We start from the raw sequence: 180,352 nt of genomic DNA, 5'->3' as shown, positions 1-180,352 counted from the left end.
GCCGACTATTTTAGCGAAAAAAACCACGCCTGAGTTCGAATTCTGGTCTGGTAGGTATCGAGCTGTAGGTATTGAGACTGCTGATTCTGCTGAATATACCCACTCACTATAGCTTGGTGGCTATTTCATCGATCATATCTTCGTATTCTTCGAGCTTAAGCGCGAGATGTTCCAGCAAGATGGGCTCAATGGCTCGCCATTCAATATGCTCAAATTGTTGCACGTGCATTTTTAGCATATGTTCGGCGAGCCCCGCGATGGCAATCAAGGTGCATACATGGTGCCATTCTGGCTCGTCACGATGATCAAATACGGTGAAATCGTGATGATTTAGAATTGCTAGTTGCATGTCTTCTGGCAGATACCAGGTGCGGCTAAGTAGGTAACCCACCACGTTGTGGTTGGTTTGATACCGACGGTCCTCAAGTGCAATGAATTCTTCTCGACTGTAGCGCTCGCCCTTTTCCAAGGTTTTAAGATACGAGTCAAAGCGGGCCGCCATCACTGCTTTGCCACTGCTGCGAAACAAGCCAAAAGTGTAGGCTTCTTCCGGCGTAATGCCATGGACATGTTGGGCAATATGGCTGGAAATCATGGCGATGCGTATGGCCGACTCCCAGAAAACTTCCATGCGCTGACTTTGATCCTGACATAAAGTCTGCCGCAGAATGATGCCTTCTACCATATTGCAGATATTTCGCAAACCCAGTAATTGCAGAGCTTGATCGACCGAATGAATTTTTTGCGTTAGTTGGTAAAATGGCGAATTTACCGCTTTGATCATTGCCAGCGAGAGGGTTAGGTCGCTATTGATCAGCTCGGCAATTTCATCAAAATCAGGCTCGCTGGCCGCTTGCGCGCGCTTAATGGCTTCCAGGATGAAAGGTCGTGGTGGAATGACCAAATTCTTGGTCAACTGCTCGGTTTCAGTGGCTGGAATTTGGCGCAGCATAATGGAATGGCCTGTAAGTATTAGTTCACTTTAGCAGCTGTGCAGTAATTTGCAGCCTTAGTCGGCCGAATTCTATCGGCTGACCTCTGATTTAATTTGCTCAGTAATGGCGCGTAGTCCGTTGCCGCGGCTGGCTGATAAAAAACGTTGCATGCCACGTTCATTGAGCCAGGCTTCGAAATCGAAAGCGATTATTTCTGTGCTGCTGCGTTGATTAAAAGCGGTCAGCACCAGCGCCAATAGCCCTTTAACAATCCTTGAGTCACTATCTGCTGCGATCTGCCATCCGGCGGGGCTTGGGTTGCAGCGTAGCCAGACCTGACTTTCGCAGCCACTCACTTTGGCGTCGGCGGTTTTTTGTGCAACAGGCCAATCGGGTAACTGCTTTGATAATTGCACCAGAAGGCGGTTTTTGGCTTCCCAGCTGGCTGCGGCATCTAGGGATTGTGCCAGTTGCAGCAGGCTGATCTCGCTGCCAAAGGGATGATGAAAGCGCGGATCATCTGTGCTGCTTGATAAATTGTTCACGGTCATCGTAATAGCTCCAGTGTTTCTTGTAGTGCATTCAAGAATGCCTCGACATCGCTGTGGCTGTTATAAATTGCTAAAGATGCGCGCAGGCTGCCAGTAATACCCAGGCTATGTATCAATGGCTGTGCGCAGTGATGTCCAACCCGCACCGCTATACCCTTCGTATCTAAGAATTGCGCAACATCGTAGGGGTGTGCATGCGCGAAGGTCATGGCGGTTAGGCTTACTTTGTGTGCTGCCCGGCCATGAATGATGACGCCATCGATGTTGCTTAAACCAGTTTCCAATTGTGTATGTAATGCTTTTTCGTGGGCGATTAAGCTGGCGCGATCAATTTGTTGTAGCCAGCTCAAGGCTGCAGCAAGGCCGACTGCTTGTGCGATGGCGGGTGTGCCTGCTTCCAAGCGTTGCGGTGCAGGAGCATAGCTGGTACCGCTGAATGACACCACGTCGATCATTTCACCGCCACCTTGCCATGGTGGCAGTCGATGCATGATTTCTGTCTTGATATAGGCAACCCCGATGCCTGTCGGGCCATAAACCTTATGGCCAGAAAATACATAAAAATCACAATCTAAAGCTTGTACGTCAATGGCAAGATGGGCCACGGCCTGTGCGCCATCGACAAGTACTTTGCAGCCTTTTTTGTGTGACAAGTCACATATTTTTTGGATGTCTTGAATGCTGCCAATCGCATTTGACGCATGGCTGATGCCGACTAGTTTGGCGCGTGGGGAGCTGAGCAAACTTTCCAGATGATTTAAGTCTATTTCGCCTGCTGCGTTGAGACTCAATTGCTGAATAACAACACCTTTACGCTGCGCCAGCATTTGCCAAGGCACGATATTGGCATGGTGTTCCAAGGTGGAAATAATGATTTCATCGCCGTGCTCTAGCAATTGGCCATAGGTGTTAGCGATTAAATTAATCGCCTCAGTCGTGCCACGGGTAAAGATGATTTCATCGCTGCTGCTGGCATGGATAAATTGAGCTACGGTTGCGCGAGCACCTTCGAAGGCATCTGTAGCCGCAACAGCCAAACGATGCGCTCCCCGATGAACATTGGCGTTGCAATGCTCGTAATAATGTCGTTCAGCATCAAGGACCGCGCTGGGTTTTTGGGTGGTGGCGGCATTATCCAAGTACACCAAATCAGGGTGGTGCTCAAAAATAGGAAATTGCGCTCGATAAGGGCTGCAATCAGGTTTGTGCGGCGCGGTGGTCAACATATGCAAGCAAAGCTAGAGGGATTGGTCAGCAATTGTATAATGGCTGCTCCTGAATCGTAGAAAAAATCCAAATGCCCCATAAACAGCCCGTTTCAATCCTGCTGATTATTCATACGCCGGAGCTAGATGTACTACTGCTAGAGCGCAATGATTTCACGGATGCATGGCAATCAGTCACTGGAAGTCGTGAAGGGGAGGAGCCATTGATCGAAACTGCGCAACGCGAATTGGCCGAAGAAACCGGCTTGCGTGTCGAGTTGGCCCAAATCAAGGACTGGCATGAATGCCACGATTTTGAAATCTTTGAAATTTGGCGGCATCGCTATGCGCCTGGGGTAACGACCAATACCGAGCATGTTTTTAGTGTTTGCCTGCCATTGGCCTGCGAGGTTGAATTGGCGGCCAAAGAACATCGGCGTTTTAAGTGGGTGAATTGGCAGCAGGCCGCTGAAATGGTGTTTTCGCCGTCAAATGCTGAAGCGCTGCGCCAGTTGCCCGAACGTGTCGCTCACTGAGTCTCCAAAAATGAGCGGACAGGATATTGCAGAACGTCGGTTGGTGGTGGCCTCCTACAATATCCATAAGGGGCTTTCGCCACTGAATCGCCATCTGGTGTTACATGATGTGCGCCAAGCGCTCAACCAGCTGGCACCAGATCTGGTTTTCTTGCAGGAAGTGCAGGGAGCTCATCTGCAACATGCACGGCGTTTTGCAACCTGGCAGGATGCGCAGCATGAATATTTAGCGGGTGATTTGCTGCATTGTGCTTATGGTAAAAATGCCCATTACCATCTGGGGCATCATGGCAATGCCTTACTGTCGCGGTTTCCGATTAGCAACTGGCATAATTTTGATTTAACACTGCATCGCCTTGAGCAACGTGGCGTGCTGCATTGCCAGCTGCAAATGCCGCATTGCGAGCAGCCCTTGCACGCCCTGTGTGTGCATCTGAATCTAAGGGCTGGTGATCGCCGCAAACAGGTGCAATTACTCATCCACTACATCCAGCAGCACATTGATGCACAAGCGCCACTCATTTTGGCCGGTGATTTTAATGACTGGCGTGGCGAGCTCAGTGCCATTTTGCAGCAACAACTTGGTATGCATGAAGTATTTGAAAACTTATACGGCGCCCCAGCGCGTAGTTTTCCTGTGCGGTTTCCTTTGCTAACTTTGGATCGCATCTATGTGCGCGGGTTGGCCATTCGCAGCGCACAAGTGCTATCCGGTAGCCCGTGGCGGAATTTATCCGATCACGCCCCATTACATGCGGTGTTGCAAGGTTAAATGATGATCAAGCTACAGCCCAAACCCCATCATCAGGTTACTTTGCTGCGTAATGGCGCTGAGTTTTTTCCCGCGTTGTTAGCGCAAATTGCGCTGGCGAAGGTTGAGATTCAGCTGGAAACTTATCTGTTTGAACCTGATGAAATTGGGTTGGTCGTTGCTGAGGCCTTGATGGCCGCCGCTCGGCGTGGTGTGCGAGTATCGGTGCTAGTTGATGGATTTGGTGCGCGAGATTTTCCCCGCTTACTACGCTACCAAATGCGTCAGACCGGGGTGAGACTGCTGTTTTTTAGGCCTGAAATTCAGCGGTTTTCGCTCAATCGTTCGCGCCTGCGGCGCATGCATCGCAAACTATCTTGCTTTGATGGCGAGGTGGCTTTTGTTGGTGGCATTAATATTTTGAGTGATTTTGACGGGCCTGAGCTCGCCCCACGCTACGATTATGCCGTGCAGGTGCAGGGCCCCATTGTGGCTGATATTCGGGAGGTGTTGTCACACGAATGGCGGCATAGCGCATGGGCGCAATTGAAAAAGGCCTGGGCGCGACGTTATGTACTCAATACATCTACGCAGTATATCGATGGAGCTGAGGCACAGCTTATTATTCGAGATAATACCCGTAATAGGGGTGCGATTGAGCAGGCGTATCTACAATTGATAGAGCAGGCCAAATCTGAAATCGTGATCGCAAATGCCTATTTTTTACCAGGCTACCAATTGCGCAACGCATTGCTAAAGGCCGCGCGACGTGGCGTTGCGGTCGTGTTGTTGTTACAGGACGAACGTGATCACGCCTTGCTGCAGTATGCGAGCTGGGCGTTTTATCGTCCGCTGTTAAAGGCTGGGGTGGAAATTTATCAATATCGTGCAGGGTTCATGCATGCCAAAGTGGCGGTGTTCGATGGCCAATGGGCGACCGTGGGTTCGAGCAATATTGATCCATTCAGCTTGTTGCTGGCCCGTGAAGCGAATGTGTTTATCCGCGATGAACGGTTTGCCACACAATTGCGCGCCGATTTGCACCATCATTTGCGCGCCGATGCGCGCGCTGTGCTGCCTGAACATGTCCAGCAAGCCAACTGGGGCTTGCGGGCGCTGGTGTGGTCGTGTTTTGCACTGGTGCGTCTGCTGATGGGCCTATCGGGGTATGGCGGCAAGAAGTATCTCGAGTAATTGTCCGCGATTAATTTGGCAACACAATTGAGCTAATGCATAACCCTAGCTAGTAGGCGCTGCATTTTTTGGCTATCGTAATTCAAACGATCGTTTGGAGTGGCCAGCATGCAGTATCCGCACTTGTTTTCCCCGCTAGATTTGGGTTTTACCACGTTGAAAAATCGCAGCATCATGGGGTCGATGCATACTGGGCTGGAAGAGTTGCCCAATGGCATGGCACGATTGGCGCAATTTTATGCTGAGCGTGCCGCTGGCGGCGTTGGCTTGATTATCACCGGTGGGGTGGCACCGAATCGTGCGGGTTGCGGCTTCGAAGGCTCTGCCTTACTTGAATCCGAAGCACAAATCGCGGGGCATCAGTTGGTAACCTCCGCTGTGCATAAGCATGGTGGCAAAATCGCTATGCAAATTTTGCATACCGGGCGCTACGCTTATCACGCAGAATCAGTCGCTCCATCCGCGATTGCCGCCCCCATTTCACCCTTCACGCCGCATGCCCTTACTGAGTCGGAGATCGAGCAGACCATTGCTGATTTTGCCCGTGCAGCCTCTTTGGCCAAAGCGGCTGGCTATGATGGCGTCGAGATCATGGGCAGTGAAGGGTATTTAATCAACCAATTTCTAGTTAAACGCACCAATCAGCGCGAGGATGGCTGGGGTGGCAGTGTTGAGAATCGCCAGCGCTTGGCGATTGAAATTGCGCGCGCAGTACGTGCCGCCGTTGGTAATGATTTTATTATTATTTTCCGTGTTTCTTTGCTGGATCTTGTGGCGGATGGTGGGGTGTTGGCAGAAGCAATTATGCTGGCACAGGCCCTAGAAAAGGCAGGGGTTACCATGCTGAACACGGGGATTGGTTGGCATGAAGCGCGGGTGCCAACGATTGCCACCATGGTGCCGCGTGGCGCCTTTAGTTGGGTCACACGTGCATTACGGCCACATGTACGAATTCCGTTAATTGCCGTGAACCGGATCAATACGCCTGAAGTTGCAGAACGAATTTTAGCCGACGGCGATGCAGATCTAGTTTCGATGGCTCGCCCGCTATTGGCTGATCCAGAATTCATGCGTAAAGCGCAAGCTGGGCTATCCGCGCAAATCAACACCTGCATTGCCTGTAATCAGGCCTGCTTAGATCACGTATTTGAAGGCAAAACAGCTTCTTGTTTGGTAAATCCACGAGCTTGCAAAGAGACTGAGCTTGAAATCAAGCCAGCGAGCTTGCGCAAGAAAATCGCAGTAATTGGTGCCGGGCCAGCTGGGCTGTCCTGTGCGCTAACTGCAGCACAAGCGGGGCATGATGTGACCTTGTTTGAAGCTGGCCCACAGTTGGGCGGGCAGTTTGCGCTGGCGCAGCAGATTCCGGCTAAGGCCGAGTTTCGTGAAACCTTGCGCTATTTTTCGGTAATGCTGGCGACTACTGGGGTCGATGTTCGTCTTAATACCCGTGTGATGCCGGCTGATTTGGCTGGGCAATTCGATGAATGTGTCGTGGCGACTGGCGTACGCCCACGCCCTTTAAAGCTGGAAGGCGCTGATCACCCTAAAGTTGTGAGTTATGCCGCATTAATTGCAGGTCAAGTGCCGGCAGGACATAAGGTGGCAATTATAGGTGCAGGGGGTATTGGAGTGGATGTCGCTGATTTATTGCTTAATCAGCATGATACATTGGGTGAGTATTTGGCTAATTGGTCAATCGATCCTGAGTTAACTCATCCTGGTGGCTTGTTGCCGCCGCGAGCGATCACTCCGCAGCGTGAAATATGGCTGCTGCAGCGCAAGAAAGGCAAGCCCGGCGCGGGGCCTGGGAAAACCACAGGATGGATTCATCGGCTTAATTTGCAGCGACATCAGGTGCATTTATGGGGTGGGGTTGAATATCTGCGTATAGACGATGCAGGCCTGCATGTAATGCATGAAGGCGTCGCGAAATGCGTTGCGTGTGATCAGGTTGTGGTGTGCGCAGGGCAAGAGTCAGTCAATGAACTGCATGAGCAATTGCTGCAAATGCAACAACGCTCGCATTTAATTGGTGGCGCTCAGTTAGCCGCTGAGCTGGATGCCAAGCGCGCCATCGAGCAAGGAATGCGTCTAGCTCTGCAGTTTTGAAGGGGTGAATGTGCAAAGTTGCCGTTTAAAACAGTAAGCCGACTAACGGAAAAACTGCAAAAGCCGTCGATTCTGACGGCTTTTTGATTGATTGGTCTGCTGTGTATTGCCTGAAGTAAAACTTGAGCTTTTGCCACGTAGGTCTTGGTAGCATTTATATCTGCTGAAGTGGGTGGCCATTTCGATGGCATAAATTGGTTTTATGTTTGCTTACGTAAGTTAATTGATTTATTTCATTTAATGAAATTTATTGCTGGATAAACAGGTCATTTATCCTAGCTTGACATGGTTATAGCTGAGTAGGAAATTAGCCATGAAATCAAGTCTTGTAGTCATGCTGGGAAGCATTCTGCTGGTCTGGCAGCAGCCAGCTAATGCCATGTGCGATAGCCAAGTTAAAACCTTGCAGGCGGAGATGAATGCACAACAGGTTTCGCTGGATGTGCGCCGCAGGGTGAATACCGCATTGCAGCCCTTACTGATCCCACGTACGGACTTAAACCCCTTAAGTAATGCCGAGTGCCAGAAGCGGGTGCAGGCTGCGCGGGATTTAATGTTGCATCCCACCGTGCAGATGGCTGCTAAGTGAGGGTATATGGCTACAGAGCAATATCATATTGATTTGTAGCCATATACAGTTCTTAACGCTGGATCTCGCCGCCGAGTGCATTCAGTAGTGCCGGAATAAACCCGCGTAGTTCGCCAACTAGCAGGGCAAACTGGGATTCAAATAAGGCATCCTGAGTTTCCGCATCCATATCCTTGAGCTCGTCTTTTAGGACATCAAGCATCGCAAGCGACTTGATTTCAAGCGCTTCCGTGAGGGTGAATGTCAGACGTTCGCCATAGGCTAGGCTCAGGCGGGTGGCCACTTTGCCGGCTCCTAGATGTTGGCGTACTTCGTCGCAATCCATGACTTGCCGTTTAAATCGTGCAATTGAGCCTTCATCACCGGGGGTTTTCAATTCAGCATCCTGCCCGATTGAAAATGCATCCGGAGTTTCGCTGTTGAGCCACTCTGTCATGGCTGCGCATGGGCTAATTTCGGTGTCAATCAGGCGGGTTGGCAGGCTGCCGAGTGTTTCGCGTAAAGTAGATAATAAATACTCTGCTTTAGCCGCACTGGCCGCGTCAACGATCACCAGTTGCAGGTCTAGGTCGATCAGCGCGCGCTGTACGCGTGAGCGAGTAAAGGCCCGTGGGGTCAATTCTTCCACGATGCGATCTTTTAATTCGCGTTGTTCCTTGCGGCCAACCTTACGGTGTTCGGTGGCTTCGATTTGTTGTACGCGATAATCAAGCTCATCTTTGATGACCGCGGCTGGCAGTACTTTCTCTTCACTTTTTAGGGCGACTAAGACAACATTTTGTCGTTCTAGTGCCATTAGCTCTGGCTCATGGCGGGCGGGTGCGACCCAGCCGCTCGATTCCATGTCCATGCTGCCGCAGGGTACAAATGGACGTTTGGCCAATTCGCTTTGAATGCTTGGTGCGCTCAAGGCATGGTCGGCCGCTAAGCGATAGATTTGCAAATTACGAAACCACAACATGTCATCAACCTTTGAGAATGGTCGCTGATTGTAGCGCTGTCTGCTGGCGGGCAAAACCCATTTCGTCGCTTCGGGGCTCGTGAGGTATTAATGCCGTCATTGTAGTTGAGAATGATTCTAGATTATCTGTATAATGCGAATAATTACTGTTTAAGGTGCAAGTGATGAATAAGATTGTCCTATCTGCTGTGGGTTTGTCTCTGCTGTCTGCGCTGGCGAGTGCCGAGACGGTGACGGTGTACTCTTCGCGCAATGATCAATTGATCAAGCCCTTGTTTGATGCCTACACCAAAGAAACCGGCGTTGAAGTGAAAGTGTTAACCGATAAAGAAGGCCCATTGATGGCGCGGTTACAGGCAGAGGGCAGTAATACTCCCGCCGATATGCTGATCACGGTTGATGCGGGCAATTTGTGGCAGGCCGCCAATATGGGTTTGCTTAAAACGGTAAACTCAAAAACCTTAACAGAAAATATCCCACCTCACTTGCGTGATGCACGCAATCAATGGTTTGGCTTGTCTGTGCGTGCGCGTACGATGGTTTACAACCCGAGTCTGATCAAGGCAGATCAGCTATCAAGCTACGAAGACCTTGCTGACCCAAAATTTAAAGGCAAATTGTGTCTGCGCACCAGCAAAAAAGTTTACAACCAATCATTGGTCGGCATGATGATTGCGCAGCAGGGTGAAGCAAAAACCGAGCAAATCGTTCGTGGCTGGGTGGCAAACTTGGCAACGGATGTTTTTGCCGATGATACCAAGCTGATTGAGTCGGTTGCCGCAGGTCAATGTGCAGTTGGTATTGTGAATACCTATTACTTTGGCCGTATTCTGGACAAATTGCCTGCAGATAAGCGCGATGCATATCCAGTAAAACTATTCTGGGCTAATCAGAAAACCAATGGTACTCATGTCAATATTTCGGGTGCTGGTGTAACGCGCTATGCCAAAAATGAAGCTGGCGCTATTAAATTGATGGAATGGCTCTCTTCGGAAAAAGCCCAAAATCTGTATGCTGATAAAGATATGGAGTTTCCAGCCAACCCTAAAGTAAAGGCGGATGTGTTGGTGAGTAGCTGGGGCCCGTTCAAGCAAAATCTGATCAATATGAGCAAAGCCGGCGAATTGCAAGGCGCAGCTGTTAAACTGATGGATCGTGCAGGTTACAAGTAATGGGCTAACAGTGGTTTAGCATTGTTGCTAAACTGGCAATTAATTATCTGGGGCAGACCGGTTTTAGCCGGTGCTGCCCTTTGTCTTTGACGAGATTTCACTTTATGCGCTTATCATCGCTGCGTGGTGTATTGCTAGCCATGCCGATTGCACTGCTGACCTTGGTGCCACTTTTAGTGGTTCTGGGGGCGTTTCTGGATCCGCAGCCAGAAATTTGGACGCATCTGATCGATTATGTGCTGCCTGATGTACTTAAAAATACCTTGATTTTATTACTGGGCGTCGGCTGCGGAGTGCTATTGCTGGGCGTTCCACTCGCATGGTTTACCGCCGTATGCGAGTTTCCCGGGCGGCGCTTTTTTAGCTGGGCGCTGATGCTACCTCTAGCGATGCCGGCCTATGTGCTGGCTTTTGTTCAGGTTGGCTTATTCGATTTTACTGGCCCAGTGCAAACGACATTGCGCGAATTAACTGGTGATTCAAGCTGGTTTCCGCGGGTGCGATCAACTGGCGGTGTAGTTTTGGTGTTGTCGCTAGCATTTTATCCCTATGTCTATTTGCTGGCGCGGAATGCATTTTTGACGCAGGGAAAGCGTGCGCTGGAAGCTGCGCAAATGCTGGGCATGTCACGCCAGCAGGGTTTCTGGCAAGTGGCGCTGCCCATGGCGCGGCCTTGGTTGATTGGTGGTTTAACCTTAGCGCTCATGGAAACCTTGGCCGATTTTGGTGCCGTTTCGATATTCAATTTTGATACCTTTACGACCGCAATCTACAAATCTTGGTTTGCCTTGTTCAATTTGCCCGCTGCCTCACAGCTTGCATCCTTGTTGGTGTTGTTTGTGCTGGTCTTGGTTGGATTGGAGCATTGGGCGCGCGGCTCACGCCAATATCATGGCCGAATTGTCGCTGCTGAACGGATTCAGTTGCATGGCTGGCACCGTGCTATGGCAGTCGTGGTGTGTACGCTGGTGCTGTGTATGGCTTTTGTCGTGCCATTGCTACAGCTCTTATTTTGGGTAAGTAGCATTTGGCGCGAAGATCTCGATGCGCGTTATTTCGGCTTTACTCTGCGCTCAATGGCAATTTCGCTGTTGGCTGCGCTTATCGTTGCCGTCTTGTCACTGTGCTTGGTGTTTATTCAGCGCCGTTTTGCAGGGCGCATGACGCGTTGGACAGTGCGGTTGGCGACCTTGGGGTATGCGGTGCCGGGTTCTGTGTTGGCTGTTGGCGTGTTTTTGCCAATTGCGTGGCTAGATAATCTGCTGATTCCACTGGCACAAAGCCTCGGTTTTGCTGGCTATCAAATCCTTAAAGGATCCGTAGCTGTGATGTTATTGGCCCTTGCTGCACGGTTTATGGCGGTCGCTTTTCAGCCGATGGATAGTGCCATGCAGCGTATCAGTCGCAATCAGGAAGACGCGGCACGCTCATTGGGTTTGAGTCAGCGCCAGCTGCTGTGGCGCTTACATCTGCCTATGTTGCGGGGCGGGGTGCTCACCGCAGTATTAATGTGTTTTGTCGATGTGATGAAAGAGATGCCGATTACCTTGATGACTCGCCCCTTTGGCTGGGACACCTTGGCCGTGCGGGTCTTTGAGATGACCTCGGAAGGGATGTGGGCCAATGCCGCATTGCCGAGTTTGATGATTGTGTTGACTGGTTTAATTCCGGTTGTGCTCTTGGTGCTCAAGTCGGAAGACTAAGAGCACGGAATGAATTTGTGGAAAAACAATGTCACTGTTAACGGTTGAGAATATCAGTATTGGTTTTGAAGCTCGCAATGTGGTTGCAGGCCTTTCATTTCAGTTGCAGCCCGGTGAGATTGCCTGTCTGCTGGGTGCTTCTGGTTGCGGTAAAACCACGGTACTGCGGGCTATTGCTGGGTTCGAAAGTCTACGCTCGGGCAGTATTGCGCTCAATGGGGAGCAAGTTTCTGCGCCTGACAAACAGATTCCTGCGCAATTGCGTGGTGTTGGGATGGTGTTTCAGGATTACGCGCTTTTTCCACATCTGACCGTGGCTGGCAATGTCGCATTTGGTTTACGGCATTTAGCGAAGTCTGAGCGCCAGATCCGAGTGCAGCAAATGCTCGACATGGTAGGCTTGGGCGAATTGGGTCAACGCTATGTGCATGAGTTATCGGGCGGCCAGCAGCAGAGGGTAGCATTGGCGCGTGCTTTGGCGCCGCAGCCGCGGTTGCTGCTACTCGATGAGCCGTTTTCAAATTTGGATGTCGAGTTGCGTGAGCGGCTTGGGCAAGAAGTCCGCGCCATTTTAAAACAAACCGGCACGACGGCTATTTTGGTAACGCATGATCAGCGGGAAGCTTTTGCGGTGGCTGATCAAATTGGCGTGATGAGTGAGGGCCGTATCTGTCAGTGGGGAACACCCTATGATTTGTATCATGAGCCTGCCGATCGCTTTGTCGCCAATTTTATTGGTGAGGGCGTGTTGCTGCCTGCACGCTTGACTGCGCCACAATGCATTGAATTTGAATTGGGGCAAATTTGCCGCACCGCTCCGGTTGAGTGTTGTGTTGGGTGTGAGATGGAAGTGCTGATTCGCCCTGATGATATTCAGCATAATGATGCTAGCTCATTGAAGGCACGCGTGTTGGCGAAAGCATTTCGGGGGGCTCAGTTCCTGTACACCTTGGGCTTGCCATCAGGGCAGACGCTATTGTCTTTAGTGCCAAGTCACCATAATCATGCCATTGGTGAAGACATCGGGATTGAGCTGGAGATGGATCACCTGATCGTATTCAAAAAATGATGTATATGCTTCTAGGGCGTGTACTGTCTTTTTTGTAGGCATATACCTAGATGGTGTAATCGCTATCGCAACTTAGAGCAAGTGTTTGCATCGCGGCATGGGTCGAGATAAATGGTGGGTGACTTAACTCGCTAAGTAGGTCACCGTGCAGCAGCGTATCTAATACTGGCCCTTTTACTTCGGCCAGATGCAATTCGATGTGCATCGTTTTGAGTGTGTTATGCCAACTTTGTAAGGCATTGAGCGCACTGTAATCAATGCTATTGACTGCGGATAAAATCAACACCAAATGCTTCGTCTCAGGATGATTGGCTAATTGCTGATTTATTTTTTCTAGAATCTGGTTGATGTTAGCAAAATAAAGATTCTCATCGATTCGAATTGCCAAAATGTCGGGCTGCGTTTCAACTTGAAAGCGCAATACATTGCGATAGTGTTCGCTGTTCGGTACGCGGCCCACGACCGCAATATGGGGTTGCTGACTGCGCAATAAGTACATTAGCAAAGCAATACCAATACCGATTGCAATGCCTAACATTGGGCCTGTGAGTAGAACTCCAGCAAATGTCATGATCCAGGCTGTGCCATCGCGCCGATCGAAGTGCCATGCTTTGCGAAATTGCTGCCATGAAATCATTTTGGTCGTGGCCAAAATAATTGTGGCGGCCAGTAGCGGTTGCGGTAAATAGGCAAGGTAAGGCAGTAGCATCCAGAGTGCCAGCACAAGCCAGAGCGCAGAAAGAATACCGGCAAGCGGTGTGTGGGCCCCGGCATTACTATTTACTACGGTGCGGGAAAACCCGCCGCTGACGGGCATGCCGCCAAATAATGCCGCAGCTAGATTGCAGTGACCCAATGCAAGCAATTCCCGATTTGGATCGATATATTGCTGCTTGTGACTGGCAATTTGCTGAGCCACGGTGATGCTCTGCAAAAAACCCGCAAGTCCAATGAGTAGGGCGGGTGCCAATAAATTACTTAAAGCTTCACTATTTAGGTTGATCGATTGCAGATCGAATGCTGCCGAGGGTAATGGCCCTAACGTTTTGCTGTATTGAGTGAGGTTGAGCCAGTTAATCATTGACGCCAGCAGGCAGAGCATGATTAGTGGCAAAATTTTACTAAACAATTCTGGCTTGATTGGTAGTCGCAAGCGCGCAAAATGCTGACTAAGCCGCTCAGAGCCTGCTAGCCAGAGCAGTAGTAATCCGATCACCCCTAAGATCATCGTGCCTGGCTTAAGTTGAGCTAATGCGCTTGGTAAATGCTGGAGTAACTTGGGTAGAGTGTCACCCTGCCACTTTGTCCCAAGCAAGCTGCCAGTTTGCCCCAGTGCAATTAACAGCGCGGTGCCAGCGCTAAAGCCTTGAACGACCGGTAATGACAGTATGCGAGTAATTTGGCCCAGCTTGAGTAAGCCTAGTCCCGTGAGAATCAGCCCGGAGAGCAGTGTTAGGGTGGCCGCTAGTATTAAATAGTGTGGGCTGCCGGCTGTCGCAAGAGGTGTCAGTGCTGCAGCAGTCATGGCCGAAGTAATAGCCATTGGGCCAACCGACTGGGGCATGCTGGTGCCAACAAATCCATAGACCAATAGTGGTCCGATGCTGGCATATAAACCTGCCATAGGGGGCAGTCCCGCTAATTGCGCGTAGGCCAGCCCTTGCGGAATGAGGAGTAGCGCCACAATAATGCTGGCTATGACATCACCAGCGAGATTGTTGCGCTGATAATCCTGTACCCAGCGTGGCAGTTTATGGATTAAAGGCATTAGGCTTACTTGTTCTCCAGCTTTTCAAACAAAAACATTCCTGCCAGCATTGCTGCGGTGAACAATACCCCGCCTAGTGAGCCGCTACCAACTGCTACCAGAGCGGGCCCTGGGCATATACCCCCAATACCCCAGCCGATGCCAAACGCGATGCTACCCAGAATTAGTCGTTTATCAATTACCGTGCTAGTCGGGAGTTTCATTACTTCATGCGTGAGCAAGGTAGTGGACGTTTTTTTAGCTTTTGCAAAAAATACGAGCGCAACACCAATGCCACCACCCATCACAAAAGCTAGGCTCGGATCCCATAGCCCGGCAATATCTAAGAAGCCCTGAACTTTTGCCGGGTTTGCCATGCCCGCAAGCAAGAGGCCAAAACCAAATAACAAGCCAATGAATAGGCCAAATAGATTCATCTTCATGATTATTGTTCCTTGTTGTGAGGGGCCTAGATGAGGTGCTTGATTACAAATACGGTTACAAAACCTGCACTCATAAATGAAACTACCGCAACTAGGGAGCGCAAGGAAAAGCGGGATAAGCCACAAATGCCATGCCCACTGGTGCAGCCATTGGCATAGCGCGTGCCCATACCCACCAATAAGCCTGCCACGATTAATCCTACTGGCGAGGTCACCATATTGAGCTCGGGTAGAGGCGCAAACCAACGCCAAATGACGGGTGACAGCACTAGGCCAGCCATAAATAAAATCCGCCAATTTTTATCGGAAGCACCCGTCAGTAGCCCGCCAATAATGCCGGCAATGCCTGCAATTCGCCCTGCTAGCAAGATAAGCAGGCCGGCGGCCAGACCAATCATGGCGCCACCAATAAGTGATGCGATTGGGGTAAAGTGAGCAAGGTCAATTTGCATATTCGGTTTCCTTTGGCGGGTTTGCTTTGCTCAAATCTACTGGGCAATACAACATATACAGCAGTGAAAGTACTTGCTTCACTTCGTCGCTTGCTAACGAGTAATAAATTCGTTTTCCGTCGCGGCGAGTGTTGACCAGCCCAGCATTACGTAAGACACCCAGTTGTTGCGAAAGCGTTGGTTGGCGAATATCGAGCAGCGCTTCAAAATCTGACACACATTTCTCGCCATCTACCATTTGGCAAAGTAATAACAAGCGGTCTTCATTGGCGAGGTTTTTTAGTAGCTGGGTTGCTTCCCCAGCCGATGTTCGCATCGCCTGCATTTCTAGGTCAGTCATGGTGATTAATCCTTAATCAACTAATCTTGACATATTATATAAATAAATATATCGTAATGTAAAGTGAATTGATTGCATGTAAATTGGGGTGACTGCCATGAGTGATATCAAGCCGATAGTTGAGAGCTTTTATGATCCAGCTACATTTACGGTGAGCCATCTGGTGTACGACCAGAGTGGTGGTGATGCAGTGATCATCGATCCCGTGCTGGATTACGACCCTAAGGCGGCGCGGACTAGCACGGTAAATGTAGATCGTATGATTGCCCGTGTTCGGGAGCTGAATTTAAGTTTGGCGTGGATTTTGGAAACCCATGCACATGCAGATCATCTTTCGGCAGCGGTTTGGTTACGTGATCAGCTGGGCGGGAAAATAGCCATTGGCCGGGGTATCGAGCGCGTACAAAAAATCTTTAAGCCCATATTTGGTATGGAGCCTGAATTTGCTACTGATGGAAGCCAATTTGATGCCTTACTTGCAGATGGCCAAAGCTTGGTGGTAGGGCGCCTTATTGTGCAAATTATTGCCGTGCCGGGGCATACACCTGCTGATGTTGCGTACCTTATTGGTGATGCGCTATTTTTGGGTGATACATTGTTTATGCCCGATGTAGGGTCGGCGCGCTGTGATTTTCCGGGCGGTAGTGCGGCGGCTTTGTATGATTCAGTGCAGAAAATTTACACTTTACCGGAAACAACACGCACCTTCGCTTGCCATGATTATCAGCCGCCAACGCGCTCCGAGCCTGCTTGGGAGTCGACGTTGGCCGAGCAGAAAAAAAACAATATCCATTTAAACGAAATGGTAAGTAGGGCGGATTTTATTGCGTTGCGTGAGGCGCGTGATGCCACCCTAGCTATGCCCGTACTAATTATGCCTGCCATTCAAATTAACGTTCGCGCCGGGCATCTGCCGCCAGCCGAGGCCGATGGCCGACAATATTTGAAGTTACCGCTCAATACTTTGTGAGAAACAAAATGACAATACAAATCGAGTGCCCACATTGCCATGCGCAAAACCGTTTAGACCCTGCGCGTATCAATGATGCGCCTAATTGCGGGGCTTGCCATGCTCCTTTGCTTACAGGTGCGCCGCTTGCGGCAACTAAAGATAGTTTGCCGCAACTTCTCAAGCATTCAAAATTGCCCGTCGTTATTGATTTTTGGGCTCCGTGGTGTGGCCCTTGCCAGCAGTTTGGGCCGACTTTTGCTGCCGCTGCCAAAGATATGGCTGGCAAGATGTTGTTTGTGAAGGTTGATACCGAGGCCGAGCCTGAGATGGGACAACAGTTTCGAGTGCGAAGTATTCCAACGCTACTCGTTATTGAGGGTAACGCGGAGCTGGAGCGAGTCTCCGGTGCGATGTCCGCTGGGCAATTCAAAGCGTGGTTAATGCAATTCATTTGAGCGGTTTGCTGCCGCTAGGAGGTGTGTGATGAATAACGTTGGGGGTGTAGATCGTGTGGCGCGAATTGCAGTGGGTCTGCTGTTATTGGTGCTGACTGCGTTGGGGGCAATTGGCTGGTGGGGTTTGTTTGGTATTGTCCCCTTGCTGACTGGCTTAATTCGCTTTTGTCCCTTGTATAAAATAGTTGGTCTTAATACCTGTCCGCTGAATAAGGATTAAGTAGAAAACAAAAAAGCCCGAATTTAATTCGGGCATTTTTAATTGGCTGGCTATAAACGCTGCTTAGCCTGCGCGATAGGTGTTGCTGCGCGTTTCCTCGATCCAGCGACGAACGCGTTGTGCATCACCAATGCGTGTTTGTTTGCCATTTGAGTCCATTAGCACCATGACTACAGGCATATTATTGATGGTTGCTTGCATCACAATACAACGCCCCGCCTCGTTAATAAACCCCGTTTTGGACACGCCAATGTTCCAATCTGGGTCTTTCACTAGTGGGTTAGTGTTGCGATAGGCCATTACATTGCCGGTTAAGTTGGATACAAAGCTGTATTCACTTGAGGTGGTGAATTGGTGAATTTCAGGGTAGCGCTGCGCGGCCTTAACCATCAGTGACAGGTCACGTGGAGTTGCCACATTTTGTGGGGTTAGGCCAGTTGAGTCGAAAAAGTGACTATTGACCATGCCTAATTGCAGCGCTTTTTCATTCATCTTGCGAATAAATGCAGAGCGCCCACCTGGGTAGTAATGGCTGAGTGCTGAAGCCGCACGATTTTCAGAAGACATGAGTGCCAATAACAACATCTCACCACGTGTTAGCGTGGTGCCAACAGCTAGCCGTGAGCTGGTATTTTTTAGATTGTCGACATCTTCATGGGTAATGGTGATGAGTTCATTGAGTGGCAGCTTGGCATCTAGCACCACCATAGCGGTCATCAGCTTTGTGATTGAGGCAATGGGTACTACATTATCCGCATTACGCTCGTACATTACTTCGCCCGTTTGCTGATTCAAAATCATTACTGCCGCAGATTGAACGCCGGGGCTGGCTAAATTGATGGGGCTTGCATTGACGCGAGAGACCTGAACATCGCGCCGCGCACTAGCAATTGCTTGTTGTTTGATGTCGGTGCTTTTTTTGCTTTTGCTCGCAACTTTCGTATTGTTTTTGTTGCTGCGGGTCTTGTTTGCTTGCTTCGATGTATTTTTTTTGGTGTTGCGAACTGTGATGGTTGTTGCTGGTTTTTTGGTAACGGCCTTTGATTTTTCTGAGTTATTTTTTTCGGCAAAGGCTGGGGCTGCCGCGAGTGCTACGCATGTAAACAATGCGCACAATGGGCTTAAAAACTTGGTCATAGGAAACCCCTTCAAATAAAACGGCATGTTGCTATGTTAGTTATTGCTGATTTTACGCAAAGAGCAACAAAAAGTCATTGTTAATCAATAACTAGTATTTTTTTGCTAATAAATGACATTAAACTAGCTTTTGCTTGCATCAATCGTTGGGATTATTTACATTGCACTGCAGCAATTGTATTGTGGTGATTATTCGGGAAAACCCTAGTCTAACGGAGCAAAATTGTGCTGAATCAACCAGCTATGCAAGCTTTTTTCGAGCAGTTAACTCAGGCCAACCGTCAGTGGACCGAACAATGGGCAAAAATACTGCCTACGACTGAGCCGAGCCAACCTTTGTCGGTGATGCACGAAATGTTGCATAAAATACAACAGTCTCAACCTGAAGTGTTCAGTGCTCATGCTGCGTTCTATCAGCAGCAAATGGATTTGTGGTTAGGTTTGATTGGTGCAAAGCCAGGAGTGAAGGTCGCCGAGCCTGAAAAAGGCGACCGGCGCTTTAATGCGCCAGAATGGGATGCGCCGATTTTTGACTATATCCGGCAAAATTATTTGCTTACATCTAAATGGTTACTCGATCAAATTAACTCCCCCAATTATGACGAGGCAACCCGTGAAAAAATGTCATTTTTTACTCGGCAATACATTGATGCAATGAGCCCGAGTAATTTTGCCTTTACTAACCCTGAGGTAATGAAACTCGCTCTAGAAACCAAAGGGGAAAGTTTGCAAGAAGGCATGAAGCAATTACTGGCCGACATGCAAAAAGGTTCGATCACGATGACTGATGAAAGTCAGTTTGAAGTGGGTAAAAATCTTGCAATTACCCCAGGTGAGGTTATTTTCGAAAATGACCTATTCCAGCTTATTCAGTACACGCCAACTACCCCCCAGGTGTATAGCCGTCCATTGCTTGTAGTACCACCATGTGTAAACAAATACTACATTATGGATTTACAGCCTGCGAACTCAATGATGGGCTATATCGTCAGCCAAGGCTTTACTACTTTCTTGGTGTCGTGGAAATCAATTGAGCCGCATCAGGCCGATTTGCGTTGGGATGATTACATTGAATCCGGAGTAATCAAAGCGGCTGAAGTGGTACGTGAAATTGCAAAAGCGGAAAAAATTAATGTTCTGTCGTTTTGCATCGGTGGGGAGTTAGTTTCTACCGCGATGCCAGTGATGAAAGCCAGAGGTTTGGATTGGTTTGAATCAGTAACATTAATGACGGTAATGCTCGACCATACTGATCCGGGTGAAATTAAGCATTTCATCGATTGGAATTTGGTACGTCAACGTGAAGCGCAGGCCCAAGGTGTGATTGGTGGCAAAGAATTGGCACGCACTTTTTCTGCTTTACGCGCCAATGATTTAATTTGGAATTATGTGGTTAATAACTACCTCAAAGGTAAAAACCCAGCGCCATTTGATTTGCTTTACTGGAACAATGATTCTGCAAATCTTGCCTTGCCAATGCATACCTTCTTCTTGCGCAATATGTATTTGGAAAATAACTTAGTTAAACCCAATTCATTCAGTCTTTGTGGCGTACCCATTGACTTAACTACGATTAATGTACCGACATATATTTTTGCCGCCCGTGAAGATCATATTGTGCCGTGGCAATCAGCGTATGCCACCACAAAAATTTTCAAAGGGCCACTGCGTTTTGTATTAGGTGCATCTGGGCATATTGCTGGGGCGATCAATCCTGTATCAACCAATAAACGTAACTATTGGGTAAATGACAACGTGGCGTTGGGGGCTGAAGATTGGTTTAACTCAGCAGAGTCTCGCCCAGGAAGCTGGTGGCAAGATTGGTCGATTTGGCTGGTACCTCATTCAGGCGCGCAAGTGGCAGCTCCGAAAAAGGCTGGCAATACCAAGTTCAAGCCAATTGAAGCTGCTCCAGGGCGGTATGTGAAGGCCAAAGTGGTTTGAAGTTGATGTATCACAAATGAGCAAGGTCTCGCCTTGCTTTTTTTAGCACTAATTACTTACAAATAATATTTGTTTGCTTTTTCTACGTGGGGATATTTATGACTGAAGTGGTTATTGTTGCCGCAGGACGCACAGCTTTAGGTAATTTTTCAGGTGCACTGGCCAAGGTGGCCGCTCCGGAATTGGGGGCGACCGTGATTCGCGCTCTGTTGGAAAAGACGGGGGTAAAACCAGAGCAAGTTTCCGAAGTAATCCTTGGCAATGTACTCACTGCGGGCTTGGGTCAGAATCCTGCTCGCCAAGCAGTGCGTCGCGCTGGGTTGCCTGATGCAGTGCCTGGGCTGACCATCAATCAGGTGTGTGGTTCAGGGCTTAAAGCAGTTGCACTTGGGGTGCAGGCAATTCAGGCAGGCGATGCCGAGATTGTAATTGCAGGTGGCCAAGAAAATATGTCAGCCAGCCCTCATTTGCTCAATGGCAGCCGTGATGGGTTCCGGATGGGCAATGCTAGTCTGATCGATAGTATGGTTTACGACGGCCTGACCGACGTATACAACAATTACCACATGGGTGTCACTGCTGAAAATATTGCTAAAAAATACAGCATTAGCCGCGAAGAGCAAGATGCGCTAGCTCTGGCATCGCAGCAAAAAGCGGCCGCGGCTCAAGCTGCTGGGCGCTTTGCGGATGAAATAATTCCAGTCGTGATCCCACAGAAAAAGGGTGATCCGGTAGTCTTTGCGCAAGATGAATTTATCAAGCCGAGCACTACAGCGGATTCATTGGCTAAACTGCGCCCTGCATTCGACAAAGAAGGCACGGTAACCGCAGGTAATGCGTCGGGCATTAATGATGGTGCGGCAGCAGTGCTGTTAATGAGTCGTGAAAAAGCTAAAGAGTTAGGTTTGACCGTATTGGCGTCCGTGAAGTCTGCTGCAAGCACGGGTGTTGACCCAACCATCATGGGGATGGGCCCTGTGGCGGCAACCCAAAAGGCCTTGGCTCGCGCAGGTTGGACCATTGATCAGCTAGATCTCATTGAGGCAAATGAAGCTTTTGCCGCACAAGCTTTGGGTGTTGCACGCGAATTGAAATGGGATCTGAATAAAGTGAATGTCAATGGTGGTGCGATCGCACTAGGCCATCCTATTGGTGCCTCAGGCTGCCGTGTCTTGGTAACTTTGTTGCACGAAATGGTGCGCCGTGATGCGAAGAAAGGCTTAGCTACCCTGTGCATTGGTGGGGGTATGGGTGTAGCACTCTGTTTAGAGCGTTGATCTAGCGATATACCCTTGTCTAATAAAAAACCGCAGCGATCATGCTGCGGTTTTTTGTGGCGTAAATTTTCGCGAATTATTTTTTCAAGGCGTCACGGATTTCACGTAGCAACACAATATCTTCGGGTGTGACAGCTTCCGCCGCTGGGGCCGGTGCTTCCTCACGTTTGAGTTTATTCATTACTTTTACAACCATGAAAATTGCAAAGGCTACGATCACGAAGCTAATCATGCTATTGATGAATAAGCCAATATTCATAGTAACTGCGCCAGCATCTTGCGCGGCTTTTAATGTCTCGTATGGACCTGCTACCTTGCTGCCGTCAGCTAGAGTGATAAACATATTGGCAAAATCAACCTTACCAATCAAAAAGCCTAGTGGTGGCATGATGACGTCTTTAACCAAAGAATCGACAATTTTGCCAAATGCCGCGCCAATCACTACACCTACCGCTAAATCAATTACATTGCCACGCATGGCAAATTCGCGAAACTCTTTAAACATACTCACTCCGATAGTCTAATTGAATAATTTGCAGCGATTGTTAATTAGTCTTTCGCAACGGTCAAGTACACCGTAATCTCTTCACGATCATGATAAAGATGTTTGGCGGTGATTTTACACGGGATACCGGCTTTTTCTAATTTGGCCTCAATTAAGGCAAAGCATTTGTTCACTTCGAGATAGCGCTTTTTCATTGGCAATTTCAAGTTAAAAATCGAGCGGCGAGCATTGCCGGCAGAAAACCATTTGGCAATTAATTCGGCTACCCGAATCGGCTGCTCGACCATATCGCAGACCAGCCACTCAACCGGATTTTTCGGTTTGAACTTAAAGCCATCATCACGAATATGTTTAACTTGGTGGTGCCCATCCATACTGCCTTTCATGGGGCCATTATCAATGGCAAACACTTTGAGACCTCGGCTGACCAATTGATAAGTCCAGCCGCCTGGCGCTGCGCCCAAATCAACTGCACTCATGCCTTCGCGTAGCTTGCTTTCTGGCTTGTCCACCAGCACCAAGATGGCCTCTAGTAGTTTTAGCGTCGAGCGGCTAGGCGCATCGACTGGCATGCGTAAGCGCGGAATGCCATTGACCCAATCGGTATCGCGGGCTGGGCGTGAGGCAATAAAGACTTCATTTTGTTGCGGAAAAAACAAATGCAGACGATTGCGCACTCGTTGTGGTTGCAGCCACTCATTTTCTGCTGCCGCTTTAGCAACGTAATCACCAAATTTGCGGCAAAAACTAGATAAAGATTTGCCTTCGTTGGTGTCTGGATATTCGAGCCATACATCGCTAAACGCCGTGTTGATGACTTTGAGTGAGGTAACGATGGGTGTGAGGCGATCTTTGCCAACCAAGGTCAAACGATCATGCACCAGTAGAGTTTGGCGGGGGAAAATTAATTGCTTATTGACCAAACTATTGAGTGCGGAAACATTTTTCTCGTGTGGTGTGAAGAGTATCCAGCCATCGCCACGCTCAAACTCGCCATCGCACATTGCATGGTCCGCAATTTCTTCAGCGCAGTCTGGTTCAAAACCGGGGCGGCAATAAGCCAGTAACGCTTTGGGGGTGGCGGCGACGATGTCAGACATGATGGTGCTCGGTATAAAAGTCGCAAGGATACCCAAGAACAAGCATCCGTGCTACGTCACACTAGGGTTGAATTGATGCAAGGCTCACCGGCGAGTGGATTAATGTTGAATGTGGCTGGGGATTTTCATCTCAAATCGCGTGCCTTTGCCTTCCTCCGAAAACACTTTTATAGAGCCGCCCAAGGTTTGCGTCACTAGGTTAAATACAATGTTTAAGCCAAGCCCGCTGCCACCATTGGCTCGTTTAGTAGTGAAAAATGGGTCGAAAATTTTATCGACGATGGCCGCTGGAATGCCAACGCCATTATCCGCAAAATTCAGCATTACCCATTCTTGATCGCTGTAAGCCGAGATGGTGATTAGATTATGTTCTTCTGCCAGTTGGTCTTCCTGGCGATGAAACGCGTGAAGCAGGGCATTGTTGAGCAAATTAGTCAAAATTTGTGAGAATGCACCGGGAAAGCTATCCATTTTGATGTGTTCGGTACATTCGATTTGAATACTCACTGGCATGTGTTTAATCAGCGGGCGCAAGCTAGTCATAATTTCATTAAGATAGGCGTGCAGTTCAAAATCGCGACGCACTTCGGATGTTTGATCGACCGCAACTCGTTTAAAGCTCTGAATCAGGTCTGCCGCGCGTGCAGCATTGCTCAGTATCAAGGCTGAAGATTGTTCGGCAGTATCGCTATAGCTGATGACCTCTGATTTTTTAATCTGGCCACCTTCAACCATTTGATGGAATTTAATCGATTCATCATGCAAGACTGAGGCGCTGGTGAGGATAACCCCGACAGGCGTATTGATTTCATGTGCAATCCCAGCTACGAGGCTACCTAAAGAGGCCATTTTCTCTGATTGCACCAAGTTTTTTTGCGCTTCTTTTAATTGTAGTAATGCGCTTTCAGCATCTTCTTTGGCTTGCCGCATAGCCGCTTCGGTGCGAGATAGGTTGGTCACGTCATCTTGCAAGCGATGCGCAATTCGATTGTAGCCAACTGACACCTCATCGATTTCCTGATAGGGATTGCGTGGCAGGTCAATATCCTTATAGCTGCCATCACGTTCTGCAATTTGATTTAGTCGGTCTCTGAGTAGAGCGAGGGGTCGGATCACAATTTGCTGCAGTGAGCGCGAAAGCGCAAACACGACCAGCAAATCGAGAATGAGGATCTCGATGATTTTTTCTATGACTTGTTCGCGTAGCTGCTGCAAAATTAAGCTGCGATTGGTGACAAAATGCACCTGACCAAGGGTTTTAGGATTTTCTGCGCCTGAATAGTTGAGCGGGAACTTGCTGGCGCTGTTACCTAGCTCGGCTTTATTTAGTTTGACGATTTCACCATCATCGGTGCGTTTTCTGCCATCTAGGAATGCATCACCGTTGTAAATCTCAATGCCCGTTATGCCGGGATAGCTCATTTCGGAGTCTAGAATCCGTGCTAGCTGTATATCGTCAAAATTCCACAACACGCCGGGTACTACGGTTTCCATCCGCAGTTTCATGCGGTTTTGGTAGTCGAGTAGTTCACTTTCGAGCCGTTGTTGGGTGTGAAAATAGGAAATAGCCCCTGAGATCGTCAAAGCGGCAGTCAGGATCAGAACAGAGATCAGATTCAGGTGGTTACGAATTCGGCGCATGGCTAAATTGATTGCTGATTAGGCTTTCAATTTAGCAGTTAATCACGTTTTTGCAGGTATTTTATATCGTCAAAACTGCATACCCATTGGGGTTGCCAGACTACCAAAATTGTTAGGTTTAAGCCTGTGATAAATGCCTCTGGCCAACCCATCAGAAAATAGTAGGGCAATACCTCTTCAAATAGAAAAGGCCATTCATAGGCGCCTGAAGCAGCCAAAATCAAGCAATGCAGCAGCCCATAGCTCCACATGCTCAGGGCCGCAGCGCAAAAGCAATTGAAAAAAATATACACAAAATAATTGAGCGGGAGTCGTTGTTGTGCCCAGCTCAGTAAGGCGCTAGTTATGAAAATCGGAAGTGCACCCTTTAGTAACCAGATCAGCCCAATACTTTGCCAGTCTAATTTTGCGCTTAAGGCTTGAATGATTAATATGGCCGAAATACTAATCAGTGCGCGCCGCCGACCTGCGATCAAGCACAGAGCGCTGCTGCCGAGGATATGAAAGGCAATGCCTGCTTGCACCTGAGCTTTGAGTTGCCAAAGTAGCAAGATGACCACGCTGGAAGCTAGCCAACTCGTAATGTGATTTGCAGGCGATTGTTGCCAAGGTTCGCGCCGCGCCGATTCGATTACACCAAAACCCATCAGCAGCCAACCGAGCTGGAGCCAAGTATCGGTATACAGCGCGGGCATCAGTTAAAAACGCCAGGCTTTGTCGATGAGCTGAGCGAGTTGGGTGAGGCGCCCATGAAAAAAGTGCCCCACGCCAGGTACCACCAGCACCGGTAATTGCTGGGGTCTGGCCCAATCCAGCACTGCGCCTAGGCTAATCACTTCGTCTTCCTCGCCATGAATCACCAATGTGTCGGCGGGAACGGTGGGGAATTCGTAGCGGCTGACCGCGGGCCCAACCAAAATCATCCCTTCGACTTCGTGCTCACCTAGGCGTTGGCGCAAGCGGCTTTGCACCAGAGTGCCAAATGAAAAGCCTGCCAGCGTTAAGCGGATGATTGCCGGGTTTTCATGGCGCGCAAACGCCAGTACCGCTGCCATATCATCCGGCTCGTGTTCGCCACGACTATGTACGCCATCCGATTTGCCGACACCGCGCAAATTGGGGCAATACACCACATAACCCAGACGCGATAAGGTTTTGGCCAGCGTGTGCACCACTTTATTATTGAAGGTGCCGCCCTCAGTTGGGTTCGGGTGGGCAACTAGTGCAATGCCAACGGTTTCCGACCAGGCCGATTCCAGTTTGAGGCATTCGAGTGTGCCTGCGGGGCCCGCAATATGGACTAAATCGAAAGTTGCTGCTTTGCGGGGTATGTTCGTCGAGGTCATGTCGGTATTGTTTTATGATTAAATACATTGGGTGTGTATGCAGAAGCTCAAACTAAATTTTGAGGCGCTCTACGACGCGTCCATTTACGAGGTGCTCGTTGATGATTTCATCGATGTCGTCTTTGTCGATATAGGTGTACCAGGTTTCTTCCGGATAAATCACAATCACTGGGCCTTCCTCACAGCGCTCAAGACAGCCCGCTTTGTTGATGCGTACTTTGCCGGTGCCGTTTAAGCCGAGTGCTTTAACCCGCTCTTTGGCGTAAGCCCATAATTCGTCAGCACCGCAGCTATTACAGCTTTGGCGCTCGCCGGGTTCGCGTTGATTGAGGCAAAAAAACACATGATGTTGATAAAAACCCATAACAAGTCCTCGGTAGACCACAGGCGAAGTACCAAAAAAAGGAGTCTCACCTGCGGTTGGGGTTTATTGGACTCAAGCGATGCTCGAGCCCAGATTGTGCGCGGTGATAAATAGTGGCAAGCCATCGGTATCGAGCACCGGTTGTACATTGCCGATCATTTTGACCACTTCAACACGGCATTCGCGCATCAGCTCAGCGACGTATTGTTCGATATAGGCCACTTGATCGTTGGCCGCGAGTGGCCATACATAGCCTTCCCAGCGCTCTGGGTCTTCCTGGCTGCTAAAGGTGATGCGAATTTCGGCATTTTCATGCGCCGCAACCGTCACCACTGGCGTGCGCCCGTTGGTGCGAATGCTGCGCAGTGCATTGCTAGTCATCACTTGCAAACGCGTTTCCAGTTGGCAAACTCGGCCGGCGTCTTGTGCTGCCAACCAGCTCATTGGCGCGCGTGGAATTGGAAATAAAGTCACGCCATTAGTTTTGAGGGTGTCGCTAATCAATTGCGCCAAAGGCATGCCCCACGCGCCGACTTGGCCGCCCAGTTTAATCGCTGGTGCAGCATCTTGGTGCTGGATGGCCACGCCGATCAGGTAACGCAGCGCAACCACTTCATCTTTAATCGCAATCGCACTACCGGCCGAATCAATCGGGAAGCGCGCTGCCTCGGTGATAGATTCACGCCATTCGGCAATTTGCGCTGGGTTAATCGCGGCAACCAGATCGGGGGCGAGCAAAGCGCCAGACAAGAAAGCGTCCGCATCGGCAGCGACCACACCGTGCTCACGCAAAATTGCTAGCGCTTGTGCGCCATCAATTTCACTCGGTAGGCTGGTTTCACCTTTAAAACCGGCCACCAGGACCAGTGGAATCGCAAATGGAATGGCGAATTGTTTTGAGGTCGATTGCTCAACTTCATCGCGAATGCATTGCCAGAGCTCAAACCATGCTTCTTGGGATGGCACTTGGGTAATCGCGCCGTTTAAGCCATAGTGATCGCGCGCGGCGAGTAATTCGCCGATTAGCTGGCGCAGGCCTTGGCGTTTGACTGCCACTTGCGCTGCATCACGTTCGGTCATCAGCGACATCAGTTGGCGAATCACTGGATTTTGTGGGTTTACACGAGGGTAGAGGCGAGGATCTGGCAGCGTCATGGCAATGCTTATCGGCGTAAATATTCGAGGTTGCGATTATACCTGTGCTGCTGCTTGATTGTCGCTGCTGCTTGATTGCCCTTGCTGCTGATGTTTGGTGCGCTTCGTGGTTTAATGGCGTCGACCATTTCTGCTCAGGATGTATTCATGGACCAACATAGCTTGCTAGATCAAACCTTAATTACCGATTTGCTCAGTGAGGCCGCCGCGAGCCCACGTCTGCGCAAAAATCGTAACTTTCATCCAGCAGATGATGCGCTATGCCATCGTTTGGCAAATGCTTTGCAGCCGGGTACCTATGTGCATCCGCATCGGCATATGAATGAAAACAAAGCCGAGACCATGATTATGTTGGCGGGTGAACTCGGCGTATTGATTTTTGATGAGGTCGGTTCGGTCGTTGCCAAGCATCATCTCAAGGCGGGTGGCGAGGTGTTTGGTATCAATATCGAGCCAAAAACCTTTCATGCCGTTGTTGCTTTGACGCCCTGTGTGTTTTTTGAAGCGAAAGCGGGGCCGTATATTCCGGTGGCGCCCGAAGAGCTGGCTAGTTGGGCTCCGTCCGCTGGCGATGCTGATAGTGAAAAATATTTGGCTTGGATGGCGGCGCAGTTTGCGTAATACGAAGTGGGTGTATTTTCTTGAAGGCTATTTTGGGTAATATCTGCAGTAATATACCCTAGATAGTCATCATTTCATGAAAGCCGTTGTAGCCTTTAAATTCGACTTTCTGTTTGCTCACCGTATCAACGTGCGCGCCATCCGGGCCGGTTTCTAGCCAGTGCGCCAACTCCGCCAAATCGGCCGAATCGCCTTCGGCCCACACTTCAACCCGACCATCGAGGCGATTGCGCACATAGCCCGCAAGATTGAGCTCTTCAGCCAATTGGCAGGTTGCCCAGCGAAAGCCAACGCCTTGCACCACACCTGAGACAAAAAACAGGTTTGCCATCGTTGCCATTGCGGTTCTCCTTGCGTTGGGATTGGAGTTTTCATTGTAGGAAAAAATGTCAGCAATAAAAAACGGCAGAATAAAATCTGCCGTTTTTTATGGTGCGAACCGAGTTTACTTCACTCGCATGCCTGGCTTAGCGCCGTCGTGTGGTTCAAGAATATACAAGCCGCCATCACCGCCCGCTGCCAGCACCATGCCTTCAGACATGCCAAACTTCATCTTACGCGGTGCGAGGTTCGCCACCATCACGGTGTGCTTGCCGATCAGATCTTCAGGTTTGTAGGCTGATTTGATGCCGGCAAATACATTTCGGGTTTCGTTACCAATATCCAGCGTCAGCTGTAGCAGCTTCTCGGCACCTTCAACATGCTGGGCGTTGGCAATGCGCGCAATGCGCAAATCAACTTTCATGAAGTCATCGATGCTGCAAGTTTCAGCAATCGGTGCGATCTCAAAGCTTGGCGCAGCTTTTTCCGCTACTGGTGCTTCCACCGGGGCGAGCGATTGTTTGTTCTCTTCGACCATGGCTTCGATGTTTTTCGGATCAATGCGCACCATCAAATGGTTGTAGGCATTAATCGTGTGATCAAGCAGCAAGTTTTGCGCGTCCGACCATTGCAAAGGCGCTACATTCAGGAAAGCTTCAACGTCGGTTGCTAGTTTTGGCAACACTGGCTTGAGGTAAATTGTAAGCAAGCGGAAGGCGTTGATCAAAATTGAGCATACGCGTTGGAGCTCGGCTTCACGACCTTCTTGCTTGGCCATTTCCCATGGTTTGTTCTGATCGACAAATTGATTCACTTCGTCGGTCAAAGCCATGATTTCACGAATCGCGCGGCTGTATTCGCGCGCTTCAAAGTGCGCCGCGATTGTTTCTGATGCAGCCTGCAATTTAACGAGTAACTGATCACCCGATAAATCAGCGGCTAATTTGCCTTCAAAACGCTTGGTGATAAAGCCTGCTGCACGGCTGGCGATATTGATGTATTTGCCGATCAAGTCGCTATTGACGCGCGCGGTGAAGTCTTCGAGGTTCAGGTCGATGTCTTCAAAGGTATTCGACAATTTGGCGGCAAAGTAATAACGCAACCATTCTGGATTGAGGTGATTCAGATACGATTCGGCGGTAATAAAAGTGCCGCGCGATTTACTCATCTTCGCGCCGTCAACGGTCAAGAAACCATGCGTGTTGATCGCCGTTGGCGTGCGGTAGCCGGCAAATTCCAGCATCGCGGGCCAGAATAGCGCGTGGAAATACAGAATATCTTTGCCGATGAAATGATACAGCTCGGCAGTTGAATCCTTTTTCCAGTACTCATCAAAATCGATGCCCAGACGGTCGCACAGGTTTTTGTGGCTGGCCATATAGCCGACTGGCGCGTCGAGCCACACGTAGAAATACTTGCCCGGCGCATCAGGAATTTCAAAGCCGAAATAAGGCGCATCACGCGAAATATCCCAGTCGGACAGACCCGACTCGAACCATTCCTGCATTTTATTGGCAGCTTCCGCCTGCAATTTGCCCGGCGTATTGGTCCAGCCTTTCAAGAAGTCTTCGCACTCACCTAGTTTAAAGAAGTAGTGCTCTGATTCGCGCATCTCTGGTGTGGCGCCCGATACGGCCGAGTACGGGTTTTTCAGCTCAGTTGGGCTGTAGGTTGCGCCACAAACTTCACAGTTATCGCCGTATTGATCTTTGGCGTTACATTTCGGGCACTCGCCTTTCACAAAACGATCAGGCAAAAACATGTTTTTGGCTGGATCGTATAGCTGATTAATTGTGCGGCTCACGATTTTGCCGTTGGCGCGCAGTTTTTTATAGATATCGCTGGCAAATTGGCGGTTTTCTTCGCTATTGGTGCTGTAGTAGTTATCAAACCCGACATGAAAGCCCGCAAAATCACGCGAGTGTTCGCCGTGCACACGGGCAATTAAAGCCTCTGGCGTAATCCCTTCTTTTTCTGCACGTAACATAATCGGTGTGCCATGCGTGTCATCAGCGCACACATAGTGACAGGTGTGGCCGCGTAGCTTTTGAAAACGCACCCAAATATCGGTTTGGATGTATTCCACCAAATGGCCGATGTGGATCGCACCATTGGCGTAAGGCAGGGCAGAAGTTACGAGGATTTTACGAGGGCTGGTAGAAGTCATGAATACGCCAAATGAAAGCAAACAATCTGGCGATTATAACCCAGAGTGCTGATTGGCTGGTGGCAGCATTTCGCTGGCTCTAGGCTATAGTGAAGCGAGCTGCATAAGGTGATTTTCAAAAATCCATAGGTGTCTGGTGTGAATGGATAAGGTGATACGCAAATTCTTGTTTAGAACTCGGGTGACCGTTGCCATTGTGATTTTAATTGGCCTAGTGTCATCTTTTTCTGCTTGGTACATCGCTCAGGTACGGGTTCAAGAGCAGGAACAAGTGCGCTTCACGCAGCAGTGTGACGCTATGATCAACAATCTGAGGCTGCGTGTACATAGTCTTGCTTTGGGCTTGAATGGCGCCCGTGTAGTTCCCTTGATGACCAAAGGAGCCTTGCTCCCGAATCATTTTCGCCGTTATATCGAGGGTAGGAATTTACAGGCCGAGTTTCCTGGTGCTTTGGGTTTCGGATTTATCCGTCGAGTAAGTGCAGCTGATGTTGATGTATATCTTGAATTGCAACGCCACTATCGCCCAGAGTTTACTATTCATTCGCTCGACTCCAGTCATTCTGCTGATAAGCATGATCTTTTTGTCGTTGAATACATTGAGCCAATTGATAAAAATCGCGCAGCATTAGGGCTTAATGTGGCTTCAGAGTTGCGTAGAAGAACTGCGGCGATTCGTTCAATGCTGCGTGATGAAATGACGCTCACCGAAGTAATTCATCTTGTTCAGGCAGGAAAAAACGAGCCTGGCTTCTTAATGCTGCTGCCCTATTATTTAGCGCCATTGGAAGGGGCGCAAATAACTACCGACGAGCAGCGCAAGGAATCGTTAATTGGATGGGTATATACCCCCATTCTGGCATCTCAGTTAATGCAAGGTTTGGAAAAATTCTTGCCCGATGAGGCCGATTTTGAAGTGTACTCCGGCAGCAAAGCGGTGCCTGATCAGGTGTTGTATGACCGCGATAACCACGTTTCGCGCAAAGACTCATTTTTAGCTTCAGAACGTAAGTTTTATCGGCAAAGCCATGTTGAGTTGGGGGGGCAGATTTGGACGGTGGATATCAGTGCTGTTGATGTAAAGCATGACTTGCAATATTGGTTGCCAATGGCCGTGCTGGCTTTAGGGCTATGCATGACTAGTCTGTTGGCTATTTTATTGCTGAATATGGCTAAAACCCGCAATCGAGCCCTAATTCTTGCGGATGAAATGTCGCAAACTGCACGCCAGCGTGAATTACAGATTAATGCTATGTTTGATAGCACGCCCGATGCAATTGTTCTTGCCGATAATAATGGGCGCATTCTCAGTGCTAATCATGCTTTGGAACATATTTTTGGCTATTCATCGGTAGCCCTTTTGGGGGCTAATGTAAGTATTTTGATGCCAGCTGAGCACGCCCGTGATCACGATGCGCACATTAAAAAATATCAAAAACATGGCCCTTCATCAGTAATGGGCAAAGGGCGGGCGTTGTGGGGCAAGAAAGCCAACGGTGAACTTTTTCCGATTGAAATCAGTTTAAACCGCTTTGATTTCGAGGGGAGAACCCATTTAGTCGCACAAATTAGCGATATTACTCAGCGATATGCTGCTGAACAGGCTCTGCGTAATAGTCAGCGTCAGTTACGCATGATTTTGGAGTGTTCGGGTTTGGGGACTTGGGATCTGAATCTGCAAACAGAAGCGGTAGTTTTTGGTGGGACCTGGGGCGAGATGCTGGGGTATGAAACCCCACATATAGTTCCATGTTTGGCTTCGTGGAAAAATTTAGTTCACCCCGATGATCTTGAGCTAGCGAATGCAGTTTTGACGGCGCATATCAATCAAAAAATTGATTTCTATAGCTGTGAAATGAGGATGAGAACGGCCTCCGGTGCGTGGAAATGGATTTTGACCGTGGGGCGCGTGTATGAGCGGGACGAACAAGGTCAGGTTGTGAGTATTGCAGGGATTCATCTGGATATTGATAGTCGCAAACAAAACGAGCTGATGCTTTTACGGCGGGAAGCTGAGTTAGCACGGTTGCAAAGCCAATTAAGCGGGGTAATTAATTCTGCTACCGAAGTGAGCATTATTAGTACCGATACGCAGGGTGTTATTCGATTATTCAGCCCCGGCGCGGAGCGCATGGTGGGCTATAGTGCTGCAGAAATGCTTAATGTGCAGTCTCCCGCGATATTGCATTTGCCTGCTGAGCTTGCTGCTAGGGCGGAGCAAATTAGGGAGCAAACAGGACGCGTAGTCGAAGGGTTTGATGTGTTCGTGTTTTTTGCCAAACAAGGCTTAAGTGATACAAACGATTGGACTTATGTGTGTAAAAACGGAACGCAGATTCAAGTTAGATTGTCGGTCACCGCCATCTTGGACGATGCTGGTGAAGTAAATGGTTATGTTGGCGTAGCAATTAATGTCACAGAGCAAAAAAGATTGAATGAAGCAATGGCGACGGCCAAAGAGATGGCTGAGTCGGCCAATCGAGCAAAAAGTGATTTTTTGGCCAATATGAGCCATGAAATTAGGACGCCAATGAATGCTGTTATTGGGTTTTCAAATTTACTTGCCGACACCGGCTTAACGCCAGTCCAGCTTGAATATGTCAATTCAATTGAGCAGTCTGGTGAGGCGTTGCTGAACTTGATCAACGATTTGCTGGATTTTTCGAAAATTGAGGCTGGTCACTTGGAGTTAGAGACCATCGAGTTTGATTTGCGACATACCTTTGAGGGCGCTTTAGATATTGTTTCTGAGAAGGCCGGTCGGCAAGGTTTGGATTTGGCTTGTTTAATTGAGCCCTCCGTTCCTAAAAAGCTGATTGGTGATCCTGCTCGTTTACGCCAGATCATGCTGAATCTACTCAATAATGCAATCAAATTCACACCTGCGGGCGAGGTCGTTGTGCGCGTGAGTGCGGTTTCATTAACACAAAGCTTGTGTCGTGTACGGGTGACTGTCAAGGATACCGGCATAGGTTTAACTGCTCAGGGTAAAGATAAATTATTTAAGCCTTTTACTCAGGCCGATAGCTCTACAACGAGAAAATTTGGTGGTACCGGTCTCGGGTTGTCGATTTGCAAGCGCTTAGTCGAAGCAATGAATGGCCTGATTGGGGTTGAGAGCACGCTGGGTGAAGGAGCTCTGTTTTGGTTTGAGATTGAGTTAGGGCTGGGCGTTGATGAAGTCTCCGAGCCAAGTATTTCGGTAAACTTAAGTGGCTCTCGTGTTTTGGTTGTTGATGATTTTGCTGCAAATAGAGAATTACTGACATTGCAATTGGAGGCTATTGGCGTACAGGCTAGTTGTGTGAGTCGACCGGCTGAGGCCCTCGATTTATTGCGTGCCAACACTGGTTTTGCAGTGGCCGTGATTGATATGCAGCTACCCGAGATGGATGGTTTGGCGCTGGCAAACGAGCTGCATTCAATTGCAGGGTATGAGCAGTTGCCATTGATTTTATTGACCTCCATGGCGGTGCAAGGGCTTGCTGCAGACGCCAAAGCTGCTGGTTACTCAGCCTTTTTGACTAAACCCATTCGGCAGAATCAACTGTATTTTGCGTTGGAAGAGGCGCTTAAAATGCGGCATGTTGCCATTGAAGATAAGCAATTGGTGACAGTGCATTTAATGCAAGAGCAGTTGGCTGCACAAAAGCCGTATGTGTTACTGGCTGAGGATAATCCAATCAACCAAAAAGTTGCAGTGCTTATGTTGGAAAAATTGGGCTGCCGAGTTGATGTTGCGGCGAATGGCTTAAGTGCATTTGAGGCGGCGCAACAGCATAGCTATGATTTGGTGCTGATGGACTGCCAAATGCCTGAAATGGATGGTTTTGCGGCAACGCGTGCTATACGTGCGCTAGGGGCTGGTTTTACCGTGTTACCCATTGTTGCGCTGACAGCCAATGCGTTTCAATCGGATATTGACGAGTGCATGCAGGCGGGAATGAATGACTTTGTTTCCAAGCCGATACGCGCGGATGAATTGCAACGCGTATTAATAAGATGGTCAGTTCAAGAAAAACAAAAGTAACACACTCAGACAGATAGGAGCATAAAGAATGGATGGAGATTTGGCGGCGGTTGTACAACAAGAATTGATTGATATTGAAACGATGTTTAATGAGTTAAAGAATGCTGTGGGTATGGACATGCGAGATGAGCTGCTCGCGTTGTTTTACCCGACACTCGACGAGTGTCTGCTTGGGCTTGATGAATCTGTTGCCACGCTAGATAAGGAGCAGATCATTAGCTTCGCTCATAAACTGAAAGGTGCTGCGGGGCAATTGGGGGCAACACAAATTTCGCTTAGCAGCAAAAATATTGAACAATCTGCCAAGAAAGATGAATTTGCATCAATGAGTTCGCAATTGACTCAGCTTAAAGTGTTGGCTACAGCAGTAAGGGCAAGCTTGATAAGTGCTTAGCGCCAGAGCTGTAAGATTTAATTATTAAAGGGCAAGGCATTGTTGTTACCTGAGTTTACTTGGCTGTATTTAATTGGTACTGCATCGTTCACTGTTTCAGGCTATCTGATTGGTGCGCAAAAACGCTTTGATGTGCTGGGGGTGGTGATTTTGGCTCTGCTGACTGCCATTGGTGGCGGTATGATCCGTGATGTGCTGGTGAATCAAGTTCCGCGGGTTTTTGTTGATCACGGGCCTTTTTGGACTATTTTTCTGACATTGCTAGTGGCATGGGTGATTAAGTTACATCAACGAAATCGAGGTATGTTGCGCAAGCTATTTATTGTTGCCGATTCAATTGGTTTGGTGGCGTTTAGTATTGCTGGCGCACAAGTTGCGATGTCGATGGATTTAAACCTGTTTGGTGTTTGTGTCTTGGCTTTTGTGACTGCTGTTGGTGGTGGTTTGGTGCGAGATATGATGGTTAATGATGTGCCGTTTATTTTGCATGAAGATTTTTATGGTACGGTGGCCATTGTAGTCGCGGTGCTATTTTATTTTGCGCAACAGCTTGGTTTGACGGCTGCGGTTTGGGTTTGGGGTTTGTTCATTGTTGGTTTGCTGTTGCGTCTGGTGGCTCACTGGCGTGATTTAAGCTTGCCCAAAGTAGATGCAAATGCTGCCGACTGACCCAGAGGTTTTAATTCCATGGTTGCAGGCCCGTTTAGCTGCCATTAAGCCTAGTTCAGTTTCGGCAGACCATCCGCATGTCCGCGTTGAGCGCAAAGCAGCGGTGCTTATTGGTATGGTTTTGCATCCGCAGCAGGTGACTGTTTTATTTACGCAGCGGGCTCAGCATCTATCCGTTCATGCGGGTCAAGTTAGTTTCCCTGGTGGCGCCATTGAGTTGACTGATGTGGATGCGGTTGATGCTGCGCTGCGTGAAACTGAAGAAGAAGTTGGAATTCCCCGTGCGTGGATTTGCCCCTGCCATACTCTGGGTGAGTATCGCACTATCAGTGGTTTTGCCGTAACGCCGGTATTGGCAACTTTGGAGCCGAACTATCCGGTACAAGCAGATGCCAATGAAGTGGCCGAGGTATTTGAGTTGCCCTTAGATGTCGTATTGAACCCTGCTCGTTATGAAAGGCGCTGGATTGAGCGACCTGAGGGTAAGGGTGTTACACATTTTTTAGAGCATGATGGCCGGGTGGTTTGGGGGGCGACGGCGGGTATGTTGTTGCAACTATCTGCCTCATTGGGTTTGCCTGGCATACCTGTCGACAAAACCAACGGCGGCTGACTTTTGGAAGGCGCCTGTTGGTCTGCTGTCCTGGTTGCTTGGTTCAGGGCATTATGTTTAAGTCGTTTTGTTATGCCGTTGGTCACTTTTTTTTATGTGTTTCTGCCGTTTTTTCTCCTTCAAGCTTGACGAGTGCTCTGAATTGTCACTTAAGCGTGATACAATCCGCCACTTTCGCAAATAGCCCACAGTCCAAACATGACCCGTGCACTTCGTAACGTCGCCATTATCGCCCACGTCGATCATGGTAAAACCACGCTGGTAGACCAGCTTTTGCAACAAGCCGGTACGTTCCGCGCTAACCAACAAGTCGCTGAGCGCGTAATGGATAGCAACGATCTTGAAAAAGAGCGTGGCATTACCATTCTGGCTAAAAATACAGCCATCGAATACAACGGCACGCACATTAATATCGTTGACACACCGGGTCACGCGGACTTCGGCGGTGAAGTTGAACGTGTATTGGGCATGGTTGACGGCGTATTGCTGCTGGTTGATGCTGTTGAAGGTCCAATGCCACAAACACGCTTTGTAACAAAGAAAGCGCTGGCTTTAGGTCTGAAACCTATCGTTGTAATCAATAAAATTGACCGCCCAGGTGCGCGTCCTGACTGGGTTCATGACCAAGTATTCGACTTGTTCGATAAGCTCGGTGCAACTGATGACCAGCTCGATTTCCAAATGATTTACGCTTCAGGTTTGAATGGCTTTGCCAAGCTGAACTTGGAAGAAGAATCAGACAATATGCGCCCATTGCTAGATCTGCTGGTTTCAGCCGTTCCTAGCCCTCCAGGCGATTCTGATGCACCGTTGCAGTTACAAATTTCTGCCCTTGATTATTCAACATTCACCGGCCGTCTCGGGATTGGTAAGGTAATCAATGGTCGCATCAAACCTGGCCAGCAAGTGGTTGTAATGAATCACGATGATCAAGTTTCATCGGGTCGTATCAATCAAGTTCTGGGCTTTAAAGGTCTGGAGCGTATCCCTGTTGAGCAAGCCGAAGCGGGCGATATCATTATTATTTCTGGTCTGGATGAGATCGGCATTGGCGTTACCATTTGCGATAAAGACAATCCAGTTGGTTTGCCAGTATTGGGTGTGGATGAGCCAACGCTAACAATGGACTTTATGGTGAATACTTCACCATTGGCCGGTACTGAAGGCAAATTTGTAACTAGCCGTCAAATCCGTGACCGCCTGCAAAAAGAATTGCTGGTGAACGTGGCATTGCGCGTTGAAGATACTGATGACACCGACGTGTTCCGTGTTTCTGGTCGCGGCGAACTGCATTTGACAATTTTGCTGGAAAACATGCGTCGTGAAGGCTTTGAAATGGCTGTAGCTAAACCGCGTGTTGTGTACAAAGATATTAACGGTGTTAAATGTGAGCCGTACGAAAATCTGACCATCGACTTGGAAGATGAGCACCAAGGTGGTGTTATGGAAGAAATCGGTCGTCGCCGTGGCGAATTGACCAATATGGTGTCTGATGGTCAAGGTCGTACCCGTCTGGAATATCATGTTCCAGCGCGTGGCCTGATCGGCTTCCAGGGCGACTTCATGACCTTGACTCGCGGTACTGGCTTGATGAGCCACGTATTTGACGACTATGCGCCAGCAAAAGCTGACATGCCAGGTCGTCATAATGGCGTGCTGATTTCGCAGGATAATGGCGAAGCAGTTGCTTACGCATTGTGGAAACTGGACGATCGTGGCCGTATGTTTGTTAGCCCTGGCGACAAACTGTATGAAGGTATGGTGATCGGTATTCACAGTCGTGATAATGACCTCGTTGTGAACCCAATTAAAGGTAAGCAGCTGACCAACGTTCGTGCCTCAGGTACAGACGAAGCGGTTCGTTTGACGCCGCCTGTTAAGTTGACGCTTGAATCAGCAGTTGAATTTATCGCTGATGATGAATTGGTGGAGATTACGCCAAAATCAGTTCGTATTCGTAAGCGTTTCCTGACTGAAAACGAACGTAAACGTAATTACAAAGCATCATCTAACTGAGCATAGTCTGCCGGTTTTAATTAAAAAGCCAATCACGTAGGTGATTGGCTTTTTTGTTGGCTGGCTAACGGTAGGTATGCGAAAAAGGGGTGTGTTGCGCTTGGTTTGCGCAGCCATACCCCTTTGAGTTTTTGCTGTGACTTATTTTAGTTGCAGTAATAAATCATTAAGGATTTTCTTTTGAACTGCTGGGTCAATTGCGCCATCTTTGCTGGATAAGCTCAGTAGCGTTTTGCCATTTGCCTCACTCAGTTTGATATCGTAAGTCTGACCGACCGATTGCTTGACGGTGTCTTTTGAATCGGCTTTTTTCCAGAATGCTAATGAGCTGAAGTAGTTGGTTTCAGCTTCTTTGTCGATATCCGTAGCCGCGCGCTGTACGGTATAGACGCCGGCACTACGATTGCGGTCTTGTACGTTGTAGCCAATGCGGTCAAATGCAAGGCCTACGCGTCGCCATGCACGATCAAAGCTGTCGGTAATTTCAATACTTTGACCCGAGCTGCTTAATGCTGCACGGCTAGGTACTTTTACGGCTTGCTTGGCTTCCGCTTGAGCTACTTCTTTCTTCACGCCCAGACTTTGTAGCATTAAGCCCATGATTTCGGCTTCTAGTTCTGGCTTGGGCTCACTTGGCGTCCAAACTGAACCATTCCATTGCTTGCTTTGTGCTTCGCCCTCTTTGAATACTTCAGTCATGCCACGGTGAGTGACATAAATATTGACAACACCAGGCTTGCTGCTTCGCTCAATGCGGGCACGGTATTTATCAAGGGTGTCTGTGGAAATGAACTGATCTGCGACTTTTCTGAAAAGATTGGTCATGAAATCGGTTGGTAAATTGGCGCGATTCTCTAGCCAATCGGTTTCCATAACACCAATAGTTGGGTTTTCTGTGGTGAGAATAAACCCGTTGGCTAACCAGAAGTCTTTTATATCTTCCCAAGCTTTTTCAGCGGGTATTTGTGCTTCAATGAAGCGAATGCCATCCTGCGTCACAATTCGAGCATTCCCATATTGTGGAAGTACTTCTTGCCCGCTTTGGGTTTTTGCTGGAGCTACTGTCTGTGCTGCAGTGGCGGTATTGGGTGTGCTGTATGTGCCGTTCGGCGTGATTGCAGTGAGGTCAGGTGGGACCTCTAGCGCATTTTTATTCACATTATCGCTGCCGCTGCGATAGTCCACTTTACTTGAGAGTAATGATTGATCGGTCGAGCAGGCCGACAGCAGGCAGATTAGTGTCGTTGCTAAGGTGATTTTTTTTAGGTGAGTCGGTTGCATTGTTCTAACCCAAGTTGGCACTAATTGTTAGTTAATCAAGCCAGCGGTTTGCATGGCTTCACGTACGATTGGCTGCGCGCTTTCGCTGAGGCGAGTCAGTGGTAAGCGGATACCCGCAGGAATTTTCTGCATGGTTTCCAGTGCCCATTTTACTGGGATTGGATTTGCTTCAATAAATAAGTGCTTGTGAAGGCCTTGCAGTGTGTCATTGATTGATTTGGCTGTGTCAATCTGGCCGTTCAGTGCGGCTTGGCACATTTGGCTCATTGCGTTTGGGGCTACGTTTGCAGTGACTGAAATTGTGCCATGACCACCAATTAGAATAAACGGCAAGGTCGAAGCGTCATCTCCGCTGTAAATCGCAAAATTGGCGGGTGCACGTTTGACTAAGTCAGCTGCGCGTTCCATGTTGCCGGTTGCGTCTTTGATGCCGACGATGTTGGGTAGTTTTGCCAGTTCTAATGCAGTGTCGTTGCTCAAATCACATGCAGTTCGTCCGGGAACGTTATATAGCAGTGTCGGTAGGGCGGTGTTTTCGGTAATGGTCTTAAAGTGCTGATACAGACCAGTTTGCGTTGGTTTGTTGTAGTACGGGACAACGCTCAGGCCAAAATTAGCGCCGACGGCGAGTGCTTGATTTGAGAGGTGAATAGCTTCGCGGGTCGAGTTTGCACCAGTGCCGGCAATGACTGGCACACGACCAGCAGCTTGCTCTACCACAGTGCGAACGACTGCGATGTGCTCTTCAACGTCAACCGTAGGTGATTCACCGGTTGTGCCAACCGCCACAATGCCGCTGGTGCCTTGCTCAATATGCCAATCAACTAGTTTTCGTAACGTAGGGAAATCAATTTCTCCGTTCACATCCATTGGAGTGACGAGCGCAACAAGGCTACCTGTGAGCATGAGTGGGAAACCAATTACAGAAAAGAAACTATTCTAACCGAAGCACTAGCGGCGTGAAACAGCGTTTGCGCAGACTTTTAACGTTTTGCCCCGAATGTGTAGTTATTCAGTGGTTCCAGCTGCTCTTCAGTGTAAAGAAATGTTGCAAAGTATTAAGAAGGTGGCTCATGGATTGTAATTATTGAGCGATCTCAAGATCATGTCGCTACAGGTTGTGAGAATCTGACTGTATTAAGTAAGGATGGTGACGGGGCTGGTTGCGCAGTGTGTTTTTGCAATGTGTTTTCTGTCGCGCACATGTTGTTACTTAAACATTGCCTAATATTGCAATGACAGTTAATAATCGGCATACCAGTGTGATTTCTTAAGCATGCTTATGAAATTCTAAGGTTGGAGTCGTAATACCATGTCAGCTTCGGCTGATTTATAAAAATCATTGAGTCATTTAAAGGTGAACAAGATGAACATTCTGGGTTATTTACAAAAAATCGGCCGGTCGCTGATGGTTCCGGTAGCAGTTTTGCCGGCCGCCGCGATTATGCTAGGGGTGGGTTACTGGCTTGACCCTGCAGGTTGGGGTTCAAATAGTCAGTTGGCAGCTTTCTTGGTAAAAGCTGGCGCTGCAATTATCGACAAAATGCCAATTTTGTTTGCAGTTGGTGTTGCGTACGGTATGTCTAAAGATAAAGATGGCGCTGCAGCATTGGCCGGTCTAGTGGGTTACTTAGTAGTGACAACTCTCTTGTCACCAGGCGCAGTATCGCAAATTGAAGGCATTAAGCCTGAAGATGTGCCTAAAGCATTCGGCAAAATCGAAAATGCCTTTGTGGGTATTTTGGCTGGTGTAATCGCGGGTGAAATCTACAACAAGTTTAGCCAAGTTGAGCTGCACAAAGCCCTGGCATTCTTCAGTGGTCGTCGCTGCGTGCCAATCATTACATCTGTAGTGATGATCGTGGTTTCTTTTGTGCTGATGGCTGTTTGGCCAGTGATTTACAATGCACTGGTTAACTTCGGTTTGGCAATTAAAGACTTGGGCGCTGTAGGTGCAGGTATCTATGCATTCTTCAACCGCTTGTTGATTCCAGTTGGTCTGCACCACGCTCTGAACTCTGTGTTCTGGTTTGACGTTGCAGGCATCAACGATATTCCTAACTTCTTGGGTGGTGCTAAGTCACTGGCAGAAGGCAAGGCTGTTGCTGGTGTTACTGGTATGTACCAAGCTGGTTTCTTCCCTGTGATGATGTTCGGTTTGCCAGGTGCTGCATTGGCAATCTACCACACAGCTAAACCAGCAAATAAAGCTGCCGTTGCCTCAATTATGGGCGCTGCTGCAGTAACTTCATTTGTAACTGGTGTAACTGAGCCGCTCGAATTCTCATTCATGTTTGTTGCGCCGCTGCTGTTTGTGGTTCACGCATTCTTGACTGGTGTTTCTGTATTCTTGGCTGCGCAAATGCAATGGATTTCTGGCTTTGCATTCTCAGGTGGCTTTATCGATATGTTCTTGTCGTCGCAAAACCCATTGGCTGTTAAATGGTACATGCTGATCGCGCAAGGTCTGGTGTTCTTCGCCATCTACTACTTCGTGTTTCGTGCTGCAATTACCGCGCTGAATCTGAAAACGCCTGGTCGTGAAGATGAAGTTGCTGGTGAAGCTGCTGCAGCTCCTGCTGCTTCAACTGCTGCTGGTGATGTGGCGCAATTAGGTGCTGCCTACGTAAACGTAGTTGGCGGTGCTGCAAACATCACTAATATTGATGCGTGTATCACTCGTCTGCGTCTTTCTGTGAATGATGCTGATCTGGTTGATGAAGCGGCTGCTAAACGCCTTGGCGCAAGCGGTGTGATCAAACTGAACAAGCAGAGCGTGCAAATTATCGTTGGGCCAAAAGCTGAGTTGATTGCTGACCAGTTGCGTGCCAATGTAGGCGTAGCTGCAAAAAAGTAACTGAGGCTGCACCGCAGCCAGCTGCGGTGGCTGTGGCCTCTAACCCCGGCGAAATTGTTCTGCTTTCCCCATTGACGGGTGAAGTGGTGGCTTTGGAAGATGTGCCTGATGCGGCATTTGCAACTAAGGCAGTTGGGGATGGTGTAGCGATCTTGCCAACAGGCAAGTTAGTGGTGGCACCATGCGATGGGCAATTGGTAAAGATTTTTAATACTAACCATGCTTTTGCCCTCGTTAATGATGCAGGGGTTGAATTGATTGTTCACATTGGTATTGAAACGGTGAAACTCGGTGGTCAAGGCTTTACGCGCTTGGCTGAGCAGGGTAGCTTCGTTAAGGCGGGTCAGCCTGTCTTGGAATTGGATCTTGAATTCCTTGGTGCCAATGCAAAATCAGTGATTAGCCCTGTTGTTTTGACCAATGCAGATGATTTTGCGCCAGTTGCTAATTTGGCAGTTGGCTCAGTGATTGCAGGTCAAACACCGCTCTACACGATTCGTAAAAAATAAATTTGGGCTTAGGGCTCAAATCTGAAACGCCACCCTCGGGTGGCGTTTTTATTTTTAACTTAGCATTTGTAAGCGTTATTAATATATTGCCAGTAGTTGCGCGATTTGGCGGGCGGGTGAGTCGTTTGTATTGATGGCTGAATGTGTCGGAGTTGCAAAAAAATTGCTGGTTTGCGGGTGATGGGCAATAAAGAACTCTTGTGAGGCGGATTCAGCCAGATAGCGCCGCGATAAGCTGGCTAGTGTTTGGGTTTGTAATTGCTGTTGGGCAATTAGGCTGGCAAGTTGGGCTAGTAGGTCGCTTTGGTTGAGTTGAAACGGATGGGTTTCATCTTTTGGTGTACGCTGCGGATCCATTTGCCAGTTAAAGAATGGCGGTGTGCCTTGTGGTGAGATGAGTGCCAGCCATAGCTGATAGAGAAAGCCGCAGGCTCCTAAGTGCCCTGCATGAAGCCATGCATTGTGGCTTGGTGTGAGTGCGTCAAGAATGTCTGCGGCTTGGTCGAGGTGATGGTTGTTGCCACTTGCAAGCGCAAAAAAACCATGGCTTGGTGCAAAGGGGCTGGGCCAAAGAATTGCATCGATTAGCTTTGCGGCGCTTTTGTGAAGATCCAGTACTTGCGCGGTATTTTGCAGTTGGATAGCGATTACAAGATCATTTGGGCTAAAATTTGTTTGGAACTGGCTAAATGGATGCAGGCAGTAGCTGCCAGTGGGGGCTTTAATAATAGACGGGCACTTATTAGAGGTATTAGTTCAGGGGGTGCTATTAGATGGGTTTGCATCAATATACCCCCTGAGGTGTAATTTATTCGTCGTGGCAGGTGTTAAGTAGTTTCTTTAGGCTATCAATGTTTTCTAGTTCAATTAGGCGGTTTTGTACTTTGATAAAGCCTTGGTCTTGGAATTTAGACAAAGTCCGGCTGACTGTTTCAAGTTTGAGCCCTAAATAGCTACCAATTTCTTCGCGGGTCATGCGCAAATGGAAGCTACTTGAAGAGTAGCCGCGAATTGCAAAGCGTTGCGATAAATTCAATAGGAATGCAGCTAGACGCTCTTCGGCTTTCATATTGCCCAAGAGTAGCATTACGCCGTGATCGCGGACTATCTCGCGACTCATTACTTTGTGGAAGTGGCGTTGTAGTAGTGGGATTTCGCGTGATAAATCTTCGATGTCATTGAAGGGTAATTCACACACTTCACTGTCTTCTAGTGCGATCGCGTCGCAAGTGTGAACGTCGGTGCTAATTGCATCCATGCCCATCAATTCGCCTGACATATGAAAGCCAGTGACTTGCTCGCGGCCATCTTCGGAAATCACGCTGGCTTTGAAAAAACCAAGGCGAATCGCGTACAGCGAGCGGAAAGGCTCGCCGGCACGATATAGAGCTTCGCCGCGTTTGATTGGGCGAGCTTGCGTAATGATGGTGTCAAGCTCTTGCATTTCTTCTTGTGACAGACCCAGTGGTAAACACAGTTCGCGTAAGCTGCAATTAGTGCATGAATTACGCAGATGACGTGGGGACATGTCGCGAACTTGGATGGGGGAAATCATGAAACTCTCACAAGAAAATAATAAGTCGTGCGGGGGGAGTATTGTAACTCTCGGAAGAGGTAGATACCCCACTGTCATTGCTGTTGGCTTGATCTAGATCAAGTTGGCTCATTGTACTAGCTTTTAAGCTGCGGCAGCTAGTATGAGGATAGAGTAATTATGTCGGTTTCAAAATTTGTAGGTCAGCACGCGCCAGCAGATCAAGGTGGGGTTTGTTTTGATCGAGATCTGATTGTGCGCTATGACGGTAAAGGGCCGCGTTATACGTCCTATCCCACTGCAGATCGGTTTAACCAAGCCGTGAATAGTGAGCAATATGCGCAAATCTTGCAGCAAAGATTGCCCGGTGCTTTACTCAATCCATTGTCGCTTTATTTTCACATTCCTTTCTGTAATACCGTATGTTACTACTGCGGCTGTAACAAGATTATTACGAAAGACAAGAGTAAAGCGGATGATTATATTCGTTATCTCAGTAAAGAAATCGCAATGCATGCGGCCAATCTACCGGGCCGTCCCAAGGTGAGTCAGCTGCATTTGGGTGGCGGTACGCCCACCTTTATGTCAGAGCAGCAGCTACAGCGCTTGATGGATATCGTGCGTGAGCATTTTGAATTGCTGCCAACGGGTGAGTATTCGATTGAAATTGATCCGCGCAAAGTGGGTGAGCCGATGATCCGCACTTTGGCTCAGCTGGGATTCAATCGAATGAGCGTAGGTATTCAGGATTTCAATCCTGAGGTACAGCTTGCGGTTAATCGAGTGCAAACCGAGCAGGAGACTCGTTCGGTAATTGAGGCTGCACGGATGCATGGTTTTAAATCGGTCAGTGTCGATCTGATTTATGGTCTTCCTAAGCAAACCGTCGCGAGCATCGCTGAGACCATTGCTCGAGTGCTGACACTGAAGCCTGATCGGATTGCACTTTACAATTACGCGCATCTGCCTGAACGCTTTATGCCTCAGCGGCGCATTAATGAGGCCGAATTGCCAAGCGCAGATGCTAAGCTCGATATGTTGCAAAATTCGATTGCACAGTTGCTCGATGCGGGCTATGTGCTGATTGGTATGGATCACTTTGCGCTACCCAATGATGATTTGGCGGTGGCGCAGCGGCGTGGGCGTTTGCAGCGCAATTTTCAAGGCTATTCAACCCATGCTGATTGTGATTTGCTGGCCTTTGGGGTTTCGTCAATTGGTAAAGTGGGCGCTAACTATCACCAAAACGTGAAGACGCTGGAAGAGTACTATGCCAAGCTCGATGCGGATGAATTTCCGGTCGTGCGTGGGTTGCAAATGAATCGGGATGATGTGATCCGGCGGGCAGTGATTCAGGCCTTGATGTGCCAGTTTGAGCTGTATTATCAAGCGATTGAAGTCAGCTACATGATTGAGTTTGGCGACTATTTTGCCGAGGAATTGAGTCTGCTGCAGCCAATGGTCGACGATGGCTTACTTACGATTGAATCGGAGGGGCTATTTGTGACGCCAACAGGGCGTTTGCTGATTCGCTCGATTGCGATGGTGTTTGATCGTTATTTGCGGACAAGCACTACCCAAGCGCGGTATTCTCGGCTGATCTGAGTTTTGGGTTTGGCGCTGCAAGGGCGCCAAACAGCTTTTCTAATGTTAGAAATCAATTTATTTGCGCTGTTTATGGCTGGCTTGCTCGGCGGCGGGCATTGTATTGGCATGTGCGGTGGCATAGTGACTGCATTTAGTCTGCAGTTGCCGCCGGGGGCGCGTTGGCCGTATTTACTGGGCTTCAATGTTGGTCGCTTGGCGGGATATGCCTTGATCGGGGCGCTGTTGGGTGGATTGGCGAGTTTTGCGACCTTGGCTGCCTTGCAATCGCTCAAGCTGATCCTGTTTGTGCTTGCCAATCTGCTATTGCTGGTATTGGGCTGGTATATCGCTGGCTGGAGTCGGGTGCTAACTCGTGTTGAGGCTTTGGGGCAGCCCATTTGGCGGCGTGTGCAGCCGTTGATACGCAAGCTATTACCCGTACATAGTATCTGGCAGACGCCCTTGATTGGTCTGCTTTGGGGCTGGATACCCTGTGGCTTGGTCTACACGGCTAGCCTGTCTGCATTGGCGAGTGCAAATCCAGTCAGTGGCGCAGCCGTGATGTTGGCTTTTGGTTTGGGGACTTTGCCCAACTTGCTGCTGATGGGCCTGATGGCGCAGCGCTTACAGTCCTTGCTTAAAAAGCTGTGGGTGCGTCGGATGTGTGGGCTTACGATCAGTGCGTTGGCACTGTATCAGTTGTATTTGCTCGTTAGGTATCTGGCTTGAGGCCTTTCTTGATATCGTTTCTAGCAATATACATCGGCTTAAAGTAGTTTTTGCATTAAAACCGCTTGCCCATATTGACTCAAGCTGGTGTCTTGCCGCGGGTGATCGCTAAATCCAAGCTTGCGCCAGAATGAGTCTGCGCCACCGACTGCGACCAGCATTGCCATCGTAAAACCCTGTTGTTGCGCCCAGTCGCAGGCATGCTGCGCCAGTAGTGTACTGAGTTTCTGGCCTCGCCCATCCGGGTGAATGGCTAAATCGTGCAAATAAAAACGGTCAGCGCTGTTTGGCCACGGTTGCTCGCCGCGATTGAGTGCTGGGGGCGTTTCGCCTTGCCAGGGATGGCAAAACAAATAGCCCTGTGCGATGCCCGTTACTTCGATTATCCAGTTGCAATCTGGAGCAAAGCTCAGTTTGGCCTGGAAAGTAGGGTGGTCTTCTAGCAATTCGGGCGGATAGCAGGCGGCCTGAATTTCCAGAATACGCGGCAGATCACTGCTTAGAATGGGGCGAATAACGGGCGTTGACACTTGACCTCACAGCAGGTTTTGGATTGAATGCGGCTCGGTATTTTAATTGAAAGGTGAGCGATTGTGAGTGCAAATAACCCCTGTATGAGCTGTGGCGCCTGCTGTGCTGCGTTTCGTGTCTCGTTTGATCGCTCTGAGTTGGCGAGTGAAGGTGGCCTTGTGCCCGATGGCCTGGCGGACTACGAGACGTCGTATACCGCCCGTTTGCGGGGTACTGACTATGCGCAGCCACGTTGCTTGGCGCTGGTGGGGACGATTGGGCAGCAGGTATCCTGTGGCATCTATCGCGAACGACCATCGCCGTGCCGTGAGTTTGGTATGCTGGCCGAAATCGGGGTGTTTAGTGAGGCCTGTAATCGCGCGCGCGCTCGGCACGGTTTGCCGCCTTTGGAAATAGCCGCAGAGTAGGGGGTATTGCTTGCTAAGCTTTATTAGATTTGCGCTAGGTGTAAATACCCCGCAATAAAAAAGGCAGCCTAGGCTGCCTTTTTTAACTTCAGAGCCATGTCGACTTAGCTGAAGCGGCCACCACCACGGTTGCCACCACTTGGTTTGCCACCGTAGCCGCCGCGATCGCCACCACGGTCGCCGCGCGGTGCGCCGCCGTCACGATTGCCAGCGTAGCCACCGCGATTGCCGTCACGAGACTGGCCGTCACGACCTGCGTAGCCGCCACGGTCGCCGCGAGGTGCGCCACCATCACGGTTGCCGCCAAAATTGCCGCGCGGTGCAGAGTCGCGGTTATAGCTATTGCCTGCGTTGTCACGCGCTTGGCCGGAGCCAAAACTACGCTCGCGCGGTGCGCCGTAGCCACTGTCGCGCGGTGCGCGATCGCCGTAGCTGCGGCCTTCGTTGTTGTGTGAACGCTCGCCAAAGCTACCACGTGATGCTTCGCTGCGATGGCCTTCTGGACGATCGCCGCGTGGGGCGCGATCGGCGTAACCGCCTTCGCGTCCTTCACGGTTGCCTTGGTAGCCGCCGCTGCGTGGTGCGCCACCATCGCGGTTACCTGCATAACCACCACGACCGCCGCCATTGCCTGCGTAGCCGCCACGACCACGGCCACCGCCGTTGCCTGGGCGACCACGATCACCGCCTTGACCGCCGCGACCTGGTTGGAAGCGCGCTTCCAGACCTTCGAGTTCTTGGGTTGTGAATTCAATATTGTATTGGCGACGGATTTTGGTTAGTAGCGTAAAGTCGCTTTTGGTGACCAAAGAAACGGCTTCACCTGAGCGGCCCGCGCGGCCAGTACGGCCAATACGGTGGATGTAGTCTTCTGAGAAGCGTGGCAAGTCAAAGTTGATCACCAAGCTAATGCCGGCCACGTCGATACCACGCGCGGCAACGTCAGTTGCTACGATCATGTCGATATCGCTGCGACGCAGACGATCCAAGGTGCGGCGACGATCGCGCTGCGCCAAGTCGCCGTGCATTGCTGCGGCCTTAAAGCCTTCCATTTTCAACCATTCAGCCACTTCGTCTGCGGAGATTTTGGTTGCAGTAAAGATGATCGATTGTTGACCATCATTTTTCTTGAGCAAGGCAGCAACGAGTTTTTGTTTGTGCTCGTAGCCGTCAGCGTAATGCACTGACTGAGCGATTTGCGCTTGCATCGTCGCTTGTGGTGCCATTTCAACCAATTTTGGCGAACGCAGCATTGGGCCGGCAAAACGTTGAACTGATTCAGTCAATGTCGCTGAGAACAGCGCGGTTTGGCGCTCTTTTGGTAATTGGTCAACAATCGCTTCAACTTCATCAATAAAGCCCATGTCCAGCATGCGGTCTGCTTCGTCCAGCACCAGCAATTCGAGGCGACGGAAGTCGATACGGCCACTACGCAGCAAATCGGTCAAGCGACCAGGTGTGGCAACCAGTACTTCGTAGGGTTGCGACAGCATTTTGTTTTGTACTGGGTACGGTACGCCACCCACTACGGTTACGACTTTGCAGCGTGGAATGCGGCGGCAGAATTCGGTTGCTACTTTAGAAACCTGTTCAGCCAATTCGCGTGTTGGGGTCAATACTAAAATACGCGGGCCACGAGCGTGGTGCGTTGATTCTTTTGTGAGCTTGTGCAACGCAGGCAGCAAGAAGGCTGCAGTTTTACCAGTACCGGTTTGCGCTGAAGCCATGATGTCATTGCCAGCGAGCAATTCAGGAATTGCAGCAGCTTGAATCGGTGTTGGTTTGTTGAAACCTTGGGCTTCCAAGATTTCGGTAATTTGTGGTGCCAGACCCAGTGTTACGAATTCATTAGGCGTGTCTGTAGCGGTAGCAGCGGTATGCGGCATGTTGGCAGTCCTTGTGGTATGGCTGGGTAAACTCACCAGCACGTCATCGACGCCAACCAGGAACAACCGCTAATCACAAGTGCTAGTGCGGGAATAAGGTCAGAGGCGATGGGATCGATAGAAATGGCTTGTGTGAAATGAAACGCACACAACCGAAGGGGGCGAATTATGCCTAGATGTTGTTGAGAATGCAACAACTATAGTGAAAAAATTTGAAATTGGCTTGGCTTGCTGCTAGGTAGGGGTCTGAATTGCTGTTTTTTCTTTTAGATCAGACTCTTAGTGTGTTTGGTGTTTAGGCGTGATTTTAATGACTCCGGCAGATTGCATTCTCGCGCAGCGGATGAGCAGAATATGGCTACAGCCGTGTAGAATTGCAGCCTATGAATACTGTAAATCATTTAGAACTCATTCTTCCTGCCTCGGTGTGGCCTGACTCGGCCAGTCGCGAGGCCATCTGGCGCGATTTGCCTTTGCCCGCATTGGCGCAACTCTATGGCAAAGCCGCGAAACAATCTGGTGCAGATCTGACTAGCCTGCTGAGTCAGCGCTATGGTGTGTCATCACTAGCCATCGCGCCGCAATTGCTCAGCTCGCTGAGCTTGCCGCTTGAGGCGGGCTATTGGCTGTGTGTTGATCCGGTGAGTTTGCGCGTAGATCGCGATCACTTAACGGTGCTGGGTGCGCCATATCTGACGGTATCGCAGGCCGAGGCTGATGCTTTGGTGCAGGCGCTCAATGCCTTGTATCAGGCTGATGGCTATTACTTTGTTGCGCCAACGCCTAACCGCTGGTTTGTCCGGCTGCCGCAAAATCCGCAATTGGAATTCACACCGATCAAAGCAGCCTTGGGGCGCAATCTAAATACCGTGCTACCGCGTGGTGACGGTGCGTTGCAGTTTAATGCGCTGCTGAACGAAATCCAGATGCTGCTTTACAGCCACGCGGTAAATGATGCGCGCGATGAAGCGGGGCAGATGCTGATTAATAGTGTGTGGTTGTGGGGTGGTGGAGATTATCCACCCGCCGCGTTGCCTCAGGCAGAGCAGCCGATTTTGGGGCTAGATGACTTGCTGCTGGCGCTCAATGGCGAGGTATCGGTGCCACAATCGTGGGCCGAGGTGACTCAGACCAATACCGCAGTGCTTTTGGATGAGTTGGAAGTGCATGCGATCTATGGTGCGGGTTATGAATGGCAGCAAGTTTGGTTGCGTTGGGAGCAAGACTGGTTTACGCCAGTCCTCGCTGCGCTCAAATCTGGCCAATTGCGGCAGCTCACGCTGCATTTTCCAGATGTAGCTGAGCGCGCCGTGATTAAAAACTCGGATTTATGGCGCTTCTGGCGCAAAGCCGAGCTACCGCGTCATCTAATCCATCAAGATTCATCACAGTAATGGCTGATTGAATGTCACAAATTAAAATACGCGCCGTTCCCGCCGAGCAAGAGCGCCACTTACTACAGGCTGGATTTAGCCCTTTGCAAGCGCGTCTGTATGCCGCGCGCGGTATTTCACAGCCGCAAGAGTTAGAGCATGAGCTCAAGCATTTGCTGCCGTTTACGCAGCTGAAAAATGCGCCGGAAATGGGGCAGCGTTTAGCCGACGCAATTGCGCAGGGCCAGCGCTTATTGATTGTGGGGGATTACGACGCTGATGGCGCAACGGCCACGACTTTGGGAATGAAAGGGCTGGCGGCCTTTGGCGCTAAGGTCGATTTTATCGTGCCCAATCGTTTTGAATACGGCTATGGGCTAACGCCAGAAATTGTCGAACTGGCGCGTGAAAAATCACCCGATATCATTGTCACGGTCGATAACGGTATCGCCAGCCATGCGGGCGTGGCTGCCGCGAAAGCCTACGGAATCGAAGTACTGATTACCGACCATCATTTGCCTGCCGATACGCTACCCGATGCGCTGATTGTCAATCCCAACCAAGGCGACTGCCCGTTTCCGAGTAAAAATCTAGCTGGGGTTGGCGTGATGTTTTATGTGCTGATGGCCTTGCGTGCCGCCTTGCGTGAACGCGGCGCTTTTGCCAATCAACCTGAGCCTAACTTGGCGCAATGGCTGGATATTGTGGCGCTGGGCACGGTGGCCGATGTGGTAAAGCTCGATGCCAACAATCGCATTCTGGTCGAACAGGGCCTTAAGCGCATGCGGGCAGGCCGTGCTTGCCCCGGCATTATGGCGCTGTTTACGGCAGCGGGGCGTTTTCACGGGCGAGCGAGCTGTTTTGATCTGGGCTTTACACTGGGACCGCGTTTGAATGCGGCCGGGCGCCTCGATGACATGAGTTTTGGGATTAATACGCTGCTGGCTCCGAGCGAAGAGATTGCGCTGCCGCAGGCCAAAGAGCTCGATCAGCTGAATCGCTCGCGACGTGAAATTGAGCAGGGGATGCGCGAAGAGGCCGAGCGCGCGCTGGTGAATGTTGAAGTAGCAGATCGCTACAGTATCAGCCTGTATCAAGCCGATTGGCATCAAGGTGTGGTCGGGATCGTCGCATCACGGGTGAAAGATCGCTATCATCGCCCAACCTTGGTCTTTGCCGACGGAGGCGATGAAGAAATCAAAGGTTCCGGTCGCTCAATCGCCGGGCTGCACCTGCGCGACGCGCTCGACTTGGTTTCTAAACGCCACCCCAGCTTGATCAAAAAGTTTGGTGGTCATGCGATGGCCGCCGGTTTGACGTTGGCCAGGCGCGATTTTGCGCAGTTTGCGCAGGCGTTTGAAGAGGTTTGTCGGCAATTGTTGACGCCAGCTGACTTAACCCATGTGATTGAAACCGACGGCATTTTGTCGAGTGCTGAGTTGCACATTGGTACCGCCGAGTTGCTCGATAAACAAGTATGGGGACAGGGCTTTCCTGCTCCGGTGTTTAGTGGGCAATTTCGGGTAATCGAGCAGCGGATTGTGGGCGAAAAACACAGCAAGTTAAAGCTGAGTACGCCTGAGGGTATTGTTCTGGATGCTATGAGGTTTAATTATGCTGAGCCTATACCCCAAAAAATAAATGCCGTGTACAAAATATCCGTCAATGAATTTCGCGGCGAGCGCAACTTGCAGTTACAGTTGGATTACTGCGAGCCGATTTAAGCCAAACGTTGCGCGCGATAATTAGATTAAAGGTTGGAGACCGATGCGTATTTTACCCTGGTGTTTTGCCCTCTTATGCGCGCAGCTGCAAGCTGGAATCTTAATCTCGGCTAGCGATGCTGCTCGACGCGAGCAATTGGCCTGCCAGCCCACTACGATTTTGGGGGTGCTCGAATGTGAGCAAGTAGCGCTACCAGCCCCGGCTCCAGGCAATGCGCCGGAAATTAAGCCTGCCGAATACGTGCCCAACGCCGGACCAGAGATTCCTGCGCAGCAAGTTGAATTGCCGATGTTGCCAGTAATTGATGCCATACCCGCGCGCGTTAAGGCTGGCAAGCTAGTGCTGGCGTGGGATATTTGGTTTGGTACCGCCGGGCAGTGGTGGGAAGTATGGGATCAAGAACAGTTGCGCTATCGAGGCCGAGATTTTACTCGCCGCATTAAGGCCGCTAGCCCAGATACACCAGCAGAATTGCTGGTCGATGGTGGCTTGCAAGCAGTGCAAAGCGGCGTATTTACCATGAATAAATTGCCCGCGGGTGAACATCAGTTTGTTATTAAACTGTGTAATGGCACGTTGGAGGCGCCTGTTTGTAACGAAGCTCGTATTAGTACTTGGGCCGATGCGACTCAGGATGAGGCTGAGCAAGAGCAAGGTGTGCCTGATGCACCTTCTTTGGCATGGATTCCGCAGGTCACCACCGAAGGTAAAGTCACCGTGGCCTGGAATTTATGGTGGGGTAAAACCGGTCAATACTGGGAAGTGCTAAACGGCAAAAAGGTAGTTTATCGTACGGATAAATTTACTGAGCAAACTGATCAAAGTCAGTCTGGGCAAGTTGAGATTCCGTTAGTGAATGGCCCGCATGAGCTATCGGTGCGTTTGTGTCGGCGCAATGCCTGCACTAGTTCAGAAAGACTCAAGGTTGATGCCATGCTGGGCCCCGATTTGACGCCTGCCAAGCCTAGCTTAGCACTGTATACGCCTGATGATCCGGACTTGGGTGAAGGTTTATTGCCATCGCAAATTTTGCTGAGTTGGAAAACGGAGCTGCCAGGTATTGCCCCCGATCGTTGGCTGTTGATAGATCAAGCCACCCGCGAAGTGTTGTATAGCCAGCCCTTGAAGGCTGATTGCGGTAATGGGGTATGGTGTGGGAGTTGGCAAGGCGTCCCGGTTACTCGTCCTGCCAGTTGGCGGGTTAAGCTGTGCCAAGCCAAAAAATGTACCGATAGCGATGTAATCGAAGTGCCTAGTCTTGCCGAGCAATAGGATGGGGCAGTGTAGTGACTAATGCTGATTATCTATTTGTCTATGGCACGCTTAAACGAGGTTTTTGCAATCACCATTGGTTAGGTGGTGCAAGGTATATCTCGGCAGCAAAGACAGTAAAAGACTTTGCGCTGTATACCATTGAGTATCCGTTCCTGTGCCATACTCCGGCCTTATATCCGGTATTTGGTGAGGTTTACCAAATTTCAGCTAGCGAGCTAGCGCGGGCGGATGAGCTGGAGCAACATCCGGATGATTATTGTCGTGAAGTAATTGAGGTGCTGTTGGAGGATGGGACGCCCTTAATGGCCTGGGCCTACTTTCACCCGCGCCCACAGGGGCGGTTATTGACGGAAGGGGTGTTCACCGCTGGGGCTTAGGGCCCCAGCGAAATAAAGACGTTACTTAGCAGAAGTAATTGAGCACACCTTCCATGCCAACTGTATTGATTACATATGGCGCTTCGGCTTGTACCTTGGGTTTTGCGTGTAAGGCTACGCCAAAACCGGCTGCGTGGAGCATTGGCAAATCATTGGCACCGTCGCCCATTGCGACGACCTGCTCTGGCTGCAATCCCAACATTTCACGGTGTGCTAGCAGCTCGGTGCGTTTGCGTTCTGCATTGATAATGTCGCCAACTACTCGGCCGGTGAGTTTGCCATTTTCTACTTCCAGCACGTTAGCAATGGCGTAATCTAAGCCCAGTCGAGCTTTGAGTCTTTCGGTGAAGAAAGTAAAACCACCGGAAATCAGTAGGGATTTGGCGCCGGCTTGTTTAAAACCGGCCAGCATTACTTCGGCACCGGGCATTAGCTTCAAGCGTTCTTCATAAACCCGATTGAGCGCGGCTTCTTCTAGTCCAGCCAGCAATGCGACTCGGCGCGTCAGGCTTTCGTTAAAATCAAGTTCGCCACGCATCGCCGCAGCGGTAATTTCGGCTACTTGCGGCTTGATGCTAAACATATCCGCGATTTCATCGATGCACTCGATGGTAATTAGTGTCGAATCCATATCCATCACGATCAGGCCAATGTCGCGCACGCTGATATCTTCTGGGATAAAGGCATAATCGAGCTGATTTGATTCGCAAAAATCAGCGACAGCTTCATCGTTCTCGATTTCAGCGCCGTGCAGTTTGAAAGCCTGTTGCGAGTCTTGATGCACCGTCTCAATACTGTGTGCACCCGAAAGACGGGCAAGTTGTTTTAGGTGTTGGGTTTCAATATGGGGTGCTTGGATTACAAGGCGATACATGGACTCTCTCGATTGGTCTATGGTTTGCTAGGTTGTTGTTTGGAGGTTAAGAGCTCGTAAATCATGGCGAACACGGCCGCTGTAAAGGCGCCAAGCAAGGTTTCTACCAAGCGCATTTCAGCAAAATGTTGGGCCATACGGCCACTCACACCAAGCAGCGCCAGTATTACATACATAATGAAGGTAATTTGGGCTGCAACATACATAAGGCCATTGGCGAAAGCAACGGGTAGCAGCGCGCCCGCAATAATAGCCAGTAATAATAATTGCCAGCTCGACTGAGCAGGGAAAACCAGCGTCCAAGCTAGCGTCGAAGCCAGCAGTACACCTGTGATTCTGAGCCAAATGGTTGATTCAGTGCGATCAGGCTCGGGGCGAAATACCATCAGTGTCGTCACCGCAGCCAGATTTGGCGCGTATAGGTTGAAAGTATGTGCGGCAAAAAAACTACTGGCACACGCCAGCCCCAGAAACACGCCGAAGGTTAGCCCAGCTTTTTGGCCGGATTTAAGCTTTTGCCAGTCTAGTCGCCAATGTGGCGGTGATGGCAGCGCAACGGGATTATTGATACGCGGCGCGAAAGCTGTGCTCAAACCCATGGTGAATACTGCGCCAAGCAAATACAGCGGCAATATATCGCCGCTGATCATGGTGCCTGGGTAGCCAATTAAATAAGCGCAAGCGAGCAGACGTAGTTTTAAATCCAGCGCAAAACCGGCGGCCAAATTGCTACCAATCAGACTAAACAGTAACACCACACCCGCAATCCAGATCGGCCAGCTATGGTTTAGCGCCAAACTGAAACTTGCAGCACCCAAGATCACCGCATTGCCCACAAACATACTTTCCAGCCGCAGGCGTCGCGTACCGCCAATATCCATAAACAGACTGGCGATAATGCCAAAACCAGCATAGGCAGCATGTTGGTTTTGGCCTTGCAGCACAAACCAGCCCATTGGGAGGCCGAAAGCCAGTGCGCCCAAAATCATACGTGAGGCATGAAATGGGTTACGGCTTGGTTTAAGCAGTTGAATCCAGTTGGGCATGGTGCTTTGCTAGTTTATGCGCCGTGGCATTTTTTGTATTTTTTACCCGAACCACAATGGCACGGGTCATTGCGGCCCACTTTGGGTTCTTCGCGCACGACTTGCTCGACCTTACCAAATTTTTCTTCGAGCACGTAATACATTACGTCTTCGATATGCCATGGCAGCTCAGATACGCGCTCTTGGCGCTCTTTGATGCTGAGTAATTTAACTGGCTCGGCGCCCACTTCATCACTAGGGCTTTGATCGGCATCATCGCCTTCGCTGGCGGCTAGCGCGAGGATTTTTTCAACTGCGCTATCGAGCTCGTCATTGGCTTCCAGTAGCGCATCCCACGCCTCTGCGCGTGCTTCGATGCCTGCGTAAAAGCCTGAGGCCCAGTAGACGCCCGAGGTTTCTTGCCATTTCTCATCCTGATCTTCATCGGACAAAATCACCGGTACATACAACGGGTTTTCGCCTGGATTATCGCGGCGATTGACCGAAAATGCGGCTTTGATGCTGGCGGCATGCTGGCGAATTAGGCCGAAGATTTCATCAGCTTCAGCACGGTCTTCAAATTCAGGCGGTGTACCTGCAAAAATCGCGGGTAGCCATTCGTCTTCTGGTACTTCTTCTGGGCCGATGGCCAATGCAACCAGAAAACCATCGAGCATTTCGATATCCATGGTTTCGCCGGGCGTGCGCGGCGACATCAGAAAGCCATCAAGTTGCTCTAGCTGATCGTCAGTGAGTAGTTTGTTGCTCATACAGGATTTTCCATTTTGTTAAGTCGGCGGTGAGCCATTCGCTAAAGTCGGTTTGTTCGGCATGAAAACCATGCGCAAGGAAAAAGAGCCGAGCGGTATTGCTGCTATAAATTTGCAGGCGGTTGATGTTTAAACATTGCGCATTAAGGGCCAACTCGGCCAGCAGGGCACGGCCAATGCCGCGCTGCTGCCATGCAGGCGCGACATAAAAGAGCTTGATCTCTCCATCATCGTTGAGCTGTGCTACGCCAATAATCTCAGTGCCCATCTGGCACACCAGGGTGATGGCATGATTGGCATCGGGATCATTGAGCAGACCCGTGGCGGTGTCATGCCACGCAGCCAGAAATGCCGCCAGATCTTGCTGATCCACTGCGTCGGCAGCTTGTGCGGCATCAACGATGGTTTGATGAGCGGCAGGCAAATCTTTGGCTTGGATAGGGCGAATAATCAGAGTCATGCTGCAATTATACCGTGTTGTTTCATTACCTGCCTTGCGGGCTTGAGCTGTGTTTTTGAGTGTATGCTCGCTAAAACTGTATCTTGCATTGCGACAAACTTACATTGAGGTATCGTGCTGAGTGTTTTTGGTGGCATATTGCTGATGTTGAATGTCTGGAAGGCTGGGGTTCGTGATGTGGGCGCGGTGGATATGCATACTGGGGGTTGCTTCATGCTCAACGCTAGGGCATGCCGTTGAGCAAAGTGAGATCACATTTTTACAGCGCTATGCACAAAGTTTAAATCAGGCAAATCCGGCTAGCGCTACTGAAATCACCTCTCAGCGGCCATTGCGCCGTGGCAACCAAGGCTCTGATGTTGCTGTTGCAAAGCAGCGCTTTAATGAAATTGGTTATGTGATGGCGGTAAATGATCAATTTGATGCCGAGCTTGATGCGACCGTGCGTGAATACCAATTGGGCATGCATATGAAAGAAGACGGCATTCTCGATAAGCAGACCAAATTTAACCTGAATCTGAATGATGCCAAACGCCATGCCTTGTTGGCTTGGCAGATACCGCAAATGCAGTCGTTAAATCAACAAGCGCCCAGCCGCTATATTGTCGTGAATATTCCAGCCTACACCTTAAGTGCTTATGAAAATGGGCAAATGGTGCTCAATTCGAAAATTGTCATAGGCAAGAATGATCGCCCTACACCCTTGCTGCGCACCCAAATCGCAGCCATAAAATACAATCCCAACTGGAGTGTGCCGCCAGTCGTCATCAAAAATGATCTCACTCAGAATGGCAAACTGAATCTAGCCAAGGTGCAAAAACATAAACTGCGCATGCTCGATAGTGATGGCAATGAGGTTGATCCGGCCACCGTTGCTGCAGCGGGGGAGACTAATCTAGGTCGTTATCGCTATGTGCAGGACCCCGGCGCAAAAAATGCGCTGGGCCGCTTAAAGTTTGAGCTTACCGCCAGCAATGGCATTTATCTGCACGATACGCCGAGCAAAGGGCTATTTGGTAAAGAAAACCGTGCAGCCTCATCGGGGTGTGTTCGCGTGCAGGAATGGCAAGCCTTGGCCGCTTGGGTGTTGAATATTAAGCCTGTTGAGATAGGAAAACGTATCGCTAGTAAAAAAACCTATACCGAAGCGATTGCCGAGCCAGTACGCGTGTTTTTTGTTTATTGGCCCGCACAGATAGAAGGTGAGAAAGTGCGCTGGTACGATGACATCTATCACGCATACCTAAGCCCACGCGGCATCAATCCAGCGTTGCAGCCTGCCGTTAGCAATCACACCTTGGTTGCAAGTTCGGCGGCTGAGTTAAATCACTAATGTGGCGTATTTCTCTACGTTCCTCATTTTAATTGCTACCAATTAGCATACCCTGCTGGGTATGTCGAAATTATGTCCAACGATTATTCCCGCCGCGTCCATCTGGCCCAAGACTACATTCGCCGCCACTGTGAAGAAGATATTAGTCTGGCCGATGTCGCCAAGGCCGCGCATCTGTCGGCCTACCATTTTCACCGGGTGTTTACCGCGTTCACACATGAAACCCCGAATGATTTTTTGCGACGTATTCGAGTAGAACGCGCCGCTCATTTGCTGTTTGTACGGCCAGCGATACCAATGCTGGAGATTGCCGTGCAATGCGGCTTTAAATCGCAGTCTCTATTGGCTCGCGCATTTCGTACGCACTTTGGCATGACCGCCAGTGAGTGGCGTAAAGGCGATTTCTGGCGGCACGATGGGCAATTCTGGCGTTGGCGCGACAACGCGGAGCAGCAAGATAGCAAGAATTGCAAAACGATTCCACCTGAGCCCCAGCTACTATCGGGCTTGTATTTGCAACGCAACGATGAATTTGTCGCTGTACGGCAAGGGCAGCGCCCAAGCTATATCCGCGATTTGCGTATTGAACACAAGCCCTCATTTCACCGTGCCTATCTCTGGCGGCAAGGCGTGCAGGGCGAACAAATACTTGATTTATGGCGCGAGCTATTGCAGTGGGCGGTGGTGCAAGGCTTGATGCGGCCCGATTTAATGGGCTCAGATTTGTTGGGGATCGCACGCAATATCGACAATCCGAACGTTACCGACGTGGCCTTGTGTCGCTACGAGGCAGGTTTTGTCGTTGCTGCCGACTTTGCCCTCACTAGTGAACAACGCAAAGCTGGCCCGTACGACATTCTGTTTGACGAGATTGCGGGTGGGCAATTTGTGGTGATTGATTTTGCCGGAACACTAGCCGATGAGGCGCTTGTGGTTGAGTATTTTTACAACTACTGGCTACCCACGAGTGAGTGGGAATTCGCTGATCGGGCTGGCTATCTGGAAGTACCAATGAGCAATGTGCAGCACAGCTTGCACACCGACATGCAAATCCACACCCGCTGGTATGTGCCAGTGCGCAAGCGGCGCAGATTGAAAACATAAACATTAGGTACGCCGAACGGGGGATAGAGAATGAAGGTAATCAACAAAATCAGCAAAATCAGCAAAATCATCACCCCACACTCTCCCTCGGTACTGCCGCTCTTGATGGTTTTGCTAGCCTGCCCCGCATTGGCCACACCCAAAACCACGCACGCCCCACGGCGCGACTATTGCCGCATGGCATGCGAACAGCCGAGCTTATCCGGTAGCAGTCGCGATCAGTTCAAACCCGTCCGCTGCACACCCTGCGCTGAGTGAAGATATGTGCTTGATATGGGCATGCATCTGAAGATCAATATAAAAATAGCTTATGGCTTAATACGGAGGGGAGTATGTATAAAGTAATCGCAATTGCCGTAGCCATCTCGGCCAGCGTGCACGCCGCTGAGTTACCCAGCGCCAGCCCGGAGTCGCAAGGTTTTGAGTCGGCCAAGTTGGCTAATTTATTGCAAGTGATTGAGCGCGAAGGCTGGGCGATTGATAGCCTGCTGTTGATGCGCAATGGCAAGGTTGTACTCGATAGCTATTTTTATCCGTACGCCCCCAATCAATTGCACGATATGCGCTCGGTGACCAAGTCGGTGGTATCGACCATGCTCGGCATTAGTCTTGAACAGAAGAAATTGGCGAGTTTAAACCAGCCGGTCTTGCCGTTTTATCCTACCCAAGCCAAGCAAGAGCGCGATGCGCGCAAAAAGACGCTGTCGCTGGAAAATCTGATCGATATGCGCTCTGGCCTGCAATGGACTGAATGGCCGTATACCCCTGACTCGACGATTTACCAGATGTATCGTAGCTCCGATCAGCGCCAGTTTGTTATTGGCTTGCCGCTGGTAGATAAGCCGGGAGTAGTGTTTAGCTATAACGGCGGCAATATGAATTTGCTCTCGGGTGTGATTGAACAAGCGTGGGGCGAGACCATGAGGCAAGTCGCTCGCAAGCAATTGTTTTCCAAGCTAGGTATTGAAGATTGTCGCTGGGCCAGTGATCCACAAGGGCACACCATCGGCGAGGCTGGTTTGTATCTTAAACCGCACGATATGGCGCGTTTGGGGCAGTTTTGGCTGGATGATGGTGTGATTGCTGGCGAGCGTTTTTTGCCCACAGCTTGGACGCAACAATTACTCGCCGATGGTCTGCCTGCCTCATTGGGAATGCAATACCGCCGCGGTTTTTGGATTAGCCCTGAGCAAGGTATTTTTCAGGCACATGGGCGGCACGGGCAGATGATTATGGTTTCGCCGAAAGATCGGGTGGTGATGGTGGTCACGGGCAAATTTAATGAGCAAACTAAGGAGTGGTATGAGCTCTATCCCTTATTTACTCGCTCTATGCAAGCAGCGCCGCTGGCCGAAAATCCTGCTGCGCAACTTCAACTCAACACCGTCATTGCATCCGTAGCGCGTGCCAAACCCGAGGCCAGTTCGATTGCTCTTGGCGAGCAATGGCAGGGCAAACTGTGGCAATTGGCTGAAAATCCTGCAGGAATCAATTCGATCGAATTTATCCCTGATCCCGGCGATACTGGTGCGATGAAATGGCGTGTGGCTTGGTCCATGCAATTGGGGGCGCAGCGCCAGTCCGGCATTAATGAGTGGAAAATTGGTTTTGATGGCGCATACCGTATGCAAGCTGATCCGCTACAAAATGGCGCGATATTGGCGCTGCGTGGCCGTTGGCTAGATACCCACACCTTGCAGCTCCATACTCAATACCCATCCGGTGGTATGAAATGGGAATATCAAATGCGTTTTACGGGGGATAGCGTTGCCGTACACGTGGCAGACAATGAGGCCGTAGATATGCATTTGACAGGTCAACTAAAGCAATAGGGCCCAACAATGGATTTTTTCTACCGCTTTATTTTCCCCGTACTGATTCTGGGCTCGTTTGCGGGCTCGCTGCTCTATATGCTGTGCGCGCGGCTGGTGTACGACCACTTGCATGAATATTACCGTGATGCGTTACCAGAAAAGAGCGAGATTGCGTTTGGTGATGCCGATGATGGGATGGGCGCATATATCGCATCTGTATGGTATGCATCCAGAACTGGCAGCTATAAACGCATACAGAGCAATACATGGCTTAAGTTCTATGTGTTAACACGGGTGTTGGGCGCATTTACGGGTATTTGTTTGCTTGGGCTGGTGATGTCATTTTTGTTTTGGGGGCATCTCAAAGCGTGGTTGCTTTGAGTTGCGGTGGGAAGTTGAGTAGAGAGTGCGCAAGGCTGTGGGCGTGCACTCCCGTAGTCGGGTTGTTCGTATATTTACCGCCTGACACGCAATAACTCTCCCCTGCCGTGCCCTCCATGTGGGCGGTGGCTTGTTGCGATAGGCAGTAGTGGTAGGACGCGGTCACTGCATTTTCTTAGCCATTGCCAATAGCTCAAGTTAGAGCAAGACCCGGCTTTGCCGCAGTATTTGCTCACTGAAACTGGGGTTGGCTATAAATTGGCGGCCAGTTAGTGCCTGCCATTTTTATGCGATTTTTATACGCAAGCGGCCTTTTTTGATGCGAAATTTATGCTCCGCGCACTAAATTACGTAGCCCCGTACGGCTCTTGAGCCGGTAGTGCAAACGAGGGATTTGCAGCTTGTAGGCAACATCTACCCAATCCTACACATTAATCAAAGAAATCGTGTGGCTGGACGGCGTATGATCTTGGCGCTTGCTCGTACTCGATCATTATTTTGTTCAGGATTAATCCATGTCACATTCGGCAAACGCATCCCATTCTGGTAAAGCGGCATTAATGCTGGCCGCGCTTGGGGTCGTGTACGGGGATATTGGTACCAGCCCCTTGTATACCTTAAAAGAGTGCTTTTCTGGGCATGCGGGCTTGGAATTAACCCATTTCAATATCATTGGCATTTTGTCGCTTATTTTTTGGGCGCTAATGCTGGTGGTTTCGCTTAAATACGTCACTATTATTTTGCGGGCAGACAATAAAGGTGAGGGCGGGGTATTGGCCTTACTGGCTTTAGCGCAGCGCGCGGTGGCCGATCAGCCTCGCTTATCGCGCTATATCGTGATTCTGGGTATTTTTGGTGCGGCGCTATTTTATGGTGATTGCATCATTACGCCGGCAATCTCAGTGCTGTCTGCGGTGGAAGGGGCCAGCATTATTTCGCATGAATTGGATCGTTTTGTCTTGCCTGTGTGTATCGGCATTATGATCGCTTTATTTGCGATGCAGTCGCGTGGTACGGCGGTGGTTGGGAAGCTGTTTGGTCCAATTATGTTGCTGTGGTTTGCTGTGTTGGCGGTAATGGGGATTAATAGCATTTTAAATGCCCCCGAGGTGTTGACAGCACTTAACCCGATCTTTGCCACCCAGTTTTTCTTGCATCACCCCAGTGTGAGCTTTGTGCTGTTGGGCGCAGTGGTACTGTGTTTAACCGGTGGCGAAGCGCTGTATGCCGATATGGGGCATTTTGGACGTCCGGCCATTCGATATGCATGGTATGGCTTGGTGTTGCCTGCCTTGGTGCTAAATTACTTCGGGCAGGGCGCTTTATTGATCACTCAGCCTGAAGCGATTAAAAACCCGTTTTATTTGTTGGCCCCAGCTTGGGCGTTGATGCCATTAGTGGTGTTGGCGACAATGGCGACCGTGATTGCCTCGCAGGCCGTAATTTCTGGTGCATATTCCATGGCCAGCCAAGCCGTGCAACTTGGGTTTAGTCCGCGCATGGATATTTCGTACACTTCAGAGCAACAAATGGGGCAGATCTATATCGGGCAGATTAACTGGCTACTGCTGCTTGCTGTAATCGCGCTCATTTTAGGGTTTAAGTCCTCCAGTGCACTGGCGTCAGCGTATGGATTTGCCGTGACGTGTACCATGGTGATTACCACGATCCTTGCATTTTTTGTGCTGGGGAAAGATTTGTCGCGTGGCCGAAAAATGGCTTTATTTGCGGTGTTGGCGGTGTTGCTGGTAATTGATGTGGCCTTTCTCGCGGCTAACTCGCTGAAGCTGCATGAAGGTGGTTGGTTCCCGCTTGCGGTGGGCTTGGCGATCTTTACCATGATGATGACGTGGAAAAAAGGGCGCGGCCTACTATTTCAGCGCCTACGTGAAGGTGAAATGCCATTGGCTGGCTTTATCGAGTCATTTGAAGGGAGCGAGGTGACGCGGGTTGAGGGTACGGCGGTATTTATGACCACTAGTTGTGACTCGGTACCGCATGCGCTGTTACATAATCTGAAACACAATAAAGTGCTGCACGAGCAGGTGATTTTCATGACTGTTGCCACCGCTGACGTGCCTTATGTGCTTGCGCAGGAGCGAGTGGTGGTCCGTGATCTGAGTAAAGGGTTCTTCCAGATTAATGTGAGTTATGGCTTTAAGGAAGATCCTGACGTGCCGGCGGCTTTGGGGCAGGCGCAACGTTTGCAAGCACGCTTAAATGTAGAGCCAATGCAGTTATCTTATTTCTTGAGTCGTGAAACGATTGTCGAGGGCAAATATCCTGCTATGCCTTGGTGGCGTCGACGGTTATTTAGCTTTATGACCCGCAATGCGACTCGGGCTACTAGCTTCTTCAAAATTCCTGCGAATCGGGTGGTTGAAATGGGGATGCAGGTAGAGCTGTGAGGCTTTACTGATTGCTATTCTGGGTTGTAAATCCGCGATTAGCACATCCGCCCGTGCATCATGGTCGGATGTGCTTGTGTTATTTAGACTGAGAGTGCCGCTTGCTGTAGTTTCAGCAAATCTTTAATGCCCGCTTCAGCTAGCTCAAGTAATTGATTCATTTCTTGCCGGCTAAACGCTTCACCTTCGGCAGTGCCTTGAACCTCGATGAATTTGCCCGCTGCAGTCATGACAATGTTCATATCGGTTTCGCAGTTCGAATCCTCGATGTAATCCAGATCCAGCATGGGCGTTGAGCCGACAATACCGACTGATACCGCCGCCACTGCTTCACGGATTGGGCTTTGCTCCAGTTTGCCATTGGCGATCAGTGTATTGATGGCGTCCGTGAGCGCAACAAAAGCGCCTGTGATGCTGGCCGTGCGCGTGCCGCCATCGGCCTGAATTACATCGCAATCGATGGTGATCTGGCGCTCGCCGAGTGCTTTTAAGTCAACCACCGCCCGCAGACTGCGACCAATTAAACGCTGGATTTCTTGGGTGCGGCCACTTTGCTTGCCTGCCGCCGATTCACGTTTCATACGGCTGCCAGTAGAGCGAGGCAACATGCCATATTCGGCGGTCACCCAGCCTTCACCTTTACCTTTGAGAAAAGGGGGTACTTTTTCCTCAACGCTGGCAGTGCAAATGACTTTGGTATTGCCAAATTCAACCAATACGCTACCCTCGGCGTGACAGGTGTAGTGACGGGTGAGCTTGACGGTGCGGAGTTGATTAGCTTGACGGTCGGCGGTGCGCATAATAAAACCTGCAAAAATAGATGGTGGGAGTATAACTTATCAGCGCAATAGCAGCTTGCTCTGCGGCGTAATACATCGTAATTTCACTATTGTAATTTACTGGCCATATTTGGCAGGCTGCTCAGTTTGAGTTGTGCTAGTTCTCGTTGCAGCCACGCCGTAAAGTCCTTGGCGCCCATGGGTTTGGCAATAAAATACCCTTGTATTTCATCGCAGCCCATGACCGATAATGCTTGCCAGCAAGCCAGAGTTTCAACACCTTCGGCGACCACTTTCAATCCTAATATGTGCCCGAGTTCAATCATTGAGCGCACAATTGAAATACTTTCAAATGTGCTATTCATAGCCATGACGAAGGTCTGGTCAATTTTGAGCTCGTTAATTGGCATTTTGGCCAAGTAAGCGAATGAGGAATATCCGGTGCCAAAATCATCAATCGATAGTTTGATATTCAGTTGGCGAAGTCGATTGAGGTTTTTCAGCATTAAATCGGGTTGCCGCATTACCCCAGTTTCTGTGATTTCAAGGCAAAGACTTAATCGGCCTTTGAAAGTGTCAATTTGTTTGGCAATGAAATCGACAAAGTGTTCGTCCTCCACATCACCAACCCCGACATTGACCGATACACAAATATCAATCCCTTGTTCTTGCCAGAGCAGTTGTTGACGCAAGACATCTTTAATGACCCACTCGGTAATCGCTCGTAATTTGCCTGATTGCTCAGCAAATGCAATAAACAGACTTGGTGGAATCCAGCCCCGCTTGGGGTGCTGCCAGCGTACTAATGCTTCCGCACTGTGTACATTTAGGTCGGCGACCAGAATTTTGGGCTGAAATTGAACCACAAGCTGGTTTTGTTCAATTGCTTCGCGCAGGTCGCCCATCAGCGTAAATTGACTTTGGCGATCTACTTCACGGGATGGGTTGTAAATGATGCAGAATTGGCATTCTTCCTTGGCTGTGAAAATGCTGATTTCAGCTTGCCTTAGTAGTGAGTCTGCATCATTGCTGTGTTCTGGGTAGCAGCTAATACCAAAACGCATTGCCAAATTAACCCGATGGTCATCAATGATGATTGCTTCGGACAGGCAAGCTTCGATTTGCCGAATTATGCCGCTCAGCTCTTTGCTGTCTTGGTATTGAATAAGTAGCAAAAAGTCATTGCCCGAAATTCTGCCAATGTTTACTAGTGGGTGGGGTTGCAAGGAGGTAAGGCGATCCGCTACTGAGCGCAGCACATTGTCGCCTTCCGAGAAGCCAAAGCAATCATTCACGTAATGAAAATCCGCAATATTCATCATTGCCACAGCAAAATGCGGGTTTGGTTTGCTAATTTGCTGTTCTATCAATTCGATAAAACGCGTTCGATTCGGCAGCCCTGTGACTCGATCAACGAATGCCAGTTGGCGCAGTAAATGTTCGCGCGCATGTAGTGCATCACCCATCGCGTTAAATGCGGTGGCAAGGTTACCTAGTTCATCGTGAGTTTTTACCGGCATCCTTAGGTCAAACTCGCCCAAGGTGAAGCGCTGAACCGCACTGCTAAAGCGGCGTAATGGTTCGGTGAGGCGAGAAGCCAGTACCCATGAAACCAGTGAGCCAAATAGTAGCAAAGTGAGGCCAAGGGCTAGGGTTTGCAGAAATACCCGGCGTAATTGCTGTTCAACTGCACTGGAATCTAAATCGGCGCCAAGCAGATAGCGCTGACCTGTAGATGTGGTGTGAAATAGTAATAGCGAACGGAAATCACCAAAGTCATCTTTTAGCTGTCCGTAACGACTCTCTCCACTAGTCAGTACACGGTAACTTAGGTTGGCGGCATCGCGATACGGTTGATGGAAGTGGCCAAAGCGATCGGCTGCGATTTCGGTATCGGTGGCAGAGTCGGCCAAGTAAATGACTTCATTGTTTTTGAGTGCCAGCACATATAAATAGCTCATGCCTGCACTTTGGGCAAATTGCTGCAGTCGCTGCATATTAATGTGGTAGTCACCCAATAATACGGGCGGTATAGCCGTAGCTTGCTCAATATAGCCGTTGGGTAGAATGTAAGGAATGGCGCTGGCGGCGGTGAGTAATCGACCATCTAAATCAGAAAACAGGGCATTCGAAAGCTGACGATAAATACTGGCTGTCAGCGCAATGCACACCGCTAAATTGATCATGAATAAGATCAGCAGCACCTTGGTGCGGGCGCTGCGGATAATATTTAGACCAAAATAGGCGAGGCGGGAAGGCATAAACTTGGCCACCGCTAGAAGGTAGATACCTGTTTTTGTAGCTCACCTCGCCATGGAGTGCAATTGTTATGACGCGAAACTGTCTAATAATTTTCGCTTTTCGTTGGTTATGCTGTCGCTGATTCGGAAGCCAAAAGTATCGGCAATGGCAGCTTGCGGCTCAATTGCAAAGGTCATTAATTCATCGCGCCGAAAGGCATGAATGTGATGAACGGTAGAGTTTGCGGGTTGCTGTTGCAGTCGTTCGAGCAGGCTGGTGCTGGCGCGCAGACCGTCAATGGCAATAATCAGGTCGCCTGCCGATAACCCGGCTAAGCAGGCTGCTTGGCCGCGCAAGACATGGCTGATTTTGATTCCCGCTGGGTCGGAATTGTAGCGAATACCCCAGCTGGCGCTTGGGTTGGGTACGGTATTTAGCCAGCCGCCTTTGTCGTTGTTGCTACTAGCAATGCGTAGCTGTGTTTCTATGCCAAGTGTTGCAAGCAGGTTGCTGAGCGGTAGCTCGCCAGTTGAACGAATGGCCAAGTCAAAGAAGGCGCTAAGATTTAAACCAGTTACTTCACTGGCAATGGCTTCCCATTCCGTCTCACCGATGCCAAGTTGCTGAGTGTTGAATGGTTTGCCAAAGCGTAGCCAGAGGGCGCGCATGACATCATCTAGCGATTTAGCATTTTGTGTTTGTTGGCGAATATGCAAATCTAGGCACAGGGCGACTAAGGCACCTTTGGTGTAGTAGCTAACTAACTCATTAGGGCTGTTCTCGTCTTGACGGTAATACTTTACCCATGTATCAATGCTGGAGTCATTTAGAGTCTGGCGCAGACGGCCATACCCTCTCTGTGCTGCGGTTGCGGTTTGGGCGAGCAATTCTAGATAAGCCTCTGTATCAATCAGCCCTGCGCGTAGCAGTGTTAGATCGTCGTAATAAGAGGTAATGCCTTCAAAGGCCCAAAGCAAGCTGGTGTAGTTTTCCTGCTGCAATTGATAGGGTGCATAGGCAGCGGGTTTGATGCGCTTAACATTCCAGCTATGAAAATATTCATGGCTGCATAAGCCAAGAAATTGGCGATAGCCTTTGCTCAACTCGCTGTTGCCAGCAGAGGGTAAATCGTCACGATTGCAAATGAGTGCTGTGGAATTTCGATGCTCGAGCCCGCCATATCCATCGCCGACAGCAACGGTCATGAATAGATAGTTATTGAATGGTGCTGGCTCACCAAACAGGCGGATTTGGTATTCGCAGATTGGTTTTAGGTCTTGTGCTAGACGCGTTAAATCCGCCTTATGGCGTCCGGAAATAACCATGCGGTGAGGAACGCCGCAGGCTTCAAACTCAACGCTGGCAAAGTCGCTAATTTCAACGGGGCAGTCAATCAGTTCGTCATAGTTGGCGGCACAGTAGTGTCCAAAACCTGATGGATCAAGCTCTTGTGCAGGTAAGCCGGTAGCCACTTGCCAGTGTTTGTAATTGATAAAATCTTGTGCTGCGATCGTCACCTGGCAGGGGGTAGACTCTTGGCCAGCTACCGCCAGGAAAACACTGGTTCCATTAAAGAACGCACGCGTCTGATCCAGATAAGCGCCACGCACCGAGAGGTCAAAGGCGTAGACTTCATAGCGCACAGTAAGCGCCTGCTCGCAGGGAGCAAGCTGCCAGCTTGATTTATCTAGTTTATGGATTGCAACTGCTTGACCTGCGCTAGTTGCGCTGATTTGAACAATATTGCGAGCAAACTCACGGATTAAATAACTGCCGGGTATCCATGTCGGCAATTGCAGTTGTTGCCCGGCTGGGTTGGGGTGAGAAATTAGCAGCTCAACTACAAATAAGTGGGCCGCGACATCTAGAGGGGCAATGCGATAGCTTATTGTCATAATAATCAAGTGGTTGATGGTTGTGCCGCTTAGCGTTTGGGGGCTAATCCGACTTGGTTTCTGCCTGCTGCTTTAGCCTGATAGAGCGCTTGGTCAGCAGCATCGATTAGATCTTGTGCGCTCATGCCGTCCTCCAGCTGAGCAACACCGGCGCTAAATGTTGCAACAAAATGCCCATCGGCATTGGATTGAGCAAGGCCATTAAATAATACCCGTAGTTCATCGGTGCGTTGCGCGGCGCGAATTTGGGTGTGATCAGTCCAGATCAGTGCAAATTCTTCGCCGCCATAGCGACCAACTGCATCGGGGTTGGGCATTGATTGTTTTAATAGTCGGGATAGGCTCTTAATGACACGATCACCAACTGAGTGGCCGTATTGATCATTGATTAACTTGAAGTGATCGATGTCGACCATCGCGTAGGATAGTTGACGCGATTCTTTGTGGGCACGGGCAACCTCGCGCGCTAGCGACTCGACAACATTAGTATGATTGAGTAAGCCGGTAAGGCTGTCGCGCGTCATCCAGCGGCGCAAGGTGCGATAGCGTTCGGCTGTAATGCTAACTGCGGCAACGAGTTCGTCGGCATCCATGTTTTTGACCAGAAAATCGTCGCCTCCCATGCTACGTGCCATAAGCTGTTTGCCGCGATGAGTTTCGGTCGATAAAAATACGATTGGGATCGAGTCAAACTGCGCGCGCTGACGAATTAATTTGGCAATTTCATCCCCCTGACACTGAGGCATATAGACGTCCAGTAGCAAAATGTCGGGGTTGAAGCGCTCTAACCAGCCGATCACTTTAAGGGGGTCCGCTAAATGTTTGACCACCATGCCGGCCCCAGAAAGCACGGTGCTGGCCCATTTGGCAACGGTGTCAGAATCATCAACCAGTAAAACTTTGTAGGGCTGGATGTGTTCGTGCTCTTCCAGTTGGTCTAAACGGTCAATTAACGTTTGTAAATTAATTGGGTAGGAAATAAAGTCACTTACGCCTGAGCGTAAGTACTCCAACTGTTTGCCGATGTCGATGCCAAAGTTGGCCAAAAATATTGGGCCATTGAATAATTTGGTTAATAACGGCAGGCATTGGATTGCTGTCGAGTCCGTCATGCCGACTTCGTCCATGACAACGATACATGGCTTTTCGGTGTAGAGAGCCGCTAGCAGTGCACTATTGCGGTCAAATACCTGATATTCAAATCCAAAAAACTGTAACTGACGGCCTAGTTCATTGAACCCATCCAGATTGGGTGTGACGAAATAGATGAGTTTCTTTGTAAAGATCGGCATGAGTGCTCTCAGTGTTGTTCGCCAAATGCATCAATGGCAGTTAATTTTCTGCGCCATTTTTTGGTCGGGCGGCCTTTGACTTGGGGGTGATCAAATTGGGGCTGTAATGCTTTTGCAAATTGGTCTAGCTGGCGTTTCTCTTGGCTGGCCTTGCTTTCCGTGTAGAGTGCTTGTGCAATTTCGGCCGTGCGGCGCTGATCTGATAGCCCGCAGACTTCAACTTCAAAATTGCCATGTGGAGCGTGAATTTTTAGCTGGTCGCCTAATTTTAATATGCGAGCAGGTTTTGCCCGCTCACCATTCAGGTTAATATGCCCAGCATCAATAGCCGCTACAGCGATTGCACGTGTTTTAAAAAAGCGCGCAGCCCACAGCCATTTATCTAATCGAATTTTGTCTTGCAACGCATAATTCCTTTTCGCAATAAAACCATTATATATATCTGTCTTTGATTGCACATGGATAAGAAAACACTGCAGCAATTAAAACAATTGCGCAAATCGCTGCGACAGGATGCTGTTGCGGCCAAGAAACCACGAGTCCAACTGGTTGTGCCCAGTGATAAAGAGTTATTTCTGCGTGCTATGGCGGATGTTAAGCCCCTAACTATTCAGCAATTTGCGCATCCCCCTCAGCCAGTAAGTCCTTGGCCTCGGCAGCAGCGAATTGAAGATGGCTCTGTGTATGCGGATATGACGGATTTCTGGCCTTGGGACGAGCTTGCCGAGGGCGAACAATTGCATTTTAGCAGGCCAGGTATGCGCCTTGAGCAACTTAAGAGGCTAAAAAAAGGAGAGTTCGCCATTGATGGTGAGTTGGATTTGCATGGTGAAACGGTCGATTCTGCCCGTCAGCAAGTGGCACATTTTTTAGTGCAAAGCCAAGCTCGCAAATATCGCTGCGTACGAATCATTCATGGCAAGGGCTTAAGTTCAAAAGACGGCTTTCCAATTTTAAAGTTGAAACTTAAAAACTGGCTGGTTCAGCGTGATGAAGTATTGGCTTTTGTCCAAGCCAAACCATCGCAAGGTTGTGCTGGGGCGGTATTGGTATTGTTGCGAGTAGATAGGGGGCGACGATGAAGTGGTTTAATCAACAGCAGGTCAAGCTGGCTTGTTTAGTGGTTTGGGCCTTGGCCATCTGGATTGGTTCATTAATGCCTTCGCCGCCACCTGCAGTCGTTGAGAATGGCGATAAAGTACAACATTTTTTCGGTTATGCGGTGCTCGCTTGCTTGGCCTTTCGAGTTGCGCAACGCTATGCCTTGGTGTGGTTTTTTGCCGCCCTGATGGGGGTGGGGGTTGAGATTGCACAGTCATTTACCCCTTGGCGCACATTCGACATTGGCGATATGTTGGCCAATGCGCTTGGCGCTGTCATTGGTCTGCTCATTTGTCGATTTTTGGTTTGGAGAAAAATTCAGTTTCTATAATGATTCCACGCCAAGGAGGTCATTATGTCCATGAATATCCAGCAAGTTAGTGTCGAAATAGCCCGATTGCTGGCACTGTTGCCACCAGAGCAATTAGAGGCCTTATACAACCAGCTGCATACGAACGATCCGATCGTTCATATTGGAGGCGGTTTGTTCGAGCATCAGGATATGGATGACTGAGTCTTACATGCCTTGATTTAGATCGAAATTTTGGCTGTTAATATTTACCTGAGCGAATGCTTAGAATTGCATTTCATCTTGTGCAAACAAGGAATATCATAGCGTTATGACTAAGGAATAATCTCATTGATCTGACTGGGTAATTTCAAGTTTGTCGCTGGAAATGTAGTGCGTTTTAAGCTGACAACATGCCTCGAAAGCTGACTTATATCAATTTTATTTCAGGGCAAATTGCTACGATAGTTTGATGTCATTATTAGTATCGCCCGACCCAAATCGATCGGGTTGATTAATGGTAAAACACGCCAAAAGCTGTTTTGGCTCATGATGTCTAGCCGACATCGCCACAAGGAGATTCTCATGAACGCCCCAATCGATAAATCTTTGGATCAATCACAATTAGATGCTTGGCGTGGGTTTGCCGCCGGTGATTGGCAATCTAAAGTCGAAGTACGTGATTTCATCCAAGCAAACTACACCCCATATCTGGGTGATGATAGTTTCCTTGCGGGCCCAACTGAGCGAACAACTCAATTGTGGACTGAATTGTCCGTCTTGTTGAAAGAAGAGCGCAAACGCGGCGTACTGGAAGTTTCTGCTCAATTTGGTTCAACGATTACTGCACATGATGCCGGTTATATCAATAAGAACTTAGAAACAATCGTCGGTTTGCAAACCGACGCCCCACTTCGTCGTGCGATTATGCCGAACGGCGGTTTGCGGATGGTGCAGAATGGTTTGTCGGCCTATCACTTCGAGATGAATCCGCAAATCGAAGAAATTTACACCAAGTATCGTAAAGACCATAACAACGCTGTATTTGATGCGTACACGCCAGAAATTATGGCATGTCGTAGCTCCGGTGTAATTACCGGCTTGCCTGATTCGTATGGTCGCGGCCGTATTATTGGTGACTACCGTCGTGTCGCGCTGTACGGTATTGATTTCCTGATCGCCGATAAAAAACGCGAAAAAGTAGAATTGGACGATGTGCCATTTACCGAGTCGGTGATTCGCCTGCGCGAAGAATTGGCCGAACAAATCAAAGCGCTGAACGAATTGAAAATTATGGCCAAAAAGTATGGCTTTGATATCAGTCGTCCAGCTGCGACCGCACAAGAAGCGGTTCAATGGTTGTACTTCGGCTACCTTGCTGCCGTAAAAGAGCAAAACGGCGCGGCGATGTCGATTGGTCGTATCTCGACTTTCCTTGATATTTATTTTGAACGCGATATCAAAGAAGGCCGAATCGACGAAGCCCAAGCGCAAGAATACATTGATCACTTGGTGATGAAGCTACGTATCGTGCGCTTCCTGCGTACGCCAGAATATGATGATTTGTTCTCAGGTGATCCAACTTGGGTAACTGAATCAATTGGTGGTATGGGTGAAGATGGCCGCACTTTGGTTACTAAATCAAGCTTCCGTGTATTGAATACGCTGTATAACCTAGGCCCAGCACCAGAGCCTAATCTGACTGTATTGTGGTCAACGTCATTCCCGCAAGGCTTTAAAGAATTTTGCGCGAAAGTATCGATCGACACTTCTGCGATTCAATACGAAAACGATGATTTGATGCGTCCGAAATGGGGCGACGATTACGCCATTGCTTGTTGTGTATCGGCGATGCGTGTCGGTAAGCAAATGCAGTTCTTTGGTGCTCGTGTGAACTTGGCCAAAGCAATGCTTTATGCGATCAATGGTGGTGTCGACGAGAAAACCGGCAAAGTCGTAGCCAAAGGCTTTGAGCCAATCAAAGGTGACGTACTTGAGTACGACGAATTGATGGCCAAATACGATGTGATGCTCGACTGGTTGGCAAAAACCTACGTAACAGCACTCAATTCGATTCACTACATGCATGATAAATACGCATACGAGCGTATTGAAATGGCATTGCATGATCGTGACATTTTGCGCACGATGGCTTGTGGTATTGCTGGCCTTTCAGTTGCTGCTGACTCATTGTCAGCAGTTAAACACGCCAAAGTACATATCAAACGCAATGAGGCTGGTTTGGCGGTCGATTATGTGATCGACGGCGAATACCCAGCGTACGGTAATAATGATGACCGTGCAGATGACATTGCGGTATGGCTCTCAACTGCGTTTATGGAAAAAATCAAAGCGCAACCAGTGTTTTACCGTGATTCAATGCCAACTCAATCCGTTCTGACAATTACGTCAAACGTGGTGTATGGCAAGAAAACCGGTAACACGCCAGACGGCCGCCGTTCAGGCGCACCATTCTCACCGGGCGCTAACCCAATGAATGGCCGTGATACCAATGGTTTTGTTGCTGCGGGTTTCTCGGTATCGAAAATTCCTTACGAATCTGCGCTGGATGGCGTGTCGTGGACTGCTTCAATGACACCAGACGCTTTGGGGCACAATGCTGCGGATCGCGTGAAAACACTGGCCGCTTCGATTGATGGTCTGTTTGGCCCACACGGTGAAGAATGCTCAATGTGTGAAAGTGCCGACAAAGTGGATCAAAAATTGGCTGAGCTTGAAGAAGGCCCAGATCAATTGTTCCACTTAAATATGAACGTACTCAATAAAGATACGTTGATGGACGCGATGGAGCATCCAGAAAACTATCCGCAATTGACGATTCGGGTGTCAGGCTATGCAGTGAATTTTGTGAAATTGACTCGCGAACAGCAAATGGACGTGATTAACCGTACTTTCCATGCGAAGTGCTAATTTGTGATTGTGTTAGGGCAATATCTCAAAAGGGTATTGCCCTATAAGTCACTCCAGTAATGACTTGTGGTTGTATACCCAAAAGGAAATCCAAGTGGCGCAATTATTTCACCTCAATATGAATGTATTGAACAAAGAAACACTGGAAGATGCGATGGCGAATCCGGATAAATATCCGCAATTAACTGTACGCGTGTCTGGTTATGCTGTGAATTTTGTCAAACTAACTCGTGAACAACAATTGGATGTCATTAATCGCACCTTCCATGAAAAGTGCTAATTAAGCCTCAAGTATTCACGCAAACGGATCGCCAGGCTTGCCCTGCGATCCGTTTTTATTTTTAATCGCTCTATTACGCTCACTCATAAAGATTGCGGGCGATCACCATTACCCTCTCTGGATACAACCATGGCTTTGAACCAAGCAAAACCGGCTGGCGAGATCGTGCCTGCGGCCTTTGATGCCGACGGCAAACAAATTGGATATATACATTCGATTGAAACCGGCGCTGCCGTGGATGGCCCTGGTATGCGTTTTGCGCTGTTTGTGAGCGGCTGTCAATTTCGCTGCCTGTATTGCCACAATCCAGACACTTGGAAATTGCACACCGGCAAGCCATGGACGGTTGATGCCATCGTGACCGAGATCGCCAAATACGCCAGCTTTCTGCGCGTAGCTGGCGGTTTGACGATTTCAGGTGGCGAACCCTTGATGCAGGCGCATTTTATTGGCGAAATTTTCCGCCGTGCCAAGCAAGAGCTTAGAATCCATACGGCGCTTGATACGCAGGGGTTTCTGGCTGCGCATTTACCGGATGAGTATTTCGATAATATCGATCTGGTTTTGCTCGATATTAAGCAAATGAATTCAGAAAAATACGAAGCTTTAACTGGAAAACCTTTGCAACCTACGCTCGATTTTGCCGAGCGACTGTTCAAAATGGGTAAAAAAATCTGGTTGCGCTACGTGCTAGTGCCAGGCTGGTCGGATGACGAGGCTGATGTGCAGCTACTTGCTGATTATCTCGCCAAAATGAATCAGGCCTATCCGAATGTATTGGAGCGGGTTGAGGTGCTGCCATTTCATAAAATGGGCGAGAATAAATGGGAAGAACTGGGCTTGAAATATGAGCTAGGCGATACCAGGCCACCGAGCAATGAAGTCGTGCATCGCGTGCGTGAGCAGTTTAGAGCGAAGGGGATTTTCTGCTGTTAAGGCGGTGGTCTAGCAGAGTCGCCACACAAACGACTCGGAATGTGGTGGAGTATTGCCCTATAGCTATTGGCTAATATGGCCTGCAAGTAAATACTCTAATAAAAAACCTCGCCAAGGCGAGGTTTTTTTTATTGTTAGAACTAAATTTGGCTTATTTATCGCTCAAAGCCTCTACGCCTGGCAAAGCCTTGCCTTCGAGGAATTCAAGAGATGCGCCGCCGCCGGTTGAAACGTGGCTTACTTTGTCTTCTAAGCCCGCTTTTTCAACCGCGGCTACCGAGTCACCACCACCTACGACAGTGATCGCGCCATTGGCGGTTGCGTCAACCAATGCGTGAGCTACAGCAAATGTGCCTTCAGCAGACGCATCAATTTCAAACACGCCCATTGGGCCATTCCACAGAACGGTTTTCGCCGATTTGATGATGTCTGCGTAGGCTGCGCGCGTTGCCGAACCAATATCCACGCCTTCTTGATCGGCTGGGATTGCAGTAGATTGAACTTCTACCAAGCCATCCAAAGTACGAGCATCAAAATTCAGTGCGCGCGTTACCATGGTGTCGCTTGGCAATACGAGTTTGTCGCCAGCTTGCGCCATCAAGTCGCGTGCCAAGTCCACTTTGTCGTTCTCGCACAATGATTTGCCGATCTCAAAGCCTTGCGCTTTCAAGAAAGTAAATGCCATGCCGCCACCGATGATCAGCTTGTCTACTTTTGGTAGCAAAGCCTGAATCACATCGATTTTGCCAGAGATTTTTGAGCCGCCAATGATGGCAACCAGTGGGCGAACTGGCTTGTTGACCGCTTCACCGAGGAAGTCGAGTTCTTTTTTCAGCAGGTAGCCAGCTGCGCGTGGCAATTCAACACCGACCATTGATGAATGGGCGCGGTGAGCTGTACCAAATGCATCATTAACAAATACGTCGCCCAATTTTGACAAGCTGGCGCGGAATGCGGCCACTTTGGCTGGATCTGCTTTGACTGAGTTGCCATCAGCGTCTTTTGCTTTGCCTTCTTCTTCAATATGGAAACGGACGTTTTCCAGCAATACAACCTGACCAGCCACTAAGTTGGCGCAAGCGGCTTCAACTTCAGCGCCAACGCAATCAGCTAGGAAGGTCACTGGGCTGCCGAGCAGCTCTTGCAGGCGAGTAGCAACTGGTGCCAAGCTGTATTTCTCTACTTTTTGGCCATTTGGACGACCTAAGTGCGACATCAGCACGACTGAGGCGCCTTGTGCGAGGGCATAGCGTATCGTCGGCAGAGCGGCACGAATACGTTTATCGCTTTCCACCACGCCATTTTTGACTGGCACGTTAAAGTCAACACGAATCAATACACGTTTGCCTGCTAGATCGAGATCTTCAATAAACAGCTTAGCCATAGAATCCCCAAAAAATGGTGAAGTGAACAAAAGCCAATTGTACCGTGTCTGCTGACTTTGAAGCTGACGCGGATTAAAGTTTCTGCAGAGTTTTTTGCAAACTTGAGGCAAAAAAACCTGAATGCGAAAAATTACCCAGCAAAATCCTCTATCATAGCCAGCACCTGTATTATTTAGCCTTGAGGCACTGTATGCCCCGATTTTATGCGGAACCCGATTTCTCCCACGCCAACCCCAGTAAAATTGGCGTGCTATTGGTCAACCTTGGTTCACCCGACGCGCCCACCGCTAAAGCGGTGCGCCCTTATCTGAAGCAGTTTCTATCCGATCCACGCGTGGTTGAAATTCCAAAGCCCATTTGGTGGTGCATTTTGAACGTCATTATTTTGAATGTGCGCCCAAAGAAAAGCGCTGCCAAATACGCCAGTATCTGGACTAAAGAAGGCTCTCCGTTGCGCGTATGGACCGAAAAACAAGCCAAGCTGGTCAAAGGCACCTTGGGTGAGCAATTTAAAGGCGAACTCGTGGTCGACTATGCGATGCGCTATGGCAATCCATCGATTGAACAGCAAATTCTAAAAATGAAAGCGCAAAACTGTCAGCATCTGGTCGTGGTGCCCATGTACCCACAGTATGCCGCCAGTACGAGCGCCAGCGTGTTTGACGAAGTTGCCCGTGTATTGCAAAAAAGCCGTTTCCAGCCTGCTTTGCGCGTTATGGCGCCGTTTTATGATGAGGCTGCTTATATTGAGGCGCTTGCGCACGGTGTGCGCGAGCATTGGCGTGTAAATGGTCGGGGTGAGCATCTTCTAATGAGTTTTCACGGAGTACCTAAATACACATTAGAAAAGGGCGATCCATATCATTGCCATGCCTACAAAACTGGTCGCTTGCTGGCGGAAAATTTAGGCTTGGTAGCGGGGCAATATACCGTTGCGTTCCAGTCGCGTTTTGGAAAGGCAGAGTGGCTGCAGCCGTATACAAGTGACGTGCTGCATAAGCTGGCAAAACAAAAAATACCAAGGCTAGATGTGATATGCCCCGGTTTTGTTGCCGATTGTCTGGAAACGTTAGAGGAGATCGCCATGGAGGGGCGTGACGACTATCTTGCTGCTGGTGGCGCTCAGTATAGTTATATTCCCTGCTTAAATGATCAGGAGCAGTGGATTTCTGGGCTTTCGACGCTGATTTCTCGTGAGCTGACAGGTTGGCTGACAAACGGTAAATGTAGTAAAAATGAGAAATCTGTTCTAGAACAAAGAGATGCAAGGTTCAGGTCTTTAGGCTTACAAAAATGAACTTGGGCTTTGGCGAAATTAACGCTACACTCTGCGGTAAGTTTATTCTTACAAAAAAGGGGAACCCCAATGGCGACTCGTTTATTCTTGGCCGAGGATGACCTCATCCTCGCTGATGCGCTTAAAACCAGCTTGTCTCAAGCAGAATTTCAATGTGACTGTGTCAATGATGGTGCATTGGCACTGCAAATTTTGCTGCACAATGATTATGATGCCGTAGTTTTAGATATTGGCCTGCCAAACATGGACGGCTTAACAGTATTGCGGAATGTTCGTCAGCACAAGCCATCGCTGCCTATTTTGATTCTGACTGCTTTGGATGGTCTGGATGAGCGTGTTGCCGGTTTAGATGCGGGCGCAGATGATTATCTGACTAAGCCATTTGAATTCTCTGAGCTGGAAGCACGTCTGCGCGCGCTGTTGCGTCGCAGTCAGATTCTGCCGCAATCGGTACAGCAATTGGGAAATTTGCGTCTGGATCGCGCAGGTCAGCGTGCATGGTGCAATGACTCTCCGCTCGATTTGTCTGCTCGTGAGTTGACCGTACTCGAGATCTTGATGTCAAACATCGATCGCGTGGTAACCAAAGAGCAGATCGTCAGCGAATTGGGCAACGAAAACGCTGAAGTGGGCTTGAACGCGATTGAAGTTTACGTTCACCGCCTGCGTAAAAAGCTAGAGCCATGCGGTGTCGTTATCCGCACTATCCGTGGCTTGGGCTACCTGCTTGAAAAACAACAACCATTGGCTGCGGATGCAAGTAACTAAGCGCTCTTTACAGCGTCAGATCCTGTTATGGACCGTGCTGCCCTTGCTGGCCTTATGGCTAGCAGGGGCAGCTGTCATTTATCAGGTGTCTTTTCACTTTGTAAATGAACGTAGTGACGCTTATCTGTCTCGTTTTGCCGCCAGCTTAGCTCAGCAAGTTGCGGAAGGCGCCAAAGCCAAGCACCCAGTTTCGGCGCTTGATATTGAAACTAGGGCGCAATTATTGCTCAAAACCGCGCAGGAAGGGCAGGTGAGCTATGCGCTTAGCACTAGTGACGGGCAGATTAATATTGGTGTGCCACGTCAGCCTTTGGTGTTTGACGGCTCGACTGCCAATAATTTGGCGAGCCATGCTTTTTCGAGCGTGATGCACCGTGAGCAGTCACATCGCTTGATGCGTGCCTATTTCCCTGGAAATCCAAATCTGCAGCAGCCCGCGGTATGGGTTGAAGTAAGTAAAAATCTAACCGAGCAGACGCAATCTTTACATCAGTACATGTACCGCATGGCGTTGCCGCTAGTATTGATGATGGGCATAGTGAGTGTGCTGATCTGGTACGGCGTAAAAAATACGCTACGTCCTCTTATTTCGCTCAAGCAGATGGTGGAAACGCGACAAGCACAGGATTTGTCGCCGCTCTCGCTGGCGGATGCGCCTGAAGAAATTGATGCATTGTCGAATGCCTTGAACCAATTGCTGGCAAGTACCGAGGAAAGTATCAATCGGCAACGTCGATTTATTGCCGATGCAGCCCATCAACTCCGTACGCCTTTGGCGGGTTTGAAATCGCAAACCGAATTGGCTATGCGTGAAAATAGCCCCGAGGGTTTGCGTGACCGCCTGAATATGGTGCACACCAGTGCCACGCGTAGTATTCACTTGGTTAATCAGTTGCTGACTCTGGCCAGATCTGAGCCAGGTAGTTTAAATGGCATTCCAAAAGTGAAAATGGATTTAGCCCGTTTAGTCCGTGATTTGACGGGTGAGTTGGTGCCGCGCGCCTTAGCAGCCAGAATTGACTTGGGTTGTGATTGCTTGGTGCAAGAGGCGTGGATTGAAGGTAATTCGGCGCTATTGCGTGAGCTGTTTATTAATCTGGTTGAAAATGCCATTAAGTATATTCCGAGAGATGGTAGCGTGACTGTGCGTTTAACAGAAACCCCTACCCAGTATGTTGTTGATGTGGAAGATAACGGTGAGGGTATTCCTGATGCGGATAAGCAGCGCGTGTTTGAGCGCTTTTTCCGGCGCGAACAAACGGGTAATGGTTGCGGCTTAGGGATGGCGATTGTGCGCGAGATCGTCGAGCGCCATAGCGGTACGGTTGAATTGCTCGATGCGGTGCCACATGGTTTGATTGTGCATGTGGTATTGCCGAAAAACCTAATCAGTTCCTAGTCTGCAACCTAATACGGCTATGGTGTACGAGATAAAAAAGCCACTCAGTTGAGTGGCTTTTTTATATTCCCAATGATGCCTTAAAACAGTCGGGCAAGCAGGGCGCTGGCGTATTGCTCAGCGAGTGGGATTTGTACCTGAATCCCGTTACCAGGTGCTACGGTAATTTCTTTGCCGTTTTTATCTCGCATGGCTTCGATTTTGACTTCGATATTGCCGCTTGGATGAATTACTTCCAGTGTATCGCCCAGTGAGAATTTGTTTTTAACCTCAATCCGCGCCCAACCGGCTTCGTTGGCGATAATTTCGCCGACAAACTGGCTGCGTTTGGCCTTTGAATGGCCGTCGAGATAATTTTGCGCTTCATGCGTGTAGTGGCGCTGATAGAAGCCATCGGTATAGCCACGATTGGCCAAGCCATCCAAATCCGCCAACAACGCAGGATTAAACGGGCGGCCAGCTACTGCGTCGTCAATTGCTCGGCGATATACCTGTGCAGTCCGTGCAACGTAATATAGCGATTTGGTGCGGCCTTCAATCTTTAGCGAATCAACACCCATTTTGACCAAGCGCTCGATATGCTGCACCGCGCGCAGGTCTTTACTATTCATGATGTAAGTGCCGTGCTCATCTTCCATGATCGGCATCAACTCACCAGGGCGATTGCCTTCCTCGATTAGATAAGTTTTGTCGGCCAATGGGTGACGCTCGGCACCGCCACAAGCTGCAAAGCTTTGATTGCCTTCAGACATCGCTTTGTTGAAGTCAAACTGGATGACCTGAGTTTTGGTCTGTACGTCGCCAGCATCATCTTCAACGGTGTCGTGCGTTTTGTAATCCCAGCGGCAGGCATTAGTGCAAGTGCCTTGATTGGGGTCACGGTGATTAAAATAACCAGATAGCAGGCAGCGGCCGGAATAAGCAATGCATAAAGCGCCGTGCACAAATACTTCCAGCTCGGTATCTGGACAGAGCTGGCGAATCTCTTCGATCTCATCGAGACTCAATTCACGCGACAAAATCACGCGCTCAAGACCGAGCGATTTCCAAAATTTGACGCCAGCATAATTGACGGTATTGGCTTGCACCGAGAGGTGAATGACTTGCTCTGGCCATTTCTCGCGCACCATCATAATCAAACCGGGGTCGGCCATAATTAGCGCATCCGGTTTCATCGCGATCACCGGCTCCATATCAGCCAGATATGTTTTCACTTTTGAGTTGTGCGGCAAGATATTGCTCGCCACAAAAAATTTCTTGCCGCGCGCATGGGCTTCTTCGATGCCGAGTGCGATTTCTTCCAGACCAAATTCATTATTACGCGCGCGCAAGCTATAGCGCGGCTGCCCAGCATAGACTGCATCGGCACCAAAATCATACGCAGCGCGCATCCGGTCGAGCGTACCGGCAGGAAGGAGTAGTTCAGGGGCTTTTAACATTGTGTGTTCCAAATAAAAAACCCCGCAAACTTCGGCGAGGTTGAGCGGCCAACCGAAGTAGGCCATGAGTTCGATCATTAGATCAATGAGTTAGCGTAATTATATCAAAACCACTCGGGGTAAAACCAGTATTTCCTTACTTTTTATAAGGATAAATTTGGATAGTTTTTCTGCAAGCACTGCGCCATCACTAAGCCGGCATCCCAAGTCATCTCGGGCAAGCGCGCCAGCACCTGTTGTGGGCTCAAGCATAAAAACTGCGCCACCTCGCCATCTTGATTAATTGGCTTAATCGCGGCGTTTAAATGTAGATCGTAGCAATACAAAATTTCATCATGCGTACCGTCAATTTCGTTGCGCGTGCTGCGCGCCATGCCGGTAAATTGAGCTTGCTGGGCGAGTGGGGTAGGAATGCCTGCTTCTTCAAATAATTCACGTACCACGCAAGCCTCTACTGACTCATTATGGGGTATGCCGCCAGCAGCCAGGTTATCCAATTTGTTCGGGTCTATACCCTTGCTACTGGTGCGTTGCCCTAACCAGATATTTCCATCGCTGCGCAAGCCGTTGATGTGTGCGGCGCGGCTACACAGGCCAAAACGACGAAAAGCACCGCGCTCCAGCGTAAATAAAGTTTTACTTGTATCTAGCTCACCCGTATCGCTCAGCGGGTGCACCGCATAGAGCTCATTGCGCCAAACCTTGATGAGTCCTAGTTCCCGTAAGTGCAATGCGGCCGCCCCCAAAATATGGGCCGTTTCAGACAGCGAGGCATTGACCCGTACACCTGAGCCAGCCGCTTCAAAGCAGGCGTCAAAGCGCTGCAAAATATCGACGACGTTGGGCTCGAGCCATCCTAATGGCTGATCTAGCAGGATCAAGCGGCGCAGATGTGACGCATCAAACTGCGGTTGCTGTGCCAAATAAGCGGCTATGGCGGTTTGTGAAACAGACATAATCATTGATTTTCCAAGTTAGTCCTGTGTCAAGGCTGCGGTAGTCGGTTTAATTTTGCTACAATCGCGCCACGACACGCATTCAGCATTTATGCCACGGAGCACGATAATGACCAAGATTCGCCAAGACGATCTGATCGCTAGTATCGCAGATAGCCTGCAATACATCAGCTACTACCATCCGAAAGACTACATCCAAGCCCTGGGCAAAGCCTACGAGGCGGAAGAAAGCCCGGCTGCGAAAGACGCCATTGCACAAATTCTAACCAATAGCCGCATGTGCGCTGAAGGCCATCGCCCGATTTGCCAAGATACCGGCATTGTGACGGTGTTCGTGCGCGTGGGTATGGATGTGCAGTGGGAAGGCGCGACCATGAGCGTGACGGACATGATCAACGAAGGCGTGCGCCGTGCGTACTTGCACCCAGATAACAAGTTACGCGCGTCGATCTTGATGGATCCTGCTGGTGGTCGTAAAAACACCAAAGACAATACGCCTGCGGTGATTCACTATGAAATCGTGCCGGGCTGTACGGTCGATATCGATATTGCGGCCAAAGGCGGCGGTTCGGAAAATAAAACCAAATTCGTGATGCTCAATCCTTCCGATTCAATCGTTGATTGGGTATTAAAAACTGTGCCATTGATGGGCGCAGGCTGGTGCCCTCCCGGCATGCTCGGCATCGGCATCGGCGGTACCGCTGAGAAAGCGATGGTGATGGCCAAAGAAGCGTTGATGGAAGAAATCGACATTCACGAGCTGATCGCGCGCGGCCCGCAAAATCGCGTCGAAGAGTTACGCATCGAGTTATATGAAAAAGTAAATGCACTTGGTATTGGCGCACAAGGTTTGGGCGGCTTGGCGACGGTGCTGGATGTGAAGATCAAAGATTACCCAACACATGCAGCTAGCCTGCCGGTGGCAATGATCCCAAATTGCGCGGCAACGCGGCACGTGCATTTCACGCTTGATGGCTCAGGCCCAGCCGAGCTCGAAGTGCCAAAACTGGAAGATTGGCCAGATGTAACCTGGACGCCATCGGCTGCAGCAACTCGAGTTGATTTGAACAATGTAACGCGCGAAGAAGTCGCCAGCTGGAAGCCAGGTCAGACTTTATTGCTGAACGGTAAAATGTTGACTGGGCGCGATGCGGCACACAAGCGCATGGTAGAAATGCTCAATAAAGGCGAAAAACTGCCGGTCGATTTCGCTGGCCGCTTTATCTATTACGTGGGCCCTGTTGATCCTGTGCGTGAAGAAGTGGTGGGTCCAGCTGGCCCAACAACCGCAACGCGGATGGATAAATTTACCGATCAAGTACTCGAGCAAACCGGTTTGCTCGGTATGATCGGCAAAGCCGAACGCGGCCCGGCTGCCTGTGAGTCGATCAAAAAGCATCAATCGGTGTATTTGATGGCGGTCGGTGGCGCTGCGTATCTGGTGTCTAAAGCGATCAAAGGCAGCCGAGTGGTTGGTTTTGAAGACTTGGGGATGGAAGCAATTTACGAGTTTGACGTGGTTGACATGCCAGTGACGGTGGCAGTGGACTCGTCTGGCACTTCGGTGCACGCGATTGCGCCAAAAGAATGGCAAGCCAAAATCGGCAAGATTCCAGTCGCCAGCGTTTAAGTCCGTGTCAGTACAAAAGCCCGGTCTTTGGCCGGGCTTTTGTGTCTTGATCTGTTCGGAAAGTGGCGATTGTTGTTGTGGTTTTTGGGGTTGAAGTAATGGTTAAGCGCTTCAATTTAATGGCATTTTGGGCTTTTTGTTGCCATTGTACTAAGGCTCTGTAATAATGCTCGGCTTTTTTCGGGTCAGCCCATTTGGCTGGCGATTATTGTTTTGATGGCTTGCCCACCCATCGTTGCGCGGTCGATTGCGCACAAAGTGGCAAGACCTTCTAGCCCAGGGGGTATTGGATTATGTCCAATCTGGCTACAGCAGCAGAAGCTTGTAAAGAGATTCTGGCGCTGGATTTAACAACACCACTACCTGTTGCCGCTTATTTTGATGAAAAACTGTATCAACTAGAGCTTGAGCAACTGTTTGCCAAAGGGCCGCGTTACGTTGGTCACGAGTTGATGGTACCCAATCAGGGTGATTATCATGTGCTCGAAGCTGATGATGGTGCGCGCTATCTCAAACGTACCGATCAGGGCGTGAAAGTTTTTTCCAATATTTGTCGTCACCGCCAAGCTAGCATGCTTACCGGGCGCGGTAATGCGAGCCACACCGTTTGCCCTTTGCACCGTTGGACTTACGATCAGCATGGTCAATTGCTGGGGGCGCCACATTTTCCGGCTAATCCCTGCCTGCATTTACCGGAAACCGAGTTAACCCAATGGAATGGCCTGTTGTTTGAAAATAATGGGCGTGACATTGAAGGGGATTTGAAAAATCTTGGCGTACGCAAAGATCTCGATTTTTCTAAATATGTCTTGCACAGCGTGCAGGTGGATGAGTATCAGGGAAACTGGAAAACTTTTATTGAAGTCTATCTTGAAGACTATCACGTTGTGCCATTTCACCCTGGGCTGGGTAAATTTGTCGAATGTAATGAGCTGAACTGGGAGTTTGGCGATTGGTATTCAGTGCAAACTGTTGGCGTGCACAATGCCTTGGCTCGGCCAGGCTCGAAAACTTATGAGGCGTGGTCAAGTCAGGTTAAGCGCTACGATCAGGGCAAAATGCCCAAGCATGGCGCGATCTGGCTAACTTATTATCCGAATATCACTGTAGAGTGGTATCCGCACACGCTGGTAATCTCGACGATTATTCCGACGGGTCCACGTAGTTACAAGAATGTGGTGGAGTTTTACTACCCGGAAGATATTGCGTTCTTTGAGCCCGAGTTTGTGGCCGCAGAACAAGCTGCTTATGCCGAAACTGCTGTTGAAGACATTGAGATTATTAATCGCATGGAAGCGGGGCGCTTGGCTTTGTATAAAGCCGGCCGCAATGAAGTTGGGCCATATCAAAGCCCAATGGAAGATGGGATGCGACATTTTCATCAGTTCTTACGTCGAGAAATGGGCGACGCAATAAATAGCTTGGAAAAGTAAGCTAAAAAGGCAGCGATAGCTGCCTTTATTATTTTGGTATATGTATTTTATTCAGATTCAGCACGGGGTGTGTGGCAATACGCCACCAGGGTATTAATGAAACAATTCATTTTGCGTTGCAACCAGTCTGGTCCATTTTGGATGGTGTTGGCAGGCATGGCATTTGCGGTGATGGGTATGTTTGTGAAGTTGGGTAGCCAGCATTTTTCTACTGCTGAGTTGGTATTTTATCGCTGTGGCGCAGGTCTGCTGGGTATTGGTGCGGTGGTCTGGTGGCAAGGAAAGTCGATCCGACTGGATCGTATTGGACTCAAATTGCATTTAAGTCGTAGTGTTTCAGGTTTTGTCGCGCTGATGCTGTATTTTTATGCGATTGGGCATTTGCCATTGGCTACGGCAGTCACACTCAATTACACCTCGCCGATTTTTTTTGTGTTGGTGGTGACAGTGCATCAGCAGCGCTGGCCTAGTAGCCAGCAGTTACTGAGCGTGCTGCTGGGGTTTGTTGGCGTAGTATTGCTCTTGAGGCCCACGCTTAGTAGCGAGCAATGGCTTGCTGGGGTGCTTGGGTTAGGTTCTGGTATTTTGGCAAGTGTTGCATATTTAAATGTCAGTGAATTGGGGAAGTACGGTGAGCCGGAGTGGAGAACTGTGTTTTATTTTTCGCTGGTTTCAACTGTAGGTGCTGGTTGCTGGATGTTGCTGCAACCGCAAAGCTTGCATTGGCCCAGTTGGTCGCAAGGGCTGGTGTTGCTTTGTATGGGAGCGGCCGCCACGCTGGCACAATTGTGTATGACCAGAGCGTATCGAAAAGGTCGCTCCTTGGTGGTGGTTAGCTTGGCGTACTTAACCGTGGCATTTTCTACTTTATTTTCTGGCCTTATCTGGGGGGATGCAATTTCGCTGGTCTCCCTTATCGGTATGTTGTTGATTGTCGTGGCTGGAATCTGGGGTGGTGCTACCAGGCTGCAACGTAGTTAAGAAGCATATTTGCCGACGGTGACGTTCCAGTTAGAATGCATGGATCGGAGAAAAAAATGCGCTTTTTGATTAGTAATGACGACGGATATTTCGCCCCTGGGATTGCTGCTCTGGCAATGACATTGGGTGAGGAGGGTGATGCACTGGTTTGTGCGCCTGAACGCGATCGTAGCGGTGCGAGTAACTCGTTAACCTTGGATCGGCCTTTGCAGGTGCGAGTGTCGCCTTCCGGTTTTCATTACGTTAATGGCACTCCGACCGACTGCGTTCATTTGGCTGCCACTGGCTTAATGGAAACACCGCCCGATATGGTGATTTCAGGGATTAATCATGGCCCCAATATGGGCGACGACACCATTTATTCGGGGACGGTTGCTGCTGCGACTGAAGGCTATTTGCTGGGCATTCCTTCGATTGCGATTTCTTTAGCCTCACGCAACCCCGTCCATTTTGAGACTGCGGCCAAGGTGGCGCGTGAACTGGTGCAGCGTTTTAGGCGTGCGCCGTTTCGTGAGCCTGTGCTGCTTAATGTAAATGTTCCTGATGTTCCATATGAGCAGCTCAAAGGTGTTTTAGTGACGCGGCTTGGGCGTAGACATAAATCAGCCTCGGTGATCCGCAGTCAAAACCCTCGAGGTGATACGATTTGGTGGGTGGGGCCGATTGGTGAAATCGCTGATGCGAGTGAAGGTACTGATTTTGATGCCATCGAGCGTGGCTATGTGTCGATAACGCCCTTATCGGTTGATTTGACAGCATATCCGCAGCTGGATGCGATTAATCGCTGGATGCAATCATGATTAGCGCCGGCACGGGAATGACCTCCGCGCGCACCAGATCACGCTTGGTGGAGCGTTTGCGTTCACAGGGGATTAGTCACGAGCAAGTCTTGAGTATCATCGGTCAAGTGCCTAGGCACGAATTTATTGATGAAGCATTGTCGCATAAGGCTTACGACGACACCTCTTTGCCGATAGGTTTTGGGCAAACAATTTCGCAGCCGTATATTGTGGCACGGATGAGTGAGTTGGCTGCGATGGTTGCTGAGCGGCACGTTGCGCTGGAAATTGGAACTGGTTGTGGCTACCAAACCATTGTGCTGAGCAAGTTGTTCAAAACAGTGCATTCGATTGAGCGAATCGGCGGTTTGGTGCGCAATACCCGCGAGCGATTGAGTCGCTTGGGCGTGCATAATGCCCGCCTCCGCCATGCAGATGGGAGCTTGGGTTTGCCTGATCTGGCCCCTTTCAATGTCATCCTAATTACTGCTGCGGCACCAATCGTGCCAGAAAATTTAATTGATCAGTTGTCAGACGGTGGTCGTTTAATCTTTCCTGTGGGTACTCAGGAGCAGGAATTGCGCATGATTGAGCGCAAAGGTAGCGATTTTCTGGAAAGTCGGCTGGAGAAGGTCAATTTTGTACCGTTATTGCCTGGGTTGGGATAATTTATTCTGATTTAAGACTACTGTCTGCCTTATTTTTACCGCTGAAATTTGCTTTATCACGTGTACACTGTCGCACAATGTTATTTACAAGGGGCGCAGTCGTGCGGCGCTTCTTTCTTTACTTGTTTGTAGTGGGAGATGAGCGTGCGCGCTTTTCACTGGTCTATTTTGTCTGTTAGTTGTTTGTTGGCGGCTTGTTCAAGTCCGCGTCTTACCCCAGCACCCATCATCGAAGGAAATGCGCCCGTCAGTGCTGTGCCTGCCGTTGTTTCAACGCCGGTGCCGGCGGTGGTGGCTAATACCAGTGCGGCTGGAGCATATACAGTTAAAAAAGGGGATACCCTTTACCGGATTGCTGCTGAGAATAAAGTTTCTTATCAAGATGTGATGGCTTGGAATCATCTGGCTGACCCCAATATCAAGATTGGTCAGGTGCTGCAACTGTCTGCTCCATTAGGTGAGGGTGGCGTCACCATAACGCCGTTGGCTGAGGCCCTCCCTTCGCCTTCAGTCAAAGCAGCGAACACGGCGGTGCTCACTAAGACCGCGCCCAAGGCGGTCAAGGAAGTATATACGCCGCAGCTTGTTGCCTCTATGGTGGCGAGTGATGGCAATAAAGTTGCAACAAAACAACAGTCGATTGCAAGCTCTGTGACAGCTTCTGGTGTCAAACCAATTGCAACAGTGCCTACTGTTACGGCATCGCCGAACCCTAATAAATCAAGTGCTCCAGTGGCATCATCGCCTACTTCTGTCAATACCAGTGGCGTGGATTTTGGGATACCTACCAGTGGAAAGGTGGTGCGTGGCTATAGTGAGGTGAGTAAAGGCGTTGATATTGCGGGAAAACTTGGGCAATCTATTGTTGCGTCAGCACAAGGAAAGGTAGTTTACGCTGGCACAGGTTTGCGGGGCTACGGGAAGATGGTGATATTGCAGCATAGCAATGGTTATCTCACCGCCTATGCACATAACGATAAATTGCTAGTCAAAGAGGGAGATGTCGTTAAAAAAGGTGAAAAAATTGCCGAAATGGGCAAAACCGATGCTGATCAAGTGAAGTTGCATTTTGAGATTCGCAAAGGTGGTAAACCCATAGATCCAGGCAAGTTCATCGCGACAGAATAAATCATGAGCGAACAAAGCGAAATCATTGAACAAGACCTCATTATCGACGAAGTAGAAGTGCTAGAGGCCGATGCTGAAGTTGATGAAGAAGTGGATGACATCGAAGCAGAGGCTAAGGAAGATCCCGAGCGCTATGTCAGCGAAAGTACCGGTGACGTAACGCAGATTTACCTGAATGAAATTGGGCAGTGCAAATTACTGACTCCCGATGAAGAACGGGCATTATCTCGGTTGGTGGTACAAGGTGATTTTGCTGCTCGCCAGAAAATGATTGAGCATAATCTGCGTCTGGTGGTGAATATTGCAAAACATTACATCAATCGCGGCATGACGCTGCTCGATTTGATTGAGGAAGGCAATATCGGTTTGATGCATGCGTTGGAGAAATTTGATCCAGAGCGTGGCTTTCGCTTTTCTACCTACGCAACTTGGTGGATTCGGCAAAGTATCGAGCGGTCGATTATGAATCAATCACGTACGATACGCTTGCCTGTGCATGTAATCAAAGAGCTGAATGTATATTTGCGCGCGCAGCGTCATCTAGAGGCTTCGCTGGGGCATGATCCAAGTGTTGAGGATATTGCACATCTGGTTGGCAAAGATGTTGAAGATGTGCGCCGTGTAATGGGTTTGAATGAGCGTGTTGCATCGCTTGATGCGCCGTTGGATATTGACCCAATGTTAACGATTGGTGAGTCAATCCCCGATGATCAGCATGATGGTCCAGAGGCGACTTTGCAAAATGCTGAGGTTGAGCGGTATGTGCGCGAATGGATGCGGCAGTTGAACGAAAAGCAACGCATGGTGATTGAACGTCGCTATGGTTTAAATGGTTATGAGATCTGTACTTTGGAGGACTTAGCTGCCAATCTAAGTCTGACTCGAGAGCGTGTACGGCAAATTCAAATTGAGGCGCTAGATCAACTGCGCCGTATTTTACGCCGCTATGGTGTAACCAGAGATGTTGTGCTGTAAGAAAATGCTTTGATGCAAGAAAGCCAGTCGGATGACTGGCTTTTTTGTTGGGTATAGCGTCAAAACTAGTGTGCGTACTTGTTTTTGCGCATATACCCAATCTTGCTTAAATGCCGCGCAGCAGCTCGTTGATGCCAACTTTTGAGCGCGTTTTTGCATCCACCTTTTTCACAATCACAGCGCAGTACAGGCTGTATTTGCCATCAGCGGATGGTAGGTTGCCGGAAACGACAACAGAGCCAGCAGGGATGCGGCCGTAGCTCACTTCACCTGTTTCGCGGTCGTAAATGCGGGTTGATTGGCCGATATAGACGCCCATTGAAATTACCGAGCCTTCTTCAACGATCACACCTTCCACAACTTCGGAGCGTGCGCCAATAAAGCAGTTGTCTTCAATGATGGTCGGGCCAGCTTGCAGAGGTTCCAGAACGCCGCCAATGCCTACGCCGCCAGATAAGTGAACATTTTTACCAATTTGCGCACAAGAGCCAACGGTTGCCCAAGTGTCAACCATAGTACCTTCATCAACGAAAGCACCAATATTGACGTACGAAGGCATTAGTACGACATTTTTGCCAATGTGGGCGCCTTTGCGGGCAATTGCATTAGGTACGACACGGAAGCCGCCTGCACGGAAGTCGGCTTCGGTGTAGTCGCCGAACTTGCTTGGCACTTTGTCGAAATAATTAGTGCAGCCACCATCCATCACGACATTGTCATTGATGCGGAAAGAAAGTAATACTGCTTTCTTTACCCATTGATTGGTCACCCATTCGCCATTGCTTTTGTCTGCAACACGCAATTGGCCTTTGTCGAGAGCATTGATCACTTCGTTAACTGCGTCGCGCAATTCTGCTGAAACATTACTTGGTGTGATGTCAGCCCGGTTCTCAAAAGCGGTTTCGATAATTGATTGCAAATTACTCATAATCACTCCATTTAAAAATAAGGGCCACAATTAGTGGGAATTACAAAAACGGACAATGCGCTCTGCCGCATCAATGCATTCGGCAAGCGGGGCCACCAGGGCTATGCGGACATAGTTTTTGCCAGGGTTTACGCCATGCGCTTCGCGGGCTAGGTAGGAGCCAGGTAATACTGTAACGTGTTCTTGCTTGAACAATTCGCGCGCAAATTGCTCGTCACTGGCAAATTGCTTGGGGACCTTGGCCCATAGATAAAATGCAGCATCTGGTAGCGCAACATCAAGCACCTTGGCGAGCTTGTCGGTTACAGCAGCAAATTTTGCACTGTACTGTGCGCGATTCTCAATGACGTGATTTTCATCTTGCCAAGCTGCAGCACTGGCAGCCATCACCATCGGGCTCATGGCGCAGCCATGATAAGTGCGGTAAAGCAGGAATTTCGCCAAAATGCTCGCATCCCCAGCCACAAAGCCTGAGCGCAGGCCTGGCACGTTTGATCGCTTTGACAGTGATGAAAACATAACTAGCCGGGTAAAGTCACGGCCCAATTTGCGTGCAGCCTCGAGGCCGCCAAGCGGCTTGTTATCGCCAAAGTAAATCTCTGAGTAACACTCATCCGAGGCGATTACAAAGCCGTATCGGTCTGAGAGCTCAAATAGGTTTTGCCAATCGGCTAAGCTGGCAACTGCACCAGTTGGATTGCCTGGTGAGCAGACATAAACTAGTTGTGTCTTTGCCCAAATATCTTCGGGAACGCTAGCCCAGTCTGGCTGGAAGCGATGTTCCGCCAGACAGTTCACAAACCAAGGTTGTGCGCCCGCTAAGAGTGCCGCACCCTCATAAATTTGGTAAAAAGGGTTGGGTGAGAGTACATATGCTTGATCCGCTAGCGGGTCGATGACCGCTTGCGCAAAAGCAAACAGTGCTTCGCGACTGCCATTAACGGGCAGAATCTCGGTGGCTGGATTGGGCGCGTCAATTTCATAGCGCTTTGCTATCCACTGAGCGATGTTGGTGCGTAACTCATCACTACCTAGGGTTGCAGGATAGCTAGACAGCCCGGCTAGGTTGCTCATCAAAGCTTCTTTAACCAATTCTGGCGCCGGATGTTTAGGTTCGCCAATCGAAAGATTAACATGGCTGCGAGCCGGATTTGGCGTAAGGTCGCTAAATAGCTGACGAAGTTTTTGAAACGGGTAGGGGTGAAGTAGCTCTAGGCGTGGCGACATGTCACGATCTGTTAGGGAAAGTGCTGATTATAGCCTAAGGGCTGGGCGCATGCGTCGCAACCCTTAGCAAAAAAAGGAATAAATATATTCCTTTAGGTTTGTGGTTTCAGTAAATGATTGAAGTGTTGCATGAACTTTTGCACTTTAGGACCCACTACTGCCATGCAGTAAGGTTGATTCGGGTGCAGATTGTAATAATCGGCATGTTCAAGCTCGGCAGGCCAAAAAGTACTGGCTGCATTTAGTTCGGTAACGATAGCTTGGCCCCATTCATTGCTGGCATCCGCAATCGCGGTTTTTGCTTGCAGGTGTTGCGAATCGTTGTGAAAAAAAATGGCTGAACGGTACTGGGGGCCGATATCATTTCCTTGTCGATTTATTGTGGTGGGGTTGTGAATGGCAAAAAAAACCTGCAATAAATCAGAGTAACTAATGATGCTTGGATCAAATTCGATTTCAACCGCTTCGGCATGCCCAGTATTGCCCTCGCAGACTTGCTTGTATTGGGGTTGCGAGATATGCCCCCCAATGTATCCAGATTGAACATGGTGTACGCCGCGAAGGCGTTTGAATATCGCCTCAAGACACCAGAAGCAACCGCCTGCTAATGTTGCAATTTCAGTCATGTCAGCTCCTCATTGGCGTGCGCCGCGCAAATTGCTTGGAAAATCGGTATTAAAATTGCTGCGAAATGGATTGATATCTAGCCCGCCGCGGCGAGTATAGCGTGCGTAAACGGCCAGCTTCATCGGGTGGCAGGCTTTCATGATGTCTACAAAAATCCGCTCTACGCATTGTTCGTGAAACTCGTTGTGATTCCGAAACGAAATCAGGTAACGAAGCAAACTTTCGCGGTTAATTGGCTTGCCAACATACTGAATTTGCACGCTGGCCCAGTCCGGCTGCCCAGTGACCAAACAATTTGATTTGAGTAGGTTGGAAGTTAGCGTTTCCGTGGTGGTGCCGTCGGATTCATCGCAATGCAAGATTTGCGGGGTTGGGTCGTATTGATTAACTTCGATATCGAGATTGTCGATGCAAAAACCGGGTAGTTCACCAAATTTTAGCTGGTTAAAGGATTCTGGTGCGCTTAGTTTGACTTGGATTGAGGCCCCGGTTGCTGCGCTTAGGTCATCTCGTAGCAGTTGAGTCAACGCTGCCGCGTCTTCGAGCTGAGTCTGATTAAAGCTATTCAAATAAAGTTTGAATGATTTTGATTCGACAATATTGGGGCTGTTGGCGGGAATTTGGAAAGTGGCAAGCGCGATTTGTGGCTTGCCACGTTTATTTAGCCACGACAATTCGTAGCCGTTCCAAATGTCTAGACCCATAAATGGTAGTTCTGCGCCAATCCCAATTTCGTCCCGCTTGCCTTGGCGCGGGATAGGAAATAGTAGGCTTGGGTCGTATTGACTAATGTAGCTGACGGTTTTCCCAAGTGGCGATGCCTGAGCAGCGTTTAACGTGTCGGTCACGTGATGGCCTTATGAATAGAGTAAGTGCGTTTATTCTACCCGATGTGGTTTTCTGGTGGCTCAGATTCACTGGGTAAATCGTTAGCGATACTTGCGCATGAGTCCAACGACAACGCCATAGATTTCCAGGCTTTCGCTGGGGCGAATGATGGAAAAATCAGGGTTGTGTGGAATGAGGTAATACCCTTGTTTATCTCGTCCAAGCTCTTTTAGCGTGTATTCACCGTCGACAATAGCAACCACCAAATCGCCGACATGGGCGGCATGCCGTTTTTCAATAACGGCCAAGTCTCCGTCATAGATACCTGCTTCCAGCATTGAGTCGCCACGTACTTTAATGATGATCGATGTTGAAGGGCGTGGCATCAAGTATTCGTCGAGTGAAATTGATTCACTCATGGCGTCGTTAGCCGCGGCTGGTAACCCGGCTGGAACATTAAAATCGGCTAGTTCTCGCTCAAAAAAACGTTTGGTGGGGACGAGCCGTTTATCGGGCGTCATTTCTATATACCCAGCTAGGGTAAGGCGCTTAACCAGTGCAGAGACCGCAGACTTTGAGGCCATACCCAGTAGTTCGCCAATTACTGCGTATGATGGAATGCTGCGGTAATCGGTGTAATAGTCTTGCAGTTTGCCTAGATATTCATGGTCGCGGTTCGGGTTGGCCATGGTGCTTACCTCATTGAACATTCGTTCTGTTAGCGTATTGAACGAACGTTCCCTTGTCAAGTGTTGTGGCAATTGTCCTTTCGGTGAGGTTTGACGGGCATGCTCTGGTAAAATGTGTGTTTTCTATGTTTGGCGATTGAAGCGTGAGAATTTTTTTAGCTCCAATGGAAGGTTTGCTCGATTGCGTGCTGCGTGATGTGATCACGCGTGCTGGTGGTATTGATATCTGTGTCACCGAGTTTATTCGGGTAACAAATACATTGCTGCCCAATCGCACATTTGAACGAATCGCCCCAGAATTACTCACCAATAGTAAAACTGCCAGTGGCGTCCCTGTGCGGGTGCAGTTGCTGGGCTCTGATCCTGTCTGTTTGGCTGAGAATGCCGCCCGCTTGGCCGGCTTTTCCCCTGCTGGCATCGACCTTAACTTTGGATGTCCGGCCAAAACGGTCAATCGCCATCGTGGTGGCGCAGTATTGCTCAATGAACCTGAATTGATATACCAAATCGTTAAGGCGGTGCGTGATGCTGTGCCACCTTCGATTCCCGTCACCGCCAAAATGCGCCTTGGTTACACCGATACTTCGCCAGCAATTGCTTGCGCGCAAGCAATTGAGGCCGCGGGTGCGGATGAGGTGGTTGTGCACGCGCGAACGAAGACCGATGGCTACAAGCCGCCTGCTTACTGGGAGTGGATCGCCCTTATTAAAGAGCAGGTTGGCATTAATGTGGTTGCCAATGGGGAAATCTGGACGGTTGAAGAGTTTAGGCGCTGCAAAGAAGTTTCCCAATGCGACGATATTATGCTTGGGCGCGGCATCGTGTCTAATCCTGGTCTGGCGTTGGAGGCAAAAACGGGGCAGGGATTGGCCTGGGAAGCGCTGATGCCACTGTTTGTGGTGTTCTGGCAGCAGGTGTTGCTGCATTGCTATCCGAAATACCAAGCTGGGCGACTTAAACAGTGGCTGAATTATTTGCGCCGACATTACCCAGAGGCCGAAGTATTGTTTGCGCAGATTCGTACTTTAAATACACGTGAAGAAATTGAAGTAGGTTTTCCTGCGCTGGTGTTAGGTTCTGTCTAGGGTCGTATGGGTATGGTGATGCAGGCAGTGCTCTTGCTTGCTTTTGTGGCTATACCCTTGGTTTAATTTGCTAGTGTCGAGATCAGTAGCTCTAGCCCCTGCGCTTGGGTTAGTCCTTTTTGCTGGCAAAAACGTGAAAAGCGTTGGTGCAAGCTGGCATCTATTTCAACTGATAGCGCTTTGGGTAGTCGTGCGTTGTGATCTTGCGTGGCGCGAGTCACTTGCAGGGCGCGCGAGCGCCGCTTGCGTTCGGCTGGGCTCATTGCGGCGCCAGAGAGGGCTGGGCGGCCACGTGGGCGTTTAACAGAATCGGTCATGTCAATATTATTTTGGGACTTGTCACGATATTAGCATGAGATGCTCTTTGTTGGTTAGTGGCGCACGCGCAAAATAATGAACTTTGCATTTTGGGCGGCGCACTCAATGTGCCCAAACCATTTGCGCAAGCCGTTTTGGTAGTTTAAATGTCGATTCGCGACAATCCACAACTCGCCATTTGAACTGAGGCGGTCTTTTGATTGCGCAAACATGCTAAATGCAATGTCGGTGGTGACTGTGTTTTGCTGGTGGAATGGTGGGTTGATCAGGATTAGATCAAACAACTGCTCGACATTGCTGAGGCCATCATTGTGCGTGATGCTAACGCTTGCATTGGGGTAGTTGAGCTGAAAACTGCAGCGTGCTGATTCAATGGCCGCCAATGATTCATCATATAAAGAGAGTTCTGCCTGTGGCTGGTGTTGGTGGTAGGCCAGCGATAAAAGTCCATTACCGCAACCGACATCCGCTACATGCTTTGCAGCTGGCAGTTGGGTGAAGTGACTGATAAAGAATCTAGACCCGATGTCTACAGTGTCCTCGGCAAATACGCCTGGCTGATTGATCAGTTGTATGCCTAGTTCTGGCACGGACACAGTGGTGGCCTGGCTTGAGATAGTCTCAGGTTTGATCGTGCCCTGATAGAGACGTGCCTTGCGCTGTGTTGGTAGGTAGCGAAGGTTCGGGCAAAAAATTTTCACGACATCGAGATGGCCATTGCCCACATGTTTTTGCATGCCCGAAAAATAAATATCGATTGGTGTGGATATTTGAGCCGCAATTTGCTGCAGTTGCGCCTTGAGCAGTGAGAGTGATTTTGGCAGCTTGGCAAGAATAAGCTGTGGGTTTGTTAGCTTGCTGTCGTTGTGGGGGGCAATAAATGGATGGACTCTTGAATTAAGGCTTATTGCCTGTTGGGAGCACCAAGAATCATTGATGTGTGTAATGCTGCTAATGCCCGCAATTTCGGCGGCGCAATGAAGCGCGCCAAAGCTGTCATTTACTAAATATACCGAGCCACTTTCCGTCATGAATTGGGATAGGTATTCATCGGCAGCGTCCCAGGCTTGTAGTGCTTTGTCGTGCTTGGTTGGGTAGCGGGTTAGATTGAGTGCTGCAAAGTCCGGCGATTGCATTTGAAATCCAGCATTGGCATTAATTGCATGATTTTACCTTGGTCTATGCGGAGAGTGCTGTAAAACTGCCGCGCCAGATTTGTGGACCGACTGTTTTGCTGAAAAAGTCGACCGTTACCAAAAATGGTTTTTTTGGTAGAATGCCGCCCGCTTTTCATTTAGCAAGACTATGGCTCGACAATTAGAAGACACACAAACTCTCGATTTGCTGCCCGTACCCAAGAAACGCGGCCGACCCAAAACGGGCAAAGCGATGACTCCCGCCCAAAAGCAGGCGGCCTATCGGCGCAGAAAAAAACTTTACGGGATTGTGGCTATCGAGCTTGATCGCACGGATGTTGCGATTTTATTGTCTGCCCTGCGGTCACGTCGGGGTGAATTGGAGCGGGCGGTAAGTCAGGATTTGTTTGAAACACCAGAGCATTTGGATGAGCTTTGTCAGCGGTTGGTAAAATTGCATGACTAATCTGTCTTGCTTAATCAAAGAAGTTATAGTGATGGCGGTTTGATCTGGGCAAAATGGATTGCGTCTGGTTATGTTATCTTGCGAGTTTGTGAATTTACGAAGGTGCTAATCTATGACGCAAGGTGAAGTGACGCATTTTTCGGTGCTTTTTGTGTGTACGGGCAATATTTGCCGCAGCCCTACGGCGGACGGTGTGTTGCGGCAAATGGTCCTGCAGGCTGGTCTGTCTGACCGTATTACTGTTGACTCGGCCGGTACAACTGATTATCACGTGGGCGAGCCCCCTGATCGTCGGGCACAACAACATGCAAAGAAGCGTGGGTATGATTTATCTACTCTGCGCGCGCGCGAGGTGGTAGACCAGGATTTTTCACGTTTTGATTTGGTTTTGGCGATGGATGCAGGGCATTTGGCGCATTTACGGCGACGTTGCCCAAGTCAGTTGCAGTCTAAGGTGCAGCTTTTTTTGGCGTATGCTGATCAGTGCGATGAGACCGATGTGCCAGATCCTTATTATGGCGGTGCGGATGGATTTGAGCGTGTGCTTGATTTGGTTGAGGGCGGATGCTCGGGCGTGTTGAAGTTTGCGCAGGCACAATTAAATGCCGAATCGCTATAATCCCCTACTTGTAAGCAGGCTCAGCGCTGTTCTAGAATGACACATTCCTTCGGGGGAGTAATCACTAGCCGCAGCGCAGTTTTAGCTGGTATGAGCTAGGTGTACGTCAACAAACTTAAAGCTCAGCTTTATGGCGTATGCAGCGACAACTGTCGCCAGATGAGACCCGAGGTTGGCTATGTGCTCATGGGTGGGCTGCATGGTTGACCTCGTGTCGTTTGCCCACCCTGGAGTTGATTTATGTTTGATGCATTTTTAGTTTCAACCGGCGTAGTTGCAGTTGCAGAAATGGGGGATAAAACCCAGTTGCTGTCGCTGATTCTCGCTGCTCGTTTTAGACGCCCGCTGCCGATTGTTGCGGGCATTTTTGTTGCTACGGTATTAAACCATTTTGCTGCTGGCTGGATTGGGCAGCAGGTGGCGGGTTTGATTTCTGCCGATATTTTGCGATGGGTGGTTGGCCTAGGTTTTCTTGCGATTGCTGCGTGGGCGCTTGTGCCCGATGTGATGGAAGAGGGTGAGGCTGAGGTTAAACCTTATGGTGCTTTTGTCGCGACCTGTATTGCTTTCTTTTTGGCTGAAATGGGTGACAAAACACAAGTGGCGACTGTTGCTTTGGCATTAAAATACACGCCGCTATGGCAGGTTGTACTGGGGACGACACTTGGAATGATGCTTGCCAATGTGCCTGCGGTTTACTTGGGTGATTGGATTTCAAGTCGCATGCATTTGTTGCGCATGGTGCGTTTTGTTGCGGCCGCAATTTTTGCTGTGATTGGTGTGCTGGCGTTGGCGGGTGTTGGCTACTAAGCTTTTCGGTAAAAGCAAATAATTCATTAATAGCGAGCATGGTGGTGCCCACAGAGGTGCCCCATCTCGCTATTTGTATAATTTTTATTTATTAAAATGAACGGGGAAGAGACATGCTGGATGCTTTTTTTAAGCTCAAAGAGCATGGGACTGATGTAAAAACTGAGGTAATTGCAGGTTTTACAACATTCCTAACTATGGCCTACATCGTATTTGTTAATCCATCCATTCTTGCGCTAACTGGTATGGATTTTAATGCGGTGTTTGTTGCGACTTGCTTGGCTGCGGCGCTTGGTACTGCAATCATGGCCTTGGTGGCCAATTATCCGATTGCCTTGGCGCCAGGTATGGGGTTGAACGCCTATTTTACTTTCACTGTCGTGAAGGGGATGGGGGTTTCTTGGCAGGTTGCCTTAGGTGCTGTGTTTGTTTCCGGTATTATCTTCTTGATCGTCTCGTTATTTAAAGTGCGTGAGGCGATTGTGAATGCGATTCCGCACTCACTCAAATTGGCAATATCAGCTGGTGTTGGGATGTTTTTGGCGATTATTGCGCTAAAAAATGCTGGAGTGGTGGTGGGCTCGCCTGCGACATTGGTGACCTTGGGTGATATCCATTCGCCAACGACCTTGCTGGCCATATTTGGCTTCTTTCTAATCATTGCACTTGAATACCGCAAAATTCACGGCTCGATCATTATCTCGATTTTGGCGGTTACTGGCATTTCTATTTTGATGGGCTTGTCACAGTTTAAGGGGGTTTTCTCAGCGCCTCCGTCAATTGCACCTACGTTTATGCAGATGGATTTGTCTGGTGCTCTCAATGTCGGTCTGCTAGGGGTGGTGTTTGTATTCTTCTTCGTCGATTTGTTTGATACCACAGGTACGTTAATCGGTGTATCTCATCGCGCAGGTTTGCTGGATAAAGATGGTAAGTTGCCTCGCCTAAAGAAAGCACTCTTGGCTGATTCGGTAGCGATTACTGCTGGCGCAGCATTGGGTACTTCGTCAACAACTGCGTATATCGAATCTGCTGCAGGCACCGCGGTCGGTGGTCGCACAGGTTTGACCTCATTGGTGGTGGCAATTTTGTTCTTGTTGGCGCTTTGGTTCTCTCCGTTGGCAGCTACCGTGCCCGCATATGCAACCGCGCCAGCATTGTGTTATGTGGCTGTACTAATGACGCGTGGCTTGGCCGAAATTGAGTGGAATGACCTTACCGAATCAGCTCCTGCGGTGATGACAGCGCTAGCAATGCCATTTACATTCTCAATTGCTGATGGCATTGCATTTGGTTTTATTAGCTATGCAGTAATTAAATTGCTGGCAGGTCGTCATAAAGATTTGAGTCCGGCGGTTTTGATTATTGCAGGCTTGTGGGTCGTGAAGTTTGCTTTTTTTCACTGAGATTAGATGATGACTGCCCCTGTTTTGGCTATGCCGCCCTACGCTGATTACATTCGCTCAAGGATAAGAACGGTTCCGGATTGGCCGCAACAGGGGGTCATGTTTCGCGATATAACGCCGCTGCTGCAAGATCCTAAAACCTTTCGGGTGCTTGTGGATATTTTTGTGCATCGGTATATGGATCAAAATCTAGATGTGGTGGCTGGCGTTGATGCTCGCGGCTTTATTTTGGGGGCTGTAGTTGCCTACGAGCTGAATCTGGGTTTTGTTCCTGTGCGTAAAAAAGGGAAGTTGCCGTTTGATACCATTGCCGAAGAGTATGAGCTTGAATATGGTTCGGCAACGGTTGAGTTGCATGCCGATGCTTGCAAAGCTGGGGATCGCGTATTATTAATTGATGATCTTGTTGCAACTGGTGGAACCATGATTGCTGCGGCCAATCTCCTGAGGCGGATTGGCGCAAATGTGGTTGAGGCGGCTGCTATTGTTGATTTGCCCGAGTTGGGGGGCTCAAATCTTGTGCGGCAACAAGGTATTGAATTATTTACTGTTTGTGATTTTTCTGGGCATTAAGCTTGGAGTGAGGATTTTATCGTGACCATGGAATTGCCCGAAGCTCGTACCATTTTAGATAATGCAGATTGCTTGCATCCTGAGGCCGAAGTGTTGGCTGCTTTAGATCAGATGGGTGAGCAGATGTGTAAGGCTTTAGCACATACTAACCCTGTGGTGTATACCGTATTAAATGGAGGCTTGATTGTGGCGGGGCATTTGTTGCCGCGCCTTAAGTTTCCGCTTGAGATGGCTTATCTGCATGCAACTCGCTACCGTAACGAGACTTCTGGTGGCGAATTGGATTGGAAGGTTAAGCCTCGCGAGGATTTGCGTGGTCGCACTGTCGTTATTGTTGACGACATTCTTGATGAAGGTCACACCTTGGCTGCGATTGTTGAGTACTGCAAACAACAGGGTGCTAGTGCGGTGCATGTAGCTGTCTTGATTGATAAAAAGCATGATCGTAAGGCGGTGGGGATTAAGGCTGATTTTGTTGGAATGGAAGTAGAAGATCGCTTCTTGTTTGGTTGCGGGATGGACTACCAAGGGTACTGGCGTAATACTCTGGCCGTGTATGCGGTTAAAGGCTTGTAATTCGTAATCATTAGCCGATGGTCGCCAGTTTCTCCATTAAAAAGGGTGAGATATGGCGACAAGTTCTGATGTGTTAGTTAAGCACTTCCGGCAAATTCTGATCTGGCCTTTGCAGTTAATGCCCATGCCGCGCAAAAGCGGTGAATCTAGGGCAATGGGGCGGCAGTGGGAGCTAATGCAAGAGGCTGCTGCAGCTGGCTCTCCCTGGCAGCCTCGTGCAACAGAGTTTGACGGTGCTCCCGAGCAATTCGAGGAGCGTCACTATCGTGAGTTTGTCACTTTCCTTCCTTATGTTCAGCGTTTTTTATATGGCGAGAATAAATCTTCGGGCTTAGGTAGTTACGGGCACTCCCCATTGCATGTTTTTCGCCGTACCGACATCTCTACAGTTTTGATGATGTTTAAAGATGGTGCTGTACATCATTTTAAGGTGGCGCATATCGACTTGTATTTCTTTTACGATGTTGATGTGGTGATTTTAGCGTTTGAAATTGTTGGAGAGAATTTGCCACTCAAGCGGGTGCAAGATGCGTTGTTTCGCTTTGGGCGCGCATTTCCTGCTCAGTGGGATGAAGACTCGACTGCGGCAAATTGTTTGCGCAAGGTGGCGTGGCTTAATGCTTCTGGCGAAGTGATTTCTGAGTCGGATTACGAGGATCGTGCGGGTTATTTGGCGCATTTGGGGCAGTACCGTGCACCAAGAATGGCCTCGCATTGGGATTTTCTGATGCAGCCTCTGGTGTTGCATCATTCTGCGGCCGCCGGGGCGCTGCGGTATCGTCAAATTGAATATCATCGAATGCCTATTCTGGCCTATGTAGCTGTTGATGACCCATTTAAGCTTTCTGATGAAGATTTTTATCGGCTAGGGATGGTAACTCGCCCAGGTAGCGAAGATGAGTTGCCATATACGCGAAAAATTTTTAGCGAGTTTGAAAGCAATTGCTGCTTTGATCGTTTTTGGGTGCCTGAGCGTAAGCATGCTTCAACCTCAACCCGCATGATGTGTAATGGTCATGCTTTTGTGATGGTTGGAATGCATGCTAATCAATTTTATTCTGATCCGTTTACTGGCGTGCTGGGGCAGTTTCGTCACCAGCACTTCTTAATGGCGTTGATTGCGCATTTCCATAAATCGTCATTGCTGATGTTCTCCGATCGGTTGGCAGTTGCGCTTTCAGAGCTTGATTTGAAAGATATTCAATCGATTCGAACCTTCAAGCGCGAGATTCGTCTGCTTTTAGAGGGTTTTTTGCGATTTAATCAGCGTTACTGGTTTAGGGAAGTGTCCAATCAAGTGGTCTCCGCTCAATTGTTCAAAATGATGTCCGTTCACTTGGATACGCAACGATTGCATCGGGATGTTGCCGACTCAGTGCAAAGCATGAATCAATATTTGGAAAATGATGATCTGCGGCGGCAGGCCGATACTGTTGTGCGCTTGACCGTGGTAACAGTATTTGGTTTAGTCGGTACCACGATTACTGGTTTTTTGGGAATGAATCTCTTTGGTTTGGCCGAAGAGCCATTGTTGCAGCGGGTTGGGTATTTTATTGCCGTCTCGGTGCCGATTACTTGGTTAATCTTTGTGACGGTTGCTAAATCCAAAGGTTTGGCTGAGTTTTTGGATGCGATGTCTGATGAGCGGGTTTCATTGCGCCAAACCATCAAAATGCTTGCAAATGTCTGGCGAAAAAAGAAATCATGAAATTCTTGCATGGCTAGCTGATAACTGCGCATCTCGATTTGATCTAAGTCGTGTTAGAATCACGCATCTTTCAACGGTAACGGAAGCTGCCCGCTCATGTTCTCGAAGTCTCAAACTATCGCCTCTTACGATCCTGATCTTGCCGCAGCGATGGCTGCTGAGGTTGTTCGCCAGCACGAACATATCGAATTGATCGCGTCTGAAAACTACACCAGCCCAGCGGTGATGGAAGCCCAAGGCTCTCAACTCACCAACAAATACGCTGAAGGCTACCCAGGCAAACGTTTCTACGGCGGTTGTGAACACGTTGATGTGATCGAGCAACTGGCGATTGATCGCGTAAAAGCATTGTTTGGTGCTGAGTACGCTAACGTGCAGCCACATTCTGGCTCACAAGCTAACCAAGCCGTTTACTTCTCGATCCTGAAGCCGGGCGACACCGTAATGGGTATGAACTTGGGCCACGGCGGTCACTTGACGCATGGTTCGCCTGCAAATTTGTCTGGTAAATTGTTCAATATCGTGGCCTACGGTTTGAACGAAAACGAAGAAATCGATTATGACGATATGGAACGCGTTGCACTCGAAACCAAGCCAAAACTGCTGATCGGTGGCGCTTCGGCGTACGCTTTGCGTTTTGACTGGGCGCGTATGCGTGAAATTGCTGACAAGGTTGGCGCTTATTTCATGGTGGATATGGCTCACTACGCCGGTCTGATCGCTGCTGGTGTGTATCCAAACCCAGTGCCACACGCACACTTTGTAACGTCGACTACGCACAAAACACTGCGCGGTCCACGCGGCGGCATTATCTTGGCGAAGGCGGAGTTTGAAAAGTCACTGAATTCAAACGTGTTCCCAACTTTGCAAGGTGGCCCGCTGATGCACGTGATCGCAGGTAAAGCGGTAGCGTTCAAAGAAGCTGCAACTGAAGAGTTCAAAGAATATCAAAAACAAGTTTTGCTGAATGCGCAAGCAATGGCAAAAACTTTGGCTGAACGCGGTCTGCGCATTATTTCTGGCCGCACCGAGTCGCACGTATTCTTGGTTGACCTGCGTCCTAAAGGTCTAACTGGTAAAGCGGCGGATGCTTTCTTGGGCAAAGCGCACATCACGGTGAACAAAAACGCGATCCCGAACGATCCAGAAAGCCCCTTTGTGACTTCAGGTATTCGTATCGGTGCGCCAGCGATTACCACGCGTGGTTTTAAAGAAGCCGAAGCGATTCAAGTGGCTAATTTGATCGCTGATGTGCTGGATAATCCGGAAGATGAAGCAAATATTGCAACTGTTGCAGCTAAAGTTAAAGCTTTGACAGCGCAATTCCCAGTTTACGGCGCTTAATTTTTAGTGTTTTAGGCTGAAAAAGAGGTGGAGCATTGCGCTCCACCTTTTGTGTTTTATAAAAGATGTATATCGCAGGGTTTGATGCTAAGCAAGACTTCTAGCTAGATACCTGGTTAGAGTATGTTGGGCTTGAGTTTTTAAGCTACGTCCTCATCTGATAAAAATCGCTCTTTTGTTCTTTGCGGGGTTCGTTCATGAAGTGCCCATTTTGTGGTTCACCAGATACGCAAGTCGTAGATTCACGTGTGTCTGACGAGGGTGACGTCGTTCGCCGCCGTCGTCGCTGTACGATTTGTGATAAGCGCTTCACCACCTTTGAAACCGCTGAAGTACGTATGCCCCAAGTAGTTAAGCAGAACGGTCAGCGCGCAGAATTTGATCGTGAGAAGGTACGCACGAGTTTTTTACGTGCCCTGCATAAACGGCCAGTACCTACTCCACTGGTTGACGAGGCGATTTCCCGTATTATCCAGAAAGTGCTTACCGTGGGTGAGCGCGAAATTATGTCCCGCCAAATTGGTGAAATGGTGATTGCTGAGTTGGCCAAGCTGGATAAAGTCGCTTATATCCGTTTTGCCTCTGTATATCGCTCCTTCCAGGACGTTGAAGACTTTCGTGATGTGATTCGCGAGGTAACGAAGGAGTGAGTCAATTTAGCGCGTTCGATCATGAAATGATGGCCAAAGCCTTGCAAATTGCTGCGCGAGGAGCTCATCTGACAACACCCAACCCCTGTGTTGGTGCTGTGCTGGTCAATCATGGTGAAATTATCGGCTATGGTCATAGTCAGGCTGCCGGTGGTGCGCATGCGGAAATTATGGCCTTGAAAATGGCGAAATCGCGCGCGCCGGAAAAAATATTAGGTGCCACGGCCTATGTTACGTTGGAGCCGTGCAGTCACTTCGGGCGCACCCCACCTTGTGCTAATGCCCTGATTGGCGCTGGAGTAGATCGCGTTGTTGCTGCATTGCGTGACCCTAATCCTTTAGTTGCAGGCCAAGGGTTGGCCCGTTTGGCCAATCACGATATCGAAGTGGCGCATGGCCTGCTTGCTGCACAAGCGCGTGAGCATCATAAGGGCTTTCTGTCTCGTATGATTCGTAAGCGTCCATGGTTGCGAGTTAAACTGGCCGCCAGTTTGGATGGGCGTATTGCACTTAATAGTGGCGAATCACAATGGATTACTGGCGCTCCTGCCCGCGCTGATGTGCAGAAAATACGAGCACAATCCTGTGCCATGCTAACGGGTGTTGGTACTGTGCTTGCTGATGACCCGCAATTGACAGTCCGCGACTTGCCAGCACAGCGTCAGCCGCAACGGGTGGTTGTCGATAGCCGATTGCGTACTCCTGTTACGGCGAAGATTTTACAAATTTTGCCTGAGGCGGTTCCTCAAGGCAAAACGCATATTTTGACCACTAATTTGGCATCTGAGCATGCCGTTTTGCGCACGCTTGCAGAGGTGAAAGAGTTGCCAGAGCAATCTGGTAGGGTCGATTTGCTTGCTGTATGTGAGTATTTAGCGCAGCAAGGGTTTAATGAGGTAACGGTTGAGGCGGGTGGTAAGCTGGTCGGCGCTTTGCTGCAGGCTGGTCTGGTCGATGAAATTATTCTTTATCAGGCGATGAGCTTCATTGGACGTGGTCAAGCTATGGCAGATTTTGATCTTGCAGCGCTAAGTCAGCAATATAAGCCAAGCTTGTTTGATCGCCGTATGGTAGGGGGTGATCAGCGCTTGCAGCTGCGCTTTACTGATCCAAATGTGGTATTTGCTGAATCTACTTTGGGGGAATGAAATGAGTGATAACACTAAGCCAGTCTGCCCTGATTGTGGCAAAGAGCTTGAAGTTTTAGCAGCCTGTGGGGCCAAAAGCTATTTTTGTAATCATTGCAATGAATTGAAATCCTCATCGCGGGTGCGCAGTGCGAACCCGTCATTATTTCCTGAGCACAAGGACTAATATGTTTACTGGCATTATTCAGGCGGTTGGTCAGATTACAGATGTACAGGCCTTTGATGGTGGCGTTCGCCTGACGGTGGATGCTGCTGATTTGGATATGAACAATGTAGTACTAGGGGATAGTATTGCTCATAATGGCGCATGCATGACGGTGATTGAGCTTATACCCCCGAATGTTTATAAAATTGATGTTTCTGGCGAGTCATTGCGCTGCACCGTAGGTTTGGATCAAAGTGGTGCTAAAGTTAATCTGGAAAAAGCTCTGCGGCTGGGGGATATGCTGGGTGGGCATATGGTATCAGGCCATGTGGATGGTGTGGGTCAAGTGCTGAGTTTTGATGCCGTGGGCGAAAATCGCGAGCTAGTCGTTTGTGCGCCAAAGTCACTGGCTAAGTATTTGGCGGCGAAGGGCTCAGTGGTGGTTAATGGGGTTTCATTGACCACGAACACTGTACAAGACACTGTCGATGGATGTGTTTTCTCAATTAACTTAATTCCGCACACCTTAAGTGTGACAACACTGGGTCAACTGTCGGCGGGTGCAAAGGTCAATCTAGAGATAGACCTGATTGCACGCTATGTTGAGCGCATGGTTTCATTAGAAGCAAGTCAAATTGGAGCTCAAGCATGAGCCAAATCTCACCCGTTAGTGAAATCGTTGCGGAATTAAAAGCCGGGCGTATGGTCGTTTTGGTGGACGAGGAAGATCGCGAGAATGAAGGCGACTTGGTCTTGGCTGCAGATTTTGTGACACCTGAGGCAATCAATTTTATGGCCAAGTATGGCCGTGGCTTGGTTTGCCTTACCTTGACGCCGGATCGCTGCAAATTACTCAATTTAACGACTATGGTCTCGAGTAATGGCTCATCATTTGGCACCAATTTTACGGCATCCATTGAAGCTGCTGAAGGTGTAAGTACGGGTATTTCGGCGCATGACCGCGCGTTGACGATTCGTAAGGCTGTCGCTTTCGATGCGAAGGCGACTGATGTGGTATCGCCTGGGCATGTATTTCCCGTAATGGCGCAACCAGGTGGTGTCTTGGTGAGGGCGGGCCATACTGAGGCGGGGTGTGATCTGGCAATGATGGCAGGTTTGACGCCTGCTTCTGTAATCTGCGAGATTATGAATGATGATGGCACAATGGCTCGCTTGCCAGAGCTGCTGGTTTTTGCTGAAGAGCATAAGCTCAAAATTGGTACGATTGCCGATCTGATTAATTACCGCAGCCGTACTGAAACGCTAATTGAATGTGTTGGTCGCCGGTCAGTGCGCACTTTTGCCGGTCAGTTTGATTTGGCGGTGTATCGTGACAAACTCACATCAGCGACACATTTGGCCTTGGTTAAAGGCCAGCCCACCGCTGACGAAGAAACCTTGGTAAGGGTGCACGAGCCGTTATCGGTGATCGATTGGCTAGATTTGGATGCTCGTAGCCATTCTTGGAATGTAGAGTCGGCACTCACCGCGATCGAAAAGGCGGGTAAAGGGGTAGTAATTTTACTGCACCGCACTGAGGATGGTGAAGATCTGCTTTCCCGTGCCTTGCCTGAGCTTAAGTTGAATAAGCCGCAAAAATGGGATATGCGCACGTACGGGATCGGTGCCCAAATGTTAAAAGATCTCGGTGTAGGTCGCATGCGTTTGATGTCGCCTGAGCGGAAAATCCCAAGCATGATGGGCTTTGGTTTGGAAATTACCGGTTTTCATCAGCCAGAATAATCACAGCTGCTGTAGTTATTGATAAAGGAAAGTGCAAATGAGTGTAGAAGGAATTGCTTTGATTAAGCCGAATTTGTCAGGTGCTGGCATGAAAATTGGCGTAGTAATGAGCCGCTTTAATACCCCTATTTGTGAAGGTTTGCGGGATAACTGCCTCGATGAGCTAGTCCAGCTGGGTGTTGAGCCAAAAGATATTTTATTGAGTAGTGTGGCTGGGGCATTAGAAATCCCTGTGGTATTGCAAACCATGGCAGCTAGTGGTCGTTTTGATGCCTTGATAGCACTGGGGGCAATTGTTCGCGGTGAGACATACCATTTCGAGTTGGTGGCTAATGAGTCAGGGGCAGGGGTCACGCGTGTAACGCTGGACGCCGGTTTGCCTATTGCCAACTGCATTCTTACTACTGAAACAGACGAGCAAGCAGAAGTACGAGTTGTAGAAAAAGCGCGTGAAGCTGCGCGTGTTGCGGTTGAAACCGCTAATTTAGTAAAGGCATTACAAGTATGACCGAAGAACAATCACCTAACGTTAGCTCTAAATCACCTGCCGCAAAGAAGGCGCCCATGAAGTCGGCGCGTCGCCGCGCACGTGAATTTGCGGTGCAAGGGGTGTATCAATATTTGATGAGCCAAGATACGGTCAACAATATCGATCTTTATTTGCGTGGTAGCAGTACCTATTTCACCAAAGCCGATGCTAATTTGTATCGCGCTATTCTGTTTGGGGTAATCAAAGATGCGGCGGCTTTAACGAAAGCGATTGAGCCACATGTCGATCGCCCGCTAGAAGAAGTTAGTACGGTTGAATTGGCGGTGCTGTATACAGGGGCGTTTGAAATTATTTCAATGCCGGAAACCCCATATCCTGTCATTATCAATGAAGCCATTGAGCTAACTAAAACCTACGGCGGCTCAGACGGCCATCGCTTTGTGAATGGCGTGCTCGACAAATTGGCAGAGCTGGTTCGTGCTAGTGAATTTGCAGCAATTCGCGCGAAACGTCAGGGCTAATTGCTGGTTATATGACCGAATTTGATCTAATTGCACAGTATTTCACTCGCCCAAATCGCCCATTGTTTAAGGCGGATTTGGGGGTCGGTGACGATGCTGCGCTAATGACCGTGAGTGATGGGCATCAGCTAGCAGTCTCTGCAGATATGCTTGTCGCTGGGCGGCATTTTTTTGCCGATGCAGATCCTGAGCGACTTGGGCACAAGTGTCTGGCAGTTAATTTGTCGGACTTGGCTGCAATGGGGGCCAAGCCCACCTGGTTTACCTTATCTTTGGCGCTACCCGAGATTGACGCCAATTGGTTGGCTGCGTTTAGTCGAGGGATGTTTGCGCTGGCTGATGAACATCAAATCGAATTGGTCGGTGGTGACACCACCCGTGGCCCGTTAACCATTGCGATTCAAGTGGCGGGCGAAGTGACACGCGGTGGCGCGATGTTGCGTAGTGCGGCTCAAGTTGGTGATGATATTTGGGTCTCTGGTCCTTTGGGTGGGGCAGCAGCAGCTGTTATGCATCGTACTGGTCGCGTGAGATTGCCTGAATTGATTGCGCAGGAATGCGACTTACGACTTGATTTGCCTCAGCCGAGAGTAGGCTTTGGCGCTGCGATTGCCTCTATTGCACATGCGGCGTTAGATATATCCGATGGCTTGGCTGGCGATTTGCGTCATATTTGCAATCGCTCGGGCTGTGGCGTGCAGGTGTGGCTTGATGCCGTACCTGCGGCAAGTCAGCTCAAATATTTGCCTGCTGATTTGGCGTTAGAAGCAAAATTAGCTGGTGGGGATGACTACGAATTGTGCTTTACTGCGCCAGTTGCTGCTCGAGAGCAGATAATGGTCAGTGCGGCACAGTTTGCGCTGAATGCGTCGCGAATTGGTGTGGTTGTGCCGCAAATGACCCCCTCAATTCAATTTTTAAATGCTCAACTAGAGCCGGTGCTGCTGTCGTTTGGTGGCTTCGATCATTTCAAAGTGCCGTGATTTTTACCGTTAATCCAAGCCCCGCTGCCAAAAAGCAAGCGCCGCAAATTATCCCTGATTGGCGTTTTGTGAGTTCACATCCCGCCCATTTCCTTTCTTTTGGCTTTGGTAGTGGGCTTGCTCGCAAGGCTCCCGGCACTTGGGGTACTTTGGTTGCTTTACCACTGATGTTGTTGCTGCAATGGATATTGCCAAATCCCATTATTCTGGCGTTCTGTGTCCCGTTGTTTGCGCTGGGGGTCTGGGCGGCAGAAGTGACTGGGCGCGCATTAGGCGTTAGTGATTATGGCGGCATTGTGATCGATGAAATTATCGCGATGGTGATGGTGTTGTGCTTCGCCCCTAAAACACCTCTAGCCTGGTTGCTGGCTTTTGTGTTGTTTCGCATATTCGATATTATCAAACCATGGCCTATCAACTGGGTTGATGCTCGCATCAAAGGTGGACTTGGAGTGATGGTTGATGATTTGATTGCCGCAATTTTTGCTGTAATTGCCTTGTTGGCAACATTATCGCTGCTCACCTAGCTAATAGGGTATTGCTTTATAGGTCTTTATTTAATTGATGTGTAGAGCAATACCATCTTCTATCTTGTGGTCTGTGCTAATTTATTCTGATAATCAGCCCGCTATACACTAGTCGGGTCTGTTAAAATTGCGGGATGATACGATTAAAATCCCTTACCCTCCGTCGTGGCGTCAAGATTCTGCTTGATCGCGTTGATTTAACCTTAAATCCAGGTTCCAAAACTGGTGTTGTGGGCGCAAACGGCGCTGGCAAGTCAAGTTTCTTCGCCCTATTGCGTGACGAGATTCATGCCGATGAAGGTAACTTGGAAATGCCACCACGTGCAGCAATAGCCCATGTTGCCCAAGAAACCCCCGCATTACCATGCTCTGCGCTCGATTATGTCCTTGATGGTGATGTTGAGTTACGCCGGATTGAAGCCGATTTGCAGGAGGCCGATGCCAGCGAGGCGCATGATGGACTACGACATGGCGAATTGTTGGCGCAGCTCGAGGCCATTGACGGATATTCCGCTCCAGCTCGCGCAGGCAAATTACTGGCCGGGTTGGGATTTAGTAGCGAAGAAATTTCTCGCCCGGTGGCCAGTTTTTCTGGTGGTTGGCGGATGCGCTTGAATCTGGCTCAGGCGCTAATGTGTCGTTCAGATCTATTGCTGCTTGATGAGCCAACCAACCATTTGGATTTAGAAACAGTGGTTTGGTTAGAGAATTGGCTGAAATCCTATCGCGGTATGTTGCTGATTATTTCGCATGACCGTGATTTTCTGGATTCGACAGTTGGGCAAATTTTGCATGTTGAAAATGCACAATTGTCCCTTTATACCGGTAACTATGCCGATTTTGAGACGCAGCGGGCAGAAAAGCTGGCGCTACAGTCTCAATCCTATGAAAAGCAGCAGCGACAAATCGCGCATCTGGAAAGCTTTATTAATCGGTTTAAAGCTAAGGCTAGCAAAGCCAAGCAGGCGCAAAGCCGTGTGAAGGCGCTGGAAAAAATGGAGAAAATCGCCGCAGCACACGTCGATTCACCATTTACTTTTGCATTTCGTGAGCCCGATTCTTCGCCAAGCCCACTGGTGCGACTTGAAGATGCGCAGGCGGGTTATGCGATAGACAAGCCTATTTTGCGTGATCTTGAATTAAGTCTGGAAAATAAGGCGCGCTTAGGTTTGTTGGGGGTGAATGGGGCGGGTAAATCGACCTTTATTCGCTCACTGGCTGGTGAGCAGCCTTTGCTCAAAGGGGTTCGTACTGAGGGTAAAGGCCTTAAAGTGGGCTATTTTGCCCAGCATCAACTTGAATATTTGCGCCTCGAAGAGTCGGCGCTTTGGCATATGCAAAATCTGGACCCCAAAACGCGCGAGCAAGAGCATCGCAATTTTCTGGGGGGCTTTAATTTTCATGGTGACATGGCTACGTGCCCAGTGGCACCATTTTCCGGTGGCGAAAAAGCGCGCTTGGCGCTGGCGCTTTTGATCTGGCAAAAGCCTAATCTGCTGCTACTGGATGAGCCGACCAATCACCTGGATATTGAAATGCGCGAGGCGCTAACCTTTGCTTTGCAAGACTTCGAAGGTGCTTTGATTGTGGTGTCGCATGATCGACATTTGTTACGCGCCACGGTGGATGATTTTTGGTTAATTGAGCATGGCACAGTTCGACCATTTGATGGCGATCTAGATGATTACACTCGCTACAGTCAAGAGCAGCGTAGTGCGCAAGACAAAGACAGTAAGCCAATTGTGCTCGCCGCGTCCGGTGAGGCCATGAATCGCAAGGATCAAAAGCGTCATGAAGCGCAAGAGCGGCAAAAGTTGGCTCAATTGCGTAAGCCACTGGAAAAACGCCGCGAAAAAATTGAAAAAGATCTTGCCCAGAGCCAAGAGCAACAAACGCTGATCGCCGATCAATTGGCTGATGAAACGTTATATGGTGTAGAGCGCAAAGATGAATTGCAGCAGCTGTTGCGTAAAGAGGCCGAATTAAAGCTTTTGGCAGAAACGCTCGAATTGGAGTGGCTGGAATTAACCGAGCAAATTGAAGCGATCTAGTCGTGGGTATGTGGTCAGATCGCTCTTGAGATCAAGTCTTTAGTGGAATGCGGTCAGGGGGTATGTTGCGCTCATCGTTATCAATAGCCGTGGTGTGGGTTCTGGTTTGCGCACTGATTTATTGGGCTTTTGATGCGCTGATTTTACGGCAGCATAACCCCAACCAGATGCAAATTGGGATGACGCAGCAAGCAGACTTAATCCTGAAACGATCGCGAGACGGGCATTTTCGGATGTCTGCCACCCTCAATGGTGAGCCTGTGGTGCTACTAATTGACACCGGTGCAAGTGTTTTGACCATTGATCAATCATTAGCAAAACAGCTTTCCTTGCCAGAAGGGGCGCAGCTAATGACTCAAACCGCCAATGGTGAAGTGGCGGCTTATGAATCTAAACTTGATACGCTGATATTTGGCCCGTTTCAGATGCGCGAAGTTAAGGTGGCCGTGGTACGCAAGTTGGGTAATGAGGTATTGCTGGGGATGAACGTGCTGCGCAGGTTTTCAGTGCAGATTGCGGGTGATGAGATGAAGCTTCAGTTATTGAAAGAAGGGCGCTAGATTTTTCGCGCTATCGTTGCCGTGTTCTGAATGCAGTAAATGATCAACGCGCTTTAATACTTCATCGGCTGCAACTAAATATTGCGCAATCGCCGCGCTTAAATCATCACAGTACTCACTAGGTCGAACAGGCATAATTCAATACTCGATAAATCAATCACTGTGTTGGATATATCGACAATTTACTGCATTACTTGAGCATATTGCAGCGGCATAATTACCATTTGTGATCTAGGTCAATCAATTGAGCTAGTCGCTAGTTGCCTGAATAAGATTTAAATAATAAAAAAGCCCCTCGAGAGGGGCTTTTTTATCGGGTCAAATATTTACTGACCGTAGGTTTCTTTGTATTCACGACCGTAGAAGCTATCGAGCAATACTTGTTTCAACTCGCTAATCAATGGGAAGCGTGGGTTGGCGCCGGTACATTGGTCATCAAACGCTTCTTCCGCAATGCGATCAACTTTAGCCAAGAAGTCAGCCTCGTTCACGCCAGCATCTTTAATTGACGCTGGAATATTCAAGGTGGCTTTCAATTCATCAACCCAAGCAATCAATGCAGCCACTTTCTGGTCGTCATTTTTGCCTTGCAGGCCTAAATGTTCGGCGATATCTGCGTAGCGGCATTTCGCTTGTGGGCGATCGTATTGGCTAAACGCAGTTTGTTTAGTCGGAATATCAACCGCGTTATAGCGAATCACGTTGCTGATTAGTAGGGCGTTCGCCAAGCCGTGTGCTAAATGGAATTCCGCGCCAATTTTGTGTGCCATTGAGTGACAAACACCCAAGAATGCATTGGCAAAGGCCACACCAGCGATTGTCGCCGCATTGTGTACGCCTTCACGCGCAGCAGGGTCTTTCGCGCCGTTGATGTACGCTGATGGCAAGTGTTGTTTTAGCAATTTCAAGGCCTGCAACGCTTGTGGATCGCTAAACTCGTTCGCCAATACAGACACATAAGCTTCCAGTGCGTGAGTTACCGCATCGATACCACCAAAGGCAGTCAACGATTTTGGCATGTTCATTACCAGATTCGGATCGACGATGGCCATGTTTGGCGTCAATTCGTAATCGGCGATCGGGTATTTCATGCCGGTTTTTTCATCAGTCACCACTGCGAATGGTGTTACTTCTGAACCAGTACCTGAAGTGGTTGGGATCGCAACGAGTTCTGCTTTCACACCCATTTTCGGGAATTGGTAAATCCGTTTGCGGATATCCATAAAGCGCAGCGCCAAGTCTTCAAACGCCACATCTGGATGCTCATACATTACCCACATGATTTTCGCCGCATCCATTGGTGAACCACCACCCAAGGCAATGATCACGTCTGGTTTGAAGCTGTTGAGCATCGCCACGCCTTTGCGCACAACTGCGAGCGTTGGATCAGCTTCAACTTCGTGGAACACTTCAACTTCCAAGCCGTTTTGTTTCAGGATACGGATGGTTTCATCCACATAACCGTTATTAAACAAGTAACGGTCAGTCACAATCGCGGCGCGTTTTTTGTTTGACAGTTCTTCAAGTGCAACTGACAAGCTACCGCGGCGGAAGTAAATGCTTTTTGGAAGTTTGTGCCACAACATATTTTCAGCCCGTTTAGCGACAGTTTTCTTGTTGATCAAGTGTTTAGGACCGACGTTCTCAGAAATCGAGTTGCCGCCCCATGAACCACAACCCAAAGTCAGCGATGGCGCGAGTTTGAAGTTGTACAAGTCGCCAATACCACCTTGCGAAGAAGGGGTGTTAATCAAGATACGCGCGGTTTTCATTTTGTCGCCAAAGTAAGCAATGCGCTCGCCTTGCAAATCTTGGTCAGTGTACAGCGATGATGTGTGGCCAATGCCGCCCAGTGCAACCAGCGCTTCGGCTTTATGTACGGCGTCAAAGAAATCTTTGGCACGATACATGGCCAGAGTAGGGGAGAGCTTCTCGTGGGCAAAAGCTTCTTCTTCGCCAACCGAGCTCACTTCACCGATCAATACTTTGGTATACGGTGGTACTTTCACGCCAGCCATTTCAGCGATTTTGATCGCTGATTGACCAACGATGTCTGCATTTAAATTGCCGTTTTTCAAGATCACTTTGCGCACTGCTTCAGTGTCTTTCTTGTTCAAAATGTAGCCGCCGTTACTGCTAAAACGCTCTTTCACTTGCTCGTAAATGCTATCAACGATAATCACTGATTGCTCAGAAGCACAGACAACGCCGTTGTCGAATGTTTTTGACATCAAGATTGAAGCAACAGCACGTTTGATGTCCGCAGTTTCATCGATCACTACAGGGGTATTGCCCGCACCAACACCAATGGCAGGTTTGCCCGAGCTATACGCTGCCTTAACCATGCCTGGGCCACCAGTGGCCAAGATCAGGTTCAGGTCAGGGTGTTTCATTAGGTGGTTAGACAATTCAACAGTTGGTTCGTCGATCCAACCGATAATGTCGCGTGGCGCGCCGGCAGAAACAGCTGCCTCCAGTACCAAACGAGCTGCTTCGCATGTTGATTTGCGAGCACGTGGGTGTGGGCTGAAGATAATGCCGTTACGAGTTTTAAGGGCAATCAATGCTTTAAAGATGGCCGTTGAAGTTGGGTTGGTCGTTGGAACGATACCGCAGATAATCCCGATTGGCTCGGCGATGGTCATCGTGCCGAAGGCATCGTCCACCGACAAAATGCCGCAGGTTTTTTCGTTTTTGTAGGCGTTGTAGATATATTCAGAAGCAAAGTGGTTTTTGATCACTTTATCTTCAACGATACCCATACCAGTTTCGGCAACGGCCATTTTAGACAAAGGCAAACGAGCATCTGCAGCAGCTAAAGCAGCTACGCGGAAAATTTCGTCGACTTGCTCTTGAGAAAAAGTTGAGAACAGTTGCTGTGCTTTTTTTACACGGGCAACCAGTGCGTCGAGTTCTTGAACATTAGTAACAGCCATTTTTAGCTCCTGACTTGCGATGTGAGTATCTGTGGTGGATATGCTATGCCTGACGCTGTAATTTTTCTGTGCTTTATTCACACGTCATTCGTATGATATCTAAATTCAGTAACTACTGCGTTATGACAGCTATCTTTTTAGATGAATGTATTGTAGAACTACAATAGCTCCGGTTGTTTGATATTTCTCATGTTTTTGCCTTAGTTGCTATAATTATTCGCATAATGTATATTATGTAAAGCTAGCCTTACAGGTAATCAGATCAGCAAAGCGCAAAATCGCCTCTCTTCTAGGCGCAAAATATTTTTTTTCGCAATGTTAATTTGTCGCACTCCTACAACAGCCGCCAGCTTTGGCGGCTTTTTTACGAGTGGAAAAAATGCGTAAATTTCCTAGAGCTGATTTTGAATGTAATTTAAATGATCTGATGTTGTGCTTGTTTAGTGAAACCGCGAGCGATATTGCTCTGCTTTGTGGTGTCGGCATCGAGACGGTTTTGCATTGGCGCGACGGTGTTGAGCCTGTTCCGTACATGGCTTGGCAGCTAATCAGGTTTAAAACGCTTGGCGAAGTGCCGAATTTTTGTGGTGTATGGTCAGGCTGGCGCTTTGTTGAAAACAGGCTATTTCCGCCCATGAGCGCAGCTAAAGGCGCAATCACCGATATTGAGTGCAAGCACATTCACGACTACCGCATTGATCGCAATCTAACCAGCTCGCAGAGCGAGCTGATTGATTGCTTAATACGGCAGCGTGACTTCTATAAGAAGCAATGCGGCCTAGAGGCTAAATTCGGGCTGATGGTGACAAACCTATTTGGCTAATGCGGATTAAACAGTCTGAGCCTCCCTAATGGCTACAGTGGCGCTTTAAACATCAAGACTCGTTGAGCCAAAAAGCCTTGGTCTGCAGATAAAGGTCGGGGCTTTTTGGTCTTGTAGGCAGCAAGGCAGCGCGGGTCGCGCGATAACGCCCTGCTTTCTAACACTTGGCGTCATTACGGCGTTTTGTCCAATAGTCATACTGATCGCGTAGATATTGAGTTGAATTAATGCGCTGTTGACTGCGGACATAATCGCGGTTGTCTTCAATGAATTTGCATTCTGAAGCACTTGGCTTTTGTTGTGTTGAACCCATAACGGCAACGGTAGAGCCAAGGCGTTCACGATCTTGTGCGTCAAAATCAACTTGAACGTGTTTAATGTATGGTGTTCTGACAGGCTCAGAAACTGGTAATTGTTCAATTGCGGCCATAGTCACCGTGTTTGCATCACAAGGTTTTTGTTGGTACTGCATTTGACCAGACTGGGTTTTACATGCGTAAACCATTGGCAAAGCATTTTGGACGATTGGTGCAGCAGTAAAAACAGGCACAGGGTTAGATACAGGCTGAAGGACTTCAGGTGTAGGAACAGGCTCAGCAAGCATAGCCAATCGCCTTTTTTCTTGGTTTTCAAGGTTTAGCTGATAAGCGATATATTCATCCTTAAGAGCATAAACGATGCCAGAAATCATCAAGATAACAAGCAATGTAGCTAGACGCATTGAGTTATACATAATCATGCCGCCTTGGGGCCGAATAGTTGTTGATGTGGTTGTGAATCGGTACAACTTGCGAACATTTCAACTTGGGCAGGGAAAAAGACGATACGCGCCAAGCAATCATCGTTAATTTCAACCTTATATCCCAGGGCAGTCAATTTTTTGTTATCAGTTGTGAAAACCGTACCATCATCACGACGAACCTCAAACACCATGCGATCAATTTTTGATGATTGCATACGGCCTATGACACGGACTGATGAATTCAGAAGCGGGTGTTTTATAACAAAAGCATCCGAAGTACCCGCCCCGTCATGCTGGCTATTAACAGAAGCAGGAATAACCGCACCACTACCTTGAGCCACAACCACTTGAGGAATCGCCACAGTAGCTGGCTTACTGGCTTGAGTTTGAGCAACAGACTCACTTTTAGGCGATCCACCCAAGAAGTGAGGAAGCCCCGTAAGACCGACATAAATAAAAGGGGCAATTGCCATAAACAGAAGCAGTAATATTTTAGGGTCTTTAAAAATGGATGTACCGGCTTTTGTATCGCTGAATGTTCCGGTTGCAGTGGATTTGTAGAGCTTGAAAACTCGTTTGTTGGCGCGTTTTCGCTCGATAGTGACATAGCTAGATGGTTTGCTGGGGTCTTGTGCATCATGGTAACCCTGTGTGTAGTGGCCTTTAAATAGCGCACCAAGCACAGCTAAGTTTTTATGGTGATAGCCACCCTCAGCAGCTTGGCGAATTTCAGTGTGAATCTTGGCAATATTGGGTGTGGTGAAAACCATATCCCAGTTGTAATGCCGATGCATATCAAATGCGGTAACAAAATCCGGTGGTCGGTTAGAAACTTGAGCACAATCTTGGGCTGTGAAAGGTGTTTCAGCAGGCCAGTCAGCAGGCTTTTTTGTTTCATCGAGCGGAAAATCTAAGGCTGATAGTTCACGATCGCGCCAACGTGAAGGAAAAACATACTGGGCTTCATCGACAATGATGAAAGCTCCATGAGGCGCCCAGTGGAAAAAACGAGCGAACTTATCACGACCTTCCTTTAAAGAGGTATCAACGTGTATTACCTCAAATGAATCAGGGGCATCAGGAAAAAACTCAAGACATGACTCAGTGGTAAGGCCGCGGATATTGGTAACGATTACCCTGCCAGCTTTAATGGCAGGAATAACCTGTTCATTGACAGCTGAGTAGGTTTTATAAGAACCCGGAGCGCCTGAATAAATCAAGATAGACATTACAAGCCCACCATACGCATCATCATTTTGGTAAGTGCAGCAGACATCAACATATTGACGCCTTCAGGCACTTTCAAATAAGTCATCAAGCCTAAAACACTTGAATCTACAGAGCCAAAAGCACGATTGAGCATGGCTGAAATACCAAGGTCGGAAATAGCTTGATAAGCCATGCTCATTGCAATAACGAGGGTTTTTGTCTTAAGTTCAATCCACCAAATTGATGCTTTAGCGAGTAGATAAAAGATTGACTGCTCAGCCCATGACCAAACGCCGGATGTAGCCCAGTCATACATCATTTGGAAAAAATCAGCCATAAATCACCTCAAAAGAGAAGAATCCAAAGGATTGCAATGCCGAATAAGAAATTGATTACGTAAGACGCATAGCGCAAAAAGTCAGGGTGTTCGCCCAAATCCATTGTGAAAGTGCCAAGATCGGGTGTTGATTGGCTAAAGCGCAATGAACCACCTGTAGGCAAGTCAGACTTGAATAGATTTTTGAAATCATTAAATTTCTGAGCAAGTGTAGATTTGAACGTGGTTTCAGCTTTGGCGTAGTCAGTTTCCATTTTTGAGAAATCGAATTTGCCTTGCTCTTTCTTTTCTAAGGTGACGCCTTTACATAGAAATGAATCTTTCATAGGTGCAGAGCCGCAAATGCCGTCACCGATTAAATTACCGTCCTTATCGTATTTAGCAGCACCTGATGCATTGTTACTGGCTGGAGCGGAAGCATTAGAAACACCAGTACCATTGCCCTTTTGTTCAATTTTGGTTGAGCAATTTTTGCCAGATTGATCGCATGTCGTAGTTTTGATGGTTTTAGAGCCATCAGGGTTTGTTGTGGTTTCTGTAACGGTTTCAGAACCATCAGCGTTTGTTTTGGTTTGCTTTTCCATTGTGATGATCTGGGGGGGAGTGGGCGCAGGCGTGTTTGATGCGGGTGATGATGCATCACTTGGTTTTGCGGTTGGTTTAGGCGCGGGTGTTGCTTGTGTACCGTCAGAATTGACACAAAGTTTATTGCCGTTAATTTCAATTTTTGACGTACCGTCAGGACAATCACGCGGCTTATTAGGGTCTTGCATTTGACCATCAGCACCATAACAACCCGGGCCTTGCGGGCCAATGCCTAAAGACTCACCAGGGGCGCATTTGTCTTTTGGTGGCTCTTTTTCAGGTGTTGGAGGGGTAGGTTTTTTATCGCTTGGCGTGCAAGAAAATCCACCAAATTCGTAAGAACCCGTGGAATAGTATTTATAAGCACCATCAACAAGGCGACGTTGAGTAGGACCAGAGCCAGAGTAAACAGCATCACAACCATCAATGCAGACGGATACAGGCGGGTCTTTAGCTTCATCAAAGCCATAAACACCAGAATGTGCAGTTTTGCCCTTTTTCTCAAAGCATTTATCAACACAAACAAAACTAGAACCGTTTGGCATTTTGACTTTGTCAGCAGGGCAATCAGGTTTTGGTGTTGGCGTAGGAGGTGGAGGTGTAACAATTTTAGAAATACAAGAAGGCCCATCTACCAAAATTGCATTGCGGTCAGGTGAGGCATCCCAAATGCAAGTAAAGTTAGTATTCCAAAGGCTGTAATCAATATTGACTAATTTGCAGTTGTAACCAGCAGCAGAAATTTTAACAAGTGCGGGTGTGTGATCAGGATATTTAGATTTTTCAGCTAAACAGCGTGAATTTTCAGATGCAAAAGTTACACCATTTTGAGTGCGAGCTGGAAAAGACCAGTCAGCAAAAGCATTAATGCTAATAAAGTGAGATAAAAAAATAAATAAAATAGATGTACGAATTATTTTCATAAGTCACCAAATAAGAAGGGGCATAAAAGCCCCTTCCCTTTCACTACATAAAGACGCCAATGCGCAGGCCAGATATAAAAGCGTAGGCAACTAACGCCCCTATGATTAGTGACAACATGATTATTTAGCTTTGCTGCGAACCATGTTGATAATAATGCCGATAACAGCAATCGTGCAGACAATACCGATAATCACAAGACCAACTGAAGTTGCGTCAGCTTGGGTGTTAGCCAATTCTGATTTTGCAGCAGTTGAAATAGCAGAATCAGCAGCAAATGCAGCAAATGGCATTGCTAGAGCGCCAGCAGCAACGAGTACTTTAGAACCAAATTTACGAGCAGTTGTAAGATGTTTCATTTTATTTACCTTTACGGATTAAGTTAGTAATTAGGCCAACAGATAAACCAACGGCGAACACGGCCAATGTACCGCCGAATCCGATACGGAACATTTCCATATCAAATCCTGAAAAAAGGGATAGCGCATCAAGTTGTGATTGAGTTACTACCACCCCTTCAATGTATGTGATTTGTTCACATACTTGTGAAGCTGAAAAGTGGGTACAAGTTGCGATATGAGCCATTTTCAATCGCCTAAAGGTGATGAATCTTTAGGTGGATTGAAATGAATTAATGTTACTTTGCCGTCACCCTTTTCCAATGAACGTTCAATATATTTCTGATGTGCAAAATCAAAAAAACGCATAACAATCCTAGCCGCCAAGTCTGCAATAAAGAGGGCAAACAAGGTGGTTAAGAAATAAAGTAGAAACAATTGATTGACGATTGACTCATAGTCAGAAAGGGTGATTTGAATAGTTTGCATTATTTATTTCCGTACAATAGAAAAAATAGGACTAAATTTCACCACAAACTTCTTCAGGGGTTAAACGAGTGCAATCTTTGCAACGACCATCCGGAAAGAGATAAAAACATTTCTTTTCACACTGATAACATACAAATTTCATAGCAATTATCCCTATGTGCGTTCTTCAATAAAGCATGAAAAAATAATCGGGTCGCGATCAAGGTTTAACATCGCTGTTTCTATGGCAGATTCAGCATCATAGAAGGGCCCCGCCCGTGTAATGTGCTGTACAAGAATCACATCACCATCATGGGGTGCTAGAAATAAACCTGTTTCACGATCTTGTACGAACCAAACACGGACGACTTGAGCCATGATGATTAGCCTTGAAGCGGCAAAGGCTGAATAGAGCTAATTTCCATACGGGTTTGACCTTTGCCGATTGAAACTTCTTCGCGTTCAATTTCGCAATAGAAAGGCTTATTCGCTTTTCGAGCTGCTTCAAAAAGAGGCTTAAGCGTGTGAAACATTTCTGAATTAGGCCATTTAAACTCAGCAGTAGAGCGGCCTACTTGAGTACCTTTAGATTCATCAAGGCGCAGATCGACAAAGAGAGTTGTGCTGTCATAAGCTTTGCCCTCAAATTCGCCTTTAGACATTTTGATACCAGTTACCAAATATTTAGACATCTTTGATTCTCCTAATTTGCCGTTTTACCCATCAGCGGGATTTATTGGCGTTTGATTAAAAAGGTGCTGCTTCTGGTTGGAATATCTTGGCTTGTTGCCAAGACTGGTTAAATTCGTCATACACGAATTCATCGTCAAAAAATTCTTGGTCGTAATTGCTTGATGGGTTTGCATCCATTTTTTCGAATAATTCTTGAGCTGATAGCCATTCATGTTTTTTATGAATAGGCTCAGCCGAGAAGCGGAAATCATGGGTTTTTAAACGATCTGGCACTTTGTCATTACGTGTAATTAGGCGTAATGCTTCTTCAGGACCGAATATTTCAACAAGTGCGCCGATGGCGTTACCTTGTTGTTTTTTGGTAATTTCAATCTGTTTATTAATACCGATTTCCGTAACAGTTGCTTTTGTTAGCATACGGTCGGCTTTATGTTCTGAAATCCATTCAAGAGCTGGATAAGATGCTGCGAGGTATGCACCAGCAGAAAGCAGAATTTCAAAGGGTATTAATGTGTCTTTTGACTTTAGCTCTAGCTCTACCCTCACCCACTTGTGCCACTTAGCGCCGAGCTGCATACCCTTTTCGTAAACGCGCAGATAGCGGTCAGAGGTACGAACGCCGACATAAAAGGTGCGGCCTCTACCGTCTGGCACGTCCCAATCGCCAATACATTCACATTTAGGTCTACGGTTTGTGCGTGAATACAGACCAAGGCGATGATCTGCTAATGCTTCATCGACGCTATATTGTTCGCCGTTTAGATCGTCATAGGCCAAGTCGATTCGGGTGATTTTGGGACGGATAGCTTCATTTTTGAGGAAGTCATACAGGCGTGACTCCCAGCCAGAAGCAGCCGCAGCACAGCCATTACCGGAAATCATCACCATAATGGTGTCATTCTGACCACCGATGAGGATTTGACCCCATTTGTCACCAAGGATGAACGAGCGTTTGTAATAGTTGCAGCCGTTACCACCTTCATCGGTTACGCCGTAGCCGAAAATCATTTCGAGCTTGGCAGACATCACGCGAATGATTGAAAGTTGGTCTAGCTTGTTTAGTGCAGATGAATAGCGGCAAGCGGTTGAAAGATGGAAAGTAATGTTGACCCAGTCGATAAATGATGAATCATCACCGTGGCCTAGGCGTTTAGGGATTTCTAGAACCTCACCAGAATCGGAGATTACCAACTCGATAGTGTCGTGTTCTTTTTTACCCGTTACCCCCATGTTATTAGTGGGGGTCGTAAGGTTTCCGACAGCGCCCGCTTCGCTTGCTCCTCGAGCGCACTCGTCGCGCCGCTCTGCGGACGCCTTCGCTGTCAAAAAGGCTTCAATATCCGCAAAATGCGAAGCATGGACGGTGTAGGGAAAAGCGTGAGGATTACGAGGTAAGTCTGGCTTGAAATAGCCAAGCTTTGGCAAAGCGGCGTCATCAGCAACAACCGGAGCAGCAAAAGAGCGACCAGCAACTTGCATATACCAGTCAGCCCAATTCATGGGCTTTTCTGATACAAGGGCTTGGCTTAAGTGCTGTAGCTGATTGTTCATGGTGTAAGCGACGTGCTAATGTGTAAACAGATGTGGAAACTATAGATATCCACATTTGTGGATGTCAACATATGTGGAAGTCATTGGAATGAAAAATATCAACGAAATCGTGGATGCTGCACTAGTAAAAATCGGGAAAGACTCTGACAGGCAGCTTTCTATTTATATGGGTGTGTCACCGCAAACAATTAGTAACTGGAGAAGCCATAGAAACGCTCCAGATTCATATGCACTAATGGAATTGCAAAAAATTCTAGGGATTGATGCGCGGGAAATTTTGGCGATCATTGAGGCCGAACGCGCTAAAACTGAGGAAAGGCGAAGCTATTGGGAGGAAATCAAAGCAGGTTTTTCGAAATCGGGGACGTCTATTGCCGTGGCTATCGCGCTGGCGACGATGATGACTGCAAGCCCCCGCCCTAGTGAAGCTGCAGTAAGAAATGAGGGGAAAACTGACTTAAAATCTGTATATTATGTAAAGAAGGAGTCGTTTCGGAACTGTTGCAGAAACTAGCAATATTCATAAGCATTTGCTACATATCATCGCGAACCTATTCCTTAAGCCGCTTACGAATGAGTCTGATCAATCTTCGACATTCTTCAGTACCAACAAGTAACTGGGCTTTGTCGACAAAGTTAAACTCACTGCATGCCATTAACAAACTGAATTTGATGAGGTATGGCAGGATCGATACGACATCTATGTTGAAGCAATTCGCGCTTTGGAGACTGCGAAATGAATTTGCTATGCGCTATATCTGCACGCAGGATACGTTACGTTTAATTAACTCAGGTAAATTGCGTGGGCCATTTGGTATGTAAATACTTTTTACACCAAATGTAAATTAGGAAAATAAATTACTCAATCAATTTGTTGATGTCAGTAAGTTTGTAAAGCAATCATTGCCGCTACTCCGTCCAAGCAATTGTGGCACGCCCCTCCAGATGCAATATGTGTCGTGCTTTGTTTCTTAGTTAGTAGTCTGCTAAGGCCGAACAACGGAAGGTGGATTTGTTTGATTGATTGTCTGCAAATAGCCCTATTGAAGACATGTCATGAAAAAGAGGTTTATGTGTATTTATGTTCCATTAGCGCACGTAGGGTGTTTGCGCCCTCCACTCCCCTGTAGCTAATGCAACAGAAGGCACTTTTTTCAATTGCAACAGTCCTTAACGTGCATTTTTGTAAATGAATAGCTAATCAGAGCATTCAAGAGGCATATAAATTGCAACAACTGCCATAACGACTCAGTTTGTAAAGCTGTTCTTGCAGGTGATCAGATCGGTAAAGCGCAAAATCGCCTCTCTTCTAGGTGCAAAATATTTGGGTTAGGAATATGCCATTTTTCAATATCTAACGGCAGATGCCATCAGAGGGAATTGGTGTGTGTTATTCAGATTTTGACACTTGCGGCCATTAAGTACTGCACAAAATCACACATTTATAAAAGGCAAGTTGCTGCAATAGCAACAGATGCAATCAAATGCAAACAAGTTGTGCAATTTTTACCCTGCTCAAGTGATTGATTTATATCCGATTTTAGTGGATTTAATGTTCAATTGTGCTCTTGGCACACTCGTTGCTAATTACGAAATTGTAAGCTGCCAGATGAGCGGCTCATTTCATAGCAAAGGGGTTAGTCATGACTACACATCGCCAAATTAAACTCGGGGTATTTTTATCACCTTCTGGTCATCACGCTGCAGCGTGGCGGCATCCGGATACCAATCCGGCAGGCTCGACCGATTTTGAGCATTTCAAGAAACTGGCCAAAATTGCCGAAGCAGCCAAATTCGATACCATTTTTACCGCAGACAGTGACGGTATTTGGGGTGGTAGCGGCGATGCTGACTTGCGCAGCCGTCGCGAATTAAGCACCGGTTTTGAACCGATTACACTGTATTCTGCCCTGTCTGCAGTAACCAAAAACATCGGCTTCGTGGCCACCGCCTCAACCACATATAACGAGCCTTGGCATATTGCCCGCAAATACGCATCGCTAGATTTGATTAGCGGTGGCCGTGCGGCGTGGAACGTGGTGACATCAGGCAATGCCGAAGCGGCGTATAACTTTGGCCTTGATGCCCATCCCGATCATGCCGAGCGCTATCGCCGCGCGGAAGAATTTGTTGAGGTTGTGACCGGTCTGTGGGATAGCTGGGAAGAAGGCTCGCACGTTTACGATAAGGCCTCTGGCGTGTATTACGATCCAGACAAGCAGCATATTCTCAACCACGTTGGTAAATACTTTAAAGTGAAAGGCCCGCTCAATGTCCCTCGCTCGCCACAAGGCCATCCGGTGCTAGTGCAAGCTGGCTCATCCGAGCCGGGGCGCGATTTGGCCGCCAAAACGGCTGAAGCGATTTTCGCCGCGTGGCAAACCCTTGAAGATGCACAAGCCTTTTACCGCGATGTCAAAGGCCGCGCTGAAAAACTGGGTCGCAACCCGGATCACATTAAAATTCTGCCGGGCGTTTACCCCGTGATTGGTCGTACCGAAGCAGAAGCTTTGGCGAAAAAAGAGCAATTGCGTGAGCTGATCGACCCAAAAATCGGCCTGAGCCTGCTCGCTAGCTTGGGTGGTTTGGAAGGCCTGCGTGATTACGACCTTGATGGCCCTGTGCCACAAGACTTACCAGAAACTAATAACAACAAGAGCCGCCAACGCCTGCTGCTGGACTTGGCCGCACGCGAAAATCTGACGATCCGTGGTTTGTATGAGTGGGTGGCAGGTGCGCGTGGTCACCGGGTGATTCACGGCACGCCAGAGAGCATTGCCGATCAGCTAGAAGATTGGTTCGTCAATGGTGGCGCAGATGGTTTTAATCTGCTGGCGCCAACGTACCCAAGTGGCCTAGTCGATTTTGCTGATCTAGTCGTCCCAATCTTGCAAAAACGCGGCCTATTCCGCACCGAATACGAAGCCAGCACACTGCGCGGCAATTTGGGCTTACCAATCCCAGCCAATCGCTACACATTGGCCGACTACATTGGCAAAGTAGCCTAAATGCATGCCACAACAGCCGGTTCTCCGGCTGTCAGGCTGCTAACAAAGTGGAAGAACAAAATTTTTCAAGTCTCAGCAAAGCCGAGCCTAGGAAATAAGGCGGTGAATGTGCAGCCTTTATGTTCTAGTCCCACCCCTCCCGTCCCCTCTTTGAGGGGAGCCTCGCTGCGCGAGTGGGCTTTGCTATCAATCTGACAGCCGGTTCGCCGGCTGTTTGTGTATCGAATAGCAATACATGGCCATGTATTACCTTCAAGATCAACCAAATCAATACCTGCAAGCATATACCCAAGGAGCCATAATGGGCAAAGTCAATGAAATCAAACCCGATGCACTAATTGGTCAACGCTATGGCCAAGCATCATTTGCCACCCTACCCGCCATTAGCCCCGCCATCGAAACCCTCCTAAGCCACCGTACCGTACGCGCCTTCACATCAGCCCCATTGGCTGAAGGGACACTGGAATTACTGGTATCGGCTGCGCAATCTGCGCCCAGCTCATCCAATCTACAGGTTTGGAGCGTGGTAGCGATTGAAGACCACGAGCGCAAAGCACGCTTGGCACAATTGGCGGGTAATCAGGCTCATATCCATGAAGCACCATTATTGTTGTTATTTACCGTGGATCTATCACGACTAAAACGCATCGCAGAAAACAAACAAACTCCGCTTGCTGGCATTGATTATCTGGATACGCTGATCATGGGGTTTATTGACGCGGCATTGGCGGCACAAAATGCGCTGGTTGCCGCAGAGTCGCTTGGCCTAGGCACGGTTTATATTGGCGCACTACGCAATAAGCCTGAGGCCGTTGCGGATGAATTGGGTTTGCCAGCGCATGTTTTTCCCGCGTTTGGCCTCGTGGTTGGACACCCCGATACCCAACGTCCGGCGGCAATTAAGCCTCGCCTACCCCAGCGCACGGTATTACACCGCGAGCAATACAGTACCGGCGGTGAAGCTGAGGCGATTGCTAAGTATGATGAAATCTTGCGGGAGTTTCAGCGTAGCCAAGGCCTGCCAGCGCAAGACTGGAGCGAACAAGCCAGCAATCGCCTGCGTGGGCCTGAATCACTCAATGGCCGTGATCAACTTAGCGCAGCATTACGCCGGCAGGGGTTTGTTTTTCAATAAGTTGCCCATTGACTAGGTAGCCACTTAAGTGCCTGACTTAACGGGCTGAACATGCATTAGCAGGCCATTTATTCACAATTTTTGTGGATAAATGGCCTGCAGCTAATGATCTTTCTCTAATCGTCTTTTCGGCTCATCCCGTCTCGATGCCACAGGTTTGGAAACCATTTAATCCATAAACCGGCGACTAGCACTGTTCCCACCCCGCCCAACACCACTGCGACTTGAGGGCCAAACCAATGTGCAGTTAAGCCAGATTCAAACTCCCCCAATTGATTGGATGCGCCGATAAACAGGCCATTGACCGCACTCACTCTGCCCCGCATGTGATCGGGCGTTTCTAGTTGAACCAAGGCACCGCGCACCACCATGCTAACCATATCCGCCGCCCCCAGTAGCACCAGTGCCAATAGCGATAGCCAGATTGAACTTGAAAGCCCGAAAATAATCGTCGCCACGCCAAACAGGAACACGGCGACAAACATTTTCTTTCCCACTTGCCGTTGCAAAGGAAAATAAGCCAGCAACACCGATACGGTAATCGCCCCTACCGCCGGCGCTGAGCGTAATAAACCCAAGCCCCAGGGGCCTGTTTTTAAAATTTCGGAAGCAAAAATTGGTAACAGCGCCGTAGCGCCGCCAAGCAGAACCGCAAATAAATCCAGTGAAATCGCTCCCAAAATATCCTTGTGATCGCGGATATAGCGAAATCCAGCGAGCAAATGATCTAGCCCTTTGCTGGCAAGCTGCTCGGCAGGGGGCGGCTTGGGCAAAACAAACATCAAGATACACGCAATCAGCATCATTAATGCACTCAAGGCATACGTTTGAGCTGGGCCAATCGCAAATAAAAAACCACCTAAGGCTGGGGCTACAATCGTAGCGGCCTGCATTGCCGAAGCCGCTGCGGCAATAGCACTGGGCAGTAATGCTGCAGGCACTATATTGGGTAACAGTGCCTGCATCGACGGCATTTCAAAAGCACGCGCAGTACCCAGCAAAAAGGCCAGAGCAAACAATACCTCCCGCGTCATGCCTTGCCGGATGGTGAGTACGCAGAGTATCAAGCCAGCCAGTGCTTGAGCGCCCTTGGTGGCCGCCGTTATCAGGCGGCGATCATAACGATCTGCGACCATGCCAATCTGCAATAAGAACAGCACCCTAGGAGCAAATTCCAACAATCCAACCAGCCCCAAATCCAAAGCGCTGCCAGTAATGCTGTACATCTGCCAAGCCGTCGCTACAGCTAGAATCTGAAAGCCTGCGGCAGTAAAGATTCGGGATAGCCAGTAGGCTTGAAATGGGCGATGGTGAAACAATGAATCGGTTTTCATCAAAAGGCCTACGAAAAGATCAAAAAAACAGCCCCTTGCCGATTGTGGTCAAGGGGCTATCCTAAGCGCTATAAATTTTTACGGCGCCGGGTTGCTGATGCGTGCTTGCACTTGATCGATTTTGGTGATGATTTCATCACTCAAACTGATCTTGATCGTACCAATATTTTCTTCCAGTTGCGTCAAAGTGGTCGCCCCAATCAGATTGCTGGTGACAAATGGGCGGCTATTTACATACGCCAATGCCAGTTGTGTCGGGGTTAATCCATGTTCACGCGCGATAGCGGCATATTCAGTGGTGGCTTGCTCGGCTTGTGGATTGGTGTAGCGGCTAAAGCGCTCATACAGCGCCAAGCGTGAACCGGCTGGTCGCACACCGCCCAAATATTTGCCACTTAATACACCAAACGCCAGTGGCGAATAGGCCAGTAAGCCCACTTGCTCGCGGTGACTAAATTCGGCCAGACCAATTTCAAACGTGCGGTTTAGTAAGCTATATGGGTTCTGAATGCTGGCAATGCGCGGCAGTTGTCTGGTTTTGCTGGCGGCCAAAAATTGGGCCACACCCCACGGTGTTTCATTCGAGACGCCAATATGCCGCACTTTGCCGGCTTGGACGAACTCGGCCAGAATCGATAAGGTTTCTTCAATCGCCACCGTGTAATCATCATCAATCCACGGATAAGCGAGGCGGCCAAACGTATTGGTGCTGCGGTCAGGCCAGTGCAATTGATACACATCGATATAATCAGTCTGTAAGCGTTGTAGACTGGCATCGAGTGCGGCCGTTAAATTGGCGCGATCAAAATGCGTTTTGCCATTACGAATATGGTTAGGCTGATGTGCTTGACGAACTGGGCCGGCCGCCTTGGTCGCCAAAATCACCTCCTGACGGCGGCCGGTTTTTTTAAACCAGCTACCGATATATTGCTCGGTGCGGCCTTGGGTTTCTGGGCGTGGTGGTACTGGGTACATCTCAGCGGCATCGAGGAAATTGACGCCTTGCGCCAAGGCATAATCAATTTGGGCGTGCGCATCGGCTTCGGTGTTTTGCTCACCCCAGGTCATGGTACCTAGACCAATCACACTGACATCCAAATCGCTTTGTCCTAATTTACGGTATTCCATGGTGGTCGTATCTCTAATTTTTATGTTAAAAAATCATACCTAGAGCGGCTCATTGATGCTGCTATGAATGAACAGCCAAACTATCGCTCTCTTGCAATAAGCCATGCCTTTTTAGCAAAGTACGGACCATATTGCGTGTTAAGCCCAATAATTCAGCGGTTCTAACCTGATTAAAGCGGGTTTGCTCGTAGGCGGTGGTGATTAGTAAAGCTTCCAATGTATTGAATAACTCTGGCTGATCTTTCCCCAGCAACAGCTTAAGCTGATGGGCAATCTCGGCCAGTGGCGCACGCTGGCTGGTGGCTGCGGGCGTGGATAAATTGTGCGCCGATAGTTTTAGGTGTTCGGGGTGAATTTCTCGGCCACTCGATACCAGCAAGGCATAGTGGATGATGTTTTCCAACTCACGAATATTGCCTGGCCAGCTATACGCTTGCAGTGCAGCTAAACTGTCTGCGGTTAGGCGAGGTGCAGCAAAACCCAGCTTTTGCGCATAGATTTCCAGAAAATAATCGGCCAGCGGTTCAATATCACCAATCCTTTGCCGTAACGGTGGCAATACAAAGCTCACGACATTCAGGCGGTAATACAGATCTTGCCGAAAATGCCCTGCCTGCACTGCTTGCGCCAAATCCACGTTGGTTGCAGCCACCAGCCGCACGTCAATAGCCGTAGCTTTTCGGGCGCCAACACGGACCACTTCCCGCTCTTGCAAAACACGCAGCAATTTCACTTGCAGAGCCAGTGGTAAATCGCCGATCTCGTCCAGAAATAAGGTGCCGCCATTGGCCGCCTCAAACCAGCCGGCCTTACTGCCAACCGCACCGGTGTACGCCCCTGCTTCATGCCCGAACAATTCCGACTCGGCCAAGGTTTCGCTGATCGCGCCGCAATTGACTGCCACAAACGGCCCTTTGCGACCGCTAATGGTGTGCACATGCCGCGCAACCAGCTCTTTGCCGGTGCCCGTTTCGCCGTGAATAAGTACTGGCGCCAATGATGGCGCAATGCGCTCCACTTCGGCTAACAAGGCGCGTGATTGCGGATCGGCAAACACCAAGGCTTTAGCCCGAATGCTGAGCGGGCTTTTTTCCTGCTCGGGGTAAGTCAAAATGGGGGATGAGCGATCAGACATGGGCGACTCCACAACTAAATTTACAAACAAAACGCCATATTGACGTTTGTTGTGACATGATCATGGAGTATGGCTATCCGGCCCAATTAAATAGAGGGATAGGAGGCAATACCCTGCTCTGCCACAAACAGATCAGCGAACTACGCATAGCGGTGCTAATAAAATGGAGCCCAGCAGTTGGCCATGGCAAATAGCTGGGCTCACGCCATTACAAGGTGGCAATCGATACTTCGGTCGATTTTACAAAGGCGATCACTTCGCGGCCTGGTTTGAGGTCCAGCTCTTTAACTGAGCGCGTCGTAATCACTGATGTAACAATGCCCGACGGGGTGGTCACATCCACTTCCGATAGCACTGGGCCTTCGATGATTTCACGAATCGTGCCGCGGAATTGATTGCGCACATTGATAGATTTAATGCTCATGGTGTTTCTCCTTGGGGGTCAGTAAGCAATCTCCAATCGGATGATTGAAGATTTTCAGGTCGTAAAAATGTAGTTATTAGTGTGGTGGCGGGGGCTTAAATGCTGATCCGTGCCGCCTGTACTGATTTAGCCAGCTCTCCCGCTGGGATGCGGGCGTGTTCTGGATTGGGTAAATGCGCTACCAATTGCGACACCGCGGCATCAAGCCGGGCCAAAATCGGGTCGGCAATCTGGTAACTCAGATCTTCGTTGCGGGTGAAATCTTTATCGGTGGCAAACACAGCGCCAACAATGTGGCGCGCTTTCAGCGCTGTTAGCACAGGCTGTAGCGCATAATCCACAGCCAACAAATGCCCTGCACTGCCAGCCGAAGCCAAGGCCAGTACCGCTTTATTTTCCAGTGCGCGCTCTGGTAATAAATCCAGCACGGTTTTCAAGGCGCCGCTGTAGGCCGCTTTATAAACTGGGGTAGAGACGACTAAGCCATCACTTTGTGCCACAATCTGCACAAATTCGTTCACTGCAGGACTATCCCAGCGGGCATTGATTAAATCTTCCGCCGGAAAGTCTTCCAATGTAAAAAGCTCTAAAGCCACGCCCTGCGTTTTGAGCAAGCGTGCCACGCGCTGCAATAGCGCACTCGATTTAGATTGAATACTCGGGCTTCCCGCTAACAATACAACTTTGGACATGCGGTGTATCTCTTGTAGAAATTGTTATGGCTCGACTATAACCACCGACTTGATATTCCATCAAATAATTAATAATGTCATTTATATATCTAAAATGAATATGCGACCCACTGGGCGCTCCAGCTTCTCGTCATAATAAAAAAATCTTTAGATAAAATTTATTGGTATTTAATAGAATAAAAAACTCGTGACATGATGCATTCCATCGACATCCCATCTGCAAGGAATGAATCATGAAACTGAAAACCGCACTGACCGCATTGACCTTAGCTCTCGCTGCAGGTAGCAGCTTTGCAGCTAGCATAGAGTTGCTAAACGTTTCGTACGATCCGACACGTGAGCTATACCAGGACTACAACAAAGCATTTAGCGCTTATTACAAAAAGAAAACTGGCGATGATGTAGTTATCAAACAATCCCACGGTGGCTCTGGCAAGCAGGCGCGTGCGGTACTCGATGGTTTGGAAGCTGATGTAGTAACGCTAGCATTGGCTTACGACATTGATGAGTTGGCCGAAAAAGGTAAATTGCTCAAACCAGATTGGCAAAAACAATTCCCTGACAATGCTTCGCCTTACACTTCAACCATTCTGTTTTTGGTGAAAAAAGGCAATCCGAAAGGCATTAAAGACTGGAATGACCTGATCCGCCCCGATGTGAAAGTTATTACGCCAAACCCTAAAACCTCGGGTGGTGCGCGCTGGAATTACCTCGCCGCGTGGGGTTGGGCGAAGAAAACATATGGCTCTGATGAAAAAGCCCGTGATTTCGTGCAAAAAGTATTTAAAAACGTACCTGTACTGGATACTGGCGCTCGCGGTTCAACTGTGACCTTCACGCAACGCGGTATTGGTGACGTTTTGGTAACTTGGGAAAACGAAGCTGAATTGGTTTTCCGCGAAGTTGGTCGTGATAAATTTGAAGTTGTGGCGCCACCGTACTCAATCAAAGCAGAACCACCAGTGGCGATTGTAGACAAAAACGTCGACAAAAAAGGCACGCGTAAAGTAGCCACCGAATACCTAAATTACCTGTATTCAAAAGAAGGTCAGGAAATCGCGGCACAAAACTACTATCGCCCATTGGACAAAGATATCTACGCCAAATACGCCAAGCAATTCCCAAATATCAAGTTGTTTGATATCGATGATGTCTTTGGGGGTTGGGCAAAAGCGCAAAAAACGCACTTTAGCGATGGCGGTGTTTTTGACCAGATTTACAGCGCAGGCAAATAAGCTCCCGCTTGTGAGGGGGCCGTACGAAGCGTCATCTCAGTGGTGCGATCGGCGGCAACCCTTCCGCGTGTAGGCTCGACCTGCTCGAGCCTATTATACTCGCCACGGTATCTGCCTAAACCCAAAATATCATCTTGCTTTAGACAATATACCCCTCTGCAAAATGCTCAACTTGAGCACCACGGCGGCCACAGTGATCCTTGGGCGCGCCATGCGAAGGAGTTGCCATGAATTGGCCCCAGTTACACCCTACCGAACGCCTTCCAGTACCTCCTGAAATTGCCCGTGATTGGCCTGAGAGTTTATTTCAGGTGGACTCCCTGCGTGGCATTCTAGTCAAGGCGCTTGGCTCAACCCTAGCCTCCGCTTTTCAGCCGATAGTCGATCGCAGTAATCACCACTTTGCCGATGAGGCGCTGCTGCGCGCGTCGGTGCGGGATAAGGCTATCTCTCCGCCTCAAGCGTTTGCTGCGGCTCGGCAGGGTCATAAATTAGTCGCATTTGATCGCCTGTGCCGTACTCTGCATGTCATGAATTACGGTAGTTATGCGGCATCCAACCGGCTGCTGTTTCTGAATGTGCATCCAGAATTACTGGTCGAGATCAGCGATCACGGCGCGTACTTTGAGCAAATTCTCAATAGCCTCGGCTTTGGACCCAATCAGGTTGTACTCGAGTTACTTGAAAACGAAGCTGTCGCCATTGATGCCACCGCGATTAGTCGCGCGGTTAAAAACTATCGCGCCAAAGGATACCGAATTGCGCTGGATGACTTTGGTCACGGCATGGCGAATCTAGATCGGCTCTGGTTGCTCGAGCCAGATTTCGTCAAGCTCGACCGGCATATTTTACGGCTGGCAGGCGAGCAGGATAAAGCTCGGTTAGGTTATTCAAAGTTGGTCTCCTTATTGCATGACGCTGGCAGCCAAGTTATCGCAGAAGGTGTAGAAACGCAGCGCGAAAAAGACATCGCCCTTGATAGTGGCGTCGATGGCTTGCAGGGATTTTTCCTGGGCCACCCCAGTTACCGCCCAGTCTAGAGAGAAAAAATGCACACAATTGAATCATGGCTCAATGCGGGTAAGCGCATTTTAATTGCACCGGGCTGGAATAATTCGCCTGCCGGGCACTGGCAAAGCGAATGGCAGCAACAATTTCCGCGCTTTGAGCGAATAGAGCAAGACGATTGGCTCCACCCTAAAGCTGCTGACTGGGTGCGCCGGTTTGAGCAAACCATTCAATCGAGCTACGCACCCGTTATCATTGTTGCGCATAGTTTGGCTTGCGCCACCTTGGCTCACTGGGCTGCTCTGTATGGTGCTAATAGCCCCGTTCAGGCTGTGCTATTGGTTGCGCCGGCCGATGTAATGCGCCCTGAAGCCCCCGATGAGTTCCAAGGCTTTATGCCACTACCATCAATTGCCTTGCCATTTCCTAGCTGGGTAATTGCGAGTGACAACGACCCGAGCTGCAGTGTTGATCGGGCAACGCAGTTGGCACAAATTTGGCGCAGCAAATTGCACTGGGTCGAAAACGGCGGGCATATCAATATTGACTCAGGCCACGGGGAATGGCCCGAAGGTTTGGCGTATTTATCGGCCTTAATCTCCAAAACCCTAGAGCTGGAATTAAATCTAGAGCTCGACTTTAGCTAAGCTCCTCTTGTACACCCCATCTGGGCTGTTCATGCCCAGATGGGCTAGCCACCACTTCCTTTCTGTATGCTTATTATTCAATTTGGAAATATAGTAAATGATCAAAAGTTCTTTTGATTATTTATTGCTAAGCCACATAATTGCTCCCGATGTGATCGGCTTATTGTTATAGCAAGCTAGTCGACACCAACTTACGCACATCCCTTGGCTTTACGATCAGACAAATCCTGATTTTTTAGTAGATAAAGCCAGCCTGATACTGCGTGATGCATATCTATTTACTGATCAGGAGCCCGAATATGAATGCCAAACTCATTATTCCGGATGCTTTTAGCACGCAAAACCGCGAGGCATTTCTGCCTAATGATGACGGTAATAGCGACAAACACTGGGGCTTAGCCGAAGTGGTGAGTGGTTTACGCCAATCGCGCGAGCACACCAAAAAAATCCGTTACCAGGGTCGAGTGCGCGAACTGCCATCACGGGAAGTCATGCAGCAAATCCTAGATGGACTGGCGGCGGCCCTGTTCCCTACTCACTATGGTCGGCCGGATCTGAATGACGAAAGCATCGATCATTTTGTTGGCAGCACCTTGCATGCATGCCTGACGCAATTAGCCGAACAGATTCGCCGCAGCCTGTTGTTTAGTGCGGAGCGTAGTAAAACCTTTGACCACAATTTAAAGCAAATTGCCGATGGCATTACCCAAAGTTTTGCCAGCCAGCTACCGGATATCCGCGCATTTCTGGTCGGGGACTTATATGCTGCTCAGCAAGGCGACCCAGCGGCCAATAGCATTTCTGAAATTTTGCTGTGCTACCCCGGATTTCGCGCCATCTTAAGCTATCGCCTTGCGCACACCCTGTATTTGCTAGGGGCACCATTTTTGGCGCGGATTATTTCCAATCTGGCCTATGCCACCACCGGCATTGATATTCACCCCGGTGCCCGCATCGGTAGCGAATTTTTTATCGACCATGGCAGCGGCGTTGTGATTGGCGAAACTAGCATTATTGGTGAACGGGTTCGCATCTATCAGGCTGTGACTTTGGGATCGAAAAGCTTCCCTGCCGATGAAAACGGTCACTTAATCAAAGGCAATGCCCGCCATCCGATTGTTGAAGACGATGTGGTGATTTATGCCGGCGCGACGATTTTAGGTCGTATCACTATCGGCAAAGGCTCGGTCATCGGCGGCAATGTTTGGCTAACTCAATCGGTGCCAGCACACAGCCATATTTCACAAGCCAGTAATCGCAATAGCTAAGGCTTGGCTGCAGGCCGCGTTGCAAAAAGCATACTCAGTATTATATTTTTCACTCGCTCAAAGGAGCATTAAGTCATGACCACCGAACATCAAACGGCCTTAGGTGATGTAGCCGCACGGCAGCTTGCCATTGCGACTCGCACCGTACCACAGCTTACATCGATCACCCCACGCTGGCTGACCCACCTGCTGAACTGGGTGCCGGTGGAAGCGGGTATTTACCGCGTTAACAAAGTAAAAGACGCCAGCAGCGTTGAAGTGGATTGCTCGGCACGTGATGAGCGCGTATTGCCAAATACTTTCGTCGATTACATCGAAAATCCACGCGAGTATTTGCTGTCCGCAGTGAATACGGTGCTAGATGTACATACCCGCGTTTCTGATCTGTACAGCAAGCCGTACAACCAGATCAGCGAACAGCTTCGTTTGACCATTGAAACTGTGAAAGAGCGCCAAGAGAGCGAGCTGATTAACAATAAAGAATACGGCCTCTTGCACAGCATCGCGCCAAGCCAGCGCATTAAAACGCGTACTGGCGCGCCAACGCCAGATGATCTGGACGAGCTGATTTCAAAGGTATGGAAAGAGCCAGGCTTCTTCCTGCTGCACCCTTTGGCCATTGCCGCCTTTGGTCGTGAGTGCACGCGCCGTGGGGTACCCCCACCGACTGTATCGCTGTTCGGCTCGCAATTCCTGACTTGGCGCGGCATACCCCTATTCCCGTCTGACAAGTTGCCAATCGAAAACGGCAAATCGAAAATCTTGTTGATTCGCACTGGTGAAAGCCGTCAGGGCGTGGTGGGTCTGTATCAGCCGGACTTGCCAGGCCAGCAAAGCCCAGGTTTGTCGGTGCGCTTTATGGGCATTAACCACAAGGCTATCGCCTCATACTTGGTATCACTGTATTGCTCGTTGGCCGTGCTGACCGATGACGCGATTGCAGTGCTCGAAGACGTAGAAATCGGTAAATACCATGAGTACAAGTGAGCTTCATCCATCCAATGTGGGCGATCTCAGTGATGTGAGCAATCTGACGCCGTGGCTGGAGCAATTGGCCAATGAGCTATTCAGTGCTGTACCGGGGCAAAGCGTGGGCGTCAACCAACTGGGCAGCTTGCCTCAGGGTGGTGATCGCGCAGGCTTTAATCCGGCCGTAGCCTCGGCTACGCCAGCGATTACGACACCACCACCACTGAGTGTGCCTGAGCAACGGCTCGACAGCCCGTACAGCAGTGATGCGTTAAATTTGCACGCAAAACAATCGAGCTTGCACAGCAGCGGCGTTAACCCAGCGGATTTCGGTTTGCCCGATGAAGCTCAACTGCGCCAATTATTGGCACCGCGTTTAGGCGCTAGCCCGATCAGCGCGGCAGAGCATGGGCAGGCCGCAGTGCCTAGCAGCTTTGGATCGAGTTTTTATTTCCTCGATTACGCCCAGCCAGCCGGCCCTGCCGGCATTCAAGTGCCTGGTTTGCATGCCGATCCGTTTCAAGCGCGTCACGGCCAGCCACAGCAAGGCTTGTCCAGTATTGCTCGGCCACCGTTAGACCCACATTTGTTGCGCAAGGATTTTCCGATCTTGCGTGAGCGGGTTAGCGGCGGCAAGCAACTGATCTGGCTCGATAACGCAGCGACCACGCAAAAGCCACAAGCGGTGATCGACCGGATTAGCCACTTTTACGAGCACGAAAACTCAAACATTCACCGCGCAGCGCATGAGCTGGCAGCACGTTCGACTGATGCCTATGAGGGCGCGCGCGAATCGGTACGGCGCTTTTTAAATGCTAAGTCGACGAATGAAATCGTGTTTGTGCGTGGTACGACCGAGGCGATCAATCTGGTCGCCAAGTCGTGGGGCGAAGCCAATATCGGCAAAGGTGATGAGATCATCATTAGCTGGCTGGAGCATCACGCGAATATCGTGCCATGGCAGCAACTCGTTGCGAAAACTGGGGCGGTATTGCGGGTGATTCCGGTCAATGACAACGGTGAATTGTTGCTCGACGAATATGCCAAATTGCTCAGCCCGCGCACCAAGCTGGTGTCATTCACTCAGGTATCTAATGCCTTGGGCACAATTACGCCAGCCAAGCGGATTATCGAGCTGGCACATCAAGCCGGTGCGAAAGTGCTGCTCGATGGCGCGCAATCGGTGTCGCATCTGCGTGCTGATGTACAAGCACTCGATTGCGACTGGTTTGTGTTTTCAGGCCACAAGGTATTCGGGCCGACGGGCATTGGTGTGCTGTATGGCAAAGAAGCTTTGCTAAACGAAACGCCACCATGGCAAGGCGGCGGCAATATGATCGAGGACGTCACGTTTGAAAACACTCGTTTTCACGCTGCGCCGTTCCGCTTTGAAGCGGGTACCGGCAATATCGCTGATGCAGTAGGCCTCGGAGCTGCACTTGATTACGTGCAGCGTATCGGCATCGACAATATTGCGGCTTACGAGCATCAGCTTCTGGTCTATGGCACACGTTTGCTCAGCAATATTCCTGGCCTGCGCATTATTGGCACGGCACAGGAAAAAGCCGGCGTGTTGTCATTCGTACTGGATGGTTTCGAGACTACCAAGGTTGGCGCTTTGCTTAATCAGGAAGGTATTGCAGTGCGCTCGGGCCATCATTGCGCACAGCCGATCTTGCGCCGTTTTGGTCTGGAAGCGACGGTACGTCCTTCGCTGGCGTTTTATAACACCTGCAGCGATCTGGACGCGCTGGCAACGGCGCTCTTGAAGATCAAAAGTAGCAAAAACGCACTCTAAAATCACGCCCTCCGCACCAGCGGAGGGCGTTTTTCATGGAGCATGAAGATGAGCACGCAACAAGGTCCTGCAGCCACTGACTTTGATGGCTGTTATGCGCCACTCACCAACAGGCAGATCAACGCATTAAAAAATCACTTGGATCGCGAGTCCTTTACCCCCCAAGATGTAGCTGCGATTAGTTATCGCCATCTGCTACATATCTCAGGTTTAGGCGAGAAAAGTATTTATTTAATCCGCAGTTGGTTGCAACAATATGGCTTGGATTTACATATACCTGCCAGCAAACAGCACAAAGTCTCGCGCAGCGATAAACAACTGGCTAAAGCCAAAGAAATACTAAATAAATACGGATATGCGCTACTAGCACCGGAAGAACAGCAACATCATTAGGGCGCCAACTGTCGATCGGCGACAATAAGAAGAACAAACCCGCAACACATGATATTAACTAGAGGGTATACCAATGAACATCAGATTAAATTTGGCCTTGGCTAGCATACTACTTAGCGGTATTTCTTATGGCAAAGCCTTAACCGTTTGCACCGAAGCCAGCCCCGATGGCTTTGACGTAGTTCAATACAACTCATTAACCAATACCAATGCAGCAGCAGACACTATATATAACCGCTTGGTCGAGTACGATGCCAGCACCGGTAAATTAGTGCCTAGCTTGGCACAACAATGGCAAGTTAGCGCTGATGGCTTGCAATACACCTTCAAGCTGCGTCCCAATGTGGCGTTTCAACGCACTGATTATTTCCAGCCAACACGTCCGTTAAATGCGGATGATGTAATCTTTAGCTTTCAGCGCATGCTCGACCCTAATCATCCATGGTATGGCAGCGCGCCCAATGGTTACCCGCATGCGCAATCGTTCGGGCTAGCCAAGCTGGTGGCCCAAATCAAAAAGCTAGACAACAACACTATACAATTTGTACTAAACCAAGCCGATGCAACTTTTTTACCGCTGCTAAGCATGGGTTTTGCGTCAATTTACTCCGCTCAATATGCGGCACAGCTACAAGCCAGTAACCAGCAAGCCGATTTCAATACCAAGCCAATCGGGACCGGGCCATATATATTACGCAGCTTCCAAAAAGATGCGGTGATTCGTTACGATGCGCACCCCAATTACTTTGGCGGCAAAGCAAAATCCGATAAATTAATCTACGCCATCACCACTGACCCAGTGGTTCGGGTGCAAAAAGTCAAAGCGGGTGAATGTCAGATTGCACTCGGGCCAAAACCACAGGAAATCAGCGCCGCTCAGCTAGATAAAAATCTGAAAGTGCTCAGCACACCAATGTTTGCCACGGCTTTTGTTGCGCTCAATACCCAGCACAAGCCATTTGATAGGGTTGAAGTTCGCCAAGCGCTCAAACTGGCTTTTGATCAGAAAACTTATCTAAGCCAAGTATTTCAAGGCACAGCCACCGCGGCCAACAGCCCCCTGCCTCCGAGCACTTGGAGTTATCTGGCCGATAAAAGCTATAGCTACAACCCTACTAAGGCCAAAGAACTGCTCACCAAAGCCGGTTTCCCAAATGGTTTTGACACCACGATCTGGATTCGCCCTGCGGGTAGTACACTCAACCCCAACCCGCGTTTAGGTGGCGAGTTACTGCAGGCGGATCTCGCAAAAATTGGCATTCGTGCCGAGCTGAAAACCATCGAATGGGGGGAGTTAATCAAGCGCGCCAAAGCGGGCGAACATGACATCCTGTTTATGGGCTGGAGTGGTGACAATGGCGACCCGGATAATTTCTTAACGCCACAGTTTGCTTGCGCCTCGGTCGAATCGGGCTTGAATTTTGCCCGTTTTTGCCAACCCAAGCTCGACGAGCTAATTCGCAAAGGCAAAACCAGCGCCAATTTAGCTGACCGCACCAAGCAATATCAAGCTGCGCAACAGCTCATTGCCCAGCAAGCACTTTGGATTCCGCTAGCGCATCCCCTCACTTCAGTCATTACTACTCCTAAAGTCAGTGGCTATGTGGTCAACCCGTTTGGCCGCCAGAACTGGCTCAACGTTAGCAGCAAGTAACTGCAGAGAAAATAAAAGCCCGGTAAAACCGGGCTTTTATTTTGAGAAGCTCACTTACTAATGTAGACGGGGATTGATTTTTACCGCCCCTATTTTTTCAAGCGATCGAGTCAAGTCGCAGGTTGAGCGGCGGCAGGCAACAAAACGCACATTTTTTTTCTGCGCAATATCACGGTAATTGCGCATCGCGTTATGGTTTAGGAAATCCGTAAACAGAATCACCACATCCATGCCGTTAATATGGCTGGGGCTGCGCTGATGTGATGGATTTCTACCACTGAGGTGATGTCCAATTGTGATGCCGAATTCTGCTAACGTGAGCGGAATGCTGCCTAGACGGTCTGCGCCAACAATCAATGCCTGCATAAGATACCCCTGAGAGTGAAGTTTTATTGCTAGGCTAACACGCCCTTAATATTTCAATTAATTATATTTTATGATTTTTATATTCTTTTTAGGAATATGTTGCCTGAGTAAATATGGAATATTAAAATAATATTAAAGTATTAGAGGATATAACAAAACTGCAATATAGTTCATCCCATGCAAGGGCTGTTGCAGCCCAGTCATATATTTACTGCACCCTACAGAGGATAGAACATGAAAAAAACCTACCTGCTCACTGCACTGCTGTCGGCACTTGCTTTTAACGCCCACGCATTAAGCTTGGATGTGCGCGGCCAGTATAAAACCGAAAGTGAAAAATACGAATCGCGTTTTTTGCTAAGCCATGAAGCTAGCAACGGCATTGGCGGCAGCGCTGAGTACACAGTGAATAACACTAGCAAAGCAGGCGAAGGTGCTGATCAGGCGCTGTGGGACAACACAGAATTTGCTGTTTGGTACAAATATAAATTAAATGATACGGTTACCATTGTACCGAGCACTTTATTTCAGCACACCAAAACCAAAGGTGATTACCTGAAAGCTGGCTTGCAAGCAAACTGGGCATTCGCTCCTACTTGGCGTCTTGATGGTCGTGTCCGCTATGAATATAAGCAACGTGAAACTAAAGACATCAATAAAAAATTGGATAACGACAGCACTACCCGTACCGAGTTGTGGCTACGTAAATCAGTCAACAGCGAAATTGACACCTACTACAACTTCCGCTGGGATCGCAAACTGGCTGATTTCCAATATCCAGACCAAGGCAGCAACTACTACGAGCACAATGTTGGTGCCAGCTACAAGATCAACAGTACCTTCAAGCCATTCGTAGAGGTTGGTTTTATTCCTGATGCGCTGGTGAAAAATAAAGAGTTGACAGATGACTGGCGCATCCGTGTTGGTACGGTAATTAATTTCTAAGCTTTGCAGACATCACGCGCTTGAAATTTTAGCCCCTTGCTTGCAAGGGGCTTCTTTTTCATCAAAACAAAATAGCTATATAGAAATAATTTTATATTCTTTGTTGCGTTAATTCTTCCTTGTTACAGTCTGAACCATACCAAAACAAGGAATATGACCATGGCCTTTTTCCGTACCCTCACGCTTGCTGTCGCAATCAGTGGTTTATCGAGTCTAGCGCAGGCTGAAACTACCTTGCTCAATGTCTCTTATGACGTAATGCGCGATTTTTACAAAGACTACAACCCCGCATTTGCAAAGTATTACGATGCAAAATTCAACGATAAAGTCACTGTTCAGCAATCGCACGGTGGCTCAAGCAAACAGGCGCGCTCGGTGATTGATGGTCTGGAAGCCGATGTGGTAACAATGAATATGTCGACCGACATTGATGCCATCGTGGAAAAAGGCAAGCAGATCAACCCAGGCTGGGATAAAAAATTCCCCAACGAAGCTGCGCCTTTTTCTAGCTTGCAAGTGCTGATTGTGCGCAAGGGTAACCCCAAAGGCATCAAAGATTGGAACGATTTAACCAAGCCTAACGTTGGTGTCATCGTTCCAAATCCGAAAACGAGCGGTAATGGTCGCTATACCTTTCTAGCCGCTTGGGGCGCTGCACTGAAACAAAATGGCGGCAATGAGGCCAAAGCACGCGAATTCACCCAAGCCATTTTCGCCAACGTACCGGTGCTAGATGCCGGTGGTCGCGCAGCGACGACGACCTTCATGCAGCGCCAGATTGGCGACGTGCTGGTAACGTTTGAAAACGAAGCTGAAATGATCGCACGTGAATTTGGCCGCGGTAATTTTGAAGTTATTTACCCAAGCGTATCCATCGATGCCGACCTACCCGTCGCTGTGGTTGATAAAGTAGTCGACAAAAAAGGCAGCCGCAAAGCCGCCACTGAATACCTCAACTACTTGTGGAGCGAGCAAGGCCAGGAAATCGCTGCGCAAAACTACTTACGCCCGCGCAACACTGCCGTCACAGCTAAGTATGCCAAGCAATTTCCCGCCGTTAAATTATTTGGCGTGAATGATTTTGGTGGCCTGAAAGCGGCGCAGAAGAAGTTCTTTGATGATGGTGCTATTTACGACCAAATCGCTGCTGAGATTGCTAAGAAGAAATAAGCGCCGACGTATTGCCTTCTAGCCATTATTAATATTGACCTAGAAGGCAATACCCTGCTGACGATATATATCACAAGGTATCTGGAATGAAATTCAAACAAAGCAGTGTCTTGCCGGGCTTTAATCTTGCCCTCGGCTATAGCCTGCTCTATCTCTCGCTGATTGTGCTGCTACCGCTCTCGGCTCTGTTCGCCAAAACGATGGGGCTAGATTGGAGCAGTTTCTGGGCCACCGTGACCGAAGCGCGGGTTGTTGCCACGTATAAAGTCACCTTTGGCGCTTCGCTGATTGCGGCGCTGATTAACTTATTTGTGGGCTTGCTGATTGCTTGGGTGTTAGTGCGCTATCCGTTTCCGGGTAAACGCTTTATTGATGCGCTGGTAGATTTACCATTTGCATTGCCCACCGCCGTGGCCGGTATCGCGTTGGCGACGCTGTATGCCCCCAATGGCGTACTGGGTGAGCCACTCGAAAAAATCGGCATTAAGGTCGCTTTTACCCCATTAGGCATTGTGCTGGCACTCACCTTTATCACGCTGCCCTTTGTCGTGCGTACCGTGCAACCGGTACTCGAAGACATGGAGAAGGAGCTGGAAGAAGCAGCTTCTAGCTTGGGTGCGACGCGCTGGCAAATCTTTAGCAAGGTCATCTTGCCGACGATTTTTCCTGCGCTGCTCACTGGCTTTACGCTGGCTTTTGCGCGCGCGATTGGCGAGTTTGGCTCGGTAATTTTTATTGCTGGCAATATGCCGTTTAAGTCAGAAATTACCCCACTGATGATTATCTCCAAATTAGAGCAATACGATTATATGGGCGCGACCGCGATCGCAGTAGTGATGCTGGTGGTGTCATTTGGCCTGTTGCTACTCATTAATGGCCTGCAATGGTGGATGGCCAAACGCCTTGGGAGACGCAAATAATGAGCGGCGCCGTGAATGTAAATCATAAAGTAGTCACCACCGAGTCTGCGTGGGTGCGCTATAGCCTGACTGGTGTGGCTCTGCTGTTAATCGGCTTGCTGCTAATTGTGCCCTTACTATCGGTGTTTTACGAAGCGCTACATCAGGGCTGGTCACTGTATAAAGAGGCCTTGGTTGAAAGTGATGCCGTATCTGCCATCAAGTTGACCTTGATCGTGGCGGTGATTTCACTGCCTCTCAATTTGGTGTTTGGTGTTGCGGCAGCGTGGGCGATTGCTAAGTTTGATTTCAAGGGCAAAAGCATTTTAGTAACACTGATCGATTTGCCATTTGCCGTTTCCCCTGTTGTCGCAGGCTTGATCTATGTGCTGCTGTTTGGCGCACATGGCTGGTGGGGCGCTTGGTTAGCTGATCACGATATCAAAATCATTTTTGCCGTACCTGGCATTGTGCTCGCTACGATCTTTGTCACTTTCCCTTTTGTGGCGCGCGAATTAATTCCGCTGATGGAAGCGCAAGGCTCTGATGAAGAGCAAGCTGCACTGGTCTTGGGTGCTTCGGGTTGGCAAACCTTCTGGCATGTAACCTTGCCCAACATTAAATGGGGCTTGTTGTATGGCGTGATTTTGGCCAATGCCCGTGCAATGGGTGAGTTTGGTGCGGTATCGGTGGTTTCCGGCCATATTCGTGGCTTGACCAATACCATTCCGCTCCATGTCGAGATTCTGTACAACGAATACAACTTTGTCGCCGCCTTTGCTTGCGCCTCGATTTTGGCCTTGCTGGCCTTATTGACGCTGGCCTTGAAGAGCTATGTGGAATGGCGCACCGAACAGCAAGCGATTGAAGATCGCAAACATGCGACTGAGGAATAAACCATGAGTATCGAAATTCGTAATATCGTCAAAACCTTTGGCGAATTTAAAGCACTGAATAACCTGAGCCTGAATGTAGAGTCGGGTGAACTGGTCGCACTGCTCGGCCCATCAGGCTGCGGTAAAACATCCTTGCTGCGTGTGATTGCTGGCTTGGAAACCCCGGATTCTGGGCAAATTCTGTTTCATGGTGAAGATACTACCGAGCGGCATGTGCGTGAACGCCAAGTGGGCTTTGTATTTCAGCACTATGCCCTCTTCCGCCATATGACGGTATTTGAAAACGTCGCCTTTGGCCTGCGAGTTCGTCCGAAAGCAACCCGCCCATCGGATGCCGAAATCAAGCGCAAAGTCCATGATTTGCTGCAACTGGTGCAGCTCGACTGGTTAGCTGATCGCTACCCTGCGCAACTCTCTGGCGGCCAACGTCAGCGCATTGCCTTGGCGCGCGCATTGGCGGTTGAGCCTAAAGTCCTGCTACTCGATGAGCCATTTGGTGCGCTTGATACCAAAGTGCGTAAAGAATTGCGCCGCTGGCTGCGTCGCTTGCACGATGAAATTCATGTGACATCGGTGTTTGTAACGCACGACCAGGAAGAAGCACTGGAGGTCGCCGACCGCGTGGTGGTAATGAACAAAGGTCAGATCGAACAAATTGGCTCTCCGAGCGAGGTGTATGACACACCGGCCAGCCCGTTTGTTTACCAGTTCCTCGGCGACGTAAATCTATTCCAATCACGTGTACACGAAGGCTGGGCGCAAGTGGGTAGCGCTAAGTTTGCCGCCAGCGAGGCGAGTGAACACGCCACGGTGTATGTGCGCCCGCATGAGATCGACTTGAGCCGGATTGCCACGCCAGGTGCCATTAGTGGCACGATCACTCACATCCGCTTGCTTGGCGCCACCGTGCGTCTCGAAGTCGAAGTGCCAGATCATGATGTGGTGGAAGTGGAATTAACCCGCGAGCGTCAGCAAGAAGGTGCTTGGCAAGTGGCAGAGACCGTGTATTTGATTCCTCGCGAAGCCAAGGTTTACGCTACGGTTTAAATTTTGGGCATAGTCACAACGGCAAAGCCACAGCGCTTTGCCGTTTTTCAAAATGAAGCGCTAGCTTGGATGCGTAATTTTGCAGCAATTGCGCCCCGACTCTTTAGCCAAATACAACTGCTTGTCGGCTAAATCGACCAGCCGATTCGCTTCGCTGAGTGAGCTTGGGCGGGCACTGGCGATGCCAATGCTAACGGTGATCGGCCCATTCGCTGGCGTGTGCAAAGGTAAGGCCATGATGCCCGCTTGAATTTTTTCAGCCACAAGCAGCGCCGAGGGGGCATCAGTTTGTCCAAGCAGCAATAAAAACTCCTCGCCACCGAATCGAATTGCCACATCATCCGGCCGATGAGCATTGGACTGGATTACGTCTGCTACTGCAATCAGGCACTGATCTCCGGCCAAATGACCGAAGTAATCGTTATAGATTTTGAAATGATCAATATCGATCATTAGCACGCTCATGCCTGTGTGATAGCGTTGGTTGTGAAGCCACTGCCGATGCGATTCTTGCAGAAAAAGCCGCCGATTCCCCAAGCCTGTTAAGGGGTCGTGCAGTGACAACTCTTCTACTTTTTCTTCGATTAATTTGCGATCAGTAATATTGTGATGAGAAATTACGCACAGCGGTGTGGATGGGATTATCGCTACATGCATCATAAACCAGCGCCGCATTGTTGGGCTGTGACAGGGGTATTCCAAATAGGCCTCATCACGCAGCCCAGATATTACGTCCTCAATTAAATTGGCGGCTTGCAAACCCTCATCAGTGCTGCCGATTTTGCAGGCCGCCAAATAATTGTTGCCTTCCCATTCATAATCTGCGGACATGCCATTGCTGCTTGCGAAATCACGCCACGCCTGATTGACGTAGCAAATTGCCCCGTTTGCATCAATCACTGCTATCTGTGCTTGCAATGCATCCAGAATTTGACTGCATGAAATATCCATCAGGATGGCTCAGCCCGATAAGCGATTACTTCAGCATGACCCGTGATCTAGTTCTGGCAATTTGAAATAGGCAATTCTTGTCGTAGCTCAAACAAGTGGTAGCAATAAGAATCAATTTCACCTAAGTAAAACGACGACTAAACACACTCAGTAATTGCTTAATATTAAAAACAATTCTCATTTTTCTAGATTCAAGTACAAAATAAAAAATGACATGAAATTCAAATTTAGCTTAAATATCAATTGCTTCCATAATATTAATGCAAGCTTACCTAGATAGCAATGGAGTTAAGCGCTGCATCGCTTGCTGCAATGTTGCGCTGGGGCAGCCAAAGTTGATTCGAACCCAACCCGGAAAACCAAAATCAGCACCATCCGATAAACCGACGCCATGCGCCTCGAAGATCGGCAAGGGATTGGTGGGATGGATATCGCGAGCATCGATCCATGCCAAGTAGGTGGCTTCAGGGAAGGTGATTCGTAAGCGCGAACCAGCAAAGGCGTCGGCGAGTAACTGGCGATTGATTCGCAAGGTGGCGATTAGCTCGGCGTGCCAAGTACTCTCATCGCGATATGCCGCTTCGGCACCAATATAGCCGAGCAGATTAACTGAAGGCACTAGACCGGCCATTTCACGGCGGAATCGGGCTCGCAGCGCGGGATTGGGAATGACGGCAAAGGCGCAGCCCAAGCCGGGTAAATTCCAGGTCTTTGACGGCGCGTACAGCGTGATTGTTTGCTGGGCAAACTCAGCATCGAGTGCCGCAAACGGTAAATGGGTCAAACCCTCATCGAGCAGTAAATCGCAGTGTATCTCGTCCGAGCAAACAATCAGCTTATGCTTGCGGGCAATACCCAGCAGGGTATTTAGCTCGTCGCGGTTCCACGCCCGCCCCACCGGATTATGCGGGTGGCACAGCAATAGCAGTTTGGTTTGCGGCGTAATCGCCGCCTCAAAGGCGGCAAAGTCCCATTCCCAGCGACCATCCTGCCCCTCTACCAACGGCACGGTAATCAGCTCACGGCTCGATAAACTGGGGGCGCGCAAAAATGGCGGATACACCGGCGTGGCAGTAATCACCGCGTCCCCCGCCTGCCCTGCCGCTCGGCACGCTAGATTGAGCCCCTGTACCAAGCCGGGCAGCCAAACGATCCAGTCGGCGGCAATCTCCCACTGATAGTGGCGACGAGCATATTGCTGTACCGCCTCAACCAGCGAATCTGGTGGATTGGTGTAGCCCAGTACGCCGTGATCAATACGCTGATGCAAGGCGGCTAATACGGAATCGGGCGCAGCAAAATCCATATCGGCCACCCACAGCGGCAAGACATCCTGCCCGCGATATTTATCCCACTTCACACTCGCTGTGCCGCTGCGATCGATGATGTTATCAAAACTCATGCTCATTCCTTGTTCGGCACTATCGCGCCTACTTTATTGCTATTTGTATTTACTCAGCGCAGCGCGCTCAGCCTATCAGGCTAAAGCTCAAGCCAGTGCCTGTGCCAAATCAGCCAGCAAATCATCGAGTGCTTCAATCCCCACCGAGAGGCGCAATAATGTATCGCTGACCCCCAAGCGTTCGCGCTCGGCCACGCTTAAATTGGCGTGCGTTTGAATTTCTGGCACAGTAATTAGGCTTTCTACCCCACCAAGACTTTCGGCGTATGAGATCAATTGCAGCCGGGAAATAATCTGCTCCACTAAGGCGGTATCAGTAACCGCAAATGACAACACCGCGCCAAAGCCAGACGAAAACTGCTGAATTTTCTGATGCTGGCTATCGCTCGGCAAGCCGGGAAACAACACGTAGCGCACCCCAGTTTGCTGCTGCAAAAATTGCGCAATGGCCAGCGCATTAGCTTGCTGCGCAGCCAGCCGCAGAGCCAGCGTTTTCATCCCGCGCATAGTCAGCCATGCATCCTGCGCGCCCAAAGTTGCGCCAATCGCATTTTGCAAATAGCCCACGCGCGCGGCCAATTCTGGCTCACGCACGGCCAGCAAGCCAGCAATCGTGTCGTTATGCCCGGCGATAAATTTCGAGGCCGAATGAATGACCACATCCGCGCCTTGCTCTAGCGGCCGAAACCAATATGGCGTTAAAAACGTGTTATCGACCAAGAGCAACAGATCGTGCTGCTGTTTCAAGGCCAGCAGCGCGGCAAAGTCGGGCACTTGCAAGCAAGGATTGGAAACCGATTCAATTAAAATGGCTTTGGTTTGGGGGGTAATGGCAGCAGCATAAGCCCCTGCCTCATATACAGGCACATACGTCACCGAAATACCAAAGCGCGCAAAGATTTGATCGAGCAAGCGGTAAGTGCCGCCATAACAGCCCTCAGATACGATTAGGTGATCGCCTTGGCTAAATAAACTAAACAAGGTCGATAAGGCGGCCAGACCACTGGCAAAAGCAAACGCCGCGCTGCCGCCCTCAGCCCGCGCAATCGCTTGTTCGAGCGCAAGGCGGGTTGGATTTGCAGATCGGCTGTAATCAAAGCCAGTGCTTTGGCCAATAGCCGGATGCGCAAAAGTGGCTGTTTGATAAATCGGCGTACTAATTGCGCCGGTTTGCGGGTCGGTTTGTAGCCCAGCATGGGCAAATTGGGTGGCTAATTGCATGCATTAATCTCCTAGCTGGGCTTGACCAGCAAACGCTGACCCAGAGCTTGCACGGCGCTGCACAGCAGCAGATAAACCAGTGCGATAAAGCCGAATACTTCAAGAGGATATACTTGCTCGCGGCTATTAACTTGATTGGCGACAAAGGTAAATTCCGCCACGCCCACAATATACGCCAGCGAGGTGTCTTTCACTAAAGTGACCCATTGGTTTACAAACGAAGGCTGCACTATTCGTAACGCTTGCGGCAACACGACCCAGCGCAAAGTTTGCCGCTGGCTTAAACCACTTGCCTGCGCAGCCTCCCATTGCCCGGCCGGAACCGCCGCAATCCCCGCCGCCATGGCGTAGGCCAGATAAGCTCCCGACACCAAGGCCAGCGCCGCGATCACGGTCAGTACCCCGGGTACATCGATTCCAAACACAATCGGCAATAGAAAAAAACACCAGAACATCAGTAGCAGCACCGGTATGGCGCGTAAAACCTCGCAAACTGACTGCAAGAGCCGATGTATATGCCCAGAGGTCAATGTTAAAGATAGCCCCCAGCCTATACCCAGTAGGGTAGCCAGAATACCCGCCCCTACTGCCAACAAGAGTGTTAGCAGCAGACCGCCCAGTGGGCCATACGGATAGGCACCGACCAAGAAAAACAGCCAGTTATCACTAATGACAGTCCAGTTCATGTTGGCCACCCCGCTTGCCCGAGCCGATGACCAATTCGCTGTAGCGCGATAATCACGACCACATACAAGACACTAGCGACGGCAAATGTAGTGGCACACTGAATTTGGCCACCTGATTAGAGGTGCTATGCTGCACCTCGTAAGCAATTAGGTGACTCAATGAACAACAAAACCAGACCCACATTCACGCCTGAATTTCGCCTCGAATGCGCGCAGCTTGTGCTCGAGAAAGGCTATTCCGTTCGACAAGCCGCTCAGGCAATGAACGTCGGTAAATCGACCATGGATAAATGGGTACGACAATTGCGCGAAGAGCGCGCCGGTGTGATGCCCAAGGCGATGCCAATGACGCCAGACCAACTCAGAATCCGTGAATTAGAAAAGCGCCTCAAGCAGGTCGAGCTTGAGAAAGAAATATTAAAAAAGGCTACCGCTCTCTTGATGTCGGACTCGCTGAACAATTCACGATAATTGCTCAGCTCAAGCAGAGCTACGCTGTGGCACAGTTGTGTCGTACGTTTGAAGTCCATCGCAGCAGCTTTAAAGCCTGGAAGCACACTAAGCCAATTAGGCCAGAGCAGGTACAGCGCTTAAGCAAAGTACGTGAGTTGTTTAACGCCAGCAATGGCTCAGCGGGCTCGCGCAGCATTGCGACTATGGCCAGTGCACAAGGTGTCCAGATGAGTCGTTATCTGGCGGCCAAGTGCATGAAGCAGCTTGGGTTTAGCAGTTGCCAGCAGCCTAGTCATGCGTACAAAAAGACGGGGGGCGAGCACATTGAAGTGCCCAATGTGTTGGCACGACAGTTTGCCGTGGTCGAACCCAACCAAGTGTGGTGCGGCGATGTGACCTATATCTGGCTTGGTAATCGGTGGGCGTATCTGGCGGTGGTGATGGATTTGTTCGCCAGAAAACCCATCGGCTGGGCGATGTCGCTCTCGCCAGATAGCGATTTAACCTGCAAAGCGCTCAGCCATGCGTTTGAATCCCGAGGCCGGCCTAAAGGGCTCATGTTCCATTCTGACCAAGGTAGCCATTACACCAGCATCAAGTTCAGGCAATTATTATGGCGATGCCAGATTCAGCAAAGCATGAGCCGACGCGGCAACTGCTGGGATAACAGCCCAATGGAACGCTTCTTCCGAAGCTTAAAAACGGAATGGGTACCAGAGGTCGGCTACAGCTCATTTGTGCAAGCTGAGCGGGAAATATTGGACTACATGCTGGGCTACTACAGCCAGCTGAGGCCACACCACCATAACGGTGGTTTGCCGCCCAACGAGGCTGAGCGCAGTTATTGGCTTGGCTATAACAATGTGGCCAAAATTAGTTGACCACTACACATGTTTATCAATTAAGGCTGTGGACATCAATGTGACGCTTAGAGTCTCAATGAACTAGTAATAAGCCACTATGTAATCATTTACGTGCAGTGATCAGGATGCTCACGCACGAAGTGTAAGTGTCTAGGAGTGATGGGGCGATTCAAATATAGCAAGACAGTGCTTGTTATCGATCTGCATTTCTCATTTTCTACCCTCAAAACATGTTTGCAGATTGGCTAGGGATTGCAATATGTGCAGTAGTACGGGTCTGCGTAGCCGCTGGCCTGCCAGCTAGCGTGGCCATAGCCGCAGTGTTCGCAACGCACGCCGCGCATTTTGAGTTGCTGGCTCGGGGTATTGCAGTCACTGCAGGCTAGGCCTGTCTCGCAAAAGCGCGCACCAAATCCCAATTGCTGACATTGCGGGCAAGCCGTTCGCACGCGGCGGGCTAATCTAGCCGCCAAATGCCGCAGCGTGCGCTGGCGCGGAGGGTGCAGATGCGCGCGCATATCGGTGGCGAGTTGAATTTGCTGTGCGCCAAGGCCTTGTAAATGCGCGAGCGCGTGTTCAATTTCAGCTGTAGCGCGCAGGCCTTTAAAACTTGGCACATTCAAATCGGCGGCATGCAGGGTTACCGCCAGCTTCGGCCAACCACAGCGCTCTAATTGCGGCGCAAGTTGCTCACTCGATTCAAGGCGCGTGGCGTAGTAAAACGGGGTGATGCGCGTTTTATGCTCGATCAGCACCAAGCCATTGTCGGCGTCGTCCCACATCATCCATTCCTGCGCCAAACCTAAGCTGGGAAAGATGGGGTGCTGGCTATATGCGCCTTCACTGGCGAGCATAATCGGGTTTGGAAAAAGTCGACGGCAGAGCGCAATTTTGGCGCGCAGCATTTCTATCGGTGTGCCGGGGCGTGGCACGTCACCACTAAAGGTGCCAAATTGATCGGTATCCAGATCGGGTGGGCTCCAAAGCTGGACACCTAGCAATTTGTGCATCGGCCGCGCAATCGCCGCAGCCTTGTCGTGGCGGCTGGCCACCACGACGAGCCGCCCTTCGTATTGACTCTTGGCCATTGCTACACTCATAGCCCCCAAACAGCTTGACCAATTGGCATTTAGAAATAGCCCTCGCGTTTTTTCTTTTCCATCGAGCCCACCTGATCTTTATCGAGCATGCGCCCTTCTCGCTCGCTGGATTTGCTTTGCAGCAATTCGGCGATGATTTCTTCGACCTTGGTCGCGGCGCTCAGCACCGCCCCCGTTTGCGGATAGCAACCCAGTGTGCGGCAACGTACCAAGCGCAGCGCCAAGCTCTGCCGCTCGGTTTCGCTTAAATACGGCCGTATGCGATCATCATCCAGAATAAAAGGTTGGCCCGTCGCGTCGCTAATCCACGTCATGCGTGGTTTGGCAAAGTACAGCGAAACCAGTTCAATGTTTTCTTTCAGGATGTAGTGCCAGATGTCGATTTCGGTCCAATTCGACAGAGGAAAAACCCGTACTGATTCGCCCGGATTAATTTGCGAGTTATACAGTTGCCATAACTCCGGGCGCTGGTTTTTCGGGTCCCACACCTGATGCGCATCACGCACGGAAAAAATCCGCTCTTTGGCGCGAGATTTTTCTTCATCGCGCCGCGCACCACCTAAAGCGGCATCGTATTGATGAATTTTGAGCGCTTGCTTAAGCGCTTGCGTTTTCATCAAATCGTTGTACTTGACCGAGCCTGATTCAACCGGATGCACGCCTTGCGCCAAAGCCTCTTGGTTAATGTAAACCTCAAGGTCGAGCTGGTTTTTGGCGACTAATTCGTCGCGAAACTTGGCCATCTCGGCAAATTCCCACGTGGTATCGATATGCAGCAGGGTAAAAGGCACCCGCCCGGGTGCGAATGCCTTTTTCGCCAAGTGCAGCATCACAGTTGAGTCTTTGCCGATGGAGTAAAACATGCACGGCTTTTCAAAGCTCGCAGCCACTTCACGCATAATGTGAATCGCCTCAGCTTCAAGCTGTTGCAAATTACTTAAGCTGCGCATAGCAGCTCCTTTGCGCTCTCAAGCGCTTGCCATTGACCTGCACGGTATTGCCAGATTTGTTGCTGCTCCACATCCCACTGGAACAGATACAGCCATTGATTGTTGATCAAATCTGCAACGGCTTGGTGCTTGGCGATGATCGCCGACATCGCTTCACGCGGCGCGGCGATGTACACACTGAGACGCAAGGGATGATGGCGCCAGTCTTGCCCGTCGTGAATTGATTGCATCGCCAAACCAATACGCAAATCGCCGCCATTGCCTTCAAATACGCCGCAATTGCCACCCACCACGTTGTGCAGCAATTTATTGCCACTACCGTATTTCAAATTGTCGGTCACTGAGGCGTAGTACTGCAGATTGATCCAGTTGGTGACGACCATCGGCGCAGTCATAATTAATTCGAGTACGCCAAATTCACTATCGTGCTGCCAATGGTAATCATGCAAAAAGCTGCGTCCTGCTAAATTGAGCGAACGCGTTAAAGCGCGTGGTGCCACGATAAATGACGCATTGTTGGCCAAACCCCATTCAGGGCGAACTTGTGCCCAATCGCGGGTTTTGCGTTCAAACAAGTGCGCCCACTCAACCGGATCTTGCGCCACAATCCCCACGCTCAGGGCGCGTTCTTTCTGGGCGTATTGTGTCGCCGCTGACAGCTGTTGTTGCCATGCCGCTTGCCCTGTAACCCCAAAGCACGTGATTTGATCGGTCGTCGTGTTATGCAGCGCGGCGACAAACTGGGTCTGCGCGGGGATTTCGATTCCGAGCAGGTTTAATTCCGCGCGCACCGCTGGCGTGTTGAGCACTTGAGCCAGTACTTTTACGTTGACTTCACCCGTTTGCCCGCCACAAGCACCGCAATCAAGACCAGCAGCATGGGGATTATTGGTCGAACTACTGCCATGGCCAACCAGTAACACGACTGGGGCAAAGCGCATGGTTAAGCCCATCGCCCGCAAAATGCCTGCGGCCAAACCCGCCAGCTCAATATCGCTCAGTAATTGACCATCACGGCTTAATTGCCATGGCCCGTCTAGATCAATTTGGTTAATGCTGTGTGCCGCTTTGCTCGGGAAGAAGGTGTTTTTGACCAAGCTCACAGCTCGGTACAAGCCCTTAGCTTCAACCAGACCAAAAGTCGCCGACGCCGCATCTTCAGCCTGTTTCGTCGCCACTCGCCCGTTTAATTGAGCTGCGACTACATTTTGCGCTGCGCTTGATCCGGCTTGCTCGGCGCGGATCGAGGCTTTGAGTAGCCCTGGCAACTGAGGCCGCTGGTACTGACTTCCCGCGACCGAGTATTCAATCGGCAAGCCAAAAAAGCCGGCAAAGCCCATGGTTTGGATGTTTTCGCTTTGCGCCTCGAGCGCACGACGCATTGGCTCTGAGCGCACATCGATGCAAAAAATCGCTTGCAGCTGAAGGTCCAATTTTAAATCTGTCTGCACTGGCGCAGTCGCATTCAGTAACTGAGTTTGCAACGGTTGCTGATAGCTATATTCCAGCGCACGTTGCCATACCCAGAGCAATTGCTGCTGCGCGTGCCAATCTTTTTCTAGGGTCGCAAATTGGACTATTTGCCGCTCGAAGCCGCGCTGGATATGATTTGACGCCAAGTTTTGCTGCCACAGCACCCAATCCCAAGCCATCCGAATCGCTAATAATTGCAGCAAACCGGTGTTGTTCTTGTTGGCAAACGCGTCTTGCCATGCGCCATACGCCAGCCACGATGCCCAGCCATGTACATCGAGCAAGAGGGCGTAGCAGTAATCGACAAACACAGAGTGCTGTTTATCATCCGCAAACAAGGTTTGATGCATCAATGCCAACACCTGTTCGGGCTGATCCGGCAAGGCCCTAAAGTGCTCGCTCAGCCCCGCCTCACCCATCAAAACTTCGATCCCACGATCTTGCCGCACGACCTCGAGCCATGCTGCGTACAAATCATGCTCGCCTGCACCATTGCGCTGCATTTGTGCTGGGTAGTGAAAGTAAAGAGCGGTGAATTGGCTGATTTGCTGCACGATTTCGTCACGCCATGGCATTTTGTGCGCGTGCTCAGGCTCTGCATCAAGAAAGTCGCATACATTGAGCCAATGGCGGTCAGTTTCCTTGCCCTTGAGGAAATCGATTAAGGCCTGTTCAGTTGAATTGACTCCCAATTCATCGGCGGCTTTGCGCAAATGCGCGGGTTTGATGGTGGTTTGCCATTGCCCAAGGTAGTAGGCTTTGGGCATTAATAAATGCACCCCGCCCAAGGCTTGTAAATTTGCGGCGACTTGGTCCATCGGCTGGCCGCGCATTTTCCACCATGGATTGACTGCGATCGATTGATCTAGCGGCCAAGCGGGAGCGATACGTTCACAAGCAAGCAACGCGGCATCGCGGATTTGAGCTACAGAGTTGTTGAGTGTGTGTACAGTCGTGATCATGATTTCACCTCGGTCAGACTCAAACGGGTTTGAACTGCATTTTTCGGTAGTGGTACTGCCCAAATTGCGTGGGTGATGCGGGTCGCCCATTCATCGAGATAAAATCCGGCATTGAGCGCGATAAACAGTTTGCGCATGGCTGGCGATTGTGCGCGGTACTGCAACAGCAACTGCAACATAAACAGCGCAACAAAGAGCACGCCGATCCACAGATCTGCACCGAGTACGTAGTGGTGCTCAACTTTTGGTAGCAGTAAGCCCATGCCTGTTTTTAATAGGTAGTAGCTCGCCAAAAGTGCCGCACTGAAGGCCAGCGTTTTGGCGATCGACAGGCTTTGGCGCTGATTCAAATGGTTGGCCAGCACAAAGGTGAGCGCTAAACCAATCAGTAACCATGGGCTGTATGGCGCTGGTAATCCGACGGTGAAGCCAATGACGAGCAAGAAACCCACCGACACCGCGCCGGCCCAAAGCCAGTTCGCTGCACTTACCAAACGAGGGTTGGTGTATTGCTTTTGCATAAACTCATCAACCGCTTGGCCTGAGTTGAGAAAGGCATACGCTTTGTAGCAAGAGTGAGCGAGCAAATGCAGCAGTGCTAACTCGTATAAACCCAAGGCGCACTCAACCAACATCAAACCCATTTGCGCTGTGGTAGACCACGCCAAACGCACCTTGATGCTAATCCGTGTTGTCATCACCAGTGCCGCGATCACGGTGGTCAAGCCAGCCACTACCAAGACCAGCCATTGTGCGAACTGGGCTTGGCTAAACAGTGGCGCAAAAGACAGCAGTAAAAAACCACCCAAATTGATAATCCCAGCGTGCATCAGCGCCGATACAGGCGTTGGCGACTCGACGATTTGAATCAGCCAACCGTGGAGTGGCAATTGCGCGCACTTGATCAACGCTGCCAAGCCCAGCAAGACGGCGGCTAGCTGTTGCTGAGCGTTCAGCTCAGCCGCTGGATAGGCGCTTAAAATCTCAGTGATCACTAACGTTTGGTGCTGCTGATACAGCAAGAAAAACGCCGCTGCGAGGCACAACTCGGCTAAGCGCGCAAAGATGAATTTCTTATGCGCCGCCAGTGCTGAGCGATTGCGCTCTGGGTAAAACATCAGTAACTGATGCATGCTCAGGCTAATGGCCACCCAGGCCGCGAAAAACACCAGCAAGTGATTGCTGCTGACGGTGAACATGACTGCCGAAACGGTCAGCAAAAACCAGCGTAAGAAGCGCTGGTTATCCTTGTCGGCGACAAAATTGGTTTTGGCATAATTGAGAACGATAAAGGCTATGAAACTGATCAAGCCGAGCATCGTGACGTTAAGTATTCCGGAGTTTAACCACTCGGCAGTACTTGCAAAGTCACCACTTAATAACACGACCAGCCACGATAACAAGGCTAAGAGCGTCGCAGTTCCCATCGCACATTGAGCAAATGCCCAGCGTGTGGATTGCCAACTCCAAGCGGCTGCCAGCATGGGTAGTGCCAGCACGGCAGGCAGAGAATAGGACAATAAAGTGCCTAGCTGCATGTTGATCTCCTTGTTGTTTTTGATGATGCGAGGAGTATCACATGGCTTTTGTTTTAATAAAAATAGATTAAAATTAACAAATTGTTTTATAAATGAGAACGTTTTGAGTCGACTTAACTACCATCATTTGGCTTATTTTTGGCATGTCGCCAAGCTAGGAAATTTAACCAAAGCTGCAGAGCAGCTGCATGTATCTCAGTCCGCGCTGTCCTCACAGATTTCACAGTTAGAGCACACGATGGGCGTTCAATTATTCTTACGCCAAGGTCGAAAGCTGGTGCTAACAGAAATTGGGCAGACGACTTTTTCATACGCTGAAGAGATTTTCCGCAAAGGGTCAGAGCTAGAATCACTATTGCAACACGGTGAACCAGCGGAAAAACGGGCTGTCAGAATTGGTATGTTAGCAACCATGTCGCGAAACTTTATTGAGAGCTTTGTCGAGCCATTAATTCAACAGCCAAATATCAAATACTCCTTGCATGCGCGAGGTCAGGCTCGCCTACTGACAGAGCTAGCGAACCACCAACTTGATATTGCATTGAGCAATATTGATGTGGGTGGCAATGATAACAACTTATGGCATTGCCAACTACTTGCTCGGCAGCCAGTCGCCATCATTGGGCACCCTGGCCTGGGTCTAGCCCCCGCCTTTTCCCACGATTATGCTCAGCAAAACTGGATTTTGCCTGATGAGGACAGCCCAATTCGCTCCGCTTTTGACGGCTTTTGCGCACTACACCAATTCAAACCGAGAATCGTGGCCGAAGCAGATGACATGGCCATGCTGCGGCTTTTGACTCGAGACAGTAATGCGATTGCAGTCATACCAGAGGTGGTGGTCAAGGATGAGCTTCAATCTGGGAAACTAAAACGATACCTAGTTTTGCCTAATATTTACGAGAATTTCTACGCGGTGACTGTTCAAAGACATTTCCCAAATCAAATTGTTGGGGACTTATTGCTAGATGCATTGAAGACTCATCGATAAAGTACTTTTGGGGCCGACTTTGATCGATTGCTTTGGCCGTCAACCGGACGCTTGATTTTTTACTCCAACATCTCCAAGCAATCCAAATTGAGTGCACCCTTTTTGAAAATGCGATGAGCACTTGGTGGTAGTGTGCAAAAAGGGTAAACCGCCCACATCTTAACGTTTGCAATCACACTCGCCAGCAAGGGATGGGTCGAAATCATGAACGAGCATTAAAGCCTCGGATTTTAGCTCAGTACAGTGCTTACACAAATTGCTCAATCGCTGATTTTCAGTGACCAGTTTGCGCAATTCCAACGCAATTTCTTTGCGTAATTCAATCGCGGCATTGGGCCCGAAAGTATATGACTCTAATTCGTTAGCTAATTCGATCGCTCGCATGTCACTCTCCACTGGCTGTAGCTTAAGTTGATTCCATTAAACGCTATTAAAATCAGTTGCATATAGATCTCGATCAAAGAAAAAGCGGCCTTTCGGCCGCTTTTGGTGAGATTAAAACTCATCCCACTGATCTTCTTCACCTGCCGAGATGTGTGGTGGTTTGGCGGCTGTTTTTTGTAGTTGAGCTGTTTTGCTGGCGATTTTGCTCGTTACTTTCGGTTTTTCTGCAATTCTGGCTGGCGTTTTTGCGATTGCGGGGTGGTGAACTGCATGCAAGCTACGATTGAGCTTGAATACGCTCACTGCCTCCGCAAGGTTTTGTGCTTGCTCTTCGAGTGACTCTGCAGCGGCGGAGGCCTCTTCTACCAGTGCCGCATTTTGCTGCGTCACTTCATCCATTTGAATGATGGCCTGATTAACCTGACCAATCCCCGAGCTTTGCTCAACAGATGCGGCTGAAATTTCTCCCATGATATCTGTTACACGTTTAATGCTGTTTTCGATTTCATTCATGGTCTCGCCAGCTTCTGCCACCAATTTTGCCCCACCTTCAACCTTACTGACTGAGTCGCTAATGAGGTTTTTGATCTCTTTTGCTGCAGATGCTGAGCGTTGGGCCAGATTTCTTACTTCTGAGGCAACGACCGCAAATCCTCTACCCTGCTCCCCAGCTCTTGCCGCTTCAACGGCAGCATTCAGCGCTAGAATGTTGGTTTGGAATGCGATGCCATCAATCACACTAATGATGTCAACGATTTTGCGCGATGACTCATTGATTGAACTCATCGTTTCAACGACGCGACCAACAACTTCGCCCCCTTTGGTTGCAACTTCGGATGATGATCTAGCTAGTTGGCTTGCTACTTGTGCGTTTTCTGCATTCTGTTTGACCGTGCTGGTTAGCTCTTCCATGCTAGAGGCGGTTTCTTCCAAGCTTGCCGCTTGTGATTCTGTCCGGCGCGACAGATCTGCATTCCCCTGCGCAATTTCTTTGGCTGCGGTATTGATTGAGGCACCTGAGTCTTGTATTTCACTAACTAGGCGCTGCAAATTCTCTACCGTGGCATTAACACCTTGCTTGGTTTCGCCAAACAATCCCGGATATTCTTTATTAATTGTCTGAGTCAAATCACCTGATGCCAGCGCATTGGCAACTCTAATCACATCTCGCAACCCTGTGTTGGTGACATCAGCGAGTTGATTGAGTAAATCTGAGAGGCGACGCGTGTATCCTTGTTTGTCGTTAAGATCAATTTTGATGCTAAAGTCGCCTTTATTTGCGGCAGACTCAACAATGTTTTCAATTTCAGCAACAATTTTCCGTAATGATTCAACTGTAGAATTGACGCCTTGTTTTGTTTGCCCGAATAAACCAGGATAATCTTTTACAATAGTCTGATTTAAATCACCTGCTGCTAATGCGTTTGATACACGCAGTACATCATTAAAGCCTATATCACACGTTTCAATTAATTGATTCAGATCCTGAATCATATCTTTGAACATATATTCATATTTATTAGCATCAGCCCGCTTACTAAAATCACCGCGTGACCCAGCTTCTGCGAGCAGTTTGACATCACTACTAATCCCAAGTAAGGATTTTTTCACTTGATCGAGTGCGGTGGTAATTTTTGCTTTATCACCTGGTAATTTATCCATGTCGGGTGTGAAATTGCCATGTGCATATTCCGACACCACCTCAACAATTTTCATTTTCACTGCTATGTGGGAATTAACTAGGGTATTAATATCCACCGCCATTTTGGCAAAACTACCGCGAAATAGATTGCTATCCATTTGTATCTTAATCCAGCCTTGTGCATGCTGCTCCGACATACGGCTTTGCTCGGACACAAAGGTTTTGATAGCGGTTTGCATTTGCTGCATTGCATACATTACGCTGACTTTATCGTTGGCTGGAATATTGACAGGGTAATCCATATCACCTGCAGCTACTGCTTGGGCTACGGCCGCCACTTCACCAGGCTCTGCGCCAAGTTGCTTCATCAATAGGTGCACAATTAGCCAACTTATAAAACAAGCCAATACTAACGCAGCGATACTTAAGCCTCCGATTAGATTTTTCGAAGCTTCAACCATTGATTCTGCTTCTTTACCTTCTTTGATCATCATCTCGGATTGGAAATCAATTAATGCTGATATTGACTTCATATAGGCAAGATTTGAATCTCGTAGGTCTGACATTAATACTGTTTTTGCGAGCTCTCTTTGGCTCGGGTCTTTGTATATGGTCAGGAATCTATCAAGCTGGGTAGCAAAAATTTGCCGCTTATCCGTAGTTTCTTTCAGTAATTGGATTCCTTTTTCACTTTTAATGGTTTTTTCCAATTTTTCGTATTCTGTGCTATTGGCTTTACGTGCCTCTGCAATGGTTACTAACTCGGCTTCAATTTTTTGTGGATCATTCCATAGCAGCAAATTTCGATTTGAGCGTGCAACTTGATTGAGGTTATCAATTAAAGCATTCGCGGTTACTGTTTTGGGGTAGCGATCATTGATGATGCGATTGATGCTATCATCAAGCTCACTTAGCCGCGTAAATGCTAGGAATCCAGTAATGAGCATGAGTAAAATAACAACGCCAAACCCCAGCCCCAACTGTGTTCGCACTTTTAGTGATTGTAGATTAGACACGATGATTTCTCCTTCGGCTTAAGCCGGAACACATTCAATTAATTGCAATTCATCAGAGGAAAGCAGGGTTTCGATATCGACCAGCGCAATCAGCCGCTGCTCAATGGTCGCTATACCGATGAGATAGCGAATATCGATAGCCCCCCTAGTTCTGGCGGCGGTTTAATGTGTTCAGGTATTACGCTCATTACATCGGATACAGCATCAACAACAATACCGATCAGACGCTCTTTGATACCTAGAATAATCACAACAGTTGTCGCCGTGTACTGGACATTTGCCAATCCAAATTGGATGCGCAAATCGACGATCGGCACAATGCTGCCGCGTAAATTAATAACGCCCTTGATGTGCTGCGGTAAGTTTGCCAGTGTAGTTACTGCTTCATAACCACGGATTTCTTGCACTTTGATAATGTCTAGTGCGTATTCTTGCTCGCCTAGGCTAAAAGTGAGTAAACCGTTGTGGCAAGCTGACTCCAGCGCGGTGCTGTTTTTGATGTCATGTTCCATACTCACCTCAAGCTTAGCGAACTGCGGGCCAAAAAAATGTGCAAACGCACATAAAAAGTCTAGACAATCCTGCGCAATATTCAACTTGATGTCAGATAAAAATTTAATCTACGTCATTTTCAAATAATAAATCTAGCAAGAAGCCCATTAAAAACCCGCTTTTTTGTTAAGCAGCTGTTTGGCGCACTTAAGAAAAGTGGCCTATCTTGAGTTGGTGTCTTTAGTCAATTTCAAGAAATAGGCTCATCACTATGCGTCGTTCCGTGGGGACAAGTCCAAGCTCGCAAGGCTGTTCAAATATATTTGAACGCCTGCAGCTGCACGCCGACGGAATGGTATATCGCTATCTGAATGATCCTGAATTAACTCTGGTTTACTGCAGTGCAGTATGCCGAGAATTAACGGGGTTCAATGCGGACGACTTGATTGGACGCTCATATCGATCCCTTAGATTTGGCGGATCAGCGGCTGAAAATCCCGAATTAGCCCTTTGCGAAATCAAGCCATCTCAGGAATATGTCCAACGCTATTTGCTTAAAGCAGAGGATGGAACTGTGGTGGAGGTGGTGGATTACGCCTATGGGGTATTTGATGCATCAGATAGATTAGTTGCCATCGAGGGGATACTTCTGGCTAGTGATGCAGCGATCGCCCCGCTACCCAACAGGCAAACTAGCACTACAGATCATGTGGCAATTATTAGGGTCGATTTGGATGGTCGTATTTTGGCTTGCGATGAAATTTTATTACATACCCTGGGGTACTATTCTAATGAAATCATTAATAGTAAATGGATTGAGCTATATACACCAACATGCCAAATCAATATTGAATCACACTTAGCTGACCCCACCCACTGTGCATCACAACCCCTGGTGCAATATTTAGTATCGCGAAACGGCAAGACTATTGCCGTGCAACAAAGCATTGAGCCCTTCCAAGAAAATGACACCTTTGGCTTTGTCATCAAAATATTGCTACCAGCTGCAATGGTATGGGCTGATGTCGATATTCATCAGCATCGCTTAGCGATGCTGATTGCAGCAATTAACTTACCCTGCGTGCTCAATACGCCTAATCAACGTATCACACATCTTAATGCCGCATTTACCGAGGCGTTTGGTTATACCGCAAGCGATATTCCAGACTTGCCGCATTGGTGGGAGCAGGCCTATCCAGATTTAAGTTATCGTGATTGGGTAACCAAAGAGTGGTTGTTGCATATTGAACACGCAAGCCAAACTGGCTCCGTATTTGAGCCTTTGCAGGTTCGGGTTCGCTGCAAGTCTGGGCAAGTAAAATCCGTCTCTGCGAGCGCAACGCCACTCGATGATGATTGGGGTGGAATACTATTAGTCACACTCACCGATTTAAGTGCGCATGAAATTCAGCAGCAGGAAAGATTGGAGCGCGAACTTCGCTACCACACCTTATTTGATAGCGCCAACATTTCACTATGGAATGAAGATTTAAGTGCCCTAATGCGCCGCTTAGAGCAGTTGCGTGAATCTGGTGTGAACGATTTGGCTGCGTATTTCGATAGCAATCCCGGTAGCTTATTTGAATTTATCGAGCTATTTAAAGTTGTCGACGTGAATCGAGCCACCGAACGGTTGTTTGGCGCCCCAAAGGCCGTATTACTGGCAGGAATTGGCCAGTTGTTCGGTCCCGGTGCATTAGATGTCTTACGGGCTGAATTACTCAGTTTTTGGGAGCGCAAGCCACACTTTAGCGCAGAAGTAAATCTGCTGACCGTGGATCGACGCCCAATACGTGCCATCGTTTCATTTCAAATTCCTCGCACCATTGAAGCCGCATCAACTGTGCCGGTGAGCATTCAAGATTTAAGTGTTACACAGGCTCTGCAGAATGAGCTGGCCTTACGTGGTGAAATACTCGAAAACATTCAACAGGGCGTGTATTTAATCCGTGCTTTAGACGGCGTTATTGTCTACATCAATCCAACCTTGACGGCGATTTTTGCTTGTGATGAGCAGTATCTACTGGGGAAACACTTTAGTGTGTTATGCGAGCCGGGTATGGCTTGCGAGGCTAGCACCGCTGAGATGGCGGCCAGCTTAAAAGCGACTGGGCACTGGAATGGTGAGCTACTTTGTCAGCGCAGTAACACGGGCGTATTCTGGGCGCACGTTACCATATCCAGCTTTAATGATGCGCAACATGGTTTGGTGTGGGTTTCTGTGCTGCGTGATATCGATGCCGAATATCAAACACTACGCGCATTGGCGGTTAGTAATCGACAGTTACTCGCAATTGCAAAAATCCAAGGCGACTTCATTGAGAATCAAAATGAGCGGGTGGCATTCGATACCGTTCTAGATCAAATTTGCCAAATTACCGAGAGTGCCTTTGGTTTTGCTGCAGAAGTGCTTCTGCATGCAGATGGCTCGCCGTATTTGCGCATCAATGCGCTAAGCGCACTAGGCGCTGACGCATCATTTTACGATCGATACGCTGTTTATCGTGAGCAGGGCCTTGAACTCCACCAGTTAGACCATGTACTGGGTATTCCACTGGTAAATAATGAGGTGTTAATTTGCAATCAGGTCGCAGCAAGCCAGTTTAGTGAACAAATATTGGCCGAGCACCCAAATCTTGAGCGTTTTATGGTCGTGCCTGTTTTGCAAGGTGGCCAAAGCATCGGCATGATCGGCGTGGCTAATCGCGCAAGTGATTATGATCAGGGACTCATTCAAAGCTTGCAGCCAATTTTATTGACATATAGTCAGTTAATCATGGCTCAGCGCAGCAAACGCGACTTCCGCAAGGCCAGCGAAGCCTTACGAGAGCGAGATCAGCTTTGGAAAACAGCCATTGAAGGTGCTGGGCATGGAGTGTGGGATTGGGATATTGAGCAAAATAAAATCAGCTTCACTGAAACGTGGGCGAATTTGCTTGGATATCACTTAGCTGAACTCAGTGATGATCCACAACTTTGGCAAGAGCGCATTCATGATGATGATCGCAAGCATTCAAATGATGTTTTACAGCGCCACTTAAACGGTGACTCCAGCCACTTTAGTGCAGAACATCGTATGCGGTGCAAAGATGGCAGTTACAAATGGCTGCTTGGCCGAGGAACCGTTTTACACCGCGCAGAGGATGGCGCGCCATTACGTATGATTGGTACCGATACAGATATCAGTCAGCGCAAATCAGCGGAAGAAGCCCTGCTGGCGAATCGAGCGCAACTGGCTGGTATGATTGACAGTGCGATGGATGCGATTGTCACTACCGATTCTAATTTTAATATCATCTTGTTTAATCGCGCGGCCGAACAAATGTTTGGCTACCCTGCTTATAAGATGCTGGGGTGCCCGATTGAGGCCCTTATTCCCACCCGACAAGCCGTTGCGCACCGCGGGCTGATGCACCAATTTGCCAATAAAGGCGACCACACTCGAAAAATGACCGGTCGATCAGTGCGGCAAGTTATGGGTTTACGCTCAGATGGCACTGAGTTTCCAGTCGAAGTGTCAATTTCTTTTTCTGAAAACTATGGAAACCCAATCTATACCGCGATGGTGCGCGATATCACCGATCGCAAAGAGTACGAAGAAAATATGCTGCAACTGACTGCTACCTTGGAGGAGCGGGTCAAACAAAGAACGCAAGAGCTGGAAACCGCTCGCTTGCAGGCGGAGTCTGCCAATCGCGCAAAAAGTGCATTCGTTGCAAATATGAGCCACGAAATCCGTACGCCGCTCAATAGCGTGTTGGGCATGGCTCATTTGGCACAGCAAACCGAGTTAAACGCGAAACAGCGTGATTATTTGGAAAAAATCAGTAGTTCGGGTAATCATTTGCTCGGCCTCATCAATGATATCTTGGATTTTTCTAAAATTGAGGCGGGTAAACTTGAATTGGATTTATCCGATTTTTCGCTCAATTGCTTGCTCAATGAAATTAAAGATATTGTTGAACCCAAAGCGTTAGAAAAAGATTTGAGCTTTGAGGTGTCACTGTCATCAGAAGTGCCGCGCAATATACACGGTGATGCTCTGCGCATAAAACAGGTATTGCTCAACCTACTAACGAATGCAGTCAAATTCACTGAGCACGGCAAAGTTCAGCTACTCGTGACTCAAGGTAAAACGGCTAAAGATGAGCATCTCACCTATTTTTGTGTTCGCGATACTGGGATCGGTATTTCCCCCGGAGCGCAAACACGGCTGTTTCAATCTTTTCAGCAAGCGGATAACTCAACAACCCGCAAATATGGTGGTAGTGGTTTAGGTTTGGCGATTAGCCGTCAATTGGTTAACTTAATGGGTGGGGAATTACAGCTCAATAGCCAGCTTCATCATGGCAGTGAGTTTAGCTTTGCAATTGCCTTGCCTGTTGCCGATGCTGCGCTGGAGCCTGTACAGCCTAAGCAAGACCATCCACTCGACTACGCCTCTTTACTAACAGGTAAGTCCGTATTGCTGGTCGATGACCACCCATTTAACCAACAAGTCGGAGAAGAGTTTTTACGCGAGGTAGGCATCGAGGTGGTAATTGCCAACGATGGACGGCAAGCTATTGATCTGGTTAAAAAACAATCATTTGATGCGGTGTTAATGGACGTGCAAATGCCTGAAATGGATGGTTTCACTGCTTGCCAGATTCTCCGCTCTTTTCCTGAATATGATGGATTGCCGATTCTGGCAATGACAGCCAATGTATCAAGCGAAAATCGTCAGCGTTGTCTTGATGCGGGCATGAATGATTTTATCGGCAAGCCAATTCAAGCTGAGCGTTTATATCACGCCCTAGCGTATTGGCTTGGATGCATTGACGCAGAAGGGGCGCAGATCGATACCCCCACTCTCAATGAGATGGACAATCATTTGATCGATTTGCAAGTCCTGGAAAGTATGCTCGGTGGCAATATCGATCGGCAGCGAAAATACCTCGCCAAATTCGCAGCCGCGATGCAAGAAGGTTTACAGCATATTTCGCAGCTATGGCAGAACAATGCTAGTCAAAAGATACCGGCCGAATGCCATCGGCTTAAATCGATTGCACGTACCGTCGGCGCAACTAAACTGGGCGATTTACTGGAGTCGCTCGATACGCACCACACACCGATTGATTCCCAAGTGGCTAGCCACACCATCGCCTCTTTGCAAATATTGTTTGAGAACACTCAAAAATACCTGCATGAGCAGGGTTTATTGGACTCCGACCAGACCAATCAGATGTTGCAACCAATTACCACCGGTTTGGACCCAAATTTGCGCATCATGCTTATTGATGACGATGAATTTACGCTGGAATTGCTCTCGCAACATCTTAGCGATCTATCACTGGTACATGTCACACGATGCCTGGATGGTCATGCAGCACTGGCACAACTAGAGCAGTTACAACAGCCAGATTGGATTTTGTGTGATTTGCAAATGCCCGACATGGATGGTGTTGCTTTCCTGAGGTTGCTCGGTCAAAAAAATTATCGAGGTCAAGTTGCAATTTTATCGGGCATGGATAGCACTGTACTTAAAGCAACCGAAAAGCTAGGTAAATCATTCCAATTAAATATACATGGCGCATTGAGTAAGCCAGTAAAAAAGGCAGACTTGGCGCGCCTACTGACCGAAGATAAATTAAATACCGAGCAATTAAGTGCTGCTAGCTTGCAAATTGATACTGCCATTTTGGATTTGGTCGAACTGCAGCGAGGGTTGGCCGAAAATGCAGTTGAATTGTATTACCAGCCCAAGGTGAGGACTTCCGATCATCGTGTGGTTGGGGCCGAGTGTTTGGCGCGTTGGCGCCATCCAACACGAGGCTTGCTCAATCCGAGCTTGTTTGTGCCAGCGATTGAACAGCTTGGCCTAATTGATGACCTGACTTTTACGGTTTTGCGGCAGGCGGTACAACAGCTAAAGCAATGGCAAGACAGTGGTGAATCGATCAAGCTATCAGTCAATGTCTCAATGGATAATTTGCATCGACTGGAGTTACCAGAGCTTTTTGCCGAGGTATTAGAGCAAAACGGCATTGCCGCAGAATCAATTACTTTGGAAATTACCGAGACGCAATTGTCACACGATTATGTATTAAGTCTTGATATTTTGACTCGCTTGCGCATTAAAGGTTTTGGTTTATCGATTGATGATTTCGGTACAGGTTTTTCAACCATGGAACACTTGCTGCAGACGCCTTTTACTGAGTTAAAAATTGACCAGGCCTTTGTGCGTGGCGCAAGTGCTAATCAATCAGCCCAAACCATACTTGAGCATAGTGTGATGCTGGGAACCAAATTTAAATTGAATTTGGTTGCCGAGGGGGTTGAAACACAGGAAGATTGGGATTTGGTTGTGTCAGCCGGGTGTCATGAAGTGCAAGGTTATTTAATCGCTAAGCCAATGCCAGCAGATGAATTTATTGCATGGAAACAAGTGTGGGAACAGCAAAATTAATTGCAGCATTTTTTAGGATCTAATCGTATGAGCAACGAAGAAAAACCACTGGTATTAATTGTTGACGATGATTTATTTATGCTCGATTTTTTGCATGATGCATTATTTGATACGTGCAAGATCATTACGGCAGAGTCTGGGCGATTAGGTTTGGAGCAGGCCCAACTTCATCACCCGAAACTGATTATCGCCGATGTCCAGATGCCAGAAATGGATGGTTATGAATTATGTCGCCAATTAAAAGAAGACTTTGATCTGGCGGAAATTCCCGTTTTGTTTTTATCAGCACTGGATCGTATTGAGGATCGTCTGCAGGGGTTTGAGGTTGGTGGTGAGGACTATATGGCCAAACCGATCAACCCGCGAGTACTTGAGGCTAAAGTAGCCAACGTGCTGCGTTTAGTCGAGGAGCGGCAACAATTAAAAAGCCAAAGTCAATACGCCACCAATACCGCCATGCTGGCAATGACAAGCATGAGTGAAACCGGCGTGCTGCTTGAGGGGCTTAAGAAATTCAATTTTTGTAAAACTGCGCGGGAGCTGGCCGATGCCATCGTGCATGGTCAGGCTATGTTTGAGGTTGATTGCATTGTTGAGTTGTTGCTACCGAATGGCGAAAGTATTTTGGTAGGCAAGCATGGCCCTGCAAGTGAGCTGGAAGCTTCAATTGTGCGGCATATGGCGTCTATGGATCGCATTACTCAGTTTAAAACCCGTATGTCGATTAGTTACCCGCATGTGCGTACCTTAATTAGCAATATGCCGATTGATGATCCTGAGCGCTGCGGGCGTTTGCGTGATCATTTGGCTATGATGATCGAAGCTGCCGAAGTACGGCTGGAGGCCATTATTACCTCAAGCCAATCGCAGAATCGAGGCACTGCGATTGAAGAAACCATCAAGGCGTTGACAACAACAATGGCAAATATTGATGACCTACAGCGCACAGGCCGAGCTTCTGCATCGATCATTTTAACTAATGTAATGATGCGGGTAGAAGAAGCTTTAGTTGGTTTGCAGCTGACTGAGCGCCAAGAGGCATCGTTGATGTCGATTATTCATGATGGGCTGGAGGATGTATCAAGTGCATTGCTAGCGGAAGCCCATTTTCAGGATCAGCTCAGCACCGCAATTCATGATCTGAAAAAAGCTATTGATTCGGTTTAACACTCTCGGGGTTGCGATTAGTTAATCGCGACCCTTTGCCGTATTTTTACGCAAGATCCTGCATCAAATTGCGGATCGCCCGATCAGTTAATGAGCCTTCCAGTGCTAGTCTTGTCATGCGGCCTGAACGTATGACCTCTTCGACTTCTGCTTTTAGGAAGGCTAGACCTTTAGTGTCTCTATTGGTAAATAGGTAGCGAGTTTGTTGAGGGCTGACCCAAGACAATCTCAGGCGCACAACCCTGCTCTCATCATCAAGCCACTCAACCCATTCCCCTTTTTCTGGCAGGATCGAAGTTGGCGCAGCCTCTTGCTGCTCTTCTTCTTGATCAAAATGATAATCGAGCTCCAATTCTTCATTGATGTCGGGAGCGCTTTGCTGCATTTCTGGGTGAGTTTGCTCCAGTATTAATGGTGCAGCTTCAGGCGTAGTATTGAGGGGGGGCGCAGGTTTGATACCGTTGCGGATTGCTGCTGCATGGCACTGTACAAGTTCGGAGAAAAATATTTGCGAATCAGCCTTACTAATTGAAATGCTGTTCAAACCATCTTCGATAGTTTTGAGCATATTAGGTAGCATATTTACCATTTTAAAGCGCTCGTCAGCGCTAGTTTTCGGTTGAATGCTCCACAGCAAATCATCCATGGCTTGAACGCGCCGAATGAATTCGGGCTCGTTTTCTCCTTGCAAGCCATACGCGCGTGTCAATGCAGGCTGCCATTGCCCTTTTAAGAATGTGGTGATCGTTGCCGGGATTGCTTGATATGCCGTTAGGCGTTGCAAAATAAAATGCTCCGCTGTTACGTGCGCAAGTTCTTCTAGCTCTCGCGTTGCAAGTTCATCGACTTCCTCAGCTAACACCGCTGCCGCTTGCTCTTCGTATTGAATATTGAGCTGTCTTAATTGCTCCAGTGCAGTAATAAATACATTGATGTCTCTATCGTATTGTTTCAGAACATCATTTACGATCAGCGCCAAGGCTTCATATCTTGGTGTACCAAGATCTAGAGCTTCATTCTCAATTGACGTGTTGGCTAGCTCGTCAAGAAATTGCCGAGCAGGATGGTTTTTCTTAGAGAAAAACTCTGCATCCAGCATGCCAACTTTTAATACCGGTATTTGTAGCCGGCCAATCAAACTTTTCATCGATGGGGATAATCGAGCATCCTCAAAGATGTGATCAAACAGCATTGCAACTAGCTCTAGTGTCATTGCATCAAGCTGAGGCAGTTGTTTCGCCCAGCCTGTATCGCGCAACATACCTAGTAGGTTGTGCGTAAGCGGTTGCCCTGCTTCATCGGACAGCGCGGCTGACGGTGGCGCTTTTCGCTGCAGCAAATCCAAAAAAGGCAACCAACCGTTCGATGAGTATTCCTCATCTGCTTGAACGTCTGGTGCTTGAGATTGCGATAGCTTTGCAAAATGATTGGCTAAATCACTAGCTCTTGTGGAAACCCCAGCTTGAGTTTTGTCTGTGGCGATGTGCTCGTTATTGCTTGCGGCTGAAGAGTTGTTGCTACCTTTTACTGTGCGGGCATTTCGCTGCAAAGGCTGCACATTTTGAGTAATCAGATACTGATTGACTTGATGATAGACTTTGGCAACCTGACTGGAGAGTTCACGTTCAAATGTCTGCATTGCGACCAGCCGTGCATCAACACCCGTTTCCAGTTGCTTGCAGGCTTGCAAAAATGCCTCACAAATTGCTTCTGGGGACATTGGATTGAGTTCTGCTTCATCGTCTTGTGCAGACAACAGGCGAGCAAAACGCATTTCAAGTTGATTTAATTCTTCCCCGCCTTTGCTTTTAATACTGTTAACAACTCGATCCGTGGTAAGACTTTCTTCGTACTCATCATTCGCAACCAGGCTCAATTGATCGGGATCAGCGTTTACATAATAAAATTTTTGGTCTGAGTCGGTTTTCAGGCTTTTCTCAAAAGCAGCATTCAGATATGCGCGGAAATTCTGGCCTAACAAGTCACGTTTATTGTGCGTCTCGATTCTGGCCGCAAAATAATCATTACGCAGTTTGCTGTCGAAAGATTTATCAGCTAGCTCGAAATAGGTTTCTTCCAGCTTGGTAAAGAATTGTTCAAGCGATTCGGTGAGCATCTTAACGGCCAAATCCCTGCAAGCGGCTAGGGTGGGGTCGAGCCTAACCCTAGCGCTGGGCTTGTGTGTGTTTTCACTGGGGAGTGCGTGTGTCATGACATCACCTACTTTGGGTACTATTGCCATATATTAGCAAATAATAATATACAAAGCTTGACCGTTAGTCACTGATTAGCGTCGGCGAACAGCTATTTCGCGCAATGAATGCCAAATCTACTAGGTTTTAATCCTAGTAGAGAATTTGCGCGGCAAGAACTAGAGTGCAAATACATCCTTCTCAAAGGTTAATGTCATGAGTAATTTGCAGCATTTGTCAAAGCTGGTTGCTTGGTTGGAGCAACATGGCTTAAGTAATAGCCAACAGATCGCTGAAATGTACTTCGGTGATATGCCGATAGATGAGTGGCAGGAGCGTCCAATTGAAGATTGGGGAGGCGCATTATTAGCCCATTGGCGTTTTGGCCAGTGCCGTCCCGAGGGTGAAGCATTACTCAGAATCTACAATCCGAGCCAAGCAGAGCACGGTTGGCAATGCGCACATACGGTGATAGAAATCGTGCATGAGGATATGCCATTTCTAGTGGACTCGGTAGGTATGGCGCTTAACGCATTGAAGTACAATGCTTTGGCGGTAATACATCCTGTAATACCTCTATCAAGAGATGCCAATGGTACCGTTAGCCAGTTGCAAGTCGGTGCTACCAAAGAATCGTGGATGCACTTTGAGCTCAATCGGATTAGTGACCCCGCGCTTTTGACTACCTTGCAGCAACAAATTGAACAAGCATTAAGCGCGATTGCAGCGTCGGTGGCAGATTGGAGCAAAATGCTCGGCGGAGTTGAGCAGACTTTGCAAGAGTTGCGATCGGGGGAATTAGCCGACTCAACTTCGAATGTCAAAGAAGCTGCGGCTTATTTAGAATGGCTGTTAGATGGGCATTTCGTATTTCTTGGGCTCAGGAAGTACAAATTCGTTGCGGGCGAGCTGCTATTGCAAGCTGGCAGTGGCCTTGGGGTATTGCGAGATCATGGTGGAAGTGATGTGGTGTCGCGCATTTGGTCTAGCCTGAGTCAAGAGCAACGTGACATCGCCTACGCGAATAATCGCGTGGTCATGCTAACCAAATCCGATCGACGCTCGATTATTCACCGCCCTGCTTATCTAGATACAATTTTAGTAAGGACGCTGGATCAAACAGGGCAATTGCTTGGGGAGACTAGAATCGTAGGCCTGTACTCCGCCAGCGCTTACTCTACCCCGCCGCGGCAAATTCCAATTCTGCGACAAAAAATCGAGCATGTTGTTCAAAATAGTGGGGCTGACCTATCTGGCTATCGCGGGAAAGCCCTGCTTAATACGTTAGAAACTTATCCACGAGATGAATTAATCGAAATCGAGGTTCCTGAGCTAACCCGAATCGCCTTGGGCATTGTTTCATTGCATGAGCGATCGAGAGTTCGTGTCTTTTTCCGTGACGACATATACCAACGATATGTATCTGTAATGGTTTTCGTGCCGCGGGATAACTACAGTACCGAAGTCCGCATCAAAATCGAAACGCTGCTGCTTGAGAAATTGGCTGGCACCAGTGCTGAATATACCGTGCTGCTTGGTGAGGCTCCGCTAGCACGTCTTCACTACCTAATTCGTCGCCCGGTTGGTGTACGTGGTGCTTATGATGCCAGTTTGATAGAGCAAGAGATTGCCAATTTGGCTCAACGCTGGACCGATGGCCTCAAAAGAGAATTAATTCATATTCACGGAGAGGAAAAAGGCGCGCGGCTATATCAAAAATATCAAAGTGGCTTTAGTGCGGCATATTGTGCGGATTTTTCGCCGCGTATCGCGGTGCATGATATTGATGCGTTGGAACAAAGCCAGCGTGAACACTTTGCGGTCTCGCTCAGTGCTGCCAATTCATTGGATCCCACTATATGGCGTTTCAAATTATATCGCCAGCATGCAATTGAATTATCTGACTGCCTGCCTTTGCTGGAAAATTTAGGCCTAAGGGTTCTGGATGAGCGCCCCTATCCCGTTGTGACTTCAGATCACGAGCCCCTATCAATCATGGATATCGGTATTCGTCTGCCCCCCGGGGCATCGCTTGAATCGCCAACAGAGCGACAACGAATGATGGATAGTTTTATTGCACTCTTTAATGGCCAGGCAGAGAACGATAGCTTCAATCGCCTTACATTGCTCGCCGGCTTGGCTTGGCGTGAAGTATTGATCCTGCGTGCCTACGCACGGTTTTTAAAGCAGGTTGCTTTCAAGTATGGTGTTGAAACGATTGCGGACTGCCTTTTGAAATATCCAAGCTATAGCAAGCAATTAGTTAATGCGTTTTCTATGCTGCATCACCCCGATGAATCGCAGGAAGGGGTTGCCGAGATCGTCCTCGAAGAGATCGAGCAAGCGGCAAAAGTACTGCCCAATATTGATGAAGAACGAATATTGACTGGCTTTGTGCAATCAGTCCGCGCTACTTTGCGCACAAATTTTTTTCAGCAGCATGCGGGTCTAAGCAAACCCTATCTGGCGCTTAAAATTGCCTCGCCCCAACTGAGTTTCATGCCGCAGCCAGTACCTATGTGTGAAATATTCGTATATTCACCTCAGCTTGAAGGGGTGCATTTGCGTGGGGGTAAAGTCGCTCGCGGTGGTCTGCGTTGGTCTGATCGGCGCGAGGATTTTCGCACCGAAGTGCTGGGGCTGGTAAAAGCGCAAATGGTTAAAAACACGGTCATTGTACCTGTTGGGTCTAAAGGTGGCTTTATTGTTAAAAACCCTCCTTTGGATAGAGATGCTTTGCTGGCGGCAGGCACGCGCTGTTATCAAACATTTATTGGTGGGCTATTGGATCTCACAGATAATTTACGTGATGGGCAAATTATCCCTCCAACTAATGTACGGCGTCGTGATGGTGATGATCCATATCTGGTCGTGGCTGCAGACAAAGGCACAGCCACGTTTTCAGATATAGCCAATCAAATTGCTCAGGAATATGGTTTTTGGCTAGATGATGCATTTGCAAGCGGCGGTTCAGTGGGTTATGACCACAAGAAAATGGGTATAACTGCTCGCGGGGCATGGGTTTCTGTGGAGCGTTCGTTCCGGGAGCTTGGCTTGGATACCCGCAAAGAGCCATTCAGCGTGGTCGGTATTGGAGATATGTCGGGCGATGTATTTGGCAATGGTCTGTTGCGATCACCTTGCGCAAAACTGGTTGCGGCATTCGATCATCGCCATATTTTTATCGATCCTGCGCCTGACTTAGCCATTAGCTTTGCTGAACGTAATCGCTTATTTGTCCTGCCTCGTTCATCATGGGCCGACTACAACCCAGCACTCATTTCTAAAGGTGGTGGCGTATGGCCACGAAGCGCAAAAACAATTGCTTTATCGACTGAAATAAAAGGCATGCTTGGGGTCGAGGCTGATCAGCTAGAGCCGAGTGTACTGATCCAGGCAATTTTGAAAGCTCCGGTTGATTTGCTGTACAACGGAGGAATTGGCACCTATGTAAAAGCTAGCTCACAAAGTCATGCTGAGGCTAATGATCGCGGCAATGATGCTGTCCGTATTGATGGTCGAGATTTGCGCTGTCGCGTGGTGGCCGAAGGTGGCAATTTGGGGTTTACCCAGCTCGGTCGAGTGGAATACGCAGCGCAAGGTGGGCGAATTTACACGGATGCAATTGATAACTCTGCCGGTGTGGATTGCTCTGATCATGAGGTGAATATCAAGATTTTGCTTGGAAAATTAATTGCCTCTGGTGATTTAACCCTCAAACAGCGCAATGAAATTCTGGTGAGTATGACGGAAGATGTTGGCTTACAAGTTTTACGAGACAATGAGCTGCAGACTCTGGCGATTTCACTTGAGCATCAGCAGGCGCACTCTTTATTGAGTGTTCACACTCGACTGATGTCGCACCTAGAAAAGGCTGGAAAATTATCTCGTCGTATTGAATATTTGCCAGATGATAGTGCTTTAGCTGAGCGTCAGGCGGCAGGCTTGGGCTTGTATCGTCCTGAGTTAGCTGTTCTGCTGGCCTATGCCAAAATCGTATTGAATCAGGATCTACTAGCTGAATCGCTGATCGACAATCCACACTGGGATGGCGTGCTCGTCGAATACTTTCCAAGTTTGCTCAGCGCACGCTTTCCCACTGCAATTGCATCACACCCCCTGCGGCGTGAAATCATTGCAACGATTCTTACTAATCACATCGTTAATCGATTTGGGCTTAGTGCCGTTTATCGTTTGCAAGAGGAAACCGAATGCAGTGCCAGTTGTGTAGTTGAGGCGTTCTACATCGCTGAACAGTTATTAAATTCAGAGTCACTAGCGCAGGAGGTTGAGGCCTTGGATGCACGGGCACCAGCTGAGGTGCAAATTGAGTTATTGCTGCAAATTCGTCGCTACACCGAGCGTGTGGCGCGCTGGCTGTTGATGCATCCGCTCAATGCGGCCGAGAGCGATCACTTGCACACCAGTGCAGCATTAACGCTGCCACTTGCGCCTGAGTGGTTGGCGGCTAGCCCGCGTCACCAAGAACAAAAATCTCTACTGCTCAATGTGGGTGTTCCTGCTGATTTGGCAATGAAAGTATTACTGCTGCAAGAGATTCAACCACTACTGGAAATGGCTCGCTATGGTAACGACACTGGTCAATTGGCCGATCGCTTGAAGCTGCACTTAGCCTTGGCCGAGCAGCTACAACTAACTTGGCTGCATGGTGCCATCGAGCAATTGCCGAGAGCTAATCGCTGGCAAACTTTGGCGCGGATGGCTGTGCGGGATGACTTGGCTGCATTTCAAACTTTGCTAACGCAACAAGTATGGCAGCAAGGACAAAATGAGCAGTGCCTACAGGTTTGGCTAGATAGCAATCGACTGACAATTGAGCGTATTTTGGCAATGTTCGCAGAATTACGTAGCTGTACGCCCGATCTGGCCATGATTTCAGCCGCTGTTCGCGAGCTAAGGCAACGCTTATGCGCAGCTTGAGCTGGAAATTGCTCACAAAAACAGGCATTAGGCTGATATAATTGGCGGTTTTGCACCAGCGGACGCGGAACATCGCATGGAAAGCGAACAGCTAAATCAGATTGAAAATCAGCTTAAAGAACTTGGCGCGCGCGCCGATGAGCTTAAACGCTATTTAGATTACCCAACCAAAGTAGACCGGTTGGAAGAAGTGGTGCGCCTATCAGAAGCGCCAGAAACTTGGAACGATCCTAAAAAGGCCCAAGAAGTTGGCCGCGAGCGTAAATCGCTCGAGGACATCGTGCTGGTACTCGATCGCGTTACTGGCGGCGTTGCCGATGCACTTGAACTGTTTGAAATGGCAAAAATGGAAGATGATTTCGGCACCGTCGAAGTCATTGCCGCAGATTATGCCGAGCTTGAGGCTGAAATTGCCAAGCTTGAGTTCCGCCGAATGTTTAGCAACCCGATGGACCCGATGCCGTGCTTTATCGACATCCAGTCTGGTGCGGGTGGCACAGAAGCACAAGATTGGGCTGGCATGTTGCTGCGGATGTACGTACGTTACGGCGAGCGCAAAGGCTTTGGCGTTGAGATTATGGAGCAATCGGACGGTGATATCGTCGGCATCAGTCAAGCCACGATTAAGCTGACTGGCGATTATGCCTATGGCTTCTTGCGCACCGAAACCGGCGTTCACCGTCTGGTTCGCTGCTCACCCTACGACTCGAACAACCGCCGCCATACTTCGTTTGCTTCGGTATTTGTCTACCCCGAAGTTGACGATAGTTTCGAGATTGAAATCAATCCGGCTGATGTACGTACCGACACTTATCGCGCATCGGGCGCGGGTGGTCAGCACATTAATAAAACCGATTCAGCCGTTCGTTTGACGCATATTCCGACCAACACCGTCGTACAATGCCAGAACGATCGCTCACAGCACAAAAACCGCGACGAAGCATGGAAAATGCTGCGCGCGAAATTGTATGAGCTGGAATTGCGTAAACGCATGGAAGCGCAGCAATCGCTGGAAGCCACCAAGTCCGATATTGGCTGGGGCCACCAGATTCGCTCATA

The 180,352-nt window shown here is 49.1% G+C and carries 164 protein-coding genes and 1 pseudogene (1 of these 165 running past the window's edge); 92 read left to right on the top strand and 73 right to left on the bottom strand.

Annotated features, from left to right (window positions below; all coding sequences use genetic code 11):
- Positions 1 to 106 precede the first annotated feature (106 nt).
- The 3 genes from HZU75_RS17235 to HZU75_RS17225 form a co-directional block, all read right to left on the bottom strand.
- On the bottom strand, positions 107 to 952 hold the full coding sequence (locus HZU75_RS17235) for an HDOD domain-containing protein (RefSeq protein WP_180307191.1): 846 nt from the start codon (positions 950 to 952) through the stop codon (positions 107 to 109).
- Positions 953 to 1,024: 72 nt separating this feature from the next.
- The gene (locus HZU75_RS17230; RefSeq protein ID WP_180307190.1) at positions 1,025 to 1,486 is read right to left on the bottom strand and encodes a SufE family protein; all 462 of its coding nucleotides are present in this window, start codon (positions 1,484 to 1,486) and stop codon (positions 1,025 to 1,027) included.
- Positions 1,483 to 2,712 carry an aminotransferase class V-fold PLP-dependent enzyme gene (locus tag HZU75_RS17225; RefSeq protein WP_180307189.1) on the bottom strand — a complete coding sequence of 410 codons (1,230 nt, stop codon included), beginning with the start codon at positions 2,710 to 2,712 and terminating at the stop codon, positions 1,483 to 1,485. The genes HZU75_RS17230 and HZU75_RS17225 overlap by 4 nt, the downstream gene beginning before the upstream one ends.
- A 71-nt stretch (positions 2,713 to 2,783) precedes the next feature.
- Between HZU75_RS17225 and nudB the strand changes: the two genes are divergently transcribed.
- The 5 genes from nudB (at position 2,784) to HZU75_RS17200 (ending at position 7,873) form a co-directional block, all read left to right on the top strand.
- Complete coding sequence (gene nudB, locus HZU75_RS17220; protein WP_180307188.1) at positions 2,784 to 3,227, top strand: dihydroneopterin triphosphate diphosphatase; 444 nt, start codon at positions 2,784 to 2,786, stop codon at positions 3,225 to 3,227.
- Positions 3,228 to 3,237: 10 nt separating this feature from the next.
- Complete coding sequence (locus HZU75_RS17215) at positions 3,238 to 3,999, top strand: endonuclease/exonuclease/phosphatase family protein (protein WP_180307187.1); 762 nt, start codon at positions 3,238 to 3,240, stop codon at positions 3,997 to 3,999.
- Complete coding sequence (gene clsB / locus HZU75_RS17210) at positions 4,000 to 5,172, top strand: cardiolipin synthase ClsB (protein WP_228028128.1); 1,173 nt, start codon at positions 4,000 to 4,002, stop codon at positions 5,170 to 5,172. It begins immediately after the preceding gene.
- Between the two features lie 108 nt (positions 5,173 to 5,280).
- Positions 5,281 to 7,284, top strand: a complete 2,004-nt coding sequence (locus HZU75_RS17205; RefSeq protein ID WP_180307186.1) for an NADPH-dependent 2,4-dienoyl-CoA reductase — start codon at positions 5,281 to 5,283, stop codon at positions 7,282 to 7,284.
- A 313-nt stretch (positions 7,285 to 7,597) separates the two neighbouring features.
- Positions 7,598 to 7,873 carry a hypothetical protein gene (locus HZU75_RS17200; protein WP_180307185.1) on the top strand — a complete coding sequence of 92 codons (276 nt, stop codon included), beginning with the start codon at positions 7,598 to 7,600 and terminating at the stop codon, positions 7,871 to 7,873.
- Between the two features lie 52 nt (positions 7,874 to 7,925).
- Here HZU75_RS17200 and HZU75_RS17195 read toward each other — a convergent pair whose 3' ends face one another.
- Positions 7,926 to 8,834, bottom strand: coding sequence for a recombination-associated protein RdgC (locus HZU75_RS17195; RefSeq protein WP_180307184.1), 909 nt, complete (start codon positions 8,832 to 8,834; stop codon positions 7,926 to 7,928).
- Between the two features lie 164 nt (positions 8,835 to 8,998).
- On the opposite strand from HZU75_RS17195, the gene HZU75_RS17190 reads away from it, so the two are divergent.
- The 3 genes from HZU75_RS17190 to HZU75_RS17180 all read left to right on the top strand — a co-directional run bounded on the left by HZU75_RS17190 (position 8,999) and on the right by HZU75_RS17180 (position 12,778).
- On the top strand, positions 8,999 to 10,006 hold the full coding sequence (locus HZU75_RS17190; RefSeq protein WP_180307183.1) for an extracellular solute-binding protein: 1,008 nt from the start codon (positions 8,999 to 9,001) through the stop codon (positions 10,004 to 10,006).
- Between the two features lie 104 nt (positions 10,007 to 10,110).
- A complete protein-coding gene (locus tag HZU75_RS17185; RefSeq protein WP_180307182.1) occupies positions 10,111 to 11,709 on the top strand; it encodes an ABC transporter permease in 1,599 nt (532 codons plus the stop codon).
- Positions 11,710 to 11,737: 28 nt separating this feature from the next.
- Positions 11,738 to 12,778: an ABC transporter ATP-binding protein gene (locus HZU75_RS17180; protein ID WP_180307181.1), complete on the top strand. Its 1,041-nt coding sequence runs from the start codon at positions 11,738 to 11,740 to the stop codon at positions 12,776 to 12,778.
- A gap of 46 nt (positions 12,779 to 12,824) precedes the next feature.
- Here the strand turns inward: HZU75_RS17180 and HZU75_RS17175 are convergent, their stop codons facing one another.
- From HZU75_RS17175 to HZU75_RS17160, 4 genes are read right to left on the bottom strand one after another with little or no spacing between them, the layout of a single operon-like run.
- Positions 12,825 to 14,546 (bottom strand): SulP family inorganic anion transporter, encoded by a 1,722-nt coding sequence (locus HZU75_RS17175; protein ID WP_180307180.1) that lies wholly within the window; start codon positions 14,544 to 14,546, stop codon positions 12,825 to 12,827.
- 5 nt (positions 14,547 to 14,551) lie between these two features.
- Positions 14,552 to 14,968 carry a DUF6691 family protein gene (locus HZU75_RS17170; RefSeq protein ID WP_180307179.1) on the bottom strand — a complete coding sequence of 139 codons (417 nt, stop codon included), beginning with the start codon at positions 14,966 to 14,968 and terminating at the stop codon, positions 14,552 to 14,554.
- Between the two features lie 26 nt (positions 14,969 to 14,994).
- Positions 14,995 to 15,420: a YeeE/YedE family protein gene (locus tag HZU75_RS17165; protein ID WP_180307178.1), complete on the bottom strand. Its 426-nt coding sequence runs from the start codon at positions 15,418 to 15,420 to the stop codon at positions 14,995 to 14,997.
- A complete protein-coding gene (locus HZU75_RS17160; protein WP_180307177.1) occupies positions 15,410 to 15,760 on the bottom strand; it encodes an ArsR/SmtB family transcription factor in 351 nt (116 codons plus the stop codon). The genes HZU75_RS17165 and HZU75_RS17160 overlap by 11 nt, the downstream gene beginning before the upstream one ends.
- A gap of 97 nt (positions 15,761 to 15,857) precedes the next feature.
- Here HZU75_RS17160 and HZU75_RS17155 point away from each other — a divergent pair, with 97 nt between their 5' ends.
- From HZU75_RS17155 to HZU75_RS17145, 3 genes are read left to right on the top strand one after another with little or no spacing between them, the layout of a single operon-like run.
- Positions 15,858 to 16,730 carry an MBL fold metallo-hydrolase gene (locus HZU75_RS17155; protein ID WP_228028127.1) on the top strand — a complete coding sequence of 291 codons (873 nt, stop codon included), beginning with the start codon at positions 15,858 to 15,860 and terminating at the stop codon, positions 16,728 to 16,730.
- Positions 16,731 to 16,738: 8 nt separating this feature from the next.
- Complete coding sequence (gene trxC, locus HZU75_RS17150) at positions 16,739 to 17,167, top strand: thioredoxin TrxC (protein ID WP_180307176.1); 429 nt, start codon at positions 16,739 to 16,741, stop codon at positions 17,165 to 17,167.
- A gap of 28 nt (positions 17,168 to 17,195) precedes the next feature.
- Entirely contained in the window at positions 17,196 to 17,387 is a 192-nt protein-coding gene (locus HZU75_RS17145; protein WP_373279623.1) for a YgaP family membrane protein, read from the top strand.
- Between the two features lie 63 nt (positions 17,388 to 17,450).
- Here HZU75_RS17145 and pbpG read toward each other — a convergent pair whose 3' ends face one another.
- On the bottom strand, positions 17,451 to 18,524 hold the full coding sequence (gene pbpG, locus HZU75_RS17140; protein ID WP_180307174.1) for a D-alanyl-D-alanine endopeptidase: 1,074 nt from the start codon (positions 18,522 to 18,524) through the stop codon (positions 17,451 to 17,453).
- A 225-nt stretch (positions 18,525 to 18,749) separates the two neighbouring features.
- Between pbpG and HZU75_RS17135 the strand changes: the two genes are divergently transcribed.
- Both HZU75_RS17135 and HZU75_RS17130 read left to right on the top strand, forming a co-directional pair.
- A complete protein-coding gene (locus tag HZU75_RS17135; RefSeq protein WP_228028126.1) occupies positions 18,750 to 20,468 on the top strand; it encodes a PHA/PHB synthase family protein in 1,719 nt (572 codons plus the stop codon).
- 98 nt (positions 20,469 to 20,566) lie between these two features.
- On the top strand, positions 20,567 to 21,745 hold the full coding sequence (locus tag HZU75_RS17130; protein WP_180307173.1) for an acetyl-CoA C-acetyltransferase: 1,179 nt from the start codon (positions 20,567 to 20,569) through the stop codon (positions 21,743 to 21,745).
- 76 nt (positions 21,746 to 21,821) lie between these two features.
- On the opposite strand, the gene mscL is transcribed toward HZU75_RS17130, so the two are convergent.
- The 7 genes from mscL to HZU75_RS17095 all read right to left on the bottom strand — a co-directional run bounded on the left by mscL (position 21,822) and on the right by HZU75_RS17095 (position 27,856).
- Positions 21,822 to 22,256, bottom strand: coding sequence for a large conductance mechanosensitive channel protein MscL (mscL, locus tag HZU75_RS17125; RefSeq protein ID WP_308419435.1), 435 nt, complete (start codon positions 22,254 to 22,256; stop codon positions 21,822 to 21,824).
- A 38-nt stretch (positions 22,257 to 22,294) separates the two neighbouring features.
- The gene (rlmM, locus tag HZU75_RS17120; RefSeq protein ID WP_180307171.1) at positions 22,295 to 23,350 is read right to left on the bottom strand and encodes a 23S rRNA (cytidine(2498)-2'-O)-methyltransferase RlmM; all 1,056 of its coding nucleotides are present in this window, start codon (positions 23,348 to 23,350) and stop codon (positions 22,295 to 22,297) included.
- Positions 23,351 to 23,449: 99 nt separating this feature from the next.
- Positions 23,450 to 24,991: a sensor histidine kinase gene (locus HZU75_RS17115; RefSeq protein WP_180307170.1), complete on the bottom strand. Its 1,542-nt coding sequence runs from the start codon at positions 24,989 to 24,991 to the stop codon at positions 23,450 to 23,452.
- A gap of 38 nt (positions 24,992 to 25,029) precedes the next feature.
- Positions 25,030 to 25,686, bottom strand: coding sequence for an energy-coupling factor ABC transporter permease (locus HZU75_RS17110; protein WP_180307169.1), 657 nt, complete (start codon positions 25,684 to 25,686; stop codon positions 25,030 to 25,032).
- A 3-nt stretch (positions 25,687 to 25,689) separates the two neighbouring features.
- Positions 25,690 to 26,337: an alpha/beta hydrolase gene (locus HZU75_RS17105; RefSeq protein ID WP_180307168.1), complete on the bottom strand. Its 648-nt coding sequence runs from the start codon at positions 26,335 to 26,337 to the stop codon at positions 25,690 to 25,692.
- Positions 26,338 to 26,389: 52 nt separating this feature from the next.
- A complete protein-coding gene (locus HZU75_RS17100; RefSeq protein WP_180307167.1) occupies positions 26,390 to 26,701 on the bottom strand; it encodes a (2Fe-2S) ferredoxin domain-containing protein in 312 nt (103 codons plus the stop codon).
- A gap of 72 nt (positions 26,702 to 26,773) precedes the next feature.
- Entirely contained in the window at positions 26,774 to 27,856 is a 1,083-nt protein-coding gene (locus HZU75_RS17095; RefSeq protein WP_180307166.1) for a hypothetical protein, read from the bottom strand.
- A 147-nt stretch (positions 27,857 to 28,003) separates the two neighbouring features.
- On the opposite strand from HZU75_RS17095, the gene HZU75_RS17090 reads away from it, so the two are divergent.
- Positions 28,004 to 28,477, top strand: coding sequence for a WbuC family cupin fold metalloprotein (locus tag HZU75_RS17090; protein ID WP_180307165.1), 474 nt, complete (start codon positions 28,004 to 28,006; stop codon positions 28,475 to 28,477).
- 58 nt (positions 28,478 to 28,535) lie between these two features.
- Here HZU75_RS17090 and HZU75_RS17085 read toward each other — a convergent pair whose 3' ends face one another.
- Entirely contained in the window at positions 28,536 to 28,817 is a 282-nt protein-coding gene (locus HZU75_RS17085) for an acylphosphatase (protein WP_228028125.1), read from the bottom strand.
- Between the two features lie 105 nt (positions 28,818 to 28,922).
- Positions 28,923 to 30,965 (bottom strand): methionine--tRNA ligase, encoded by a 2,043-nt coding sequence (metG, locus tag HZU75_RS17080; protein WP_180307164.1) that lies wholly within the window; start codon positions 30,963 to 30,965, stop codon positions 28,923 to 28,925.
- Between the two features lie 142 nt (positions 30,966 to 31,107).
- On the opposite strand from metG, the gene HZU75_RS17075 reads away from it, so the two are divergent.
- The 5 genes from HZU75_RS17075 to typA all read left to right on the top strand — a co-directional run bounded on the left by HZU75_RS17075 (position 31,108) and on the right by typA (position 38,687).
- On the top strand, positions 31,108 to 34,995 hold the full coding sequence (locus HZU75_RS17075; protein WP_180307163.1) for a PAS domain-containing hybrid sensor histidine kinase/response regulator: 3,888 nt from the start codon (positions 31,108 to 31,110) through the stop codon (positions 34,993 to 34,995).
- A 28-nt stretch (positions 34,996 to 35,023) separates the two neighbouring features.
- Positions 35,024 to 35,389, top strand: coding sequence for an Hpt domain-containing protein (locus HZU75_RS17070; RefSeq protein ID WP_180307162.1), 366 nt, complete (start codon positions 35,024 to 35,026; stop codon positions 35,387 to 35,389).
- Positions 35,390 to 35,428: 39 nt separating this feature from the next.
- Positions 35,429 to 36,058, top strand: coding sequence for a trimeric intracellular cation channel family protein (locus HZU75_RS17065; protein ID WP_228028124.1), 630 nt, complete (start codon positions 35,429 to 35,431; stop codon positions 36,056 to 36,058).
- Positions 36,045 to 36,671 (top strand): CoA pyrophosphatase, encoded by a 627-nt coding sequence (locus HZU75_RS17060; RefSeq protein ID WP_180307161.1) that lies wholly within the window; start codon positions 36,045 to 36,047, stop codon positions 36,669 to 36,671. Before HZU75_RS17065 ends, HZU75_RS17060 begins: the two co-directional genes overlap by 14 nt.
- A gap of 198 nt (positions 36,672 to 36,869) precedes the next feature.
- A complete protein-coding gene (typA, locus tag HZU75_RS17055) occupies positions 36,870 to 38,687 on the top strand; it encodes a translational GTPase TypA (RefSeq protein ID WP_180307160.1) in 1,818 nt (605 codons plus the stop codon).
- A 141-nt stretch (positions 38,688 to 38,828) separates the two neighbouring features.
- Here the strand turns inward: typA and bamC are convergent, their stop codons facing one another.
- Entirely contained in the window at positions 38,829 to 39,968 is a 1,140-nt protein-coding gene (gene bamC, locus HZU75_RS17050) for an NlpB/DapX family lipoprotein (protein WP_180307159.1), read from the bottom strand.
- A gap of 27 nt (positions 39,969 to 39,995) precedes the next feature.
- Positions 39,996 to 40,874: a 4-hydroxy-tetrahydrodipicolinate synthase gene (dapA, locus tag HZU75_RS17045; RefSeq protein WP_180307158.1), complete on the bottom strand. Its 879-nt coding sequence runs from the start codon at positions 40,872 to 40,874 to the stop codon at positions 39,996 to 39,998.
- Positions 40,875 to 41,334: 460 nt separating this feature from the next.
- Between dapA and nagE the strand changes: the two genes are divergently transcribed.
- Both nagE and HZU75_RS17035 read left to right on the top strand, forming a co-directional pair.
- Positions 41,335 to 42,825 (top strand): N-acetylglucosamine-specific PTS transporter subunit IIBC, encoded by a 1,491-nt coding sequence (gene nagE / locus HZU75_RS17040; RefSeq protein WP_180307157.1) that lies wholly within the window; start codon positions 41,335 to 41,337, stop codon positions 42,823 to 42,825.
- 26 nt (positions 42,826 to 42,851) lie between these two features.
- Positions 42,852 to 43,334 carry a PTS sugar transporter subunit IIA gene (locus HZU75_RS17035; RefSeq protein ID WP_180307156.1) on the top strand — a complete coding sequence of 161 codons (483 nt, stop codon included), beginning with the start codon at positions 42,852 to 42,854 and terminating at the stop codon, positions 43,332 to 43,334.
- A 78-nt stretch (positions 43,335 to 43,412) separates the two neighbouring features.
- On the opposite strand, the gene HZU75_RS17030 is transcribed toward HZU75_RS17035, so the two are convergent.
- Both HZU75_RS17030 and fnr read right to left on the bottom strand, forming a co-directional pair.
- Positions 43,413 to 43,691, bottom strand: a complete 279-nt coding sequence (locus HZU75_RS17030) for a hypothetical protein (RefSeq protein ID WP_180307155.1) — start codon at positions 43,689 to 43,691, stop codon at positions 43,413 to 43,415.
- 451 nt (positions 43,692 to 44,142) lie between these two features.
- Positions 44,143 to 44,889 (bottom strand): fumarate/nitrate reduction transcriptional regulator Fnr, encoded by a 747-nt coding sequence (gene fnr / locus HZU75_RS17025; protein ID WP_180307154.1) that lies wholly within the window; start codon positions 44,887 to 44,889, stop codon positions 44,143 to 44,145.
- A 159-nt stretch (positions 44,890 to 45,048) separates the two neighbouring features.
- Between fnr and hemN the strand changes: the two genes are divergently transcribed.
- On the top strand, positions 45,049 to 46,473 hold the full coding sequence (gene hemN / locus HZU75_RS17020) for an oxygen-independent coproporphyrinogen III oxidase (protein WP_180307153.1): 1,425 nt from the start codon (positions 45,049 to 45,051) through the stop codon (positions 46,471 to 46,473).
- Between the two features lie 42 nt (positions 46,474 to 46,515).
- A complete protein-coding gene (locus tag HZU75_RS17015) occupies positions 46,516 to 47,184 on the top strand; it encodes a sulfite exporter TauE/SafE family protein (RefSeq protein WP_180307152.1) in 669 nt (222 codons plus the stop codon).
- 38 nt (positions 47,185 to 47,222) lie between these two features.
- Here the strand turns inward: HZU75_RS17015 and HZU75_RS17010 are convergent, their stop codons facing one another.
- Positions 47,223 to 47,714, bottom strand: a complete 492-nt coding sequence (locus HZU75_RS17010; RefSeq protein ID WP_180307151.1) for a GNAT family N-acetyltransferase — start codon at positions 47,712 to 47,714, stop codon at positions 47,223 to 47,225.
- Between the two features lie 63 nt (positions 47,715 to 47,777).
- On the opposite strand from HZU75_RS17010, the gene HZU75_RS17005 reads away from it, so the two are divergent.
- A complete protein-coding gene (locus tag HZU75_RS17005; protein ID WP_228028123.1) occupies positions 47,778 to 48,122 on the top strand; it encodes a YkgJ family cysteine cluster protein in 345 nt (114 codons plus the stop codon).
- Between the two features lie 104 nt (positions 48,123 to 48,226).
- Here HZU75_RS17005 and HZU75_RS17000 read toward each other — a convergent pair whose 3' ends face one another.
- On the bottom strand, positions 48,227 to 50,008 hold the full coding sequence (locus HZU75_RS17000) for a DEAD/DEAH box helicase (RefSeq protein WP_180307150.1): 1,782 nt from the start codon (positions 50,006 to 50,008) through the stop codon (positions 48,227 to 48,229).
- A 383-nt stretch (positions 50,009 to 50,391) separates the two neighbouring features.
- Here HZU75_RS17000 and HZU75_RS16995 point away from each other — a divergent pair, with 383 nt between their 5' ends.
- Genes HZU75_RS16995 through HZU75_RS16980 form a run of 4 tightly spaced genes read left to right on the top strand, consistent with a single transcriptional unit; the run spans position 50,392 to position 54,758 of the window.
- The gene (locus HZU75_RS16995; RefSeq protein ID WP_180307149.1) at positions 50,392 to 51,402 is read left to right on the top strand and encodes a hypothetical protein; all 1,011 of its coding nucleotides are present in this window, start codon (positions 50,392 to 50,394) and stop codon (positions 51,400 to 51,402) included.
- Between the two features lie 11 nt (positions 51,403 to 51,413).
- Positions 51,414 to 53,105 carry a single-stranded-DNA-specific exonuclease RecJ gene (gene recJ / locus HZU75_RS16990; protein ID WP_180307148.1) on the top strand — a complete coding sequence of 564 codons (1,692 nt, stop codon included), beginning with the start codon at positions 51,414 to 51,416 and terminating at the stop codon, positions 53,103 to 53,105.
- A gap of 43 nt (positions 53,106 to 53,148) precedes the next feature.
- The gene (locus HZU75_RS16985; RefSeq protein ID WP_180307147.1) at positions 53,149 to 54,378 is read left to right on the top strand and encodes a chitinase N-terminal domain-containing protein; all 1,230 of its coding nucleotides are present in this window, start codon (positions 53,149 to 53,151) and stop codon (positions 54,376 to 54,378) included.
- Between the two features lie 14 nt (positions 54,379 to 54,392).
- Positions 54,393 to 54,758, top strand: a complete 366-nt coding sequence (locus HZU75_RS16980; RefSeq protein WP_180307146.1) for a gamma-glutamylcyclotransferase family protein — start codon at positions 54,393 to 54,395, stop codon at positions 54,756 to 54,758.
- 25 nt (positions 54,759 to 54,783) lie between these two features.
- Here the strand turns inward: HZU75_RS16980 and serB are convergent, their stop codons facing one another.
- From serB to HZU75_RS16960, 4 genes are read right to left on the bottom strand one after another with little or no spacing between them, the layout of a single operon-like run.
- Positions 54,784 to 55,632, bottom strand: coding sequence for a phosphoserine phosphatase SerB (serB, locus tag HZU75_RS16975; protein WP_180307145.1), 849 nt, complete (start codon positions 55,630 to 55,632; stop codon positions 54,784 to 54,786).
- Between the two features lie 17 nt (positions 55,633 to 55,649).
- On the bottom strand, positions 55,650 to 56,678 hold the full coding sequence (locus HZU75_RS16970) for an FUSC family protein (protein WP_180307144.1): 1,029 nt from the start codon (positions 56,676 to 56,678) through the stop codon (positions 55,650 to 55,652).
- Between the two features lie 14 nt (positions 56,679 to 56,692).
- Entirely contained in the window at positions 56,693 to 57,427 is a 735-nt protein-coding gene (locus HZU75_RS16965) for a UPF0149 family protein (protein ID WP_180308891.1), read from the bottom strand.
- Positions 57,405 to 57,887 carry a GNAT family N-acetyltransferase gene (locus HZU75_RS16960; protein WP_180307143.1) on the bottom strand — a complete coding sequence of 161 codons (483 nt, stop codon included), beginning with the start codon at positions 57,885 to 57,887 and terminating at the stop codon, positions 57,405 to 57,407. Before HZU75_RS16960 ends, HZU75_RS16965 begins: the two co-directional genes overlap by 23 nt.
- A 175-nt stretch (positions 57,888 to 58,062) precedes the next feature.
- Between HZU75_RS16960 and HZU75_RS16955 the strand changes: the two genes are divergently transcribed.
- The 5 genes from HZU75_RS16955 (at position 58,063) to HZU75_RS16935 (ending at position 64,927) form a co-directional block, all read left to right on the top strand.
- The gene (locus tag HZU75_RS16955) at positions 58,063 to 59,220 is read left to right on the top strand and encodes a L,D-transpeptidase family protein (RefSeq protein WP_180307142.1); all 1,158 of its coding nucleotides are present in this window, start codon (positions 58,063 to 58,065) and stop codon (positions 59,218 to 59,220) included.
- Positions 59,221 to 59,292: 72 nt separating this feature from the next.
- The gene (locus HZU75_RS16950; RefSeq protein WP_180307141.1) at positions 59,293 to 60,324 is read left to right on the top strand and encodes an AraC family transcriptional regulator; all 1,032 of its coding nucleotides are present in this window, start codon (positions 59,293 to 59,295) and stop codon (positions 60,322 to 60,324) included.
- Between the two features lie 332 nt (positions 60,325 to 60,656).
- The gene (locus tag HZU75_RS16945; RefSeq protein ID WP_180307140.1) at positions 60,657 to 62,156 is read left to right on the top strand and encodes a serine hydrolase domain-containing protein; all 1,500 of its coding nucleotides are present in this window, start codon (positions 60,657 to 60,659) and stop codon (positions 62,154 to 62,156) included.
- Between the two features lie 9 nt (positions 62,157 to 62,165).
- Entirely contained in the window at positions 62,166 to 62,519 is a 354-nt protein-coding gene (locus HZU75_RS16940; protein WP_180307139.1) for a hypothetical protein, read from the top strand.
- 515 nt (positions 62,520 to 63,034) lie between these two features.
- Entirely contained in the window at positions 63,035 to 64,927 is a 1,893-nt protein-coding gene (locus tag HZU75_RS16935) for a potassium transporter Kup (RefSeq protein ID WP_180307138.1), read from the top strand.
- 83 nt (positions 64,928 to 65,010) lie between these two features.
- Here the strand turns inward: HZU75_RS16935 and rph are convergent, their stop codons facing one another.
- The 5 genes from rph to HZU75_RS16910 all read right to left on the bottom strand — a co-directional run bounded on the left by rph (position 65,011) and on the right by HZU75_RS16910 (position 71,538).
- Positions 65,011 to 65,727: a ribonuclease PH gene (gene rph / locus HZU75_RS16930; protein ID WP_180307137.1), complete on the bottom strand. Its 717-nt coding sequence runs from the start codon at positions 65,725 to 65,727 to the stop codon at positions 65,011 to 65,013.
- 86 nt (positions 65,728 to 65,813) lie between these two features.
- The gene (locus HZU75_RS16925) at positions 65,814 to 67,967 is read right to left on the bottom strand and encodes a putative bifunctional diguanylate cyclase/phosphodiesterase (RefSeq protein ID WP_180307136.1); all 2,154 of its coding nucleotides are present in this window, start codon (positions 67,965 to 67,967) and stop codon (positions 65,814 to 65,816) included.
- A 66-nt stretch (positions 67,968 to 68,033) separates the two neighbouring features.
- Positions 68,034 to 69,842 carry a M61 family metallopeptidase gene (locus HZU75_RS16920; protein WP_180307135.1) on the bottom strand — a complete coding sequence of 603 codons (1,809 nt, stop codon included), beginning with the start codon at positions 69,840 to 69,842 and terminating at the stop codon, positions 68,034 to 68,036.
- 29 nt (positions 69,843 to 69,871) lie between these two features.
- Positions 69,872 to 71,134: a diguanylate cyclase gene (locus HZU75_RS16915; RefSeq protein WP_180307134.1), complete on the bottom strand. Its 1,263-nt coding sequence runs from the start codon at positions 71,132 to 71,134 to the stop codon at positions 69,872 to 69,874.
- Positions 71,135 to 71,142: 8 nt separating this feature from the next.
- Entirely contained in the window at positions 71,143 to 71,538 is a 396-nt protein-coding gene (locus HZU75_RS16910) for an RNA-binding S4 domain-containing protein (RefSeq protein WP_180307133.1), read from the bottom strand.
- A gap of 54 nt (positions 71,539 to 71,592) precedes the next feature.
- Between HZU75_RS16910 and HZU75_RS16905 the strand changes: the two genes are divergently transcribed.
- From HZU75_RS16905 to pflA, 6 genes and pseudogenes are all read left to right on the top strand, one after another.
- The gene (locus HZU75_RS16905) at positions 71,593 to 72,216 is read left to right on the top strand and encodes a Smr/MutS family protein (protein WP_180307132.1); all 624 of its coding nucleotides are present in this window, start codon (positions 71,593 to 71,595) and stop codon (positions 72,214 to 72,216) included.
- Positions 72,213 to 72,566, top strand: coding sequence for a VanZ family protein (locus tag HZU75_RS16900; RefSeq protein WP_180307131.1), 354 nt, complete (start codon positions 72,213 to 72,215; stop codon positions 72,564 to 72,566). The genes HZU75_RS16905 and HZU75_RS16900 overlap by 4 nt, the downstream gene beginning before the upstream one ends.
- A gap of 24 nt (positions 72,567 to 72,590) precedes the next feature.
- Entirely contained in the window at positions 72,591 to 72,749 is a 159-nt protein-coding gene (locus HZU75_RS16895; protein ID WP_180307130.1) for a hypothetical protein, read from the top strand.
- Between the two features lie 360 nt (positions 72,750 to 73,109).
- Positions 73,110 to 75,455, top strand: coding sequence for a formate C-acetyltransferase (gene pflB / locus HZU75_RS16890; RefSeq protein ID WP_180307129.1), 2,346 nt, complete (start codon positions 73,110 to 73,112; stop codon positions 75,453 to 75,455).
- 109 nt (positions 75,456 to 75,564) lie between these two features.
- Positions 75,565 to 75,735 (top strand): annotated as a pseudogene (locus tag HZU75_RS16885) (glycine radical domain-containing protein); the annotation flags it as partial.
- Between the two features lie 129 nt (positions 75,736 to 75,864).
- Positions 75,865 to 76,671 carry a pyruvate formate-lyase-activating protein gene (pflA, locus tag HZU75_RS16880; protein WP_180307128.1) on the top strand — a complete coding sequence of 269 codons (807 nt, stop codon included), beginning with the start codon at positions 75,865 to 75,867 and terminating at the stop codon, positions 76,669 to 76,671.
- A 151-nt stretch (positions 76,672 to 76,822) separates the two neighbouring features.
- On the opposite strand, the gene HZU75_RS16875 is transcribed toward pflA, so the two are convergent.
- The gene (locus HZU75_RS16875; RefSeq protein ID WP_180307127.1) at positions 76,823 to 78,055 is read right to left on the bottom strand and encodes a phosphoglycerate kinase; all 1,233 of its coding nucleotides are present in this window, start codon (positions 78,053 to 78,055) and stop codon (positions 76,823 to 76,825) included.
- 191 nt (positions 78,056 to 78,246) lie between these two features.
- Here HZU75_RS16875 and hemH point away from each other — a divergent pair, with 191 nt between their 5' ends.
- The 3 genes from hemH to HZU75_RS16860 all read left to right on the top strand — a co-directional run bounded on the left by hemH (position 78,247) and on the right by HZU75_RS16860 (position 81,520).
- Entirely contained in the window at positions 78,247 to 79,353 is a 1,107-nt protein-coding gene (hemH, locus tag HZU75_RS16870; RefSeq protein ID WP_180307126.1) for a ferrochelatase, read from the top strand.
- Between the two features lie 69 nt (positions 79,354 to 79,422).
- On the top strand, positions 79,423 to 80,121 hold the full coding sequence (locus HZU75_RS16865; RefSeq protein WP_157314757.1) for a response regulator transcription factor: 699 nt from the start codon (positions 79,423 to 79,425) through the stop codon (positions 80,119 to 80,121).
- A complete protein-coding gene (locus tag HZU75_RS16860; RefSeq protein WP_180307125.1) occupies positions 80,081 to 81,520 on the top strand; it encodes a sensor histidine kinase in 1,440 nt (479 codons plus the stop codon). Before HZU75_RS16865 ends, HZU75_RS16860 begins: the two co-directional genes overlap by 41 nt.
- Positions 81,521 to 81,600: 80 nt before the next feature.
- On the opposite strand, the gene trhP is transcribed toward HZU75_RS16860, so the two are convergent.
- Together trhP and HZU75_RS16850 are read right to left on the bottom strand one after the other, a co-directional pair.
- Positions 81,601 to 82,959 carry a prephenate-dependent tRNA uridine(34) hydroxylase TrhP gene (gene trhP, locus HZU75_RS16855; protein ID WP_180307124.1) on the bottom strand — a complete coding sequence of 453 codons (1,359 nt, stop codon included), beginning with the start codon at positions 82,957 to 82,959 and terminating at the stop codon, positions 81,601 to 81,603.
- A 143-nt stretch (positions 82,960 to 83,102) separates the two neighbouring features.
- Entirely contained in the window at positions 83,103 to 83,921 is an 819-nt protein-coding gene (locus HZU75_RS16850) for an NUDIX hydrolase (protein WP_180307123.1), read from the bottom strand.
- 103 nt (positions 83,922 to 84,024) lie between these two features.
- On the opposite strand from HZU75_RS16850, the gene HZU75_RS16845 reads away from it, so the two are divergent.
- From HZU75_RS16845 to rpoS, 7 genes are all read left to right on the top strand, one after another.
- Entirely contained in the window at positions 84,025 to 85,545 is a 1,521-nt protein-coding gene (locus HZU75_RS16845; protein ID WP_180307122.1) for a fumarate hydratase, read from the top strand.
- Positions 85,546 to 85,838: 293 nt separating this feature from the next.
- Positions 85,839 to 86,978, top strand: a complete 1,140-nt coding sequence (locus HZU75_RS16840) for an aromatic ring-hydroxylating oxygenase subunit alpha (RefSeq protein WP_180307121.1) — start codon at positions 85,839 to 85,841, stop codon at positions 86,976 to 86,978.
- A gap of 96 nt (positions 86,979 to 87,074) precedes the next feature.
- Positions 87,075 to 87,959, top strand: coding sequence for a DMT family transporter (locus HZU75_RS16835; RefSeq protein ID WP_228028122.1), 885 nt, complete (start codon positions 87,075 to 87,077; stop codon positions 87,957 to 87,959).
- Positions 87,960 to 88,015: 56 nt separating this feature from the next.
- On the top strand, positions 88,016 to 88,759 hold the full coding sequence (gene surE / locus HZU75_RS16830; RefSeq protein ID WP_180307120.1) for a 5'/3'-nucleotidase SurE: 744 nt from the start codon (positions 88,016 to 88,018) through the stop codon (positions 88,757 to 88,759).
- Positions 88,756 to 89,406, top strand: coding sequence for a protein-L-isoaspartate(D-aspartate) O-methyltransferase (locus HZU75_RS16825; RefSeq protein WP_265575733.1), 651 nt, complete (start codon positions 88,756 to 88,758; stop codon positions 89,404 to 89,406). Before surE ends, HZU75_RS16825 begins: the two co-directional genes overlap by 4 nt.
- A gap of 138 nt (positions 89,407 to 89,544) precedes the next feature.
- Positions 89,545 to 90,534 carry a peptidoglycan DD-metalloendopeptidase family protein gene (locus HZU75_RS16820; protein WP_180307119.1) on the top strand — a complete coding sequence of 330 codons (990 nt, stop codon included), beginning with the start codon at positions 89,545 to 89,547 and terminating at the stop codon, positions 90,532 to 90,534.
- Between the two features lie 3 nt (positions 90,535 to 90,537).
- On the top strand, positions 90,538 to 91,509 hold the full coding sequence (rpoS, locus tag HZU75_RS16815) for an RNA polymerase sigma factor RpoS (RefSeq protein WP_180307118.1): 972 nt from the start codon (positions 90,538 to 90,540) through the stop codon (positions 91,507 to 91,509).
- Positions 91,510 to 91,615: 106 nt separating this feature from the next.
- Here rpoS and dapD read toward each other — a convergent pair whose 3' ends face one another.
- The 5 genes from dapD to HZU75_RS16790 all read right to left on the bottom strand — a co-directional run bounded on the left by dapD (position 91,616) and on the right by HZU75_RS16790 (position 95,808).
- Positions 91,616 to 92,437, bottom strand: coding sequence for a 2,3,4,5-tetrahydropyridine-2,6-dicarboxylate N-succinyltransferase (gene dapD / locus HZU75_RS16810; protein ID WP_180307117.1), 822 nt, complete (start codon positions 92,435 to 92,437; stop codon positions 91,616 to 91,618).
- 30 nt (positions 92,438 to 92,467) lie between these two features.
- Positions 92,468 to 93,664 (bottom strand): succinyldiaminopimelate transaminase, encoded by a 1,197-nt coding sequence (gene dapC / locus HZU75_RS16805; RefSeq protein WP_180307116.1) that lies wholly within the window; start codon positions 93,662 to 93,664, stop codon positions 92,468 to 92,470.
- 92 nt (positions 93,665 to 93,756) lie between these two features.
- Complete coding sequence (gene msrA, locus HZU75_RS16800) at positions 93,757 to 94,290, bottom strand: peptide-methionine (S)-S-oxide reductase MsrA (RefSeq protein WP_180307115.1); 534 nt, start codon at positions 94,288 to 94,290, stop codon at positions 93,757 to 93,759.
- A 9-nt stretch (positions 94,291 to 94,299) separates the two neighbouring features.
- Entirely contained in the window at positions 94,300 to 95,139 is an 840-nt protein-coding gene (gene queF / locus HZU75_RS16795) for an NADPH-dependent 7-cyano-7-deazaguanine reductase QueF (RefSeq protein WP_180307114.1), read from the bottom strand.
- A gap of 81 nt (positions 95,140 to 95,220) precedes the next feature.
- Positions 95,221 to 95,808 (bottom strand): LexA family protein, encoded by a 588-nt coding sequence (locus tag HZU75_RS16790; protein WP_180307113.1) that lies wholly within the window; start codon positions 95,806 to 95,808, stop codon positions 95,221 to 95,223.
- Positions 95,809 to 95,951: 143 nt separating this feature from the next.
- Here HZU75_RS16790 and HZU75_RS16785 point away from each other — a divergent pair, with 143 nt between their 5' ends.
- Complete coding sequence (locus HZU75_RS16785; protein WP_228028121.1) at positions 95,952 to 96,893, top strand: tRNA dihydrouridine synthase; 942 nt, start codon at positions 95,952 to 95,954, stop codon at positions 96,891 to 96,893.
- 62 nt (positions 96,894 to 96,955) lie between these two features.
- Here the strand turns inward: HZU75_RS16785 and HZU75_RS16780 are convergent, their stop codons facing one another.
- Both HZU75_RS16780 and HZU75_RS16775 read right to left on the bottom strand, forming a co-directional pair.
- Complete coding sequence (locus HZU75_RS16780) at positions 96,956 to 97,210, bottom strand: RepB family protein (RefSeq protein WP_180307112.1); 255 nt, start codon at positions 97,208 to 97,210, stop codon at positions 96,956 to 96,958.
- Between the two features lie 54 nt (positions 97,211 to 97,264).
- A complete protein-coding gene (locus tag HZU75_RS16775) occupies positions 97,265 to 98,347 on the bottom strand; it encodes a class I SAM-dependent methyltransferase (RefSeq protein ID WP_180307111.1) in 1,083 nt (360 codons plus the stop codon).
- A 169-nt stretch (positions 98,348 to 98,516) separates the two neighbouring features.
- Between HZU75_RS16775 and HZU75_RS16770 the strand changes: the two genes are divergently transcribed.
- The 19 genes from HZU75_RS16770 to HZU75_RS16680 all read left to right on the top strand — a co-directional run bounded on the left by HZU75_RS16770 (position 98,517) and on the right by HZU75_RS16680 (position 114,667).
- On the top strand, positions 98,517 to 98,813 hold the full coding sequence (locus tag HZU75_RS16770; protein ID WP_180307110.1) for a hypothetical protein: 297 nt from the start codon (positions 98,517 to 98,519) through the stop codon (positions 98,811 to 98,813).
- A gap of 112 nt (positions 98,814 to 98,925) precedes the next feature.
- Positions 98,926 to 99,432, top strand: a complete 507-nt coding sequence (locus HZU75_RS16765) for a low molecular weight protein-tyrosine-phosphatase (protein WP_228028120.1) — start codon at positions 98,926 to 98,928, stop codon at positions 99,430 to 99,432.
- Between the two features lie 240 nt (positions 99,433 to 99,672).
- Positions 99,673 to 100,242, top strand: coding sequence for a TMEM165/GDT1 family protein (locus HZU75_RS16760; RefSeq protein ID WP_180307109.1), 570 nt, complete (start codon positions 99,673 to 99,675; stop codon positions 100,240 to 100,242).
- Between the two features lie 113 nt (positions 100,243 to 100,355).
- On the top strand, positions 100,356 to 101,648 hold the full coding sequence (locus HZU75_RS16755; RefSeq protein WP_180307108.1) for an NCS2 family permease: 1,293 nt from the start codon (positions 100,356 to 100,358) through the stop codon (positions 101,646 to 101,648).
- A gap of 30 nt (positions 101,649 to 101,678) precedes the next feature.
- Entirely contained in the window at positions 101,679 to 102,221 is a 543-nt protein-coding gene (locus HZU75_RS16750) for an adenine phosphoribosyltransferase (protein ID WP_373279650.1), read from the top strand.
- Positions 102,222 to 102,248: 27 nt separating this feature from the next.
- Positions 102,249 to 102,797, top strand: a complete 549-nt coding sequence (locus HZU75_RS16745) for a hypoxanthine-guanine phosphoribosyltransferase (RefSeq protein ID WP_228028283.1) — start codon at positions 102,249 to 102,251, stop codon at positions 102,795 to 102,797.
- A 52-nt stretch (positions 102,798 to 102,849) separates the two neighbouring features.
- On the top strand, positions 102,850 to 104,505 hold the full coding sequence (locus HZU75_RS16740) for a hypothetical protein (RefSeq protein ID WP_228028119.1): 1,656 nt from the start codon (positions 102,850 to 102,852) through the stop codon (positions 104,503 to 104,505).
- Between the two features lie 96 nt (positions 104,506 to 104,601).
- The gene (gene glyA / locus HZU75_RS16735) at positions 104,602 to 105,849 is read left to right on the top strand and encodes a serine hydroxymethyltransferase (RefSeq protein WP_180307105.1); all 1,248 of its coding nucleotides are present in this window, start codon (positions 104,602 to 104,604) and stop codon (positions 105,847 to 105,849) included.
- A gap of 197 nt (positions 105,850 to 106,046) precedes the next feature.
- On the top strand, positions 106,047 to 106,499 hold the full coding sequence (gene nrdR, locus HZU75_RS16730; RefSeq protein ID WP_179357696.1) for a transcriptional regulator NrdR: 453 nt from the start codon (positions 106,047 to 106,049) through the stop codon (positions 106,497 to 106,499).
- Complete coding sequence (gene ribD, locus HZU75_RS16725; protein ID WP_228028118.1) at positions 106,496 to 107,647, top strand: bifunctional diaminohydroxyphosphoribosylaminopyrimidine deaminase/5-amino-6-(5-phosphoribosylamino)uracil reductase RibD; 1,152 nt, start codon at positions 106,496 to 106,498, stop codon at positions 107,645 to 107,647. The genes nrdR and ribD overlap by 4 nt, the downstream gene beginning before the upstream one ends.
- On the top strand, positions 107,613 to 107,813 hold the full coding sequence (locus HZU75_RS17830; RefSeq protein WP_180307104.1) for a zinc ribbon domain-containing protein: 201 nt from the start codon (positions 107,613 to 107,615) through the stop codon (positions 107,811 to 107,813). The genes ribD and HZU75_RS17830 overlap by 35 nt, the downstream gene beginning before the upstream one ends.
- A 1-nt stretch (position 107,814) precedes the next feature.
- The gene (locus tag HZU75_RS16715) at positions 107,815 to 108,444 is read left to right on the top strand and encodes a riboflavin synthase (RefSeq protein ID WP_180307103.1); all 630 of its coding nucleotides are present in this window, start codon (positions 107,815 to 107,817) and stop codon (positions 108,442 to 108,444) included.
- A complete protein-coding gene (ribBA, locus tag HZU75_RS16710; protein WP_180307102.1) occupies positions 108,441 to 109,535 on the top strand; it encodes a bifunctional 3,4-dihydroxy-2-butanone-4-phosphate synthase/GTP cyclohydrolase II in 1,095 nt (364 codons plus the stop codon). The genes HZU75_RS16715 and ribBA overlap by 4 nt, the downstream gene beginning before the upstream one ends.
- Positions 109,536 to 109,572: 37 nt before the next feature.
- Positions 109,573 to 110,043, top strand: a complete 471-nt coding sequence (gene ribH, locus HZU75_RS16705; RefSeq protein WP_180307101.1) for a 6,7-dimethyl-8-ribityllumazine synthase — start codon at positions 109,573 to 109,575, stop codon at positions 110,041 to 110,043.
- 56 nt (positions 110,044 to 110,099) lie between these two features.
- Entirely contained in the window at positions 110,100 to 110,546 is a 447-nt protein-coding gene (nusB, locus tag HZU75_RS16700) for a transcription antitermination factor NusB (RefSeq protein WP_180308883.1), read from the top strand.
- A gap of 11 nt (positions 110,547 to 110,557) precedes the next feature.
- Positions 110,558 to 111,529 (top strand): thiamine-phosphate kinase, encoded by a 972-nt coding sequence (gene thiL, locus HZU75_RS16695; RefSeq protein ID WP_180307100.1) that lies wholly within the window; start codon positions 110,558 to 110,560, stop codon positions 111,527 to 111,529.
- Entirely contained in the window at positions 111,526 to 112,056 is a 531-nt protein-coding gene (locus HZU75_RS16690; protein WP_228028117.1) for a phosphatidylglycerophosphatase A family protein, read from the top strand. Before thiL ends, HZU75_RS16690 begins: the two co-directional genes overlap by 4 nt.
- A gap of 134 nt (positions 112,057 to 112,190) precedes the next feature.
- Positions 112,191 to 114,107, top strand: coding sequence for an ATP-binding cassette domain-containing protein (locus HZU75_RS16685; RefSeq protein WP_180307099.1), 1,917 nt, complete (start codon positions 112,191 to 112,193; stop codon positions 114,105 to 114,107).
- A gap of 62 nt (positions 114,108 to 114,169) precedes the next feature.
- Positions 114,170 to 114,667 (top strand): retropepsin-like aspartic protease family protein, encoded by a 498-nt coding sequence (locus HZU75_RS16680; RefSeq protein WP_180307098.1) that lies wholly within the window; start codon positions 114,170 to 114,172, stop codon positions 114,665 to 114,667.
- Here HZU75_RS16680 and HZU75_RS16675 read toward each other — a convergent pair.
- Positions 114,647 to 114,802 carry a hypothetical protein gene (locus HZU75_RS16675; protein ID WP_180307097.1) on the bottom strand — a complete coding sequence of 52 codons (156 nt, stop codon included), beginning with the start codon at positions 114,800 to 114,802 and terminating at the stop codon, positions 114,647 to 114,649. The genes HZU75_RS16680 and HZU75_RS16675 overlap by 21 nt on opposite strands.
- Positions 114,803 to 114,993: 191 nt before the next feature.
- Positions 114,994 to 117,603 (bottom strand): bifunctional acetaldehyde-CoA/alcohol dehydrogenase, encoded by a 2,610-nt coding sequence (gene adhE, locus HZU75_RS16670; RefSeq protein WP_180307096.1) that lies wholly within the window; start codon positions 117,601 to 117,603, stop codon positions 114,994 to 114,996.
- 379 nt (positions 117,604 to 117,982) lie between these two features.
- Between adhE and HZU75_RS16665 the strand changes: the two genes are divergently transcribed.
- Positions 117,983 to 118,426 carry a hypothetical protein gene (locus HZU75_RS16665; RefSeq protein WP_180307095.1) on the top strand — a complete coding sequence of 148 codons (444 nt, stop codon included), beginning with the start codon at positions 117,983 to 117,985 and terminating at the stop codon, positions 118,424 to 118,426.
- Between the two features lie 157 nt (positions 118,427 to 118,583).
- Here HZU75_RS16665 and HZU75_RS16660 read toward each other — a convergent pair whose 3' ends face one another.
- The 10 genes from HZU75_RS16660 to HZU75_RS16615 form a co-directional block, all read right to left on the bottom strand.
- A complete protein-coding gene (locus HZU75_RS16660) occupies positions 118,584 to 119,159 on the bottom strand; it encodes a hypothetical protein (RefSeq protein WP_180307094.1) in 576 nt (191 codons plus the stop codon).
- Positions 119,160 to 119,161: 2 nt separating this feature from the next.
- The gene (locus HZU75_RS16655) at positions 119,162 to 120,397 is read right to left on the bottom strand and encodes a zonular occludens toxin domain-containing protein (RefSeq protein ID WP_180307093.1); all 1,236 of its coding nucleotides are present in this window, start codon (positions 120,395 to 120,397) and stop codon (positions 119,162 to 119,164) included.
- Positions 120,397 to 120,714 carry a DUF2523 family protein gene (locus HZU75_RS16650; RefSeq protein ID WP_180307092.1) on the bottom strand — a complete coding sequence of 106 codons (318 nt, stop codon included), beginning with the start codon at positions 120,712 to 120,714 and terminating at the stop codon, positions 120,397 to 120,399. The genes HZU75_RS16655 and HZU75_RS16650 overlap by 1 nt, the downstream gene beginning before the upstream one ends.
- An 8-nt stretch (positions 120,715 to 120,722) precedes the next feature.
- A complete protein-coding gene (locus HZU75_RS16645) occupies positions 120,723 to 122,222 on the bottom strand; it encodes a hypothetical protein (RefSeq protein WP_180307091.1) in 1,500 nt (499 codons plus the stop codon).
- Positions 122,223 to 122,342: 120 nt separating this feature from the next.
- Positions 122,343 to 122,579 carry a hypothetical protein gene (locus HZU75_RS16640; RefSeq protein ID WP_180307090.1) on the bottom strand — a complete coding sequence of 79 codons (237 nt, stop codon included), beginning with the start codon at positions 122,577 to 122,579 and terminating at the stop codon, positions 122,343 to 122,345.
- Position 122,580: 1 nt separating this feature from the next.
- A complete protein-coding gene (locus HZU75_RS16635; protein ID WP_180307089.1) occupies positions 122,581 to 122,805 on the bottom strand; it encodes a hypothetical protein in 225 nt (74 codons plus the stop codon).
- A 2-nt stretch (positions 122,806 to 122,807) separates the two neighbouring features.
- Positions 122,808 to 123,047 (bottom strand): hypothetical protein, encoded by a 240-nt coding sequence (locus HZU75_RS16630; protein WP_180307088.1) that lies wholly within the window; start codon positions 123,045 to 123,047, stop codon positions 122,808 to 122,810.
- 153 nt (positions 123,048 to 123,200) lie between these two features.
- Positions 123,201 to 123,404: a hypothetical protein gene (locus HZU75_RS16625; RefSeq protein ID WP_180307087.1), complete on the bottom strand. Its 204-nt coding sequence runs from the start codon at positions 123,402 to 123,404 to the stop codon at positions 123,201 to 123,203.
- A gap of 5 nt (positions 123,405 to 123,409) precedes the next feature.
- Positions 123,410 to 123,718 carry a hypothetical protein gene (locus tag HZU75_RS16620; RefSeq protein WP_180307086.1) on the bottom strand — a complete coding sequence of 103 codons (309 nt, stop codon included), beginning with the start codon at positions 123,716 to 123,718 and terminating at the stop codon, positions 123,410 to 123,412.
- Between the two features lie 55 nt (positions 123,719 to 123,773).
- Positions 123,774 to 125,270 (bottom strand): replication initiation factor domain-containing protein, encoded by a 1,497-nt coding sequence (locus tag HZU75_RS16615; RefSeq protein ID WP_180307085.1) that lies wholly within the window; start codon positions 125,268 to 125,270, stop codon positions 123,774 to 123,776.
- Positions 125,271 to 125,358: 88 nt separating this feature from the next.
- Here HZU75_RS16615 and HZU75_RS16610 point away from each other — a divergent pair, with 88 nt between their 5' ends.
- The 3 genes from HZU75_RS16610 (at position 125,359) to HZU75_RS16600 (ending at position 129,413) form a co-directional block, all read left to right on the top strand.
- Entirely contained in the window at positions 125,359 to 125,784 is a 426-nt protein-coding gene (locus HZU75_RS16610) for a DUF3693 domain-containing protein (protein ID WP_180307084.1), read from the top strand.
- Positions 125,785 to 126,913: 1,129 nt separating this feature from the next.
- Positions 126,914 to 128,278, top strand: a complete 1,365-nt coding sequence (locus HZU75_RS16605; protein WP_180307083.1) for an LLM class flavin-dependent oxidoreductase — start codon at positions 126,914 to 126,916, stop codon at positions 128,276 to 128,278.
- Positions 128,279 to 128,579: 301 nt separating this feature from the next.
- Complete coding sequence (locus HZU75_RS16600) at positions 128,580 to 129,413, top strand: NADPH-dependent oxidoreductase (RefSeq protein ID WP_180307082.1); 834 nt, start codon at positions 128,580 to 128,582, stop codon at positions 129,411 to 129,413.
- A gap of 116 nt (positions 129,414 to 129,529) precedes the next feature.
- On the opposite strand, the gene HZU75_RS16595 is transcribed toward HZU75_RS16600, so the two are convergent.
- The 5 genes from HZU75_RS16595 to ssuE form a co-directional block, all read right to left on the bottom strand.
- Entirely contained in the window at positions 129,530 to 130,747 is a 1,218-nt protein-coding gene (locus HZU75_RS16595) for an MFS transporter (protein WP_180307081.1), read from the bottom strand.
- Between the two features lie 78 nt (positions 130,748 to 130,825).
- Complete coding sequence (locus tag HZU75_RS16590; RefSeq protein WP_180307080.1) at positions 130,826 to 131,875, bottom strand: NADP(H)-dependent aldo-keto reductase; 1,050 nt, start codon at positions 131,873 to 131,875, stop codon at positions 130,826 to 130,828.
- A gap of 61 nt (positions 131,876 to 131,936) precedes the next feature.
- Entirely contained in the window at positions 131,937 to 133,010 is a 1,074-nt protein-coding gene (locus HZU75_RS16585; protein ID WP_180307079.1) for a sigma-54 interaction domain-containing protein, read from the bottom strand.
- A 208-nt stretch (positions 133,011 to 133,218) separates the two neighbouring features.
- On the bottom strand, positions 133,219 to 133,434 hold the full coding sequence (locus HZU75_RS16580) for a TOBE domain-containing protein (RefSeq protein ID WP_180307078.1): 216 nt from the start codon (positions 133,432 to 133,434) through the stop codon (positions 133,219 to 133,221).
- 95 nt (positions 133,435 to 133,529) lie between these two features.
- Entirely contained in the window at positions 133,530 to 134,126 is a 597-nt protein-coding gene (gene ssuE / locus HZU75_RS16575) for an NADPH-dependent FMN reductase (RefSeq protein WP_180307077.1), read from the bottom strand.
- A gap of 233 nt (positions 134,127 to 134,359) precedes the next feature.
- On the opposite strand from ssuE, the gene HZU75_RS16570 reads away from it, so the two are divergent.
- From HZU75_RS16570 to HZU75_RS16535, 8 genes are all read left to right on the top strand, one after another.
- Complete coding sequence (locus HZU75_RS16570; RefSeq protein WP_180307076.1) at positions 134,360 to 135,361, top strand: sulfate ABC transporter substrate-binding protein; 1,002 nt, start codon at positions 134,360 to 134,362, stop codon at positions 135,359 to 135,361.
- A 227-nt stretch (positions 135,362 to 135,588) separates the two neighbouring features.
- A complete protein-coding gene (locus HZU75_RS16565; RefSeq protein WP_180307075.1) occupies positions 135,589 to 136,401 on the top strand; it encodes an EAL domain-containing protein in 813 nt (270 codons plus the stop codon).
- 9 nt (positions 136,402 to 136,410) lie between these two features.
- Positions 136,411 to 137,016 carry an RBBP9/YdeN family alpha/beta hydrolase gene (locus HZU75_RS16560; protein WP_180307074.1) on the top strand — a complete coding sequence of 202 codons (606 nt, stop codon included), beginning with the start codon at positions 136,411 to 136,413 and terminating at the stop codon, positions 137,014 to 137,016.
- 299 nt (positions 137,017 to 137,315) lie between these two features.
- Positions 137,316 to 138,284, top strand: a complete 969-nt coding sequence (gene epsC / locus HZU75_RS16555; protein WP_180307073.1) for a serine O-acetyltransferase EpsC — start codon at positions 137,316 to 137,318, stop codon at positions 138,282 to 138,284.
- A 75-nt stretch (positions 138,285 to 138,359) separates the two neighbouring features.
- Complete coding sequence (locus tag HZU75_RS16550; RefSeq protein WP_180307072.1) at positions 138,360 to 139,271, top strand: family 2A encapsulin nanocompartment shell protein; 912 nt, start codon at positions 138,360 to 138,362, stop codon at positions 139,269 to 139,271.
- Positions 139,258 to 141,051 (top strand): family 2A encapsulin nanocompartment cargo protein cysteine desulfurase, encoded by a 1,794-nt coding sequence (locus HZU75_RS16545; RefSeq protein ID WP_180307071.1) that lies wholly within the window; start codon positions 139,258 to 139,260, stop codon positions 141,049 to 141,051. Before HZU75_RS16550 ends, HZU75_RS16545 begins: the two co-directional genes overlap by 14 nt.
- 48 nt (positions 141,052 to 141,099) lie before the next feature.
- Positions 141,100 to 141,444, top strand: coding sequence for a hypothetical protein (locus HZU75_RS16540; RefSeq protein WP_180307070.1), 345 nt, complete (start codon positions 141,100 to 141,102; stop codon positions 141,442 to 141,444).
- A gap of 73 nt (positions 141,445 to 141,517) precedes the next feature.
- A complete protein-coding gene (locus tag HZU75_RS16535; RefSeq protein WP_180307069.1) occupies positions 141,518 to 143,098 on the top strand; it encodes an ABC transporter substrate-binding protein in 1,581 nt (526 codons plus the stop codon).
- Between the two features lie 57 nt (positions 143,099 to 143,155).
- Here HZU75_RS16535 and HZU75_RS16530 read toward each other — a convergent pair whose 3' ends face one another.
- Positions 143,156 to 143,464, bottom strand: coding sequence for a DUF2325 domain-containing protein (locus HZU75_RS16530; protein WP_180307068.1), 309 nt, complete (start codon positions 143,462 to 143,464; stop codon positions 143,156 to 143,158).
- A gap of 234 nt (positions 143,465 to 143,698) precedes the next feature.
- Here HZU75_RS16530 and HZU75_RS16525 point away from each other — a divergent pair, with 234 nt between their 5' ends.
- From HZU75_RS16525 to HZU75_RS16505, 5 genes are all read left to right on the top strand, one after another.
- Positions 143,699 to 144,409 (top strand): oligogalacturonate-specific porin KdgM family protein, encoded by a 711-nt coding sequence (locus HZU75_RS16525; RefSeq protein ID WP_180307067.1) that lies wholly within the window; start codon positions 143,699 to 143,701, stop codon positions 144,407 to 144,409.
- A gap of 159 nt (positions 144,410 to 144,568) precedes the next feature.
- Entirely contained in the window at positions 144,569 to 145,579 is a 1,011-nt protein-coding gene (locus HZU75_RS16520) for a sulfate ABC transporter substrate-binding protein (protein WP_180307066.1), read from the top strand.
- 86 nt (positions 145,580 to 145,665) lie between these two features.
- On the top strand, positions 145,666 to 146,499 hold the full coding sequence (gene cysT, locus HZU75_RS16515) for a sulfate ABC transporter permease subunit CysT (protein WP_180307065.1): 834 nt from the start codon (positions 145,666 to 145,668) through the stop codon (positions 146,497 to 146,499).
- Positions 146,499 to 147,374: a sulfate ABC transporter permease subunit CysW gene (gene cysW / locus HZU75_RS16510; protein WP_180307064.1), complete on the top strand. Its 876-nt coding sequence runs from the start codon at positions 146,499 to 146,501 to the stop codon at positions 147,372 to 147,374. The genes cysT and cysW overlap by 1 nt, the downstream gene beginning before the upstream one ends.
- 3 nt (positions 147,375 to 147,377) lie before the next feature.
- Entirely contained in the window at positions 147,378 to 148,421 is a 1,044-nt protein-coding gene (locus tag HZU75_RS16505; RefSeq protein WP_180307063.1) for a sulfate/molybdate ABC transporter ATP-binding protein, read from the top strand.
- 60 nt (positions 148,422 to 148,481) lie between these two features.
- Here HZU75_RS16505 and HZU75_RS16500 read toward each other — a convergent pair whose 3' ends face one another.
- The 4 genes from HZU75_RS16500 to HZU75_RS16485 all read right to left on the bottom strand — a co-directional run bounded on the left by HZU75_RS16500 (position 148,482) and on the right by HZU75_RS16485 (position 152,681).
- Positions 148,482 to 149,372, bottom strand: coding sequence for a sensor domain-containing diguanylate cyclase (locus tag HZU75_RS16500; RefSeq protein WP_180307062.1), 891 nt, complete (start codon positions 149,370 to 149,372; stop codon positions 148,482 to 148,484).
- A 268-nt stretch (positions 149,373 to 149,640) separates the two neighbouring features.
- Complete coding sequence (locus HZU75_RS16495) at positions 149,641 to 150,774, bottom strand: MalY/PatB family protein (protein WP_180307061.1); 1,134 nt, start codon at positions 150,772 to 150,774, stop codon at positions 149,641 to 149,643.
- A gap of 87 nt (positions 150,775 to 150,861) precedes the next feature.
- Positions 150,862 to 151,995 (bottom strand): trans-sulfuration enzyme family protein, encoded by a 1,134-nt coding sequence (locus HZU75_RS16490; protein WP_180307060.1) that lies wholly within the window; start codon positions 151,993 to 151,995, stop codon positions 150,862 to 150,864.
- Positions 151,996 to 152,006: 11 nt separating this feature from the next.
- The gene (locus HZU75_RS16485) at positions 152,007 to 152,681 is read right to left on the bottom strand and encodes an amino acid ABC transporter permease (RefSeq protein ID WP_180307059.1); all 675 of its coding nucleotides are present in this window, start codon (positions 152,679 to 152,681) and stop codon (positions 152,007 to 152,009) included.
- Positions 152,682 to 152,840: 159 nt separating this feature from the next.
- Between HZU75_RS16485 and HZU75_RS16480 the strand changes: the two genes are divergently transcribed.
- A protein-coding gene (locus HZU75_RS16480; protein WP_373279616.1) for an IS3 family transposase occupies positions 152,841 to 154,015 on the top strand; the annotation gives its coding sequence in 2 pieces (ribosomal slippage) (positions 152,841 to 153,108 and positions 153,108 to 154,015; 1,176 coding nt in all).
- A gap of 227 nt (positions 154,016 to 154,242) precedes the next feature.
- On the opposite strand, the gene HZU75_RS16475 is transcribed toward HZU75_RS16480, so the two are convergent.
- From HZU75_RS16475 to HZU75_RS16460, 4 genes are read right to left on the bottom strand one after another with little or no spacing between them, the layout of a single operon-like run.
- A complete protein-coding gene (locus tag HZU75_RS16475) occupies positions 154,243 to 155,085 on the bottom strand; it encodes a DUF6671 family protein (protein WP_180307058.1) in 843 nt (280 codons plus the stop codon).
- A gap of 41 nt (positions 155,086 to 155,126) precedes the next feature.
- Complete coding sequence (gene cysD / locus HZU75_RS16470; RefSeq protein WP_180307057.1) at positions 155,127 to 156,047, bottom strand: sulfate adenylyltransferase subunit CysD; 921 nt, start codon at positions 156,045 to 156,047, stop codon at positions 155,127 to 155,129.
- Positions 156,035 to 158,482 (bottom strand): YbcC family protein, encoded by a 2,448-nt coding sequence (locus HZU75_RS16465; RefSeq protein WP_228028115.1) that lies wholly within the window; start codon positions 158,480 to 158,482, stop codon positions 156,035 to 156,037. The genes cysD and HZU75_RS16465 overlap by 13 nt, the downstream gene beginning before the upstream one ends.
- Positions 158,479 to 160,020, bottom strand: coding sequence for an NADH-quinone oxidoreductase subunit L (locus tag HZU75_RS16460; protein ID WP_180307056.1), 1,542 nt, complete (start codon positions 160,018 to 160,020; stop codon positions 158,479 to 158,481). Before HZU75_RS16460 ends, HZU75_RS16465 begins: the two co-directional genes overlap by 4 nt.
- Here HZU75_RS16460 and HZU75_RS16455 point away from each other — a divergent pair.
- Complete coding sequence (locus HZU75_RS16455) at positions 160,019 to 161,011, top strand: LysR family transcriptional regulator (RefSeq protein WP_228028114.1); 993 nt, start codon at positions 160,019 to 160,021, stop codon at positions 161,009 to 161,011. The two genes, HZU75_RS16460 and HZU75_RS16455, sit on opposite strands and share 2 nt — an antisense overlap.
- A gap of 159 nt (positions 161,012 to 161,170) precedes the next feature.
- On the opposite strand, the gene HZU75_RS16450 is transcribed toward HZU75_RS16455, so the two are convergent.
- The 3 genes from HZU75_RS16450 to HZU75_RS16440 all read right to left on the bottom strand — a co-directional run bounded on the left by HZU75_RS16450 (position 161,171) and on the right by HZU75_RS16440 (position 164,565).
- Positions 161,171 to 161,395: a hypothetical protein gene (locus tag HZU75_RS16450; protein ID WP_180307055.1), complete on the bottom strand. Its 225-nt coding sequence runs from the start codon at positions 161,393 to 161,395 to the stop codon at positions 161,171 to 161,173.
- 111 nt (positions 161,396 to 161,506) lie between these two features.
- Complete coding sequence (locus HZU75_RS17675; protein WP_308419459.1) at positions 161,507 to 164,029, bottom strand: methyl-accepting chemotaxis protein; 2,523 nt, start codon at positions 164,027 to 164,029, stop codon at positions 161,507 to 161,509.
- Positions 164,030 to 164,163: 134 nt separating this feature from the next.
- The gene (locus HZU75_RS16440) at positions 164,164 to 164,565 is read right to left on the bottom strand and encodes a chemotaxis protein CheW (RefSeq protein WP_228028113.1); all 402 of its coding nucleotides are present in this window, start codon (positions 164,563 to 164,565) and stop codon (positions 164,164 to 164,166) included.
- 251 nt (positions 164,566 to 164,816) lie between these two features.
- Between HZU75_RS16440 and HZU75_RS16435 the strand changes: the two genes are divergently transcribed.
- Together HZU75_RS16435 and HZU75_RS16430 are read left to right on the top strand one after the other, a co-directional pair.
- The gene (locus tag HZU75_RS16435; RefSeq protein WP_180307053.1) at positions 164,817 to 170,993 is read left to right on the top strand and encodes an EAL domain-containing protein; all 6,177 of its coding nucleotides are present in this window, start codon (positions 164,817 to 164,819) and stop codon (positions 170,991 to 170,993) included.
- A 27-nt stretch (positions 170,994 to 171,020) separates the two neighbouring features.
- Complete coding sequence (locus HZU75_RS16430) at positions 171,021 to 172,160, top strand: response regulator (RefSeq protein WP_180307052.1); 1,140 nt, start codon at positions 171,021 to 171,023, stop codon at positions 172,158 to 172,160.
- 46 nt (positions 172,161 to 172,206) lie between these two features.
- On the opposite strand, the gene HZU75_RS16425 is transcribed toward HZU75_RS16430, so the two are convergent.
- Positions 172,207 to 174,372, bottom strand: a complete 2,166-nt coding sequence (locus tag HZU75_RS16425) for a DUF1631 family protein (RefSeq protein ID WP_180307051.1) — start codon at positions 174,370 to 174,372, stop codon at positions 172,207 to 172,209.
- 196 nt (positions 174,373 to 174,568) lie between these two features.
- On the opposite strand from HZU75_RS16425, the gene HZU75_RS16420 reads away from it, so the two are divergent.
- Positions 174,569 to 179,293, top strand: coding sequence for an NAD-glutamate dehydrogenase (locus HZU75_RS16420; protein WP_180307050.1), 4,725 nt, complete (start codon positions 174,569 to 174,571; stop codon positions 179,291 to 179,293).
- Positions 179,294 to 179,369: 76 nt separating this feature from the next.
- On the top strand, positions 179,370 to 180,352 hold the 5' portion of the coding sequence (prfB, locus tag HZU75_RS16415; RefSeq protein WP_180307049.1) for a peptide chain release factor 2. 121 nt of this gene lie beyond the right edge of the window; only the first 983 of its 1,104 coding nucleotides appear in the window; it begins with the start codon at positions 179,370 to 179,372; its stop codon lies beyond the right edge, outside the window.

It is taken from the genome of Chitinibacter fontanus (assembly GCF_013423785.1).
Lineage (GTDB): Bacteria > Pseudomonadota > Gammaproteobacteria > Burkholderiales > Chitinibacteraceae > Chitinibacter > Chitinibacter fontanus.
Note: the sequence above shows the minus strand (reverse complement) of the source record. Positions and strands in the feature narration are given on the sequence as shown.

Bases quoted from the DNA above. Each gene is read 5' to 3' on its own strand.
- HZU75_RS17235 (WP_180307191.1), bottom strand. From the start codon at position 952: ATGCTGCGCCAAATTCCAGCCACTGAAACCGAGCAGTTGACCAAGAAT.
- HZU75_RS17230 (WP_180307190.1), bottom strand. From the start codon at position 1,486: ATGACCGTGAACAATTTATCAAGCAGCACAGATGATCCGCGCTTTCAT.
- HZU75_RS17225 (WP_180307189.1), bottom strand. From the start codon at position 2,712: ATGTTGACCACCGCGCCGCACAAACCTGATTGCAGCCCTTATCGAGCG.
- nudB (WP_180307188.1), top strand. From the start codon at position 2,784: ATGCCCCATAAACAGCCCGTTTCAATCCTGCTGATTATTCATACGCCG.
- HZU75_RS17215 (WP_180307187.1), top strand. From the start codon at position 3,238: ATGAGCGGACAGGATATTGCAGAACGTCGGTTGGTGGTGGCCTCCTAC.
- clsB (WP_228028128.1), top strand. From the start codon at position 4,000: ATGATGATCAAGCTACAGCCCAAACCCCATCATCAGGTTACTTTGCTG.
- HZU75_RS17205 (WP_180307186.1), top strand. From the start codon at position 5,281: ATGCAGTATCCGCACTTGTTTTCCCCGCTAGATTTGGGTTTTACCACG.
- HZU75_RS17200 (WP_180307185.1), top strand. From the start codon at position 7,598: ATGAAATCAAGTCTTGTAGTCATGCTGGGAAGCATTCTGCTGGTCTGG.
- HZU75_RS17195 (WP_180307184.1), bottom strand. From the start codon at position 8,834: ATGTTGTGGTTTCGTAATTTGCAAATCTATCGCTTAGCGGCCGACCAT.
- HZU75_RS17190 (WP_180307183.1), top strand. From the start codon at position 8,999: ATGAATAAGATTGTCCTATCTGCTGTGGGTTTGTCTCTGCTGTCTGCG.
- HZU75_RS17185 (WP_180307182.1), top strand. From the start codon at position 10,111: ATGCGCTTATCATCGCTGCGTGGTGTATTGCTAGCCATGCCGATTGCA.
- HZU75_RS17180 (WP_180307181.1), top strand. From the start codon at position 11,738: ATGTCACTGTTAACGGTTGAGAATATCAGTATTGGTTTTGAAGCTCGC.
- HZU75_RS17175 (WP_180307180.1), bottom strand. From the start codon at position 14,546: ATGCCTTTAATCCATAAACTGCCACGCTGGGTACAGGATTATCAGCGC.
- HZU75_RS17170 (WP_180307179.1), bottom strand. From the start codon at position 14,968: ATGAAGATGAATCTATTTGGCCTATTCATTGGCTTGTTATTTGGTTTT.
- HZU75_RS17165 (WP_180307178.1), bottom strand. From the start codon at position 15,420: ATGCAAATTGACCTTGCTCACTTTACCCCAATCGCATCACTTATTGGT.
- HZU75_RS17160 (WP_180307177.1), bottom strand. From the start codon at position 15,760: ATGACTGACCTAGAAATGCAGGCGATGCGAACATCGGCTGGGGAAGCA.
- HZU75_RS17155 (WP_228028127.1), top strand. From the start codon at position 15,858: ATGAGTGATATCAAGCCGATAGTTGAGAGCTTTTATGATCCAGCTACA.
- trxC (WP_180307176.1), top strand. From the start codon at position 16,739: ATGACAATACAAATCGAGTGCCCACATTGCCATGCGCAAAACCGTTTA.
- HZU75_RS17145 (WP_373279623.1), top strand. From the start codon at position 17,196: ATGAATAACGTTGGGGGTGTAGATCGTGTGGCGCGAATTGCAGTGGGT.
- pbpG (WP_180307174.1), bottom strand. From the start codon at position 18,524: ATGACCAAGTTTTTAAGCCCATTGTGCGCATTGTTTACATGCGTAGCA.
- HZU75_RS17130 (WP_180307173.1), top strand. From the start codon at position 20,567: ATGACTGAAGTGGTTATTGTTGCCGCAGGACGCACAGCTTTAGGTAAT.
- rlmM (WP_180307171.1), bottom strand. From the start codon at position 23,350: ATGTCTGACATCGTCGCCGCCACCCCCAAAGCGTTACTGGCTTATTGC.
- HZU75_RS17115 (WP_180307170.1), bottom strand. From the start codon at position 24,991: ATGCGCCGAATTCGTAACCACCTGAATCTGATCTCTGTTCTGATCCTG.
- HZU75_RS17110 (WP_180307169.1), bottom strand. From the start codon at position 25,686: ATGCCCGCGCTGTATACCGATACTTGGCTCCAGCTCGGTTGGCTGCTG.
- HZU75_RS17105 (WP_180307168.1), bottom strand. From the start codon at position 26,337: ATGACCTCGACGAACATACCCCGCAAAGCAGCAACTTTCGATTTAGTC.
- HZU75_RS17100 (WP_180307167.1), bottom strand. From the start codon at position 26,701: ATGGGTTTTTATCAACATCATGTGTTTTTTTGCCTCAATCAACGCGAA.
- HZU75_RS17095 (WP_180307166.1), bottom strand. From the start codon at position 27,856: ATGACGCTGCCAGATCCTCGCCTCTACCCTCGTGTAAACCCACAAAAT.
- HZU75_RS17090 (WP_180307165.1), top strand. From the start codon at position 28,004: ATGGACCAACATAGCTTGCTAGATCAAACCTTAATTACCGATTTGCTC.
- HZU75_RS17085 (WP_228028125.1), bottom strand. From the start codon at position 28,817: ATGGCAACGATGGCAAACCTGTTTTTTGTCTCAGGTGTGGTGCAAGGC.
- metG (WP_180307164.1), bottom strand. From the start codon at position 30,965: ATGACTTCTACCAGCCCTCGTAAAATCCTCGTAACTTCTGCCCTGCCT.
- HZU75_RS17075 (WP_180307163.1), top strand. From the start codon at position 31,108: ATGGATAAGGTGATACGCAAATTCTTGTTTAGAACTCGGGTGACCGTT.
- HZU75_RS17070 (WP_180307162.1), top strand. From the start codon at position 35,024: ATGGATGGAGATTTGGCGGCGGTTGTACAACAAGAATTGATTGATATT.
- HZU75_RS17060 (WP_180307161.1), top strand. From the start codon at position 36,045: ATGCTGCCGACTGACCCAGAGGTTTTAATTCCATGGTTGCAGGCCCGT.
- typA (WP_180307160.1), top strand. From the start codon at position 36,870: ATGACCCGTGCACTTCGTAACGTCGCCATTATCGCCCACGTCGATCAT.
- bamC (WP_180307159.1), bottom strand. From the start codon at position 39,968: ATGCAACCGACTCACCTAAAAAAAATCACCTTAGCAACGACACTAATC.
- dapA (WP_180307158.1), bottom strand. From the start codon at position 40,874: ATGCTCACAGGTAGCCTTGTTGCGCTCGTCACTCCAATGGATGTGAAC.
- nagE (WP_180307157.1), top strand. From the start codon at position 41,335: ATGAACATTCTGGGTTATTTACAAAAAATCGGCCGGTCGCTGATGGTT.
- HZU75_RS17030 (WP_180307155.1), bottom strand. From the start codon at position 43,691: ATGGATCCGCAGCGTACACCAAAAGATGAAACCCATCCGTTTCAACTC.
- fnr (WP_180307154.1), bottom strand. From the start codon at position 44,889: ATGATTTCCCCCATCCAAGTTCGCGACATGTCCCCACGTCATCTGCGT.
- hemN (WP_180307153.1), top strand. From the start codon at position 45,049: ATGTCGGTTTCAAAATTTGTAGGTCAGCACGCGCCAGCAGATCAAGGT.
- HZU75_RS17015 (WP_180307152.1), top strand. From the start codon at position 46,516: ATGTTAGAAATCAATTTATTTGCGCTGTTTATGGCTGGCTTGCTCGGC.
- HZU75_RS17000 (WP_180307150.1), bottom strand. From the start codon at position 50,008: ATGCCGCATACCGCTGCTACCGCTACAGACACGCCTAATGAATTCGTA.
- HZU75_RS16995 (WP_180307149.1), top strand. From the start codon at position 50,392: ATGAATACTGTAAATCATTTAGAACTCATTCTTCCTGCCTCGGTGTGG.
- recJ (WP_180307148.1), top strand. From the start codon at position 51,414: ATGTCACAAATTAAAATACGCGCCGTTCCCGCCGAGCAAGAGCGCCAC.
- HZU75_RS16985 (WP_180307147.1), top strand. From the start codon at position 53,149: ATGCGTATTTTACCCTGGTGTTTTGCCCTCTTATGCGCGCAGCTGCAA.
- serB (WP_180307145.1), bottom strand. From the start codon at position 55,632: ATGTATCGCCTTGTAATCCAAGCACCCCATATTGAAACCCAACACCTA.
- HZU75_RS16970 (WP_180307144.1), bottom strand. From the start codon at position 56,678: ATGCCCAACTGGATTCAACTGCTTAAACCAAGCCGTAACCCATTTCAT.
- HZU75_RS16965 (WP_180308891.1), bottom strand. From the start codon at position 57,427: ATGAGCAACAAACTACTCACTGACGATCAGCTAGAGCAACTTGATGGC.
- HZU75_RS16960 (WP_180307143.1), bottom strand. From the start codon at position 57,887: ATGACTCTGATTATTCGCCCTATCCAAGCCAAAGATTTGCCTGCCGCT.
- HZU75_RS16955 (WP_180307142.1), top strand. From the start codon at position 58,063: ATGTGGGCGCGGTGGATATGCATACTGGGGGTTGCTTCATGCTCAACG.
- HZU75_RS16950 (WP_180307141.1), top strand. From the start codon at position 59,293: ATGTCCAACGATTATTCCCGCCGCGTCCATCTGGCCCAAGACTACATT.
- HZU75_RS16945 (WP_180307140.1), top strand. From the start codon at position 60,657: ATGTATAAAGTAATCGCAATTGCCGTAGCCATCTCGGCCAGCGTGCAC.
- HZU75_RS16940 (WP_180307139.1), top strand. From the start codon at position 62,166: ATGGATTTTTTCTACCGCTTTATTTTCCCCGTACTGATTCTGGGCTCG.
- HZU75_RS16935 (WP_180307138.1), top strand. From the start codon at position 63,035: ATGTCACATTCGGCAAACGCATCCCATTCTGGTAAAGCGGCATTAATG.
- rph (WP_180307137.1), bottom strand. From the start codon at position 65,727: ATGCGCACCGCCGACCGTCAAGCTAATCAACTCCGCACCGTCAAGCTC.
- HZU75_RS16925 (WP_180307136.1), bottom strand. From the start codon at position 67,967: ATGCCTTCCCGCCTCGCCTATTTTGGTCTAAATATTATCCGCAGCGCC.
- HZU75_RS16920 (WP_180307135.1), bottom strand. From the start codon at position 69,842: ATGACAATAAGCTATCGCATTGCCCCTCTAGATGTCGCGGCCCACTTA.
- HZU75_RS16915 (WP_180307134.1), bottom strand. From the start codon at position 71,134: ATGCCGATCTTTACAAAGAAACTCATCTATTTCGTCACACCCAATCTG.
- HZU75_RS16905 (WP_180307132.1), top strand. From the start codon at position 71,593: ATGGATAAGAAAACACTGCAGCAATTAAAACAATTGCGCAAATCGCTG.
- HZU75_RS16900 (WP_180307131.1), top strand. From the start codon at position 72,213: ATGAAGTGGTTTAATCAACAGCAGGTCAAGCTGGCTTGTTTAGTGGTT.
- HZU75_RS16895 (WP_180307130.1), top strand. From the start codon at position 72,591: ATGTCCATGAATATCCAGCAAGTTAGTGTCGAAATAGCCCGATTGCTG.
- pflB (WP_180307129.1), top strand. From the start codon at position 73,110: ATGAACGCCCCAATCGATAAATCTTTGGATCAATCACAATTAGATGCT.
- pflA (WP_180307128.1), top strand. From the start codon at position 75,865: ATGGCTTTGAACCAAGCAAAACCGGCTGGCGAGATCGTGCCTGCGGCC.
- HZU75_RS16875 (WP_180307127.1), bottom strand. From the start codon at position 78,055: ATGGCTAAGCTGTTTATTGAAGATCTCGATCTAGCAGGCAAACGTGTA.
- hemH (WP_180307126.1), top strand. From the start codon at position 78,247: ATGCCCCGATTTTATGCGGAACCCGATTTCTCCCACGCCAACCCCAGT.
- HZU75_RS16865 (WP_157314757.1), top strand. From the start codon at position 79,423: ATGGCGACTCGTTTATTCTTGGCCGAGGATGACCTCATCCTCGCTGAT.
- trhP (WP_180307124.1), bottom strand. From the start codon at position 82,959: ATGTTAAAAGCCCCTGAACTACTCCTTCCTGCCGGTACGCTCGACCGG.
- HZU75_RS16850 (WP_180307123.1), bottom strand. From the start codon at position 83,921: ATGATTATGTCTGTTTCACAAACCGCCATAGCCGCTTATTTGGCACAG.
- HZU75_RS16845 (WP_180307122.1), top strand. From the start codon at position 84,025: ATGACCAAGATTCGCCAAGACGATCTGATCGCTAGTATCGCAGATAGC.
- HZU75_RS16840 (WP_180307121.1), top strand. From the start codon at position 85,839: ATGTCCAATCTGGCTACAGCAGCAGAAGCTTGTAAAGAGATTCTGGCG.
- HZU75_RS16835 (WP_228028122.1), top strand. From the start codon at position 87,075: ATGAAACAATTCATTTTGCGTTGCAACCAGTCTGGTCCATTTTGGATG.
- surE (WP_180307120.1), top strand. From the start codon at position 88,016: ATGCGCTTTTTGATTAGTAATGACGACGGATATTTCGCCCCTGGGATT.
- HZU75_RS16825 (WP_265575733.1), top strand. From the start codon at position 88,756: ATGATTAGCGCCGGCACGGGAATGACCTCCGCGCGCACCAGATCACGC.
- HZU75_RS16820 (WP_180307119.1), top strand. From the start codon at position 89,545: ATGAGCGTGCGCGCTTTTCACTGGTCTATTTTGTCTGTTAGTTGTTTG.
- rpoS (WP_180307118.1), top strand. From the start codon at position 90,538: ATGAGCGAACAAAGCGAAATCATTGAACAAGACCTCATTATCGACGAA.
- dapD (WP_180307117.1), bottom strand. From the start codon at position 92,437: ATGAGTAATTTGCAATCAATTATCGAAACCGCTTTTGAGAACCGGGCT.
- dapC (WP_180307116.1), bottom strand. From the start codon at position 93,664: ATGTCGCCACGCCTAGAGCTACTTCACCCCTACCCGTTTCAAAAACTT.
- msrA (WP_180307115.1), bottom strand. From the start codon at position 94,290: ATGACTGAAATTGCAACATTAGCAGGCGGTTGCTTCTGGTGTCTTGAG.
- HZU75_RS16790 (WP_180307113.1), bottom strand. From the start codon at position 95,808: ATGGCCAACCCGAACCGCGACCATGAATATCTAGGCAAACTGCAAGAC.
- HZU75_RS16780 (WP_180307112.1), bottom strand. From the start codon at position 97,210: ATGACCGATTCTGTTAAACGCCCACGTGGCCGCCCAGCCCTCTCTGGC.
- HZU75_RS16775 (WP_180307111.1), bottom strand. From the start codon at position 98,347: ATGCAATCGCCGGACTTTGCAGCACTCAATCTAACCCGCTACCCAACC.
- HZU75_RS16770 (WP_180307110.1), top strand. From the start codon at position 98,517: ATGGCTCGACAATTAGAAGACACACAAACTCTCGATTTGCTGCCCGTA.
- HZU75_RS16765 (WP_228028120.1), top strand. From the start codon at position 98,926: ATGACGCAAGGTGAAGTGACGCATTTTTCGGTGCTTTTTGTGTGTACG.
- HZU75_RS16760 (WP_180307109.1), top strand. From the start codon at position 99,673: ATGTTTGATGCATTTTTAGTTTCAACCGGCGTAGTTGCAGTTGCAGAA.
- HZU75_RS16755 (WP_180307108.1), top strand. From the start codon at position 100,356: ATGCTGGATGCTTTTTTTAAGCTCAAAGAGCATGGGACTGATGTAAAA.
- HZU75_RS16750 (WP_373279650.1), top strand. From the start codon at position 101,679: ATGCCGCCCTACGCTGATTACATTCGCTCAAGGATAAGAACGGTTCCG.
- HZU75_RS16745 (WP_228028283.1), top strand. From the start codon at position 102,249: ATGGAATTGCCCGAAGCTCGTACCATTTTAGATAATGCAGATTGCTTG.
- HZU75_RS16740 (WP_228028119.1), top strand. From the start codon at position 102,850: ATGGCGACAAGTTCTGATGTGTTAGTTAAGCACTTCCGGCAAATTCTG.
- glyA (WP_180307105.1), top strand. From the start codon at position 104,602: ATGTTCTCGAAGTCTCAAACTATCGCCTCTTACGATCCTGATCTTGCC.
- nrdR (WP_179357696.1), top strand. From the start codon at position 106,047: ATGAAGTGCCCATTTTGTGGTTCACCAGATACGCAAGTCGTAGATTCA.
- HZU75_RS17830 (WP_180307104.1), top strand. From the start codon at position 107,613: ATGTGGTATTTGCTGAATCTACTTTGGGGGAATGAAATGAGTGATAAC.
- HZU75_RS16715 (WP_180307103.1), top strand. From the start codon at position 107,815: ATGTTTACTGGCATTATTCAGGCGGTTGGTCAGATTACAGATGTACAG.
- ribBA (WP_180307102.1), top strand. From the start codon at position 108,441: ATGAGCCAAATCTCACCCGTTAGTGAAATCGTTGCGGAATTAAAAGCC.
- ribH (WP_180307101.1), top strand. From the start codon at position 109,573: ATGAGTGTAGAAGGAATTGCTTTGATTAAGCCGAATTTGTCAGGTGCT.
- nusB (WP_180308883.1), top strand. From the start codon at position 110,100: ATGAAGTCGGCGCGTCGCCGCGCACGTGAATTTGCGGTGCAAGGGGTG.
- thiL (WP_180307100.1), top strand. From the start codon at position 110,558: ATGACCGAATTTGATCTAATTGCACAGTATTTCACTCGCCCAAATCGC.
- HZU75_RS16685 (WP_180307099.1), top strand. From the start codon at position 112,191: ATGATACGATTAAAATCCCTTACCCTCCGTCGTGGCGTCAAGATTCTG.
- HZU75_RS16680 (WP_180307098.1), top strand. From the start codon at position 114,170: ATGTTGCGCTCATCGTTATCAATAGCCGTGGTGTGGGTTCTGGTTTGC.
- HZU75_RS16675 (WP_180307097.1), bottom strand. From the start codon at position 114,802: ATGCCTGTTCGACCTAGTGAGTACTGTGATGATTTAAGCGCGGCGATT.
- adhE (WP_180307096.1), bottom strand. From the start codon at position 117,603: ATGGCTGTTACTAATGTTCAAGAACTCGACGCACTGGTTGCCCGTGTA.
- HZU75_RS16665 (WP_180307095.1), top strand. From the start codon at position 117,983: ATGCGTAAATTTCCTAGAGCTGATTTTGAATGTAATTTAAATGATCTG.
- HZU75_RS16660 (WP_180307094.1), bottom strand. From the start codon at position 119,159: ATGTATAACTCAATGCGTCTAGCTACATTGCTTGTTATCTTGATGATT.
- HZU75_RS16655 (WP_180307093.1), bottom strand. From the start codon at position 120,397: ATGTCTATCTTGATTTATTCAGGCGCTCCGGGTTCTTATAAAACCTAC.
- HZU75_RS16650 (WP_180307092.1), bottom strand. From the start codon at position 120,714: ATGGCTGATTTTTTCCAAATGATGTATGACTGGGCTACATCCGGCGTT.
- HZU75_RS16645 (WP_180307091.1), bottom strand. From the start codon at position 122,222: ATGAAAATAATTCGTACATCTATTTTATTTATTTTTTTATCTCACTTT.
- HZU75_RS16640 (WP_180307090.1), bottom strand. From the start codon at position 122,579: ATGAAACATCTTACAACTGCTCGTAAATTTGGTTCTAAAGTACTCGTT.
- HZU75_RS16635 (WP_180307089.1), bottom strand. From the start codon at position 122,805: ATGGCTCATATCGCAACTTGTACCCACTTTTCAGCTTCACAAGTATGT.
- HZU75_RS16630 (WP_180307088.1), bottom strand. From the start codon at position 123,047: ATGCAAACTATTCAAATCACCCTTTCTGACTATGAGTCAATCGTCAAT.
- HZU75_RS16625 (WP_180307087.1), bottom strand. From the start codon at position 123,404: ATGGCTCAAGTCGTCCGTGTTTGGTTCGTACAAGATCGTGAAACAGGT.
- HZU75_RS16620 (WP_180307086.1), bottom strand. From the start codon at position 123,718: ATGTCTAAATATTTGGTAACTGGTATCAAAATGTCTAAAGGCGAATTT.
- HZU75_RS16615 (WP_180307085.1), bottom strand. From the start codon at position 125,270: ATGAACAATCAGCTACAGCACTTAAGCCAAGCCCTTGTATCAGAAAAG.
- HZU75_RS16610 (WP_180307084.1), top strand. From the start codon at position 125,359: ATGAAAAATATCAACGAAATCGTGGATGCTGCACTAGTAAAAATCGGG.
- HZU75_RS16605 (WP_180307083.1), top strand. From the start codon at position 126,914: ATGACTACACATCGCCAAATTAAACTCGGGGTATTTTTATCACCTTCT.
- HZU75_RS16600 (WP_180307082.1), top strand. From the start codon at position 128,580: ATGGGCAAAGTCAATGAAATCAAACCCGATGCACTAATTGGTCAACGC.
- HZU75_RS16595 (WP_180307081.1), bottom strand. From the start codon at position 130,747: ATGAAAACCGATTCATTGTTTCACCATCGCCCATTTCAAGCCTACTGG.
- HZU75_RS16590 (WP_180307080.1), bottom strand. From the start codon at position 131,875: ATGGAATACCGTAAATTAGGACAAAGCGATTTGGATGTCAGTGTGATT.
- HZU75_RS16585 (WP_180307079.1), bottom strand. From the start codon at position 133,010: ATGTCTGATCGCTCATCCCCCATTTTGACTTACCCCGAGCAGGAAAAA.
- HZU75_RS16580 (WP_180307078.1), bottom strand. From the start codon at position 133,434: ATGAGCATTAAATCTATCAATGTGCGCAATCAATTCCGCGGCACGATT.
- ssuE (WP_180307077.1), bottom strand. From the start codon at position 134,126: ATGTCCAAAGTTGTATTGTTAGCGGGAAGCCCGAGTATTCAATCTAAA.
- HZU75_RS16570 (WP_180307076.1), top strand. From the start codon at position 134,360: ATGAAACTGAAAACCGCACTGACCGCATTGACCTTAGCTCTCGCTGCA.
- HZU75_RS16565 (WP_180307075.1), top strand. From the start codon at position 135,589: ATGAATTGGCCCCAGTTACACCCTACCGAACGCCTTCCAGTACCTCCT.
- HZU75_RS16560 (WP_180307074.1), top strand. From the start codon at position 136,411: ATGCACACAATTGAATCATGGCTCAATGCGGGTAAGCGCATTTTAATT.
- epsC (WP_180307073.1), top strand. From the start codon at position 137,316: ATGAATGCCAAACTCATTATTCCGGATGCTTTTAGCACGCAAAACCGC.
- HZU75_RS16550 (WP_180307072.1), top strand. From the start codon at position 138,360: ATGACCACCGAACATCAAACGGCCTTAGGTGATGTAGCCGCACGGCAG.
- HZU75_RS16545 (WP_180307071.1), top strand. From the start codon at position 139,258: ATGAGTACAAGTGAGCTTCATCCATCCAATGTGGGCGATCTCAGTGAT.
- HZU75_RS16540 (WP_180307070.1), top strand. From the start codon at position 141,100: ATGAGCACGCAACAAGGTCCTGCAGCCACTGACTTTGATGGCTGTTAT.
- HZU75_RS16535 (WP_180307069.1), top strand. From the start codon at position 141,518: ATGAACATCAGATTAAATTTGGCCTTGGCTAGCATACTACTTAGCGGT.
- HZU75_RS16530 (WP_180307068.1), bottom strand. From the start codon at position 143,464: ATGCAGGCATTGATTGTTGGCGCAGACCGTCTAGGCAGCATTCCGCTC.
- HZU75_RS16525 (WP_180307067.1), top strand. From the start codon at position 143,699: ATGAAAAAAACCTACCTGCTCACTGCACTGCTGTCGGCACTTGCTTTT.
- HZU75_RS16520 (WP_180307066.1), top strand. From the start codon at position 144,569: ATGGCCTTTTTCCGTACCCTCACGCTTGCTGTCGCAATCAGTGGTTTA.
- cysT (WP_180307065.1), top strand. From the start codon at position 145,666: ATGAAATTCAAACAAAGCAGTGTCTTGCCGGGCTTTAATCTTGCCCTC.
- cysW (WP_180307064.1), top strand. From the start codon at position 146,499: ATGAGCGGCGCCGTGAATGTAAATCATAAAGTAGTCACCACCGAGTCT.
- HZU75_RS16505 (WP_180307063.1), top strand. From the start codon at position 147,378: ATGAGTATCGAAATTCGTAATATCGTCAAAACCTTTGGCGAATTTAAA.
- HZU75_RS16500 (WP_180307062.1), bottom strand. From the start codon at position 149,372: ATGGATATTTCATGCAGTCAAATTCTGGATGCATTGCAAGCACAGATA.
- HZU75_RS16495 (WP_180307061.1), bottom strand. From the start codon at position 150,774: ATGAGTTTTGATAACATCATCGATCGCAGCGGCACAGCGAGTGTGAAG.
- HZU75_RS16490 (WP_180307060.1), bottom strand. From the start codon at position 151,995: ATGCAATTAGCCACCCAATTTGCCCATGCTGGGCTACAAACCGACCCG.
- HZU75_RS16485 (WP_180307059.1), bottom strand. From the start codon at position 152,681: ATGAACTGGACTGTCATTAGTGATAACTGGCTGTTTTTCTTGGTCGGT.
- HZU75_RS16475 (WP_180307058.1), bottom strand. From the start codon at position 155,085: ATGGCCAAGAGTCAATACGAAGGGCGGCTCGTCGTGGTGGCCAGCCGC.
- cysD (WP_180307057.1), bottom strand. From the start codon at position 156,047: ATGCGCAGCTTAAGTAATTTGCAACAGCTTGAAGCTGAGGCGATTCAC.
- HZU75_RS16465 (WP_228028115.1), bottom strand. From the start codon at position 158,482: ATGATCACGACTGTACACACACTCAACAACTCTGTAGCTCAAATCCGC.
- HZU75_RS16455 (WP_228028114.1), top strand. From the start codon at position 160,019: ATGTTGATCTCCTTGTTGTTTTTGATGATGCGAGGAGTATCACATGGC.
- HZU75_RS16460 (WP_180307056.1), bottom strand. From the start codon at position 160,020: ATGCAGCTAGGCACTTTATTGTCCTATTCTCTGCCTGCCGTGCTGGCA.
- HZU75_RS16450 (WP_180307055.1), bottom strand. From the start codon at position 161,395: ATGCGAGCGATCGAATTAGCTAACGAATTAGAGTCATATACTTTCGGG.
- HZU75_RS16440 (WP_228028113.1), bottom strand. From the start codon at position 164,565: ATGGAACATGACATCAAAAACAGCACCGCGCTGGAGTCAGCTTGCCAC.
- HZU75_RS16435 (WP_180307053.1), top strand. From the start codon at position 164,817: ATGCGTCGTTCCGTGGGGACAAGTCCAAGCTCGCAAGGCTGTTCAAAT.
- HZU75_RS16430 (WP_180307052.1), top strand. From the start codon at position 171,021: ATGAGCAACGAAGAAAAACCACTGGTATTAATTGTTGACGATGATTTA.
- HZU75_RS16425 (WP_180307051.1), bottom strand. From the start codon at position 174,372: ATGACACACGCACTCCCCAGTGAAAACACACACAAGCCCAGCGCTAGG.
- HZU75_RS16420 (WP_180307050.1), top strand. From the start codon at position 174,569: ATGAGTAATTTGCAGCATTTGTCAAAGCTGGTTGCTTGGTTGGAGCAA.